173 protein-coding genes and 1 tRNA gene (2 of these 174 only partly in view) are annotated in these 230,686 nt (G+C 48.8%); 91 read left to right on the top strand and 83 right to left on the bottom strand.

The features are described 5' to 3' along the window. Window positions 1-364, bottom strand: partial view of a hypothetical protein gene (locus tag Pan161_RS19420; protein WP_145229965.1) — the 5' portion only. It extends 116 nt beyond the left edge of the window; the window shows 364 of its 480 coding nt (coding positions 1-364); the start codon lies at window positions 362-364; the stop codon falls past the left edge of the window. A gap of 289 nt (window positions 365-653) precedes the next feature. Here Pan161_RS19420 and Pan161_RS19425 point away from each other — a divergent pair, with 289 nt between their 5' ends. Beyond that, window positions 654-1,334 (top strand): uracil-DNA glycosylase, encoded by a 681-nt coding sequence (locus Pan161_RS19425; RefSeq protein ID WP_145229967.1) that lies wholly within the window; start codon window positions 654-656, stop codon window positions 1,332-1,334. A 23-nt stretch (window positions 1,335-1,357) separates the two neighbouring features. Here Pan161_RS19425 and Pan161_RS19430 read toward each other — a convergent pair whose 3' ends face one another. Next, the gene (locus tag Pan161_RS19430) at window positions 1,358-2,227 is read right to left on the bottom strand and encodes a formyltetrahydrofolate deformylase (RefSeq protein WP_145229969.1); all 870 of its coding nucleotides are present in this window, start codon (window positions 2,225-2,227) and stop codon (window positions 1,358-1,360) included. Window positions 2,228-2,881: 654 nt separating this feature from the next. Between Pan161_RS19430 and Pan161_RS19435 the strand changes: the two genes are divergently transcribed. From Pan161_RS19435 to Pan161_RS19450, 4 genes are all read left to right on the top strand, one after another. Beyond that, entirely contained in the window at window positions 2,882-3,211 is a 330-nt protein-coding gene (locus Pan161_RS19435; RefSeq protein WP_145229971.1) for a hypothetical protein, read from the top strand. An 822-nt stretch (window positions 3,212-4,033) separates the two neighbouring features. Next, on the top strand, window positions 4,034-4,360 hold the full coding sequence (locus Pan161_RS19440; protein ID WP_145229974.1) for a hypothetical protein: 327 nt from the start codon (window positions 4,034-4,036) through the stop codon (window positions 4,358-4,360). 140 nt (window positions 4,361-4,500) lie between these two features. Beyond that, window positions 4,501-4,833, top strand: coding sequence for a hypothetical protein (locus Pan161_RS19445; RefSeq protein WP_145229976.1), 333 nt, complete (start codon window positions 4,501-4,503; stop codon window positions 4,831-4,833). Between the two features lie 426 nt (window positions 4,834-5,259). Continuing rightward, the gene (locus Pan161_RS19450; protein ID WP_145229978.1) at window positions 5,260-5,592 is read left to right on the top strand and encodes a hypothetical protein; all 333 of its coding nucleotides are present in this window, start codon (window positions 5,260-5,262) and stop codon (window positions 5,590-5,592) included. 97 nt (window positions 5,593-5,689) lie between these two features. Here the strand turns inward: Pan161_RS19450 and Pan161_RS19455 are convergent, their stop codons facing one another. Both Pan161_RS19455 and Pan161_RS19460 read right to left on the bottom strand, forming a co-directional pair. Further along, the gene (locus Pan161_RS19455) at window positions 5,690-7,021 is read right to left on the bottom strand and encodes a hypothetical protein (RefSeq protein WP_145229980.1); all 1,332 of its coding nucleotides are present in this window, start codon (window positions 7,019-7,021) and stop codon (window positions 5,690-5,692) included. Window positions 7,022-7,429: 408 nt separating this feature from the next. Beyond that, on the bottom strand, window positions 7,430-8,050 hold the full coding sequence (locus Pan161_RS19460; RefSeq protein WP_197995417.1) for a nucleotidyltransferase family protein: 621 nt from the start codon (window positions 8,048-8,050) through the stop codon (window positions 7,430-7,432). A 125-nt stretch (window positions 8,051-8,175) separates the two neighbouring features. Here Pan161_RS19460 and surE point away from each other — a divergent pair, with 125 nt between their 5' ends. From surE to fhcD, 4 genes are all read left to right on the top strand, one after another. Further along, the gene (gene surE / locus Pan161_RS19465) at window positions 8,176-8,970 is read left to right on the top strand and encodes a 5'/3'-nucleotidase SurE (RefSeq protein ID WP_145229983.1); all 795 of its coding nucleotides are present in this window, start codon (window positions 8,176-8,178) and stop codon (window positions 8,968-8,970) included. Between the two features lie 207 nt (window positions 8,971-9,177). Next, entirely contained in the window at window positions 9,178-11,226 is a 2,049-nt protein-coding gene (locus tag Pan161_RS19470; protein ID WP_145229985.1) for a PAS domain S-box protein, read from the top strand. A 4-nt stretch (window positions 11,227-11,230) separates the two neighbouring features. Beyond that, a complete protein-coding gene (locus Pan161_RS19475) occupies window positions 11,231-11,869 on the top strand; it encodes a response regulator transcription factor (protein ID WP_232103322.1) in 639 nt (212 codons plus the stop codon). A gap of 87 nt (window positions 11,870-11,956) precedes the next feature. Then, a complete protein-coding gene (gene fhcD / locus Pan161_RS19480) occupies window positions 11,957-12,883 on the top strand; it encodes a formylmethanofuran--tetrahydromethanopterin N-formyltransferase (RefSeq protein ID WP_197995418.1) in 927 nt (308 codons plus the stop codon). A 16-nt stretch (window positions 12,884-12,899) separates the two neighbouring features. Here the strand turns inward: fhcD and Pan161_RS19485 are convergent, their stop codons facing one another. The 3 genes from Pan161_RS19485 to Pan161_RS19495 all read right to left on the bottom strand — a co-directional run bounded on the left by Pan161_RS19485 (window position 12,900) and on the right by Pan161_RS19495 (window position 27,178). Further along, a complete protein-coding gene (locus Pan161_RS19485) occupies window positions 12,900-15,776 on the bottom strand; it encodes a 2-oxoglutarate dehydrogenase E1 component (protein ID WP_197995419.1) in 2,877 nt (958 codons plus the stop codon). Window positions 15,777-16,211: 435 nt separating this feature from the next. Then, on the bottom strand, window positions 16,212-16,580 hold the full coding sequence (locus tag Pan161_RS19490; RefSeq protein WP_145229989.1) for a DUF3467 domain-containing protein: 369 nt from the start codon (window positions 16,578-16,580) through the stop codon (window positions 16,212-16,214). 377 nt (window positions 16,581-16,957) lie between these two features. Further along, entirely contained in the window at window positions 16,958-27,178 is a 10,221-nt protein-coding gene (locus Pan161_RS19495; RefSeq protein ID WP_145229991.1) for an Ig-like domain-containing protein, read from the bottom strand. Window positions 27,179-28,021: 843 nt separating this feature from the next. On the opposite strand from Pan161_RS19495, the gene Pan161_RS19500 reads away from it, so the two are divergent. Continuing rightward, window positions 28,022-29,458, top strand: a complete 1,437-nt coding sequence (locus Pan161_RS19500; RefSeq protein WP_145229993.1) for a porin — start codon at window positions 28,022-28,024, stop codon at window positions 29,456-29,458. Window positions 29,459-29,483: 25 nt separating this feature from the next. Here the strand turns inward: Pan161_RS19500 and Pan161_RS19505 are convergent, their stop codons facing one another. The 7 genes from Pan161_RS19505 to Pan161_RS19535 form a co-directional block, all read right to left on the bottom strand. Beyond that, entirely contained in the window at window positions 29,484-30,479 is a 996-nt protein-coding gene (locus Pan161_RS19505) for a cation diffusion facilitator family transporter (protein WP_145229995.1), read from the bottom strand. Between the two features lie 188 nt (window positions 30,480-30,667). Further along, window positions 30,668-31,837 (bottom strand): M24 family metallopeptidase, encoded by a 1,170-nt coding sequence (locus Pan161_RS19510; RefSeq protein ID WP_145229997.1) that lies wholly within the window; start codon window positions 31,835-31,837, stop codon window positions 30,668-30,670. A 411-nt stretch (window positions 31,838-32,248) separates the two neighbouring features. Then, window positions 32,249-33,988, bottom strand: a complete 1,740-nt coding sequence (locus Pan161_RS19515; RefSeq protein ID WP_145229999.1) for a TIGR03545 family protein — start codon at window positions 33,986-33,988, stop codon at window positions 32,249-32,251. Beyond that, window positions 33,985-34,497 (bottom strand): TIGR03546 family protein, encoded by a 513-nt coding sequence (locus Pan161_RS19520; RefSeq protein WP_145230001.1) that lies wholly within the window; start codon window positions 34,495-34,497, stop codon window positions 33,985-33,987. The genes Pan161_RS19515 and Pan161_RS19520 overlap by 4 nt, the downstream gene beginning before the upstream one ends. Window positions 34,498-34,749: 252 nt before the next feature. Next, a complete protein-coding gene (gene crcB, locus Pan161_RS19525) occupies window positions 34,750-35,145 on the bottom strand; it encodes a fluoride efflux transporter CrcB (protein ID WP_197995420.1) in 396 nt (131 codons plus the stop codon). Between the two features lie 47 nt (window positions 35,146-35,192). After that, window positions 35,193-36,401 (bottom strand): outer membrane protein assembly factor BamB family protein, encoded by a 1,209-nt coding sequence (locus Pan161_RS19530; protein ID WP_145230005.1) that lies wholly within the window; start codon window positions 36,399-36,401, stop codon window positions 35,193-35,195. Between the two features lie 52 nt (window positions 36,402-36,453). Then, window positions 36,454-37,599, bottom strand: coding sequence for a hypothetical protein (locus tag Pan161_RS19535; RefSeq protein WP_145230007.1), 1,146 nt, complete (start codon window positions 37,597-37,599; stop codon window positions 36,454-36,456). Window positions 37,600-37,889: 290 nt separating this feature from the next. Between Pan161_RS19535 and trpD the strand changes: the two genes are divergently transcribed. Both trpD and Pan161_RS19545 read left to right on the top strand, forming a co-directional pair. Beyond that, window positions 37,890-38,921 (top strand): anthranilate phosphoribosyltransferase, encoded by a 1,032-nt coding sequence (trpD, locus tag Pan161_RS19540; protein ID WP_197995421.1) that lies wholly within the window; start codon window positions 37,890-37,892, stop codon window positions 38,919-38,921. 188 nt (window positions 38,922-39,109) lie between these two features. Then, complete coding sequence (locus tag Pan161_RS19545; protein ID WP_145230009.1) at window positions 39,110-39,586, top strand: DUF2203 domain-containing protein; 477 nt, start codon at window positions 39,110-39,112, stop codon at window positions 39,584-39,586. A 33-nt stretch (window positions 39,587-39,619) separates the two neighbouring features. On the opposite strand, the gene Pan161_RS19550 is transcribed toward Pan161_RS19545, so the two are convergent. Then, window positions 39,620-40,987 (bottom strand): sulfatase-like hydrolase/transferase, encoded by a 1,368-nt coding sequence (locus Pan161_RS19550; RefSeq protein ID WP_145230011.1) that lies wholly within the window; start codon window positions 40,985-40,987, stop codon window positions 39,620-39,622. A 118-nt stretch (window positions 40,988-41,105) separates the two neighbouring features. Next, complete coding sequence (locus Pan161_RS19555) at window positions 41,106-43,166, bottom strand: prolyl oligopeptidase family serine peptidase (RefSeq protein ID WP_145230013.1); 2,061 nt, start codon at window positions 43,164-43,166, stop codon at window positions 41,106-41,108. A gap of 535 nt (window positions 43,167-43,701) precedes the next feature. On the opposite strand from Pan161_RS19555, the gene Pan161_RS19560 reads away from it, so the two are divergent. Continuing rightward, window positions 43,702-45,507: a DEAD/DEAH box helicase gene (locus Pan161_RS19560; protein ID WP_145230015.1), complete on the top strand. Its 1,806-nt coding sequence runs from the start codon at window positions 43,702-43,704 to the stop codon at window positions 45,505-45,507. Window positions 45,508-45,611: 104 nt separating this feature from the next. Here Pan161_RS19560 and Pan161_RS19565 read toward each other — a convergent pair whose 3' ends face one another. Then, window positions 45,612-47,108: a hypothetical protein gene (locus Pan161_RS19565; RefSeq protein ID WP_145230017.1), complete on the bottom strand. Its 1,497-nt coding sequence runs from the start codon at window positions 47,106-47,108 to the stop codon at window positions 45,612-45,614. 509 nt (window positions 47,109-47,617) lie between these two features. Between Pan161_RS19565 and polA the strand changes: the two genes are divergently transcribed. From polA to nusB, 5 genes are all read left to right on the top strand, one after another. After that, entirely contained in the window at window positions 47,618-50,320 is a 2,703-nt protein-coding gene (gene polA / locus Pan161_RS19570) for a DNA polymerase I (RefSeq protein WP_145230019.1), read from the top strand. Between the two features lie 298 nt (window positions 50,321-50,618). Continuing rightward, the gene (coaE, locus tag Pan161_RS19575; RefSeq protein ID WP_197995422.1) at window positions 50,619-51,260 is read left to right on the top strand and encodes a dephospho-CoA kinase; all 642 of its coding nucleotides are present in this window, start codon (window positions 50,619-50,621) and stop codon (window positions 51,258-51,260) included. A 225-nt stretch (window positions 51,261-51,485) separates the two neighbouring features. Further along, window positions 51,486-52,919: a transcription termination factor Rho gene (gene rho, locus Pan161_RS19580; RefSeq protein WP_145230023.1), complete on the top strand. Its 1,434-nt coding sequence runs from the start codon at window positions 51,486-51,488 to the stop codon at window positions 52,917-52,919. 67 nt (window positions 52,920-52,986) lie between these two features. Continuing rightward, complete coding sequence (gene ribH, locus Pan161_RS19585) at window positions 52,987-53,469, top strand: 6,7-dimethyl-8-ribityllumazine synthase (RefSeq protein ID WP_145230026.1); 483 nt, start codon at window positions 52,987-52,989, stop codon at window positions 53,467-53,469. Window positions 53,470-53,548: 79 nt separating this feature from the next. Further along, window positions 53,549-54,049, top strand: a complete 501-nt coding sequence (gene nusB, locus Pan161_RS19590; RefSeq protein ID WP_145230028.1) for a transcription antitermination factor NusB — start codon at window positions 53,549-53,551, stop codon at window positions 54,047-54,049. On the opposite strand, the gene Pan161_RS19595 is transcribed toward nusB, so the two are convergent. Continuing rightward, window positions 54,042-55,175, bottom strand: coding sequence for an SDR family oxidoreductase (locus Pan161_RS19595; protein ID WP_145230030.1), 1,134 nt, complete (start codon window positions 55,173-55,175; stop codon window positions 54,042-54,044). The two genes, nusB and Pan161_RS19595, sit on opposite strands and share 8 nt — an antisense overlap. 249 nt (window positions 55,176-55,424) lie before the next feature. Then, a complete protein-coding gene (locus Pan161_RS19600; protein WP_145230032.1) occupies window positions 55,425-57,650 on the bottom strand; it encodes an efflux RND transporter permease subunit in 2,226 nt (741 codons plus the stop codon). Between the two features lie 531 nt (window positions 57,651-58,181). On the opposite strand from Pan161_RS19600, the gene Pan161_RS19605 reads away from it, so the two are divergent. Further along, window positions 58,182-58,532, top strand: a complete 351-nt coding sequence (locus Pan161_RS19605; RefSeq protein WP_145230034.1) for a PilZ domain-containing protein — start codon at window positions 58,182-58,184, stop codon at window positions 58,530-58,532. 68 nt (window positions 58,533-58,600) lie between these two features. On the opposite strand, the gene Pan161_RS19610 is transcribed toward Pan161_RS19605, so the two are convergent. After that, window positions 58,601-60,328 (bottom strand): hypothetical protein, encoded by a 1,728-nt coding sequence (locus tag Pan161_RS19610; protein ID WP_145230036.1) that lies wholly within the window; start codon window positions 60,326-60,328, stop codon window positions 58,601-58,603. 299 nt (window positions 60,329-60,627) lie between these two features. Continuing rightward, entirely contained in the window at window positions 60,628-61,485 is an 858-nt protein-coding gene (locus Pan161_RS19615) for a deoxyribonuclease IV (RefSeq protein WP_145230038.1), read from the bottom strand. A gap of 263 nt (window positions 61,486-61,748) precedes the next feature. Between Pan161_RS19615 and Pan161_RS19620 the strand changes: the two genes are divergently transcribed. Next, window positions 61,749-63,167 carry a sulfatase gene (locus tag Pan161_RS19620; protein WP_145230041.1) on the top strand — a complete coding sequence of 473 codons (1,419 nt, stop codon included), beginning with the start codon at window positions 61,749-61,751 and terminating at the stop codon, window positions 63,165-63,167. Between the two features lie 366 nt (window positions 63,168-63,533). On the opposite strand, the gene Pan161_RS19625 is transcribed toward Pan161_RS19620, so the two are convergent. From Pan161_RS19625 to Pan161_RS19640, 4 genes are all read right to left on the bottom strand, one after another. Then, a complete protein-coding gene (locus Pan161_RS19625) occupies window positions 63,534-65,093 on the bottom strand; it encodes a sulfatase family protein (RefSeq protein WP_145230043.1) in 1,560 nt (519 codons plus the stop codon). Window positions 65,094-65,169: 76 nt separating this feature from the next. Beyond that, complete coding sequence (locus Pan161_RS19630) at window positions 65,170-65,877, bottom strand: class I SAM-dependent methyltransferase (RefSeq protein WP_145230045.1); 708 nt, start codon at window positions 65,875-65,877, stop codon at window positions 65,170-65,172. A 118-nt stretch (window positions 65,878-65,995) separates the two neighbouring features. Further along, entirely contained in the window at window positions 65,996-67,285 is a 1,290-nt protein-coding gene (locus tag Pan161_RS19635) for a glycosyltransferase family 2 protein (protein ID WP_145230047.1), read from the bottom strand. A gap of 541 nt (window positions 67,286-67,826) precedes the next feature. After that, complete coding sequence (locus tag Pan161_RS19640) at window positions 67,827-68,033, bottom strand: hypothetical protein (protein WP_145230049.1); 207 nt, start codon at window positions 68,031-68,033, stop codon at window positions 67,827-67,829. Window positions 68,034-68,072: 39 nt separating this feature from the next. On the opposite strand from Pan161_RS19640, the gene Pan161_RS19645 reads away from it, so the two are divergent. After that, the gene (locus tag Pan161_RS19645; protein WP_145230051.1) at window positions 68,073-69,230 is read left to right on the top strand and encodes a hypothetical protein; all 1,158 of its coding nucleotides are present in this window, start codon (window positions 68,073-68,075) and stop codon (window positions 69,228-69,230) included. Here Pan161_RS19645 and Pan161_RS19650 read toward each other — a convergent pair. Continuing rightward, on the bottom strand, window positions 69,227-70,594 hold the full coding sequence (locus Pan161_RS19650; RefSeq protein ID WP_145227397.1) for an IS701 family transposase: 1,368 nt from the start codon (window positions 70,592-70,594) through the stop codon (window positions 69,227-69,229). The two genes, Pan161_RS19645 and Pan161_RS19650, sit on opposite strands and share 4 nt — an antisense overlap. A 285-nt stretch (window positions 70,595-70,879) precedes the next feature. Here Pan161_RS19650 and Pan161_RS19655 point away from each other — a divergent pair, with 285 nt between their 5' ends. Further along, window positions 70,880-72,493: a hypothetical protein gene (locus tag Pan161_RS19655; protein ID WP_145230053.1), complete on the top strand. Its 1,614-nt coding sequence runs from the start codon at window positions 70,880-70,882 to the stop codon at window positions 72,491-72,493. Window positions 72,494-72,498: 5 nt separating this feature from the next. Here Pan161_RS19655 and Pan161_RS19660 read toward each other — a convergent pair whose 3' ends face one another. The 6 genes from Pan161_RS19660 to Pan161_RS19685 form a co-directional block, all read right to left on the bottom strand. Beyond that, entirely contained in the window at window positions 72,499-73,116 is a 618-nt protein-coding gene (locus tag Pan161_RS19660) for a DUF3124 domain-containing protein (RefSeq protein ID WP_145230055.1), read from the bottom strand. A gap of 128 nt (window positions 73,117-73,244) precedes the next feature. After that, window positions 73,245-73,838: an HD domain-containing protein gene (locus Pan161_RS19665; RefSeq protein ID WP_145230057.1), complete on the bottom strand. Its 594-nt coding sequence runs from the start codon at window positions 73,836-73,838 to the stop codon at window positions 73,245-73,247. A 15-nt stretch (window positions 73,839-73,853) separates the two neighbouring features. Continuing rightward, the gene (locus Pan161_RS19670) at window positions 73,854-75,941 is read right to left on the bottom strand and encodes an ABC transporter ATP-binding protein (protein ID WP_145230059.1); all 2,088 of its coding nucleotides are present in this window, start codon (window positions 75,939-75,941) and stop codon (window positions 73,854-73,856) included. A 55-nt stretch (window positions 75,942-75,996) separates the two neighbouring features. Then, window positions 75,997-76,923, bottom strand: coding sequence for an ABC transporter permease (locus tag Pan161_RS19675; protein WP_145230061.1), 927 nt, complete (start codon window positions 76,921-76,923; stop codon window positions 75,997-75,999). A 327-nt stretch (window positions 76,924-77,250) separates the two neighbouring features. Then, window positions 77,251-77,559, bottom strand: coding sequence for an acylphosphatase (locus Pan161_RS19680; protein WP_145230063.1), 309 nt, complete (start codon window positions 77,557-77,559; stop codon window positions 77,251-77,253). 120 nt (window positions 77,560-77,679) lie between these two features. Next, the gene (locus tag Pan161_RS19685; RefSeq protein WP_145230065.1) at window positions 77,680-77,883 is read right to left on the bottom strand and encodes a carbon storage regulator; all 204 of its coding nucleotides are present in this window, start codon (window positions 77,881-77,883) and stop codon (window positions 77,680-77,682) included. Between the two features lie 618 nt (window positions 77,884-78,501). Here Pan161_RS19685 and Pan161_RS19690 point away from each other — a divergent pair. Next, a complete protein-coding gene (locus Pan161_RS19690; protein WP_145230068.1) occupies window positions 78,502-79,563 on the top strand; it encodes a Gfo/Idh/MocA family protein in 1,062 nt (353 codons plus the stop codon). Between the two features lie 243 nt (window positions 79,564-79,806). Further along, a complete protein-coding gene (locus Pan161_RS19695) occupies window positions 79,807-80,649 on the top strand; it encodes an MBL fold metallo-hydrolase (RefSeq protein ID WP_145230070.1) in 843 nt (280 codons plus the stop codon). Between the two features lie 241 nt (window positions 80,650-80,890). On the opposite strand, the gene Pan161_RS19700 is transcribed toward Pan161_RS19695, so the two are convergent. Beyond that, window positions 80,891-82,273: a Gfo/Idh/MocA family oxidoreductase gene (locus Pan161_RS19700; protein WP_145230072.1), complete on the bottom strand. Its 1,383-nt coding sequence runs from the start codon at window positions 82,271-82,273 to the stop codon at window positions 80,891-80,893. A 322-nt stretch (window positions 82,274-82,595) separates the two neighbouring features. Between Pan161_RS19700 and dinB the strand changes: the two genes are divergently transcribed. Further along, the gene (dinB, locus tag Pan161_RS19705; protein WP_145230075.1) at window positions 82,596-83,786 is read left to right on the top strand and encodes a DNA polymerase IV; all 1,191 of its coding nucleotides are present in this window, start codon (window positions 82,596-82,598) and stop codon (window positions 83,784-83,786) included. Between the two features lie 13 nt (window positions 83,787-83,799). Here dinB and Pan161_RS19710 read toward each other — a convergent pair whose 3' ends face one another. From Pan161_RS19710 to Pan161_RS19720, 3 genes are all read right to left on the bottom strand, one after another. Continuing rightward, window positions 83,800-85,356: a sulfatase family protein gene (locus Pan161_RS19710; RefSeq protein WP_145230077.1), complete on the bottom strand. Its 1,557-nt coding sequence runs from the start codon at window positions 85,354-85,356 to the stop codon at window positions 83,800-83,802. Between the two features lie 145 nt (window positions 85,357-85,501). Continuing rightward, complete coding sequence (locus tag Pan161_RS19715) at window positions 85,502-87,739, bottom strand: ABC transporter permease subunit/CPBP intramembrane protease (RefSeq protein ID WP_145230078.1); 2,238 nt, start codon at window positions 87,737-87,739, stop codon at window positions 85,502-85,504. Continuing rightward, the gene (locus tag Pan161_RS19720) at window positions 87,739-88,515 is read right to left on the bottom strand and encodes an ABC transporter ATP-binding protein (RefSeq protein ID WP_145230080.1); all 777 of its coding nucleotides are present in this window, start codon (window positions 88,513-88,515) and stop codon (window positions 87,739-87,741) included. The genes Pan161_RS19715 and Pan161_RS19720 overlap by 1 nt, the downstream gene beginning before the upstream one ends. A gap of 425 nt (window positions 88,516-88,940) precedes the next feature. Here Pan161_RS19720 and Pan161_RS19725 point away from each other — a divergent pair, with 425 nt between their 5' ends. The 4 genes from Pan161_RS19725 to Pan161_RS19740 all read left to right on the top strand — a co-directional run bounded on the left by Pan161_RS19725 (window position 88,941) and on the right by Pan161_RS19740 (window position 93,593). Further along, entirely contained in the window at window positions 88,941-90,197 is a 1,257-nt protein-coding gene (locus Pan161_RS19725) for an outer membrane protein assembly factor BamB family protein (protein WP_232103324.1), read from the top strand. A 41-nt stretch (window positions 90,198-90,238) separates the two neighbouring features. Further along, complete coding sequence (locus Pan161_RS19730) at window positions 90,239-91,648, top strand: hypothetical protein (protein WP_145230082.1); 1,410 nt, start codon at window positions 90,239-90,241, stop codon at window positions 91,646-91,648. Window positions 91,649-91,950: 302 nt separating this feature from the next. Next, complete coding sequence (locus tag Pan161_RS19735) at window positions 91,951-93,012, top strand: NAD(P)/FAD-dependent oxidoreductase (protein ID WP_145230084.1); 1,062 nt, start codon at window positions 91,951-91,953, stop codon at window positions 93,010-93,012. Window positions 93,013-93,026: 14 nt separating this feature from the next. Next, on the top strand, window positions 93,027-93,593 hold the full coding sequence (locus Pan161_RS19740; RefSeq protein ID WP_145230086.1) for a class I SAM-dependent methyltransferase: 567 nt from the start codon (window positions 93,027-93,029) through the stop codon (window positions 93,591-93,593). Between the two features lie 88 nt (window positions 93,594-93,681). Here Pan161_RS19740 and Pan161_RS19745 read toward each other — a convergent pair whose 3' ends face one another. Next, window positions 93,682-93,927 (bottom strand): putative signal transducing protein, encoded by a 246-nt coding sequence (locus Pan161_RS19745; protein WP_197995423.1) that lies wholly within the window; start codon window positions 93,925-93,927, stop codon window positions 93,682-93,684. Between the two features lie 254 nt (window positions 93,928-94,181). Here Pan161_RS19745 and Pan161_RS19750 point away from each other — a divergent pair, with 254 nt between their 5' ends. Further along, window positions 94,182-95,444 carry a dipeptidase gene (locus Pan161_RS19750; RefSeq protein ID WP_232103326.1) on the top strand — a complete coding sequence of 421 codons (1,263 nt, stop codon included), beginning with the start codon at window positions 94,182-94,184 and terminating at the stop codon, window positions 95,442-95,444. 115 nt (window positions 95,445-95,559) lie between these two features. Here the strand turns inward: Pan161_RS19750 and Pan161_RS19755 are convergent, their stop codons facing one another. Continuing rightward, the gene (locus Pan161_RS19755) at window positions 95,560-97,077 is read right to left on the bottom strand and encodes a hypothetical protein (RefSeq protein ID WP_145230089.1); all 1,518 of its coding nucleotides are present in this window, start codon (window positions 97,075-97,077) and stop codon (window positions 95,560-95,562) included. Between the two features lie 1,152 nt (window positions 97,078-98,229). On the opposite strand from Pan161_RS19755, the gene Pan161_RS19760 reads away from it, so the two are divergent. Continuing rightward, complete coding sequence (locus tag Pan161_RS19760) at window positions 98,230-98,490, top strand: hypothetical protein (RefSeq protein ID WP_145230091.1); 261 nt, start codon at window positions 98,230-98,232, stop codon at window positions 98,488-98,490. A gap of 218 nt (window positions 98,491-98,708) precedes the next feature. On the opposite strand, the gene folD is transcribed toward Pan161_RS19760, so the two are convergent. Continuing rightward, window positions 98,709-99,578, bottom strand: a complete 870-nt coding sequence (gene folD, locus Pan161_RS19765; RefSeq protein WP_145230093.1) for a bifunctional methylenetetrahydrofolate dehydrogenase/methenyltetrahydrofolate cyclohydrolase FolD — start codon at window positions 99,576-99,578, stop codon at window positions 98,709-98,711. Between the two features lie 67 nt (window positions 99,579-99,645). Further along, on the bottom strand, window positions 99,646-100,137 hold the full coding sequence (locus tag Pan161_RS19770; RefSeq protein ID WP_145230096.1) for a phosphatidylglycerophosphatase A family protein: 492 nt from the start codon (window positions 100,135-100,137) through the stop codon (window positions 99,646-99,648). Between the two features lie 324 nt (window positions 100,138-100,461). Here Pan161_RS19770 and Pan161_RS19775 point away from each other — a divergent pair, with 324 nt between their 5' ends. From Pan161_RS19775 to Pan161_RS19790, 4 genes are all read left to right on the top strand, one after another. Next, entirely contained in the window at window positions 100,462-102,183 is a 1,722-nt protein-coding gene (locus Pan161_RS19775) for an NADPH-dependent assimilatory sulfite reductase hemoprotein subunit (RefSeq protein ID WP_145230098.1), read from the top strand. Between the two features lie 385 nt (window positions 102,184-102,568). Further along, window positions 102,569-104,092, top strand: coding sequence for a 2-isopropylmalate synthase (locus Pan161_RS19780; protein WP_145230100.1), 1,524 nt, complete (start codon window positions 102,569-102,571; stop codon window positions 104,090-104,092). 28 nt (window positions 104,093-104,120) lie between these two features. Then, the gene (locus tag Pan161_RS19785) at window positions 104,121-104,561 is read left to right on the top strand and encodes a hypothetical protein (RefSeq protein ID WP_145230102.1); all 441 of its coding nucleotides are present in this window, start codon (window positions 104,121-104,123) and stop codon (window positions 104,559-104,561) included. 447 nt (window positions 104,562-105,008) lie between these two features. Next, complete coding sequence (locus Pan161_RS19790; RefSeq protein ID WP_145230104.1) at window positions 105,009-106,760, top strand: ArnT family glycosyltransferase; 1,752 nt, start codon at window positions 105,009-105,011, stop codon at window positions 106,758-106,760. 25 nt (window positions 106,761-106,785) lie between these two features. On the opposite strand, the gene Pan161_RS19795 is transcribed toward Pan161_RS19790, so the two are convergent. Then, window positions 106,786-107,445: a molybdenum cofactor guanylyltransferase gene (locus Pan161_RS19795; RefSeq protein WP_145230106.1), complete on the bottom strand. Its 660-nt coding sequence runs from the start codon at window positions 107,443-107,445 to the stop codon at window positions 106,786-106,788. Window positions 107,446-107,518: 73 nt separating this feature from the next. Between Pan161_RS19795 and Pan161_RS19800 the strand changes: the two genes are divergently transcribed. From Pan161_RS19800 to Pan161_RS19830, 7 genes are all read left to right on the top strand, one after another. Next, window positions 107,519-107,950: a YkgJ family cysteine cluster protein gene (locus Pan161_RS19800; protein ID WP_145230108.1), complete on the top strand. Its 432-nt coding sequence runs from the start codon at window positions 107,519-107,521 to the stop codon at window positions 107,948-107,950. Window positions 107,951-108,553: 603 nt separating this feature from the next. Then, window positions 108,554-109,018, top strand: coding sequence for an HU family DNA-binding protein (locus Pan161_RS19805; protein WP_145230110.1), 465 nt, complete (start codon window positions 108,554-108,556; stop codon window positions 109,016-109,018). Window positions 109,019-109,455: 437 nt separating this feature from the next. Beyond that, entirely contained in the window at window positions 109,456-109,674 is a 219-nt protein-coding gene (locus tag Pan161_RS19810) for a hypothetical protein (RefSeq protein ID WP_145230112.1), read from the top strand. Window positions 109,675-109,997: 323 nt separating this feature from the next. Then, the gene (locus Pan161_RS19815; protein ID WP_145230114.1) at window positions 109,998-110,936 is read left to right on the top strand and encodes a dihydroorotate dehydrogenase; all 939 of its coding nucleotides are present in this window, start codon (window positions 109,998-110,000) and stop codon (window positions 110,934-110,936) included. Between the two features lie 81 nt (window positions 110,937-111,017). Further along, complete coding sequence (gene trpS / locus Pan161_RS19820) at window positions 111,018-111,998, top strand: tryptophan--tRNA ligase (RefSeq protein ID WP_145230116.1); 981 nt, start codon at window positions 111,018-111,020, stop codon at window positions 111,996-111,998. A 10-nt stretch (window positions 111,999-112,008) separates the two neighbouring features. Next, window positions 112,009-112,635, top strand: coding sequence for a hypothetical protein (locus Pan161_RS19825; protein WP_145230118.1), 627 nt, complete (start codon window positions 112,009-112,011; stop codon window positions 112,633-112,635). A gap of 122 nt (window positions 112,636-112,757) precedes the next feature. Continuing rightward, window positions 112,758-115,658, top strand: coding sequence for an outer membrane protein assembly factor BamB family protein (locus Pan161_RS19830; protein ID WP_145230120.1), 2,901 nt, complete (start codon window positions 112,758-112,760; stop codon window positions 115,656-115,658). A gap of 16 nt (window positions 115,659-115,674) precedes the next feature. Here the strand turns inward: Pan161_RS19830 and Pan161_RS19835 are convergent, their stop codons facing one another. Then, on the bottom strand, window positions 115,675-117,183 hold the full coding sequence (locus Pan161_RS19835; protein WP_145230122.1) for a sulfatase-like hydrolase/transferase: 1,509 nt from the start codon (window positions 117,181-117,183) through the stop codon (window positions 115,675-115,677). Between the two features lie 112 nt (window positions 117,184-117,295). On the opposite strand from Pan161_RS19835, the gene Pan161_RS19840 reads away from it, so the two are divergent. Further along, window positions 117,296-118,246: an endo alpha-1,4 polygalactosaminidase gene (locus tag Pan161_RS19840; RefSeq protein ID WP_145230124.1), complete on the top strand. Its 951-nt coding sequence runs from the start codon at window positions 117,296-117,298 to the stop codon at window positions 118,244-118,246. A gap of 6 nt (window positions 118,247-118,252) precedes the next feature. Here the strand turns inward: Pan161_RS19840 and Pan161_RS19845 are convergent, their stop codons facing one another. From Pan161_RS19845 to Pan161_RS19895, 11 genes are all read right to left on the bottom strand, one after another. Next, window positions 118,253-119,044, bottom strand: coding sequence for a phosphoadenylyl-sulfate reductase (locus Pan161_RS19845; RefSeq protein WP_145230126.1), 792 nt, complete (start codon window positions 119,042-119,044; stop codon window positions 118,253-118,255). Between the two features lie 224 nt (window positions 119,045-119,268). Next, a complete protein-coding gene (locus Pan161_RS19850) occupies window positions 119,269-120,084 on the bottom strand; it encodes an HAD-IIA family hydrolase (RefSeq protein ID WP_145230128.1) in 816 nt (271 codons plus the stop codon). A 668-nt stretch (window positions 120,085-120,752) separates the two neighbouring features. After that, window positions 120,753-121,196, bottom strand: coding sequence for an Hsp20/alpha crystallin family protein (locus Pan161_RS19855; RefSeq protein ID WP_145230130.1), 444 nt, complete (start codon window positions 121,194-121,196; stop codon window positions 120,753-120,755). A 352-nt stretch (window positions 121,197-121,548) separates the two neighbouring features. Further along, window positions 121,549-122,961 (bottom strand): type I glutamate--ammonia ligase, encoded by a 1,413-nt coding sequence (gene glnA / locus Pan161_RS19860; RefSeq protein ID WP_145230132.1) that lies wholly within the window; start codon window positions 122,959-122,961, stop codon window positions 121,549-121,551. A 659-nt stretch (window positions 122,962-123,620) separates the two neighbouring features. Continuing rightward, window positions 123,621-124,337: a pyridoxine 5'-phosphate synthase gene (locus Pan161_RS19865; RefSeq protein WP_145230134.1), complete on the bottom strand. Its 717-nt coding sequence runs from the start codon at window positions 124,335-124,337 to the stop codon at window positions 123,621-123,623. Window positions 124,338-124,781: 444 nt separating this feature from the next. After that, window positions 124,782-125,594, bottom strand: coding sequence for a lysophospholipid acyltransferase family protein (locus Pan161_RS19870; RefSeq protein WP_145230136.1), 813 nt, complete (start codon window positions 125,592-125,594; stop codon window positions 124,782-124,784). 121 nt (window positions 125,595-125,715) lie between these two features. Then, window positions 125,716-126,837 carry a serine hydrolase domain-containing protein gene (locus Pan161_RS19875; protein ID WP_145230138.1) on the bottom strand — a complete coding sequence of 374 codons (1,122 nt, stop codon included), beginning with the start codon at window positions 126,835-126,837 and terminating at the stop codon, window positions 125,716-125,718. A gap of 159 nt (window positions 126,838-126,996) precedes the next feature. After that, window positions 126,997-127,335, bottom strand: coding sequence for an STAS domain-containing protein (locus tag Pan161_RS19880; protein WP_145230140.1), 339 nt, complete (start codon window positions 127,333-127,335; stop codon window positions 126,997-126,999). A gap of 462 nt (window positions 127,336-127,797) precedes the next feature. After that, on the bottom strand, window positions 127,798-128,943 hold the full coding sequence (locus Pan161_RS19885; RefSeq protein WP_197995424.1) for a DUF11 domain-containing protein: 1,146 nt from the start codon (window positions 128,941-128,943) through the stop codon (window positions 127,798-127,800). A 173-nt stretch (window positions 128,944-129,116) separates the two neighbouring features. After that, the gene (locus Pan161_RS19890; RefSeq protein ID WP_145230144.1) at window positions 129,117-129,863 is read right to left on the bottom strand and encodes a hypothetical protein; all 747 of its coding nucleotides are present in this window, start codon (window positions 129,861-129,863) and stop codon (window positions 129,117-129,119) included. A gap of 156 nt (window positions 129,864-130,019) precedes the next feature. Further along, a complete protein-coding gene (locus tag Pan161_RS19895) occupies window positions 130,020-131,159 on the bottom strand; it encodes a hypothetical protein (protein WP_232103330.1) in 1,140 nt (379 codons plus the stop codon). 325 nt (window positions 131,160-131,484) lie between these two features. Between Pan161_RS19895 and Pan161_RS19900 the strand changes: the two genes are divergently transcribed. The 16 genes from Pan161_RS19900 (at window position 131,485) to Pan161_RS19975 (ending at window position 147,012) form a co-directional block, all read left to right on the top strand. Beyond that, window positions 131,485-132,480, top strand: coding sequence for a LolA family protein (locus Pan161_RS19900; RefSeq protein ID WP_145230146.1), 996 nt, complete (start codon window positions 131,485-131,487; stop codon window positions 132,478-132,480). 170 nt (window positions 132,481-132,650) lie between these two features. Beyond that, window positions 132,651-133,667 carry a vWA domain-containing protein gene (locus Pan161_RS19905; RefSeq protein WP_145230148.1) on the top strand — a complete coding sequence of 339 codons (1,017 nt, stop codon included), beginning with the start codon at window positions 132,651-132,653 and terminating at the stop codon, window positions 133,665-133,667. Window positions 133,668-133,733: 66 nt separating this feature from the next. Continuing rightward, complete coding sequence (gene lspA, locus Pan161_RS19910; protein WP_145230150.1) at window positions 133,734-134,291, top strand: signal peptidase II; 558 nt, start codon at window positions 133,734-133,736, stop codon at window positions 134,289-134,291. Window positions 134,292-134,317: 26 nt separating this feature from the next. Continuing rightward, the gene (locus tag Pan161_RS19915; RefSeq protein WP_145230152.1) at window positions 134,318-135,367 is read left to right on the top strand and encodes a tetratricopeptide repeat protein; all 1,050 of its coding nucleotides are present in this window, start codon (window positions 134,318-134,320) and stop codon (window positions 135,365-135,367) included. A gap of 34 nt (window positions 135,368-135,401) precedes the next feature. Next, complete coding sequence (locus Pan161_RS19920; protein ID WP_145230154.1) at window positions 135,402-136,256, top strand: MotA/TolQ/ExbB proton channel family protein; 855 nt, start codon at window positions 135,402-135,404, stop codon at window positions 136,254-136,256. Window positions 136,257-136,261: 5 nt separating this feature from the next. Next, window positions 136,262-136,678 (top strand): ExbD/TolR family protein, encoded by a 417-nt coding sequence (locus Pan161_RS19925; RefSeq protein ID WP_145230156.1) that lies wholly within the window; start codon window positions 136,262-136,264, stop codon window positions 136,676-136,678. Between the two features lie 12 nt (window positions 136,679-136,690). Continuing rightward, entirely contained in the window at window positions 136,691-137,158 is a 468-nt protein-coding gene (locus Pan161_RS19930) for an ExbD/TolR family protein (protein WP_145230158.1), read from the top strand. Between the two features lie 30 nt (window positions 137,159-137,188). After that, window positions 137,189-137,962, top strand: a complete 774-nt coding sequence (locus Pan161_RS19935; protein WP_145230160.1) for a TatD family hydrolase — start codon at window positions 137,189-137,191, stop codon at window positions 137,960-137,962. 244 nt (window positions 137,963-138,206) lie between these two features. Next, window positions 138,207-138,587: a hypothetical protein gene (locus Pan161_RS19940; protein WP_145230161.1), complete on the top strand. Its 381-nt coding sequence runs from the start codon at window positions 138,207-138,209 to the stop codon at window positions 138,585-138,587. A 65-nt stretch (window positions 138,588-138,652) separates the two neighbouring features. Further along, a complete protein-coding gene (locus Pan161_RS19945) occupies window positions 138,653-140,491 on the top strand; it encodes a glutamate mutase L (RefSeq protein WP_145230163.1) in 1,839 nt (612 codons plus the stop codon). 25 nt (window positions 140,492-140,516) lie between these two features. Further along, complete coding sequence (locus Pan161_RS19950) at window positions 140,517-141,647, top strand: hypothetical protein (RefSeq protein WP_145230165.1); 1,131 nt, start codon at window positions 140,517-140,519, stop codon at window positions 141,645-141,647. Window positions 141,648-141,653: 6 nt separating this feature from the next. Further along, entirely contained in the window at window positions 141,654-142,910 is a 1,257-nt protein-coding gene (locus Pan161_RS19955) for a fibronectin type III domain-containing protein (protein ID WP_145230167.1), read from the top strand. Between the two features lie 2 nt (window positions 142,911-142,912). Continuing rightward, window positions 142,913-143,641, top strand: a complete 729-nt coding sequence (locus Pan161_RS19960; RefSeq protein WP_145230169.1) for a hypothetical protein — start codon at window positions 142,913-142,915, stop codon at window positions 143,639-143,641. 3 nt (window positions 143,642-143,644) lie between these two features. Next, window positions 143,645-144,508 carry a hypothetical protein gene (locus tag Pan161_RS19965; protein WP_145230171.1) on the top strand — a complete coding sequence of 288 codons (864 nt, stop codon included), beginning with the start codon at window positions 143,645-143,647 and terminating at the stop codon, window positions 144,506-144,508. Next, on the top strand, window positions 144,505-145,398 hold the full coding sequence (locus tag Pan161_RS19970; RefSeq protein WP_145230173.1) for a hypothetical protein: 894 nt from the start codon (window positions 144,505-144,507) through the stop codon (window positions 145,396-145,398). Before Pan161_RS19965 ends, Pan161_RS19970 begins: the two co-directional genes overlap by 4 nt. A 261-nt stretch (window positions 145,399-145,659) precedes the next feature. Further along, a complete protein-coding gene (locus Pan161_RS19975; protein WP_145230175.1) occupies window positions 145,660-147,012 on the top strand; it encodes an MFS transporter in 1,353 nt (450 codons plus the stop codon). 11 nt (window positions 147,013-147,023) lie between these two features. Here Pan161_RS19975 and Pan161_RS19980 read toward each other — a convergent pair whose 3' ends face one another. The 5 genes from Pan161_RS19980 to Pan161_RS20000 all read right to left on the bottom strand — a co-directional run bounded on the left by Pan161_RS19980 (window position 147,024) and on the right by Pan161_RS20000 (window position 153,212). After that, window positions 147,024-147,875 carry an ion transporter gene (locus Pan161_RS19980; RefSeq protein WP_145230177.1) on the bottom strand — a complete coding sequence of 284 codons (852 nt, stop codon included), beginning with the start codon at window positions 147,873-147,875 and terminating at the stop codon, window positions 147,024-147,026. Between the two features lie 628 nt (window positions 147,876-148,503). Continuing rightward, window positions 148,504-150,042 carry a hypothetical protein gene (locus tag Pan161_RS19985; RefSeq protein WP_232103332.1) on the bottom strand — a complete coding sequence of 513 codons (1,539 nt, stop codon included), beginning with the start codon at window positions 150,040-150,042 and terminating at the stop codon, window positions 148,504-148,506. 89 nt (window positions 150,043-150,131) lie between these two features. Then, window positions 150,132-150,581, bottom strand: a complete 450-nt coding sequence (locus Pan161_RS19990) for an acetyltransferase (protein WP_145232770.1) — start codon at window positions 150,579-150,581, stop codon at window positions 150,132-150,134. 101 nt (window positions 150,582-150,682) lie between these two features. Next, complete coding sequence (locus Pan161_RS19995; protein ID WP_145230179.1) at window positions 150,683-152,020, bottom strand: Gfo/Idh/MocA family oxidoreductase; 1,338 nt, start codon at window positions 152,018-152,020, stop codon at window positions 150,683-150,685. Between the two features lie 142 nt (window positions 152,021-152,162). Beyond that, entirely contained in the window at window positions 152,163-153,212 is a 1,050-nt protein-coding gene (locus Pan161_RS20000) for a formylglycine-generating enzyme family protein (protein WP_145230181.1), read from the bottom strand. Between the two features lie 51 nt (window positions 153,213-153,263). On the opposite strand from Pan161_RS20000, the gene Pan161_RS20005 reads away from it, so the two are divergent. Next, on the top strand, window positions 153,264-154,298 hold the full coding sequence (locus Pan161_RS20005; protein WP_197995426.1) for an FAD:protein FMN transferase: 1,035 nt from the start codon (window positions 153,264-153,266) through the stop codon (window positions 154,296-154,298). A gap of 12 nt (window positions 154,299-154,310) precedes the next feature. Next, complete coding sequence (locus Pan161_RS20010; protein ID WP_145230182.1) at window positions 154,311-155,234, top strand: aminotransferase class IV; 924 nt, start codon at window positions 154,311-154,313, stop codon at window positions 155,232-155,234. 87 nt (window positions 155,235-155,321) lie between these two features. Here Pan161_RS20010 and Pan161_RS20015 read toward each other — a convergent pair whose 3' ends face one another. Beyond that, window positions 155,322-156,485, bottom strand: a complete 1,164-nt coding sequence (locus Pan161_RS20015) for a zinc-binding metallopeptidase family protein (RefSeq protein WP_145230184.1) — start codon at window positions 156,483-156,485, stop codon at window positions 155,322-155,324. A gap of 1,577 nt (window positions 156,486-158,062) precedes the next feature. Here Pan161_RS20015 and Pan161_RS20020 point away from each other — a divergent pair. The 3 genes from Pan161_RS20020 (at window position 158,063) to Pan161_RS20030 (ending at window position 160,327) form a co-directional block, all read left to right on the top strand. Continuing rightward, window positions 158,063-159,169 carry a cytochrome-c peroxidase gene (locus tag Pan161_RS20020; protein WP_145230186.1) on the top strand — a complete coding sequence of 369 codons (1,107 nt, stop codon included), beginning with the start codon at window positions 158,063-158,065 and terminating at the stop codon, window positions 159,167-159,169. A gap of 84 nt (window positions 159,170-159,253) precedes the next feature. After that, window positions 159,254-159,712, top strand: coding sequence for a DsrE family protein (locus Pan161_RS20025; RefSeq protein ID WP_145230188.1), 459 nt, complete (start codon window positions 159,254-159,256; stop codon window positions 159,710-159,712). 135 nt (window positions 159,713-159,847) lie between these two features. After that, window positions 159,848-160,327 (top strand): bacterioferritin, encoded by a 480-nt coding sequence (locus tag Pan161_RS20030; protein ID WP_145230190.1) that lies wholly within the window; start codon window positions 159,848-159,850, stop codon window positions 160,325-160,327. Window positions 160,328-160,430: 103 nt separating this feature from the next. On the opposite strand, the gene Pan161_RS20035 is transcribed toward Pan161_RS20030, so the two are convergent. The 3 genes from Pan161_RS20035 to Pan161_RS20045 form a co-directional block, all read right to left on the bottom strand. Beyond that, entirely contained in the window at window positions 160,431-161,234 is an 804-nt protein-coding gene (locus Pan161_RS20035) for a hypothetical protein (protein ID WP_145230192.1), read from the bottom strand. A gap of 481 nt (window positions 161,235-161,715) precedes the next feature. Further along, the gene (locus Pan161_RS20040; protein WP_145230194.1) at window positions 161,716-162,606 is read right to left on the bottom strand and encodes a hypothetical protein; all 891 of its coding nucleotides are present in this window, start codon (window positions 162,604-162,606) and stop codon (window positions 161,716-161,718) included. 245 nt (window positions 162,607-162,851) lie between these two features. Then, window positions 162,852-166,550, bottom strand: coding sequence for a tetratricopeptide repeat protein (locus Pan161_RS20045; RefSeq protein WP_145230196.1), 3,699 nt, complete (start codon window positions 166,548-166,550; stop codon window positions 162,852-162,854). 522 nt (window positions 166,551-167,072) lie between these two features. Between Pan161_RS20045 and Pan161_RS20050 the strand changes: the two genes are divergently transcribed. After that, entirely contained in the window at window positions 167,073-169,457 is a 2,385-nt protein-coding gene (locus tag Pan161_RS20050; RefSeq protein WP_145230198.1) for a trypsin-like peptidase domain-containing protein, read from the top strand. A 648-nt stretch (window positions 169,458-170,105) separates the two neighbouring features. Here the strand turns inward: Pan161_RS20050 and Pan161_RS20055 are convergent. Then, window positions 170,106-170,390: a hypothetical protein gene (locus tag Pan161_RS20055; protein ID WP_145230200.1), complete on the bottom strand. Its 285-nt coding sequence runs from the start codon at window positions 170,388-170,390 to the stop codon at window positions 170,106-170,108. Between the two features lie 336 nt (window positions 170,391-170,726). On the opposite strand from Pan161_RS20055, the gene Pan161_RS20060 reads away from it, so the two are divergent. The 6 genes from Pan161_RS20060 (at window position 170,727) to Pan161_RS20085 (ending at window position 175,514) form a co-directional block, all read left to right on the top strand. Further along, the gene (locus tag Pan161_RS20060) at window positions 170,727-171,146 is read left to right on the top strand and encodes an RrF2 family transcriptional regulator (RefSeq protein WP_145230202.1); all 420 of its coding nucleotides are present in this window, start codon (window positions 170,727-170,729) and stop codon (window positions 171,144-171,146) included. Between the two features lie 231 nt (window positions 171,147-171,377). Continuing rightward, window positions 171,378-171,809: a PAS domain-containing protein gene (locus tag Pan161_RS20065; protein WP_145230204.1), complete on the top strand. Its 432-nt coding sequence runs from the start codon at window positions 171,378-171,380 to the stop codon at window positions 171,807-171,809. 190 nt (window positions 171,810-171,999) lie between these two features. Beyond that, window positions 172,000-172,560 (top strand): c-type heme family protein, encoded by a 561-nt coding sequence (locus Pan161_RS20070; RefSeq protein WP_232103334.1) that lies wholly within the window; start codon window positions 172,000-172,002, stop codon window positions 172,558-172,560. A 201-nt stretch (window positions 172,561-172,761) separates the two neighbouring features. Continuing rightward, window positions 172,762-173,823: a tellurite resistance/C4-dicarboxylate transporter family protein gene (locus Pan161_RS20075; protein ID WP_145230208.1), complete on the top strand. Its 1,062-nt coding sequence runs from the start codon at window positions 172,762-172,764 to the stop codon at window positions 173,821-173,823. A 439-nt stretch (window positions 173,824-174,262) separates the two neighbouring features. Next, window positions 174,263-174,859: a c-type heme family protein gene (locus Pan161_RS20080; protein ID WP_145230210.1), complete on the top strand. Its 597-nt coding sequence runs from the start codon at window positions 174,263-174,265 to the stop codon at window positions 174,857-174,859. 205 nt (window positions 174,860-175,064) lie between these two features. After that, window positions 175,065-175,514: a hypothetical protein gene (locus tag Pan161_RS20085; RefSeq protein WP_145230212.1), complete on the top strand. Its 450-nt coding sequence runs from the start codon at window positions 175,065-175,067 to the stop codon at window positions 175,512-175,514. Between the two features lie 61 nt (window positions 175,515-175,575). On the opposite strand, the gene Pan161_RS20090 is transcribed toward Pan161_RS20085, so the two are convergent. The 8 genes from Pan161_RS20090 to Pan161_RS30655 all read right to left on the bottom strand — a co-directional run bounded on the left by Pan161_RS20090 (window position 175,576) and on the right by Pan161_RS30655 (window position 184,890). Continuing rightward, the gene (locus Pan161_RS20090; RefSeq protein ID WP_145230215.1) at window positions 175,576-177,024 is read right to left on the bottom strand and encodes a DUF1501 domain-containing protein; all 1,449 of its coding nucleotides are present in this window, start codon (window positions 177,022-177,024) and stop codon (window positions 175,576-175,578) included. 5 nt (window positions 177,025-177,029) lie between these two features. Continuing rightward, window positions 177,030-179,642, bottom strand: a complete 2,613-nt coding sequence (locus Pan161_RS20095) for a PSD1 and planctomycete cytochrome C domain-containing protein (protein WP_145230216.1) — start codon at window positions 179,640-179,642, stop codon at window positions 177,030-177,032. 191 nt (window positions 179,643-179,833) lie between these two features. Continuing rightward, window positions 179,834-180,229: a DUF4198 domain-containing protein gene (locus tag Pan161_RS20100; protein ID WP_232103335.1), complete on the bottom strand. Its 396-nt coding sequence runs from the start codon at window positions 180,227-180,229 to the stop codon at window positions 179,834-179,836. Window positions 180,230-180,339: 110 nt separating this feature from the next. Beyond that, the gene (locus Pan161_RS20105) at window positions 180,340-181,275 is read right to left on the bottom strand and encodes a DUF1559 domain-containing protein (RefSeq protein ID WP_145230221.1); all 936 of its coding nucleotides are present in this window, start codon (window positions 181,273-181,275) and stop codon (window positions 180,340-180,342) included. A 483-nt stretch (window positions 181,276-181,758) separates the two neighbouring features. Continuing rightward, complete coding sequence (locus Pan161_RS20110; RefSeq protein WP_145230223.1) at window positions 181,759-182,694, bottom strand: DUF1559 domain-containing protein; 936 nt, start codon at window positions 182,692-182,694, stop codon at window positions 181,759-181,761. A gap of 390 nt (window positions 182,695-183,084) precedes the next feature. Continuing rightward, the gene (locus Pan161_RS20115) at window positions 183,085-183,546 is read right to left on the bottom strand and encodes a carboxypeptidase-like regulatory domain-containing protein (protein WP_145230225.1); all 462 of its coding nucleotides are present in this window, start codon (window positions 183,544-183,546) and stop codon (window positions 183,085-183,087) included. 168 nt (window positions 183,547-183,714) lie between these two features. Continuing rightward, on the bottom strand, window positions 183,715-184,683 hold the full coding sequence (locus Pan161_RS20120) for a DUF1559 domain-containing protein (RefSeq protein WP_145230227.1): 969 nt from the start codon (window positions 184,681-184,683) through the stop codon (window positions 183,715-183,717). 66 nt (window positions 184,684-184,749) lie between these two features. Continuing rightward, entirely contained in the window at window positions 184,750-184,890 is a 141-nt protein-coding gene (locus Pan161_RS30655; RefSeq protein WP_197995427.1) for a hypothetical protein, read from the bottom strand. A 93-nt stretch (window positions 184,891-184,983) separates the two neighbouring features. Between Pan161_RS30655 and Pan161_RS20125 the strand changes: the two genes are divergently transcribed. The 3 genes from Pan161_RS20125 to Pan161_RS20135 all read left to right on the top strand — a co-directional run bounded on the left by Pan161_RS20125 (window position 184,984) and on the right by Pan161_RS20135 (window position 191,557). Continuing rightward, window positions 184,984-187,674, top strand: a complete 2,691-nt coding sequence (locus Pan161_RS20125) for an FAD-dependent oxidoreductase (RefSeq protein WP_197995428.1) — start codon at window positions 184,984-184,986, stop codon at window positions 187,672-187,674. 235 nt (window positions 187,675-187,909) lie between these two features. After that, entirely contained in the window at window positions 187,910-189,367 is a 1,458-nt protein-coding gene (locus Pan161_RS20130; protein WP_145230231.1) for a DUF1501 domain-containing protein, read from the top strand. A 198-nt stretch (window positions 189,368-189,565) separates the two neighbouring features. Further along, the gene (locus Pan161_RS20135; protein WP_145230233.1) at window positions 189,566-191,557 is read left to right on the top strand and encodes a hypothetical protein; all 1,992 of its coding nucleotides are present in this window, start codon (window positions 189,566-189,568) and stop codon (window positions 191,555-191,557) included. Between the two features lie 5 nt (window positions 191,558-191,562). Here Pan161_RS20135 and Pan161_RS20140 read toward each other — a convergent pair whose 3' ends face one another. Beyond that, window positions 191,563-192,906 (bottom strand): CehA/McbA family metallohydrolase domain-containing protein, encoded by a 1,344-nt coding sequence (locus Pan161_RS20140; protein ID WP_145230235.1) that lies wholly within the window; start codon window positions 192,904-192,906, stop codon window positions 191,563-191,565. A gap of 49 nt (window positions 192,907-192,955) precedes the next feature. Continuing rightward, window positions 192,956-194,779, bottom strand: coding sequence for a glycosyltransferase family 39 protein (locus Pan161_RS20145; RefSeq protein ID WP_197995429.1), 1,824 nt, complete (start codon window positions 194,777-194,779; stop codon window positions 192,956-192,958). Window positions 194,780-195,207: 428 nt separating this feature from the next. On the opposite strand from Pan161_RS20145, the gene Pan161_RS20150 reads away from it, so the two are divergent. From Pan161_RS20150 to Pan161_RS31430, 7 genes are all read left to right on the top strand, one after another. Then, window positions 195,208-195,474: a BON domain-containing protein gene (locus Pan161_RS20150; protein WP_145230238.1), complete on the top strand. Its 267-nt coding sequence runs from the start codon at window positions 195,208-195,210 to the stop codon at window positions 195,472-195,474. A 263-nt stretch (window positions 195,475-195,737) separates the two neighbouring features. Then, window positions 195,738-195,983 carry a hypothetical protein gene (locus Pan161_RS20155; RefSeq protein WP_145230240.1) on the top strand — a complete coding sequence of 82 codons (246 nt, stop codon included), beginning with the start codon at window positions 195,738-195,740 and terminating at the stop codon, window positions 195,981-195,983. Between the two features lie 56 nt (window positions 195,984-196,039). After that, window positions 196,040-196,126, top strand: a tRNA-Ser gene (locus Pan161_RS20160). A 134-nt stretch (window positions 196,127-196,260) separates the two neighbouring features. Then, window positions 196,261-196,635: an Arm DNA-binding domain-containing protein gene (locus Pan161_RS20165; RefSeq protein ID WP_145230242.1), complete on the top strand. Its 375-nt coding sequence runs from the start codon at window positions 196,261-196,263 to the stop codon at window positions 196,633-196,635. 241 nt (window positions 196,636-196,876) lie between these two features. Further along, window positions 196,877-197,059, top strand: a complete 183-nt coding sequence (locus tag Pan161_RS20170; protein WP_145230243.1) for a hypothetical protein — start codon at window positions 196,877-196,879, stop codon at window positions 197,057-197,059. A 33-nt stretch (window positions 197,060-197,092) separates the two neighbouring features. Next, the gene (locus Pan161_RS20175; RefSeq protein ID WP_145230245.1) at window positions 197,093-197,509 is read left to right on the top strand and encodes a hypothetical protein; all 417 of its coding nucleotides are present in this window, start codon (window positions 197,093-197,095) and stop codon (window positions 197,507-197,509) included. Between the two features lie 147 nt (window positions 197,510-197,656). Further along, window positions 197,657-197,938, top strand: coding sequence for an integrase core domain-containing protein (locus Pan161_RS31430; protein ID WP_390620753.1), 282 nt, complete (start codon window positions 197,657-197,659; stop codon window positions 197,936-197,938). Window positions 197,939-198,272: 334 nt separating this feature from the next. Here Pan161_RS31430 and Pan161_RS20185 read toward each other — a convergent pair whose 3' ends face one another. After that, window positions 198,273-199,784 (bottom strand): beta-propeller domain-containing protein, encoded by a 1,512-nt coding sequence (locus Pan161_RS20185; RefSeq protein ID WP_197995430.1) that lies wholly within the window; start codon window positions 199,782-199,784, stop codon window positions 198,273-198,275. Between the two features lie 1,051 nt (window positions 199,785-200,835). Here Pan161_RS20185 and Pan161_RS20190 point away from each other — a divergent pair. The 5 genes from Pan161_RS20190 (at window position 200,836) to Pan161_RS20210 (ending at window position 213,852) form a co-directional block, all read left to right on the top strand. Further along, a complete protein-coding gene (locus tag Pan161_RS20190) occupies window positions 200,836-202,407 on the top strand; it encodes an FHA domain-containing protein (RefSeq protein ID WP_145230250.1) in 1,572 nt (523 codons plus the stop codon). A 78-nt stretch (window positions 202,408-202,485) separates the two neighbouring features. Beyond that, window positions 202,486-203,685, top strand: coding sequence for a hypothetical protein (locus Pan161_RS20195; protein WP_145230252.1), 1,200 nt, complete (start codon window positions 202,486-202,488; stop codon window positions 203,683-203,685). A gap of 131 nt (window positions 203,686-203,816) precedes the next feature. Further along, window positions 203,817-205,367: an Hsp70 family protein gene (locus tag Pan161_RS20200; RefSeq protein WP_145230254.1), complete on the top strand. Its 1,551-nt coding sequence runs from the start codon at window positions 203,817-203,819 to the stop codon at window positions 205,365-205,367. A gap of 445 nt (window positions 205,368-205,812) precedes the next feature. Continuing rightward, window positions 205,813-210,963: an SUMF1/EgtB/PvdO family nonheme iron enzyme gene (locus Pan161_RS20205; RefSeq protein WP_145230256.1), complete on the top strand. Its 5,151-nt coding sequence runs from the start codon at window positions 205,813-205,815 to the stop codon at window positions 210,961-210,963. 444 nt (window positions 210,964-211,407) lie between these two features. Continuing rightward, window positions 211,408-213,852 carry a hypothetical protein gene (locus tag Pan161_RS20210; protein ID WP_145230258.1) on the top strand — a complete coding sequence of 815 codons (2,445 nt, stop codon included), beginning with the start codon at window positions 211,408-211,410 and terminating at the stop codon, window positions 213,850-213,852. 472 nt (window positions 213,853-214,324) lie between these two features. On the opposite strand, the gene Pan161_RS20215 is transcribed toward Pan161_RS20210, so the two are convergent. Next, window positions 214,325-215,179 carry a hypothetical protein gene (locus Pan161_RS20215; RefSeq protein WP_145230260.1) on the bottom strand — a complete coding sequence of 285 codons (855 nt, stop codon included), beginning with the start codon at window positions 215,177-215,179 and terminating at the stop codon, window positions 214,325-214,327. Between the two features lie 53 nt (window positions 215,180-215,232). Here Pan161_RS20215 and istA point away from each other — a divergent pair, with 53 nt between their 5' ends. Together istA and istB are read left to right on the top strand one after the other, a co-directional pair. After that, entirely contained in the window at window positions 215,233-216,936 is a 1,704-nt protein-coding gene (istA, locus tag Pan161_RS20220; protein ID WP_145223926.1) for an IS21 family transposase, read from the top strand. Then, on the top strand, window positions 216,854-217,564 hold the full coding sequence (istB, locus tag Pan161_RS20225) for an IS21-like element helper ATPase IstB (protein ID WP_145223927.1): 711 nt from the start codon (window positions 216,854-216,856) through the stop codon (window positions 217,562-217,564). Before istA ends, istB begins: the two co-directional genes overlap by 83 nt. Window positions 217,565-218,008: 444 nt before the next feature. On the opposite strand, the gene Pan161_RS20230 is transcribed toward istB, so the two are convergent. After that, window positions 218,009-218,866 carry a recombinase family protein gene (locus Pan161_RS20230; protein ID WP_197995431.1) on the bottom strand — a complete coding sequence of 286 codons (858 nt, stop codon included), beginning with the start codon at window positions 218,864-218,866 and terminating at the stop codon, window positions 218,009-218,011. A 571-nt stretch (window positions 218,867-219,437) separates the two neighbouring features. Further along, window positions 219,438-219,614 (bottom strand): hypothetical protein, encoded by a 177-nt coding sequence (locus Pan161_RS30660; protein ID WP_197995432.1) that lies wholly within the window; start codon window positions 219,612-219,614, stop codon window positions 219,438-219,440. Window positions 219,615-220,511: 897 nt separating this feature from the next. Here Pan161_RS30660 and Pan161_RS20240 point away from each other — a divergent pair. The 3 genes from Pan161_RS20240 (at window position 220,512) to Pan161_RS20250 (ending at window position 222,844) form a co-directional block, all read left to right on the top strand. Continuing rightward, a complete protein-coding gene (locus Pan161_RS20240) occupies window positions 220,512-221,048 on the top strand; it encodes an RNA polymerase sigma factor (protein ID WP_197995433.1) in 537 nt (178 codons plus the stop codon). A gap of 37 nt (window positions 221,049-221,085) precedes the next feature. Further along, the gene (locus Pan161_RS20245; protein WP_145230266.1) at window positions 221,086-222,078 is read left to right on the top strand and encodes a LolA family protein; all 993 of its coding nucleotides are present in this window, start codon (window positions 221,086-221,088) and stop codon (window positions 222,076-222,078) included. A 340-nt stretch (window positions 222,079-222,418) separates the two neighbouring features. Further along, on the top strand, window positions 222,419-222,844 hold the full coding sequence (locus tag Pan161_RS20250; protein WP_261342988.1) for a cation:proton antiporter domain-containing protein: 426 nt from the start codon (window positions 222,419-222,421) through the stop codon (window positions 222,842-222,844). Window positions 222,845-222,946: 102 nt separating this feature from the next. Here the strand turns inward: Pan161_RS20250 and Pan161_RS20255 are convergent, their stop codons facing one another. From Pan161_RS20255 to Pan161_RS20280, 6 genes are all read right to left on the bottom strand, one after another. Next, window positions 222,947-224,302 (bottom strand): dihydrolipoyl dehydrogenase family protein, encoded by a 1,356-nt coding sequence (locus Pan161_RS20255; RefSeq protein ID WP_145230270.1) that lies wholly within the window; start codon window positions 224,300-224,302, stop codon window positions 222,947-222,949. A 114-nt stretch (window positions 224,303-224,416) separates the two neighbouring features. Next, complete coding sequence (gene sbnA / locus Pan161_RS20260) at window positions 224,417-225,508, bottom strand: 2,3-diaminopropionate biosynthesis protein SbnA (RefSeq protein ID WP_145230272.1); 1,092 nt, start codon at window positions 225,506-225,508, stop codon at window positions 224,417-224,419. A gap of 250 nt (window positions 225,509-225,758) precedes the next feature. Next, window positions 225,759-226,763 carry an NADP-dependent oxidoreductase gene (locus Pan161_RS20265; protein WP_145230274.1) on the bottom strand — a complete coding sequence of 335 codons (1,005 nt, stop codon included), beginning with the start codon at window positions 226,761-226,763 and terminating at the stop codon, window positions 225,759-225,761. A gap of 70 nt (window positions 226,764-226,833) precedes the next feature. Beyond that, window positions 226,834-228,204, bottom strand: a complete 1,371-nt coding sequence (locus tag Pan161_RS20270; RefSeq protein WP_145230276.1) for an NAD-dependent succinate-semialdehyde dehydrogenase — start codon at window positions 228,202-228,204, stop codon at window positions 226,834-226,836. 119 nt (window positions 228,205-228,323) lie between these two features. Then, complete coding sequence (locus Pan161_RS20275; protein WP_232103343.1) at window positions 228,324-229,625, bottom strand: cytochrome P450; 1,302 nt, start codon at window positions 229,623-229,625, stop codon at window positions 228,324-228,326. 321 nt (window positions 229,626-229,946) lie between these two features. Beyond that, on the bottom strand, window positions 229,947-230,686 hold the 3' end of the coding sequence (locus Pan161_RS20280; RefSeq protein WP_145230279.1) for an amylo-alpha-1,6-glucosidase. Its footprint extends 1,426 nt past the window's final position; 740 of the gene's 2,166 nt are visible here — the last part of the coding sequence; the start codon falls outside the window, past its right edge; its stop codon occupies window positions 229,947-229,949.

Raw genomic sequence — 230,686 nt, forward strand, 5'->3', positions numbered from 1 at the left:
GATCCCCGGCTGATTCGAACATGTCATCATCCACTTCGTCGAAATCATCGCCGAGTTCATCATCTTCGAACTCACCTGACAGTTCGGCGGCAGAATCAGAAACCAGTTCCTCATCCTCTTCGTCAAGCGACTCCGCTCCCTCATTGTCTTTTTTCTTCGCGCCCCCTTTGGGACCAAAAATCAATGTCCCGATGGGCATCAATACCAGAACACCACTCATCAGTAGAGTGGTACCTGCTACCGCGAGCAGCATTGTCGGCATTGCTTCTGCATGGTTTAAAAATGCCATCACCAGCAGATAGGCTAAAAAACCACCCGGGATGGCAGCCACCAGTGAGATCAAAGGAAGTTGTAGTTTTGACACAATTGCTGTTCCTGAAACGAGATCAAAAGCAGTAAATCTGATGCGGGCACGTATGCCGACACTTAATCGGCAATAGAATTACGTATCTACCATCGTAAAGTGGACTGAGACGAATTATCAAGCCTCGAATTTAAAATGTTCTTTTTAAATATAGAGTCCGGTTTGACGACTCGACCTGTTTGCTGGTATTGATAGTGCAGATAATTCGCATTTAATCGTCGCTGTCCGTCTAATCGTTATAATATACACTTCCGACAGCGTATGTCACGTTTGCCGTCTTGAGGAATCCATGCCTGTTTCACAGTGGAACCAATTGAATCAGAACATTGTTGCCTGCACCAGGTGTGAACGCTTACTGACGCACTGCCAGAAAATCGCGTCGGAAAAACGAAAGTCCTTCCGGGACTGGGACTACTGGGGGCAACCCGTGCCCAATTTCGGGGATCCAGAAGCCCGACTGTTGATTGTCGGTCTGGCTCCGGCTGCCCATGGAGCCAACCGCACCGGGCGCATGTTTACTGGCGATCGTAGTGGGGACTGGCTGTACCGCGCGATGTTCAAAGCGGGTTTCGCCAGCCAACCTGAAGCAGAACACATTTCAGACGGCCTCAAACTAATAGACAGCGCCATCACCGCCACCTGCCATTGTGCGCCCCCTGCCAACAAACCAACGCGAGAAGAGATTGAAAACTGTCACGACTGGCTTGAGCAGACCGTGGAGTTGCTGCCGGTTCAGGTCTTCCTGGCACTCGGGCAAATCGGCTGGAAAGCAGTGTTGGATTTCAAAAAAAGGCAGGAAAAACTAACTGGAAAACGACCGAAATTTTCGCATGGCGCTGTGTATCAATTTCCGGACGGCCATTGGCTTGTCGGCAGCTATCACCCCAGTCAGCAGAATACGTTTACCGGACGACTGACGGAGCCGATGTTTGATGCGGTATTTGAACTTATCAAAACCAGATTGAAATAGATGAGATCAATTCAACCACTGCATCAGGCTTTATCTTCTTTTCCGACCACGCGATGAAAGTGCAGTTCTACTTCCTGGTCGATCACACGTCGCACCCCTTCCACCAGGCATTCGGGCTCATGTTCCGTTTCGCCAATCCGTTTAATCTCTTTCAGAGAAGTCCCCGGTGAGACCGTAAAAGCGTTCTGGTGAATGATCTGATTGCCCGCATCCAGCTCCGGAATAATAAAATGGATGGTCGCGCCAAAAGTCAGCATGTGGTGGCTGTAAGCATCTTCGTAGGGCTGAAACCCGGGAAATGACGGCAGCAGGCCATGATGCAGATTAATAATCCGTCCGCCGGCAAAACTCCAGCAGATACTCGGAGGCAGCACACGCATATAACGGGCGAGCAGCACATAATCGACATCATATGTATCGAACAACTCAACCATTCTTGTATTGTCGGGATTTCCGCGATCATCACCAATATTATGAAAATCCAGCTGGTATTGATTGGCCAGTCGCTGGCAACGATCACGGTTTCCCAGGATGACCACCGGCTTCGCATTGATTACTCCCGCTTCAATTGCCTTCAACACCGCTTCCGCCGGTTCACTGCGATAAGTCGTGCAGATGGCAATTCGGGGGGGACGTTCGTATTCATCCCGAGCCCACACGCGTAAAGTCAGACCTTTTTGTGTCCCAATCTGCATGATTCGCTCGCGTAAGACTGCAATTGGCTCGATTTCAGTCGGCCAGTCGATGCGCAGTAACATCGCAAACAGACGTTCTGAATCATGGTCATACATCTGAATTTCATGAATATTCGCCCCCACACCAGTCACATAGTGCACGATAGGGTCAGCTAAGCCGCGATTATCTGGTCCGACGGCTGTGATCGTCACCTGCATGTTGTCTTTATGCTTTCACTAAAAGTAAAAATGCTCATCCGGGTCGTTAGATCTGCTTACCCGGTCAGTAATTGTATCACATCACCGCCCCACCCCCTGCTGCTTCCAACCAGGGAAAACAGAATCGTCCTCCGCGCGAATCAATCCTGTTCAATGTAAGCATTTGTTGGATTTCGTAAACATGAAATGTAAAGAAGTGTTTCGGATTCCTTACAAAATGAAGCTGGCTTGCTGAGTAATCGCGACTGTACAGTCAAGCTAATGATTGTGTTAAACTGCACTCATTAAAAGCGTTAGTTAAAGCTTGAGTGTTTTGCAAGCTGTAGGGTTTATGAAGATTGTTCCTTCGGCATGGTCTATGCGATCAGTATAACTGGCAAAACAGGATCGCTTCAGTAGAGATGTGTATTTCACACTTTTCATACCCAGGCAGCGAGTGAGTGAACCGGTTCTCACTTTTTGTTCTGGACTGCTGCTTTCCTGTGGTCATCGACGTCTCGGCGAGTTCCTCTCAAGGCCTTTCCGACCTGTTGATGACCTTTGCCGGGACCCGGAAGCTTGTTGGCATCCGGGTTGTCTCTCGCGGTTCATGGTTTCTCGATCAGGGCCGAAAACAAAAACCTTACTCTCAAGTAAAACACAAGGAACTCAAACATGTTGAATCAACTTTGGAACGACGAAGCTGGTTTCGTAATTTCTGCGGAACTCGTACTCGTCCTGACTATCGCTGTTCTGGCCATGATCGTTGGACTGAGCGAAGTCGCTGTCGCTGTAAACACTGAACTGAACGATATTTCAAACGCAATTGGTGCCCTCAACCAGAGCTATGCTTATACTGGTTTTATTGGTAATGGTGGAAAAACCAAAAGCTGGTACGCCGGTTCTCGCTGGTCAGACGCAACCGATGACTGTGACCTGAACAATACATGTGATCTTGTTACAGGTACCAGCCAGATCACTGCTGATGAAGCGACTACGTTCTAAAACGACTACACCTTGGTCTTAAGGTGCGAATTGAGAGCAACTGATATAATCAGTTAATTCGACTCATCCGGAACTCTGGCAGGGATTCGTCCCTGCCAGGGTTCCGATGTTTCAAAAAAAACGCATTTGATTCACAGTCTCTTTTACAGACTGTTTAAAATCCTTGATAAGCAGTGTTGCCTGAATGCAACCTGTCAAACTTTCTGGGCCCTGCTGGCCCCTTTTCCAACAGAATCTGTAAATCACAATATTGATTACAGTTATAGCGATTCTCAAATCGTGTTTCTTCAGCTCCACACGCCCTGTGGACTTCTCACAACGCCTCCCCTCCAGCCAAATGGCACACCGACTGCGTTATGAGATCTGCAACAAGACTGAATGAAAACAATAACTGAAATATTAGATCTCAAAACAAACAGATACTGATTGATTCGCTGCGTTGTGACCCGTGTTGAGGCTTCTTCCTTTTAAGTGATTTGTCCCCGAAAGAAGAAGAGAAGCCTACGGCATTGCATGAAGGTGAGAGAGCATTCAATGCGAATGATGCCTATGGCACCATATATGGGCTTCCATCGCTCCGCGGGTCATGACGTGCGATTTACAAAATATTGATGAAAACAAAACTGCAGTTTGTGCTGTGAAATCGCGGGCCGGTGATTTCACAAAAGTGCCTGAATGGAGCGTAGTCTCTCAATCTGGCTAAGTGATAAATATTGCTTTCGCTTTATTTATCGGTATGTCGTGGGCTGTTTTCTATCTCGGAAAGCAAACCACAAACTCGTCTCTCAATTTAATTTTTTTAAGACCAAGGAACTCACTAAGATGTTAAATCAACTTTGGAACGATGAAGCAGGTTTCGTAATTTCAGCTGAATTAGTACTCGTTTTGACCATCGCCGTTCTGGCAATGATCGTTGGACTGAGCGAAGTTGCTGTAGCTGTCAACACTGAATTAAACGACATTTCAAACGCAATCGGAGCTCTGAACCAGAGCTATGCCTACACTGGTTTCCGTGCATCAGCAGATGGAAAAACCAAGAGCCACTATGCTGGTTCACGTTTCAATGATGCTGTCGATGACTGCGACCTGAACAACTCTTGCGACCTGGTTACAGGTACAACAGGTGTAACTGTTAACGAAGCTCCATAATTTTGATTTCGATCAAATTCTCGAAACTCTGTTCAGGAACTTCCTGAACAGAGTTTTTACTTCTAAGAAAATGAAACTCCTTCAAGTGGAGTTCCAGCAACTCTCAAAATAGACATTTAATAAAACAAGGGGATAAAATCATGTTGCGGGCATTATGGAAAGAGGAAAACGGCTTTATTATTTCTGCAGAACTGGTCCTGGTATTGACTATCGCTGTACTGGCCATGATCGTCGGCTTGAGCGAAGTCGCTGTGGCTGTAAATACCGAATTGAACGATGTCTCAAATGCCATCGGTTCACTGAATCAAAGTTATGCTTATACCGGTTTTAGAGCCAGTACTTTTTGTGATGGTAAATCAAAAAGCCACTACGCAGGTTCCAGGTTCAATGATTCTGTCGATGACTGCGACCTGAATAATACTTGTGAACTGGTCACAGGTACTCTCGGTCTGACAGGTGATGAACGGAACTAAGCCATAGTAGTAAAGATGAGCGACAATTTAACTCTCTCAGAGAACCGGCGGAAATCCCGCCGGTTCTTTTTTTCGATTACACGCTCTTACAGTTTGTTTAGCCCTGGTGTTCAGGCTGTTTAACACTTCAAAAAGCCACACGATTCTGCCTCCCCCGGATTCTCCGCTTACCAGACACGACCTAAGTCTTTTTCAGATTAAAACATAGCCTGATTCATGCATCTGTATTCATCAGCAGAATACATCTCTCTGGCATGCCGTCTGCTTTATCAGACTACTGTAAGCTGATCAACGTGCAATCACTCATCGATCAATCTACACAAGCAGAAATAATCTCTCACAATGTAAACTCTCTCTCACATTGCCATCGGTTGAATACGCATTCGACTGTCGGCACACTCTACGATTAAGTAAGGGGACTCTCTCATGTTGCGTATCGTTCAACGTTTGTACAATGATGAAGCTGGTTTCGTGATCTCTGCGGAATTAGTACTGGTTCTGACGATTGCTGTCCTGGCGATGATCGTCGGTTTAAGCGAAGTCGCCGTTGCCGTGAATACGGAATTAAACGACGTTTCCAATGCCATCGGCGCACTCAACCAGTCCTATTGCTTCACCGGTTTCCAGGCTGGTTCTCACGGAAAAATGAAAAGCTATGTGGCCGGCAGTCACTTTCAAGACTCTTACGATGACTGTGACTTGAACACCAGTTGTGACCTCGTCACCGGGACATCCAGTATCGGAACTGAAGGCTGGTAATCAAATCCCGTCTCACAATGCAACTATAAAAACAGAGGCAGGTTTCATTTGAAACCTGCCTCTGTTCATTTACATCACAAACGAATCCAGCGCCCTGTTAAGCAGATACTCTCGGCTTGACAGGAGTGAGTTCCGGATTTGCTTCCGGTTCTGGCTGCGGTTCCGGAACAACTGGTTTTGCTGTTTCCCGGCTTTGGGGAGCCAGATTACAGTTTCCAGTAGCACAGGCAGTCGTAGGACAGACTGTGGTAGGAACCATAGTGCAGACTTCGTAAGGGACCTTACGTGCAACACATTTAGTAACGTACCGTGTGCAGGTTACAGGAACCTGTTTGGGAACGCAGCGGGCAACACGGTGAGTGACAGTGAAAGGCACTTTCCGGGTGACACATTCAGCGACTTTACGGCTGCACTTCTCTGAAACCATTTTACAGGTTTGAACAGGAACTTTACGAACCTTTTCTTCACAAACCCAGTTACAGGTCTGATAAGGAACCTTTTGAGCGACTGTTTCCGTAACCCAGCGGCAAGTCCGGTAAGGAATTTTGGTCACAACCACTTCAGGTACCATTTTACAGACTTTAACAGGTACTTTGTTCACAATTACTTCGGGTACGTAACGGGTTACCTGTACCGGGCAGTTCTGTCGAACAACCTCAGGCACATATTGGGTGCAAGGCACCTGGCAGGCAACACGTTTCAGTCGCCAGACCTTTCGGCAGTGAGTTCGTCCGGGAACCTGAACCATGCTCATCACGGGACGACCACATGGATCGGTTGACCAGCAGGGACGGCATTTACCGGGCTTGGTAATCTGTTTTGTTTCCCAGACGCCCTGCATACGATGCACAGTGCGGTACGTTGTCACCGGTTTCATCACCGTATAACACCGTTCTTGGTTAACGGTTTCCGTGACTGGTCGCATGACAGTCCGACGGCATTCCTGTTCGATGGTTTCCACAACCGGTCGCATCACAGTGCGGCGACACTCGCGCTCATGGTTTTCCCAGACAGGACGTTGTACCTGATAGCTGCAATCACGGTACTTGGTTTCGACAACCGGTCGACGGACAGTGTAACGCTCTTCCCGCTCAGATGTTTCAAATATCGGTTTTTGAACCGTATATTCGACATCGCGGTAAACCGTTTCATTCACCATGCGATAACAGGTTTCCTGCTTGTCTTCGTAAACTGTCTCGTATTCGGTGCGATAAGCAGTGTACTGCTGAGGTTCTGCAACCTGATCATAAACAGTACGATAGCATGTTTTCCGCTCGACACGACAAGCGGTGTAACAGGCTGTAGGCTGACAGGCTGTTGTGGGACAGCAGTTATAACTGGCCGCTCCAAAATACCTGCAGGCTTGCGCCGAATCATTGACAGCCAGCATTGCCACGGCGGCACATGCTAAGGCCATAATCTTTTTCATTTTTCCCCCTCCAAAAAAGTTCGTCACATGATGAAAGTGTGCGTTTTCCGATTTTCCATCTCAGATATGACTGCCTGCATTATTGACATGACCTGAAAAAAGATGCAAATCAAAAGCAGACGTCCTGTGTGGAAAAATCAAAATCACAGCGGGTTGTTCTATTTAGCACTCAAGCATAGATCACATAGTTTCGGCAACTTGAGGAAAAAAGGGGGTTATCTCTTTTTAGTGAAGAGCTTGTTGTATGTGCCACTTTATAATCGTTATCACCTGCAAAGTTTCACAAATACAACATCTGTTCGAACTAACCTGTTATCAGAACTCAACATGAATCATAGAAACGACATCCGATCTGTCGCAGGTAACCGGGAATGAAAACATCTACATAACTACATGCACCAAATATTATCAATCCGTGCCGTATTTTTTTTGCAATGCATCAAAATCTTCAGGGGTATCCAGATCAAGCAGGATTTCCGGGACAGCACATTCCTGTAAAAAAGGCTGAATGTCCCGACTCGGCCAGAGAGCATTGATGCCCTGCGCTTCAGACAGCTTGAAAATCCTATCCGCCATCGACCAGCGAAAAAAAGTCGGATGCCCTTTCCGACCCTGGTATGTGGGAATCATCACATCAGCCGGACAACGCTCCCAGGCCTGACATAATTCGTCAATGACTGACTGCTCCAGCACGGGATGATCTGCGGGAACCAGCAACCATCCGTCTTCATCCGCTGGCTGATAATGTTCTTCAATCCAGCGCAATGCATACTGGACGCTGGCTTTCATATCAGGCGGGTCCGTTTCCCGCTGAACCACATCAACCTGCAGATCAGCCAGATGATCCTTCAAACGTATATCATCCTGGCGTGCGACAATGACGGTTTTTGTAATCCCTTCACTACTCAATCCCCTCACCAGACGCTGAATGACCGTTTCAGCTCCCAATGTCAGCAGCAGTTTATGTGTTCCCATACGTCGACTTCGGCCAGCAGCAGGAACAATAGCAAACAGCCGGCGCGTTGTCATTAAATCACTCATTCCGATAAGATACTGTCAGGCCGGTTTTCTGAATTCAGGTACCGGCGGAGTACTGCCATATTATAAGGTGTCATTCAGAACTTGTCTGGACCATTCAGAGTTAAGGAATAATCGTGCAAATTTTGCTGACTAATGATGATGGAATACACGCCCCCGGCATTCGCAGCCTGCAGAAAACATTAACTCAACTCGGAGATGTGGAAGTGGTTGCCCCCCTCGCTGAACAAAGCGGGGTGGGATTAAGTATTACCTATTTACATCCTTTGATGATACATCAGGAATTCGAAAGTGAAAAGCACTGGGGCTGGGCGGTCGCCGGCAGTCCGGCAGACTGCGTTAAACTGGGAATTCTGGAGTTCTGTCCGAAACGCCCCGACCTGATTGTCAGTGGCATCAATTCCGGTTCGAATGTAGGGATCAATGTGCTCTATTCCGGTACAGTCGCCGGAGCCATCGAAGGGGCCTTCGCCGGGATTCCCTCGATCGCCATCTCGGCTGCCAGCAGTTTTGCCAACGACACCAAACCCGATTATGACCGCTGCGCCGCTCAGAGTATTCACATCATCAGAAAACTGTTACAGGAAAAATCCCCCTCCGACGGACTCTGGAATATCAATTTTCCTGAAATACGACCGGATTGGCCCCGGGGAGTTAAATGGACATCGCTGGGTGTCAAACGGCATTTCGATGTCATGGAAAAACGAATTGATCCCCGGGGGAGGCCTTATTACTGGAGTGGCCTTGACCCAGTTCACAACCATCAGTTGGAACCAGGCACAGACATCCATGAACTGGCGGAAGGTTTTGTCACGGTCACACCGTTAAAATTTGACTTAACCGATCACGAACATCTGCAGGCATCATCGAAGGCGCAGTCCGGTGGGGAGATCGATCTGAACCTTGATTGACCTCTGATACCGGGAATCGATGAATCCCGCTTTGCAAAGTTTGACATTTCCCGGTAATGCGGGATAATCAGGAAGTAAACAATTCGCATGCGGCAGAAGCCTGCTGTTACCACTCGATCTCAGGCCGGCCCCTTGACAGGGGCTGCATTCATACCGCCCGTATTATAAAACAGTGATCTGTCTCTAGTTGTGTTAAGGAGGTGCGCAGTGAATCACAATCAGTCACCGGAACACAACAGACTCTCATCCCGGATCATATCGGAAACATTTCCGGAACTGCAGACCGGAGATTTTCTGCAGAACATCATCGACTCAGATCAGCAACTGCTCCAGAAAATTCTTTCCATCACTCCACTGATCATCTGGGCCGTCGATCGCCATGGGATCGTCACACTCTCGGAAGGAGGTGGCCTGAACCGCCTGGGATTTCTTCCGGGAGAATGGGTGGGTAAATCTGTTTTCAAAGAGTACGCTGATGATCCCGAACTGATTGATATTTTCAATCGAACTCTCCAAGGCGAAGAACTGCAACGGATCCGGGCAGCCGGTGAGCTTGTCTTTGATGTCGATTACAATCCGTTGTTTGATGAACAGGGTCATGTCGACGGATTTCTTTCAGTCGCCATTGATATCACTGAAAAAGTCACTTCGCAGGAAGAGCTCCGCCGTTCCGAAGAACGCTTCAGTAAGATTTTTCAGGTCAATCCGATCGCCATGTGCATTACGGAGATCGATACCGGAATCTTCATCGAGGTCAATGAAAACTTTCTCACCGCGCTGCAATGCAGCCGGGAATTCATCCTGGGTAAAAGCGCCTTTGACATTGGTTTCTGGCCCAGCAAAGAAACCCGCCGGGAGATGATTGAAAAAGTTCAGAAAGAAGGGACCGCGCGCGAACTCTATTTTGACTTCATCATTCCGAATGGCTCCCGCTTATGCACCATGCTCTCCGCGGTCCAGATCTATTTTCGAGGAGAGACATTTCTTCTCTCCTGTGTAAAAGACATCACCAGAGAACAGTCAGCTCTGGATGAACTCGAAAAATTAAATGAAAACCTCGAAGCCAGAGTCGCCTCCCGCACTGCCGAACTGGAACACGCCCATGCAATTCTGAACGAAGAATATACCAAACGAAACCGGCTGTTTAATGCGCTGCAACAGACAGAAGCCAAATGGCGTTCACTCGTAACCAATGCACCCGATACGATCCTGACACTGGATCATGTAGGCAACATTCTCTTTATCAATCATCAAATTGAAGCAGTCAACATGGATGACATCATCGGCTCATCCATTTTCAGTTACATGAATCAGTCAGACCTCAATAAAGCCCGTGATATTCTTCAGGAAGTCTTTCAGTCAGGAAAGACACAGGTGATGGAAACGGAAGGTCTCAACACAGAAGGCAAAAAAACACTCTACTCCTGCCGCATCGGTGCCATGGTGACCGAAGGCAGCATTATCGCCGCGATGGTCATTGCAACTGATATTACTCAACAGAAACAGGCAGAACAGGAACTGGTGAGGCGTCGTGCGGAACTCGCGCATCTTTCCAGGCTCTCTACAATGGGGGAACTGGCTGCCGAACTCTCGCATGAATTAAACCAGCCACTGGCAGCCATCAATAATTACACGAATGGCTGTATTCGCCGCATCCAGTCCGGAACCACGACTCTGGATAACCTGATTGAACCTCTCGAAGAAATCTCACGTCAGGCACAACGCGCCAGTGAAACGATTAAGCGTCTCAGGAGGCATGTTCAAAAGGGTGAAGTCGAACAGAAATATCTGGATATCAACGCCATCATACAAAATTCCATCGCGCTCCTGGAACACGAGCTCCAGCGAAATTTTGTCGCATTGCACCTGGAGTTAAGCCCGGGGCCTCTTCGGATCATTGGAGATGCGATCCAGATTGAACAGGTATTGGTCAATCTGTTGCTCAATGCCTTTGAAGCAATGTCAGAGCATCCCCCGGAAGAACGCAAAGTCGTGATTCAATCTGATCAGGATCAGACGGGAAATCTGATGATATGCGTGACAGACAGTGGAATCGGTTTGAAAAAAGGTCAGGAAAATTCTATCTTCGAAACATTCTACACAACAAAACAGAAGGGACTGGGCGTCGGTTTGTCAATCAGCCAGACGATTATCGAAGCCCACGGAGGGAAACTGACCCCACGTAGAAACAAACGAGGGGCCAGTTTTGTGATCACTCTTCCATTAGCTCATGGAGATCGAAACAGTGGTGTCTGAAAACATGACAATCCAGCAGGAAGCAACCGTCTTCGTTGTTGATGACGACCCCGCCATCAGAAAATCACTTCGCTGGCTGATTGAATCGGTCGGCCTGAAAGTGCAGACTCACGAACTTGCCAGCGAATTTCTGGAGAGTTATTCCCCCGATATTCCCGGCTGCCTGGTCCTGGATGTCAGAATCCCTGGCATGAGTGGTCTGGAATTACAGGAAAAACTGCGGGAACAGGGCTACGATATCCCTGTGATTATTGTCTCTGGTTACGGGGACGTCCCCATGGCTGTACGCGCCATGAAAGCAGGAGCTATCGACTTTCTCGAAAAGCCCGTCAGCGATCAGGTTCTGCTGGACTATATTCAGAAAGGCATTGAAACGGACATCAAGAACAAACAGAACCGGATACAGAATCAGGATCTGATGGAACGCAAAGAATTACTTACCCGCCGTGAACGGGAAGTTATGGAGTATGTAGTCGCCGGTTTTTCCAGTCGCGAAATTGCCGAAAAGCTGAATGTCAGCTTTAAAACGGTGGAAGCACACCGCGCTAAAATCATGAAAAAAATGCAGGCCAAAAGCGTGCCCAAACTGATTCAGATGGATCTGCAGATCAAAGTTGTTCCCGAGTATCTCCGTGACCACTGAGACTTTGATTTTGCCCCTGATTCCGCAATAATCAAACCAGTTATCAATCACTTTATCATTGCTCCTTGAGATTCTCCGGAAAGCACTTTGAACAATCATACCGAACTGGCATTAAACGGCGTTCCTGTTTGCGATACATTTGCTGAAGCATTTACCACCGTCGGCACGCGAATCATTGTGACTGCCTTGACGGAATCCTGGGTCAGAATCGCAGCGGCAGAAATCACCGGGTATGCAACCAGCGTGATTGCCTGCGATGCTGAAGCCGGTGTAGAAAAATATCTCTCCTCTGCAGAAAGCCCCGATGGTCGACCGGGGGTCAGTCTGATGTTCTTTGCCTTCGGCCAGTCCGCTCTGGAAAAAGCCGTCACCAACCGCGTGGGACAATGTATCCTCACCTGCCCCACCACTGCCTGTTACTCCGGCTATTCATCAAAAGATCCGGAAAAGAACATTGCCTTGGGAAGCCAACTGCGATTTTTTGGAGACGGCTTCCAGGTCTCGAAGAAATGGGGAGACCGCAGACTCTGGCGTGTGCCCGTCATGGATGGTGAGTTTGTCTGCGAAGATCAGACCGGCACATTCAAGGGCGTCGCCGGCGGTAATCTGTTAATCTGTGCCACCGATCAGAAAAGCGGACTTCTCGCGACAGAAGCGGCAGTCGCAGCCATGCGGCAGGTCGACCTCACAATTCTTCCCTTCCCTGGAGGCATCGTCCGCAGTGGCAGTAAAGTCGGCTCCCGCTATTCGAAACTCAAGGCCAGTACTAACGATGCCTATTGCCCGACTTTACAGGCACAGACAACATCGGAACTGCCGGAAGGGACAGGCTGCGTCTATGAAATTGTCATCGACGGTGCTGCGTTTGAACCAGTACAACAGGCAATGCAGGTCGGACTGCATACTGTCTGTCAACAACCGGGTGTCCTCCAGATTACCGCCGGAAACTATGGCGGCAAACTGGGGAAACATCACTTTCATCTCAAAGACCTGATCGACGCCGCTCCGGCCTGAGCGACCATAGACAGAGTTATTCTTCTTCCCGGAAGCTTTCGGAAATCAGCATTTCCTGTTCAAACTGGTGACTGCGTCCCGAACCGGTCGCCGGACTGGCACTTGCCGGACGATACACGCCTTTCAACGGATGGCGACCAAACAGATTGCCTTTGAAACGACAATACATGAACCGCCAGGCACCCATGTTTTCAGGCTCTTCCTGGACCCAGTACACGGGAGTTCCTTCCGGATAAGAGGCCAGCGCCTGTTCCAGTTCTTCTTTGGGAACCGGATAGAGCTGTTCCATTCGGATGATGGCCACATCGTCCCGCTCAGTCTGTTTACGGTGCTCACTTAAATCGTAGTAGATCTTACCGGTACACAGCAGAATGCGTTTGACCTTCGCTGGTTCCAGATCTGTGGTATCGCCGATCACTTTGATAAAGGATCCTGAACTCATCGATTTGAAGCTGGAGACCGCGTCACGATGCCTTAACAGACTCTTGGGAGTCATCACAATCAATGGCTTCCGCCATTTGCGGATCATCTGACGCCGCAGCAGGTGGAAAAACTGATCCGGCGTGGTAGGCATCGCAATCTGGATATTACTTTCCGCCGCCAGCTGCAGAAAACGCTCGAAGCGGGCACTGGAGTGTTCCGGTCCCTGCCCTTCAAAACCGTGTGGTAACAGCATCACCATGCCACTGTAACGCTGCCATTTATCTTCCGCACTCACGATAAACTGATCGATAATTACCTGTGCGGCATTACAGAAATCACCAAACTGTGCTTCCCAGATAATCAGCCCATCAGGACAGTCCAGACTGTAACCATAATCAAAGCCGAGAACGCCTGCTTCAGAGAGCGGGCTGTTCACAAACTCGACCGGCCCCTGTCCTCCGACCAGATGTTTCAACGGCGTATATTTTTTACCATTTTTGACATCATGCAGCACGGCATGCCGATGACTGAATGTGCCGCGCTGTGCGTCCTGACCACTGACTCGGATCCGGTATCCTTCGGTCAGCAGAGAGGCAAACGCCAGCGCCTCAGCCGTTCCCCAGTCAATCTTTCGCTCACCCTCTGCCATCTCCTTGCGGATATTCAGCAGTCGCTGGATCTTCTTGTGCGGCGTAAAATGCTCGGGAACCTCGGTCTGCTTCAGCAGCATGTTGATCAGATCTTTCTCGGGAACTCCGGTATCAATCTGATCTGCCGGTAACTCGCGACCGCCCCGGTAACCGGCCCAGATCCCTGCGGGCAGTTCTACGGTATGCGGATAATTCTTGGCCCGGGCTGCCGACAGTTCGGCTTCCAGATGCGAGATACTTTCATCCTGCAGCCGGTCTCCATCCTCTTTCGTCACAGACTTCCGTTCCAGCATACGCTGCAGGAAGCTGTCCCGTACCGAAGGACGCTTATTGATAATGTCATACATCAGAGGCTGTGTGAATGCTGGCTCATCCCCTTCGTTATGCCCCCGTCGACGATAGCAATACATGTCGATCACAACATCACGGTGGAATTCTTTGCGGAAATCCATCGCCAGTCGGACAACCTGGGCCACCGCTTCCGGATCTTCCCCATTCACATGAAAAATGGGGATCTGCAACATCTTTGCCACGTCTGTTGCGTAGGTGGAAGAGCGACTCTGTGCCGGATCAGTTGTGAAACCAATCTGGTTGTTTACGACCACATGAATGGTACCACCAGTACGATAGCCTCTGAGCTCACTCAGGTTCAGACTCTCCTGAACAACACCTTCCCCCGCAAAAGCAGCATCACCGTGAATCAGCAGGACCATCCCTTTGGTACGATCAATATTGGCCCAGCGATCCTGCTTGGCGCGCATGCGGCCCATCGCCACCGGGTTCACAAATTCCAGATGGCTCGGGTTGAAACAGAGCGTCAGATGCACGTTGTGACCCGACTCGGTCATCCAGTCTGAACTGTAACCCAGGTGATATTTCACATCACCTCGACCGACGCTCATCTCGGGGACAGAGTCTTCGTATTCACGGAATATTTCGCGTGGTTTTTTCCCCATGATGTTAGTCAGAACATTCAGGCGACCCCGGTGCGCCATACCGAAAACGATTTCATCGACACCCTGCTCACCCGCTTTTTCAATCGCCAGGTCCAGCAGAGGAATCAGGCTCTCGGCTCCTTCCAGTGAGAAGCTTTTCAGTCCTACATATTTTTTCTGGATGAACTCTTCAAACACAACCGAATCGGTCAACCGTCGCAGAATCCGTAATGACTCGGGACGTTCGAACTTCAGAAAATTCGCGGTACTTTCCATCCGGTTTTGCAGCCACTTCCGCACACGCAGACTGTCGATGTGCATAAACTGCGCACCGATCGATCGACAGTAGGTATTCCGCAACCACTGGATCATCTCCCGCAAAGTTCGCTGCTTGGGACCACCAAATGTTGATGTCGAAAAGACGCGATCGTAATCCCGTTCTGAGAAATCGTAGAATTCGGGCATCAGTTCCGGAGGCGTCGCCCGCTTTTTTCCCAGCGGGTCCAGCGAAGCCAGAATGTGTCCCCGCACCCGGTAATTACGAATCAGCTGGTCCAGACGCTCCTGGCGATCAGCAATTTTCATCGTCTGCCGGTCCAGCCCCTCTGTCTTCTGTCTGCCAGGAGGGTTGAACATGGTATGACGTTTGAAGGAAGGCCCGAAATTCGGTTTGCGGCTCCGGGTCGACTTCTGGGAGAACTTCGAGAAATACTCCCGCCATTCCTGGGAGACGGAGCTGGGCGACTCCAGATAGTTCGTGTACAGCGACTCCACGAAAGTTAACGATTCCGAGCTTAAATCGTTGAGCATTGCTTCAGGCAGCTGATTGTCGGAGTGCCCATTGCCTTCAGAGTAATACGAAGCAGAATCTGGTTTATCAAGCATTATGCCCTCTCCGGGCTTAGTTATGAATCCGGACAGGGGCAGACACAGTGTCAACTCGACACGCAGGGAGAATGCTCTGTCGCGAATACAGATTTAAAACATGTTTCTTCTACATTACAGTAATAGATCAGAGATTTAAAGCTCTCTACTCTAGCAGACTTGCGCTGTCCTAAAGAAAGTTACCAAAGTCGTTTTCACTTTCCTACTCAACCGCTGCCATACTTTTATCCAAATTTTCAGGAAAAACCGGAATATCGGGAATCTGACATCCAGGAACTTCTTACACGCTGTGATTCCCCTCCCCAAGCGACATAATAAAAAAACCGGCTGCGATGTGAGAACACATCGGGCCGGCGGGTAGGCTTAATCTTACGTGATTGTAACTTTCAATCGCTTCCCGTTGCAACAGGAAACAACACAATCACTCTATTCAGATTAGGTCTGCTGACGAACAACTCGTTTACGGATATCTGTTTCCAGAACACCAAATGCCTGCTCATGACGCTGTAAAGCCATTGAGAGTGCACTCAACAAACGCTTGGCGGTGTAATGGTTCAGAATGATCCGCTGACCAACACTGATCTCAGTGTTGGCTGGATCCAGTGGCTGAGGATTCAGACCCAGGTCCAGAATCAGTTCTTCTGGTGTACTGGATACACGGCAGAAGTTGGCGTAGCTGGCAGCCACATTGTCGTCATTCACTTTGACCTGCTGTTGTTGCTGAGCGGGAGCTGCAGCTGCAGCCTGTTCTGCAGCGGGTTCTGTTGTCTCGTCAGCTGGTTTGTCATCTTTCTTAGCACTCACGCTTTTTTTCTCCTCAATGTGATACAAATTCTTAAGAAGTAACTGGTTCCAGAAATATGGGACCTGAACTGATTTGAAATGAACTTCACCATGAAACTCCGGCAGTTCACCCCGAAAATACTTGATTGATTTGTACTGACTGTACTCAAGACACCTGAAACATACCACCGCAGTGTTCAGCATTCAAGAACAGAAAGCACAGACTTTAAAACTCTTCGAATACAGAGTGTAGACGTTTATGAAAATGACTGTATGTTGACAAAACGCAACTCGACAACCCATCTCCCCTACAGCTTCCAGAACATGGCGTTTTAAGAAAAAAGGCCCTGACGGCAGCTTTCGCACGCTCACCAGGGCCGGAATTTCACACAGATTATTTAAAGTATGGGACCTGCCCAGTCTGAGAAGACATCATCGAAATCAGCATCGATTTCATTGCTGAGTCCTGCCAGATCCAGGTCACCAGTTTCCAGATCAACCAGATCCGAAACATCGATCTTTCCGCTATCAACAATCGAAAGACCGTTCAACCGCAGATCATTGATCAACTCATCGCTCAAACCTTCCAGAACTGTCAGATCCAGTTCGCTTTGATCCAGTCCCTGGCTCTGCAGCAGGTTGTTAAAGATCTGCTGCAATCCAGGCTGAACCGGCACATCGCCTGTCAGCTGACTGCTGGTCACATCGAATACGACGGGAGACAATTCTTCCAGCGGCGCGATAACAGTCACCAGCGAATTCTCATTCTCGGTAACCTGCGTTACAGGTGGTTCAGCCACCAGCGGCAGATTCGCCATCAGAGGAGCATTGACACCGACTAGAATCTCATAGCTGCCCGAAGCGGCTGCTTCGTGAGCTGACTGCAGAATCAAGGCATCCAGAATCGAAGGCAGTTTACGAACTCCCGGATCCAGTGTGGCATTCATGACATCGCCGGCATGCACCGTATCATCCAGGTGCAGACCATCGTCGGTCAACGTCGCTTCAAAACCACTGCCCACAAAGGTCAGTGTTCCGCCTACGCCCGTTTGAATAAAGCTTTCGAACGGAGCATAAGTATCGGTGAATCCGAGTACGTGGCCGATTTCGTGTAACAGAACCGTCAGCAGGTCATAGTGACCGGCGGCTGCGGAACTCGCATCAGCCGTATAAGCCACGCCCCCTTCCAGATCCGTTTCACTGAAAGCGGAAGAATCCAGATCCGAATACCAGCCCAGACCGGCCGCATCATCGTCCAGTGTCACAATCCCGGAAACGGGACGACCTTCTGAATCGACGCTGGTAATCTGACCTTCACCCAGTTGAGTCCCACCCAGGTTGGTGATCACCAGCTGAATATCCAAAGGTTCTTCCAGGCCTAACGCATCCTGCCAGATACTCAACGCTTCATCCATTACCTGATCGATCGAAGACTCACCTGTGACATCGGTCGTCTTACCGTACCAGCGTTGCAGGAAGTTCGACGGATAAAGGACTTCCTGATCTCCCCCCTTGTGCACGCCGTAATTCGATGCAAAGTAATTAAGATCCCGATAATCAACTCTTCCACTCTTATCGGCATCCAACGCCCAGACATAAGGCGAATCGGCATCCAGCACGTTCTGACCATAGATGGAAGCCAGGATAATCAGATCGCGGTAGTTGATCTTATCATCATCGTTCACATCGTAGGCAATCGCCCACAGATCCGTTTCGGGAGCATCACCGACAATTAACGTGGTCCCGGTATCATGTGCCAGATTAACACTGACATTGCTCAGGGACAGACCCAAAGCATGCGGGCCAATGAATTTGTCTTCAAAGTCAATGGAGACATCATCCTGTACCAGTGACTCAAACTTGACCCGCGCCAGCAGTGTTTTATCACCACTGCCTGACCGTTCATAGGCACCCGATCCACTCAGACCAGTCACCACTCCCGTGGCATCGTCAATCACAGCCTGCCCTGAGGCATTAAAGGCACTGCCAAATTCAATCGCTGTCGCGGTAAAGAAATTCGTGTTGTAATTCAGGTCAACCGTCGCGTCAGTAATCCCCTTCGCATCTGCGGTCTCGACATAGACTTCCACCCAGAATGAACTCCACTCATCAATCCAGGTATCACTGTCCGGCAGACCCTCAGTCTGGCCAAAGACATTCAACTCTGTCTGTTCGCGAACCACAATCAGATCAACGCTGGTCCCTTCTTCCAGAGTGGTATCAGCCGCAATCGACTGTGTTCCGTGCAAAGGATTAACACCGGCACCGTCCAGAACGGAAATTGTCAGGTCATAAGAACCAACTTCAGAGGGAAATACACCCGGGCTAGTGGTCTCAGTCTCTTCAGGGTCGTAAACATCATTTGCATAAGAACTCAAGCCAATATAGTAAAAGCCCGCACCTTCCGCTGTGTAGGTGAGATAAGAATCGTAGAAAATAGTCTCGTCAAATATATATTCATCCGGTGCAGCATTAAGATCGGAAGTTACCAGTTGATTACCATCTGCATCAAAGAGACGCAGAGTGCTGTCCAGGTAAGTTCTGTACTGGCTGGCATCCACATCCACTCTGACTGTATCACCATCTTCCAGATAAACCTTAAACATATCCACATCATTCAAAGGATCAATCAAACTCAAATTGTTCCCGATGATCCCCTGGTAAACCTTGGTCTCAGGAGTCCCCGAATTTAATTCAGTGTCTACCGCTGTGAGAAGAGTATCACCAGCCTCATCCGTATTGACCAGATCGACATTCAAGAGGGCGGTCACTGAACCAACCAGATCCAGAACCACATCATAGCCATCTGCGGTTGTAAACTGCAGACGACGGCTGATCGGAATCAGCAGTTCAAAACCATCGGTCGCATTCCCCGTCAGCCTCGCATGACTCCAGTCTGGTACTCCACCAGGGAAACCGGTTACCGGATCGATGAACGACAGTGTCTCTCCGGATGTTTCTTCCGACTCAATAGTATAATCATCAAAGCTATCTTCATTTACAGACACCAGCGATTCAAGTAATCCATGATCCAGGACCCAGTCTTCGCTGATATCAAAGTAACCCTGTCCGTCGAGCGCCTGCTGGCTGGAGAAAACCTTCGCTATCGCATCACGAATCGCCAGACTTATTTCACCATCAAAAGGTCCTATTACACCAAGAATATCCTGATCTCCCACCAATCCAAAGTCGGCCAGGTCAAACGCATCGTAGCTCTCTGTACCATCTCGGTCAGGTCGGGCCAGACCGGAAGGATTCACTTCAACGAAGGAATCTACGATCCGGATCGATCCCGGTTCAGCCAGATTGTCCATCACCACATTCAGGCGACCACTTAAACTGGTAGCATTCAAAGTGCCAGACTGTGGTAACAAGTTGATTTCCTGACCATCGACTGTGATAGTACCAGAAACAGTCAGATTGCTCTGATCAGTCTGAATAAAGAATTCGGAAGGCGGGACATGCGATACGGAAACACTGCTGATCGAAATCTGACTCAAATCTATATTCGCTGGCCGCTGAACAAAGTCTGGGTCGGAGCCAGTTGATAAGAAATCAGCGGTATCTATATCAAAAACGACAGGGTCACCCGCAGCAGTCAGTTCACTGGCAACTAACGTGATATAACCAAGTCGGCCATATCCATTGGAAGCCACACCGGAATTGAATGTGGTGGCATTGATATCTTCAATCAGACCATTTTCAAGGTCTGTATCATCATCGTTGATACTCACTAAATATCCAAACGCCGAATCATCCACAGTGAAATGGGCAGTTACAGAGCCTGTTGCATCAGCATTGCTCCAGATCATATCCAAAATCGTCGATGTGATACCTGCTCTCGTTGTCGACTGACCTGCCAGCACCTGAGCCAGTTGATCACTCATCCAGATTTCGACGACGTACGTATCACCCTGCAGGATGGTTGTCACACTTGTCGGAAGACTGTTAACATCATTGACTTCAGGTGCCACCTCGATATTGCGCCCCGCGAGCTTCACCGTTTTGTTCGCTCCATCCGTTTTATTAACAAGCTGTACCGCAATTGTCCCGGCATACAGTTTGTCAATAATTGTACTGGTCAGTCCTTCTCCTAAGGTCCAGGTTCCCGTCAACAGATTATTATCCAGATCAATAGTCAGGTCATTATCGGATAAACTGTCACTAAAGATCGTAAATAATTCGGCATTACCGTTCGCGGTATCAATAAACTTGAGTGACACCAGATCATCTGTGGTATCGCCGTCAGTCACGGTACCATCAATATCCAGATCACCATTATACAGTGAAATGGTATAAGCCAGATCCTGTAGTCCATTGATCAGTTGGAAACGTCCCCCCCCCACAAAATTTGAAGCAACATCACCAATATCACTCTCGGCACGGAAAGAGGTAAACTCTCTTCCTTCAGTCGCCTCGTTCCGAGCGATCAGTTGAATATCAATGGTCGACTGAGGAACGGGAGTCAGCGTAAACGTACTGATCACATCATCGGAAAGTGTATCATCAGAATGGGCGGTAACCGTGATCACCACAGGCAGACGTACCTGTTCTGAACTGTAGTCCGTAAATGTGATATTCAGATCACTGCCTGAGAGATCAATATTCGCCCAGAAATCGACAGGCAGATCTACATCGCCGGCCAGTTTGGCCTCCACCAAATAGGTTACCGTATCACCAGGATCCGGATCAGTGAAATACAGATCCAGATCATAGGATATTGGTGTCAGACCATCGCTGGATATATCTTCCAGTTCAAGTTCTGTCTTTGTCAGTTCTTCATTACTGCCGCTAATCGTAATATTCACAGTCGCAGTATCCGTCACGGTACCATCGCTGACAGTGTATTCAAAGGAATCCGGCTCTGTATCAGGCGGTATCAGATCCGAATGAATCCCATTCGGATCATAGGTTAAAGTTCCATCTGCCTCGAGTGTAACGATCGCACCCGAAGCCAAAGTAACAAAATCCCCATTGACGTTAGGTATGGGCTGACCATCGATCAGAGTCACCGTCAAAGTATCATTGACATCAACGTCAACATCATTGTCCAGAACATCAATATTGACCGTACCGTTTTTAGATACGTTCGCAGAATCGTCGTTCGCCTCAACCGGATCATTTACTGCATCCACGTCAATCGTCATCGTGCTGGAAGCAGTCGCATCGAGAACACCGTCATTCACCAGGAAGTTGAAGCTGTCGTAACCAGCACCGTTCTCATCCGCCACGGGGACGAATTTGAGATTACCGGCTTCGATATCGGCCCGACTGATTCCCTGGTCTGCCATCACATCGACACCATTCAACTGCAGCGCACCCACCGTTTCCAGCGAGGTAATCACCACAGTCGCCAGTCCAGCACCTTCGACATCGCTGTAATTGAAATCTTCCAGGGAGAAGGTGAACGTGGTGTCTTCGTTCGTCGTCACCGTGTTATTTGTGGAGGTCGGAGCATCGTTCACGGCATCCACGTTAATCGTCATGGTACTTGAAGCGGTCGCAGCGACAGCGGCGTCAGACACCAGGAAGTTGAAGCTGTCGTAAGGCGTGCCACTGGCATCTGCCACCGGAACGAATTTGAGATTACCTGCTTCAATATCGGCCCGACTGATTTCCTGGTCTGCTATCACATCGACATCATTCAACTGCAGCGCACCCACTGTTTCCAGTGAGGTAATCACCACAGTCGTCAGCTCATCACCAGCATCGACATCACTGAAGTTGAAGTCATCCAGAGTGAACGTGTAGGTAACATCTTCGTTCGTCGTCACCGTATTATTTGTGGAGGTCGGAGCATCGTTCACGGCATCCACGTTAATCGTCATGGTACTTGAAGCGGTCGCAGCGACAGCGGCGTCAGACACCAGGAAGTTGAAGCTGTCGTAAGGCGTGCCACTGGCATCTGCCACCGGAACGAATTTGAGATTACCTGCTTCAATATCGGCCCGACTGATTTCCTGGTCTGCTATCACATCGACATCATTCAACTGCAGCGCACCCACTGTTTCCAGTGAGGTAATCACCACAGTCGTCAGTTCATCACCAGCATCGACATCACTGAAGTTGAAGTCATCCAGAGTGAACGTGTAGGTAACATCTTCGTCCGTCGTCACCGTGTTATTTGTGGAGGTCGGAGCATCGTTCACGGCATCCACGTTAATCGTCATGGTACTTGAAGCGGTCGCAGCGACAGCGGCGTCAGACACCAGGAAGTTGAAGCTGTCGTAAGGCGTGCCACTGGCATCTGCCACCGGAACGAATTTGAGATTACCTGCTTCAATATCGGCCCGACTGATTTCCTGGTCTGCTATCACATCGACATCATTCAACTGCAGCGCACCCACTGTTTCCAGTGAGGTAATCACCACAGTCGTCAGCTCATCACCAGCATCCACATCGCTGAAGTTGAAATCTTCCAGGCTGAAGGTGAACGTGGTGTCTTCGTTCGTTGTCACCGTGTTGTTCGTCGAAGTCGGAGCATCGTTCACGCCCGTGATCGTCACGGTTACGGTCCCCACGGACTGTCCGCCGCGGCCGTCTTCCAGGGTATATCTAAATGTATCAGTGGTGGTGACACCATCTGCCAGGAAGTCAAACTGCCCCGCCAGATTATAGTTAATGGTCCCGTCCCCGTTCAGGGTCAGGCTGACCCCCTTATCCGAGGTCGAGTTAGGCAGATTGGCGACGAACAGGTCCTCGAAGTCACCATCAGGATCATTATCAGCCCCGCTTCCATTCTCAACGAGTACATTGAAACTGGTAATCGGCGTATTTTCATCTGTGGAAGTGGCATCGGGTTCAGCGATCGGTAACTGGTTCGCCGAGATGACAATCGTCACAGTCGCGGTGTCAGTTCCGCCGTTACCATCGTCGATTGTATAGATAAAGGTTTCTGTCAAGGACTGGGTTCCCATCAGCCCTATTAATTCCGCACTCTGAGTGGGATCGTAGGTGAAATCACCATTCGCAGACAAGGTAAGCACACCACCATGCTGCAAAGTAACTTCACCAGGCTGAATCGTAGTCACCGGTTCTGTTTCAATTCCTGAGACACCTGGATCCAATTCGTATTCAATTTGTGTTGCATTAAAGGAATCGCCGATATCCGGATCTGTATCAGCTCCGTTTCCGTTATTCAGAAAGACATTTCCAGAAAATGCATTTTCATTATTGAAGTCAAAGGCATCATTCTGAGCTGCCGGAGGATCATTCACAGCCGTCACGTCAATCGTCATCGTATTGGCAGCAACCGCGTCATCCGTACCGTCATTCACCTTAAACTCGAAGCTCGCATAACCCGTCCCGCTCTCATTCTCAGCCGGATCGAACGTCAGCAGACCGCCGCTGATATCATCAACGTCGATCAAATCATTCACGCTCACAGCCGAACCATTCAACTTAAGCGTACCGGCACCAGGCAGGGAGGTAATCACCACAGTCACCAGATCACTGCCTTCCACATCACTGATCGCGAAGTCAGTCACCAGGAACACGTACGGTGTGTCTTCAGCTGTCGCCACCGTTTTATCACTCGAAGTCGGAGCGTCATTCACAGCTGTCACGTCAATCGTCATCGTATTGGCAGCAACCGCGTCGTCCGCACCGTCATTCACCTTAAACTCGAAGCTCGCGTAACCTGCACCGTTCTCATTCTCAGCCGGATCGAAAGTCAGCAGACCGCCGCCGATATCATCAACGTCGATCACATCGTTCACACTCACCGCCGAACCACTCAACTTAAGCGTACCGGCACCAGGCAGGGAGGTAATCCGCACGCCAGCCAGATCACTGCCTTCCACATCACTGATCGCGAAGTCAGTCACAAGGAACACGTACGGTGTGTCTTCGTCTGTCGCCACCGTTTTATCACTGGAAGTCGGAGCGTCATTCACGGCGTCCACGTTGATCGTCATGGTGCTAGAGGCAGTCGCATCGACAGTGCCGTCATTCACCAGGAATTCGAAGCTGTCGTAAGGCGTACCACTGGCATCTGAGACGGGGACGAATTTCAGATTACCTGCTTCGATATCGGCCCGACTGATCACCTGGTCTGCCGTCACATCGACACCATTCAACTGCAACGCACCCACTGTTTCCAGTGAGATAATCTGCACTGTCGCCAGTTCATCACCACCATCGACATCACTGAAGTTGAAGTCATCCAGAGTGAACGTGTAGGTAATATCTTCGTCCGTTGTCACCGTGCTATTCGTCGAAGTCGGAGCATCGTTTACGGCCGTCACGTCAACCGTCATCGTGCTCGAAGCGGTCGCATCAACAGAGCCGTCATTCACCAGGAAGTCGAAGCTCGCGTAACCAGCACCGTTCTCATCCGCCACGGGGACGAATTTGAGATTACCGGCTTCGATGTCGGCTTTCGTTATCTCCTGGTCCAGTATCACGTCAGCACCATTCAGCTGCAGGGAACCCGCCGTTTCCAGAGAGGTAATCTGCACTGTCGCCAGTTCATCGCCACTATCGACATCACTGAAGTTAAAATCATCAAGAGTGAAGGTGAACGTGATGTCTTCGTTCGTCGTCACCGTGTTATTCGTCGAGGTCGGGGCATCATTCACGGCCGTCACGTCAACTGTCATCGTGCTCGAAGCGGTCGCATCAACAGCGCCGTCATTTACCAGGAAGTCGAAGCTTGCGTAGCCAGCACCGTTCGCATCCGCCACGGGGACGAATTTGAGCTTACCGGCTTCGATATCGGCTTTCGTAATCACCTGGTTCAAAATGACGTCCGCACCATTGAGCTGCAGGGAACCCGCCGTTTCCAGCGAGGTAATCTGCACACTCGCCAGTTCATCACCAGCATCCACATCACTGAAGTTGAAGTCATCCAGAGTGAAGGTGAACGTGATGTCTTCGTCCGTGGTCACCGTGTTATTCGTGGAGGTCGGAGCATCATTTACGGCATTCACGTTGATCGTCATCGTGCTCGAAGCGGTCGCATCAATAGCACCGTCATTCACCAGGAAGTTGAAGCTGTCGTAAGGTGTGCCATTCGCATCCGCCACCGGGACGAACTTGAGATTACCGGCTTCGATGTCGGCTCTCGTAATCACCTGGTCCAGTATCACGTCATTACCACTCAATTGCAGGGAACCCGCCGTTTCCAGCGAGGTAATCTGCACTGTCGCCAGAGCATCACCTTCGACATCGCTGTAATTGAAGTCATCCAGCGTGAAGGTGAACGTGGTGTCTTCGTCCGTCGTCACCGTATTATTCGTGGATGTCGGGGCATCATTCAATGCGTTGACCTTCACATTGAATGTAGAAGGCACGTAATTTCCGGCTAAATCAATGGCCTGAATGACAATATCTGTGGAACCGTTTGCATTCAGCACAGAATTCAGAATCAGATTTCCCGTAGAGAAATCCACTTCGACGATCGCTTCGGTCATACTGACCACCTGATAGCTGAGCGGAGTTCCTCCATTCTGGTTGAAGTAGTTGCTCAGCGGTCCCAGGTCGATATCTTGAGCCGAGGGAGGATCAATGGAAAAATCTTCGTGTGTCACCTGATCAGAAATATCAGACGCTTTCGTCGGCGCAATTGTATCCAGTTCAAAATTGACATTAAAGACACCAGCGGGACTCACATTGCCGTGTTCGTCAACTGTCCTGAAACGCAGCGTATGTGTGCCCCCTTCCAGAGAACCGCCACCATTCAGGTTCGTTTCCAGCCAGGTCCGGTCCAGCGTGAAGGAACCCCCGCTGGCACCACCGGAAAGTTGCCCGAAGATATTCTTATAGCTGCCACCATCGAGGGAGACTTTGAATTGTGTAATCAGGCTTTCGTCAGTGACCGTGCCCACAATTGTCAGTTCGTTGGTGATACCGTCCGAATTGGAAACTCCAGAGTCAACCTGCAGTCCTGCAGCCACATCCGGTGCGTCCTGATCGCCAATCAGTTCCATCTGAATGGGCGGGATATTCCGGTTGGAGTTCATCATCTGCAGGTCATTGTTATCCACGTCCCCATCCATGTCACCATCCAACTCCCGGGAGTAGAAGTTGGTGCCAGGATTGAGGCCCATCTGCTGGATATAGAACTGAGCAGTAAAACTGTTGAAGCCGAATAGATTCTGATAGGTTGCCGCCAGAGCATGCTGATATTCCGTATCAGTCACAGATCCACTGCCATCAGTGTCACCGGGCAAGAACACATCAACGATAAACCCGCCCGTGGCAGCAGTCTGTCCGCGGACCATAAGAGAGTATTCGCCCGGAGCCAGTGTGGCCAATGTCAGCGAATTCGTTGTGCCGGCATGGTCATTTTCTGCCAGATTCAATGGAATCACGGCATCTGTACTGGTATTAATAATTTGAATCGCAGCAGGATTGAAGGCGGACCCCGCAGTCGCATGCACTTCAAAACCGAGTGTCGGTGAGCTGCCTGGTCCGATATTCAGAATTAATTCTGTAGAAACATTCGGCTGATTCACAGAACTTTCCAGAGAGGCCAGAATATTGCTGGCAAGCAATGTTCGATCTTCAAGCCGCTCTACATGGCTTGCATAACCAATGGGACGCGAGATCCGAAATGGTAAACGACGAGTTGCTTTGCGAAAAGTTTTACGGCCAAACAATCTTTTCAGGCTCTTCATAGTATTTTTTTACCCGTAACAGTTTTGGTAGAGGTCAGCTAACAACTGGAATGATCAGTTAAGGTATGCACTGTCGAAATAGACACTCAATTTGACGATTGCACGCATTAAACCTAACAGTCAACTGCTCGTTCATTAAAAGGAATACTTTTTTTGAGTACGAGAAATTGGCTCAAGATCGCAGATATTAATGCACTTAATGGAATATCTTTGCCTATGGACCTACTAATTGCAATTAATAAAATGGCATTCTGCGTTGTTTAGGAAACCTGGTTCGGATTGTAGGACTGTCAGAATGGTCAGGCCAGAAAATCTTATTCTGTTCAGTGGCAGGATTGGATAGAGATGATGCCCCAAGTCAACGTATATGTTTAACTTATGAAACATTATTATGAGTGATATCTTAGCTGATATTCGACTCTAAACCGGCTCTTGTGGTCTGTCTGATACATCTAAATCATGCACATTTTCTTCACCCTGGCAGTCTCAGATTTAAACGTTTGACCACTTCCCTGTGAATGCGTCGTAAGATAGGTAAATAGAAGGGGAGAGTAGCGTTTAAACCACAAAATCAGTGCGATGACGTTACTTAACAAATAATTAGGTTCGGATCGTTTATCCGGAAAAGCCGAAAAAGACAGAGGAAGCGTGTTTCCGCTCTAAACAGATCTACATAGATCTCAGGTAAGGACCAGACCGTTCCAGTCAAATGACTGTCCAGATTGATTTTAGCCATCCATATGAACCAATGGATACTATCAGCACCAAGCAACCTGGGCAGAAAACAACACATGAACAGTAAAACTTATCTAATCGTCAGTCTATCGCACGAGTTGGAATAAGATGCGAATTAAAAATATCTCACAATGGATTGCAGTTGCCTTGGCGATCAGTCTGCCAGCAATCGGATTTGGACAACAAAACCAGATCGAAACAGCAGACTCATTGGTCGAAACACAGATTCAAGCTGAAAGCACATACCAGCCAGTGTCGCTCAGTCTGTCTGAGGCAGCTGGCTGTGCGATCATTGATTCTGGTACCGCAAACTGCGTGAATGAAATGTGCCTGCCGGAATGCCAGTGCTGCAATTTTCTGGATCAGTTCCTGATGAGTCATTCCCCCGTTTATCCCTCCATGAAATCCAATCGCGTCCAAGTGGGTGGCTGGCTTGATCAGGGATTTACAGGAAACTTTCAGAAACCATCTAATAATTTCAACCTGCCTGTCACGTTTAACGATCGCTCTAACGAATACCAGATGAATCAGCTTTATCTGTTTATGGAACGTCAGGTGAATTACGGTGGTGATGAACTGGACTGGGGCTTTCGTGCTGACCTGCTCTACGGTACCGACTATTTCTATACAACAGCACTCGGTCTCGAAACCGAATCTGACGGTTCGCCACACTGGAATAGTGGAAATGGTCCTCGTACCAGTGGCGGCAATACATATGCCATGTACGGTCTGGCGATGCCTCAGCTCTATGCAGAGCTTTATGTGCCATGGCTGGAAGGCGTCAGCATCAAAGCCGGACACTTCTACACCCCGATTGGATATGAAAAAGTAACCGCCCCCGACAACTTCTTCTATTCCCACTCTTATACGATGCAGTATGGAGAACCATTCACTCACACAGGGATTCTGACCACCTTTCAGGTCACGGAACAGTTACAGCTGCTCGCTGGTGTTGCCCGTGGCTGGGATGCCTGGGAAGACCCGAATGATGACGCCGAACTGCTGGCTGGCATCGGCTGGAACAGCAGTGACAAAGACACCAACATCAACCTGACCCTGACTTCAGGTGATCAGGACAATGGGGTCAGTAACACGGCCAACCGTACCCTCGTCAGCTTCGTACTTTCACATAACCTTACTGACTGCCTGACTTATGTTTTCCAGAGTGATTTTGGCATTCAGGATAATGGTACGCTCAACAATCAGTTTCAGACTGTCCCGGCAAAGTGGTATTCGTTCAATCAATACCTGTACTACGACGTCACAGAGAAATTTGCCTGGGGAGCCCGATTTGAATATTTTCGGGATCAGAATTTCTCACGCGTCCTGCAGCTTCCACAACCCTTAGCCACAGGTGGCAATTATTATGAACTGACCGTGGGAGCTAACTGGCGTCCCCACCCCTGTGTCACAGTTCGACCCGAACTGCGTTTTGACTGGTCAGACACCAAGGCAAATTTTTTCGGAAATACTGTGAAGCCTTATCGCAACTTCCAGTCGGATTACCAGGTCCTGCTGGGCGGCGATGTCATCATTCGCTTCTAATTATGAGAACTTAATTTCACGCGGCTTAGTGGTCTGCTTCATAATAAGGCTCGACGTGGACCACCACTTCACGAACAGTCGGCCAATCAAGCTGAATCTGATATCTGACCTGCTGAGCGGTTAAATGGGCCTGATCGACAGTCTCGTTGGGATTCACCTCGATATCAATGTTGACGTGTGCATCCGGTCCCGCGGTCTGGATACGAACCTTCTCTACATCCAGCACTCCGTCCACCTTCATCGCGGAAGCTTTGACCTGGTCAAAATATCTCTGGTGAGGTACCTTATCTGTCAGTTCATGCAGATTTTCCCGGGCTGCCACCCACCCCAGATAGACCATGATCACAGACAGAATCATCGCTGTGATATGATCGATCAGATGTCCATAGCCAGGAAGCTGACTGGCAATAAGCAAGCCTAAGGCAGCCACGAAACTGGTGATCGCATCGACCCGGTAGTGATAGGCTTCTGCAATCATTGCTGAACTCTTCTCCTGTTTTGCCATCCTGAACACGATACGACAGGTCACTTCCAGGAGAATTGCAGCGAACAGCGGGATCGTCCAGCTCACCCATCCTATGATTTCCGATTGAGCATGACTGATGGCTGCGAACAGCTGGTACCCGAAAGTTGCTGCCCCCACAATCAGAATCAGGATCCCTAACTGAAAACCTGCCAGTGGTTCAAAGCGACCGTGTCCAAATGGATGATCGTCGTCAGGAGGCTGTTCAGCCAGTCGAATGGCAAACAAGATTGCCAGTGACGTCAATACGTCAGCACTACTAGCCAGTGCATCAACCAGCAGAACTGAGTGGCCGAGGAACCAGAGCCCTACCAGTTCCATGACGATCACAAACAGACGCACTGAAATTCCCAGCCAGGCGACTTTAAATAATCGCCTGGTTCTACGTCGGCGGACGCGCGAAACATCCTCTGAGACTTCCAGAGGTTCTGGAAAGACATCCAGCAGGGGTCCCTCTGATGACGCCCCTGAAGTTCCTGAGGAATTTGCAATATCCATTAGTCAGACAACACAAAGAGAAACTGAATCCAGCCTAGGCATGAAGCGATCCGGAAATGGTCAGACAGATACAGACCTGCCGTTCCGTTAATCTTGATTCGAAGACCTCGATTTGACAAGTGACATTTCGAAGGAAGCGTAAATTCAGCATGGTTTTTAAACAACTGAAAGATCCTGCAGCTCAAAACTCAGGCTTCATCAGGCAGAATCAGGATGTCAGGCAAGGAAAGCTGATGCTCTTTGACCATGATTTTAGCAGTCGGCCATTGTTCCATCGGGGTGATCATGATGGTTTGGTCTTCTTCAATCAAAATCGTATCCCCGGTCATGGCAGGCCCTACGGAAGGATGCCAGAAAGCAGCTATTCCTGGCTGCAGTTTAAACTCACTGTTCAGGAGAATCGAAGTCTCGGCGGGTAAATAACCAATAATGTCAGCCTGGTCAGAATGTTGCCATTCATCGGGACATTCGTATTTTTCATAGATGCGTTTCACGCGATTCCAGGTATCAAAGAAAGCCCAGCCGGGTTTGGAAAAATACATGCCGGTCGCCTGCATAAGTAAGGCTAGATGATGCGACTTAATAAAGCTGGACGGAGGCTTGCCTAGCGAAACAGTTCTGGTAGCAGCAGCATGTAATCCATTCTGTGATCCCACGGCGGAGATGACACAATAACGTTCCAGGCGATCCTCGCCATACCCCCAATGACGGTAACGGATGCTTTGCCCGTCCACCATAACCTGCAGCCGCCTGGGAGTGACACCATGCTTCAGCAGTCGATGTGAGAGACAGCCAGCGATCTCCTGCTCTGTCTGTCCGCGCTCAACGCGCCGTGCAGTTGCTTCGACCGCGTGGGAGACAAGTTTCCCCAGTTCCCGAATCCGTTCCCCTTCCAGTTCGCTGAAAGGAATCCGTAACGCCTTGAAGCGTTCAGACAGATTCATTGTCGATTCAACACCCGTATCACTGGCAACTTTACGTCCTTTACAGAGGTCACGAATCAATTGAGACAAGGGCTCATACCAGGGTCGCGTTTTGATCTGGAATCCCAGTCCGGGAATAGAACGGTCAAAAATCTGATTCGCATCCACATTACTGCAGGCGATCAACCGCGCATCCTGTGTAATAAAAACCGCTGCACAACTCTCGTTAGAACCGGCACGAGTTAAATCTGCTCCCGTCGTAAACCAGGCAATATTCTCTGGGGACTGCAACAGGATTGCATCCAGTTCCAGTTCTTCCAGAATTTCAATGATCTGCTGCTGTTTTTGTTCGACATCGGTAGCACGCCGGGGGTCTGTCGTGGGAATTTCTCCTGAAGAGATTGGTGCATGAGCATTCACTGCCACGATAGTCATAAACGACTCCCGGTTGAAACAATATTTAACGACATCTCAAATACACGCAATTGACCCTCTGAAATACGTATGTTTGAATGTAGATCCATTTAATGAGTTTTGTATCGAAATTTGCTGAAGTCAAGCGTTTATCGTGGAACTCGGTCAAGAATGACCGTATTCAGCTTACACAGTTAATCTCATCAAATTCGTCAGACCTGTAAAGAAGTGAAACCCAGGTAGTGGACAGGAGGTGTATGCAGCCAGAAAAGGCGAATAAAGAAGTATAAAAGCATCCTGCAACTCTCTCTGTTCCCTGTTATTAATCATATCAGAAATAAAGAGAAATCAAGGGGAATTTTCAGCGACAGCGGCTGCTGTGACAAAATGACTTCGTGAGGATCTTGTCATCAAGGAGGCGTATACAGGCAATTAGCGGAGTAAACTGCGAAGCCCCAGAGGACGGCCGGATACTTTTTGGATCACAGACTGCACTTTGGACTCTTCCGCTTCCAGTTCTGCCAGGATCGCGGAATAATCGCGATTCAGCTCCTGAATGAGCTTTTCGCGTTCCTGACTTGCCAGCTGTTCAATTTCCGCAGCCAGTTTCTCTTTTCCACGGGCAATCTCGGCCTGGAACGCCGCAGTCAATCCACGGGCAACCTGTGCCCCCAACGCGGATTCGATCTGCCACTCTGGTCTGTCATAGGATCCGGAACCGTGCAATTTCACTGACACAGAATCAATCGAAGCCAATGACTGCTGCAAGAGTCTGGTGATTGACTGCGTTTCCGCTTGAGAGCTGTCAAATTCAAAACGGACTGGGGTCTGACTGAACTCGATCTGACACTGAAAATCATGTTCACGAAAGGAAAGATGAGAGCGGCACTCTGTCTGATCTGCTACCAGAGCCAGCGAAATCCTGTCAGAGTTTTCAATCGTAATTCTTTTCTGTTGAGGTAATTTGAAGTGTACTACGAATTCATGGGTCGGCTCAGCCTCATAAAATTTCAATTCACCGGCAAACTTAATCTCAGCTTCCCCATCGACCTGTGCCTGGATTCGAATTGGCTGTCGATATTGCCTGGGAGTGGATGAGAGATTTTTGACGACCGCCAGGAAGGGAATTTGCTCCTGGTCCCTGCGTGCAAACCCTGATAATCGAATGTCTTTAAACAGAACATCGGGTTCGTTCACATCGCTGCGAAAATCGATCCATTCTCCCTGAATACGTTCCGGCTCCTGCTCATCCTGCATGGCCTGTACGGTCTGGAACATGTAGTTCGTCCAGCCAAAGACCTGCTCAATCTGATGAGACAACTCGTCTCCCATCAGCGTATGCAGGATTTTATGAGGATCAGGAGAGACAGATTCCAACAACTGATCCAGGTTCGCCAGATCCTGTTCTTTGGCCCGTTCAATTCGCTGATAATCCTGCTGGGCAATTTGAGGGAGCGAACTTAATTCACTGCGGATCTGCTTCCCCTGATTAACCAGTTGATCAACGCGCTCGGCCGACTGGGCATACGTCTTAATTTTATCCAGCGTTTTACCTTCAGCGGTTTTCACTGAATTTTCAACTGAGTCAATTTCCTGTTTCACCTGCTTGAGACGTGTATCATACGCCTGAAAACGCTGCTTCCATTCCCCCTGGATGGCTTTAGAGATCCGGACGGTTTCCAGACGATTGGGATCGAGTTGCTCTGCAGCAGCAGTTTTTAAAATATCCAATCCGGATTTACCAAGCTGGCTCGAAAGACGACGAAATCTGCCGAAGTTCACACCGGAACCAGATTTCTCTGAATCGAAAGACTGTACCGTCGATTCATCTGTCAAATCCCTGGGAACATATAATTCCACTCCAGAGACCGACGCCGTTTCCACGATCAGTTTGCGATACAGTAAAGGCTTACCCGAAAATTTCAACTGTGTCTGATCAAAACAGATCAGATAACTTTGATCATCGCGGGGACTGACAATACATCCTGGCCCTGTCTGGATTGAAGGGGGAAAGAAACCAGTCTCCAGGTCATAGACTTCAACCGTAGTACCGGCCAACGAACTTCCAACCTGCATTAACGTCGAACGTATGATGGGGTCAAAGCAAAATGCGAAAAAACTCCAGACGATGGCTGCCAGCGCGAATCGAGGGAGCAGATAATTCCATTTCATGCGACATCCCCTGCAACAACACCGACTTCTGTCCCCCAGAGGATTTGTACGATTCGATATTTCTGGAGCTTCTCAGTTAGTAGCGGTGTATATTTTTCGAACAGCGGACGAGTCAAACGATAGACGGGATAAAACAACATCACCCCCAGTATCAGGCTGCCCATGACAATTGTATTATTGAAATCCGTCCAGGGAGCCAATGGCATTTCGTATAACCAGTGCCAAAACCCCTGTAGCGGAGCAGACAGCAGTACACCGCGGCCAATCAGATGGCTCAGCGGGTCCAGCATCAAAGTCAGCCAGGAAAATAATAGCGTCGCCAGCGAAGCGGAGCTGAGGTTGATTTTAAGACTGGCCAGCAGAAACAGCAGCAAAACGGAGATCAGATTGTCTTTGGGAACCAGGCCGATGATCATCCCCATGCTGAACCCCAGAGCCAGCTGACGGGGAGAAGAGGCACCACTGAAGGCACCTGCCAGAAAACGCAGAGGTCGAAGCCAGTAAGTCATATTGCAGCGAACTCCGCTAAAACCTGGAAACAAGGGAAAATAGATTCTGCCTGCCTGAATCAGGTCAGGCAGAATTCCCCCCGTTAGGGTTTATATCGGCTGGGTTTGGAGTCCACCTTAATTGTTATAATCAGAAAATCTTAACATTTGAAAAGTTGACAGTGACTAAATTCAGATCTGGTTGTGTGAGGTTGAATGCTCATATCTGAGGCTGCCCCGAGCGCGAAATCATCGCCCCCACACGGTTTTCAGCTATTTTTGCAACCAGAACATCACAGAGGTCCAGCCCAGCCAGACGGCAAAGAATCCGACAATCAGGTTGCCTGATATATTCAGGAAGGCATGATGCAACTCGGAATTTCTGAGCAGACTGACGGTTTCGTGTCCAAACGTGGAAAACGTCGTGAGTGATCCCAGGAGCCCCGTAATTAAAAACAGGCTGACATGCTCATGAACCCGATCGGAAGGGTGGAGTTGCTTGTGTGTCACTAACGCCATCAGGATCCCGATCAACAGGCAGCCTGTGGCATTGACGACCAGGGTACCCGCCGGAAACCCGGGATACTTTCGCGACATGAATTCCGTAATGCTGTAACGTGCAATCGCTCCGATAAAGCCACCCAATCCAACAGCCAGCAGTTGTGACACCCGTGTACCCTTTATTCAGTCTGTTTTTCTGTCACGAAATAAGCGACTTACCTGGAAGAGATTTTCCAGAGATGCTTATCACTGCGGAGAAACAGTGAATTATCAGAAATTGCCGGAGTTGCCAGGATCGTTTCTTTCAGATCGACTTCTCCAGTCACTTCCCCCTGCTCTTCACCCAGTTGAACAACCTGTAATAAACCTTTTTCGTTGACCAGGTAAAGATGATTCGCGGCTGCAATGGGAGTGGCGCTAAACGGGCCTTTCAGACGCAGTCGCCAAATCACTTCTCCGGTCTGAGGGTTGGCACAGGTAAGAACACCGGCCCGGTTTACAGTAAATACTTTCTTTTGATAGACCAGCGGACTGGCAGTGGCAGGAGACAGTTTCTGTTCAGACCACAGTACTTTAGGAGGCTCACTGCTGGAACCAGGAGTCAAAGCTGTCAATCCATTGGAAGGCACGAAGAGTGTATTGTCACCCACTGTCGTAGAAGGAATGCGTCCTGCTCCCTCTTCGTACTGCCACGCAGTTTCACCAGTTTGGGGGTAGATCGCATCAACCCCTTCACTGGACTGCAGCAAAACCAGAGCTTCCGCTTCTGGTGATGTTTTGAGTATTGCAGGAGAGGTCCAGTTGGCTACACGGGGTCGCTTGATTTTCCAGCGGGCGATTCCCGTTTTCACATCCAGTCCAGTCGTAAATGAATCATCGTCGTTCTCGACCGGTACTATCAGCGTTTCACCCACGACGATGGGAGAGGAAGCCATACCCAGACTGTTACTGGCGTTGGGGTAGTCATGTGACAGGCCACGTATCCAGATCAGGTTACCGTCCAAATCAAGGCAGACCACATCATTACTGGAAAACGTCGCAAATACACGCTGGCCATCACTGGCTGGGGTGGGGGTCGCGACGCACATCTTATTGTGACACTGCGTGCGTCCCGTGGCCCAGAACTGTCGATCCCAGAGCTGCTTGCCGGTTTTCAGATCGAAACAGAGTACGTGCAGCTGATCCTCTTTGAACCCGGTCGTGCTGGTCAGAAACACTTTGTCTCCTACTACAATCGGGCCCGATGCGCCTCTGCCTTCCAGATCAGCGGTCCAGGCAATACTTTCCTGGTCTACTTTCGATGGAGGTGCATCAGCAATCGAAACATTATTCGTCAATGGTCCGCGAAACTGAGGCCAGTCGGCACCGCAACACAAACAGACAGCCAGGACCGGTATCAACAGTTTGATTGATTCATTTTTCATGAGTTCATCCTTTTCAGGAAAACAGCCTACAGAGATTCAGGAACAGGAAACTTCAGCGCGACAGTTGGGTGGTCGCCTCCGGTTTTTCCGAAAGCACACCCGTACCCGAAGGACGGGCAATCCGCAGTTGAAACTGATAACGCTGTGCCCAGCTTTCTGTCTGTTCATTCTGGCAGAGTTTGAGCAGGATGACGTTCTTTCCCGGCTTAAAGGTTACCGGTACACTGTATTGATCCATCACCATCCCGCGGTGATATTCATTGCGGGCGAATAACAGTTTACCGTTCACCCAGATTTTCCAGGCATTGGGAGTGCCCAGACGAATTTCCAGAGATTGTTCATCGGGACTGTAGAAGTCCGCGGTACAGTACATGACTGCCCCTTTGTAAGGCGAGAGCTCTTTGGCGATATCAAAAACACCATAGTCATCATCGGTATTGACTGACTTCCAGTTTACCTTCCCTTCTTTGCCTTCGAATGCAGCAGAGAAATCCAGCTTCTCTTCAGGAGCGTAAACCGTCTCATAACCTTTCCTCTCGGTGTTATCGAAAGGACCGATAATCTGCCAATCCGACAAAAAACCGAAGTGTTTCTGCAGATCGATCTTCTCACCCAGAGCACGCAGAGGTTTGACAATGGCTTTCACCTGATCGTCATCTGTCGCTCCACTCAGCGCCTGCTGATAAATCTGTTTTGCTTCATCTTTCTTGCCCGCTTTTTCCAACGCTTTGGCTTCATCAACCAGACGCTGAACAGCATCACGTCGCAGAGTGACACTGGCGTCATTGATCATACCTGGAATAATGCGATCGGTGGCTTCCGGATCAACTTTGATCAGAGTTTCATAAGCCAGACGCCGCGCCCGGGGATTCTGGGATTTATCCAGAATGAATGCTTCCAGCTTGTCAGCCGGTAACTGTTTCTGCGCAATCGCATTGGCGGCGACTGCTTCAAACGCGCCACACAACCAGTTGACGGCCAGAGGATTGGCACCTTTAAAACTAGTTAGAATCGGGATTAAAGCAGAAGAGTCAGCCTTAGAAAGCTGCTGGACGGCTTGAGAAGCAGCCTGATTCCCCTGACCTTCCTTTTGCACCTGTTTGATCTGCTTGATCTGCTGTTCCACATCATCCGCTTTGACCGAGGTCAATGTCATGGACAGAAACAACAGGCAGTAAAGAAAACGACTTCGCTGCATGGGAGTCTCCCGATAGGATATCGTTATGTAAAATGATCTCCCGCGAACCGGAAGACCAACTGGATTGTCTGACGTCTATGGAACCGGATTGTACCAGTTTCATTCCTGTACCAACAAGTAAGTCAGCATTTTTTCCCGTGATTCCAGTTGGGAATTCAAGAATGAAGATGACATGAAATAAAATTACTTCCGGCAATCAATCACTTCATTGGCTGATTCCTGCAGCGGTCTTTGCTATAATCTGCCTCGTGACTGGAACCGACTGTTTTTGAGAATCTGGAAATACACCGATGTCAACCGTACTCAGCACAATGCTGAATCGAATCCTTGAGGGAGAGAACCTGGAAAGCGAAGCTGCATATGAAGCGGTCTCTTCCATCATGCGGGGTGAATGCAGTGAGGTGCAGATTGCAGCGCTGCTGACGGCACTCCGTATGAAAGGGGAAACAGCAGATGAGTTGGTCGGAGCAGCGCGGGCCATGCAGGAACGCGCCCTGGCGATCCCTACCGAGTGCACCGGATTGCTGGATACCTGTGGAACAGGCGGCGATCAGTTGCATACATTCAATATCAGCACCGCTGTCGCGATTGTGGCTGCCGCAGCGGGTGTCCCGGTCGCCAAACATGGTAACCGCAGCGTGTCCAGTTCGAGCGGTTCTTCAGATGTCCTGCAGGCTCTGGGAGTGAAACTGGAACTCACACCTGAACAAATCGGGCAATGTCTCAAAGAAACAGGAATCGGTTTCTGTTTCGCCCCCCTGTTACATTCCGCGATGAAACATGTGGCTCCTGTACGGCGGGAACTGGGGATCCGCACCATCTTCAATTACCTCGGTCCTTTAACGAATCCAGCGAAGGCAGAATACCAGTTACTGGGGGCGAATTCTGTACAGGCTGCTGAAAAAATAGCTCAAGCCCTGTTAAAATTAGGTCGAAAACATGCATTGGTTGTCTGTGGAAACGGAGAACTGGATGAGGTAAGTCTCTGGGGAAAAACAGCCGTTTTTGAAATAATCGGCGCGGATTTGCGTTATTATGAATGGACTGCTGCGGATTTCGGATTACCAGAATGTGACGTAAGTCAGTTAGTCGTCAACTCCTCAGAGCAAAGTGCTCAAATCATTCTTAATATCCTGAATGGTGAACAGGGACCTGCTCGCGATATTGTGGTCGCTAACGCTTCAGCTGCCTTATTGGCAGCGGAACAAGCTATAAATCTGGAGCAAGCTGTTCAAAAAGTCGCTCGATTGATCGATGAAGGAAAAGTATTTGAAAAACTCAAACATCTCATCAAGTTTACCAGTAAGATTACTGAGGGATGAAACAATTGGATTTCAGTGAGAGAAAACAGAAATCGAAGCGTCTTGAACGGAGTTGACTTGCCGAATCTGAACATCCTCTTATAATTCCCCAAAACTTACGACAAACCAGTTACAGTCATCAGCAGTGATGTGACGACGCTGTCACATCGCTGAAATGAAGACTGTCAAAAAGAAATAAAGGTCTCATCATGAATGCTGAAGCACAAAGAAAGCTGATTTTCACACCTGAAGAGGCCAACCTTCGTCTTCCGCTCGTCCAGGTGATTGTCAGAGATATCGTCGAGCTGTACCAGAACCTGCATGACCGCCGTGAACGCATCAACGAAATCAAGCGTCTCCCCGGTGCTTCTGCACGAGACGAAGACTCCGTCTACAGCGAAGAACTTCTGCAGGCCGAACTCGATATCGAAAATGATACCGAACAGTTGGAGACCTATATCAACGAACTCCGGGAACTGGGCGTTGAACTGGAAGACCCTGCACTCGGTGTCGTCAACTTTCCTGCACTCCGTGATGGCAAGGAAGTGTATCTCTGCTGGAAGTCCGGCGAAGATGATGTGACCTATTGGCATACGCTGGACGAGGGTTTCTCGGAACGCCAGTTGCTTTTCGAAGAGTCACTCAATCATGAGATCGAAAATGGAGAAGAGCCACCACTGATCTAATCGGTGGCTCACCTTCTGTTTTCTCTCCAGGGACTATTTCTCAGCCACTTCGCGCTCCCACTTGGCATACGACTGTTGGAGTGCGGTTAAAATCTCCGGATGACGTTCTGCCAGATTTGTAGTTTCTGACAGGTCCTGCTCCAGATCAAACAGCATAAAAGGCTGATCAGGTTTGATGCGAACGAGTTTATACTTCCCCCTGCGGACGCCGCTAAAATTGCGATACTGGAAAAAGAAGGTACGCGGCTCCGGGGAATCCTGTGCTGTCAGTGCCGGTAGCATATCCTGTCCATCCAGAATCCGCCCTGCAGGTAGTTGACCGCCAGCCAGGGTGACCAATGTCGGCAGAATATCCAGGCTGATCAGTTGACTTTGGCTGACGCTGCCCGCTTTGAGATGGTCGGGATAGCGAATGATCGCCGGAACTCGGATCCCCCCTTCCCACAGAGTGACACCCCCGTCGCGTAATGGTTTGTTGCTGGCGACTTCCAGCCCCCGGTCTTTCAGCATGAATGCACCATTGTCCGAGTACCAGATCACAATCGTGTTATCGCGGAGACCACTCGCATCCAGTTGCTTTAAGACGCGTCCGATAGCAGTGTCGAGTGCCGTCACGACCGCTCGATACCGCTCCTGTGGATTCGTCGTCTGTGGATCATAACCATATTTTTCAAATGCGCGTTCTGGTGCCTGCCATTCATTCCCCTGACCGGGCTGCTTGTTTCGCTGACTGGGAAAATGGGGGGCGTTGAAAGGCAGATAGATGAAAAACGGCTGTTCGCTCTCAGCAGCAATATATTGACAGGCGGCATCAGCGAACAAATCTGTTGAATATCCTTTGACAAAGACTTCCTTCAAACCACGCCACAAGTCATGACGACCTGCGTAATAGTGATGGTAATAGTCGATATTCCCTGCAGCAAAGCCGAAAAACTCATCAAATCCCCGTTCGGTAGGTCGACTGCCCGGCGAAAATCCAACATTCCATTTACCAAAACAGGCCGTGCGATATCCCAGTGGTTTCAGATATTGAGGAATCAGTGTCTCACTTTTCCGCAAGCCATCACCATAGTTCTCATCCGCACTCAACTGGTGATTCAAACCGATGCGCTGGGGATAGCGGCCCGTCAAAAGCGTGGCCCTTGATACGGTACAGGTGGGTGAAGCGGTATAAAAATCGGTCAACCTGACTCCTTCTGCCGCCAGTTGATCCAGCACGGGAGTTTTCATCACCTGGTTTCCATAGCAACCCAGGTCACCATATCCCAGATTGTCCGCTGTGATCAAGAGAATATTGGGACGCTTGGTTTCTGACTTTTCAGCGGCTGTCACTGATTCACACAAATTGAAACTGGTCAAAGAACAAAGGATGATCCAGAAACAAGGCAGGCGGTAACTCATGGGAAAGATCCTCACAGTAGGTTGATCAAGTGGATAAACCAGGCGGGTGATTTCAGGATAAGCGACTTTGAAATCTTCATCTATCGAAACACATTAAACCTCAGTTGCCAATCAAATATCAGGTGAGCTGTCGCATCAGGTACAGATACTCCAGGGCGCTAAGCATGGCTTCCTGTTTCTGATTGGCGTTCCCTTTGTGGCCCCCTTCGATATTTTCATAGTAGAAGAACTCATGCCCCAGCTGAGCCATCCGGGCAGCCATTTTCCGTGCGTGACCGGGATGAACACGATCATCTTTGGTCGAAGTGAAAAAATAAACTTTGGGATAAGCCTGCTCTGCTTTCAAATTATGAAAGGGAGAATACTGGCTGATAAAATCCCATTGCTCGGGAAGATCAGGATTCCCATATTCTGCCATCCAGCTGGCCCCGGCCAGCAGTTTGTTGAAACGTTTCATATCCAGCAGAGGTACACCACACACGATCGCATTAAACAGCTCAGGACGCTGTGTCAAAGCGACTCCCATCAACAGGCCTCCGTTACTGCGTCCCATGACACCATAGTGTTTTGGAGAACTGAAACCTCTACTTTGCACAGCCTCTGCGACCGCGAAAAAGTCGTCGTACGCCCGCTGGCGATGTTCCTGTAATGCAGAATCATGCCAGCGCGGGCCATATTCGCCTCCCCCGCGGATATTGGCGAGTACATACACGCCCCCTTTTTCCAGCCAGAGTTTTCCCATAATCGGGCTGTAATGAGGTAAAATCGAGATTTCAAACCCGCCGTATCCGTATTGCAGGACCGGCGCAGAATGATCCAGTTTCATTCCTTTTTGATACACGATGAAATAAGGCACTTCGGTTTTATCTCGGCTGATGGCGAAGTGTTTCTCAACTGTCAGTCCACTGGTATCAAACCGTGCTGGTGTGGATTGCAGTTGCTCATCGATTCCCTCTGTAAAATTGACGTAATAGAGGCTGTTTGGTTGCAGAAAACCGTCGCGGGCCAGGAGCAGATCATTGCTGCTGCTGTCTGACGAGCTGATTGAGATGACGTCATTCGCCCCCCAGGGAAGCAGTCGTGCCTGCCACTGGTGATCCTGCAGTCGCAATTCTCGAATCTGACTGGAGACATGTTCGATTCCCGTCAGATAAACGGCGTCCTTCGCACATCGCACCTGTGAAACCGTGCCGGTCTCCCCCGGATCATAAACCGTCAGGACCTCCCCGATCTTACCGGTCTTCTGAAAATCTGCCAGCGAGATACTGATCAGTGCCCCTGCTGCAAAGCCACGCCACTCTTCTTTCAACTCAATGAGTAGCTGCCCCTCAAACAATCCAGACAGGCTGCATTTCGGCGGGAGTGGCAGTTGACTTAAAGTTCCCGCGGAATTCACCAGGTAAAAACTGAAATGATAAAAGTCATGTCCCCGCATCACAAAACAGACGCGCTGGCCTGCATGCTCCAGATCGATCGGATAGATAAAGGTTTCTTCGACGTCTGTTTCCAGCAGCGTTTCTGCCTTAGAAAGAGGGGTTCCCCGTTTCCAGCGTTTCAGTATTCGTGCATAACCTGAAGTGTTCAGACTCCCTTCGCCCCAGTCGGTCGCAATCAATAGTTGATCGCGGTTCTCCCAACAGAGGTTGGTTTTGGCCAGCGGAACATTAAAGCCATCCTTCACAAACGTACGCGAAGGAATATCAAACTCACGATACACTGCCGTATCAGTTCCCCCGGGTGCCAGCTCAATGATGCAGCGTTCGTGGGCAGGTCCCAGGCTGTCAACCCCCTTATAGATCCAGTTTTCCTTTTCTGATTCTGCCAGTTGGTCTATATCCAGCAGAATATCCCACTCCCTTGAATCCTGTTTGAATCGCTTTAAAGACATCCGCCGCCAGATACCACGCACATGCTCCTCATCGCGCCAGAAGTTATAAACGAATTCACCACGCAGGGTTCCATAGGTAATCCGGTCGGAGGCGGTCAGAATCTGCAATGCTTCTCGCTGATATTCTTCAAAACGCGGATCACTGGTCAACGCCTGCAAAGTCGACGCATTTTGTTCCTTCACCCAGCCGAGCGCACGTTCGCCTTCAATCTCTTCCAGCCAGAGCAATGACTGTTCATCAGGGACTTCTGCCTGATTCCTGTTTTCCGACGGATCATCCAGTGAATCCATAAATAACTCCGGTGAAAAAGGGTTGATTTCTAAATTTCAGGTATTGTAGAACAAAATAGAGACGCGACTTAAGTGCCGGACAGCTTTTTGTCCACTTTTCCTGAGAACTGATCACGAAACCAGATATTCTATGATTTTCACGATTCAGGACGTGCAATTAAAGCGTACTAATGATATAATCCCCGCGTTGAGTAGCCCTAAATGTCAGGTGCCTGTAAGAAACGACCTGACCACTTTACGGCTGATCTCCAGAATCTCTTTATTAAAGAATCAGCTGTTTGCTGATCTTTATCGTGTTGTTAAAGCTACATTTGCCGAACCTTGTATGGTTTCCGCTCTCAAACAGTAGCAATAGGGTGATACGAAGCAGAGCTTCAAGGAGAACTCTTTTCAGGCACAATCCCTGAAAATGAATCCTGAGTCCGGAATGGCCGACTCTCACCTGTTTCTAAATATTTGCACGACCCATTTTTCTCTATTACACGACGAGTACGTACAGCCCTACCCGGCTGAAGGTTCGTCAAAAGGTTGATGTATGTTAACGGATGTCTCTTCGCAGGCAAAATTTACGGATTTAGCACTCTGCCAGCCCATCTTGGATACGCTGGTTCAACTAGGATACGACACACCCACGCCAATTCAGTCACAGACCATTCCACATCTGCTGGAAGGACGTGACCTGGTTGGCCAGGCTCAGACAGGAACCGGTAAAACGGCCGCATTTGCCCTGCCTTTACTTTCTAAAATCGATCTGGAACTCAAAGCCCCACAGGTTCTGGTTCTGGCTCCTACCCGGGAACTGGCGATTCAGGTTGGCGAATCGTTCAAAGAATACGGTTCACAACTCAATGGCCTCCAGGTTTTGCCGATTTATGGGGGCGCTGATTTCAGAGGACAGTTGCAGCCTTTAAAACGAGGCGTCCATGTCGTTGTGGGAACTCCCGGTCGCGTGATGGACCATATGCGTCGAGGTACCCTGAAACTCGATAACCTGCGTTGCCTGGTTCTGGATGAAGCCGACGAAATGCTGCGAATGGGCTTTATCGACGATGTAGAATGGATCCTGGAGCAGACTCCGGACAATCATCAGACGGCACTGTTTTCAGCGACGATGCCCGAAGCGATTCGGCGCATTGCCGGTAATTACCTGAAATCGCCACAGGAAATTACAGTCAAAGACAAAACCCGAACCGCAGACACGATCCGCCAGCGGTATTGGCTCGCAAAGGGACATCACAAACTGGATGCCCTGACCCGGATTCTGGAAGCAGAAGAAACCGATGGCGTGATCATTTTCGTTCGTACCAAAAGCATCACCACCGAACTATCGGAAAAGCTGGAAGCACGCGGTTTTCTGGCGGCTCCCCTGAATGGTGACATCCCTCAAAAACAACGCGAACGTACCGTCGGACGTTTAAAGGCTGGCCACGTCAATATCGTCATTGCGACTGACGTCGCTGCCAGAGGACTGGACGTCAATCGTATCAGCCATGTGATCAACTACGATCTGCCTGGCGATTCCGAAGCCTACGTGCATCGGATCGGGCGCACAGGGCGTGCAGGTCGAACTGGTGAAGCGATTATGTTCGTCTCACCGCGTGAGCAGCGTTCCCTCTCAGGGATCGAACGGGCGATTAAGCTTAAGATTGAACGAATGGAACTGCCTTCCATCAATCAAATCAATAAGCGACGTACAGAACGTTTTAAAGAGTCTGTTACGAAAGCCATGGATAGTCCTGACTTCGAACAGTTCCAGAAACTAATGAGTGAATTCAAAGCAGAATCAGAGCGTTCTGAGATCGATATCGCAGCCGCCCTGGCCTGTATGTTCCAGGGAAAACGTCCGCTATTCCTCAAAGAGACACCTCAAAGAGAAAGCTCCCACCGGGAAACCCCGCAAAGGCAGCGGGACAGATCCGGAAAACCTCAGTTCCAGTCGGAACGCCGTTTCTCTAAAGATAAAGAGTTCACAAAAGATAAAGAGAAAGTTTTTGCTCCCAAACGGGAACGGGCAACCAGTGAATCACCTGAGGAAGGCATGGAACGTTTCCGCGTTCAAGTCGGCCATAGCCACGGTGTGAAACCGGGTAATATTGTGGGTGCAATCGCAAACGAAGCGAATCTGGACAGCCAGTACATCGGACGAATCAATATCTTCGATGAATACAGCACTGTTGATCTTCCGGAAGGCATGCCTCGCGATATATTCCGGGCATTAAAAAATGTCTGGGTCTCCGGACAACAGTTACGCATCTCCCGACTTGATGATCAGACTGAATCAGGTGCCCCCAAACGCAAGCGATTCAAATCGAAGGGTAAACCCAGACAGCAGAAAGCTTAAACTGACTGCTGCCTGGAAACCAGGGTAACAGCTACAAAAAAACCGCGGTCGCTATCAGGCAACCGCGGTTTTTACATTTAATTATGGGCTTGAACAAAACCGGGTTATTTACCAGTTCCAAACACTTTAGAATTCTGACCGGAAGAAGTTTGCTGTTTCAGACGTTTACTTCGAGTGAAGACCTGCGAGACTGAGCCTGAAGAAGAGTCATTCACACCGGTAACTTTTGCTCCCTGCTTAATAGGAGACTTCACTCCAGAACCTGGCACAAACAATCGCCGCTGTGGCTTGTAACCGATATAACTTAAGAAGTCATTGATACCGATCACACGCACGGCTTTCAGACGGGCTTCTTCACGAATCTCTTTCATCTTGGCCAGCAGTTCCTGCATCTTGTCACGCTGTTCGTCAGTTTTTGCTGATTCGACATCAGGCGATTGACCAATTACCAGGAACTTGGTATGCACGGTTAAACCGTCACCAATGCGTTCCCCATTTTCAGTAACCTGATTGTCAATTTTGGCATTGGCATTCTCAATCACGCGTTTCAGCAGATCCATATCCGATTTCCCATCCCCATCCAGATCAATAATCCCTGAAATGGCAAAGGTTTCAGGACGTCCTACCCCCCAGAGTGGAGTATAAATGGGATCGCCAGGGCTGATGGGCTGATAAATGTCGTCGCCGACAATTCGGGCTTCGGACAGGTGAGGTCCAAGAATTTTAGTCACTTCAATGGCACCAATAATATCTTCTTCTCCGCGGCCAATTCCCTGATGTGCTTTCCGATACACACTGAATGTCATTCGCTTGGGGAGACGATCCGCTTCGCCCAGATTAATCCAGACAACCCCGGTACTGTTATCAACGGTACGGACCACGCCATCGGGTACTTCAAAACTAAACTTCTGAACCTGATCAAGACGGCTGCGGAGCGTATCAATCAGACTGGCATAGGTGTTATTCTTGTTTTCCAGATCTTTAATGGTTTTGGCATTGGTTTCACGCAGTTGATCCAGTTCGATCAGAATTTCTTCATTTTCTTTCTGCAAGGCAGCGATCTGCTGATCTTTGGCACCGACCTCTTCTTCTTTGACTTTCTGAGTGTCAGCGAGATCCTTCTCAGAACTTCCACGGGCCTTGCGATGCACATCAATTTCCTTATCCATATTGCCCTTCAGTTGCTGAAAGGCTGCTTCCAGTTCATTTTTGGCTTTCTGCTCTGCAGCCAGCTCAGTTTTGGTCTGATCTAACTGGGCAGAGAGCTTGATCAGTGTACTCTTGATCGTGGCCTCTGCCAGCACACCAGCGTGATTTTTAATATCCAGTTCTGTGGCACCAATCACCGTATTGGGTGTCTTATTCACCGCGCCCACATCTTCCTGCTCATTACCAATCAGCTTTTTCAGCTTATCCACTTCTTCATCCAGTTTACGAACGGCAATGTTATCGCGCTGTGAATCTTTCAGAGCCTGATCCAACTTGACATTCGTTTCTGCCAGATCGGAATACCCCAGATAAGCAGCCACGCTACCAATCAGGGTGGTCATAACAAAAAAGATCAGTGAAAAGTGAACAGCAGTTGGTTTACTGGCAGCCATGTTTTTAAACCTTAAGGATATTCAAGTAACAATCAGGTGCAGTTCAGCACCCTGGCGGTTCGTGTCTGATGTGTAAAATATTTTCAGTCATGTTCCATCACAGGCTCGAAGGAGCCTCGGAGCGCCGGTATGAGATGATTCTGAAAAACCAGCATCTTGCTTTACTTTATTCTAAATGCAGAAAAACCAGTGTCAAGCAGCATTCTGATTCTATCCAGTGTGCTGAGAATTAGTTCTCTCACTTCTCCCTTGGCTTGAACTCTTTGAAAAACTACACAAAATACCAGTAAACCAGAGTTCTCTGGCAATACGACGAAAAGATTTCGTTGAGTTTCGACTTCAGGAGGTCTGTTGATGGCGATCAGCGCCACACTCACCAATAATGAACCGCACAGGTCGCAGAGCCGGTGACTTACTTTCCCGCAACGGCTCCTTATTGAAGATACAACATCTGCATGTTTTCAGTTTCGGCAATCCCTTTTTAAAATTTCAGGTAAAGCTAAATCTTTATGAAAGAAACACTTTACATCATTGATACGTTTTCTCTGGTATTTCAGGTTTTTCATGCTGTGCCGGCTATGACCGGCCCCACGGGACAACCCACCAATGCCATATTCGGCATCACCCGTGATATCCTGAACATTATTAAAACGCACGCTCCTGATTATTTAATCTTTGCCATGGACTCCAGCGGTCCGGGTACACGAAAAGATCTCTACCCTGAATATAAGGCCAATCGCTCCGCGATGCCCGAAGATCTGGTTCCGCAAATCCCCCACATCATGGACGTCGTCAGAGGGTTTCAGGTCCCCGTCATCGAATGCCCCGGCTGGGAAGCAGACGACGTATTTGCCACCATTGCCCGTCTGGCGAATGAAAAAGGGATCGAAACCACCATCGTCACCAATGACAAAGATGCCAGACAACTCATCAATGATGCCATCCGACTCTACAATATTCGCAAAAATCAGTTCATGGACTCTGAAGCAGTCCAGACAGACTGGGGCGTTCGACCTGATCAGGTGATTGATTTTCAATCCCTGGTCGGTGACAGCGTGGATAATATTCCCGGGGTTCCACTGGTGGGACCTAAAAAGGCACAGACTCTGATCGAACAGTTTGGAACCCTGGAAGGTGTTCTGGCCAATGCAGACAAAGCGAAAGGGCCAAAACTGCAGCAAAACCTGAAAGAATTCGCCGATCAGGCCCGCATGTCGAGAGAACTGGTTACCTTGAATCAGTCACTGGACCTCAACATCGACTGGGAAGCATCCCGATTAACTCATCCGGACCGCGAACGTTTACATCAGTTGTTCGTCGATTTTGGATTTCGTCGCTTTGCTGAAGAGATGAAGAAGGAACTCTCGACCGGAGCCCCCTCAGAACCTGTCGAGCGGGTCCGCGAAACCATTGACAGCAAATCGGCGTTTGAAACATTCCTGGCCCTGCTTAAAGAACAGGACGAATTCTGTGTCGACCTGGAAACAACGGGATTGAAGCCTGCAGAAGCGGAAATTGTAGGCTGGGCCATCAGCTGGGAAAAACACCGCGGATTTTATATTCCAGTCGAAGGCCCTACAGGCCAGTCATCCCTGGATCCTCAATATGTCCTGGAACATCTGAAACCAATTCTGGAAGACCCCGAGATCCTGATCACCAATCAGAATATCAAATATGACATGGTCGTACTGATGCGGGTAGGCGTGTTTCTGCAGGGAGTCAGCATCGACCCCATGGTGGCCAGCTATCTGATCAGCGCCGGCGAGCGCGGACACAGTCTCGACAAACTGTCAGAGCGGTATCTGCAGCATACCATGATTCCCATCTCCGATCTGATCGGCTCCGGCAAACAGCAGAAGAAGATGTTTGAAGTCGACGTCGATAAAGTCGCCGAATACGCCGTCGAAGATGCTGAAATAGCCTGGCAGCTCTCGCGGATCCTGCAGGAAGAGCTCAAACATGCCGGGTTATGGGACCTCTACTGGGATCTGGAACGACCGCTCATTTCCATACTGGCCGAGATGGAATTCACAGGAATTAAAGTCGACACCACAGAACTCAAGCAGCAGAGTCAACTGCTTGAGAAACGGTTAATGACGCTGATCGGCGAAATCCACGAAATGGCAGGCCATGAATTTAACATTGCCTCCCCACTGCAACTCCGAACGGTGTTATTCGAGGAACTGAACTTGCCCGTCTTTAAAAAAACAAAAACGGGCCCCAGCACGGATCAGAGTGTACTGGAGAAGCTGGCACCGCTGCATGCCCTGCCCGCCAAGATCACAGAACATCGACATCTCTCCAAACTAAAGAGCACCTACCTGGATGCGCTGCCCGATCTTGTTAATCCAGAAACAGGTCGAATCCATGCCAGCTTTAATCAGGTCGTTGCCGCCACAGGCCGACTGAGCTCGAGTGATCCCAATCTGCAGAACATACCGGTACGAACAGAAGAAGGACGGCAGATTCGCAAAGCATTCATTCCCCAGGATGAGAGCTGGAGGCTGCTCTGTGCCGATTATTCACAGATCGAACTCCGGGTGCTGGCACACCTGAGTCAAGATGTCGCACTAAGCCAGGCGTTCCGCGAAGGGGCTGACATTCACACAGCCGTCGCCTCCGATATCTATTCTGTCCCTCATGATCAGGTCGACAGCAACATGCGTCGCACTGCGAAAGCGGTCAACTTCGGTGTGATCTACGGTCAGAGCCCGTTTGGTTTATCAGAAGCCATCGGTATCCCTCAATCGGAAGCCGCTGGATTCATCGAAGACTATTTTGCAAGATATCAGGGGGTCAGAGAATTTCTGGATCAGATCCTCGAAGATTGTGCAAAACAAAATTATGTCACAACAATCTGTGGCAGAAAACGTGAAATTCAGGGAGTCCGGGGAGGTGTGCAAAAACAGCTCAACATGCCCGAGAGAACCGCGATCAATACCGTCATTCAGGGGTCTGCAGCCGACCTGATTAAACAAGCGATGCTGAATGTCAGTGATCGAATAAAACAGGAACAGCACCCGGGGCGCATGCTCATGCAAATCCACGATGAACTGGTGTTCGAAGTGCCGCTCACCGCGCTGGACACTCTGGGCCTGATCGTACGGGAAGAGATGGAATCCGCCATGAATCTCGAAGTTCCCCTGATTGTGGATATGTCGAGCGGACTCAACTGGCTGGAACAGAACCCGCTGGAAATTGCTCACTCGTAATCTTTACTGAATACGCCTGAAAAGTCGGCTGAAATAATCTACAAAACAGGGAGTTCTGACGGGGGATTTGAAACCTGTCCGACAGAAATATAAAATTTAAGCGTAAAATAGCGATCTTTCCTTTTTTTTGTTGACAACCTGTACGCTATCGGTAACGATATTAATGCACGCCTATGTGTCTCATCTACTAGTTGCTAAGGGATTCAGCAATCATAAACCTCCTGTGTGGTAAGTTTCTGTTGCGAAGGAATGTGTAAACAAACCATTTTCCACCATTGCAAGTTGTCACAACCATCTTGTGTCTCGTCATACATTCATTCCCACGATAGCCCTGATTGGAGGGATCGGATCAGGCAAAAGTGCGGTTGCCAATAAAGTCAAATCGCTTCGACCTGCTGTTGTGATAGACGCAGATCGGATTGGACATGAGGTACTTGAATTACCTGATATTCAAGAGAAAATTCGAGAGCAGTTTGGATCTGTGGTGTTCAATGAACGGGGAACGATTTCTCGATCTGAACTGGCCAGACTTGTTTTTGGAGAATCAAAACAACATCAAAAGTCATTAAAACAACTCGAAACCATAGTCCATCCAGCAATACATCGCAGGCTGGAACAGGAAATTCAAGCGGCCCGATCTCTGAATCAGGTCGATGTCATCCTGGTCGATGCCGCTGTGATCGTAGAAGCGGGCTGGAAAGAGCTGTGTGATCAAATCGTATTTATCGACTGTCCTTTCGAGCAACGCCTCAAACGGGTGACTCAAAACCGGGGATGGTCAGAAACAGAGTTAACCAAACGGGAAAAACATCAACTGCCTCTCTCAGAAAAACGGAAACTGGCAGATGGTTTGATTCAAAATGGTCAGGACCTGGAATCAGCTGGCTTAGATCTTTCAAAGTTCATAGATTCAATTCGGAAACAAAAAATTACAAATTAATAGATTATTTGACGAACTTCGGATGTCTCCTCTGCATCTTAAGTCATTGAAACAATCTAAATAAGAAGCTCTTCTTTGATGAATTCATAACAACCCGCTCATGCCTTTTCACTCAGAGAACCTTTCCAGAGGTTAGTTAATCTTCGCGTTCAACACATCTACATTGACTCCAGAACTCCACACGACTTCATCTCACTAAATTTTGTAATTCGGAAAGCATTCACTATGGCCAAATCCATAAAACTTCAGACATCTGAAAATGACGGAACTGTGGCTTCAAAAAATATCAGCGAGTTAGATCAAGACTCCAAACGGGAAAAACCCGTAACGCGGCATCAGCGCGAATCCGCCATTACCAGAGCCGCAGATGAACGGTACGAGAAAATCAAACAGAGTGAGATTCATATCGCCGACCTGCAGAAACTGACGATGAAAGATCTGATGCAGCTGGCAAAAGAAGAGAACCTCACAGAATATACGGGCCTCAAAAAACAGGATCTGATTTTTAAGATCCTGAAAGAACGTACCAAAGTCAATGGCCTGATGTTTGGAGAAGGAACTCTGGAAATCCTGCCGGATGGTTTTGGATTTCTACGAAGTCCCGATTATCACTACCTTCCCTGTCCCGATGATATTTATGTCTCCCCCAGCCAGATTCGCCGCTTTGGTCTGCGAACGGGAGCCATCGTTGCTGGCCAGATTCGTCCTCCCAAAGAGAACGAACGCTATTTCGCCTTACTGCGGGTAGAAGCCGTCAATGGCTGTGATCCCGAGATTTTGACAACTAAAGTCTTCTTCGATGATCTGACTCCACTGCATCCGAAAGAACGTCTCAGACTTTCCTCGTCTGCAGGGAACCTGAGTACCAGAATCGTGGACCTGATTGCGCCCGTCGGAATGGGACAACGTGGTTTGATTGTCTCGCCTCCTCGTGCCGGTAAGACGGTCATGCTGCAGGAAATGGCAAAATGTGTGCTCGGAAGTCATCCCGATGCCTATGTCTTCATTTTACTGATTGACGAACGCCCGGAAGAAGTGACCGACATGGAACGCCAGGTAGGCGGAGACCGCTGTGAAGTCGTCAGCAGTACCTTCGATGAACCACCAAGCCGCCATATTCAGGTCTCGGAAATGGTCATCGAAAAAGCAAAACGTATGGTTGAATATGGCGAAGATGTTGTCATCTTCCTTGATTCGATTACCCGTCTCGCTCGCGCCTGGAACACAGAAGTTCCTCACTCCGGAAAAATTCTCTCTGGTGGTGTGGATGCGAATGCATTACAGCACCCCAAACGATTTTTCGGTGCAGCGCGGAATGTAGAAGAAGGAGGCAGCCTGACTATTGTTGCTACTGCACTGGTTGATACAGGTAGCCGGATGGATGAAGTCATCTTTGAAGAATTTAAAGGAACTGGTAATACCGAATTGCATCTGGACCGCAGAATGGTTGAAAAACGTATCTGGCCAGCAATTGATGTCAATAAATCGGGTACGCGCCGCGAAGAACTGCTGATGGATGAGGAAGAACTTCGCCGGGTCTGGATACTCAGACGTGTGCTCAATGATATGAATCCGGTAGATGCCATGGAGTTGCTCACTACCCGAATGCGTCGTACAAAAACGAATGAAGAATTTTTATTAAGTATGAACCTGGGCTAAGCTGCTGATTGCAGATGATAGTCTGTTGACCGCTGTTTTTATTGTAGATTGATAAGTTACCACCTCGATGAAGCATAAACTGATTGAAGGCGATTTACTGGTTCGTGATGCGAGTTTCGCGATTGTCGTTTCCCGCTGGAATGAGCTGATTACACGCAGACTGCTGGAAGGCGCCCTGGAGACGTTTCGTCGTCATGGCGGTTCTGAAGAAAACATCACAGTGCTCTGGGTTCCCGGATCGTTTGAACTGCCACTCGTTGCAGACCGACTGGCCAAAAGTGGTAAGTACAAGGCTGTCTGCTGTCTGGGTGCTGTGATCCAGGGAAGTACGATGCATCATGATTATATTAATCATCAGGTGGCAGCCGGCATCATGCGATGCAGCCAGGAAAGTGGCGTGCCCGTCCTGTTTGGCGTGCTGACCTGTGAGACAATGGAACAGGCGATGGATCGTGCTGGCGGAAAAGTTGGCAATAAAGGTGGAGAAGCCGCCCTGGCTGCCATTGAAATGGTCAATCTTTTGCAATCAATTGATCAGAGCCAGGCGTAAGAAAAACGGCAGACGCTATTCTGCCGTCTCTGACGACAGATATTTTACAACATCCTCTTTCTATACTAGCGATATTCCCATGTCTTTGCGAAAACAGGCACGATTCTTAGTCGTTCAAATGCTCTACCAGATCGATCTCAATCCGGGTATTTCCATCAATGAGATCCGCGAGATGATTGAAGAGCATGGTCGTAACAAAACGACACGCACTTTCGCCTGGGAACTGTTTACAGGAGTCATGGAGTACAAACAGCAGCTAGATGAGCATATCATCAGAGTTGCCGAAAACTGGACGCTTAAACGGATGGCAGTCACCGACCGAAATATCCTCAGACTGGGTTCTTACGAGTTGCTGCACACGGACACACCCGCTCCAGTCGTTATCGACGAAGCAGTTGAGCTGGCACGGGAATTCGGCAGTGCCAATTCATCCCAGTTTGTAAACGGCATCCTGGACAAAGTGGTTCAACGTAAAGACGAACCTCTGCCTCCCTCCCCCCAACCCCAGGTCGAAGAAGTTCAACCGCCTGAACCAGAACCCAAACCCAAACCGCGGATGCATAACCCCTGGGCTACTTGACCTCAAAGCGGTGTGGCGTGCGATCGTTCCAACTGAAGTTCATATCAATGGCTGCCTGTGACAGGCGCGTCAACAGTTCGCGATCAACGTGGGGGCAAGGCAGATGGGGAGCCGCTGTTTGAGTATTCGTACTGTCAAATACCGGATCATCACGCCAGTATGAATTATAGACGCGGATATGATCATAGAAGAGCCGTTCTGCTTCTGTAGGATCTTCCAGTTCAACCCCCGCCCCGGCAAATTCTGATCCATAGAAATTACAGGTCGCTTCCAGAACATCATGCACGAGTCGAGATTGCACCGGATGCAGTGGTGTCAGGTGATATGTCTTTTCATGAAGCTTGGGGTGAGTAATGATATGTGACATCACTGCAGAAACCCAGTCGACGGGAATCAGGTTTTTGGACTCATCTCCATTCAGTGTAAAACGCGATTTCGCGTAGTAGCGTCCGGTTTCATCAGGAGACTGCATCTGGGTTAACGTGTGCCCCAGTTGCAGGGCAGCGTAAAATCCATGAAACGTATTTGTGAAACCAGTCTTGGAGTCACCAATAATGATGGCGGGACGGAAGACAGTCAGAGATTCAATATGCTCTGCACTACGCACCATCAACTCTGCCTCCAGCTTACTCCGCTCATAATCATTCCCGGATTCCTGCCCCACATCAACGTCCGACTCCATAATACGGCCGGATCGTAATCCACAGACATACGCCGTGGAGACATGATCAAATTTTTTGATATTCGCGGTCTTACAGAAATCAAGAACCTTCTTTACACCGCCGACATTCGAACGCCAGGGCTCACTTTCATGGCTGGTGCTGTAAAAGGAAAGGCTGGCTGCTGAATGGATAATGCGATCGACATTCTCTGTCGCCCAGGTCAACTGCTCAGGACTCAGTCCCAGGTTTTCTTCATTAATGTTCCCTTCGAGTACCACAGGATGAGGCAATTCACGCCCCAGATGCTCATCCCAGAATGCCATGATCATGTCAATTCGCTGATCAACGGTCATCCGCCGCGTGGGACGTACCAGAACAGCAAGTGGAACTCCGGCAGAAGCCAGGTCCCGAATCAAGTATCTTCCCAGTAAACCAGTAGCACCTGTGATCAGATGATATCCCATGTTGTATTCCGCTGTGATCTGAAAGTTAGAGTTTGTCGTGATATATAACCGGTGTCCGCAATTCTTTTGTGCTAGGATTTCGCTGATCGGTTCAGGAAAACAAAGTTGACTGGACCTGCTGGTCTATAGATGCGAACCCGTTCCGGGCCGGGGAGCCTCAATGATAATGAACTGGCTTCATATATCAATCAAGGGGTCAAGAAAAGCCATCAGAATAACAGGCAATTGCGATTGCGGCACTAGAAGAGATTATGCAACTGCCTTCCCAGACTGATCTTTCGTTTCTCGCTGCTGCTGCTTGAGGAAATGGGGAGCGTGCTGCTGACCTTGAGATGACTGCTCGGTGTCTGTGTGATCAGTACCATTCTGATCCTCAGATTTTTCCGGTCGCAAGGCCAGCAGGCAGGGAAGTAACACCAGGTCCCCCACCAAAGCGGCTACCAGTAGAGATGTCATCATATATCCGAAGCGGGCAGTCGGGACAAAGTTGCTCAATGTGAGCGCCAGCATACCCGCTCCCGTAATGACGGCCGCAGTAAAGATCGGTTCGCCTGTCATCAAAAGAGAATCCCGTGATGCCTGTGCTGAATTTCCGGTCAGACGAAACTGACTCTGGTAGCGTACGAGAAAATGAAATGTCCCGTCGACGGCGATCCCCAAAGCAATACTGGCGGTCATCATGATGCCAATATCAATGGGAATCTGATACCAGCCCAGGATACCAAACACGATACAAATCGGCGTCAGATTCGGCACCATTGCCACCAGCCCGGCTTTGATAGACCGGAGAGAAACAATCATCACAACGGTAATGATCACAAACGCCATCGAGAAACTCTCCCAGAATCCGGTAAAGATCTGGTTCTGTGCCCGCCTCAGCAGGGGTGCAACCCCCGTCAAAATCACATTCGGATCATCAATCATAGCTGTGAGCTCATCATACACCTGATCCTGTGGCAGATCGGCATCGCTGCTGATTCGCGCTGAGATCCGCCAGAGTCGTTCGCCATCGGAGGTGAAATCATTATCTCCATGAGCCGACTGTGCGTGCGATAACAGGCGAGCTGTCTCAAAGGGACTCTCAGGAAACTGCTTCGGAAAAAAACTGGCCAGAGACATCGTATGTCGCACAGCGGGATGCTGTTGTATGATTGCTTCCAGCTTGCGGATATGCTCCACTTTTTTAATGAAAGGAATCTCCTCGTCACCGAAGTCGACAATAGCTTCAATGGAATCGAGTTCCGTCAGATTATTTTGAACAGCCCGCACATCCTGAATGACTCGCCCTTCTGCTGGCAGAAAATCCAGCGGATCAATCTTCGTTCGCAGACTGAACAGCCCCACTCCCGTAATCATCACCAGCATAATCGTGGCGATGGAAACGCGTCCGGAATGATCAATCAGCCAGTTTGCACAACGTTGAAAATTCCAGCGTTGTTTTCCGGAGTGGACCGTTTTCGGGTCAATGGGCCAAAGTGTTAATACAGCAGGTGTCAGTCCCAGACCAGTAATCAGAGACACGAAAGTCCCAACTGAAGCTGCATACCCAAACTGAATCACAGGCCCAATTTCACTGACTGTCAGGGAAAACAGACCAATCGTTGTGGTCAATGTTGCCAGTACACAGGGTTTCCAGGCAATTTTCAAAGCAGCCGATAACGGATCTGGTTCGTCGATACAACTGGCAACATAGTGATGCACATGAATTGAGATCGCCAGTGTAAAAACCATTACCATGACTGACAGGGCACCGAGAATGAAATTCATTTCGCCACCGCCCAAATAGATCATCGCCGTTGTGAGATTGATAGCCCAGATGGTCAATCCCAGGGTTGCCAGTGTTTTTTTCCACTCCCGGAAAGAATAATACAACAGGCCGAGGCTGATCAATAACGTAATGATAAAGAACTTTTTGTTGTTTTTCTGACTGCCCAGCCGATCCAGTTCTGCAATTACAACGGGGGCACCCGCCAGCTGAACTTCGTTTCCGGTCAGCTGGTTGTATTCCAGTTTTTCGCGAATCCCCTCAACCGTCCCGGCCCGGTTTTTAATACCCGTATCGGAAAGCAGCACCAGAATGCCTGCTACATTCTTCTCGGAATTCATCAACAGCCCATTCAGACGCTTGTCAATTTCCGCCGGTTCCACTTTGAATTCGTGTAAAATTGATTTGAGTCGTTGGGGAGTCCAGCATTGCCTGACTGTCGGTAACGCTTCAATACGACCGGCAGTCGCTTCCACGAGTGAAGTTTGATTCAGTCCGCCCTGTACAGCGACGAGCACAACTTCTTCTGCTCCGAACTCTGCTTTAAATCGATCATAGACGATTCGCACATCGGAGTCTTTGGGCAACCAGGTTTCGATATCGTTATTGGAAGGCAATAACTCTGCCATAATTGTCAGAATCGGCAGCGTACAAAAGACGCCCCAGATTAGTTGCCTGCTGTATTTTTTATAGAAGGAAGAGATCATCATAAGATTTGGAGATCAATCTGCTTTCTCTTGCTTGTGCCTGTTCAAGTACTCATATCAGAGTAATCAATAGTCCGTGAAGCTCTTGAATCACTAGCAGCAACACAAAAAGCAGCCACCATTTATTAGACTAAATATTACTGCGACCATCCCAGTTAGGTATCGAACCACCAATGAATATAGCGTCATTCGGAATTTCTAAACCTCAGACGTTATAGCAGAATCAGCTGGTGCCTTTGGAATGACTGTTACAACTCGCACCTTCACAGGGTGGATAACCGCTACAACACGTATGCATTTCTGACCTTCTGTGCGTTTGCCTGACGTTATAACTGTCAGAGTTTATCTATCACAAACGTCGAATCTGGACGAATCCCCACACGTTTCACCAGAGCCAATTCCGAATCGAGTTCCGCGGGTAATCTGAAACTAAGAAAGTCCTCAATTATTTTTATATTCTATATTTCAATATCAGATTCGAATCAGAACACGAATCAACATTAGAAAAATGACTTCATAGCAGGAGTAGATTCAATGGAAGAAACCCCCTGGAGCCGTCCCACGATGGACGACCTGAAACATGTACTGGAAAGTTTTGGCAAGAGCGATGCCGACAACATCCGCGATGTAGATCGACTGGAACTCTCAGTACCAGCTGAAGTCAAAACAGCGCGCGGAAATACCATTTCTGCCATGACTCGTGAAATCAGCCGGCAGGGACTTGGTCTGCTGCATAAAGGCACGCTGAATCCTGGTGAAGTCAACGTAAAGCTGGCCAGTGAAACACGGGAATTTGAATATCGCGTTCAAATTATGTGGTGTACCCCGTGTGAGAACGGAATGTTCATCAGCGGAGGCGAGTTCATCACGAAGCCAGAAAATTAATCTGACACAGACTTCTGCTCGGACCAATACTTCTGCCACGGTTTGCGGGTAACTAGATTCCATGTGACTCAGCTGGTACTTGACCCCCGTTTGAGCAGGATGACTATAATAGACAGCAGCAGTAAAATGATGGCTCCTCCAGCAATCATTAAGAGTGTGGGCAGTCCCCACCATCCCGCTGCACGATTAGGGCTCTTTCGTTCTTCCAGATCCCACTCGATCTCATCTAAAGTCAAGCTGGTCTGAGCCTGAGAACGTTCTCCGCTGGAATTTTGCCCCTGAAGATTCTCAAGTGTCTTTTCCTGACGGGCTCCCTGAATTTTTGATCGAAAATTGACAGGAGCAGCAGCTGTATCCCGTCCCGGTTTGACTTGAGAAGTTAAATCCCCAGGCACAGAAGGCAGTTTTGGTAACATCAACTGTGGGCCGGTCGACTTATTCTCTTCGATCACTGGTTGTTCAGTCATTGCCTCAGGGCCACTCAATTTGATTTTAGCTGGCGGTTCATCGGGGACATCCTCCAGTTCCAGCTTCAAAGCTGGAGCAGAATGCATTGTATCCGTATTTTTGTCCTCAATTCTCTCTACGTGTGGCACATCGGATTTTACTTGTGGCTGAGAATCAAAAGAAGGTGCCTCCAGTGAAATGCCACCAGAGCGAGGTGGTTTCTGTTTGATTGCAGATTGACGTGGTTGGATCTGAATCTTCTGAGGCTGGATGCCCATATTACGGGGAACGATCAAGGGTAGCTCATCACTGCCACCGTTCTTGATGTTCGACTGGGTTTTCCGGGTTTCGGGCTGATCAACTGCGCGACGTCTTAAGGGATGAACAGGCGATGGAGTAAACTGGAAATTGGGAACCATCTGGCCACTGTTCGGTTTTGCAGCCGGTTCTGCATGTTGAATACGTTGTACTTCAGTCAGGGGAATCGAGCTGATCTGTTTCTTAATTTTCTCCAGCAGCATTTGAGGCGATTCATCCTCCAGACCAAATGCAACATGCCCCCGGTAACTCGACTCCAATGCCTGCGCTGCCAGAAATTCTGCATACTCATAGTTTTTCTGAGCCAGTTCACGCCGGGCACGATCCATAATCGAATTAATCTGCAACCTCCGCATTTCCTGGTTTACATCCTCAAAAGCAGGTGCGGTCTGATCCAGATCCTGATGCAGATCTTTTGCCAGTTCTGTCAGTTCTGCTCGGAGATTCTGTTGATTTGTCTCCGCCAGAAGCCGGTCGACTTCTTTAGCACTAGTGAGTGTATTCTCGGAATTTGAATTTCTCTGAGTTGTCTTTCCTGGGGATATCCCTTGCGCCTGATCTTGACCTGTTACTGTATCCACAGGTTCATCATTCGAAATATGTTGAATTTTCGAAGCAATTCCCTGTGAAATTGAACTTGATGCCTGCCTGACCCGTTCCGTGTTCTGATCGAATTTTTTGGCGATATGAGCAGGATAACGTTTCGCCGATGCAATCAATGATTTGGAGCGCCAGTTTTCGGAAATCCCGGTGACAGGTTTTTTGTCCGGTTTTTGTAAACGCTGTTGTGCTGTTTTTGTCTCAGGCTGCTGATCTGCAGGGGCTGCCTGTGACGTCAGTTCCATTTGGTTGGGATCCTGAAATTCATCGGCTGGGTAAGTACCACTGATTTTAACCTTAGCCAACACTCCTTCTTTCGATTTATCTTCTTTTTGCGCAAAATAGTTAAAGCGACTGCTGGATTTGGATGCAACCAGAGGCCCGGGCGTTTTTTCATTCTTCTGTGAAATCATCTCTGCAGATTGGCTCAAACAACCTGCAGTGATGCAGCTCAACAATACCAGAGATAAAGATACCGTTGGCAGATTTCGTTTTAGTAGGCCGATCTTCACAACGACAAATCCTGTCATCTGCTTGCAGAGATCTGGACGGGGGCCGATCTGCTGCGTGGGTCGCGGGTAGTAACCTCAATCGGGGGTTGAGGTTCAGGGAAGCTGATTTATCGGGCGCGCAACAGCACTCGACAAATTGCCTGTTACCCTTTATCGACTGGGTGATTTTAATCACATGAGAGGGTATTTTGGATTTTACCAGTCTTTTCAGAAATCGATCAACTTTTGCAGAGTGAACGCAGCGTTTCCATATTGATCTGATCCAGAGGCACCCCATCTTCTTCATCCTTAGGGGTTTCCAGATACATCGGACAGTCTTGAAATACCGGATCATTTAACAGATGACGAAACGGTTCCAGCCCTAGAAAACCACGACCAATATTTTCATGGCGGTCCTTGCGGCTGCCAAATTCACATTTACTGTCATTCAAATGGAAGGCTCGAATGCGATCAGAGCCAATGATCTCGTCCAGTTCAGACATGGTCGCCTTATATTCAGACTTCTTGATCAACGGATATCCGGCAGCAAAGATGTGGCAGGTATCTACACAAATTCCCAACCGCTCTCCGTCCTGAACCTGATTCAGCATGTACGCCAACTGCTCAAAGCGAAATCCCAGATTGGATCCCTGACCGGCTGTGGTTTCCAGCCAGATCTGCGTTTGAAATCCTTCCGTCTCCTGGTGAATGCGATCGAGGGCAGCCACGATTCGATCCAGCCCCTCTTCTTCACTGGAAGTCACAAAACTACCCGGATGCATGACGGCACCTTCCAGGCCTAGCGCTTCCGCACGTTGAAGTTCGATCACAACGGCATCGATCGATTTATTCCAGAGTTCCTCTTTAGGACTGGCCAGATTGATCAGGTAACTCATATGAGAACAGGGACGCCCGACTCCAGTCGTCTCCAGATGCTCGCGAAACAGATTGACGTCCTTGTCAGTCAGTGGCTTGGCCCGCCATTGATTATTATTCTTGGTAAAGATCTGGACACAGTCCATTCCAAACTCGGCTGCGGTATCTACGGCTTTATAGTATCCACCAGCTATTGACTGGTGTGCTCCCAGTAAAGGCATGTTTCAATTCCAGTAAAAGATTATATCGTGTCAGATTGAGATCACAGAACTTCGCTCAATTCAAACCAGTATAAGCTCTCATACCAGACCTCTCCAGTCCCAGACTGTCACACTCCCCTTCACCGTAAATCGTTTCCACTTGAATCAAACGAAATTGATGGGAAATGTTCTTTCTCTGCATTACAATCAATCAACTGAAGTTCTGCATTTCATTTCACAGCCTGTAAGCCTCCTTAATCTGCTCAACTAATGCTGGAATCATTATGAAACCACTCTCACTACTCGCCCTCTTGTTCAGTTTGACGTACTCTTTGAATTCTTTGCCTGCAACCGAGCAACCAAATATTATCCTGTTATTGGCTGATGACCTCGGTTATGGCGAACTGGGCTGTCAGGGAAATCCGCAGATTCCGACACCACATATCGACTCTCTCGCCAATGAAGGAATTCGCTTTACTCAGGCTTATGTGACCGCACCAAATTGCAGCCCTTCGCGCGCAGGGCTATTGACAGGGAGAATCCCAACCCGGTTTGGTTACGAGTTCAATCCCATCGGTGCCCGCAATGAAGATCCGGGAACCGGGCTCCCCCCTGAAGAACAGACCATCGCAGAACTATTGCACGATCAGGGTTACACAACCGGACTGATCGGGAAATGGCATCTGGGAGGCGCAGCCGATTATCATCCGTACCGACATGGCTTTGACGAATTTTTTGGTTTCATGCATGAAGGTCATTATTTTGTTCCCCCTCCTTATCAGGGAGTGACCACCATGCTGCGTCGTAAATCACTGCCTGGTGGTGAACGGGGACGCTGGTTGAGTAAGAACCTCGTTTATTCGACCCATATGGGTTACAACGAACCCGATTATGATGCCAACAATCCCATCATTCGAGGCGGACAACCTGTTAATGAAACAGAATATCTGACCGATGCTTTCACACGTGAAGCCATCAGTTTTATTGACCGCCACCAGGACAAACCCTTTTTTCTATATCTTGCATACAATGCCGTTCATAGCCCACTGCAGGGAAAAAAAGAAAACATACAGAATTTCACAAATATCGAAGACATACATCGACGTATCTTTGCAGCCATGCTCTCTTCAATGGATCAAAGCGTCGGGAAGATTCTCAAGCGGGTCCACCAGTCGGGACTGGATAAAAAAACACTCATCATCTTTCTCAGCGATAATGGTGGTCCCACCCGGGAATTGACTTCCAGTAATCTCCCGTTGCGTGGTGAAAAAGGCAGCATGTATGAAGGGGGTTTACGAGTGCCGTTTATGATACGCTGGACGGGCACACTCGCGCCAAAACAGATAATCGAAGCCCCAGTCAGCAGTCTGGATATTTTTCCTACATCTGCGGCACTCGCAGGTGCACCTCTTCCTCAAAATCGGGATGGCCGAAACTTACTCCCGTTCCTTCTGAAACAAAAAATGGAGTTACCAAACTCTGAATTCTTCTGGCGACAGGGACGCAGAGCTGCACTCCGCAGTGGAGCATGGAAGATCGTTCAGATGCGAGGGACACGAGATAAACCAGTCTGGGAACTTTATCATCTCGCAAACGACCTGGCGGAAACACAAGATCTCGCAAAAACGAATTCAGAGAAATTAATAGAACTGCAAACGCGCTGGAACGAACTGAATTCCCAGATGAAACCACCCCTTTTCTAAGAGTTTTCCTGAAATCGATAAATAGAATATGTCTGAATCCTTCAGCTGTGAACGGTCATCAGTTCAATCTCTGATACCAGCTAAAAAACAGTTCAGGCCATTTCGCTCGTGGAAATCCCCGTTGGACGCGTTGGGGAATCAGGTTTCCCACACCGCGTGCGCCTTACTCAAAGATTTATTTTGACCGGCACTCCCAGTTTCTGTAGGTTGGCTTTGATCTCCTGGGGCAATTCGAATGGCGCTCCGCCCTTAATCCCATCATTTGTCGCATGTACCAGAAATACGGGAGGACTGTCTTTGTGAAGTTCATCAATTCTGATCCCTGAATGAATTATTCGTTACTTCAATGGAGAAGAAGCATCAATCCTACTGGTCAACTGACTTAAGTTCTGGACGACTCTGCCCCTGCCGTATGATTTCGGCCAGTCGATGCTTCAAACGCGTTGTTACGGCAGGGTGTTCCGCAGCGACATCCGTCTTCTCCGCAGGATCATCATCCAGATTAAACAGTTGAAACTGGGGAACACTCGAATTTTCCAACTGTTGTTCGACTACAACATTTCGCGCGATTTTTTTATCGTAGCGCTGCAGTTTCCATTTTCCAACTCGTAACGCATAGGTTCCGTTGTTCCCATTATTCTGCTGAACAAGATCTGGTCTCCCTTTAGAGCCCACATCGCCCAACAGTGCTCCCAGAATATTGAAACTGTCCAGACAGCTTTCTTGCGACAGTTTCTGGTCCGTCAAAGCGGCTAAACTGGCTGCCAGGTCGATCGTACAGACCATCTGATCGCTCACTCCCGGTTCGATACGTCCTTTCCAGCGGGTAATGAACGGCGTACGTGTTCCTCCTTCGTAGACGCTGTACTTACCACCGGTATAAGGTCCCGCCGCACGATGGCTGCCAATCTTTTCGATCGCTCCATCTTGATAGCCATCATCGAGAACGGGACCATTGTCGGAACAGAACACGACCAGCGTATTTTCAGCCAGCTTCAAGCGGTCGAGCGTCTTTATTAATTCACCCACACACCAGTCCAGTTGCACGATGGAATCGCCGCGAAAACCAAGTCTGGTCTTTCCCTGAAAGCGTTCGTGAGGCATCCGTGGAACATGTATATCATGCGAAGCAAAAAACAGAAAGAACGGACGATCTTTGTTCTGTTCGATAAACTCAACTGATTTCTCTACCCATTTGTCAGCCAGATCTTCGTCGCGAAAGCGGGCAGCATGGCCACCAGTATAAAAGCCAATGCGACTGATGCCGTTGTGAATGGTCGAGTTATGTCCGTGAGACCAGTCCATCTTAAGCGTCTCTCGATGCGTGAGTCCGGTAGGGTGATTGGGGCTCGGCTTTTTGCTCCCGACCCATAAGGGATCAGCAGGATCCAGATTAAGTACGCGATGATCTTTGACATAGACCTGAGGAACCCGATCATTTGTCGTTGGGAGCAGAAAGCAGGTATCAAAACCAATTTCCAGAGGCCCCGGTTTCAGCTGTCCATTCCAGTCCGGACCTGCTTCACTCCCCAGTCCCAGATGCCATTTACCGATCACCGTGGTTGTATAACCCGCACGCTTAAGGATAGATCCTACGGTTTCGGTTCCCGGTTTAATAATTGCTGGAGCATTCGGCGGAGCGATCCCGGTACGTTCCCCACGAAAAGCATAAGTGCCGGTCAGAAAGGAATAGCGTGTGGGAGTACAGGTCGAAGCAGAACAGTATCCACTGGTAAACCGCAGCCCCTCTGCTGCGAGGCGATCAATATGCGGAGTCTTCAACGCTGTAGCGCCGTAACAGGAAACATCACCGTACCCCAAATCATCAGCCATAATCACAATGATATTTGGCTTCTCCGCAAGGGCCTTGCTGTTTACCAGGCTTAATAATACAGTCAGCAACAGTGTCAAAGTCAGTCGCAGCATGATTCTTCTCACAGGCTTCGTCGTTTCAGAAATGAGTTAGAAACGACATTATACCATCCTACCTGCCAGGCTGCTATTAGCTCAGCTTGCGTCCCACATACATCAGCTTGCCATAGGCCACGATCTGCTGTTCCGGTTGAAAATATTGGTTCAATAGAGCGAGTATTTCTGTAGGCTGGCTCAACCATTGCTCATAGGTAGTGATTTCCTGCTCAGTCATGATGGCAAACGCATCCAGTTTCGCCCAGAGCTTTCTGAAGAGGCGGATTTCACTGACAGTGTGCACGAATTTTAGAAAGAGGGTCTGCCAGGGCTCCACGATTACAACTCGGCCGCCCGGACAAAGAACCCGATGCATTTCCTGTAAGGTTTTTTTCAGATCGTCTGGAAGTACAGGTAAGTGATGCAGGCCTCCCTGCACAATCAATACATCGCGACTGCTGTCTTCAAATTTCAAATCCCTGCAATCAGCAACATATAATTGAGCCGTTCCCTGATATTGTTTCAGTAAATGGGGAGACAAGTCGACTCCTGCCAGCGAATGAAATCCTAACCTGTCCAATGCATGCAATCCTGTTCCCTGACCACAAAAAAGCTCAACAACCTTCAGGTTTTTCTCCCATTCGTCTACCCCCATGCGTTGTAGTCTTTTCAGAAATTTGTTGAGTTCCTGTCGGGGAGTTTCAAAACGGCGATAAGCGGCTTCCCAGATTTCATCACAACATTCACTGCCGGGATGCCAGTACTCAATCGATGAGGCGCTTGGATTCTGTTGAGTCTGCATGGTTCACTTGACTACCTGAAAGTCAAATATAGTGCGATTGGGCGTGGACTATTCCGGCACAATATCCGATTTAAAAAACAACTTGAAATTTCAATTTACACTGCTAATAACAGTATTCTCACTTCAATACATGGGAAGCTGATTTGCTAATATTTATGTCTTTTTGCAGGCTCGGCTCACCGAGATTAATTCTTTCAACTCGCTTCAACTCAAAATTCTTCTTTTCGAGAGAACTTTGTTCATAACTCCAGATTTCCACCACTTTCATCAGAACAACAAAGATTGATATCTGCAAGACCGTAAATAATGTGAATGCACCTGCAATCAATCTGGACCAGTGTAGCGTAATTTTACCGGTCGAAATAAATTCCACTAATCCCGGCCACAGAAATCCGACTCCCAGCAAAGTTAGAAATCCTACGATGATGACCAATGGTTTTCCGACAAACAGACTGGCTACAAAAGAGGACCAGAAGCCAACAGAATCTTCGCGTCGAGAGCTCATTTCAGCCATTCGGTTGGATAACGCCGAGGCCAAGAGCAGGGTAATTCCGAATGATCCCAGGAACTGACAGACCACGAACCGATAAATCATCCACTCTTCCAGCCGATGATTCTGAAAGTAAAACTCAGTGGGATACGCTGCCAGAACCAGTGTGATCAGCATACAAATGGTGAAACCAGTCAGAAATATTTTCTCAGGTCGATAACAGAGGACTCCCTCACCAATTGCTTTGAGAAATCGAAACCCATCCCAAAGCGCACTCAGTTTACTTTCACCGATTCGCTCTTCATACTTCATCGGGATTTCAATGATCCGTAAGCTATTCATTAAAGCACGGGCACTCATCGCCGGAGTAAAATGAAGACCATCCGGCAGTGGGTACAGATGTCTAAGTGAGTCGCGGCGGATAACTCGCATACCGCTGGCTGTATCTGTCACTTTTCTACCACACAACAACCCCATCAGAAAAGCAAAGCCACGATTACCGGCTCTGCGTATCGCTGGCATTTGTGAGTCGCCCCCCAGACGAGAGCCCAGTGTTACGTCCGCGTTTTCAGCAATGGCCGTCTCGCAGAGAGCCGCAAAAAAACGAGGGTCACAGGTACCGTCTGCATCCAGAAAACCGACATAATTGCCACAACCGCGCCTCCACCCTTCCTTGATTGCGGCTCCATAGCCACGGTTTTTCTCAAAAACAATGACCGTGACATCATCAAAGCTCTGAGCGATTTCAGCAGTCCGGTCTGTTGAACCATCGCTCACGACAATAATCTCCACGCCATCCAGGCCAGCCTGATGTGAAATCTCTTCGCGGGCTTCCAGGCAACGTGCAATCGTCCCTCCGATGGCCTCCTGCTCATTCAAAGCTGGTATAACAATCGTAAGCCATTTTGAATTAGTCACTTACAGATTTCTCCTTTGATAGATTACGGGATAGGAGTCACAAAACGAAGAGACTTACCATAGAGTTAATTTGGGTAAAATAAACTTGAATTAGGTCTGAACCCATCTGCATAATAAGGAGGTCTAGGGGGACTAGTCAACAATATTCATAATCTCCATCCGGCATATATCGCTCTGCTTCTAACATTCATTTCAGCCGATCCTTCCCGGTAAGTCTGATGAGCAATTTCAGCTCTCACTGATATAAATTTTGCTGAACACCAATTCTGGGCCGTAATAAATGATTTTCGCTTTGTTTCTTAAAAACGTGCTACTCCTTGCCGGTTTGATTCTGCTGGTTAAATGGTTGCCATGTCGTTGGATTCGATTCAGGGTGTTGAATCGCTTTCGCAGCACAATTCAATTTTTCAGTCGACCTGCAGTATCAATCATCACGGTGTTTATTCTCTCCTTTGTACTGTCAGCTACTATCACGACTTTCAAAAAACCAGTCCCCCGCGTACACGATGAATTCAGCTACCTGTTAGCAGCTGATACCTTCTCACAGGGCAGGCTGACCAACCAGACTCACCCCTTCTGGAAACATTTTCAATCCTTCCACATCATTCATAAACCGACCTATGCCTCCAAGTACCCACCCGGACAAGGACTGTTCATGGCTGCTGGTCAGGTTATGACAGGAGACCCACTGGTCGGAGTCTGGCTCAGTATCGGCCTGGCTAGTGCTGCGATCTGCTGGATGTTTCAAGCATGGGTTCCCCCACGCTGGGCATTTGCAGGAGGACTGATGTCGGCATTTCATCCCCTCATGCTAATTTGGGGACAAAACTACTTTGGTGGCGGAGTCGCCATTCTGGGAGCGGCACTTTTATTTGGTGCATTGCGTCGTTTGATGATTTTTCCTGAAGCGCGAATGACATTCACCCTGGGATTAGGGTTATTTTTTCTGGCCATCACTCGGCCATTTGAAGGACTTTTAACTGCTGTCTTTTCGATGATTATCTTTTTCGCCTGGATAGTCACACAACGGCAGTTCTCAAAGCGAGTAATTTTTCACTCAGTTATACTACCACTGAGCATGATCTCAATTTGTATTGGAGGAGCACTTGCTTTTTACAACTGGAGAGTCACGGAAAGTCTCACTCGATTTCCTTATCAAGTCCATGAAGAAACATACTCACCAACCCCTCTGTTTATCTGGAGTGCTCCCCGGGAGGTAAAAAATGATTTACCTCACATTGAAAGTTTTCACTCAGGATGGTCTCTTAATGAATATCAAAAACACCAGGATCCGAGGGGATATTTTTTTTCTGTCTTTAAAAAGAGCCTGAAGTTTTTAATCCAGATGCTGTATTTCCCACTGTGCACACTCCTATTGACTCTCCCCTGGGGACTTAAGAATCCCTGGACACAGATTGCCCTCTCCATTTTATTATCAGTTATACTGATTCACTTATTCTGTATGACTTTTTTTCAGATCTTCTACCTCGCACCTGTAATTCCTCTTGTCTTTTATGTCCTGATTCAAGGTGCAAGACACTGGCGTGCTGCCCACTGGAAAAATCACAGCCAGGGCACTGTGTTCCTGTTCGGGTTGATCATACTCTATTTCACAATATTGATTCCACAAATGATTAACTATGTGCCTTCCGGATATCAGCTTGCTCTAAGTCGTGCCAGGTTGATCGATCAGCTAAAGCAAATGCCTGAGAAAGACCTGGTCTTTGTTAAATACTCAGCCGATCATGACACACTATTTGACTGGGTTTATAATCGAGCCGATATCGAGAACGCTGAAGTCGTCTGGGCGAACATTTTAACCAACGAAGAGAATCAGAAGTTGATTGAACATTTTGCTGATCATCAAGTCTGGTGGATCGATGTGGATTCCAAACAGATTAAACTGCGACCGCTTAGTACTACAGCGCCTGTTTACGTTTTCTAGTGCGTCTTCGTAGTTCTTTTTTTCTTCTTTGTTCGTGGCAGTGTTTTGCGATCTGGTTGCGGGCGATTCGCCATTGACTCCATTCGACGAGTACTGCCGGGGTCCAGTCTCTTGTATATAGCAGATGCCTGAGAATGTTGCGGACTTCCGGAACAGTCAGGCCCGGATGTTTTTTTTCCCAGCCGCTGTTTCTGCAAAGTTAAAAACAGTAACGCCAGCATAGACAGGCAGGTGTGATGGTGCCAACCGATCCAGCCGCGCGTTTCGTATTCATCCAGCCCACATTCGCCTTTACCACTCTGAAAGTTCTTTTCAATGCACCAGCGGCTGCCACCGACTTCTGCTAACTTCTTCAGGGGAATCTCAGCGGGTGCATTAGAGCGTTGATATTTCAATTCCGAATCTTGTCCCACAGAACGGCGAACAAGCAGCCGTTCCCGCCGATCAGTCGGACGCGACTGTTCGGAAAACCAGACTGTGATTTCTGCATATTCGTAGAGGCGTGGTCCCTGACTTCCTTCCGCAACACTCATCCGTTTCCAGGCAGACGCAGGAAGGTTCGCCACCACTTCATCGACGCGCCGGGGTTTCTTCAGGGGCTTGGCGTTCTTTGTGGGACGGCCCCCCCGGGGCGTTATCTGGCCGACGGGCCGCAACTTCGGTTTGGTGGTCCACACCCTGGCATCGCACGATGTCTCCACGACATACCACTTTCCCAACTCCCGAACGGTTTGCACAAATACCGGGCTGGTGCCGTAAATACTGTCGCCACAGACCCATTGAAACGGGACGCCCTCAATAATTGCCTGCTGGATCATTTCGCTGGCCAATTCCGGCTTGCTGCGAAAAATGACGCTGGAGGGAACACCGGCCTGCGCGAGACGCTGCTCATCTATTATCCATTGTTCAGGAAGAAACAGCCGACGATCGATCAACGTTTCGCCTTGCGAACTGCAATAACTCACAAAGACGCCCACCTGGCAATTGTCGACGCGACCGAGCGTTCCCGAATATTGCCGGGCTACCCCCACGGACTGTTTGCCCTTCTTGGGGAAACCAGTCTCATCAACGATCAGTAGACCGTCGTCTTCTCCCAGGGCTTCGCAGACATGTTGCCGAAGTTCTGCAAGCACATCCTGATCGGACCAGATGGCCTGGGCAATGAATTTCTGCAATGTGCGTACTACCCCGCCTTCGATTGTTTCAGCCATGTTCTCCACGTTTCGCCGGTCACCGCCAGCGAGCAGTCCCTGCAAGATCGTCATCGCATGCGCATGATTCTGCACCCGTCCAAAGTGAGACAGGTAGCGGCTCACAAAAGATTCCAGCTCCGGCATCAGCGACTCAATCGCTTTCACGTCCATCCTTGAACCTCCCAGCTACAGAAAAACCGGTCAAACGATTGATGTTATACTCCAAAATTACTTTAGCGTAAAAGATCAATCGTTCAGGCGCTGTAGTATTAGAGGCCTGCCCCCGAATTAAAAAAGTCTGACGAGCAATTTCAGCTCTCACTGATATAAATTTTGCTGAACACCAATTCTGGGCCGTAATAAATGATTTTCGCTTTGTTTCTTAAAAACGTGCTACTCCTTGCCGGTTTGATTCTGCTGGTTAAATGGTTGCCATGTCGTTGGATTCGATTCAGGGTGTTGAATCGCTTTCGCAGCACAATTCAATTTTTCAGTCGACCTGCAGTATCAATCATCACGGTGTTTATTCTCTCCTTTGTACTGTCAGCTACTATCTCGACTTTCAAAAAACCAGTCCCCCGCATACACGATGAATTCAGCTACCTGTTAGCAGCTGATACCTTCTCACAGGGCAGGCTGACCAACCAGACTCACCCCTTCTGGAAACATTTTCAATCCTTCCACATCATTCATAAACCGACCTATGCCTCCAAGTACCCACCCGGACAAGGACTGTTCATGGCTGCTGGTCAGGTTATGACAGGAGACCCACTGGTCGGAGTCTGGCTCAGTATCGGCCTGGCTAGTGCTGCGATCTGCTGGATGTTACAAGCATGGGTTCCCCCACACTGGGCATTTGCAGGAGGACTTCTATCCATAATTCATCCCACTTTTATTTTCTGGGGCCAGAACTTCTGGGGAGGCGCGGTTGCCGTTCTCGGTGGGTCGCTATTATTTGGCGCATTGCGTCGTATGCTCAAAAAGCCCCAGGCAGGGGCTGCTTTTCTCATGGGGGGAGGCATCTTTCTGCTGGCAATCAGTCGCCCGTTTGAAGGCTGTTTGACAACAATTTCGGCGGTCGTATTATTGTTTGTCTGTCTGTACAAACAGCGAGTGTTAACAAAACAGGATTTTGTTCGAACGGTTTTAGGACCGTTGGGGTTCTCAGCGATATTCATATTGAGCGCACTCGCCTATTATAACTGGAGTGTAACGGGCATCATCACCAGATTACCTTACCAGGTGTACGAAGAAAGCTACGCAACCACTCCTGTTTTTGTTTGGGGGAGTCCTCGTGAACTCCACACAAGACATCCACACGTTAATAAGTTCAACATTGACTGGTCTCTTCATAATTATAAGAAGATTCAAGATACTGAAGGCTACATTCAATCCATTTCTATGAAAGCAAATCTCTTCTTCGTCAGGCTATTCGCATTTCCTCTCTGGATCTTGCTGCTAATGCTGCCTTGGATTATTAAAGATCAATGGGGAAAGTATGCCGTTAGTATTGTTTTAATCATTTTACTTGTCGAACTGACACTTACCATTTTTTTTCAGATTCACTATCTGGCATCAGTGATTCCACTAATAGTATTTCTCCTCATTCAAGGCATACGCTACTGGCGCGTCGCCAGATGGAAAGATCACAGCCAGGGCACTGTGTTTCTGTTAGGATTGATCATAATCTATTTCACAATAATGATTCCCCAATTCACTCAGTATCTTTCGAGTCCGCATCTGCCTTCCAGATATCAGCTTGGTTTAAGCCGCTCCAGATTGATCGAACAGCTAAAACAGATGCCTGAAAAAGACCTGATCTTTGTTAAATACTCAGCCGATCATAACCCACATTTTGACTGGGTTTATAATCGAGCAGATATCGATAACTCAGAAATTGTCTGGGCGCTTCCGTTAGGCAATGCAGAAAACCAGAAACTGATCAACTACTTCTCTGACCGCAAAGTCTGGCAGCTTTCAGTGACTCCTAAAGATCTGAAGTTGACGCCATATCAAAACGTTGTTCAGGAAAAACAACGGGGAGAAGCAAAGCAGCATACAGAAAACTGAAAGAATTATTTTTCAACTTCAGAAATCTCTGTCGCCATTCTGCTGAATGCAATCGCACGAGGTCCGGAAGTACCGATCATCACGGTTTCTACCAGAGGTTGATTCACACCTTCAACAGCGTTCCAGGTCACTAGAAAATTAGCGCCTGAGCCTCCAGTGCTGTCCTTCTCTTCCACCAGAAATTCGATCGTCTGAAAGGGAGTGAGCCTGATGGGCTGGTCCAGGTAAGATTTTACCAGTTTGCCATCTGTATCAAAATAATCGATGGTCGTGATGAACACTGGCTGATTGCGATCGATGTTTCGAATACTCAATGTGGTTTCCAACAGAAACGGAGCGCCACCGTGATAATAGATGTGTGAGTAACAGGGAACATATAAGGATTGGCTGCGAGTCAGTTTTTCCAGATCTGATTTGTCAGCCTGAAAATTCTCGAGAACGGGTGGTTGATAGCTTCGAGGGGGAACATACTCAAGCTGGTTTTGAACCTGAGCAAATTGATTATCCAGGTAAACGGCTCCACCGATAAAAACCAGTGCCAGAATTCCGAGAAGCAGAAACAGAACAAACCATTTTTCCCACAACCACAGAAACCAGTCGGGATACTCCTGTTTGCCTTGCATGGTGCACTCGCTTTCTATTTTCTACAGCAGTCACAGCCCAATCATTGATGTCATCACAGTTGAAGCGCAGTCGACACACCTGTATTAAACTAAAGCAACAGCAACCCCGAAAGTGCCAGCATACATCCTCATGTTGATGGCAGGTATTTTTTCAATTCTTCAAGACGAGTGTTACAATTCTCAACCAGTGATCTCAATTGAGAATCGGTCTGTCCCGCAGCTTCGATCATCGATCTATAATACTCTATTATTTGATCAGGACTTGCTCCAAAATGCCCCCAGAACTCCTGCCTGTCTTCCGTCTGCAGGTCAAACAGCATCGCTTCCAGATTGTGAAGCTTATCCGCCAGTTCGATCGCTCTTGTCCCCAAGGTTGCCTGCTGCATCACTTGAATATGAGTTTGCTTACGATCCGGCCAACTCCGTTTCTCTCCTTCTTCCGTCTCTTTTTCCTCTGTCATTTCCTGAACGTAACGCACAACGTCCTCAGAAAAATGCTCTTCCAGATCTTCGATCGATAATTCAGTATCTTCTACAACGTCATGCAGCACAGCAGCCGCCAGAATTGATTCATCTTCAAAACCGGCCTTCATCAGGATCAAGCAGACACTCATGGGATGGGCGATATATGGAATGCCGGAAGACTTGCGTTTTTGAGACTTATGAGCCACTGCAGCCAGCCGAATCGCATGTTCGACCACTGGTGAATGAAGCGTATCCATAAATGATTCTTTGATTCAACGTTCGTTCGAAGTTTCCTGAGAATGCCTGAACTGATTGAAACGCGTGTATTCCCAGTGGCGATATAAGGCAGATTTTTTCAACAGACTGGACTGACTGTCGACAGCTTCGACCTTGCCTTCGTGAATCAGTACAACTTGATTAACCCGGCGCAGGGTCGTAATTCGTGAAGGAATCACCAGAATGGTACGATTCTGGAAAATTCGTGAATAGGCATCGTCGAGAAGAGTTTTAGTATCCTCATCCAGCAGATCTTCAGGTTCTTCTATGATGAGCAGTGCAGGCTTTCGTAATAATGCTCGTGCCAGCCCTAGACGAAAACATTCGCCCACAGTTAATTCTTCCCCATGCTGTCCCAGCGAGGTCTCATACCCCTGAGATAAATTCTGAATGAACTGATGGGCGTGTGCCTCCTTGGAAGCCGCAATCACTTCCTGCAGAGAGTATCGCTCATCACCACACTGGATATTCTCTTTGACCGTTCCGGTCAGACAGGGATCATTTCCACTCACATAGATTGCTTCAGCTCGCAAAGATTCCAGAGTCACCCAGGCTGTATCTTCACCATCCAACAGAACCCGACCCGATTGAGGTTCAATAAACCGCGGTATCAGATAACTCACGGCACGTGGAGCCAGTTTTTCCAGAGAGACCAGGGCCGTACTGGTTCCTGCGGGAATTTTTAAATCAAATCCCTTGAGTAATGGAAGGCTGTGGGAATTTAACTGGAAACTGACATTTTCAAACTGTAGTGCCTGCGACAAAGGTTCTAAAAACTTGGCTCCTACTGCCTGTCCTACAGCCGGGATCTGATTGAGGTAACGATAGATTGAACTTGCCGCAATATTCGATTCATCGTGAGTCTGAATCAACTGGTATAATCCATTTACAGGCAGATAGAAAAAGGCAAAGATCCCCGTCATCAAAACAGCTGCGGAGAGAGGCAGGCTGCCTGGATTCACCAGCACTTTATACCCTACCAGAAACAGAACCATGCACGAACAGAATACTGCCAGTCCTCGCGCCACCCGATGCCCCCAACCCTCAACGCGTTTGAGTGTTGCGATATTATCAGTATACTTCTCTAGATGTTTTTGAAACTGTTCATGTTCCGCCGTTTCCATTCCGAAACCACGCACCAGTCGGCTACTTCGCAGGTTTTCAGCAAGTAAAGACAATTCCGACTCAATCGAAACCAGTGTTTTTGCCTGCTCCTTTTCATAGTTTTTGCGATGTTGTAACAAAAAGTACCAGGCTGCCACCAATGGAATCATACACTGTAGTGACAGTCTCCAGTCAATTGAAACTGCAAACAGCAGTAGAATCAGCAGAGTGACCGGATGACGCGACAATCCATAAACCCACTGAAATACACCCTGCTGGACCGTACCCACATCCCGAATAAACAGCTGAAAGGCCTGCTCAGTCTCTTTACCTGACAGGTCACCTGGCCCCAGGCGCAGAGCCTGTCGATGGATCATATTTCGCAATGTCATTGAAACTTGATGCGAAATTTTCAAACTCTTCTGCCGGGACCTCCAACGGATCAAAACGCGAATGCTGGCAACCACCAAAGCAAAACAGATCAATGTGAACAAAGCAGACTGATTTTCCTGCAGCAGCGGAACCCGCTGGTACAACTGTGGCAATAAACCTATCTGATATTTGGAATGCGTCCACCAGACTGATGGCAAAATACCGGAGTCAGTCAGACTCACCATCTGTAACTGGGGCATTTCTGTTGACGGGGGTGCTTCCGGCTGAGGCACGGACTTTGGTTCTGAAGATTTTGCCTCTGCCTGAACGTTCTCCGGTCCTGGGACAGTTTCTTCCTGTTCGTTTCCTTCAGGTAAGCTCACAGGAGCTGTTCTCAGTTCCTGCAGCTGCTTGACGTTCTGTTCGCCGTGGAGTGTAATTCGCCCCCGATGGTCGAGCAGATCAATGATCAGAAACAGATCGACCAGCAACAGAATGAGCAGCAGGCCATTGACGAGCGACCAGAACAGAACAGATCTGGCAGATCCACGGAAGAACTCCCGTGCGGGGAAAGCACGATGAAATGCGTTGGGCTGACGATTTGACACAAGACCCACCGAATCTGTTTTAATTCATGAGTGTAAGAAGTCCGCTTCCTGCTGCTCAGGCAAGGTCACGGTCTTCAAAAAGAATAAAGGCAACCAGAATCGCAATTCCGGAATAGAGCAGACAGCTTAATGCCGAATGACCAATATAGACTGGTGGAACGACAGTTCCTGTTGCCACCGCTGGCGACATGTTAAAGTTATCCAGGTTAGGCAGAATTGTAGCGATCAGCTGCCCGGTGAATTTCACAAACTCCAGTCCCTCTGACTTGGCCTGCACCAGATTGGGAGTAAGGTGACCAATAATGTAGATCCCAAAGCAGATAATCATATTCACCATCATCGGCAGGCGGGTTGAAATGGCGACACTGATGGCAGCCAGAATTGCGACTTCCATATAAATCAAAAGAATACCAGGCAGAATCAACCAGACAGCCGCCATTTTTTCGGCATGCGTCGGTGCGTCCTGCGAAGCTTCACGAGCGTCGTACCCGACTTTGAAGTAAACCAGCAGCAGGAATGTAATCACCATCGGCAACATCAGCCAGACCACGGCTTTTAGAATTCCCAGATACTTCCCAATAATAAATTGCCGACGATTGATCGGTTTTGACAGCAGAGTCATTGCTGTTTTGCCTTCAATTTCATCTGCGACACTGGTACTGGCAGACCAGACCGCCAGCAGGAGACTGCAAATCAAAATCGTTGCCAGACCACAGTCCATCAACATTTTGACATCATCTCCCATGGAGAAAAATGGCAGAAACGTATTCAACAGTAGCAATAGCAGACCCATTGCCATCAATAACAGGAATACTGGCTGGCGAATCGCCTCTTTAGTGGTTGCCCTGGCGATAACGCCTGCCTGAGTGAATGAAGCCACACCAAACAATAGTACAAAGTAGAGCAGGACACCTGCTCCGGTTAACCACCACTGAACCGTCAAGTCAGCTGTTTCTGCTGAAAAAACCAGGAGGCTTTCCATCGTTCATTCACCAATCAGTTAATAAATATATTGTGGACAAAAAAAAGGACATGCCTGTAACAATCCCAGGCGCAGCTTCTCCACTGTCATGTACGAATAAATTTACCTGGATGTTGGTTTTATTTTTGAAGTCGTGTCATTACAGGCATTTTCACCTGGAATGACTGCCAACAGTCCATAGGGCACAGATTACTTTACCGAGAAGAGGTGGGGAAAGTAAAGAATACAGGGTCATTCGAGACCTGATTTCCCCAATCTGGAAGGCATGTTCGCTACAATTTGCCAAATTGGCTTTACACCAACCTGAAACTGCTCAATTGCATAGCTTTAACGCTCGATCTGGAACTGCTGAAAATATGGTTGCGAGTCGATTTCTTTGACTGATACATCTGTGACATTCGTCGCGAAGGTCAGCATCATATCATCAAAAAACTGCTCCAGAACCGCCTTATCCTGTGTTTGCGCCACTAGCTCTACCGTGCCATCAGGCAGGTTTTTCACATATCCGGTTATCGGATACCGCTGTGCAAGTCGCGTCGTCTGGTAGCGAAACCCGACTCCCTGCACTCGTCCATGATAGATCGCGCGCAGTGCAACGCAGACTGATGGATCGGGTTGCTCTGGCTCAGCAGACATACCAACTGCTTTGATGAACGAACTGCATGTGATTAATGAACAATATAAGTCAGATCTGCAACGAGCGTGCGATCAAATGAGACGGAGTGCCTCTAGATATGAGAACGGACAGACAGAGACTTAAGGCGAAGAAGGTTCTTCTGTGAACTGCTCGGTTTCTGGCAGATCCGAAAAATCGATACACAGCTCTTCGCGCACAATACTCATGCTGCGTGGGGCATCAATGCCCAGTCTGACTGAATTCGGGCCGATTCGAACAATCGTCAATGTTACATCATCGCCAATACGAATTCGTTCACCGGGCTTTCGTGATAATACAAGCATTTCTTTTCGAATCCTTCGTTATCTGGCCCCTCATACTTCCCTGTTACCTTATTAAATAAGGTTGAAGCAACTTGCAGAATGAGGGGAGTTAAAGAGTACTCATCTAGACAATTTGCTGAAAACAGCCTTCTATCTCAGCAAACTGCCATCACTACGATGTCGACATCAGTATGATAACACTTTTCGATTTCTGATGTCTAGCCCAGACTGAAAAATTACCAGAACCATCCCTACAACCCCTGCAGCCTACACCCAAACCAACCATCCACCCCACATTGATGCCTGCATTTTGTGCAACAGCCCGGCTGCCTAATATGCAGGCACATAAACCAGACAGTCTGCTCAACCACCAGACTGCCAATCGTCTCGCGATGCACCACTTTCCAATATACCGGATAAGCTGTGGGGCCAAAATTACTGAGTTCCCGGCAGGCAAGCCTGGGAAATCACTGATGACATATCCATCTTCTACTACCAAATACATCAGTCACCCTGGTAGATAGAACAAGAAGCTGAAAAACCCTTCGTGAAAAGCTTGACGATTTCCACAACGGTCGTCAGTCTTTAGCAACAGCATTAACTAACTCAGATTTTCGACCACATGACCAGGGGAACATTATGGTTCGTATTGGAATTATCGGCATCGGTTTTATGGGAATGGCTCATTTTGAGGGAGCTAGAAAACTCAAAGGAGCGAAGATCACCGCGATTTCAACCCGGGATTCCAAAAAACTGGCAGGAGACTGGAGCAGCATTGAAGGTAACTTTGGCCCCCGAGGTTCCCAGGTCGACTTATCCAAAGTGAAGCAATATAGCGATTACCATGAACTGCTCGCAGACCCCGATATTGACCTTGTTGATATCTGCCTGCCTACTCAAATGCATGAACAGGTAGCACTGGATTCAATCCGGGCTGGTAAACACACACTTGTGGAAAAACCAATTGCCATCGACCTGAAAGCTGCGAACAAAATGGTGAAAGCCGCTGAAAAAGCGGGAGTCCAGTTCATGGTCGCTCAGGTCCTGCCCTTTTTCCCCGAATTTCAGTTTGCCGTCGAATGCGTCCGAAGTAATAAATATGGAAAATTGCTGGCGGCCCACTTCCGCCGCGTGATGGCTCCCCCAAAATGGTCTGAAAACATTGAAGACTTCCAGAAACTCGGCGGCTGGGGGATAGATCTACATATACACGATAACCACCTGATCAGTCTCATGTGTGGTGTACCGACAAAAGTCACATCACGGGGAATTGAGAACAAAGGTTTTATTAATCACGTCCATACTGTTTATGATTACGATGACCCGAATCTGGCGGTCAGCTGTGTCAGTGGGGGAATTGCCACACGAGGCCTGGAGTTTGCACACGGATATGAACTCTACTTCGAAGACGCAACCGTTCTCTTTGGTGCCGGTACGATGGGTACCGGTAAGAACAAGGAGTGGGTCGTCAGTCAACCTCTCACACTGATAACCAAAAACGGGCAACTCAAACACCCAAAACTCAAAGGCGGGGACGCATGGTGCGCGGCATTCACACTGGAATTACAGGCAGCCGTCGACGCGATTGAAAGTGGTGTCGAGCCTGAGGCATTATCAGGTGCACTTGCCAGAGACGCACTGAAAATCTGCTATGCTGAGGCCAAAAGCATTCAAACAGGCCGATCCATTCCTGTAAAATAAGTGTCATCACTGCCTGTCAGATCAATACAACCGAGTACTCACCGCCGAATCTCGAACGCTTTACGGAATCCGGCGGTGTATTTATTGGTATACATTAAGAATTGGGGTACTCTGACATTCATTCACTGCCTCTTAGATCATAAATAACAGACTTATCATTTCGCTGAATAACAACCGGATCATCAAATCAAGTTCGGTCCAGTATTCAGATCAACTTTAAGCTTCGAATTCACCAGTACGATTATGCTCGAAAATCTGCCACTGCAATCGGTAAAATATAAAGGCCTCACCATTGAGGGCTACTCACGGGCCGCCGTTCAAAGCTACTGGAGAATCCCTGAACTCAAACTTGGTTTTGACCTCGGTGGCAGCCCCTGGTCTTTTATGGGAACTGCCGTATTTTTCATTAGTCATGCGCACCTTGATCACATGGCAGCACTTCCTGCTTTTGTAGCACGTCGGCGTATGATGAAAATGAGCCCGCCCACGATCTATCTGCCTGAGGAAGTAGTCGACCCCGTCTGGAAAATGTTGAAAAGCTGGCAAAAACTGGACCGGGGTCGTATGGAATGTGAGTTAGTTGGCTTAAAGGACGGAGAAGAAGTACAACTTTCGAGGGAACACGCCGTCACCGCATTTCAGACCAAACATACGGTGCCTTCGCTTGGTTTCCAGGTCTGGGACTGCCGGAAAAAGCTGAAACCCGAATTCCAGGGGAAACCGGAAACAGATATTCGTGATGCACGCATCTCTGGTGTTGAAGTCAGTGAAGAGCTTCGCGTACCACTGGTCTGTTACACAGGAGATACCGCTCCAGCTGGATTGGATCATTTTGAAACCGCGTATGAATCCAGAGTTCTGATCACGGAAATGACATTTTACCGTCCTGAACACCGTCGGGAAAAAATTCACAAGTTTGGACACATGCATCTGGATGATATTGTCGAGCGCGCAGAACGATTCCGAAATGAATTGATCATACTGGCACACTTCAGCACGCGCTATCACGATAACCAGGTGATGAATGCGGTTAAAAAACGGTTGCCTGAAGATTTGCAATCTCGGATCCACCTGTGGATGCAGTAGCCGTCCTGATGCTCTGTAACAGGTATCCCTGATTTGCAATTTCACTCTCCATACTCAATTCAGCTTATTAGACTGTGCCCAGCTATACTGTAGCGTCTTCAGAGTCATTGGAACCGAGTATAATAGAGTGAGAGACGATATGGTTAAATGTGATGCGTTCCTGTAATAAATAAAAATAGCCTGAAGGGGAACGAATCCCCCTCCAGGCCGAGCGCTTTGTCTGCTATATCACAACGATCGCCTACGCGTTGGTTTCGTAGCCTTTCCGTTGCTCTCTGCTTTGCCACTGATTGGCTTCGTCATCACCAATGATCTGCTCTGTCTTAGGATCCCATTCCAGAGATCGATTCAGACGGATGGCAATGTTAGCCAGGTGGCAGGTTGTAATGGCACGATGGTGTGTCATCACATCGGAAATCGGTTGTTCCCGTGCCTCGACGCATTCAAAGAAATTGCGCATATGATCGCCGGGTTGACGGCCTTTATAGAGTTTCTTGATGGTATCACTCGCAAGCGGATTGTCCTTAAGGTCTTCAACAGGTTTTCCAGTCAGGTCACCCCGGCTGACAAACATGCGCCCTTTCGTTCCCGTAAACAATATGCCGTTACGACCGTCACTCTTAATCGTCATTTTGACATCGTTCGGGAAATTACATTGAACTTCAAACTTAGAAGCAACATTGTAAGCATCATCTTTGGTCGGCATGCCATTTTTCAATGGAATCGGATGCTCAACTGAAATAGGTACTACCTGAGTGGGTCCAGAATGATCCATGCCGATTCCCCACTGCGCGATATCTACGTGATGGGCACCCCAGTCCGTCATTTTACCCCCTGAGTATTCATACCACCAGCGGAATTCATAATGACCACGCGTCTTGGGTCTGCCTTTTTCCCCTTCTCCCGCCTTCCAGCGATAATCGGTCAGCGGGGCCTGACCAAGCCATTTTTCCCAATTCAAAGTCTTGGGTACGTCAGCAACAGGAATCGAACCGCTGGGATCCACACCACCGATCACACACTCCACTTCGGTGATATCACCCAGACGACCTTCTTTGATGACCCCCAGAGCATTCAGGAACCGTTGTCCCATTTCACTGCGCTGCTGTGTTCCCACTTGAAAGACGCGTCCCGTTTCCTTCAGCGCTTTAATGATCTGCTTCCCTTCATCAATGGTCAGCGTCAAAGGTTTTTCGCAGTAAACATCTTTACCAGCTTTCATTGCCTCAATCGCGATCTTTGTATGCCAGTGGTCGGTCGTCACAATCGTGACAATATCGATATCGGGGTTATCGAGAACCTTCCGATAATCTTCGAATACAGCAACTTCTTTATTATTTCCTTTTTTGCCCTGAATATCTCTCACTTTATCGTGGGCCTTATTGGCATGGGCGGCATCCACATCGCAAACCGCAATGACATCACCATACTTCATTGCATTCGGACCCACTGCATTCCAGCGACTGCCTGTTCCGATACAACCTACCACGGGACGATCATTGGCTGCATTAAATTTGTATGCACTGGCGGGATCAATTTGAAACCAGAATGGAAGGCTGCTGCCCGCGACGGCAGCGCCGGAAGTTTTCAAAAAGTCGCGACGATTCTGTTTGTGATTACTCACTGAAGACTCCTTATTGACTAAGAATTGAAACAACAATTCACATCTGTGAATCGTGTTCAGGCAGGAACAGGACTGATAATCTGCAATTATAAGGCACAGGGAAACAGCTTTGCAAAGATCAAGCTGTGTTTATATCTGATTTGACTTTATTCTTTTCTGTACGTCTCGCAGGAAATTCTTGCTAAAATGAAAGTCGGCAAATCAAGTACACTTGGATATGAAGGTGACGGTGAATCCAGTTGAAACGGCGTAAAGCAGGATTGAACTGGATGCGATCTGTTTATAAGCGACATTAAGAAATAGAACAGCAGTAATTTCCAGCATGCGAACAATCCTACACGTAGACATGGACGCGTTTTACGCGTCGATTGAGGAACGGGACCACTCGGAACTGCAGGGGCAGCCCATCATCGTCGGGGGTCGAGCTGAACACCGGGGCGTCGTTTCGGCTGCCAATTATCCGGCCCGAAAATTCGGAGTGCATAGTGCCATGCCAATGAAAACGGCCAGGCAACTTTGCCCCCAGGCGCATTTTTTTCCGGTTCGCATGAGCGACTATGCCGAGGTATCTCAAGCATTACAGAAGATCTTTCGTAAATACACTCCACTGGTGGAGCCACTTTCTTTAGATGAAGCGTTTCTGGATGTGAGTGGCAGTCAACTCCTCTTCGGGAATGGGAGAGAAATTGCTTCTGCAATCAGACTGGAAGTCAGACAGAGTTTACAGTTAATTGCCTCGGTCGGTGTCGCCCCCAATAAATTTCTAGCCAAAATCGCCAGCGATGCTGATAAACCTGATGGACTGGTCGTTGTCGAACCAGATAAAATCCAGGAGTTTCTCGACCCACTGCCTGTTTCCCGCGTCTGGGGGATTGGAAAAGTGGCTACCCAGCGTTTTAACCGACTGGGGATTCAGACCATTGCGCAATTGAGAGTATTAGAACCCAAAATCTTGACGGAACTGTTCGGCGAACAGGGCCTTCACTTGAAGAATCTTTCCCAGGGAGTAGATGATCGGGCTGTGGTTCCCGAAAGGCAGGCCAAATCAATTTCGCGTGAAACGACATTCACCAGTGACGTCACTGATCCGGAGATACTGAGAACCATTCTGACAGGCCTGGTAGAAGATGTGGCACGTCGATTGCGCAAAAATAATCTGCGTGGTAAAACCATCCAGTTGAAAATTCGTTATGATGACTTCTCAACATTTACGAGATCAATCACAGTATCTCAACCGACAGACCTCACCAGAGAAATTGAACAGTCAGCCTTGCAAATGCTGGATCAGAAATTACCGGAGCGGCCTCTCTCCATCAGGTTAATTGGTGTCGGTGTGACAGGATTTCAAAGTGGTTCGCAGCACCAGAAATCATTATTCGATGAAGAAGATCAACAGAAATTCTCTCGTCTGGATCAGGTCAAGGATCAGATAGCCAGTCGCTTTGGAAGCAATTCTATTACCCGGGGCAATCGAATTTCAAGCGAGGACTCGCAAGAAGAAACGTCGTCTTAACCTCGCAATATCATCAGTCTTTCAATGCTGGTGCCCAGCGTTGTTTCTGAGTGATATCGAACCGAACCCGTGTATCATTTGCGGCTTTCTGTCCTGACCGACTGCTGCCCTGCTCTATTAATTGGGTAAATTCAGTGGTCATCCGACTCACTGTTTCAGGATGCTTCTCTGCCAGATCCTGTTCTTCACCAATATCGGTTTCCAGATTGTAAAGTTCGACTATCGTCGGCTTACCCCGCGACTGTTCCAGATTTCGACCGCTCAATTTAAAGACCAGTTTCCAGGAACCATCACGATAAGCAAATTCTCCATGATTAGAATGGCTGACCAGAGTTTGGCGCGATTCCGGATTTGCTTCTCCCAGTAGAACAGGGAGAAAACTGAGACTGTCTTCAGCTCCACTCTGCGGAAGATCCGTTCTCGCAATTTCGGCGCAGGTCGCCAGTATATCTGTCAGACAGACCATCTGCTGACTGCTGCTGCCCGCCTGAATATGGTCTGGCCAGCGTACTACCAGAGGCACACGATGCCCCCCTTCCCAGATATCTCCCTTATGGCCGCGATAGGGACCGCTCGGTTGATGACCGGCTTCTACCAGATCATTCCAACCAGTGTAGTGAGAGTGTCCGTTGTCTGCTGTGAAGATTACAATCGTATTGTCTTTAATACCTGCCCGATCAATCGCCTGAATGACCTGTCCTGCGGACCAATCCGTTTCCATAACGAAGTCAGCAATCGGAGCGATTCCACTTTTGCCTTGGAATTTTATTGAAGGAACCACGGGTTCATGCGGCGAAGTCATAGAGAAATAGAGAAAGAAGGAAGTTTTTTTTTGAGACTGTTGCTCAATATAGTTTACAGCGCGATTTGTAATTTCGGGCAGAATATTCTGCATACGCCAGTCAGGCGCAGTCGGAGCCCCAATGAATCCCCGCGGTAAAACGATGCCTTCACTGGCATCCAATTTAAATTTGGCTGTCGGTTGTTCCAGCACATGATCATTTTCAATGAAGGTAAACGGAGGCAGGTTGGGAAGATCGACTCCAAAAAAATAATCAAATCCCCGACTATTGGGACCTCCTTTAATCGGTTTCGTAAAATCCCATTTATATTTCCACTGTCCGTTTTTCTGCTCCCGCATCTGACTTGTCTGTGGTCCTGGCCAGTTCCATCCCAGATGCCACTTCCCGATACATGCTGTCTGGTATCCTCTTGATTTCAGCAAACCAGGCAGAGTGAGTCGATTCTCAGAAATAAGAGGAGGTTCATAAGCTGCGATTACCCATTCCTGCAATCGGGTTCGCCAGCTGTACCGACCGGTCAATAACCCATAGCGTGTAGGAGAACAGACGGCCGACCCGCTATGCGCGTCTGTAAAACTCATTCCCTCTTTGACCAGTTGATCCAGATAAGGGGTTGGAATCTTATTGTCAGGGTAATGAGCTTGAATATCACCCACACCGAAATCATCTGCCAGAATCACAACAATATTTGGTTGAGACTGCGGTGCGGCAAACACGATACCAGGAGTAAAGCTCAACAGAAAGAACAGGACCGATTTCGAAACCATTTATCTCTCCAGGTTGGGGATGAATCCATATTTCTTCAAAGGAATTCAATAGATTCAGGAATGAAATATACTTTTCAATCCTAAACAGTTTCAGACTGGAATAAAACTGACCATTCAGAATTTTGAACTGACAAGCGGTATCAATTCAGCCAGCAGCCATCTCTGCAGCGGGAGTGTCTGCAGCAGGCGGTAATGGCTTTCCTGAGCTGAGACGCACCAAAGCGAATCCGATGACCACAGCCAGAAAAGAACCAACCAACCAGCTGACAGGCAGGTGCTTTTGATTCTCGATATTGATTTCCCAGTCAGCAAAGTAATTCTGAAAACTGGCAATAGTGATTAACAGACCATTGTGAATCATATGCAACAGGATACCAGGGATGACACTGCGAGACCGTACATTCACATACGCCAGGCATAACCCCATAAAAAAGCTGGGGAAAAAGCGTTCAATAAACAGAGAATCGCGAACGATAACATGGAATAACGCAAACAGGAGTGAAGAAGTCAGTATCGCCCACCAATTGGAGAAGCGATGGAGAAGTGAACTTAACAGGTACCCGCGAAAGAAAAGTTCTTCGCAGACAGCCGGCATAACAGCCAGCGACATCAACTTGACCCATAAAGGAACGGCAGCGAGTTCGATTTTCATTGATTCAAACAGGCGGGAAAGTGTCTCAATTCTCGCATCGGTTAATGCGAAGATTTCTATTTCATAGGCGAAGGGCCATAAAGTACATCCCAGCAGTACGGCGCCCAGGCAGGAGATCACACGTGGTTTAAACCAGCGAAAACCAGTCTTAAAATTTACACCGCCCAGCCACGCAAACAGCAGAGGGATCAATAGAAACAGACAAAAAGTCAATGCTCCTGAAACCAGCAGTCGCTGAGAAATTGTCAGCTCCCTGAGCCGTCCAACAAAAGCGGCGGACAGAATAAATACGGGGAACATCACCGCCAGACAAAGCATGGAATTGTTCAAAGCGGGAGACTGGTGAGTCTTGCGGGATCGCTTAAAAAAATCAGACCACGAAGTTTCACTCTGATACAGAATGGTATCTGTTCCGAAAATCCGTGCAGCAAGACTGAGCGCGAGGATGCCATAGAATAAAGTAGAAAACACAGATATAAAGAACAAGAGTGGTTCAGCTTCATGCAATAGAAAGTCGCGGCTTAACAACACGATGTTCGCTAGTGGGATTACTGCCCACAGGGGAGTCATTTTCAGATCCGGTACCATCCCCAGTATTCCGGGCGCCATTGAAATCAACATTAACGGAATCAGATAGGCTTGCGCTTCCTTAAAACTGCGGGCAAAACTCGTGATACACAACAGCACTGCGGAAAAGAAAGCAGCAAAGATTACCAGTAACAATAATATTTCCATCAGCACAAACAGGGTCATGCCTTCACCGAAGAGCACTGTTTCCAGGCCGTTGGCATAGGCAGTTGCCAGCATGGCTGTCATATTGACCAGCGCTGTCATGACAGCAACAACCAGCACCGAAATAAACTTGGCGCACAAGATCCACATCCGGGGCAGTGGCGCTGAAATAAGAGTTTCCAATGTACCCCGCTCACGTTCCCCCGCAGTCAAATCGATGGCGGGATAGACTGCTCCCGTCATTGTCATCAAAATTAATATTAAGGGAACAATGGTGACCAGCGAGTACGCCTGCACCATTTCTGATTTCACCGAGGAGACTGACGTGATAAAAGGAACGGTCTGACTCTCCCCCAGGTTCGTCAGCAACTGGTCCCGGTAGTTCCAGCGAACGGCCTGTAAACGCTCTTCCACATATTCTGCAGCGCGACGACTATGATTGGATTGTGCTCCATAAATTATCTGAAATCGACCACTGTGCTCTTTCTGTCCGAGTTTCACATGCGTGTTTTCGATCGGAAAATATCGAACGCCGACATCTACAACACCTTCGCGAACCAATTTTAGAATATTGTGATTCTCGCCGGTTGATTCGGCAATCATGAATTTCATAACCGGTTTGACTTCCTGAAATGCTGCCAGTGCATTATCAGGATTGGGGTCTTCCACAGCTTTCAGTCTAGTGAGCGACTGGTTTCTCTCTTCATAGATTTTATCCCCCTGCTCAAACAGTGCGCGAAATAACTGCCCTTCCGATTCATTGGGTAGAACAATTCGATATTCAATTTCGTTTAGCTGCGATGCCTGACTCAGAAAAAATTTCTGCAGCATTAAACCCAGTAAAGGATAGACCAGCAATGGCATCAGAATTAATGTAATGACAGTCCGTCGATCCCGAAGGATTTCGCGAAGTTCTTTTCGCAACAGTCCTGAGAACCGGAAAGATCTGGTAGGTGTGTAAATGCGGTCGTCAGAATCCTGATCGTAGGGAGACGCCATCAAATAAGTTCCCTTTGCGCGGCGGGTATGTTTTTTGCATTCTCAACGGGCGCATCGAGTAATTGCAGAAATATTTGTGTCAGGGTCTGACAGGAAGTGCACTGCTGCAGTTCTGCCAGAGTGCCTTCGTAATCGATTTTTCCATTGTGCAACAGACCAAATCTGTCGCAGAGCTGTTCGGCCTCATCCAGTCGATGTGTGCTGACTATCACAGCTTTTCCCTCATCACGGAGCAGGTCAATATAATCGAAAATCACCTTACTCCCGACGACATCAAGCCCTCGTGTCGGCTCGTCCATCAGCATTACTGGAGGATCATGAATCAGAGAACGTGCCAGATTCACTCGCTGTTTTTGTCCGGTACTCAACGTCGCTGAGCGGCGATCCATAAATGAAGAAAGCCCAAACAGACGGGAGAGTTTTTCCACCTGATCTGCGGCCTGCATCGCCGGTACACCATACACGTCCGCAAAAAAAGTCAGAATCTCGCGCGGAGTCAACCATTGATACAAGCCGGCACTGGTAGAGACCAGACCTACACGGCGTTTGATTTCATCGGGGTGAGTGGAAACCAGAAACCCTTCCACTTCCGCATCGCCCCTGGTTGGTTTCAACAGCCCCAGGATCATTCGGAGTGTCGTCGTTTTACCAGCCCCATTCGGACCCAGTAAACCATAGACTTCACCTGGTCTCACATGGAACGAAACCTGATCAACGGCAAGAATATCCTGGTTTCCAGATTCGAAAACCCGCGTAAGCTCTCTGACAAAAATCATCCTGGCCCTCACTTCCACTTTCTGTAGACATAACGGGCGCGTACAGCCCGTTCTGATATTCCATTAGAAATACCAGGTACGTCACAACGTTTCTTCAGCTTTGATTTGATTGCCTTGCTTAATTAGCGTTGATACCACAGGACTGTGATTGGAAATGCTGGCGCATACTCAACGCGTTTTTGAACAGATTTATTCTAACAAAGTCAAAGTCAATCTGTCACGTACTAAATAAAAATGTCACTTGGATGCTAAGAACGATTGCTCCTGCAACGATTGTATATTTTGTGCCAGACTCTCTTTTTTCAGGAGTCAAAGAAGACGATTGAATCGCCTTGCACCTCGTCGTCAGCTCGACCACAATAAACAGATACAATTATTAATCCTCCCGCAGCTCGACGATATTTCCTGGAATCAAAGGGCATACGATGTCTTTTCCGCCCCCCACGCACTGGTTATTCTGTATTCTGATCCTCTGTTTGACCACTGACTTAGCGGCCGCAGATAATGACTGGCGTGCCTGGCGGGGTCCAAATGCGAACAATATCGCAGCCGAGGGGGAAAACCCTCCCGTTAAATGGAGCGAATCACAACACATCCGCTGGAAGGTGGCCCTGCCCGGTCGGGGACATAGCTCGCCGATTGTGGTGAATGACCGTGTCCTGATTTCCACTGCAGACGAAGCAAAACAAGTTCAATCGGTACTCTGCTTTGAGCGTGCCTCGGGGCAACAGCTTTGGAAAACCGATATCAGTCTAGGAGATTTTGCCCCAAAAATTCACCAGAAGAATACACATGCTTCACCAACATTGGCCTCGAATGGAGAAACTGTGTTCGCAGTCTTTCCGCAGTTCGACCAGATTCAACTGACGGCCCTCGACCTGGAGGGCAAACAAAAATGGCAGATTAAAGCCGGCGGCTATCTGCCCCTGGCATATCAGTTTGGCTATGCCCCTTCTCCCCTGTTGTATCAAGGGACCGTGATCGTCACATCAGAATACGAGAAGAATGGTTTTATCGCCGCCTTTGATCAACAAACGGGCCGCGAAGTCTGGCGGATCAAACGGCCGGAGAAAATGAATTTTTCAACCCCGATTGTGGCGCAGATCGCGGGTCGCGATCAGATGCTGCTCAGCGGCAATGCCAAAGTCGCCAGTTTTGATCCCCGGACCGGACGCGATCTCTGGTCGGCCCCTGCGATGTGGATCGTCAGTTGTGGCACAATGGTCTGGGACAAGGATCTGGTCTTCACCAGTGGCGGTTTCCCGTTGAAAGGGACGATGGCCGTCAAAGCCGACGGTTCAGGCAAAATTGTTTGGACTAATCGAGTGAAATGTTATGAACAATCGATGCTGGCCTACAAGGGTTATCTTTACGCAGTCGACGACAACGGCATTGCCTACTGCTGGAACGCACAAACAGGGAAGGAACAGTGGAAAAGCCGCCTGGGTGGGAAAGTCTCTTCTTCACCGGTTCTGGCCAACGATCAGATCTACCTCACGAATGAGCAAGGCAAAACATTCGTCTTCCGGGCCAACCCTGAAAAATTTGAACTGCTGGCAGAAAACCAACTTGGCGACGAAGGCTTCGCAACTCCGGCGATCTGCGGTGATCAAATTTTCCATCGCGCCGCCAGTCGCGCGTCCGGCAAACGTCAGGAGTTCCTGTACTGCATTGGGGAGTGAGCATCGAAACAGATCGGCTGCGGAATCATTGAGGGGAAGTCATGGCTGTTTATTATTTACTGTCAATACTTGCTGTTTTTGCACCCGGTGAAGCTGATCTCTCCGTCGATGAACTGTTCACAATCTATCAGCAGAATCGAGAGTCCTTTGTTGCAATGGAACTCGATTGTTTCTATCACTGGAGCCATTCCGAAGAACTCGCCATCAGTATTGATGCAGAGATCGAAAACCTAAGAATACAGCTGAAGAGAGATGACCTACCGGGTGAAGTGATTCGTCAGATCAAAGCCAATGCCTCTCCCAACGCCAGTTTTGAGAAAGCAAAGCTGGAATTTATTGCGCACCGAGAGATGCTGAGAAAGCTGGAGTTAAGAGCCATCCTCCAATATGAGCATATTTTCTACCGTATGACGCCCGAACTGTGGGATCTGCACCTCTATCTCCATGAAAATATGAAAGATCCTCGCGAAAAATCGGCAATCTCTCGCGACTTGACCTCATTCACCGGCGGCAATTTTCAGCACGTCCAACGAAAAATAGAGGGAGAATGGCTTTGCCTGGAACCTTATCCTTTTGTGAATCGCACATCTCCGGTTGCGAATTCGAAAACCATCTGGGACACCCGGCATTCACCACTCCCCCTGTTCTTCGAATCAGGATTACTCAAATCGGAATCGACAACGCATTGGAATACATTCTGGGACGAGCCAGAAAAAATCAAGACATTCGGAAACTGGTCCCCCAAGACTGGCGGTCCACTCCAGTTATTGATCAAGCCGATCGACGACATGCAATTTCAGTTCGTCGCACTGGATGTCGCTCAAGGTGCGATGCCTCGTTGGTGTGCGACCATGTGCTGCATCGATAATCGCAGGGTTGATGATTTGACACCTGAAATGGCGGCGAATCTGGCAGGGCAAATCGCATTCTTTCAGAACCATTCGACAACCGACGTTCGCTATGCAGCCGTCCCACTGACTATAATTTACTATGAAGATTACCAGAAATACGATTCTGCCGGCTGGTATCCGCTCAGGATCACTCACAAAAACTTAGCTCTGCATTCGACCGCTGAAACAGTTCGGAAAAAACGAGATTGGCGCCAAACGCCATTTGGTATCGGCAGCATTAGAACACTTCAAATCAAATCGATCGCGGTGAATGATTCTGTCACAAAACCCGAGTCACTAAAATTACCCGCCAATACCATCATCCTGGATCTCGATACTGAGAATAATACAAACTCGGATGATACTCCCGTCAAAGTGACGGATCGCTTTATGAGCCGTCTAATCGGTGCCCGTCGCTGGAACTCGCTCAAAGTTAATGCCGTCATCATCTTGGGAATCCTGACGATTTTCACCTTGTTTGGTTTTCTGGTATGGAAACGACTGACTAAACCACCTATCCAGGCGAGTGAGCTTCAAACTGATGATTGTCGAGCAGGTTGATTCTGGAACATTTCAACAGAGATGCATTCATGAAAACAAGTAAACGGCTATTTCGAACCTGGGTGCTTTGCATCACAATACTCGTGTCCCTGTTGATGCTTGGGACTGCTCTTTACGAGACTTTCAATGTATCAGATAAATCTTCCTCCCGAGGTATCAAGTTTCTCGTTTTCTTTCTTGGCGGGGTTGCGTTACCCATCATCATTGTTACTGTCTTACCCGGCGAGGATGAATGAAACTCGATTTTTCTCTCGACCTTAGTCATGCTCTATCCCATATCTTGAATCATTTTAACGTGCCACATGCCCCAGCAAACAGAATTTGATTTGATCCTTGTGGGACAAGGTCTGGCAGGCACGGCGTTGGGCTGGACGTTACAACGGCGTGGTTATCGCGTGCTGGTGATCGATCGTTGTGAACCGATCACATCTTCAAAGATCGCAGCGGGGCTGATCACGCCGATTACCGGACTGCGACTCGTTGTTTCCTGGCGGCTTGACGAATTTCTGCCGTTCGCGACTGAATTCTATCGTCGCATAGAACAAGAAACAGACGCACGCTTTTTTGAATTGAAGCCGATGCTGCGGCTGTTTTCTTCAGAACAGGAGCAGGAACAATATCGACAACGTTCGCAAACACACTTCCCAAAACTGGTTTCGGTACCGCAGCCACTCGCCGACAAGAGTACGTTTGAGATGAGTCAAGGCGGCTTTGAGATGACCGGCGGCGGACAACTGGATGTGCCGACGTATCTTCGTCACTCCCGCGCGCACTTCATAAAACAGGATTGTTTTCTGGAAGCAAACCTCGACCCGGCTAACGATCTTGAATTTGAACCCAACCTTGTGATTCTACCGCGTTGGAACGTTTCTGCTGACAAAATCATTTTTTGTGAAGGCATTCACAGCCAACAGAATCCCTGGTTTCAAACGGTGCCCTTTGAAGGAGCCAAAGGGGAAATACTCACTCTTAAAATACCAGGGTTGAATGAACAACGCGTGGTCCATCGAGGGATCTGGTTAGCCCACTGGAAAGAGGATCTTTACCGTGCCGGTTCGACCTATGATCGCGAACACCTTGATTGTGAACCGACTCCCGCCGGACGAGAAGAAATCTGCTCGCGCCTGGCAGAATTTCTGAAACTCCCGGTAGAAGTCATAAAACATCGCGCTGCCGTCCGGCCTGTCATCCGGGGCCGCTTACCCATTATGGGTCTGCATCCTCAGCAGCCTCAAATTGGATTTTTTAACGGTTTTGCCTCAAAAGGAAGTCTGCAGACGCCCTGGATGGCAAATCATTTTGCAGATATTCTGGAAGGCAAGACGACTCCTGATAAATCAATAGATCTCGCTCACAAACTTTAATGTAAAGCTTCCCTATGATGCGCCTCACAGATCAAGCCCATGCTCTGATCGCCCAAGTGTTCCAGCCAGGCGAGACTGCGGTCGACGCCACCGCTGGTAACGGACATGATACACGTTTTCTCTGCCGGTTGGCTGGCCAGTCCGGTAAAGTTTTTGCCATCGATATTCAACAGCAGGCTCTGGACCAGACCGCAGCGATGCTCCAGAATTGTGAATATTACAACTTCGAACTGATCTGTGATGATCATCGACTACTCGCAGGATTGATTCCCCCCGAACATCGAGACCGAATCCGCACGGTCATGTTTAACCTGGGCTATCTGCCTGGAGGAGACCATTCCAAAATTACGCAGGAGACCTCGACACTTTCTGCCATTGAAGCTGCCCTCGCATTGATCAGGCCAGGTGGAATCATCACTATTCTGGCTTATCCGGGTCATTCAGGAGGCGCTGCAGAGACCAGTGCTGTTGCCGCTTTACTGGATCAGTTGGACAACACGCAGTTCAAAACGCAACTGATTCATTCCCAGTCCGAATCGACGAAGGCCCCTCGCTTGTTTGCAGTGACCAGGCTGAAGTAAGCAACCGCGTCGTCCGTCAATCAGGATTCCTGACGACTTAAAAAACATAAAACCCGGGGCTTTGAGCCATTTGAAAACAGGAATGGGATCACTCTTCTTCAGATGAATCCTCATCCGACTCAGATGACTCACGAATTTCATCAATGATTTGCCGGGCACGATCGACGTTTGAACTCATGACGTCAACTTTGATTTCAAAGATTCCTGTGAGTCCGGCCTGTAGTTCATTTTCTAGCAGACAGCGGATCCCTTCGCCTTCCAATGTCATTTTAATAAATTCCGCTTCCATTGCATTCGTTGTCGAATACACTGTTTCCAAACTATCACTCATCATTATAATCCTCAGACAAACCATCTATGCAGTGGTAACCCCCTGCATAGAGCGCTCAATAGTCAGTCACAAGTGAATCTTGCACCGGTTCAAGCTAACCGGAATCGGTTTTAACATCAATATCAATTCTGATTTTCACAGGAGAAGCTCTGATCGTCAGACTGTGAATCATGTATTCTATGATTGAGTCTGTCTCTAGCTGAGATGCGATCCTGGAAATCTACTGTGTTTCGTCTTCACATACTGGAATCTATTTAATGGGAATCAACCTTAGACTGTTTAAGCAGATTAACCGGGGATTACTGTCGGCGCTGACCTTCCTATGCTTTGGTCAGACTTTTCTGGTTGCCGAACAGCAAGTTCGCAAACCGGTCATCCTGACAGACCGGGCTCGAAAGTTACATCAGCAATGCCTGGTAATTGACGGGCATAACGATCTCCCCTGGGCCCTGCGGGAAAAAGCAGCGTCTTCATTCAAGCAGGCTGACATCGCTGAACCTCAACCTCAGTTTCATACCGATATTCCACGTCTCAAACAAGGAAACGTGGGTGCGCAATTCTGGTCTGCCTATGTCCCCTCGGAAACACGAAAAGAACGGAGATCAGCGCACTATACTCTGGAACAAATCGATTTGATCCACCGAATGATCAAGCGTTACCCCGAAACGTTCGAGATGGCAGCTACGGCCGACGACATCGAACGGATTCACCAATCGGGCAAAATTGCGTCCATGATTGGTGTGGAAGGCGGACATTCCATTGAAAATTCTTTGTCACTACTGCGTGTTTTCTATGGTCTGGGTGTTCGCTACATGACATTGACCCATTCCGACTCGCTCGACTGGGCAGATTCTGCCACAGACACCGCGATCAGTGACGGGCTGTCTCCTTTCGGAGAGGAAGTCGTCAGGACTATGAATCAGCTGGGAATGCTGGTAGATATTTCACATGTCTCTCCAGCGACGATGGATGATGTTCTACGGGTGAGTAAAGCCCCCATTATCGCGTCGCACTCCTCAGCGCGCGCCATCGCCGATCATCCGCGCAATGTTCCCGATGAAATCCTTGTTAAACTGAAAGAGAATGGCGGCGTGGTGATGGTCAATTACTTTTCGGGTTTCGTCGTTCCAGAATCTGCCAAACAGATGACCGAAATGTTTAATGTCAGGCGGGAACTGAAACAGAAATATCCAAATGAAACCGATTACAATCGGGAATACAATCGCTGGAAAAGCAGCCATAAAATGAAACCAGGGACAATCCATGATGTTGTTGATCATATCGATCACATCGTAAAAATTGCCGGAGTGGATCACATTGGTATCGGCTCTGACTTCGATGGCGTTTCTACCCTGCCCGCTCAACTCGAAGATGTCTCCACTTATCCCCTCGTTACACAGGCCCTCCTGGATCGGGGATACACGGAACAGCAGATCAAACAGATCATGGGTCAGAATCTGATGCGCGTGCTGCGCAAAGCGGAACAGGTTGCGAAACAACTTCAACCGACTACAGACTGATCTATCCCGGTCCCTCTGCACGCTATTACCGTGAAAGAGTACCCGGACTTTCAATTAAGAAAAACGTCCTGTTACCAGGACGTCTTTCTTAAGGTTTGATCTACCAGATACAGAATTACTGGACGGGCTGAGCCGGCTCAAGCGGTTTAGGAGCTTCCAGTACAGAAGGTGCTATCACTGTCGGAGCCCCCTGTGGAGGTGCCGGCAGTTTTTTCTGCACATTATTCTGCACTTCATTTTTCTGTTGCTCTTTCAGGCTTTTCACATAATCGGTGAGTAACTGATACGTCGTTTGAAATTCCTGACGACTGGTAATTACCTGATACTTGGAATCCAACTGGATCTGCTGGTAATTTTTCACAATCGTTTCCAGTTCTGCTACTGAGGGATTCGGCTCCGTTGCAGAGAAGTTTTCCGGAAGTGCGAGATAGTCTTTCCAGGCATCGTCCAAGACCTGTTCCAGTTCCTGAAATGAACCCAATAGCTCATACTTTAAATCGTCAACCTGAAGTTCCTGTTGAGCGAGCTTCGCAGTCTGCTCATCAATTCTCAGCATGTCCCAGACTTCAGACGCCCCTCCCGTGAAATAGATAATTACTGTCGACTTATCTTTGGTCAGACTATCCAGTCCGGTTTCCATCGTGACCGAATCTTCTTCACCCACTTTCCAGGCAACACGCTGTTTTGATTTATCGATGGCTCCTTGCAGAGGTAAAGTTATATTCCCATCCTTATTGAAATAGGTACCAGCGACCGCACCATTTTTGCCAACAGCAAGCTGCACGGTCACATTCACCTCAGTCGTCCCCTGGGGAACAATGGCAAAGATCCCTACCGGCATCCAATCGGTTGCATCGTCTGGCGGAGGCACACTATCTGCGATTTGATCAGCCTGAGACTCATATGCGGTGACCGGTGCCATCTGCACGCCATCACTGTAAATGTAACCATCATTGAGTGAGTAATCATATATCACTGGATTCAAGCTGTTATAGCCAATCCAGGTCGACAGTCCCCCAAACGTGCTCCAGACCCAGGGACGATAGCCGTATCGGCGATAGTGGTAATAAGGATAATTGCCATATCCGTAGCCCGAGCCAAACCCATAACCTAACGCATAGCGAGATCGGTATCCTGACCAGTAACCAGGTCGGTAATTGTATCTGTTGTTACCATGCCGCGCGTGGTTCCCACCATTTCGATTGATCCCGCCGGGTCGTAATCCCGGACTGTGAGTTACATGATGATTGCCATTTCCATGCCGACTTCCCCCCGGTCTCAGACCAGGACTCCCGGAGTGACGGTCCCCGAATCCCTGATGATTTCGACTGGAACTGAAACCGGAACTTCTATTGGTGTGATGGCTTCCAATACGGTTTTGGTTACCGGAATTAAACCGACTGCTTCCAGGTCGTAATCCCGGATTGTTTCCCCGTTGATTTGAACCACTGTTGACTCGATTATGAGAACCACTATTGAGATGGGAAAATCCAGAACTGCCTCGACTTCTACCTCCAGCGCTAAGTCCGGGGTTACCACTCCTATTTCCCTGGCGGGGCGTGATGGAACCAGAACGCCGTGATGTACCCGACCGACTTCCTCTTGAGAAATCAAATGATTGACCGGGTTTCATTGCCGATCTGGAAGTACGATTCGAGGGTGAATTCAAAGATCGCGAAGGTGTACTCTGTCGCGGTGCAGAAGAACCACGTTGAGAAAAAGAATGACTACGTGAAGGAACTGAGCGTGAAGAACTGCCAAAATGTGAATTCCCTCTTGAACTGCTGCCCCGAGAGGAACTCCCCCGCGACATTCCACCATGGTGTCCGCTGCTTCCACGAGACATTCCACCCCCGTGTCCGCCGCCCCTGTGTCCACCACCTCCATGACCGCCCCGTTGAGCAAAACTATCAGCCTGCGTAAAAGCCAGGACTGCCAGAAAAGCAAATATTACACCCGTCCGCTTTATATATTTATTCATCGCTAACACCTGTTCGATCAAAAAAACAGCGACCTTCTGATCGATCTCATACACGGGATCGCAGGGACATAACAACTTGTCCGCTCCTGGTCGATCTCGTTTTGGTTAAATTGAAAAAACAATTCTACTTCTGATAAAGAATTGTCAAATGAGATTCTAACTCAGTAATGCCTGAAACAATCCTCGACAATACATCATTTGATTTCGCCATTATAAAGGACTCATGTCCCGACAATGGCTAACAGCAGAGCCTTCCAGGTAAATGGTGGAAGGCGACATATTCAGAGGGCTGTAAAAACACCGAAAAAGATTGAGGCCCGATCAATCACAAATTTATCTCGTGGATCATAGGGATCGAACTGACATTGCCCGCAACTGAGTCTGTTAATCGTGAGAGATTTGGAGGCAGGTGAAAAAGAGACCAGCAGTTTCCAAAATCCAGACTTTTTAAATCGATTGAGCCTCAACCGAGACCACTCACGGTCTCCTCTCTAAAGCCATGAGTCACTTACCGAGTTCTCATGAACAATTCTTGTTCGTTCCAACATTCACGATAGGTCTGACCAATCTGAAAGTCAATGAATGACATTTTGTCCCTGCAATCTGAAAACTTTTTGGAATTTTCATAATTTCGGGGAATAAACCTGCAACAGCCAGTCTCTTATTTTTAACAGGGGGGCTTGTTTGAATAGTGAAAACCGGCCTGATTACAGGGTTTCCTTCAATATGTTGCTGAATTAAACCCGATTTGTGAGATTCTCAGTCTTACAGATCAGATTACTAATCGAGAATTGGAGAACAGAGATGAAATTGCTTTCGACACTCTTTACGTTGCTGGGCCTGACATTATTCGCTGTTGGATGTGGTGATAAACCTGCCCCAACAACCGAGCCAGCACCTGCTGAAACACCAGCCGAAGATCCAGCAATGCCAGCTGATGACGCTGCTGCACCTGCAGAAGATCCAGCCACACCAGCTGAAGATCCCGCTAAACCAGCCGCTGAAGAACCAAAGACTGATGCGCCTAAGACCGACGCAAAACCAGCTGACCCTAAGACTCCTTAATAAAGTCTAGACTGTGTCCAGTTTTACTGTCGCGTCTCCAGGGCCATTTGGACCGAGTATAATAGATTGTGAGACGCTATGGTTAAATGTGATGCGCTCTAGCAGTTACGACAAGTAGCTGAAGTAAAACAAAAAAGCTCTCCCTATTCGGGGAGAGCTTTTTTCATTGCACATAATAGAAAACTTATTGCCTATCATAAACAAAACAACAGGTATGATTACTGACAGCCAGACTGGATACCGGCAGCAGTCAGCGTATTCTTTAAAAGCATGGCTATTGTCATCGGGCCTACACCACCGGGAACGGGAGTAATCGCAGACGCGACCTTTTTGACCCCCTCAAAATCAACATCCCCCACCAGCCTGTCATTGACTCGATTGATGCCGACATCAATTACAACAGCCCCGGGCTTCACCATGTCTGCAGTTACAAACTCAGGCTTTCCAATCGCTGCAATGATGATATCTGCGGTTTTCACGATCTCGTTCAGATTCTGTGTTCGGCTGTGACAGATAGTTACGGTCGCATCTGCGCCCTGGCCTCGTTGAATTAACAGCATGGCCATGGGCTTCCCCACAATTTCACTCCGACCCAAAATCACAGCATGTTTTCCAGCCGTTTCCATTTTCGTCGAGAGAATCATCTGCTGTATTCCATAGGGAGTACAGGGTAGATAACGGGGGCGTCCCTGTACGATCAATCCCACATTCTCAGGATGAAAAGCATCCACATCTTTCAACGGATTGACCACATCCAGAATTGCAGTCTCATTGATTTGTTTTGGTAAAGGAAGCTGAACAAGAATGCCATGCACTCCAGAATCTGTATTCAGTGATTCTACAATCGAGATCAATTCGGCCTCGGATGTTTCAGCTGGCAATCGCTGCAGAGTACTCTGAATACCTGCTTTTTCGCATGACCGCTGTTTATTACGGACATAAACGGCACTGGCGGGATCATCCCCAACCAGAACGGCCGTTAAATGAGGTACGACATTTGTTTGTGTTTTGAATTGATTGACTTCATCAGCAATTTGTCCGCGAAATGTTGCGGCAAGTGCTTTTCCATCGATAATCTCTGCGGACACTCTGACAATTCCTTCAAAATAAGGGACATTCCTGATTGACTCACAAGATAACGCATCAAAAGGAAATCTAAAACCACCCCAAAAGAATTAATGTCACGTAAAGACAAATCGCGGCATAAATCGCGGCAACATAGTCATCGGTCATGATCCCCCAGCCTCCATGGATCCGATCAAAAATTCGAACCGGCCACGGCTTCCAGATGTCAAATAGACGGAACCAGAGAAACCCGATCAAAGAGATCCAGAAGAACTGTAGATTGAGGTCTAAGTGGAATGCGGGTAACAGCACCACTGTGAAAGCACCAATTTCATCGAAGACAATACACCCTGGATCATCAAGTCCCAGAATTTTAGCCCCCTGATCACACAAATAGACCCCCAGCAGAAAGAGGATCACGGAAATCAGCAAATAGACAGGCCAAGAAGGATGAAAGCAGAGCAGACCGGCAACCAGAGGCGGCCCCAGCAGACTGCCAAAAGTTCCTGGAGCGCGAGGAATCCAGCCGATCCCCAGACCCGTGGCACACAAGAGAATTGATTGCTGCTTGATGTTTCTCATTTATGGTAAATATCTGGTCAGCAAATTCTCTGCTGAGAAGGACACGGAAAAGTCACTATTCAAGATTATGGAAGTCGTTTATACTTCAGAAAGCTACGACCCATCCTGCAGAAAATGAACAGGCGAACACATCCCCTGAGTCTTATTTTCCAGGAATACCTGCATCAATCTATGTGATCTTGTGTTTTGATTTCCTAGATACTACCTGTTAATTCTCGAATTTTCCAATTGGATTCCAATAAAACCTACCCAGTCATTCAGAAAAGCTTCCCGTGAAGTGCGGCTCTGAATGTCGTTTTGAAAAAATCAATCAGGATTGATCTTATGACATCCCAAGAAGGCCCCAAGCTTTCCAAAATGGAGTTTATCAAAGAAGGCAGTCATCAGCTGCGTGGTACCATCGCTGAAGAACTACAGAACGACAGCGATGAATTCTCCGGCGATTCAACACAACTCTTAAAACATCATGGCACTTATCAACAAGACGACCGTGACCTCAGAAAAGCCAAAAATCCGGATGGAACCCCCAAAGGAAAATCATACAGCTGTATGATCCGTACTCGCGTGCCGGGCGGTAAAGTGACCGCAGATCAATTTCTGGCAGAACTTGACCTGTGTGACAAATATGGGGATGGGACGGTCAGGCTGACCACCCGCCAGGGCTTTCAATTACATGGCGTGATCAAAGGAAATCTGAAAGCAGCCATTAAAGGGATCAACGATACCAAACTGACTACACTGGCAGCCTGTGGCGATGTGAACCGTAACGTAATGGCCTGCCCTGCCCCCTACAAAAATAACGCCATTTTCGACTCCATGCAGGAGATGGCATATGCTCTGGCAGAGCATCTTCGTCCCAAAACGACCGCTTACTTTGACCTGTGGATTACAGACGAAGCAGGCAATAAAACCAATGAAGCCGGCTTCCAGCCAGTTGTGGAACCCATCTACGGGAAAACATACCTTCCCCGTAAGTTTAAAATCGGTATCGCCCTGCCCGAAGACAATTGTGTGGATATCTACACGCAGGATATTGGCCTGCTGGGCATTGTCGAAAACGACGCCATCATTGGATACAACTTTTATGTCGGTGGCGGGATGGGAGTGACTCCCAGTAATAAAAAAACCTACCCCGCATTGGGTAAGCCACTGGGCTTCGTCGAAAACGATCAGGTACTGGCGGTTGCAGAAGCCGTTGTTAAAGTACAACGCGACCTCGGTAATCGCGAAGATCGTAAGCTGGCCCGTATGAAGTATCTGGTCGACAACCTCGGTATCGAAACCTTTCGTGAAAAAGTCGCGGAACACTATGGTTCCACGATCACTGCGCCTCGTGACGTTGAAGTCACAGGTATCGAAGATCATATGGGCTGGCATGAACAGGGAGACGGCAAGCTGTTTCTTGGTGTGAATATCGAAAATGGTCGCATCAAGGATGAAGGTGACCTTAGAATCAAATCCGGGCTGCGTAAGATCTTGGAAACATACAAATTTAATTCTCGAATCACTGCGAAACAAAGTGTTATTTTCTGCGATATAGACCCGGTACTGCGTGATGAAATCGATCAGGTCCTGACCGATCATGGCATGAAAAAAGCGGATGAACTTACTTTGATCCGTCGATTTTCCATGTCCTGTCCTGCACTTCCGATGTGCGGCTTATCCATCACGGAATCGGAACGAGTAATGCCTGCTTTAATTACCGAATTTGAGGAGGAGCTGGCTCGCCTGGGACTGGAAAACGAAAAAATCTCTGTCAACACAACAGGTTGTCCCAACGGTTGTGCCCGCCCTTATGTTCCCGATATCGGACTTGTCGGAAGGGCTGTGGGTAAATACACGCTCTATCTGGGCGGAAATTCGCTCGGAAACCGGTTGGCTTTCATATATGACGACATGGTCCCCTTAGCTGAAATCACCAGCAGAATTTCGCCACTCCTGGAGTCCTTTAAAGAAGAACGCCAGCCCGGGGAAACCTTTGGTGATTTTTGCCACCGAATGGGCAAAGAAGCATTACAGGAGAAAGCGGGACTCGCTGCAAAATAATGCAAGATATCCAGATCCGGACATTTTTCACCGAACCCTCCATCGCCAGACCTGTCTTTGATTTTGGCAAATTCAATCGACAACGGGTTGACCATGGCCAACTGAGCAGGTAAATTGTCAGTGAAATCAGGCGGTCCGGACCGTCCAATTCAAGCCAGATGAAGATTCAAAAAATAATGCAAATTCACAATCTACTAAACCTGAGCCTGCTACGAAACCTGCTTCTACAAGCCAGGTCTTAGGTTCTTTGTACGATTGTTAATCAAAAACAGCGAAACCCTGAGACCAGATCGGCCTCAGGGTTTTTTATTTTGCCTGCTGGTACTATTCTGGTCTCTCATTAGCCCCCTGATCGGGAGCGGAAATTGACTCATGGAGAAAACCAATGTCCAATGACACAGTAAAGATATTCGACACCACCTTGAGAGACGGTGAACAGTCGCCTGGCTGCAGTATGACTACCTCGGAAAAGATGAAAGTCGCCCGGGAACTTGTCAAACTGGGGGTCGATATCATTGAGGCAGGCTTCCCGATTGCCTCTCCCGGCGATTTTGAAGCTGTTCAGAAAATTGCCAATGAATTTGGCGATCAGACGACCATCTGTGCTCTCGCCCGCTGCCGAAAAGATGACATTGACCGGGCCTGGGAAGCGTTAAAAGAAGCACAGCACTCACGGATTCATGTCTTCCTCGCCACGAGTTCCATCCACCGTGAACACAAACTGAAAATGAATAAAGAACAGATCGTGGAAACGGCTGTCGAAATGGTCAAACGCGCCCGGGACTACTGCCCGGATATTGAATTTTCTCCAGAAGATGCTGCCCGTACCGAGAAAGATTTTCTCTGCGAAGTCGTAGAACGAGCCATCGAAGCCGGAGCCACCACGGTCAATATTCCCGATACCGTTGGCTATGCGACTCCCGCCCATTTCCATGATGTCATCACCACGTTAAAAAAGAATGTCTCAAACATTGATCAGGCCATTATCAGCACCCACTGTCACAACGATCTGGGACTCGCTGTCGCTAACAGCCTCGCCGCTGTGGAAGCGGGCGCCCGACAGGTGGAATGCACCATCAATGGCTTAGGCGAAAGGGCTGGTAACTGCGCACTGGAAGAAGTCGTGATGGCATTAAAAACCCGTGCAGACTATTATGGCGTGCACACCAACATTAATACAAAACGTCTGTATCCAATCAGCCATCTTGTTTCGACAGTGACCGGCATGTCGGTACAACGCAACAAAGCCATCGTGGGGAAAAACGCTTTTGCACACGAAGCCGGGATTCATCAGCACGGCATGTTGCAGGAACGCACGACTTATGAAATCATGTCCCCCGACGATGTTGGATACGTCGGCACGAATCTGGTGCTCGGAAAACACAGTGGCCGCCACGCATTCCGCGATCGTATCCAGTCGCTGGGACATACGTTGGACGAAGAAACATTTGAACGGATCTTCAATGAGTTCATCGTGCTGGCTGACAAGAAAAAGGAAATCTACGATTCCGACATAGTCGCCTTGATCGAAAACCAGGCTTCCGATACACCGGAAAAATGGAAAATCGCCCGCTTCCATACCTCCGCCGGGACTGGAACGATCGCAACCGCCACCATTGAACTGGCAGACGAAACTGGAAAAATTCACTGTGACGCTGCCACCGGTGACGGCCCTGTTGATGCCGTCTTCCGGGCCTTGGAACGCATTTCGGGCATCACGGCAGTTCTCGATCAATACCACGTTGGCAGTGTTTCCAGCGGCAAGGATGCACAAGGTGAGGTGCGGGTAGAAGTTCGTATTAACGGCGAATTATTTACCGGCCGCAGCGTCAGTACGGATATCATCGAATCCAGTGCCAAAGCCTATCTGCAGGCTATCAACAAAGCAGCCGCAAAACTGGAAAACTGAGTACACTCGGATACCAATTCAATTAAATATGACTACTCACGATCCTGAATCAGTACCCCGGATATTCAAAGGCAGAACCATCGTTCTCGGCCTGTTGATCTTCGGATTATTGATGTCAGGATCGTTGTATGTTTTTCAGACGATTAACACCTACCACTTCGCCGACACTCAAAATGCCCTGGCAAAGGAGTTCCCCCACTCACGCCCCCGCGTCGAAGGAGGACGACTTAAAGGCAAACAGCAGAACCCGCTTACCTTTCGCGTGACGATGGCGGTTCCCTTCAATCCCCACGAAAAGAACGCCGAAATTCAGCAGATGGCTGATCGCATTCTGGAAATTGCTTCAAAGAATCTCAATCTTGAAGACTATGAACGGGCAGAAATGCACTTCTATCAGGCGGTTCCAGAACAGGAAATTATCATGCGTGACGTCACACGCGACATCAAAACCTGGATCAATCAGAACTGACTCCGCTTACATCTTCCCCTGTTGATGAAACAGACAGATCTGTCACTTATTTCGACTCGAGCCATTTTCTTTTATCTCCGAACCAGGCGATTCAATCCCATTTCCTGACTCGAAAACAGCACATCTTGTGAATCGACAGAATTCTCAACGGTGGCACGGTCATTGCAATAGAATTAATTGCCTGTCGAATTGAAGACTCGATCAGGATTTTCTTTCGAGTCTCAATGTAAACTGAGGCTTCCCTCCAGCCAGAGTGATGACGCCCGTCTTAAATTGGCTGGAGGGTGAGCCACTTTCCTGCATCACATCTCATCCTGTTACGGATTCAAAAACTTACAGTCGACCACCTCTACTGTTGTGAAATCACTTCCGTATCGAAACGGGTCAGGATATCATCGAACTTCCAGATAATCCAGGTATCCTTCTTATCTCAGCCTTCGGAAAGTTATGGCTTCACTACAGAAAGTAATACAACGCCCCCCAGTCTTCTGGTCCGTCGTCAGTTTTCTTCTGTTGATGCAATTCTGTCTGGGACTGTATTCCGCCAGGCAGTTGAGTGTCACACATGATGAGTATTGGCATCTGCCAGTCGGGTTCCTGAGCCTGGAAACAGGCCGCTTTGACTATGATCGGCTCAACCCTCCCCTGATTCGTAGCTGGTCCGCTCTGCCACTACTGATGACAGTTGCGCAGAGTGGATCTCCCGCCCTCTCATCTGATCCTGCCGATTACGGAGATGCCTTCCTGGAAGCCAATCCGGAAAGTTATCAGCATTACTATTTTCTTGGTCGCTGTATGATCCTGGTACTGGCCTACATTTCTGGACTGCTACTGGCACTCTGGACTCGCGACCTGTTTAGTTCTCAGGCAGCCTGCTTTGCGGTTTTCCTGTGGGTGATGAGTCCGAACATTCTGGCCAGTGCCGCGCTGGGGACTCAGGATCTGGCAATCACAGGCTTTTTTCTTGCCACGCTTTACTGCGGCTGGAAATTTGCCCATCTGCCCTCCTGGAAATGGGCTCTGCTGACAGGTATTGCTTTAGGCCTGGCACAACTCACAAAATATACAGCCATTCTGTTAATTCCTGTTCTCGTGATCCAGTGGTTTCTGGTGAGATATAAGAATGCCGAAATCCAGGAACGACCGGCTAAAAAAACAGTCCTGATGCGTTGGGGAGTACTCGCACTATCCAGTCTATGCATCCTGAATGCCGGTTATCTGTTCCATGGTTCGATACAGCCTCTGAGCAGTTATCAGTTCCAAAGTTCCGAATTAAAAGTGCTGACAGCACTTCCAGAATTCCTGCAGATCATTCCGCTACCAATCCCCCGCGATTACCTCATGGGCTTTGATCTACAGCGTTTTATCATGCAACAATCCCACCCCACTTTTCTGAATAATCAGTGGGAAGAACATGGGTTTCGGTCGTATTACCTCTATACGATGCTTTACAAATTGCCACACGGTTTTCAGTTTCTGATCGTAATCGCAATTTACAGTTGGTTCAAGCAGCCCCACATGCTCCCACGACGAACGCTGGCCGTTCTGCTGACACCTGTTGTCCTATTGATAGTCATAGCCAGCCTGGCTAATAATCAGCTGGGCCTGCGCTACGTTCTGCCAATCTTTCCTTTCATCATTCTGGTGTGTGCTCCGTTGATAGATCAGCTCGATTTTGATCAGCATAAAATTCTCTCATACCTCATTATCATTGCTATCCTTTCACTCCCGCTCTCGCTTCGCTATGCACCAGATCATCTGGCATACTTTAATGAACTGGCGGGGGGACCAGAACTGGGGGACACCCATCTTGTCGACTCCAATATCGACTGGGGACAGGATTTGTATCGACTGCAGGACTATCTGAATCAGCATCCGATGGACGACTTGAAGCTGGCCTATTTTGGCACAATTCCCCCAGGTAAACTGGGGATCAAATATGAGTTACCTGCTGTATTTCGCCCGGTCCCCGGGAAATATGCCATCAGCGTCAGTATTCTTCAGGGGCGCCCGTATACACTCCGTAGACAGGATGGCAGCCGTTATAACCTGGAACATGATGCCTTAGGATTTTTCAGGTTTTTTGAACCAGAAGCGCAACTGGGATATTCCATCAATTTTTATGATTTAACTCCCGAGGACATCGCCCGCTGGCAGACTGCCGTCATGCAGGCTAATCGGAGTATGCTCTCCCCTTGAGGTCCCTCATTGCATAATGAGAAAGTCAGGTTTGTTCCTCTTCAAAGGGAACTCGGGTAGTTGCTTCCAGTCCGGTTTCACGAAGTAGTTCAAAATACTGTTCACGGGTATTGATATTTCGTAAACCACATAACTGGGGATCAATACTTCTTAGCTCTTCGACATCCAGAAAAGCACTGTGAGCCCGCTCTGCCAGATCAATCGGTCGTTGAATGTTTGCAGCCAGCATTCCCTCTATCATTTCTACCAATGATGTACGGTACACAGCAGCAAGTGGGTGATACCATTGGTCTTCCCTGACCATGGCCAGATCATGATCCGGCAGTCTTGAGACAATGGCCTGAATCATGTCTTTTTGTATCAGAGGTGTATCACAGGCAGATACAAAGGCAGCCTGACAATCGAGTTCCAGTTCACGGAGCCCCAGCGCAATCGCTGGAAGTGGCCCAACTCCTGGCTTTTCATCATAGACTACTCGAACCGAATCAGGAATTTCCGGCAATTCCTGGTCTCGGGATGCCACTACAATTACAGGAGACACAACTTCGGATACAATTCGAATGACGCGTTGCAACATCAGCTCTTGTCCCCATGGTAACAACGCTTTGGGATAATTCATCCTCAAGCTTTCACCCCCACAGAGAATAATCCCGCCGACTTTGATCTGGTTGTTTGTATTTGACATACTCGTCCGAGTCACTTACAAAATGAACATCTTAGTTTCAGTTAAACAATTTAATCATGAAGTGATCTGAAAAATGAGTGATCAAAATTCTGAACAGGAACCATGGTATCACGATGGGCTTCAATTTTCCTGTACTCAGTGTGGAAACTGTTGTACGGGTGCGCCTGGCGTTGTCTGGGTTGATGAATCAGAAATCAAAGAGATTGCAGAAGTAACGGGAAAATCGACTGGAGAAATCCTGTTGATGCATACCCGTCTGTATGGCGGGAGGCGTTCATTAACGGAATTTGCCAATGGGGATTGCACATTCTTTGATCCTGCAAAACGATGCTGTACAATCTATGAAGCACGTCCGGCTCAATGTCGAACCTGGCCATTCTGGAATTCAAATCTGGAAAGCCGAGAGAGCTGGGAGTCCCTTTCTCCAGACTGCCCTGGAGCAGGTAAAGGAAATTTTGTCAGTTTTGAGGACATCCAGATACAGGCTGCAAAAACAAACTTATAACACATATCATAAAATGGTTTTACAGAATACAAATCCCTCAGAATGATTTCAAAAAATTCCTCTACAAATCGAGTAGACGTCTGAAGTTCAATAATCAGACGTACGGTTTTCTTTCTGCCTCTCTATCAAATGCCGTTTATTAAGTATGTAATTTTAAAGAGTTTGGAACACTAAACCTCGCAGATTCGAGGTTTCAGATCCTTTTTTTACAATTTCATCTGAAGATTGTGAAAAAAAATCCATGTTACTAATTGGGAACAATAACAAGTCTGCGAGTTTTCCATGACCACGCCGCGAGACGAACTAACTCTCATCTTAAGATACTACAACAATAAGACTTACATCTCATAAGCATCGACAGATATCGGGTAAAGTTCATTTTCAGCTACAGTTGAAGTTTTACCTCACTCTAGTGAATTCATGTCTAATAAGACTCTGTTTCAAAGCTGCGATCGAAGATCGGTCTTGACTTACTGTTCAATTGTGGGAAATAATCTATTGTGACACTAAGTCGTGTAACCCATTACAGTTGAGACGGCTCTAGAGTGCCCAACGGAAGGGCGTAGCTGTCCGACGGCTTCTCAAAATTGGGAGAACCCAGTCGTGACGAAAAAAGAGATTGTCAAAGTGATTTCGGAAGAGATTGGTCTGACACAACTCAAAACAAAAGAGATTGTGCAAAAAACGTTCGATGCGATTGTTGATACTCTTGTTACAGACAAGCGTATTGAACTCCGCAATTTTGGCGTCTTTGAAGTCAAAAAACGAGCAGCGCGGAAAGCCAGAAATCCTCGCACAGGTGATCGTGTGGACGTAGAAGAAAAATACGTCGTCACGTTCAAGCCTGGTAAGGAGATGGAAAAACGTGTACGCAATCTGGAGGAAGAAGCAGCCCGCTTAAATGCGGCCTCTTCTCAGCCTCCAGTGAGTCCTCCTCCTGCAGGTTCGGCACCACCACCGCACCAGTCACCACAGGCTCCTCCGAGCCCTGGTGCCACGCCAGGAGCGCCTTCGATGGGAACCTACAATAACGGTTCCTACAGTTCAGGATCTCAGCATACACCTTAGACCTGCTCTTCAAAGACTTTATTGTTGAAAGAACTGGTATGAATTTCCTCATAGCCGGTCTGTTTTGCGGTACACAAACAGACCGGCTTTTTCTTTGTACCCAGCTGGTCAACCGAAGTGAATAATTGTCACCTGAAACCGGGGGCAAACTGGTCTGATAGATAATTGAAATCACCTGCTTCAACCGGAATACCAAAATAATTGGAATAATCCGCATTTTTTACCAAAGTCTCCTGATCTGAATGTCGATAAAACGACCTAGAGGAAATTAAAAGCGGCATTTATAATACTGTCTCTCCAACCTCCTCTCTTCACAATTCAGCACTTTAACCCCTTCGATATCGGTTTGATGCCTTTCATTCAATGGTTTGAATTAAGGGATCGTTGCCTGGGATCAAGACCAGCAAATATGGCACGACCATATCATGGAGAAAAAAATGCGTAAGTTCCTATTGGCCAGCACGTTAATTGCAGTGTCCCTCACTCAGGCGGGATGTGTGGTTCCTATCTACTCATCTTCACGAGATGATCGTGCCCGTCAATTGATTTTCCAATCAGAAAGTATGCGGCACATTCCTAAAATCTGGGAACGAATCTGGGGCCTTGATATGCCGGATGTGGCCACTCCCTACCGTACCCACGGTGGTGTCATTTAGTAGTTGTAGCACAGGGACTATTGTGCAAGTCGTCTGACTGGATCAACTCCATTCAGGCTGGCAGTTGCATAGATCATATTTGAAGCTGCCTGGAATTCGTTCCCGGCAGCTTTTCTTGCTATTAAGGCAATTCATTTCCATGCCGCCCTAACTGGTCCTCATCTTCAGGGAACGCTAAGATGTGAATCGGTGAATTTCCCGCTCCAACGTGACAGTGTATGGATTTGAGAACAGCCATTAGAGCCAGATGGCTGGCCTGGCACACTTCAAAGTTTAATTAAATAGAATGATCACGTAGCCTTTAGCTACATGGACCAGATTTGATGAATGTCCCAACCCAAACCGATCCCTTAGCGGTTTCCCTGAACCGCCTGCATCTCAAAAACCCCATTCTCGTCGCTTCGGGAACTTTTGGTTATGCAAAAGAAATGTCAGCTTTCCTGGATTTTTCCCGCCTGGGGGGAATTATCCCCAAGACGATTACCACGGAACCGCGGATTGGTAACCCGCCTCCCCGGACTGTGGAAACCAGTGCCGGCCTGCTCAATTCCATTGGTCTGGACAATGATGGTATCGATCTCTTTCTGGAGAAGCATCTAAACTATCTCTCCTCACTTGAAACAGCATTGATCGTAAATATTGCGGGTCGCAGTATTGATGAAATGGCCGTTATGGCCTCCCGGCTGGATCAATATTCAGATCAGATCGCCGCCCTCGAATTGAATATCTCCTGCCCCAATGTCAGTGGAGGTGTCGATTATGGTACCCAACCAGAGATGACTGAAAAAATGCTCAAGCAGGTAACTGACAGTTGCCAGTTACCCATCATCGCGAAGCTGACACCAAACGTCACCAGCGTTGTTGAGATCGCACAGGCTGCTAACGCAGGGGGAGCAGATGCGGTCTCCCTGATCAATACCGTACAGGGAACAGCAATCGACTGGCGCCGTCGAAAACCCATATTGGGAGGCATTTTTGGAGGCCTCAGCGGCCCTGCGATAAAACCGGTCGCCTTACGAGTCGTCTGTCAGGTGGCCCGCGCTGTTGATATCCCCATTATTGGGGTAGGTGGCATCACTAACATCGATGATGTTATGGAATTCATTGTTGCTGGTGCTTCTGCAGTTCAAATTGGTACCGCTAACTTCTACAATCCAGGTCTCGCGTCACAACTGGTTGACGAACTGGAAAAGATACTGGTCTCTGAAAAATGCTCACATATCAGTGAACTTGTTGGTTCACTGGAGTATCCAGAACGTTAACCTCACTTACTTTTCCGGCTCGGTGACAGTGCCGCATATCCAGTTACTCTCAGTTTCAAAGACAATATAGAAAATCCTCTTATGCGAGTGTTATCAGGAATCCAACCAACGGGCCGCTTCCATTGGGGAAACTACTTTGGTGCGATCAAACAATACATTGATCTTCAGGAGAATGAACAGGCTTTCTACTTCATTGCCGACTTACACGCTCTGACCACACTCCGAGATGCCAAACGTTTACGTCAAAACACTCTGGAAGCGGCCATCGATCTCCTGGCACTGGGACTGGATCCCCAGAAAGCCACTTTGTTTCGACAGTCAGACGTCCCTGAGATTACCGATCTCACATGGATCCTGATGACGATTACGCAGATGAGTCTTCTGGAAAAATGCCACGCCTACAAAGATAAGAAAGAAAAAGGAATCGCCGCTGATGCAGGACTGTTTACTTACCCTGTCTTGATGGCTGCCGATATTTTGCTGTATGACAGTGATCTCGTTCCCGTCGGACAGGATCAGATTCAACATGTTGAAGTCACGCGCGACCTGGCGCAACGCTTCAATTCTCTGTTTGGCGAAACACTGATTCTGCCTGAATCGCGAGTTCTTGACTCTTCCGCCAAAGTACCAGGTATTGATGGCGAAAAGATGTCCAAGAGTTATAAAAACGTAATTGAAATATTCGAGGATCCGAAAAAACAGCGTAAGAAAGTCATGTCGATCAAAACCGACTCCGCTACTCTGGAAGATCCTAAGGATCCGGATACCTGCGCAGTCTATGCCCTCTATCGGCTGTTTGCTGATGAGCCTCAGCAGGCGGAACTGGCGCAGCGTTATCGCGCAGGAGGCATGGGGTATGGAGAAGCAAAACAGGCTGTACATGAAGCCGCCCTCGAATATTTTGGCCCGGCCAGAGAACGGAGAGCACAACTCGCTGCTGATTCTGACACCCTGAATGATATTCTGGCTGAAGGTGCCCGCAAGGCCAGAGAAAAAGGGAAACAAGTACTGGACCGGGTTCAGGCCGCCTGTGGTCTGGGATCAAAACATTTATCAAAATGAAACTGACTGAATGATGGATCAGCCTGCAGTATCCCAGCCCGAGCCAACCAGTGCAAGGTCCGGATTTATACAATGGTTCTGTATCGGACTGGTCTTGGTAACGGCTCTCTCAATCCTCGCGGTTCATCTGCCAGAACGCCTGAAATTATTGCTCGTCTTTTCCGTTGTTTACGGATTGATCACCGGTGCAGTCCTGACGACTCTGGCGTTCAAACTGGGAGTCTCCGTAAAACGGTCCCTGCTCGTCGCGATTCTCTGCCTGACTGTCTTCGGACAATCACTGGTCCTCTACCTGTCCCATCAGCGCTATAAAGAAGCGATACTGCAGCAATTCAAAATGGACAAGACATCGTTGATGCTGGAATACACGCTGACGAAAGTCGAACCGTCCTCTGATCCCGAATCCCGCAAGCAATATGATCTGCTCCTCGCGCAGATTCAGGAGGCCAAGCAGGAACGACAAGACAAAGAACAACAATTACCGTTAATTTCATCTTATATGCAGCATCGCATCTCCCCAATTGCACGCCTGGAAACACCCTGGCCTCAACTGTTCTGGTTGCTTGAACTCGTACTCTGCTGCCTGGCAGCAGTCTGGGCCAGTCTCCAGGTATCACGCCCGGATTCTCCCGCTTGATCTGCCGAAGCTCCCCTGCTGAATGAGAGTTGAATCGGGCTGACACACCTGATAGTTTGGTACTCTGAGAGACGGCTTTCTCTACTTCTGCTTTCCCACTTTCCGGAAAAGGGTCTGGCTGAATGCACTGTCCTGCTTTGAGAATATCTTTAACGCTGATACTTCTGATTTTTTTAATGGGGGGAACCGCCAGCGCCAACGACTGGCCGATGTGGCGTCTGGATCCAGCCCGCTCTGCACACATAGAACAGACACTTCCCGAGTCGCTTCAGTTGCAATGGGTACATCGACTCCCACAACTGCAACCGGCATTTAAGAATGAACGCCTGCAGTTTGACGCTGGTTATGAACCAGTTGTCAAAAATGGTATTTTGTTTTATGGCTCTTCCCAGAACGACAGTGTGACCGCCCTGGACCTTAAAACAGGTAAACAACTCTGGAAGTATATGACGGATGGACCGGTTCGCTTTGCCCCGGTCGCCTGGAAGGACTCTGTCTATTTTGGTTCCGATGATGGTTGTCTCTATGCAGTCGCCGCTCAGACCGGAAATCTACTCTGGAAGTTTCGAGCAGTGCCCTCCACACGTCTGATTCTGGGTAATCGCCGCCTGATTTCTGTCTGGCCCGTACGGGGAGGCCCCGTCATTGAAAATGACACGGTCTATTTTGCAGCAGGAGTCTGGCCTTTCGAGGGAGTTTTTGTTTATGCTCTCGACACGGCAACGGGCAAAGTCAAATGGGTGAATGACCGCCTCGGGTTCCTGTATGGACAGCACCCCCATGCAGCAGAAGCCTTGGGAGGCGTGACTCCACAAGGCTATTTAGTCATCTCGGACAACGAGTTGATTGTTCCCTGTGGCACCGCTTTCCCGGCCCGCCTGAATAAACAGACGGGAAAACTGATTGAGTTTGAACTCCCCAAACCGGGCCGTACTCCAGGAGGCTGGTTTACAGCAGCCGGCAAGGCAGCAAGACGAGGGGAAACGGAAGTCGCCCCCACCACTCTGCAATTCGATCGCGATGTGAATTCAGCCCGTCATGAAAATGGTCAGAATTACGGCCCTGATGGAAAACGCGGGCTTCGACAACAGATTCGGCTTGGTGACCAAAGTCTTAAATACCAAACCCCTATCCCGAAGGTTGACGGGACCATCCATTCTTTGCTCGTTGCTTCGGATTATCTGATCGCAGTCACTCTCGAAGGCAGCATTTATTGTCTGGGGCCAAATAAAACGACACCCATCACTTATGAATCTCCCTTACTGAAAGAGGAAACGGTACGATCCGGGCAGCCTCAGAATGCTCAGTTACCGGCAATATTTTCTGACCAGCTTCAGGCGGGCGGTTATGTTTTTCTGGCAGGTATCCCAGATGCAAAACTACTAAACACATTACTGGCTAAGCCGCAGCTGCAAATGATTTATCTTCAGAATCATACAGGACAGATCAAATCCTTGCGTCAATTATATCACGATCGGGGATACCCCAGTTCAAAACTGGCGTTTCTCTCTGATCCTCTGAATGAAGTGGAACTCCCCGCTTACTTTGCACAAACGATTATCACAGCAGAACCCATTCATTCCGGAATGAATACCTACTCAGAACTGATTTCCCTGCTATACCCGTCACTCAGACCCTATGGCGGCAGATTACTCGTGAAATGCTCAGAAGCGGATCATCAAAAACTGGCTGTCGAGTTTAAGACTCTCTCTCAGGTCAAAATTTCACGCGTTGACGGTTATTCGGTGTTTGAAAAATCAGGTGCCATCCCCGGATCATCCAACTATACCGGGGGCTGGTCCAGCCCGGATGAACTTGTGAAAGCCCCCGTGGGAGTGCTCTGGTATGACGACAGCGTGGGAAATTTTAAACGGGCACCTCAACCGCTGTTTGTAGACGGGGTCATGATTTCACATTCAAAATTCTGGCAGGGTTACCCCGCCGGAATTCGTCCTCCTTACAAATTACTCGACCCCCAATTTGCCGATGTCTACACCGGAAGAAAACTGGATGCCACACAGGCTGAAATGCTGACCACAGAATTACCAACGCTGGATCAAACCGAAAAACAACCCAGTCAGTATCGCCCCCCCTATCAAAAAAATGACTGGAGCCCAGCCCCTCCCGTTATTGGCGAACGCACCAACCCACTCACTGGCAAAACAGAACCACGCGCCTTCCCTAAGAGCTATGGGTGTGATGGTGGGGTCGACTACAACTACCTTTACACGATGCGTTCCGGAACAGCGGCGTTTTACGATAAGAGAGTCGAAAGCGGAACAATTCATATCAGCGGGCCCCGTTCAGGCTGCACAAACAGCATTGTACCTGCCAATGGGTTACTCAATGTACCCTATTATTTTCAGGGGTGTACCTGCAGCTATCCCCTGCCAGTCGGACTCTCCATGATTTCAATGCCCGAAACACACGAGCAATGGATGGTCTGGGGAAAAAGTGATGTGCAACAGGTTCAACGTGTCGGTTTGAATTTCGGTGCTCCCGGCGATCGTATGACCGATAAAGGCACACTCTGGCTGGATACTCCCAGTGTAGGTGGTCCTTCTCCGAAACTTGATCTGCAAATCATCCCGAAGTCAGTGGAATCTTTCTACCAACATTCTCTCTGGATCGAAGGAGGCCGCGGCTGGCCATGGGTGGGTGCATCCGGAATCACTGGCGTCCGAGAGATCAGATTGAATCAAATGAAAGCGGGAAACTATACAATGCGGCTCTATTTCAGAGAGCCTGAGTTTTCCAGCCCCGGGCAGCGGGTCTTCGACATCTCGCTCAATGGAAAGCCCCTCATCAGCCAGCTCGATATTTATCAGGAGACTCAATCCAACCAGAAGATCCTGGTGCGCGAGTTTTCACAAATCCACCTGGATAATCAATTGAACCTGACCTTAACCGCTCAGACGGGAGAGCCATTGCTTTGTGGCCTGGAACTGATTGAGCAGAGCCTGCCTGTCGATATTCTTGTAGAACTACCTTCTCAAAAACAGGAACTGCTCACAAAACCCTGATGTGAACTCCCTGCAGTTAAAAATCACGGAACGGGCCCCGTGGTTCAGCATCGGCCATCTGTTTTTTCCAGTTTGCAAAATGGACCTTCATTTCTTTCAATTTTTCAGGATGCGTAGGGGAGAGATCATGTTTCTCACCGATATCCTGTGACAGGTCAAACAGACCATTCCCCTTTTCCGACTCGACCCACTTCCAGTGCCCGACCCGCGCGGCTTTGTCCGCGCGGCGTTGCCAGTACATTTCGTTGCGGGGAGAGACTGTCTTACCCATCAGAACAGGCAGCATATCGTAGCCATCAATCACGGTGTCTTCAGGCAAGGGAATCCCGGCTTCTTTGAGGAATGTCGGTACCAGTTCCAGAGATGTCAGCAGTTCATCATTTACTGTTCCCGGTTTAATTTTTGCCGGGTAGCGCACCAGACAGGGGACGCGAATCCCCCCTTCGAACATCATCCCCTTTTTTCCTTTGAGAGGACTGTTATCAGCCCCACCGCCGCCCCCGTTGTCAGAAAAGAAGACTACGATGGTATTGTCGGCGATTTGATATTTATCCAGCAGTTCCAGTACTTCGCCAATCGCCTCGTCCATGCAAGTGATGGAGGCCACATACTCCAGTCGTCTTTTGCTGGCAGAGAGTCCCTGATTAATGACAGGACCATTTGGACTTTCCCTGAATTCATAGCGTCCCGTTTTCTTTTTCGTCACCAGGGTATCCTTCAAGTGCGGATACATTTTCTTGTATTTTTCCGGAGCCTGGGCACCGCCACGAATTCGAGGATCAAGACTGGATGCACTGTGGGGTGCATTGAAGGGCAAATAAAGAAAAAAAGGTTTCTGATGATTCTCCTTGATAAAACGAACCGCTTCCCGCTGAAACAGATACGTGCAATAAGTGCCTTTGTCTTCCTCTGTGGGTTGATTGTTGCGATACATGGAAGGCACTCCATACCGCTCGTGAGTGAAGTAATCGATGCCGGTATTTGTGAAGCCATAAAAATCGTCAAAGCCTCGGGCGAGAGGCAGGAAACGCTTGTGTATTCCCAGATCCCATTTCCCATAGATGGCACTGACATATCCTGCCGGCTTCAGCAACGCCGGCAGCAACTTTTCGCGTACATCCATTCCGCCGATCCGCTCGAAGGTCACTTCATAATCCGCAGACTTGTACTTGTGACCATAGTCTGGTGCTTCATTGCGAATCATATCATAGATCCCGTTTCGCTGCGGATAGCGACCAGTCAACAGGCTGGCCCGACTCGGAGTGCACGCGGGCCAGGTCACGTAGAAACTGGTCAACTTTGCTCCTTCTTTTGCCAGACGATCCAGATGGGGAGTAATCATATTCTCGCTGCCAAAGCTGCCCAGATCATGATATCCCTGATCGTCACTGACAATCATAATAATATTGGGAGGCGTTTTTTCGGCTGCATTAACACTGATTGTCGACGACAGACAAACCAGCAAAGCCAGACTGATGATACGATAAATCAAACGATGGTTGTGCTGGATCAGATTCGGACGCATGGCTGTTCTTCCGGATTATTTCAACAAAGGATACTTTCGGTACAACTGATGGTTTATTTAGAATAACAGATGCCTTCAAGAAAATACAAACCACTGCTCTGGAAACGATACCATGAATTTACGTTTGTCTCACAGCCTGCTCTTCGTTCTCTACCTGATGGTGTCAGCGATTCAGCCTCTTTCAGCCACGGAGCGAAGTCGCTTCATACCGAAGGGTTTTCAACTCTACTATGGCAGCGATCCGAAGGTGTTAGTCCAGCTGCAGCAGCGTATCCAGCCGGGACAGGTGATTGTGATAGAACTTCGCGGACTGTCTACAGAACAGATTCAAAAGCTGGCTGCTCGAGCGCATCAGTTGAAAGCAAAAGTGATCGCGTATCTCAGTGTGGGAGAACTGGGTCAGATTGAACAGCAGAATTTCCAACAGTATTTAAAGCAACATGCTCCTCAGACTTCTCTGACAGATCTCACGCTCAGCAAAAACGAAACATTCCAATCATGGCATATGGATGTCGGTCAACCAGCCTGGCGTAATTTTCTGATTCAGCGAATCAAGCAGATTTATCAACAGCCAGTCGATGGTCTATTTCTGGATACCATCGATTCGGTTGATTTATATATCTCAAACAAAGCCTGGCCAGTTCCACGTAGAGCACAAAGTGTGAAAGCAATGGTTTCCCTGATCCGGGAGATCAAATCGGTATCACCAGAAAAATTCGTCCTGCAAAATCGAGGGTTGAATCTGATCGGTAAGTCCGTCTTTGCAGGTGATGCCACTGGTGTCTTTGTTCCGGGGCTGAATCTGCAACAGGCACATCCTCATAACCCGGATGGATTACTCTGGGAATCTGCTTACATCCATACCGGTGACTGGATCGAATCAAAAGAACGCGAGATGATTCATATCCAGAAGCAGGGGTTCACAACAATATTCACGCTTGGCTATACAGACACGAAAGCTAATCGCAAACAGTTCTTTCAGAAAAGCCGCACTGCGGGTTTCATTCCTGCCTGGGGGAGTTCTACAACCCGATTACACCTGGAGCCGACCGAATCTAACTGACTTCAGTCAGATCATGAAATCGGTTTCACGTCCCAGAATTCGATCGACCAGATCTTGTGGAAGTTCAATCGAGGGCGCCTGCTTACCGGCAATATCGGTCGGATTGATTCCACAGTACTGTGACCAGGGGCCCAGATGTCGCCAGCGACCTGCTCGATTCGGTTCACTCTCCATCACGGGAGTGGTGCAGCGGTTACAGCCAATCGTGGGGTACCCCTGCTGATGTAAAGAATTTGTGATGACCTGTTTCTCATTGAGATACGCCTGAAACTCTTCCTTGGAAAGACTTGCCAGGATATTGACGCGTAGACAGTTCATCGCAGGATCAATGGCCAGGATCGGCACGTTAGTACGCTGCCCCCCATCAGCACGACGCAGGCTTCCAATGAGCGCATCGTACTGTTCTGCGACCTGAATCAATGGCTGAGTTTTACGTAAATCACAGCACTGCTCCTGCCCTTCGACTGAAAGATAGAGGATACCCAGTTCCTCGGTCTGTTCCTGCATTGTTTTCGCCGGTTCGAGCGTGACGATATTAACACCATACTCTTGAATCAGGCGATCTCTGGTATCGAGGGTTTCCTGAAACAGAACTCCGGTATCGACAAACAGAATGGGTATGTCAGCCTTCAGCTCGCTCAGCATATGAGCCACGACACAACCCGCACGCTGCATCGACGATAATGCCGCGAGTCGTGTGCCAAACATCTCCTGTGCCCAGTGAATCAGCTCAAGGGGAGTCCGTTCTTCAAACGACTCATTCAGATCTGTTAAATCGGCCTGTGTCAAACGTGCCATTCAAGTATTCCTGCTGCTGTTTTCTCTCGATAGATCGAAAACAGCAGATCATCGAAGTTCCTGCAAAATCCTGTCAATATAGTACGGAATCACAATATCGTGATATTTTCAGGAATTGTAGCGAACCATCAGGAATACCTCAATGCGCGCATGAACGGGTTCTGAACCAATCAGAGTGAATTTCCCCTGTAATTATGGAGGAAAGTTCCACGACAGTTAGATTTTCAGGCCAGTAAGCGTTCCACCTTATGAAATCGAGTCTGATCGAACTGAAAGAATTCGTCATTGTTCAGATCGGCAATACTGTCCACCACCAGGTCTGGCTGATAAGCAAAATTCACCAGATCGGACAGCGAAGTTCCCCCAGACAGAACCAGTACAGAACGGTAACCCATCTCAACCCCTCCCAGGATATCAGTTTCCATCGTGTCACCAATCATTGTGGTCTGTGCAGAGGAAATGCCGAGCTCCTGTCGGGCACTGCGCATCATGACCGGGCTGGGCTTTCCAACACTGAAAGCCTGTTTCTTCGTCGCTGCTTCCAGCATGGCGACAATGGCGCCACAGCCTGGCCTCGGTCCATTCTGAGTCGGGCAGTTCGGGTCCATATTCGTAGCAATCAGCTTTGCACCATTTTCAATCATTCGAACAGCCGCTTCGATCATTTCGAAGTTCATCGAACGACCTTCGCCGACGACCACATAATCGGGATCATGGTCAACAATTGAGTAGCCATTTCTATGCAACGCATGCAGCAGCCCCCCTTCTCCAATCACATAAGCAGTCCCATTTGGTTTACTTTGTGCCAGGAAGCGAGCTGTCGCCATCGCACAAGTAAAAATATGCTCCTCTCCTACGGTAATTCCCATCCGGGACAATTTCGTAACAACATCACGGCGGGTTCTCTGGCTATTATTCGTTAAAAACATGAAAGGGAGATCACGTTTTTTCAATTCGTTGATAAATCCAACTGCCCCATCAATCAGTTCAGTTCCACGGTAAATCACACCATCCATGTCAATCAAAAATCCTGGTAACATCACGTTCAGTCCTTGAATTAATAAAATGAGTTGAGGCTCATGTAGGAGATCTTCAGATGCTGGAGCGCGCTCACTGAGAAATCAGTGTTTGAATCTGGTCTTGGAATGTTGCCTGCCGTTCACAGGCGGATTGACTTTTTAATTTTCAACTCCAAATTGACCATCAGAACAATTCATATCAGGTAGCATCTGCTGAAGAATTTTTGGCGCATTTCTAAGAAACATGATACAAGGGCTTCGCAATTGTCATGCCGTAGTCCGGGACGCAAAAGGAATCCCGACAGACATACATCGCCATAAACCCTTATTTACATAAAACATATAACGTGCATCATTTTGCAGGATTGATCTGAAAACCACGAAATCTTTACCGAGACCTCATACTGAGCATCTGAGAGGGACTTAGCTTTTAAGCGACGCTGCTCAGGAAATAGTCAGATCAGGAAGAATTGACTGAGCCGATTTCGAGGCAGTTTCAGATACTGATTACGAGAGGGCATCACGTTTAATGATAGCATCACTCAATTTATTAAACTCGGTTTAATCGGCTCTGGAGACGCTACAGTAAAACTGGACACAGTCTAATAAAATACCCCGATCAACTTTAAGAAGTTGACCGGGGCCGCGCAACCAACAATATCTTTCAAAATCTGATCCAGTATCACCTGTTACTCAGGTTTGACTACATCATGAATATCAATTTTTTTCGGCTGCATTTCCAGCTTTTTATCCAGCACGACCGTCAAAACTCCAGAATCAAGGGTCGCATTGACGGAGGCCGGATCGGCCCAGTCTGGCAACTGTATCACGCGTTTAAACTTGCCATAGCGGCGTTCATTATGCAGAAATTCACGTCCTTCAAGGGTTTTGCGCTCTCCCGTGAGAATTAGATGGCCATCCTGGATATCCAGTGACAACTCTTCCTTTTTCATACCCGGAACATCAAGGGCAATATGATACTTACTGTCTTCTTCCCAGACCGATAACGGTGAATAAGCCCCTTCCAGACCAGACAGGGACTTTCCAAACATCTGGCTGAACGCATCATCTAATTCGTTACGGAGATTTGTTGAAAAGGGAAATCCTAATTTGTGAGTACGTGTGCTTAACATCTCTTTTGCTCCTTTAAAATAGAAACAACATTAATTGAATTATCAATTCCCCAAAGGGCTTTCATCCATTTTTGGCTGAAACAACCAATCGCATAATCTGTGCCATTTCAGACATCGGCTATACAGTTTTTTCATATCCCATTTATTGTTAAACACTTACAGATACAAGTTTCTCTATGAGCAAAGGACTGACATAATCCGACGACACACAGAGCATGCCTGTTTGGCAGCCACAACGCTCTCGCATTAACTGCCATTTCGGCACCACGATTATCAAAATAAAAAAACTCGCAGTAAATCAGACGACTTACTGCGAGTCAAATTATTCCTTCAGGCTACAATTCCATTCAGATCAGGCATTGTAGTAGAGGTCGAACTCATAGGGATGTGGGCGTAATCGGATGGGATCCAACTCTTCAGTCCGTTTGAACTTGATGAATGCCTTAATCAGGTCTTCACTGAAGACATCGCCAGCGGTCAGGAAGGCGCTATCTTCTTCCAGTGCGATTAATGCTTCGTCGAGAGATTTGGGAGCCACATTTGTCTCAGCCAGTTCTTCTGGTGTCATGTCATAGATATCACGATCCAGAGGTTCACCAGGATCGATCTTATTCTGCACACCATCAATCATGGCCATCATCAAAGCGGTAAAGCTCAGATAGCCATTGGCTGTGGGATCCGGACAACGAAACTCAACGCGTTTCGCTTTAGGACTACCGGAGTACATCGGGATACGACAGGATGCAGAACGGTTACGCTGACTCATTGCCAGCGTCACAGGAGCTTCGAAGCCAGGTACCAGTCGATGGAAGCTGTTGGCAGTCGGGTTCGACAGTGCGATCAGGGCTCGTCCGTGCTTCAGAATTCCACCGATCGCATGCAGCGCCAGTTCACTGAGCCCGGCATAGCCATCACCGGCCATCAATGTATTGCCATCTTTCCAGAGTGAGATATGTGTATGCATACCGGAACCATTATCATCAAAGACAGGTTTCGGCATGAACGTAACAGTTTTTCCATTACGCTTGGCGACATTCTTGATGATGTACTTGTACCACATGAACTGGTCAGCCATCTGCAGCAGAGGTGAAAATTCCATATCAATTTCACACTGCCCTGCAGTAGCAACTTCATGGTGGTGGGCTTCCACAACGATACCCACTTTCTGAAGCTCATCGACCATTTCAGCCCGCAAATCACCATAAGTATCAGTCGGAGCAACAGGGAAGTAGCCCCCTTTGTAACCAACTTTATGCCCCAGGTTGCCCTCTTCAGAACGTCCTGTATTCCAGGCGGCTTCAGAGGAATCGATCTCATACATGGCGCCTCTCTGATTGGAGAGATAACGTACATCGTCAAATATGAAGAATTCCGGTTCGGGACCAATAAAACAGGAATCAGCAATCCCGGTCTGCTGCAGGTAGGCCAGACCCTTTTTAGCGACATTGCGCGGATCTTTATTGTAGTCCTCTTTGGTAATCGGATCGACGATATCAGCCAGTACACTCACAGTAGGCGACTTGAAAAACGGATCAAGTTTGACAGACGCCGGATCTGGCACAGCCAGCATGTCTGAACTGTCGATTGTCTGCCAGCCGCGAATAGATGATCCGTCGAAACCGACGCCATCTTCGAAAGTACCTTCATCCCAGGTACTGATGGGGTAAGAACAGTGCTGCCAAGTACCAAAGATGTCGGTGAACTTCAGGTCGACCATCTTTGCGCCGTGTTTTTCTGCAAAAGCAAAAAAATCTTTGGGAGTCATCGTAATTTGCTCCTCTTTAAATTCTGAATAAACCAGCAGGTGAAGAGGCCGCCACACCCTGCCCTGCGTAGAACCGATCATTTCCAAAAAAGTTCAAGCAAAGACCGCAGCCGGTAATGAATATCACCAGACAACATGAAAGCAATTCATTCAAAACCAAAACGATTCAGATATTGGAACGCTTTTCTCTTTACTCGTTTTTGCCATGAGTAGCGCACCAGACAATCTGTTTCAGGCTGCAGGAACAATACTCACATTTTCCGGGTTACTTCTATTCATCATGAATGGAAGTAGATCGGCTGGGAAAACAGCGATTGCAGGAATTCGCAACCATACCGAAACCCTCAGGCACAAAACACACACTCGAAGTTGACGGAATCTTTCGGGCGATGTGTGATGCTAGTTTGAAAATCACCATAACGTATCAAGCGGTAGAAATCTACTGTCAGAAGTAAGTTCTCTGTCAAAACAGAACCTGTCAAAACGGCCACGACATGAGTTGAGGCATACAGCTTTGCGGTTCCTGAGGATTAGCAAAAACAGCGAAGCTGGAACGCTGTTGTAGAATTGAACAGGAGCGATATTTAAATGACATTAATAAATAATGCCATTGATTTATTCTCTGAACAAGAGTCCCTTGTGGCGCACTTTCCTGAATTTCAGACGTTCACAAGCGCCTTCATTTCGCGTACCGCCTGTTCCATCCCCACCAGTACGGCCCGGGAAATAATACTGTGGCCGATATTCAATTCACTCACATGAGGTATTGCAGCGACGGGAGTCACATTTCTATATGTGAGTCCATGTCCCATATGTAATTTCAGTCCCTGCTCAATCGTGAATGCAGAGGCTTTCTGCAGGATATCCAATTCCTGTTGTTGCTCTCCCGCAGAGGTGGCGTCTGCATACCTCCCCGTATGCAGCTCAACAGCATGGACTCCTGCTTTTTTGGAAGCCGCAATCTGCGCCGGATCAGGATCAATAAACAGACTCACTTCAATCCCTGCCTGCTGCAGCCGATGGACACACTGGCTCACACGTTCTGCATTCGCAATCACATCCACCCCCCCCTCTGTCGTCAGTTCTTCCCTTTTCTCTGGTACCAGAGAGACCTGATCAGGTCGGACTTCCAGAGCGATCTGAGTCATTTCTTCTTCGGCTGCCATCTCCAGATTCAGTTTGACTTGAACGGTCTTCTTCATCGTGTAGAGATCATGATCCTGGATATGGCGACGATCTTCTCTCAAGTGCAATGTGATTCCATCCGCCCCCCCCAGTTCCGCCAGGACGGCTGCCCACACCGGGTCCGGCTCAAAGGTTAAACGGGCCTGACGCACGGTCGCGACATGATCAATATTTACACCCAGACCCGGCATGATTCACATTCTTTCTAATGGTTTTCTGAAAACTATCCTGACAGATTTATCTGAAAATGGTTCGCAGTCGTTGCTTAGTTCACAACTGCATCTTATTGATTTATCGCAGATTATCCAGAAAAGGAGTTCTGTATTTTGCGACAAAGGGACCTTTCATATCAAAAAATCAACTTTTTTGTCTCATTTCTGCCTGGGTTGTCGAATACCTCATAGTCCAACCATTCCGCGATGTTTTTATTCAAATTCCGATTCACGATTCCAATTTTTTTGGAAGCAGGCAACCCCGGGGGGTTTTTCTGGTCGATGTAGCAACTGCTGTAGTGCAGACGCTCATCCGCCAGAGCCCTTGGGGATTCTTTGCGCGCTCATACACTCTTCATTGCTGATAGTACGAAAGTGGTAAATTGACGCGGTGACTTCCGTTAATAATTTCTTGATCGTATTTCAGTTTCCTGAATGATATCGACCAGTTGGAATCGGGATCACCGCTGACTGAGAATCAGGCCGTGCCCCCCCAAGATATTCGGTATCCCCCAGTTCAGCCAGTTTCCACATCATTAAAGTAGTTACCTCATCCAGGACTTCACGCGTCAGACGTTTATCATGGTAATCCGAGAGATCAATGGGCTCTCCATAAATCAGCGATGTATCGGACCGTGTATAAAACGGTTCGATCATATTCTTGCCTCGAGGGGAATTGTTAATATAGACAGGATACACGGGAGCCTTTGATCGCAGAGCCAGAAACGCAATCCCGGAATTGGCATCAGCAATGGGTCGGCTTTCCTGGATTCCGCCTTCCGGAAAAACCCCAATCAAGCCTCCTTCTTTCAAACGCCTGAGAGCTTCCCGTACAGGCACGACATCCTGACCATTCCGGTCAACGGGAATGGAATGCATGGCGCGTGAAATCCAGCCTACCAGACCAGGCAGCTCATAATACTCCCTGGCCATTAAAAAACTGATACAGCGCATCTTCTTCTGCGGATTTCCCAGATGAGAATTATACCAGAGGATGATCGGATCGGTTGGACTACGGTGATTGGCGATCACGATACCTGCGGAATCTCCCGGAAATGGGCAACGACGATTCCGCCGGACGCGCCACAGCCCAGGTGCATAGACACGCGTGATTGCAAATAAGATCCAGGCACGCCAGCCATCTGGAAGATGAACGGCCTGATATATCAGCAAAGCTGAAATAAACAGCAGGTAGGACAGTAGTGTCAGGATGGAGGCAGCTTCAGTGTTCATCATGATTCAGACAAAACAAATCGTCAGATACGAACGATACAGACCAGGTCTCCTCTGCAGAGGGAGAGCATTATAATCCGATTGAAAAAGACAAGGCAACCTTACATCTTTTCCGCCAGTGTATTCATGACTCAGGTTCTATGCAGGCGATGATTCGATTTGTGATCCGGGCAAGATATCGTCCATGAGGTTCCTGTGGCACCGTCGTCAGAATCACCGCAGATGCATTCAGTTCCGGATCGACCCAGAAAACGGTTCCCGTCGCTCCTCCATGGCCAAAAGCAGACCGGGAAAGTAAATCGCCATAATAATCACTGTTGGAGGCAGATACGATCTGCCAGCCCAGTCCCCAGCCCTTCCCCTGCCTGGCAGCAGCAGATAACCCGGAGAACGATGGTAACTGGTCTCGTGTTGCTTCACGGATTGTCTGGGGGGACAGGATCTGCTGATCCCGATATCGACCTCCCTGGCGCAGCATCCCGGCAAACTTCCCCAGATCTGCCGGTGTCGTCAATAGTCCCCCCCAGGGTGCACCAAACTGTCGCCAGTACGAACTGTTCCAGTCCCAATGCGGCTCAACATCCAGCCCTTCCGGAATTCGGATTTCTGGAATTCGATCTACTCGGGGATGGTCCCCCTGTTTCCACTCCTCAGGCAGTCCCAGCGAAGTATCGCTCATCTCCAGCGGTTCAAACAGGGTCTGACGTAAATAGTCTGCACAGGATTGGCCTGCAATCCGCAGGATCACTTCGCTTAGGATCGCGATCCCTGTGCTCTGGTATTGCACGATTCTGCCGGGCGGTTCATCGGGAGCGAGTTCACAGATCTGTTTCACAAATTCAGAGAGCGGAGCATTGGCAGCTCGCAGCGCTCGATTGTCAGGAAGCATGTCGGGCAATCCGGAAGTATGTGTCATTAGATGCCGGATTGTGATCCCGTGCTTTCCAGCACAGCCAAACTCCGGAATATAACGTTTGACACGATCTCCCAGTAATAACTCTCCCTCCTCCATCAACTTTAACGCACCCGAAACAACGATCGGCTTAGTGATGGATGCGACCAGAAAAATGGCGTCATCAGGAAGTGTATCTGCCTGATCAGCGATTCGCTGACGTCCAGAGAAATAACTGCGGGACTCATCACCCACGGACACCTGCAGTGCAATTGCTGGAACCTGATCGGTGTGGCAGAACCCGTCAATCAGTTTTTCGACTTTTTGCCAGCGTTCGGAAATAATGCGAGACATCTTTTCAACCAGATTGAATCCACGACAGAATACAAGGACCGGGAATCCAGATTACTCGCTGGTCATCTTTTTGAAAAGGTGCCCTGCCGAGACGGCGCAAAAAAAACGAAAGCCGATCAAAGTCAACTTTCGCTTTTAACCATGAATTGAAGGAATAGTTTAATAGGGAATTTCTACATCATGCAGATGCATTAACTGGTTCAGCCCGGTGATCTTGAGTACTTCCCGGATATCTTCGGAGGGGTTATAGAGATGAATCTCGACTCCGAGGTTAAGTACTGAGGAAAGCAGCCCCAACATTCCACTGGGAATCAGCTTTACACCAGTCAGATCAAGCGCCAGTGTTTCGCACTGCTGCACTTTGACAAGCTCAAGTATTTCATCCCGGATTCCTTTCACACTGAATGTATCCAGAACATCTCTACCACCGAAGCCAGCGACGCACAAAGGTCCTGAGTGATATACTTGGAGAATTCCTCCCTGTAGTTGCACCGTCATCGAATTTTATCCTTTTAAAAAGAATACAGGACACGAAGTCAGCAAATTAAATAAAAGAAAAAGAACAACTGAGTTCCGCGTGAGACTTCGCTTCCCATTGACAAATTCCAGGTCTGAATATTCGCAATTCATGTGCCACTCGAAACACCTATTCATAATATGTATCGATTGAATCAACGGATTCGAGACATCGGCTGTTAAGTACCTGAAAATCAGCATTTTATAACCGAATCTTAATTTAACCCGACGTCACCTCTTCTGTATCACATCCAGATGGCTGCTGTAAAACACCTCAGCTTGTAGCATTTTACAACACTGTTCGAAGGCAGAGCTGCTAATTCTCAAGGCAACAGACAATCGAGTAAAAAAATGAGCCCGTCATGCGTGCTGCACAACGGGCTCAGGATTCGCGGGAATCCACAAAGTTTATTCTATGAAGTAAAATTCATCCTCGATTTCAGATTAACGAACTCGTGCCTTGAAAGTAACGACACCTCCCTGGTGACCAAGAACGGTTTCATCCACTTCAAAGGTCAGAATCAGACTGCCTTCATGGTTGTCTTCGACAAGCAGACGTCCTTTGCGATCAGATGTGGCACTGTCCTGAATGTATTCCAGCCGCGGTGTCAGGTTGTCCACAATCTTGATACCCTCGACATCGAAGTCACCTACGTTTTCGTATTTGATTGTGAAAGTGATGATATCACCTGGTTCCGCGTTTTTCTTATCGGCCAGTTTCACCAGCTTCAGGTTACCTTCAGTTTTGCGTTTGTCTTCAATGCCAACGTATTCTTCAGGTTTAACTGCACTTTTTGAAGAATGCGCTGACTGCTGGCGAATGGCAATGACAGGAAACTGAGTGCGTGACCAGATGGCGGCTGCCTGAATCTGATAGGCAATGCGTGCTTCATCAGATTGCTCAAACTGCCCCGTAGTTTCGGTAGCGGTATCCTGGAACAGATTGTTAAGTTTGGTATGCGAGCCCAGAAATGCAGTCTGACCAACGGCTCCCTGTTGCTGTTCCGTTTCCACTCCACTGGCTCGGGAACGCATACGTATCCCTTCCAGTTGCTCACGCTGTTTATGTTGAGTAATGACAGTCCGTGCATCCAGACCCACACCGTGAACGGTATCTTCCGTCGTTGCCAGTGTATCGACTGAAGTACCAGATAAGGGCGAACTGGCGGAACGAATGGCCGCAAACCGGGGAGCATAGACTGCCACTCGATTTGATTTTTTCACTTCATGATTGCCTTTGTGTGTCTGGTATTCAACAATTGTATCTTCCGTATCCAGTCCCAGGCGACTGTAATCGTCATAGTGAACCGGATTTTCTCGATCTCCGCCATCGAACAGATATTCGTCCGGATACATTTGGACCATGGCAGGATCAGTGCCGGCAGGCACTGTATAATCTCGTTCTACAGCTGGGGAAAACTCACAGTAGGGAGGTCGCTCGCAGACTGGAGCCGGTTGATAGTAAGCTACCTGCTGGACTGCTGAGGCGGGAGCCACCTCTGGGACTGGGGCCGACAGTGTGACCGCTCCTTCACTGCTGTCAAAGTCAGCATGCTGAACTGCTGGAGCCGGCTCCTTGACCTGATTCATCACTGACTTATTCCAAGGCATGGAAATTGAAACTGGCGATAAGCTGGAGCACCCGCTGCTGACAGACATCAGTAGGATCGCCGCCAGAGAGCAAACACGCTGCATATGCGACGCTCCTCTTTGATTTCTAAACGACAATATTGACACGGAATTTCCTTTGGTTAATCGCAACATCAGTTTTTGACCATCGGTGAATTTACTTCAAGAACAGGTGCTCCATTCCCGAAAAAAGCAGGATCTTCACCACGTGTGGAAGGCAACCGGCCTCCCATTCTGAGAATCAGCATCGGACGTCCCAACAGATCAGCCTCGGCAATCAGGTTTTTTTGAGCGGTGATGGTTTGTGTCGGTTGCCGATCAAACTGTGCTGGCACTGCCGTTTGAGGTCGTTCCAGATAAACGACTTTTGTCACCATCCTTCCGGACAGCACCAGTTCAATGTCTTCTGCTGTAAAACTGACTGGAATCGGATACTGTTCGGCCAGTCCGGCAGGAGGATGCAGACGATCAATTAACTCAATGGTAGGATATAATTCAACACCGGGAAATTCCGGCATCCCACTGATTTTAACTCGATACACATAACCGACTCCAAAACCGATGGAAGCTGGTGATGTTTTTTGAATTACCTGATCTGGACCGCCAGCATAGAACGTCAAAGTTCCCGTGGAAGGCAGACTGAATTTCATGGGTTGAATGTATCCGGGTTGTACCTGGCCAGACAAAGCCGCCCACTGACCGGCAACCCCTGGAGGAGTGCGTTGATTCAGTGGATGATAGAATTGATTCCCCGAATTGTACTGGCGACCGCCGATCATCTCTTGAGACCAGGCAGCTGGTACATCCATGACAAAAACGATCACGGGCATTAACAGTAGCGTTAATAAGCATGATCGGTATTGTCGTTTTGAATTCGTCATGACTAAGAGTTTCTACGATCAGTTGTCCAGAGAGATGACAGAAGAGATTTAGCCGTAAAAGATGAGATAGCAGAGCAGAGAGGAAACTTGAAAAGACAAGGGGTGACACTCCTGGTATGTGTTACCAGGAGTGTCACGTGGGTCCAGAGTCTTTTTTTAGTATCCAGAACCTGGTGCCATGGTTCTTGGGTAAGAAACCTGACCAGGAGAGTGTACCGGATGACTTTCTGAGTATTGGACATACTTAACAGGTTTGGGCAAGCTTGGTGGTGGATTCTGTTTAACATCGATCAGGAAGTGATCCACTGGCTTCGGCAGATTCGTTTTCGATACGTTCCGAATCGTATGAGACTTCAAGCTGGCTGGTCCACCCAATGGAATGTGGGGAGGGCCTGGCAGTCCGATAGGAGTCCCTGTCATGGGCATACCCCAGGCAGGTGTTGGTCCCATTCCAGCGATTGGATTGTAAGCTGGCTGACCGGGAGCACCCATGCCCCCCATCATTGTGGGTACAGGGACACCTGAAGCGATACCAATTGCTTCACCGGGGATCGGCATGGGAGCCATGTGAGCTCCAGCGTCACCATCGTAGGAAACCTGAGAAACCACTTCATTTCCATCATCACCAGATGGCATTTCCAGATCCATGTTACCCATTCGCAGCACAGCCATGATTGTTCCACGACGATCTGCTTCAGCAACCGGATCAACACCAGGATCCAGACGGGTAGAAACCAGAGTTTCCACACCGGCGATTGCCAGTTCCTGAAACTTTTCATCTGGAAGATAGATTACTTTGGTCACGAAGTTGTTGCTTTCCACCTGATCCAGATCTTCCGGAGTAATTTCCAGAGGAATACTGTTATGTGACAGGTAAGCATCTGTTGTTGGATGTGCCGGATACACCTGCAATGAAGGATACAGAGCAGGAATTGAGCGTCCTGGAATGTGCGACATTTTTAACCGGTAGGTTGCCCCCTGGTTAAAGTTGTAGCGTCCCGGAGCTGTAATCTGATTTTCGGCATAGCCCTCCGCAACCTGCCAGCCAACCTTCATGCCTGCTGGCCCTACAAAGCGAACCTGTGAGGTCCGCGCTGCATAGGCACTCATGGGTGGCGGTCCCAGCATTTGCAGAACGCCAGGCCCCGGCCCATCTACCATAGGCCCCGGTCGCTGCATCATCGCAGCCGGTGGAGCATGGTACTCACCTTTTTTAATTACCTGTTGTCCGTCGGCTGCACAGCCAACACAGACAACTACCAATGTTCCTAAAGCCAGGAAGTAGTACTTCATCATGACCCCTTGTTCGAATACCCACGACGAATAATGCGACTTGTGTAAGTGAAGAACCGTCCATCGCAAACTAAGACGTCGATCCCTGGGAATTTGGAACGGTCGACGTTCGGTTCAAAAAAGACTCAGTTTTCAGGTCGACCCAAAGCCCGAAATAACGTTAAAATGCGATCAGTCCCAAATTTCAACGTTCTTACACTGAGCTAAACGGTCTGCCAGCTGAAATACTCCAGCCAGCTAGAGGCACATAGATGGCCTCATACATCTGTTTTCGGACTAATGTGGTCCGATTCTTTGACAAATTCGTTTTTTTCCGAACAATTATAACATGTTACGCATTTTAACCCTGACATCAGGCCTCCTGCTCGTCGCAGTGCTGAATCATTTTTTCTCGATCTCTTCCTGGGCTCAATTGCCGCAAAGCTTGAGCAGACAGGAGGATAGAAAGAGCCAGAATCAAAGACTTCTCGCTCAGGCAGATTCCCGGGAGAAGTCAGCAGCTGGAAATACTGCGTCTAATGAATCCGAAAAGAATTTGAAAAATAATCCGGTTTATGCGACAGCACTGCTAAATAAAGCCCGCGAAGAACTCCTCTCCTACCGTTCAATTCGAACTCACATTACCGAGAAAGTCGAAATTGGGCCAAAAACCTTCATCATCACCGGAAATTACTTACAGGCAAAAGACCTGAAACAGGGTAAAGAACTGAAACTTCGACTCGAGTTTCAGGTTCAGAGTCAGAATCCAGATGGTAAACCGGTCGGTACCGTGCTCGAAATCTGTGATGGCCAGGTATTGTGGACCGAGCATACAATTAAAGGAACTTCGCGGGTAACGCGTAGGGATGTACAGGCGATCCTACAACAGGCAGAGGTCAATCCACAGGCACAAACGAACATACTGGTTGCACAACTTGGCCTGGGAGGACTACCGGGATTACTGGCAGCCATTCAGAAAAATATGAATTTCGTCAGCGTGGCAGAACGAACCATCAGTGGAAAGACTTTAACGGTCTTAAATGGTACCTGGAAAGAAGAATTTCTGGCACAATGGAAGGGGGGAGATCCTGCAGCTCCTGTCGAACTACCTGCTTATGTCCCGGATGCAGTCAGAGTCTACCTGGACCAGGAAACGCTCTTCCCTCGTCGAATTGTCTACTTGAAAAAAACTGGTGATTCTCTGCAAAGTATGGTCTCACTTAATTTTAGCAAAGTGACACTGAATTCACCTATCCCCGAAACGGAATTTGCTTATGAGCCACCAGATGGCGTTTTTCCGGTGGATGTTACCAAACAATACCTTCAACAGTTGAATAAGGAATAACGTAAGAGAAGTACTCCACTTTCATAAACTCTCATCTGGATGAGCATTGTCCGTTTCTCAACATTCCTCTTCTATGGAATCCAGACTGTTCGAGAATTGATAATCCACTACAATATAGAGACTTATGTTAGTATATACGGACTGAATTTATCTGCCATGGATTTGAATTAATGCCAGCAGCATTTACAGAGATGGAACAACGCACCGCACGATGGCAGACAAATTCCCCTCTGCTCGTTGTTCCCAGTTGGGCGGCTTCGCTGGCGATCCACTCCCTCATCCTGCTCATCCTGATTTCCAGTCTGAATCGCTGTGACAGCGGTCAGACTGGAGGCGATGAAGGAGAGCTCCGTAGTGTGGGTATTTATGTCAAACCGTCCCCTGATGCCGAGCAGACTGAGGATTCCGACCAGGAACAGTTGGAATCTCCTGACAATCTGCAGGTTTCACAGGTCCAGGAACAGATCAGTGAAGTAATGGACCAGCCGCCGGTCGCTCCTCTGCTTCCAGAATTGAATTCGAAATTGCTCGGAGCAGGCCCGACACAGGCCCCCAGCACTCCCACTGCCGACCTGACTGATAACCAGTTATTGTCCCCCAGCACAGCACTGGCACCTCCTGTTATGGGTGCCGGGAATGTCAATTTTTTCGACGCCGTCGATTCTGGCAAGCGATTTGTCTTCGTGCTCGACTGCTCTGGAAGTATGGCCGCGCCACAGGGAGCCCCCATTCGCAAAGCCAGGTCAGAACTGATTTCCAGCCTGGCAGGATTAAATCACCATCAGCAATTTCAGATCATTTTTTACAATACCAACACTCGTGCCATGCAGCATCGGGGAAAGTCCGCGGAATTGCTTTATGCCACTGACATCAATCGAACCCTGGCCCGCCAGTTCATTCAGAGTGTCGAACCTGACGGTGGTACAGATCATCTGCCTGCGTTAAAAAGAGCTTTAAGTTTTAACCCGGATGTCATATTCTTCCTGACAGACGCAAAACATCCGCAGTTATCCAGTGCTGACCTCAATGAAATCCGTGCAGAAAATGGTGGTAGAGCGAAAATTCACTGCATCGAATTTGGAGAGGGTTTCCCCGTCAAGGAAGGCAACTCACTCGATAAACTCGCCCGCCAGAATAAAGGCAGCTATCGATACTATAATGTCCGCAAATTTATCAAGCGCAACTAGGAGACTGCCAGAGCTGTCTGCGCATCAACAGAAATACAATTCACCCCCTCAGAAAGCCAGTGTTTAATGTCCTCGTCCGTTTCCAAAGCGACTCGCTACACCCTGCTGTTGACCTGCCTGTTATTTTGCGTTGGCTGTGATCAGTACACCAAGAAGATCGCCGTCGAAAAACTCAAATTCGAACCACCGGTGACTTACTTGAATAATACTTTCCGCATGGAATATGCAGAGAATTCGGGCGCTTTTCTGAGTGTAGGCAGCCGTCTCTCGAAACCGGTCCGTTTTTTTCTGCTGGTTGTCGCGAATGCCGCATTTTTGATTCTTGTGTCGGGGATGCTGGTCTTTCGCTGGCAGATGCCACTGGTCCAGTTTATCGCGTTATCGTTATTGCTGGCAGGTGGGATCGGTAATTTAATTGATCGGGTTTTCCTGAATGGCATTGTCATCGATTTTCTCAACATCGGGTTTGGTCCTTTGAGAACCGGTATTTTCAATGTGGCGGATATGGCAATTACGGGAGGAGCGCTCTTAATGCTCTTTTCCTGGTTTTTCACCAAGGATCCAAGTGATCAGAAAAGTGAGCAACCTGATTCAGAACCGATCACTTCAGCACCTGCAGAGTAGCTCCATTTCCCTGTTGAAAGAAGTCCATGCGAACATTCCTGTTGATCAACCTGGTGATTGTATTCCTATTTCAGAATACAGACAGTACCTGCGCCCAGGATAAGATCGAAGTCCGCCCACATCACCATGTAGGTCAGGCCACACTTCCGTGTACGATTCTGGATTTCACTCATTCAGAGATCAAAGTGAAGCTGCTGCCCAGCGGGACTGTGAAAATTTATCCCAGTTCGGAAATCGTAAAGGTTCATACACCGCAAACAGAACAGCACCAGCAGGGACTGGAACAGTTACAAAAGGGAGAATACGAAAAAGCCATTGATTCTTTCAATGAAGCTTTGAATATAGAAAACCGCCTCTGGGTCCGTCGTGAAATTCTGGCGTTGATGACCAAAGCCGCTTTAGCGCTCGGCGACAATCTGAAAGCAGCACATCGATTTCAAATCATGGTTGAAAACGAGCCTGATGCCCGTTCGTTCGATCTGATCCCGCTCGACTGGGGAATCAAAGAAACTTTGTCGCCTGTCCGGAATGCGGCTCAAAACTGGTTAACAGAACAGGATGAAGTCAAACAGCTGATAGGGGCCAGCATTCTGCTAACAGCGCCTGATTATCAGGCACAGGCAGAAGCAGCACTCCGATCGCTGGCCACAAGTCCCCGCGTGAATATCCAGCAACTGGCACGCAGTCAGCTCTGGCGACTCCGCCTGCGCACTGGTGATATCAGTCTCCTGGAACTGCAGCGCTGGGAACGCAATCTGAATCAGGTTCCGGAACACCTCAGAGCAGGACCACACTTTCTACTGGGTACCGGGTATGCCATGCTGGAACGACACGGACAGGCCGCTGCTTCATTTCTCTGGATTCCACTTGCTGAAAATTCCAACCCCCAACTCTCAGCGGAAGCCAGCTTGAAAGCCGCCGATTCGATTCTGGCAATGGGACAGACCAATAACGCGTTGCGACTGTACCAGGAAACCGCAGCACGATATTCAATATCACCTGCACGGCAAATGGCACTGCAGATGATTGATCAGATCACAAAAACGAGTTCGCAACCGAAAACACAAGATAATTGAATAGCACGAATTTTTTCTGGAAATGAATGATTTGATGGATCGAAATAAATCACTGAGTCAATACCTCTGGGCCAGTTTTATCTGTACCTGTCTCTCGCTGTCAACTCCCGCCTTCTGCCTCGCTGCAGAAGAGTCAGGGACGAGTGCGGGGACAGACATCTCAAAAATCGATTTCCGACAACTCGTTGATGATGCGGGTACGATTGGAATCATTATTGCGGTCCTGAGTATCGCCATGGTGGCTTTAATCGTGGAGCATATTATCAGTATTCGCAGAAATGCTCTGATGCCCCCCGGCCTGGCGGAAGAAGTTCACGGTTTGATCACACAGCAGCAATATCGCAGTGCGGATTCCGTCTGTAAGTCAAACCCCAGCTTTCTATCTTATCTACTGTCTGCCGGACTGGCTGAAGTTCAACTGGGGTACGGTGCCGTCGAAAAAGCGATGGAAGATGCAGCGATGCAACAGTCGGCACGATTGAATCGGAAAATTGAATACTTGTCAGTCATTGGTACACTCTCTCCCATGCTGGGACTGCTGGGGACAGTTTGGGGAATGATCCTGGCCTTTTCGGAATTCACTGCCAAAGCCAACCCGGATGTGGCAGAACTGGCTCCCGGGATCTCCAAAGCGCTGATCACAACTCTATTCGGTCTGAGTGTCACCGTGCCCGCACTCGCCAGTTTTGCTTTTTTTCGTAACAGGATTGATGAGCTCGTTGCTCAATCCTCACTATTAGCCGAACATGTTTTTGCTGACTTCAAACGCAGTATCGCTGTTCCAGCGAAACAGTCGGGTAAACCAGTCCGGAAACGACCGGAAGATGAACTTGCACAACGGCTCGCCGATCAACAGGGAACACGACCCTCACCACCTCCCGAAGGATAAAACAGATGAGAGTCCCTACACGTCCCCGCCAGCCTGGAATCCGATTTAACATCACTCCCCTGATCGATATTGTCTTTCTGCTGGTTGTCTTCTTTCTGGCCGCGACTCACCTCACTCAAAATGAGAAGCTGGAAGCGGTCGAACTGCCCGAGGCATCGCAAAACGAATCCGAGCCGGATGAAACGCCGCGACGGATGATAATCACAATCACCCTGGATGAAAATCTGCATCTACGCGGGAACGAAATCAGCCCGGAGGAACTGGAAGCACAACTTCTGGCACTGGATGAAAGCAAACGACACGAAATGGAAATCCGCATCCGCGGAGACCGACGGATCCCGTACCAAATTGTTGAACCCGTGCTGATCAGCTGCGCCCGCGCAGGTATTTCCAACGTTAAATTTCTTGTCTTGAATGAGTAACTGCCCTTTGCCATGAAAATCCCTTCTCATCATAACAGCCGCTCCGATATCCAGGACCAGGCTACCATGACGCCGATGATTGACGTGGTATTTCTGCTGCTGATCTTCTTTATCAGCGCATCAGCAAACCAGGTTCGTGAATTTCTGCTGCCAACTGAACTCGCGACCGGCAGCATTGAATCATTTGAATCAACTCCGCAAGAACAGCCGCTGGGGGAAGTCTGGTTAAAACTCAAACGGCAGGATAATCAGACTATTGTAGAATTAAATGAGCGCGAGTATGCTCAGTTCGATCAATTGAAACAGACATTGATGGAACTGGCAGAACTGGCACCAGAAATCCCTGTGATTCTGGACATTCAGGAAGAAGTCCCATTGGGTGAAATGATTCGCACCTACGATACTTGCCTGGCTGCTGGCTTCCAGTCAATCAATTTTGCTACCAACGCAAATAAAGTCGCTCCCAAAAAGAAACTGTGAACAACTCATAATTGAAATTCGATATTCTCCATGAAGTTATTTGATACCCACGCCCACCTGGATGAAGAAGCCTTTCACCCCGATCGCCCGGAAACTGTGCAAAACGCCATCGACGCAGGCGTTGAAACGATCCTGTCCATCGGCATTACCGCAGAAAGCAGTCAACGGGCCGTTGATCTGGCTGCGACCTTTCAGCATGTTTACGCAGTTGTGGGGATCCAGCCTAACTACGTCGCTCAAATGAAACCCAATGACTGGGAGCTGATTGAGGCACTCTCGACCGCTGATAAAGTCGTTGGCATTGGCGAGACGGGACTGGATCGCTACTGGGACTATGCCCCGATCGAATTGCAACAGGACTATTTCCGCAAACACATTCAGCTGTCCCGCAAACTGGACCTCCCTTTTGTGATTCACTGCCGTGAGGCTGAAGCGGATGTTGTAGAACTGTTACAGCAGGAAGCGGCAGGCGCACCATTGAAAGGAATCATGCATTCCTTCTGTGGCAGTCCGGAGACAGCTGCCGCCTGCCTGGAACTGGGGCTCCATATTTCTTTTGCAGGCATGCTGACCTTCAAGAAAAATGACGAACTGCGGGAGACAGCAAAACAGATTCCACTGGATCGACTGCTGATCGAAACCGACTCCCCTTATCTGGCTCCGGTTCCCATGCGTGGCAAAAGGAATGAACCAGCGTTTGTAAAATACACCTGCGCCTGCCTGGCGGAACTCCATCAGAAAACTCCGGAAGAGATGGCGGAGATCACAACCGCCAATGCCGAAGCTCTCTTCAACATCACCTGAAACAGAGGGCCGTTTTTTGAGGGATTCTTCAGAATCCCTATTTCTTTCAGATGGATACTTTCATTTTTATCCAATCCTGCTATTGTTAGACTTAGTGCAGCTATGGAAATAACTTGCGTCAATTGAAACCACAACAGAATTACATAAATGCGTTCATTTAACTCTCGCAGCTTACTCACAACTATGATTGGGTGAAAGTAGCTCCGGAAACGCTCAGTATATCTGGATACAGGCTAGGATGGTCATGATCAAAAAGTGGCTCGCGCACGCCTTCGCGGTAGAACGCCCGGAAGATTTTGTTCCCACCGTCGAGCAGCAGCAGATTGCAGATCGCATCTGCCAGGAAGTCATTCGCCGGGAGATGGTGACTCTGGCCATCCTCACCCTGGAAACCTGCCGCCCTCTGAACTACATCGGTTCACAGGCCATTCATTTCTTCACTCCATTACTGTCAATCCTGGTTGATCCACGGTCACAGAAAATCTTTGCTGACTTTCTTGAACAGCGAAGCTCCATTGAATGGCTGTGCCAGCGATTGGAATTCTTAAGCAATAAGCAGCCGGAAGATCAAAGTCCGCCTGTTGATCCTGCACCATTGCCTGTCTTGAAAAAAGATGATTCCTGACAAAAGATATACGGCCTGAACGACACTTCAACTGCTCTCAGATTGACACGGATGGTGAGTCAGATATGAACTCAACGACAGCAAAACAACTTGACCCCGATCAGATCAACGTGATCCTGGCGACTGATTGCGGCAGTACCACCACCAAGGCGATTTTGATTGAAAAAATCAATGGTGAATACCGTCAGACATTTCGTGGTGAGGCCCCCACCACCGTAGAAGAACCTGCTGCAGATGTGACGGTAGGCGTTGTCAATGCCGTTACCGAAGTCGGTGAGCTCGCAGGTCGCAAACTGATCGATGACAACGGTGAAATCATTCGGCCGGCACAGGGAGATACCGGTTGTGATATTTATATTTCGACATCCAGCGCGGGTGGTGGTCTGCAAATGATGGTGGCTGGCGTGGTTCGTGAAATGTCTGCCGCCAGTGCAAAGCGCGCCGCTCTGGGAGCGGGTGCGATTGTCATGGACATGATCTGCTCCAACGATAAACGACTGCCTCACGAACAGATCCAGCGAATCCGCGAACTGCGCCCTGACATGATTCTGCTGGCTGGAGGCACGGACGGAGGAACACTGAAACACGTCGTTGAATTGGCGGAACTGATTGCTCCTGCGAAACCACAGCCTCGTTTTGGCGGTTCCTATAAAATGCCAATCATCTACGCAGGGAACCAGGAAGCAGCCAAACTGGTTGAAGAAGCGTTTGACGATGATGTGAAACTGATGACGGTAGCGAATGTCCGACCGGTACTGGAAATGGAAAACCTGGCGCCTGCACGCGATGCCATTCACGATCTGTTCCTGGAACATGTGATGGCGCATGCCCCGGGTTATAACAAACTGATCTCCTGGGCCGATGCCCCGATCATGCCAACCCCCGGTGCGGTCGGAAATATCTTACAGACAATCGCAGAACAACAGAATATCAATGCCCTCGGCGTCGACATTGGTGGTGCAACGACCGATGTCTTCAGTGTTTTTGATGGTACCTTTAACCGCACGGTGAGCGCCAACCTGGGGATGAGTTATTCAATTTCCAATGTGTGCGCTTCAGCAACCCTTCCGATGATCTTGCGCTGGGTCCACCTGGATATGGATCCACGTGAACTGCGTAATCATATCAAGAACAAAATGATCCGTCCGACGACCATTCCGCAGACCCGGGAAGCGCTGGTCTTCGAACAGGCAGTCGCCCGTGAAGCATTACGCCTGGCTTACATTCAGCACAAAGAGTTCGCGACTACTTTAAAAGGTGTGCAACAGCAGCGAACAGTGGGGGATACCTTCAGCCAGAACTCCAGCGGCGCCTCAATCGTTGATAATATGAAACTCAATCTGCTGGTCGCCTCGGGCGGAGTTCTCTCACACGCCCCCAGCATGAACCAGACAGCCGGAATGATGATCGATGCATTTGAACCGGAAGGCATGACCGTCCTGGCCAAAGACAGCATTTTCATGATGCCTCATTTAGGGGTACTCGCACAGGTTCATCCCCGCGCAGCGCTTGAGGTATTTGAACGTGATTGCCTGATTTATCTGGGAACCTGTATTGCGCCACGAGGCTTATATCGTGCGGGTAAATCGTGCTTTCGTTATCACATCCGCAGCCATTCACTTAAAGAATCCGGGGAGATGCTCTGTGGCGAGATGAAGTTGTTTCCGCTGGATGAAGACGAACAGGCGACGGTCACGGTAGAACCCGGTCGAGGTTACGATTTTGGAGCCGGTTCTGGTAAACGGAAAGAGTTTCAAGCCCGAGGTGGTAAGGTGGGACTGATTCTGGACGCACGTGGCAGACCGCTGGTTGTCCCCACCAGTGAAAAAGACCATTTAACAGAATTAAACAGCTGGATCGAAGAACTGCAGCTGTATCCTGAACCGGCTCTTACTGAAGTATGATTCAACCAAAAGAGATCTAAGAATTATGGCGAAGGCATATTCCCCCGGGTTACAGATCAGTCAGCGCGTCCTGCATTCCAGCAGGCGGATACTCCCTATTCCTGGTGATGTACTCGTTCAGGAAGGGGATCGGGTTACCGCAGACCAGATCGTGGCCCAGACATTCATGCCCGGTGATGTCACTCCGATTAATATTGCCAATCAGATTTCGGTAGCACCCTCTGAAGTCCCCCATTGCATGCTCATTGCTGCAGGGGACGAAGTCCACGTAGGAGACATACTGGCACGCAGTAACGGGATTTTCGGATTTTTCAAGTCGGAAACAAGAGCAAAAACCGCAGGGACGATTGAATCAATCTCCCACGTGACTGGGCAGGTCATCTTACGGGGCGCCCCCATGCCGATTCAGGTTTGTGCCTACCAGGCGGGAAGGGTGAAAGAAGTCATCCCCCAACAGGGAGTGGTTATCGAATCAGAAGTCGCTTTCCTGCAGGGAATTCTCGGGATTGGTGGAGAAGCCTTTGGAACGATCACCTTCGCCTGCCAGAACAAACAGGAACCTCTGACAGCAGAACTGCTTGATGAATCGATGCGGGGAAAAATCGTTATTGGCGGTGCTCGTATGACCGGCAAAGCAGTGATGCGGGGAATCGAAATTGGTGTCGCCGCGATGATTTCAGGGGGAATCGACGACGAGGACTTGAAAGAAATTCTCGGCTACGATCTGGGGGTAGCCGTCACCGGATCAGAACATATTGGCACGACTCTGATCATCACAGAGGGCTTCGGTGATATCGCGATGGCAGATCGAACATTCAACCTGCTGAAAGAACAGGAAGGAGCGAAAGCCGCCGTCAATGGGACTACACAAATCCGTGCTGGCGTTCTGCGACCGGAAATCGTCATTCCCCTGGATGACAGGTCCTCTGCAGGCAAAGAAACCAGACAGGCTGTTTCAGCAGGAATTCTGGAATCGGGTGTCCCCGTGCGGATTATTCGCGACCCCTATTTTGGTCTGCTGGGACAAGTAGGTGAGATGCCTACGGAACTGCGAACACTCGAATCAGGATCTTTGTCACGCGTCTTGGAAGTCATTCTGGATTCTGGAGAAAACGTGATTGTTCCCCGTGCCAATGTGGAACTCATCGAAGGATAACCATTCATGCAATACTGGATCAATAAGGTGTGTCTGAAAATACCACTGCTGCTACTGATCTTCGCTTACGGATTCTCAGTGGTTCGCGCTGCAGAACCACCCGCGCCTCCTACGGATTTCCGGGCTGAGGATGTTCCGGGCGATGCAGGCACCGCTATCGATCTGTTCTGGACTCTCTCCCCCGATGACAAACCCGATCTCAAACCGCGTAAGGTCTTACGATATATCATCTCCCGTAAAGCAGTAGATGAGTCTGATGCCAAATTTGAAAATATCGGCGAACCCACCTATCGAGTCAATACATTTCGCGATTCAAACTGCGAGCCCGGTACCCCCTATCTCTATCGAATCGAAGCCGTCGGGCAGGAAAGCATGACATCCTCCCCTGTCGTCATTAAAGAACCGATTATCGCGACGCTGCAATGGTTTAACCTGCAGCGCAGCTGGTTCGCGGTCTTTGTCGTATTAATCTGCGGCGCAGTCATCTTCTTTATCCGACTGGCGCGTAGCGGCAAAAAACTGAAAGTCAGAAAAATTGCAGGTCTGGAAGCGATTAACGATGCAGTGGGCCGTGCGACAGAGATGGGGCGTTCCTGCCTGTTCGTCCCCGGGATTCAGGATATCAATGACATTCAGACTGTCGCCGGAATTACCATCCTCGCTCAGGTGGCAGAAACGACGGCAGATTATCGCGCCCAACTGGAAGTCCCTACTTCTCGCTCACTCGTAATGACAACAGCCCGCGATACCGTGGAAGCCGCCTACCTGTCAGCGGGTAGACCCGATGAATACAACGAAGACGATATCTATTACATCACCGACGAACAGTTCGGGTATGTTGCCAGTGTCACGGGTAAAATGGTCCGCGACAAACCGGCGGCCTGTTTTTACATGGGTGCATTTTACGCCGAATCATTGATTCTGGCAGAGACCGGTAATTCGGTTGGTGCCATTCAGATCGCCGGCACCGCGATGCCCACTCAGCTCCCCTTTTTCGTCGCCGCCTGTGATTTCACCCTGATTGGTGAAGAATTCTTTGCCGCCTCCGCATATCTGTCTGGTGAACCACAGCAGTTGGGTAGCTTGAAAGGACAAGATTTCGGAAAACTGATCGGGGGCCTGGTACTGATTGCCGGCTGTCTTCTCGTGACACTCTCCGCGATCCAGTCACGTGGAGTCGCTCTCGAAAACCAGGAACCGACCTTTTTCCAGACTGCATCGAACTACATCATAGAGAATATCCTCGGTAAAGGAGGTTTCTAATAATGAAGCGAACCATCCCCCTGCTGATTTCCGCAATGACAGGATTCATATTGATAGGCACCGCATTTATCCCCCGGTTTGTCGACTGGGGAAACATTGCGATGGCCTGGTTCAATCTGCTCGCAGCATTCGCCTTTATTCTCGGTGGAGGCAATCTACTCAAAATGCAGTTGCAGAAAATCTCAGCACAACAACCAGGCTGGGGTTATGCTGCAGTTACCTTGATTGCATTTTTTATCACCCTCTTTGTGGGACTGGCAAAAGTCGGCGTGCACCCGAATGTCAATTTCCCGGAATTTACCTGGTCAGGAGATTATCTGCAGGAAGATGGTGCCTTCTGGTGGTTGTTTGAATATATTTTTACGCCGCTCTCTGCCACCATGTTTGCCTTGCTGGCGTTTTATATTTCTTCCGCCGCTTTTCGGGCCTTTCGTGCCAAAAATACGGAAGCCACGATTCTACTGATCATTGCCGTCATCATTTTACTGGGACGTACTTATGCCAGTGTCTGGCTGACAGGCTGGTTTCCGGATGAATTTATTCTCGGCGAAAGTGGCATCAAATACAGTGATTTTAAACTGCAGAATTTATCGGAAATCATCATGGAAGACTTTATGACTCCGGGAATGCGGGCCATCAAGATTGGAATTGCACTTGGGGTGGCTTCCACTTCGCTGAAAGTTTTATTAGGCGTTGACCGTTCTTACCTTGGCTCAGATCAGGAGGCGTAATCAATGCTGAACTTTCTACAACACCTGGATCGCCGCTGGATCTTTTTACTGATGTTTATCGCCGTTGCCGTCCCCCTCATCATGGGCACCACGTTTCCAGAAACACCTTCGCCGCAGGTACTGGCGGTCTTTGATGCAGTCGATAATCTGCCCGACGGTTCCAATGTCGTTATGGCATTAGACTATGACCCTGCCAGCCAGGGAGAGCTTCAGCCCATGGCTTCGGCCTTCGCACGTCACTGCGCCATCAAAAAACATAATATTTACTTTATGACACTCTGGCCTCAGGGAATTTCGATGATCCAGAAGTCGATCGACATCCTGCAGGAAGAGTATCCGGAGACTTACAAAGGTAAATACGGAACAAAATACGTCAACCTCGGCTTCCGGGCCGGCAATGAAGGCGTCATAAAACTGGTCGTCGAAGATTTGAAAAAATCCTACTCCACTGACATTCATGGAACCAATCTTGATAATATCCCCCTCACGAAGAACCTCAAAAACATTCAGCAGGTCGATCTGTTATGCAATGTGAGTGCCGGATATCCCGGTTCACAGGAATGGGTACTTTACGGCTCTTCCCCCTTTGATATCCCCACCGTTGTCGGCTGCACCGGAGTTCAGGCCCCGACGATGTTGCCTTACATTCCCGACCAACTCACCGGCATGCTCGCTGCAATCAAAGGAGCCGCGGAATATGAACAGGCCATTATCAATGTGTACCCACAACTGAAGAATAACCCGAACGCCAAAGAAGGTCTGATTCGCATGGGACCTCAACTGGTCGCACATATTCTGCTCATCAGCTTGATATTCTTAGGTAATGTGATTTATTTCTGGGAACGAAAACAGGGACTGCATCAATGAAGCAATCAACACTCATCTGGACAATCTTGATGGTCGCCGGTGGTGCATTTCTGCTGTTCCAGGCCAGTAAAGGAAACGGGCGCGTCTATGTGCGTGAAATTCCCGTTGATGCCCAGTCATCTCAGCCCGAGGGAGAGAAACAGGATTACCACTGGAACCGTTATCAACAGGTGACAGAGAGTGAAAAAGGGGAACCGGATGTTCGCTTCAGTTTTTCACGAACGCTGGGATTGTGGGTCGCCGCTTTTTGTACGTTGGCTATTTTCTCCTTTCTCTACGGCGACAACCCGATCTACAAATTTACCGAATCGGTTTTTGTTGGAGTTTCTGCCGCGTATGCGATGATCGTCTCCTTCTGGACGGAAATCATGACCAACCTGTACGCGAAACTTCTGCCAGACCTGGCACGCATTACGTTTTTCCCTGATATTGATTCCACAGCCGAGCCAGACTATCTTTACCTGATCCCGCTCGTCTTGAGTATTTTACTTTTATGGCGTCTGTCTCCCAAAGGCAGCTGGATTGCCCGTTGGCCACTGGCGTTCTTTATCGGCGCGACAGCCGGCATCCGCTTGATCAGCTATCTGGAAACGGACTTTATTGGACAGTTGCAAAGTACCGTGATGCCCTTCCTTGTTTTTGCTTCCGATGGCTCGCTGCTGTGGATTAAATCATTACGAAACACCATATTCATCGTGGGCGTACTGTCCTGCATGATCTATTTCTTTTTCTCAGTCGAACATGAAGGCATCATCAAATATATCTCCCGTCTGGGAATCTGGTTTTTGATGGTCACCTTTGGTGCCAGCTTTGCGTATACCGTCATGGGTCGAATTGCCCTGCTCAGTGGTCGACTTGTTTTCCTGTTTAATGACTGGCTGGGAATTTGATTTTCAATACTAAGCCGAATGTCGCCAGATCCGCATTGAGAGGATGAAACGATTTCCCCTCATAAAACTGAGTAAACCACGTTCATCAGATTACTTGTGGATTACCCTCCGCTGAAAATCTGATGAAGATCCGGATTTTGTGAAAAGCATTTACTTTCTACGCTACGCGATCATTTCTGCATCTGCTATATTTGAACTCAGCCCACCGGTCGCCCGCCCCGGGTTGATACCTCAACTATCCCAGGTAAGAAATAAATTGTAATGAACTCGCAGCCGACTGCTGATGCAGAGCTGAATATAAACTCCCCCGAACTAGCTCTCACTACTTACAAATTTTTTCCCGGCTGGACCATGCTGGGAATCGCTGCAATGGCGCAGTTTTTATCGGCCCCCGGCCAGTCATTTTCCATAGCTGTTTTTAAAGATCCGATGCGGCTCTCTCTGGGGTTAACCGAGACTCAGTACTCACTCGCTTACGGGTTTGCCACGATTGTCAGTGCCTGTCTACTCCCTTTTGTCGGTAGCATCCTAGACCGCTGGGGGGCGCGTATCATTCTGCCCATCATCGCCGTGGGCCTCTCTGCCGCCTGTTATTTCATGTCACGAATCCACTCTCTGTCAGAACTTTATATTGGATTCAGTCTCGTCCGTAGCCTGGGACAAGGCGCTCTCACTTTGATCTCCGTCTGGATGGTGGGAGAATGGTTCGAGAAAAAACGGGGACGTGCCACGGCACTGGCGGGATTTGGCAGCGCCTTTTCCGTGATGACGATCCCGCTGCTCAACAGCTGGTTGATTACTCATTATGGCTGGCAGACCGGTTGGGTATTTCATTCGATTACCGTCGCCATCTGCCTGATACTGCCAGTCATCTTTCTCGTGAGAAATCGCCCGGAAGATCTGGGGCTGCACCCCGATGGCATCGACCCTGCAGAAGAACCGGAGCCGGAAGAGGTACTCCCCGGCAAGAAACAAAAACGCCCGTTAATCACGGCAACCATCGAATCCTGGACGGTCCGCCAGGTTTTACGCGACCCGACGTTCTGGAAACTGCTGTCTGTGATTACCACGCATGCCTTAGTAGGAACCGGACTGGTATTTCACCAGATCGCTTTGTTAGGCAGTCACGGTGTTCCCCTGAACTGGGCCATTCGCATGATGTCGTTTCAGGCAATCTGCGCCACCATCCTGATGTTTCCGGCAGGTTGGCTGACCGACCGTTTCCCCAGCCGCTACATTCTCTGTGGATCAATGATCTGTCTGTCGCTGGCGAATCTGATTGTCCTCACCATGCCAGCCATCTGGATGGTTGTCGTCTATACGTTTCTGCTCGGTTTAACAGGCAGCGTGTTTCGCAGTACGGCAACTGTGGTCTGGATCAACTATTATGGCCGAATGAATCAGGGAGCCGTCCGGGGGGTCGCCTGGTCGATGATGATTCTGGCTTCGGCATTAGGCCCCCTTCCGGTTGCCATGTCAATTGACTACTTTGGCTCTTATAATCCAGTGCTCTATTTATTCACTACAATCCCGTTAATCTCAGCAGCCGCGGTCTGGTCTGCGCACCCTCCGAAGCTGTTTAAAAAACAAGAAGAAGCGGTAACAGAAATCTGAGGCTGATTCCGTCAGAGCCGGCCACCACAGAACTTGCAGAAAATGGCATCGGTATCATGGCCTTCCCGCATACATTCAGGGCAGACCTGCGTCGTAATCCGATTTCGTTCTGTTCCTTTTCCTCCGTGTGCCAACTCTGCAGAGACGATACCCGTCGGCACAATAATCAGGCTGTACCCCAGAATCATGATAATCGATGCCAGGAGTTTTCCCAATGGAGTCACTGGAGCAACATCACCATAGCCGACAGTCGTCATAGTGACGATCGCCCAGTACATACTTTCTGGTATGGAATCAAAGCCATTATTCTTGTCCTCTTCGACCAAGTGCAACGTAGCCCCTTCAATTACGACAGCAATTACGACAGTTGCCAGAAAGACCGCAATTTTAGAACGACTGGCCCAGATTGCACGTTTCAACTCCGATGCCTCTGAAAGCATATGGCCCAGTTTAAAGATCCGAAACGCACGCAACAGACGCAATGCGCGAATCACTCCCAGACGCTGAGTTTCACCCGGTACGATGTTCATGATATAAGTCGGCATAATCGAAAGCAGATCGACTACACCATAAAAACTGAAGATGTAACGCAGCGGGCGGCGGGCACAGATGATACGCGCCGCATACTCTATCGTGAAAAGAATCGTGAAGAACCACTCTGCATAATGAAAGTACTCATTATATTCCGAGTCGAGGGAATCGACGCTTTCCAGCATAATCACCAGCACACTCAACAGGATGGCAATCAACAATACGACATCAAATGCTTTCCCGGCCCGGGTATCTGCCTCGAAGATAATTTCGTACCAGTGATCCCGCCAGTCACGCGATTTTCTTTCCGGTGTAATTTTCGGGTCAGACATTCAGATACTTTCGATCTTAAATAAATTCGCGATAAGGCTTTGTAGAAAAGTACGACAGGTGAGTCTGTCGTATCAGATTATGCACGATATCCTGTTTTGAGGTCAACCTGATTCGAAATCGCATGGTTTCTACCATCTTCCTGTTTGAACAGGATATACGCAATGCGACTCAGCCGGGATCAATCCTTTTCATTGCTTCCGGTTCCGAATTCAATAAAAGAAGAGTTAACCTCACTTGCAGCCTCCCCCTCACTTGCAGCCTCCCCCTCACTTGCAGTCTCCCTCTGAATGTGCCTGCCACCCTACCTTGATCAGGACCGTCAATACGACTTGGCACCTGTTTTCTGATACTGTTTCTGATCAGCGGCACTGTCTCCGCCGCGACTTCAGAATCGGCAGACTATGCTGTGATCCGGTTCCACGATCAAAGATGGAAACCGCCACGATGAGCACAACCTGCCCGTGATTCTCGCCGGCAAAGGAGGAGGCACTATTCACCCCGGGCGCCGATTGACGGCCCCGAAAGATACACCACTCTGTAATCTGTATGCCTCCCTGCAGCAGCGCATGGGAATTCAGACCGAGCGATTTGGCGACAGCACTGATGAATTGAAAGGGCTCACCTGAATCAGTCCTGAAACTGATAGGAAAACAGGTCGGCATCTTTCAAGCGAAATCGCAGACGAATCGGTTTCCCAGCCAGGCTGCTGACATCTGATTTTTGATTCCATGTGACCGTGCGGTTGACCGTATCACCGAATAATTCATCACAGTCCTTGAAAGTAAAGCCCGGTATCGGCTCGCCAGACGCATTCTGAATTTCCACATAGAGACTGCCGGCAGCCGAGGTCGAAAAGTTTAGAGACAATTCTTTTCCGGTAAAGACGATCGGCACAGTCAGCAGCTCGCCCCCCTTCATTGATCCATGCAGGGCAATAAAGCCATCGAGTCGCAATGAATAACGCCTGAGCGAGCCTCCTTTTCCGTGCCAGTAATCTTCAGCCGCATAGATGGAAAGTTCATTGGGTGCCCCCTCAAAGGAAGACTCTGTCTGAACCACATTCTCGGCGATAAACTGATGCCCGTACTGCCAGGTACCGGGGCGCTCAATGCCCGGCCTGAGGAAAGCTTCATTCCAGCGTTTGAAATGCACTCCATCCCGACTGGCCATCAACAGTCCTTCACTGAGAGCCGTGCCGTACCGTTCGACTGACGAAGCTCTCATCTTTCGTCGCTCATAATCCGTCAGGGCCCGCATGGATTCTGACCATCCCCGCTCAATGTAACGAGCGGGAAAACCGATCCTAAGATGCGGCGCGCGAAAGTAAGGCGATACCTGATTCGTATAGAGTTCTTCGCTGGGCGAATCTTCGTAGACCAGATCTGCGACATTTTCCCATTTGAGAAAATCAGGGGAAGTCGCTGTCTGGATCGCGCGGTCCCCCTCAGGCTTCCATGTTTTCGAATCAGTGATCCCCGCTGTGAAGACCCGGTAATAGGTTCGATACTGCTTTTGATCCGAATCCCAGAACGCCAGGTTCTGTGAATCAAAAGCACCTTTCGTGATCACCGGTTCTTCCTGCATCAACTTCCAGTCAATTCCATCTGCTGACTGAAAGGCAAACAGCCCCCCTTCTCCCTGTAGTCCTCCCAGCGCTTTGTATTTTTCATCCGGTTTACAATCGGGATTCTCATCCAGAAAGGGAGCAAAGTTATGACACCCCTTCCCCTCAAGGATGATGTTATTCTTTTTCGATCCCTTGAATTCAACAATCCCCAGTTCCGGCCGCTTCCAGTGAATACCGTCTGTACTCTCCGCATAACAGTAATACGGTTTATGACTGCCCGTATTCAGTTTTCCCTCGGAAACGATGATATGTGAACCACGGTAATACAGCCGATACAGATCGTCCTCCTGGATAATCGTATGATAACCCGAACTGCTGCCTTCCCAGGGTTGATCAAACTTGATAACCACTTCACGAGGAACCGGCTTCTGCAAGCGGAGTTCTGCATCACCTGTAATTTGATCGACCAGCGTCTGTTCGACGAACAGCTCTCGGCGCTCTCCGATATTCACAGGTGGTTTGGCTGAAACTGACTGCAGACAGCTCAGAAGTATTGCGAGGAGGTAAACGAACTGAACACGTGAGGTTGAAGCAGGCATGCGGTATTCTCCTGGCGGGTAAATGGATGCATTTTACGATACCAGATTCCGACCAGAATAGCAGCCATAAATTAAAAAAACCGTATCACTTATTCAGCAAGTTTGAGATGCAATAAGGGAAATGGTTTACCAAATCCATCCAGATCAGATCGATGAGCCACTTCAAAACCCAGATGTTGATAAAAGCCCAATGCCTGTCCGTTCTGCTCGTTCACATCAACCAGTTCGGCTCCCAGATCATCGATCGCATATTTTACTAACTGACGCCCGATCCCATATCCTCTCCAGGCAGGATCAATAAACAGTGCTTCGATTTTCGGCGACTCTACTCCGACAAAACCAATTACAGACTGAGAATCGTCACGAACGCAATACACAGGCATGCTGCTCAAGCAGGCCTCCTGCACCAGTGGTTTCAGCGATTGAATTGCCTCTTCATCCAGAAAATCATGCGTCGCGCGTACCGCTGCTTCCCAGACTTCCAGCGCCCGAGGATGGTCTTCTGAAGTAAGATTCGAGATGTGAAATGAAAGAGTCATAACAAATGAGGAAAGAGATTGAGTCACGAGCTTACTTTGATCGAAACAATAAAAAAGGCCGACCCGCTTCAGAGAAACGGGTCGGCCGAGAAATATTTCAACTAAGCTTTTTTCAGGACTTCTGAGACACCTGGAGTCGGAATCGGATAGAATCCATTTTCATCGGGAACTGTAACGGGAGTTCCTTCCCAGGAGAAATCGCTTGGCATCAGACTGACTTCAGAAGCCATCGCTTCATCCCAGGTGACAGGCTTACCACTATAGGTAGCCAGACGTCCCAGAATGGAAGTCATTGTGGATTTCGCACCATATTCGGCTTCATTGTAAGGCGTGCCGTTGTAAATTGCTGCAAACAGATCATCATGCTCAACCTGGTAAGGATTGGTTTTCTTTCCACGGTATTTCCATTTGTAGCCACCGGTGGTTTCATACTTGGCACCACTGATATCGCAGGAACCTTTGGTTCCCTGAGCATGCTCTGTCACGCTGTTCCAGCAGTTACGAATGTGTCGACACTGACTGTACATCCGGGTGTCGTCGGCATAGACAAATTCAACGGCGAAGTGATCGTAGATTTCACCGTATTTTTTGTCGGTTCGAACCTGACGTCCGCCCATTCCATAAGCTTTGACGGGGAAATCATCTTTCAACCAGTTGCAGACATCGATATTGTGAATGTGCTGTTCATTGATGTGGTCACCACAGAGCCAGTTATAGTAATACCAGTTTCGCATCTGATATTCCATTTCTGATTTGGCATCTTCACGGGCCAGACGTGGTTCCCAGACTCCACCACTGTTCCAGTAGCAACGCATCGAAGTGATATCACCGATGGCACCATCTTTCAACCGCTGAATCGTTTCAATGTAGGGAGCCTGGTGATGACGCTGCAGCCCCACTCCGACAGCCAGTTTTTTCTCTTTGGCTTTCTTGGCAGCTTCCAGCACTTTCTTCACGCCAGTCACATCTGTGGCAACCGGTTTTTCCATAAAGATGTGGACACCTTTATTGACGGCTGCTTCGAAATGAATCGGACGGAAACCAGGAGGAGTGGCCAGGATGACGACATCAACGCCACTATCAAGAAGCTTCTGATAGGCATCGAATCCAACAAACATCTTGTCTTCGGCGACATCAACTCGTTCGGGACGACCGGAAAACTGTTTCTGCAGATTGCTCAAGCTGCTGTCCATACGGTCTTTAAAAGCATCTGCCATCGCTTCCAGTTTGACGTTTCCTTTCGTAGACAACGCCTGGGAAGCAGCGCCAGTACCACGACCACCGCAGCCGACCAGACCGACTTTAATAGTATCATCGCCACTGGCGTGAACATGAGCTGTTGAACCCAGTGTGGAAAGGATCCCTGTTCCCACCGCAGTGGCTGTTGTTACTTTCAAGAAGTCGCGCCTGGAAGTAGATTGATTGTTAGATTGAGTCATCAGAGGCCTTTCCCTAATCTGCAGGATGATTTGGTAAGATAGAAATATTTCTAATACACATATGCGTTTGCGGGATCAATTGATGATAAAATTCCAGCAAATGCAGCTGTTTCACAATAAGATTCGTTGTCGAAAGCGCCGATCAGCGACCTTCATCAGCCGGGATCGCAGGATCGAGGCCGTACTTTTTCCGTTCTTCGGCAGTGGGAACTGTCAATGGACGAACGACCCGGAACCCAACCATAATGGCATCGGTATGATACCAGATACTCTGAGGAATCTGTGGATCCTGAATTTTCCAGTCGGCACTGGAGGCAATTCGGTTTGCACTGCGAAGTGCTTCAGGTTCGTCATCCCATGAACCGCCACGAGCGACGCGAGGATAGAGAGTTGTTGGAACATTGACTGGAAATTTCAGCGTTCCTTTACCGCTCCATTTTTTGTACGCGTCTGGAATGTACTGATCGAGGACCCACTCGGAAACATTTCCGTGGATGTCATACAATCCCCAGGGATTCGGCTTTTTCTGACCGACTTTCTGGTAGCTGTCATTGCAGTTGGCATAATGCCAGGCATAGTCATCCAGATTTGCCGCATTATCTCCAAACGAATACGCAGTCTTGGTACCGGCACGACAGGCATATTCCCATTCCGCTTCAGTGGGGAGACGATAGTAGTGCCCAGTCTTTTCACTCAACCATTTGCAATAGGTCTTCGCAGCCAGTTGAGTCATACAGATCGCGGGATAGCCATCGTGGCCCATATCGAACGTCATGTCTGTGTAAGGCTTGGTGGGGCGTGTGACTGCATCGGCTGCTTTTTCTTTTTCGTCAAACTTGCCACGCAACAGCTTCCGTCGCTGGATATCCAGATTGAAACTCCAGATGTCATATTCGTTCCAGGTCACTTCATGTTTGCCCATCCAGAACGGTTCAATTTTGACTTTGATTTGAGGACCTTCGTCCTTTTCATGATTTTTTTCACTGGCAGGACTCCCCATCATATATTCACCGCCGGGGATGGGAACCATGTCAAAAGTAACATCGGTATTCAGTATTTTCTCGGTATAAGGCTTCATCTCTTTTTCTGTTTTTGCTTCCTCTGCGGAAACCATAGAAACAGAAAACAGGATCGCGGCAAGGAAAGTGAATTTGCCTTGCATTGAGAGACTGTGACGACATACGCTAAGCATATTAGTTTACTCCGTATCGGTAAGCTGCAATCGGACTTTGAATCGGGATTGATGATGTCATACATTTTTCAGACATGCCTGCTGCTCTCCACATTATCAGGCAATCAACAGTGCACGGATAGCGAAATTCTGAATCGGTATGAATTTCAGGAAGTACATATGGGAGTGCAGTGGAGAATCATATTATATGCTACCGACAAACCAATCGCAAACAATGCTGCTCAAAATGCTTTCCGACGTGTAAAGGAACTTAACAAACTGCTCAGCGATTATGACCCGGAAAGCGAGTTAAATAAATTATGTCGGTTATCCGGCCCTGGAAAGCCGGTTCCGGTGAGTCCCCCCTTGCTGGAGGTACTGAAAAGAAGTCAAGCACTCTCACTGGAAACAGAGGGAGCATTTGACGTTACCATCAGCCCTGTCGTCCGCCTCTGGCGACGGGCGCGGAGACAAACCAGGATGCCGGATCCCACTCGACTGGCTGACGCCCGCGCCAAAGTCGGTTACCAGTCCCTGAAACTATCAGAACAGAATCGAACCGTAGAGTTATTGAAGGATGACATGCGACTCGATCTGGGAGGCATCGCCAAAGGGTATGCAGCCGATGTCGCCTTGCAGGTTTTAAAAGAGCACGGCATCAACCGCGCCATGATCGATGCCAGCGGCGACCTCGTACTCGGAGAGCCACCGCCGGACAGTTGTGGCTGGAAAATCGGGATTTCCTCCTCCGACGCTCCGCAGGCAAAAATCGACCGCTTCCTGTATCTGCACAACATGGCTGTCGCCACCTCGGGGGACGCGCTGCAGCATGTCGTGATTGATGGAAAACGTTACTCCCATATTGTTGATCCCCGTACCGGCCTGGGTCTCACCGACCAGAGTCGTGTTACGGTCATTGCCCCGAATGGTACCTCCGCGGACAGTCTCGCCTCTGCCATCAGTGTCCTCGGACCTGTGGAAGGAATCAAACTTTTAAGCAAGAAACCAGGTACCGCCTGCCTGATATTGCGACATGAAAACGGTAAGATGAAGTCTTATGAATCTCCCTGTTTCTCCTGCTATGAGCTGGATCAGAATCAAGAATGAACTGGAGCCGACATGACGCAAAATCTGGTATATCTCAACGGCGAATATGTTCCCGCGAGTGAAGCGAAAATCTCGATCTTTGACGGTGCAATCAGTCTCGGCATGACGGTCACCGAATCGACGCGAACCTTCGCACATCAGCCTTTTCGCCTGAGAGATCATCTGGAACGGCTCTATCTCAGTCTGAAAGCAGCCCGCTTCGATGCCGGCATGATGCTGGATGAAATGGAACAGCTTACACTCGAAGTCTGGGAGAAAAACAGACCACACTATCCTGCAGACACCGATGCCTGGATCATCCATAATATCACACCCGGTCAATGGGTCCCCTCCAGCGGACAGAAACCGCCTGAATCCAAGCCCACCGTCATGATCGTCACCTTGCCTCTCGACCTTTCTTACTGGGCTGAATTCTATCGAACAGGCTGCCACGCCGTCACTCCTTTTACCCGCGTGCAACCGGCTCAATCACTGGATTCGCGGATTAAAAACCGCAGTCGTTTCCTGTATACGATGGCCGAATCGGAAGTGAAGCAGTTCGACCCGATGGCACAAAGTCTGATTCTCGATACCAACGGCTTTCTTTCTGAGAATAAAGGCGGCAACTTTTTCCTGGTGACAAAGAACTGTATCAAGACTCCCAGTACCATCAACTGCCTCAACGGCATCAGCCGCCAGACCATCTTCCAACTGGCAAATCAACTGGAAATCCCCATCGAAGAATGCCAGTTGCTCCCCTACGATGTCACCACCGCCGACGAAGCTTTTTTCACCAGCACTCCCTACTGCATCATGCCAGCCACAAAATTCAATGGCATCACCGTGGGGAACGGCGAAGTCGGCCCGATCACCAGAAATCTGATCAGCGCCTGGAGCCAGCTCGTTGGCATCGACATTCAGGAACAGGCCCAGCAGTCCCAGCAGTCCCTTTCCTGAATCAACAGAAGGTCGCTGCCCCGGCATATCGTAAACTGCTGCCGTTGACTCTTTTTTCAATTCGTGATGCCAGGCAACGTTCGAGTTTCAGAGCAGTGATGTTCCCCCGCGGGCCTCTTTCACGATGATCTGAATGAAATGCAGTTTGCGAAGTACGGTGCGGGACATTACAAACGGATAGAAATCCTGATGCCCCATACTGCGCGCGAGTTCATTCAGGACGGTGGTGAGCTGAACCCACGAATTCATCAGCAGGATGACTCGTTCAGCATCAGGGGCCTTCGGGTCGTAGAGATCATTAACAGTGAAAGGTTCAACTGTCTGCTCGACGTCTTCGCCGCGCAACCCGAACCGGAGGGCGGTATCCAGGCTGTCGACCACATGCAGATAATGAGCCCAGCACTCGGCCCAATCCTCCCACGGATGAATTGACGCGTATGCACTAATATGTTTTTCAGCCCAGTTTGGGGGAGGTCCCTGCTCATAATTTCGTTTGAGAGCCGCAGAATAATCTTCCCGCTCATCTCCAAACAAGTCACGGTATTGTTCCAGCCATGTTGTATCTGCAACGAGACGGTCCCAGTAATAGTGGCCGATTTCGTGCCGCAAATGTCCCAGGAGTGTGCGATAAGGCTCATGCATTTCTTTGCGGGCTTTTTCACGAGTAGCGTCGTCTGCTTCCTCGATATTCAGTGTGATCAGGCCATTGGCATGCCCTGTGAGAACACGCGGTTTCTGCCCAGTTGATCGTAGAAAATCGAACATGACGCCGTGCTCGGGATCCTCGCTCACTTTTGATTCAACCGGTAATCCGAGATTCAATAATTGTGCGACCAGGCGACGTTTCGCGTTTTCGATTTTGCGCCACCACAGACGATTGTCGGGGTCATCCAGGTTGGGAATCGTGTGGTCCAGCCGACAGGATCGACAGAGTGCTTCGTCTTCGTCGGCCTGCACCAGCCAGTTGCACCCGGCGGGAGAATCAAAATTTTTACAGCGTTTCCAGATGGTCGTCTGTTCGGAATCCCCGTCAATCACCCACGTACCAGGTGTCGGCCCTTCTGCCAGTGAGCGGAGCTGTTGCAATGCTGGTGCGTATCCCAATGGCGATTGGCATCCCAGACAGACACTGTTTTGAAAATAAATCGGACGCCCGCAACGACAACTGGATGAACTTCTCAGTCCGGACTGGTCATCCGACTTCCAGACTTCAACCAGGCGTTTGGTAACCGATTCGAATATATTCAGCATGTGTTCCCCTCTGTGATCTGATGCAGATTACATCGACGATTTCAGAGTTTACATCCAGCATCTGGATGAAGAAATCCACTGTCATGGCGATGCGCGTCTAATGTATGCAGATGAGCCTCGGATTGTAAAGGATCAAACAGCTCACCTGGACACATCGCATTTAACGATAGCGTCTCTCGTACTATGATACTGGCCCCCAATGCTCCTGATGACGCTACTGTCAAACTGGACATTCTAATGATACTGCACATGAAGTACTTCCTCCTGAAATTCACATGTGAAGAGATTTCCTCTGACTGATAAAACTCCCCTTGACGCCTGCTCGCCGTTCGCCATCATCCACGCTTATATGTGAGTCGCGCGCGTTGTCAAAAATTAATCATCTAAAGACCACGCACCACTGAGAACATCGGCACTATAAAAGTCCCTTGATTCAGCACGATTCAGGCCAAAGCTGCTCAAACATTCTCTGTGTGTCGACACACAACACCGCAGTATCGCATTGGAGTACTCCGGCTTCGTCCCCAAACCAGAACATATCATCACACATCGCCACATCATTCGACTCATAATCCCTTGACCCACCCACGCCCTTCGAGAAAATACAACCAACTGGCACCACATTATTTCCGTTTCCTTATCAATTAAGCGACAGGGATTCCATTCAGCAGAGCCTCTAGAGCGCATCATATTTAACCACAGCGTCTCTCAATCTGTTATATTCGCTCCCAATGGCTCTGGAGACGCTACAGTAAAACTGAACGCAATCTATTCAAATACACGAGCAACCCCATGCGTCCGCCCACAGAACCAGCATCGACACTCAAAACCAGACCCGATAAAACCATCAGGCTCAGGCCCCAATGTAATTCAAACCGAGCGCAGCGAGCAGAAAACTGTCAGAGCAATCTCACAATCACCCGAGCCACCGCCCTCTCCTATAATCATCTGCAACAAGCAGGGTAGCAGTCAGCCCATCATACAGATCAACGCACGCCAGGCGAGATGAAGATCTGGAACCACTAACCGGTCTGAGTTTCGATTCAAACTTCGTAAACCGGTTCTTTTTAGCGTTGTCCATTATGAGACGCTGCGGCAGGCTGATCAAATATGAATTCTTGGCAAACAGACATTTACTTATCGCGATATCACGATATAATTGGTATAGAAAATATAAAAAGCCAATAGCAAACAATAATACCAAATCAGTATTTGAGATTGATGATGAAGAGTAGTATCAGGCTGTAATAGCACATTGGATTATTCGATCATCTGCGGATGATTCCGGAATGTTTTTTTGCATGATCATGTCATATTATCGCGATAATTTGATACTACAGCTGAAAGCAGGGATGAAATCATTAAGGAGTCAGCATACATGCGATTTCTGAACAGTCCTATGAAGTGCGGGTGCAGCACCCGCTGGCTGGTAACTGGGCGAAGTCTGAACATGTGGTTTTCAATCAGAAGCGGCAGTTTTGTCATCTGCTGATTGGCTGAGAGAGAATCGAAAGATAAATTAAAAACGCTCGCAGAGAACATACAACTTGTAATGATTGTCCGATGAAGGAAATAAAATGAACTTTGCTCGAACAAATACACTGAAATTGTTCGCGATAGGTCTCGCATTAATACAGGGTATCGATAGCAGTGCTCAAACCTCTACGCAGAAGACTGTTAACATCGGGAATACCTGGCAGGCACTTCCAGTAAAGGCCAGCTCTCCCGAAGACAACCCGACGACTCAGGAAAAAGTCGAGTTGGGAAAGAAACTGTTCTTTGATCCGCGTCTTTCATTGACAGGTACTGTCTCGTGCAATACCTGTCACAATCTGATGGAAGGCGGCGATGACGGTAGATCAACTTCAATGGGCATTCATGGTCGACTCGGCCCGAGAAATGCCCCGACTGTCTGGAATTCTGTTTTTCAAAATTCGCAGTTCTGGGACGGTCGCTCAATGAGCCTCGAAGATCAAGCCAGAGGCCCGATCGTTGCAGGTCCAGAAATGGGGATGCCGGCTCACAAGAATGCGGTTGACCGAATCGCAGCGATCCCAGGCTATCAGGCAGCCTTCAGTCGCGTTTTCAAAAGTGAAGAGCCTGTCACGATCGATAACGCCGTCAAGGCGATCGCGGCGTTTGAACGAACCCTGATCACTCCCAATAGTGCCTACGACCGTTTTGTACACGGCAACAAATCAGCAATGAACGAGAAACAGCTCCAAGGCATGAAGCTGTTTGACAGTATCGGGTGTACCGAATGTCATTCCGGCCCGGCGTTCAACGGCTGGGAAATTGGTTCGACGACACCAATGTTTGAAGAGTTCCCGCGTAATGCGAAAAACCCGCTGGTGAAGCACTTTGGTCTCAACAAAGATCTCGGTCGTTTTAAAGCAACAAAGAATGTTGCTGACAAACATCATTATAAAGTTCCCACCCTGCGAAACATTACGCTTACAGCGCCTTACCTCCACAACGGAGCTGTGCCGACGCTTGCAGAAACTGTTCGTGTGATGAGCGAAACACAACTCGACGCTCAAATTTCAGACACGGAAGTAAGCAGCATCGTCGAATTCCTCACTGCACTTGAAGGTGAGTTTCCTGAGCTCACGTTACCACGTTTGCCATCGCGGTCCGGCCAATCTGTCCTCGACGATCAAGAGCCTGCAGCAAAGACTGAATGACAGGAATTCACCACGTAGTTTTACCGCCGATGAACGTGATTTCGGCGACAATCGTCCAGATTTATTTTCGATGGAGAACTTGAGATGAAAGCTCGATCAGCACTCGTTCCCTTAACCCTGTTATTGCTTTGCGGAATCGGCTTTCCAGTTGCGCAGGTCGAAGGAAAGCCACCCGAGAAACAGAAAACCGCTGTCATTCACCTTTCGCATTACACCGATGATCTGCACCGTGCTTTTATGGCAATGAAGATTGCCAGGATGATGCAGAATGGCGGCGTAGAAACGACTCTCTTCCTCGATATCGAAGGCGCAAGGATCAGTGACGCTCGACAGTCTTTAGATATGTGCTGGGGGCCATCACCGACTCCTCTCGGTGCAGTGTTTGACGATTTCATCAAGAGTGGCGGCAAAGTCGTCGTATGCCCCCACTGCGCGAAAGCCGCCGGTATCAAAAGCGATCATCTGCGACAAGGTACAACGATTGGAACCGAGGAAGAACTCGCCCGCTTATTGATAAGCACTGATAAAATCATGGACTACTGATCCATTTCGTCGTAATATACAGAAGCCGTTTTTCCAGAATACCTGTGGTTGTCATCACAGTCATTCTGGCGGCAGAATATCATATGTATGATATATTCAAAAGAACTGGTTTAGACTAGCTTGAAGGTAAAGAAAATGAACACGCAACGATCAACCGAAAACCTGCAGACCGCACTCAGCATGGAACTGACTGCGATGCACCAATACCAGTTACATGCCGGAGTTCTTGATGATTGGGGATTGAGCCTGCTGGCAACGCAACTCCGCGAAGAAATGCAGGAAGAACTCGGTCATTCTGAAGAATACATGACACGGATTCTGTTCCTGAAGGGATCGCCTGTATTTACATTGGCAAAAACTCCAATTCGCGCTTCTTCACTGAAAGAAATGTTTGAATCAGACCTCGCGGATGAGAAAGAAGCCATCGAATTCTATACAAAATCCTCGATACAGGCGTCAGAGGATGGTGATATTGGAACTCGCACGATCTTCGAACGAATCGCGCTGGACGAAGAACAGCACATGAGTTGGCTGGAACTGCAACTCGACCTGCTTGCGCGGATGGGAGAGCCAGCTTATATCTCGAAACACATGCCAACACCAGCACAGGCATAACGGTAGAACAGAGAGGGCGGGAACAATATTTAGATTCCCGCCCCCTTTTTAAATAACCCACGCTCTGGGAAGCATGGCTGAGACAGATTTTTTTGTATGCCATTTATGGATTTTTGATGTCTCTGAACAGTTTGAGAGCAGTATCCCGGGAAGTGGTGTAGACCACCATATCCTGGGAAGGGACGGTGGTTTTCCAGGAGTGACCCTCTGCATCGAAGAACTCATGGAACACCAGATTGGGCGCGGTGCTGTGTGAGACCAACACATGCAGCAGACGTTTTTCAGTGCCATCCTGGAACAGCGTGTTTTCAAAATCACGCGCTTCAAAGCGGATCGTGTCCACTTGAGCCGACCGAGGATCAAAGGTGGTGATGACCCTGGTTTCGTTCACTTTCAGCGGCTGTTTCAACAACATCCGATCGGCATAGGCCGGGCCCTTAACCCCAATCGGAAAGTCTCTGGTTGTTTTCGCGACCCTGCCATTTGCTTCTGTTTGAATTCGCAATTGACCATCAGCAACACGGCCCTCCTTGAGAGTGGTAGCCAATGGCGGGTTCTGGACCTGGTATCGAAAGGCGAGCACATCGCCGTCGATCGTTTCTTCAGTCTGAATCATAATCTTGGAACGGGTATCGGAGGGAACATCCTGTATCCCATTCCGGCGCGACTGCGTGACATCGAAGACGGAAGTATGCTGATTGACAACAACCTCTTTGCCGGCCCGGTTGACTGTTTCGACCACATCGTGAACATATCCAATGTTCGAGCCCCCCACATAGATCATCCGCCATTGTTCTCGCGATTCCAGCGGTCTTGCGGGACGCCGCTCATTACCCTGTTGGGAATAAGCAATACAGGAGAATTGGGATACGGCCAATGTGAATACAAGAATCAAACAACGCTGCATGATAAGACCTCCTGATAGATCGTTTTCAGACTATCTGTAAGTTTGAGAACCTAATTGCCTTTGGCAGAGGGCGGCCAGATGAGTATGCATTCAGACTAATGGCAAGTCTGTCTACTTTATGTAATCCCCCAGAACAATATTACCCAAACCCATCATACCCCCCAGGATTTGGTACTGCAACTACCAGTATACAATTATTATCCCCGCCCTGTTGTGAAGAGCGGAATCCGGAGTGAAAAGATCCGCCGCTTGTAAGCATTCCATGGTACTTTGAGAGGCAACACAATTAACCATGGCGTCTCTCAATCTATGATACGCGGTCCAGATGGCCCTGGAGACGCTACAGTAAAACTGGACACAGTCTAGCGCGCCAACAGTGAAAGAACAGTCTGCCCCACACCGATCGCATCAGGCACACTGGGATGCACCTTTACAGCCATCCGATTATGACGTCCTGATGAAGGCCCATTCAACCCACGAATTAACACAAACTTACTTCCTCCCGAACAGTTTCGGGAAGCATTAACACTGCTCCCAGGAAGAAGCAGACCGCGCCTTGCAGTGTCAGTGCCACCGACAGGGTGTCTCGCCATGGCGCAACTGGGGTGGGCAGTGATATCGCCAGGAGCGCGGAAATCATAAAGCCAATACATCCCAGTAGATTGATCAACACAATCCACCAGGACAGATTTCCCGGCTGCCAGGCCCAGTAACGATGCCCGGTCTCAATAAAAGCCAGATAGCCCGACGTCAGAAACAGAATCGAACCCCCGAAATTCGGAATCCAGACCAGCAAATCGGTCTTGAACCAGGACAGGGACGGCTGCATTGCATCAAAGGTATTAATATTGAACAGAATCGTTCCGGCAAACTGCAGGGCACAACTCAGCCAGCCTGCGCTGGCCGGTTTCCAGCCGAACAATTTCAGACGCCCCGATTGTTCCTGTTCTTCATCGGGAAGTGCACCTGAATTCGCTGCCTGAAACAGCTGCAGGTAAGCCGCTGTCGTAAAGGGGATCGAACCGCAAAAGTAAATCGCATTGACCTGAGAGGGAGCCAGAGAAAGTGCTGCAGCCAGATCAGGAGCGAGAATCAGGATACTGGCGATCGCAAACAGAGACGCTCCCACAGCAAAGACAGCACCAATCCACCAGTTCAATTCGTGTGGCATCCACAGACAGCGGAGTAACAGCTTGCCGACCGCTTCGATCAGACCGATTTCCCGGGCAATCAGATTCTTACGATGTTTGCGCGAGAGCCATTCCTGAATTGAGCCATTCGCGTGGCGAAACAGCCGGTGCGTAATAAACGGAGGCGGCCCATCCGACTTGATACATTCCCATCCCTGTCCATTCTGGCGGCGTTCTTCCATGTCGGTTTTCTATTGGAGACTGATCAGCAAAGAATTTTTGGATTAGATTGAAGAAACGAAATCGATGGAATTTCTTACCCGAACGCAGACAAGAGGATTTGCGACTCTCTTAAAGAATATCACCTGGAGAGAAGATTTTCACTCCAGAACGTGACAGCTCTTCAAATGGATTTCTGAGTGCGCAGAGCTGATGAAACAGAAGATCGCGCAGATCATTTCTACCACTTGCACATTTACCATCCCGATCAGGAACGCTTCTTTAACCGTAGGGGCTTTTTCGCATCATAGAGTTTCTGGCGGTTCTGATAATTTCGTTTGAGACGATAGTTGCTTTCGCTCTCAATCGCATTTTGATTGTACTCTTTCGCCTTACTAAACTCTTTGAGTTCGGCATAAGCGGCTGCCAGTAACGCCATGTTACTCGATTTTTTTTCGGTCAGGAGTCGGGCTGCCTGTCGGGCATGGTCAAATGCCCGTTTGCCGTTCCGTGCTTTGTTATCCGCACTGGCAGCCAGCAGTAATGCAGCTTTCTGATGTGCAAAGTAGTTTTTCGAATCCAGCTGCGCTGCCTGCTCATAATCTTTGATGGCAGCCTGATCTTTGCCCGTCGATTCCAGGAATTCGCCACGACTCATCCAGACTTCCGGCACCTGCGGCGAAAGTTCGATTGCTTTGTCAAAGTCCTGCTGTGCCAGATCGCGTTTTTTCAAGGTCGCATGCAAATGGCCCCGCTTGACCAGTACCAGACTTGATTCGGGGAACCGTTCAGCCGCCCGATTCAACGTCACCAGTTCCAGATCACGATTCTTATGGTATCCGTAAGCATGCACTCGATCTAACAGCCTCGGTAACTCTGCCGGGGTATTCTCTGGTTTTTTCGTGTCGGCAGGCTGCGGTTTATTCTTCATTTTAAGCAGTGTAAACGCCGCCAGCCGGGCGGTTTTCTGTTCCTGATCGCCTGAATCCACTGCCTGCTGCAGATACTGGATGGCCAGCTTGTGCTGCTTTTTCTGCAGTAAGGCTTTGCCGATAAAGTATCGAAAGTTGGTGCGGATCTGTTGATTAGGTGGCTGCTGCAGATACCAGTCGATCACTTCGGCGGACGGAATGTCACTCCCGGTCAGAATCTGTTTGAAAAGCAGGACCTGTTTGATCTGCGGAACATGATATCTTTTGCCCTGGGCACGAAATTCAATCTGAATCGCTTTCGAGAGATATTCGTCCCGCTCCTTCGTCAGCCCCAGTTCGTCTGCCAGCAACGCAGCCATGACCGCCGGAAACGCATCCGCCACGAATTCGTATTCCTCTGCGGAATAGTTCCAGACTTTCATAGCGGTTCGTGGATTGTTTTCCAGAATCAGATAGCAGCCGACTTCAAAGAGTTGACCATAAATCAACTGGTCCGCCACCAGATGACGATTATCGGGCAGTGGCACATTGGAATAATATTCCAGCACAGGCTTCAGTCGGTCTTGAAGCGGACCGGGAGGTTCCAGACCCTGTGAGCGGCACCAGGCGTGAAAATTAAATTGATTGTTATAGCGGAGCGACTCCTGTTTTCGCAGCTCGAAAGCACTGTCCAGATCGCCCAGCAGTCGATGACATTCCGCTCCTATTCTTAACCCCCGGCTGGAATTACTTTTCGCTACCAGTTCAGCATAGGACAAAGCCTGCTGATAATCTCCCTGTCGTATATAATATTTCGCGATCTCGGCCTGCTGATGCCGCTTCTGCAGCGATCTTTTGTCTGCCAGTTTGAGCGCTTCCTTGAGCAGTTTCAATTCCAGTTCCGCGTTCTCCTGAACCCGGGCCAGATTAATTAATGGCTGAATATTTTCATAGGAAGGTTCCTGATTGTACATTGTCTGATAGATAGATTCGGCGCGGGGATAATCAAACCTGAGCAGATACTGCTGTGCAATCGCATGAATCAGCAGATCGGCATCAGCATATTCCTTGAGCAGTTCAGGGATTCGCTGCTGGTTCTGCTCCCAGTTGTAAGTCAGTTCCTGCATGATCGTATAAGGCGCATGCGGACTGACGGCTTTCAGATAGGGAACCCACTGCTGTTTTTCCGCTTCGGGGACTGCATGGTCAATCGCGTAAGCCAGTTCAGAAATCACGTGACCGGCATTGCGAATAAAGGTAGGAGACCGAACCGATTCCAATGGTTCGTCAGGCAGGCTGATCTGACGATCTCGCACCAGAATGGGATACGTTGCCGGCGTCCAGTATTGTCCCGGCACAAAACGCAATTCGGAAAACGCGTCAGTCGCGACCGCTTGCTGCCAGGCAAAGCTCTGCAGAAACGGTTTGAAGGGATGCTTTGCGAGCGACTTCAAAAACAGATCGAGAATCGAGTCCGCATTCACAGCCCTCAGTTCCTGATAGCGACTGATTAAATCCCAGGCCTGCAGCATCGTCAGTTCCTGCACCGTACTTGCCAGCATCGAAAAGGAGGGCTCGTTTTTTTCATCCCGACTGGTTCCCATGGCATGCAGATCAGCCACGATGGAATCGCGACTCTTAATCAGGTTTGGCAGTTTGGTCCCGGTTCTTTCCGGCAGCATTCTCAAAACATTTTTTTCTTCAATATAACCAAATGCGTAGTTAATCAGGTCCTCGTTTGCATCATGAATCATCGCCAGACTCTGGCCATCACTGATGGTTCTGGGTCTGGTATAAAATGCCCGGGGGGAGCGGGAATCCTGTGCCAGATAGGCATCGACGGCTGCGTTCTTCTGTTGAGTTGTACCGAAATAAGTCGCCTTTAACAGGTTAAGATATCGTCGAAGCAGTTCATTCTCCGGGCTTAACTTCTTGCCTTCCAGACGCTTATTGTCGTACAGACAGTGCGCTTCAATCACAGGCAACCACTGCGGGGACTCATTCACCTTTGGCTGGAGAGCGGACGCCGTTTCCAGATCTTTCAGCGCCATCCGATCCAGGCCGACTAAGGTGCGCACCAATGCGCGGTACGAAAACGCATAGGCTTTGTGCGGACACTTGATCTGCAGTCGCTCCGCATACAATAACCCGCGTGCTTTGGCCGCCAGGGGAATCAGGCTCCAGTACTGTTCCGTCAACGTCCCGTATAAAGCATAACTTTGCGCGAGAGTCGCCAGCCGCTCCGGAGACTCCCCCTGCTCGTTGATCTCGCGGTGCGTGTCGATCAATCGGGTGAATTGTTGCCGATAATTTAATTTTTCCGGCTTGATAAACAGAGGCTGATACCGTGAAAGTTCAGTCGTCGCTGCTTTTCGTTTCAGCGGAATGTAACCCGCCTGCTGCAGGAGGTCTTTAAACCAGGTGTGCGAGTATTCTTCGGCTAAGCGGGCTACATCAGTCAGCGGAGTGCGATTGGTCATTTTTAGATCCCGCTTCTCAATCAGCTTTTCTGTGTCACCGTCCCGCTGCATGACCTGAACAATATATCGGCTTCTGCGATTAAGGGTGACATGCACATTGAAAACCGGAACATCCCCTGCGTCTTGTGGTGGGAGCGGTTCTCCCAGAGAGGCATCACGTGTCCGATAGCCCATTTCCTCGCGTGCCGCGATCAGAAAGGCCTGCCGAAACAGCTCTCGAACCAGAATACTGGGGACCCGGATATTTGAATCCTGTTTCTGCAGATCCAGATAAACCGGCTGATTCAGTGCCGCTGCCGAAAGTTTCTGACTCGCGCCTGCAACTGAAGAATATAGCCCGGACAAGAAGAGAAAACAGACCAGTAGCATCCCGGCCCAGATTATTCGCAGCTTCGCTAAGGGCTGCCGAAAACAAACGCTCGAATTGAAAAAGTAAACCCGGTTAAAATAAGCGAAATACTGCATGCGAAGACCCACGATTAATACAATGTTACATCTGCCGATTGAGTCCCCCAACATAGCAGACATCAGTGCAGTATCCAACTCCAGACAGGCAAAAATAAGCCGTCGTTTCATTTTTTCAGCTGGGCAGGAAACCGTTTTTACGGGTAAGCGTTCGCAGCCGATGCACTAAACTCCGGAACTATTCGACCAATGCCATTTCGCAAAATGGGTCCATTTTCAGGACAGCCCGCGACAGCATCTCAACAGACCCCGATTCGACAGGCCGCTTCGAGCAAAGGCCTGGCAGAAACGGCATCAGAGTTTCACTCCGAATGCACGAAGCCATCAACCGGAAGGACGTCTGGCTTTCACACCTATGCACTTTAGCGGGCAGCCCTTCGGTCAATTTTACGCAGAAATTTAGACGATTCGAATCGGCTCACGTATCTGATTGTGTATGTCGCTGTCACGACGAGACCTGATTTGACACAGATTAATTCAGGTTTTAGGATGAAGCATCGGTAGTTCAACCCCGTTTTACCCTGGCCGAACTCGCAAGAGATTGGGTCGTCGCCCGCAAAGCGAAGCAGTCCGAAGTGTTGCTACATTGGCAACGGATTCTCCAACTATAACAAGACTGAAAGTAGATATCCCATGAGAGTTCACAGCTTTCCTTTTCGACTTACAGCCTGTTGGGGACTCCTGCTGATCTCTGCGGTCACCTGCCTCACAGCGGAATGGGTACACGCTGCTGATACAAAACGCATCGTCACTGACGAAAAGGCGAACGCGATCTCTGCCGCGATGGAATCGTCTTTAGCAGGTCTGCCAAAACTCTACGCGTCAGTCAGCCCGTCGGTCGTGCGCGTCGAAACGGAGCAGAACAACAACCTGACCGGGGTCATCGTATCATCAGACGGACATCTCCTGGTGGGGAATGGGTTCAGTGTGGTGAATGGGAGCGGATCGATTGACGTGAAAGTCCATTTGAGCGATGGCCGTACCGTCACCGCGACGGCTGCCGGTTGGTCGATTGAATGGAGACTCGCCGTGATGAAGATCAACGCAGCAGGCCCCTGGCCGGCGATCGAAGTGGGCTCAACAAAGGAACTGAATGCCGGAGAACCCTGTCTCGTGATCGGCTACTCACGGCGCGGCGACATGAAATATGATTCGTCACCAGCGGCAAGGTTTGGGCTCATTGACCGTAGCGTACCTGCCCGCTGGTTCACAACAACGTGTTTTCCGGGATCTTTCGAGTACCCGGCCGTTGTGGGAATGGATGGCCGCCTGCTGGGAGTGGATAGCGGCAAAACGGGAACACAGAACCACGCGACCGCTGTCGATGTATTTGTCGCCCATCGCAATGACCTGTTTGCGGGAAAGAACCTCGATTGGGTGCGGTTTCCGCCCGCTCCTGATTCGGTCTATCGCACTGGTGTGGGCGACCACCCTGAGCTGCTGAGAATGAGGAAGACGGATGATGTCCTGGGTAAAGCAAAGCCGCCGACGCGCATGAGCGATGCGCAGTTGTCAAAGGTCAGGCAGATTGCGAAGCAAACAACGGTGCGACTGGTCTCGAAAGATCAACGTACCTACGACGGAGAAGATGATGCTCGCTGGAGCGGCGTGATTGTCTCTGAGGACGGCTACACCCTGACTTGTGCTCACGCCGGTCAGTTGCCGGGGGAACGGTTCACAGTTCGTCTGTCGGACGGTCGCGATGCTGAAGGTGTCGCGTTGGGCAGCAATCCGATCACGGATATCGGTCTGGTGAAGATCACAACACCGGGTGCGTGGCCATTCGCAAAGATTGCCGCGTCGTCGACATTGAAACCGGGCGATCCGCTCGTTGTCGCCGGGTATCCAGCCGTGGATGCGCAGGGGAACTGGACTACAGAACGATTACCAAAGATCGACGTCACGGCAGTGGAACATCCGCTGTACCTGTTGTGGTACCGTGAATTCAACAACCGACTCGATTATTTGGGTCAAGGTGGAATGTCTGGAGGAGGTGTATTCAATGAACACGGTTGCTATGTCGCTGTTTACCAGGGATCAGGGAACGCGCGGTCCGAAGTCGCCCGGCTGCAATGGGATGACTTGCAGCGAATTGAGTCGATCGACACTGCGATTGGATTGCCACATCCATTGCGTAAACGATTCGTCGCGCCGAGTAAGGCGGTTGCTCAATCGGTCGTGGAACTGTTAGTGGATTCCAAACCGGTCAGCAGCGGAACCATCTTGGACGCTGACGGATGGATTCTCACCAAGGCGAGTGTCCTGGACGGAAAGGTGAGTTGCCGCTTGTCCGACCAGTCTGTCGTCGTCGCCGAAAAACGGGCTGAGTCACAAGCGCATGACCTCGCCTTGTTGAAAGTCGACGCAAGCGACCTGACTACGGCCACGTTTTCCGACCAGGAGCCACCAGCGATGACACAACTCTTGTGTGCAGTGGGCCCACGACCGATGCTCAACCCGGGAATCGTGTCGGTCGAAACGCGCGCGATCCCACCCGAACCGCGGTGGAAGGGGGGCGCCACAGAAGAGACACCAGACGGCGTGAAGTTATCCCGATCGAGAGACCTGCATTTAAGCGGGACGAAGCTCCGGCGCGGTGACATCATTGTTTCCCTCAACGGTCATGCGACTCCCGATGTTGCCGCGTTGACTCAAGTATTAGAAACAAAGCTCGCCGGGTACTGCACCGGAGATCTGGCTTCGGTCGCACTGCGCCGCAAAGGTGAAGCGATGAACGTACTGACAACTCTGCCGCCGACCACCGGCGCGAATTATTGGATAATGGACTCGCGTGACACACCGAGGCGATCCGGCTTCGCTGCGGTCTTTGATACCGACATTGAACTTCCCCAGCCAGAAGTGGGCTGTCCCGTGATTGACGTGGAAGGCCGCATTCGCGGTATCGCTATCGCCAGTCGAGGCCACGTCGAAACACGACGTGGCCTGACTTCCGTATTGCCGAGTCACATCGTCAAACGCGTGATACAACAACTCATGGCTGAGGCAACCTCCCCATAACGGTCCTGTAGCATTCTTCCGTACGGGGATTCATTGAGGTACAGTGCAGCCACTGACCCCTTGATTAAATTCTTGCGTCCCGACCTTTTTTTGAGTCGAAGATTACAGTGAGTAGCCTTCACTGGAACGATGACGAGTCACTCCTGGCAAAGCGGCCGACTTGTTGTACGCTCAAAACCATGAATCAACCGAATCCATTTTAGGAAATGAATTCTTGTCCCAGGTCTGAGACCGATACGACGAGACAGCGAAAACGATCTGGTTTTCGGGACAGGGCTCCCACAACCGAGACCGAAATTTGATTTTTTGACCAGGATTCCGGACCTGTGATTCACACGGCAGTACTGTCAACAACAGGCGACACCTGTCTGCGCCACTTTACACCCACGACATCATGTTCAAAATGAGATCTGTACTTAAACCGGAGAGATCCTGAAAAATACGCAGCAGCCCCAATCAGGCAAAGAATGCAAGTAACCGGTTGTCAATTCTACTGCCGCCCGGAACTGCAACCGCTGGCTGTAGAAAGGAGATATTCTCTGGGCAAGTGCCAGATAGTATGGAGCCAGCGGTAAAGCAGGGAATTTCAACCACGATTGAATTCTGGATGACATTCTGATGACTGCACGTCACGAAATCTGTTTTGTGTTAAGGGGTTATTTCGATGTGCAGTAAATCCGGAACCAGCAGTAAAGCCAGCAGTAAGAGCAGGAAAGGAGTGATTCCCATCAATAACATGATCAGAATCAGTCTGGTGATCATGGATGATTCCGCCTGACTCGATTCCCTGTCTTCAACGCAGGGCTGAAGCTCTGTATTGGGAATTCCTTTCAGCGGTTCGTATGGCATCTGATTCTGTTGGTCGAACAGACCTTGCCGAAATCGTCTATTTTTGAAGATGGAATGGGTTTCCTGATTTGATTTCTTCAGCATGCTCACTACTCCTGTATCGAAGGCATCCGTTGATAGGAAACATGAGTGGTCCATTTCCTGTGGAGAGCAAAATCCGAACCAATGCGTCAAAATAACTTGAAATTAGAGCACGCTATTCCATTCATATGACAGGTACAAATCGTGCGTGGGTACTCTTACTCTAAATAAATATGCTGATCTCAACTGAAAGGTTTTGTACGCCGTATTCAAAATCCAACCCTGTCTTCTTCACTTTAATTTCCAAGGAAAGAGTTTTTGTTGACAAACCGGACCATTGGGTCTATATTCGGTATAAGATGTATTACTTATACATGTTTATAAATGCAGGACCGATTAATGCAGCTTACCATGCAAACCGATTATGCTTTGCGAACCCTGATGTACCTGGCATCACAGGATGACCGGGCCACCGTTACTGATGTGGCAACGCTGTTTAGTATTTCTTCGCATCATGTCGCCAAGGTGGTGAACCAGTTGTCGCGCCTGGGATATATTCGCAGTGTGCGTGGCATGGGAGGCGGAATAGAACTGGCAATCCCCCTGGAAGAGATTCGTCTGGGTGAAGTGATCGAACGCTTTGAAGGAAATCTGCATCTACTGGAATGCGTTGGCACTCAGAACGTTTGTGTGATTCAGCCGTTTTGTAAGCTTAAAGGGGTCCTGGCGGAGGCCGAACGGATTCAGTTGGATTATCTCAACAGTGTGACTCTGGCCGATGTTACACCATCGCGTCGACAGTTGAAAAGTATTTCTTAACTCAGCCAGAACTGACACAGCAATCTCTCCTTCCCTCTTTTCTTTTAGCAGAAAGGAATATTCATGCACAAAAACAGAATTCGCTACCAGCCTCGCAGTGATGTTTCTGTTGATTCACACGTTCAATTCATCAAACGAAGACACCGGTCCCGGTTGTGATAAAAAAGTGTGTCATGTGTCATCCCCTTTATAAGAAGGTCAAAGCAGACCAGTCAAACGGAGTGATCAGCGATGAGTTACCAATCAAGTGAGTATCTGGTTGAAAACTGGAATCAGGAACAGCTTGACCTTGAGTTAAGTGCGCCTCACCAAGCAGTCGGCGATGCCGTCATCTGCGTGGACCGGGACGGGATTCTGGTATTGTGGAATCCGGGAGCAGAGCGTCTGTTCGGTTTCTCCTCTCAGGAAGCGATCGGCGAGCCTCTTGATTTAATCATCCCTCACGCGTATCGCAAACCACACTGGGAAGGGTTTCATGCAGCCATGCGACAAAATCAGACTCGGCTGGGGACCAAAGTGATCAGGGTCCCCATGCTGCGAAAGGATAAAAGCCAGTTCCGCGGTGCGCTCACCGTTGGAATTGTGCGTGGTGAGAATAACAGGATTGAACGAATCGGTGCCATGATTCGAGAAGAAACCGAGAATAAAGGCACTCAGGAATGATGTTGGACGGGCCCACCACTCCCGTTAAATACAAAAACCAGCGTTGAGAGATTTTGGTTTCCCAAGCACTAAACGTGGATGAGGCCAGATGAAACAAGCGGGAGAGCAATTGTGAAGCTGCTCCGCCGCGAATTTCAATCAGGCTCCTGCCTTATTATGTATCTCAGAAATCAGGACAATGGTTCCCACTATGAAAAAACTATTTGTGTTTTTATGCATTATCCCTGGCCTGATCTGGATCTGGCAAGAACAGCATGGGCTCTTCCTGGAGACCATGCAAGCTGAAGAGCAGACTCGACAGGCAGTACAACACAATCCCAAAACATTGCCTGCGACAGTCGAGGAGGCTCGAATTCGCGCGAAGATCTTACACGAGACGATTCATGGTTCACTTCAGGTCATGCATCGGGACTTTTTTCTCGAAGATGAAAGTATCACCATCCCTTCCCGCTCTCTGGAAGATGTCTTTAAAGAACTGGAACGCGCGTACGGGATCAAAGCCCGCTGGCTGGCAGTCAATGCCAAGGCAATGAATATTGACAATGAACCGGTGTCGGACTTTGAGAAAGCCGCTGTAAAAGTGTTGTCCGATGGAAAACCGGAATATGAACAAATTGCGGACAAGAAGTTTCACTACGCCGGTTCAATCCGTCTGGCTTCGCAATGTCTGAAATGCCATCTTCCCCAGCGAACCAGTAACAAAGATCGAGTGGCTGGGTTAGTCATTTCAATGCCGTTAAAAAAAAGGTAGGTACGATTGCGCCATAGAGACGGATCAACGGTTGGTCTCGGAGGAACAAAATCACCACACGCTTCTGTGTTCACTGCACGCCGAGTTGATTCGTGTATTAACAGAAGCAGGAAAATACATTTGGCAGCATGTAGATCGACCTACATCACATGATAAAACAGGTTCTACTCGTTTTAATGCTTAGTTCCCGCGTGAGAGAGGATGCAATTTAAATTGGAAAGTGATCAGTCATACTCAGTGAAACAGACTGCGATGGAAGGGAAACTGAAGTCGTTTGCCATCGTCATGGCAACGGGAATTGTTTCCATTGCCTGTGGGCAGTTAAATCTGTGGCTGATCTCTTATGGGTTACTGGCCTTGTGTCTTGCGTCGTCTGCGTACCTGCTGTTCTACAATGGAGCCCAGATGAAGAAACATAAGCAGTTGGCGATCGCCGAATTTTTAGCTCCCCCAACCGGATTCGATTTTTACACAATTGTGGCGGCCAGTTGTATCCTGGGAAGTCAGTTTCTTCAGATCGTGTACCTGCCAGCTTTCGCACTGCTGCTATGGTTGATGAGCCTGATTGTCTGGGCCTGGTTAAGCTATTCCCTCTTGGCTCATTTCATCATCAGACAGTCCAGGTTGGAACTTGTGAGAGATGTTCACGGAGGCTGGTTACTGCTGGTGGTTGCGACCCAGGCAGTTGCCGTTCTGGGGACTTCTCTGTCGCGGGAATTCACTGTGTTTCGTGAAGCCCTGGTGTTTCTTTCTCTGGGGCTTTGGCTGGTCGGCGGACTGTTATACCTCTGGATCATTTCACTGATCATGTACCGATCCATATTTTTTGCAATGAATTCCAATTCACTGGCTCCTCCCTACTGGATCAGCATGGGAGCAATGGCGATTTCCACACTAACCGGTGCCGGTCTCATTTCGACGGCACAAAACTCTGTGATCCTTTCGCAGGTTCTGCCCTTCCTGAAAGGCCTGACACTGCTCTACTGGGTGATAGCGACCTGGTGGATCCCACTGCTTGTGATCCTCGGAGTCTGGCGACATATGATTCAAAAAGTCAGCTTATCATATGATTCACAGTTCTGGAGTATCGTTTTTCCTCTAGGAATGTATTCAGCATGCACGCATCGTCTGGCTGTTGAACTGAACTATCCTCCGCTTATGCTGGCAGCGAATCTGTTCGCCTATATCGCATTGGGGGCCTGGCTGATAACGGTAGTAAAAATGGCCTATGCCAGCTTACCCGCCGCAGTAACCATTAAGTAAAAGAATTTTCCATGCAGCAACCAGTTACAAAATGTCATCTGGGCGAGACCAGGCACAAGAGACGCAGTTGTCGCTCAGATACCACCAGCATGTGCGACATACCATTTCCAAAAAATAGCGGGACAGTATTTTCTATTTTGCGAGAGAGGTTTAGGAAAATGCGATTTTTGATGAAAGCAGTTTTGTCATAATGGAAAAGTTTTTGAGGAGTGCTTTATCAAGCTGGAAAGTAAGTGTTGTGGGTATTGTTTACGCGTTCCGTTGTCGCACTCTCACAATATCTATCAACACAATCTATCAACCCGGAATTTTAAAATAACACTGCCGTAGTCTGTGAATAATATTTATTTGAGTTTGGTGGCAGAGTCACATTTCCACTCAATACCATTCATTGAAACTGCTGATAGTTTCAGTTGTAAATGAAGCAAAAGGAAGAAAAATGAAAGCAATGCTCAGAATTTGTACTGTTATTTCGATAAGTGTATTTTCATTTGGTTTAGTTTCCTTCGCCGAGCCACCAGAGAATGGAAAGGAGCAGAAAGGAACAATACAGTCATCCACAACGAAGCAGAATAAGCGGCCCACACAAGCGCTGTCCCTCGCCCAGGCACGTGAGCGTGCAGAGCTGACACATATTTTGTACTCAGCAACACTGGATGCCATGCACCAGAGCTACTTTATTAATGAACGCGCAGCCGTTCCTGCACGCGTGATGGAACGCATGTTTAAAGAGGTAGAAAATCAGGAAAACATCAAGGCCCGGTGGATCGCCGTCAATGCCCGAGCCATGAGTGTCGATCATGAGCCGGAAACGGAATTCGAAAAACAGGCTGCTGAGGAACTCGCCTCCGGTAAAGCTGTATACGAGCGTGTGGAGAATGGTGTTTTCCAGCGGGCAGGTTCGATCTCGTTAATGAACCATGGTTGTTTAACATGTCATGTCGGGTTTGGGAAACAGAATAAAAAAGAACGATTTGCAGGATTGATCATTTCCATCCCGGTCAAATCTAATCCAGTCAAAGTGAAAAAGGACTAACTCTGTCCAGTTTAACTGTAGCCTCTCCATAGCAGTTTGAACCTAGTATAATTGATTGAGTGACGTTATGGTTAAAGGTGATGCGATCTAACGGGATCAGGAAGCGAAAGTGTCGTTGACGCGCTATTTCATTATCGTATGATTATTATATCTGAATGGAACATTTCATAATTTCTTGTTGTGCAAAAACAGGTGGGACACTCATTTGAAAAAACATGTCGTCCTCTTTTCGATCTTGCCTACCCTGGTCATTATCATGTATGCCTGCTCTCTCCTCAGGCCTGACTTTGAACAAGGGTGGTCGGGGCAGCGCTACCTGCTGGGGGGGAAGACTTCTGCGTTACCGGACGAGTTTAGCATTGAATCAACACTCCCGTCCGGGCTCACCGTAACGGCAAAGTATGGGCTCATGCAGTCGCACACGCCTGATGGCATCGTGAGCCAGGAAGATCAACGATATGAATATGTTCAAGTGACAGGCCGTAACTGGTTTTGGCGATTACCCGATTATGGAACGACCATTCGTCAGCAATCCGAGGCAGAACTGGATCTCCATTTAAAGCAATTGGGAGTTGCTGCAATCTCCGGCGATCAGTTCAGCCAGAACATATTGGCAATGTCGAAGCGGAATCAGTGCTCTTCCAACACACCTTGAGCTGTTGACGTCAGGCGGACATCGGTTCCCTGGTCTGATCAATTCGCGAGGCGCACGCCCCTCAGGCAATCAGGTTCTCCAGCACTTTGCCTTCAACGCCCGTCAGTCGATAATCGAGGCCTTTGTGCTTGACAACCAGCCTGGTGTGGTCAAAGCCCAGCTGATGCAGGATGGTCGCGTGCAGATTATGAATGTGCACTTCGTCTTCTACGGGGTGAAATCCCAATTCGTCGGTTTTGCCGATGATCGTTCCTGATTTGATACCGCCGCCGGCCAAAAGCATCGTAAAACTGAAGGGATGATGATCGCGGCCTTCTTTGCCGGGTGTGGAACCTCTCCGCACTTCAGTCATCGGCGTGCGACCGAATTCGCCGCCCCAGATCACCAGGGTGTCATCCAGCAGGCCGCGCTGTTTGAGGTCTTTGATCAAGGCGGCACTGGGTTGATCGGTCATATCACAGTTGGTTTTCAGATTCTGATTCAGGTTCGAATGATCGTCCCAGGTGGAATGATAGAGTTGTACGAACCGCACACCGCGCTCAATCATCCGCCGCGCTAGCAGCGCGTTGCTGCCAAACCAGTTGGTCGTTTCGTTATTAATACCATACATCTCGAGCGTCGCTTGCGACTCGTCCTTGAAGTCCAGCAGTTCCGGCGCGGACGTCTGCATGCGATAAGCCAGTTCATAGGAGGCGATCCGTGAAGCAATTTCCGGATCGCCAGCCTGATCGAACCGCAGGCCGTTCAGATCGCGAATGGCATCCAGACGATTGCGCTGCGTGCCCTGGGAAATACCATCCGGATTGGATAGATACAAAATCGCCTCTCCACGGCTGCGAAATGTCACGCCTCGATACGTCGAGGGTAAAATCCCATTTGTCCACAGAGAAGAACCGCCATCCACGCCCTTCCCCGAATTCGACAGCAGCACTACATATCCCGGCAGATTCTTTGACTCACTGCCCAACCCATAAGTCACCCATGAGCCCATACTGGGTCGATCAAACATCGTCGAGCCACTGTTCATCAGCATCTGGGCCGGATGATGGTTGCTGACATCGGTGTGCACCGTGCGAATCATACACAGGTCATCTGCGCAGCTTCCCAGGTGAGGTAGCAGATCAGAAAATTCGAGACCGGCTTCTCCATATTTTTTGAAGGTCCGGGGAGACGCCATGACTTGAGCCGTCGTTTTAATCAACGCATCATTAATGCCTTTCAGGAAGGATTCCGGGACCGGCTGTCCATGCAGTTTCTGCAGTTCCGGTTTGGGGTCGAACAGGTCCATCTGGCTGGGCCCCCCCGACATGAAAATGAAGATCACGTTTTTCGCTTTGGGTTTGAAGTGGGGCGATTTGACAGCGAGGGGATTGACAGCATTGGCAGCGGAAGTTTCTGCTGCAGACTCTTCCGTCAGTAACTGCTGCAGCGCAATCGAACCCAGCCCACACGCAGAGGACTGTAAAAAGTGGCGGCGTTTCAGATGAAGATATTGCTCTGGTTCCCACATCGTATTCAATCCCGTGTTATAAATTCATGCAGATTGAGTAACACACTCGCCACGACCGTCCACGCAGCCTCTTCCTGTGAGCGTTTTCTCACAGATGTTTCCGACTGATTCAGTTCCTGCTGATACAGTAACTTCAACCTTGCGACTTCCTGATCCTGTGGTGCACGAGACAGGCAGAGCTGAAAAGCATAGCGCAGCTGTTCCTCGAGATCCCCCTGATTCTCACGCAAGACCCGCTGAGCCAGATGCCGGGCGGCTTCGAAAAATACAGGATCATTCAACAGTGTCAAAGCCTGCAGAGGCGTATTCGAGCGATCGCGACGGCTGCACGTCTGACTGGGATTCGGCGCATCAAAGATCACGGACTGAGCATAGGGTGAAGTTCTTAAGGTCAGCGTGTAAAGTCCGCGGCGATAGCGGTCTTCCCCGGTACTCACTTCCCAGGTGTTGGAGCCGAAGCCTTCCATCACCACACTGTCAGGTTGAGGCGGTCGCACACAGGGGCCGCCCCGCTTTTCAACCAAGAGTCCACTCACCGCCAATGCCTGATCGCGGACTGTTTCCGCGGGCAATCGTAGACTGGTCTGACGACTGAGCAGAAGATTGGAGGGATCCTGCTGGTGGATGTCAGCCCGCATGCGCGCTGATTGACGATACGTGGCGGAAGTGACGATCAGGCGATGCAGGTCTTTGACATTCCAGCCCTGACTGCGGAAATGACAGGCCAGCCAGTCCAGTAACTGCGGATGCGAAGGCACAGCGCCTTGTGTGCCGAAGTCATCTGATGAGACTACGATGCCCTGTCCAAAGTATGCCTGCCAGATCCGATTGATCGTGACCCGCGCCGTCAGCGGGTTTTCCTTCGAGACCAGCCACCGCGCCAAATCCAGCCGACTCGGTTTCTGCTGCTCCATTGCAGGTAAAAATTCAGGAGTAGCCGGCTCAACCGGAATTCCCGGTGCTTGAAAAGAACCTCTCAAATGCACGAACGCCAGTTGCGGTATTTGCATTTCCCTCACCGCCGGTGCCCGGGAGACAGCAGGATATTCTTTTCTCAGTTCACCCAGTTTGCGGGCGAGTTCACCCAGCTTAAGCTCTTTAAATTTCCCACCGTTGACCAGATGCCCGCGTCCCAGAAAATAATCGAGCAGATCATCCTGCTGTCTCTGGCTGCGCTGCGCGGGTTCCATCTTGAGTATCTCCAGCCCTTCCTGCTGTCCTTCTCCGGTCCCTACGCCCCAGACCAGTCCCATTACTTCCCAGGCACGTGCCCAGTGATGATCGTCGGCCGGATGCATGGCGGCATAGAGCATTTTCCGCTCCCATTCCCGCTGTAGTTTTTCCAGTGGTTCACGGATCGGTTCGATCAGAGCCTGACGTTTCGTCTGGTACTCTGCCTGCTGCTGCAGACGCTGCTGTTCCCCTGCCAATGGTGCATCGATATTGACTTCATAGGCGGAGTTAAAGAAGGCATAGAACTGATAGAATTCTTTTTGCGTGATCGGATCGTATTTATGATTGTGACAGCGGCAGCAATCCAGCGTGAGCCCCAGCCAGACCGTGCCCATGAGTTTCGTGCGATCGATGACCTTATTCACCCGGAATTCCTCGAGATCGGCTCCTCCCTCGCGATTACTGAGTGTCTGCCTGAGAAAACCCGTTCCCGCGTGTTGTGCAGGTGTTGTCTCCGGCAGCAGGTCACCCGCCAGTTGCTCAATCGTAAACTGATCAAAGGGCTTGTTCTCATTCAATGAGTTCACTACCCAGTCTCGATAGCGCCAGGCATGCGGACGGACCGCGTCAGTCAGATAGCCATCGCTGTCTGCATAGTGACAAAGGTCCAACCAGTGTCGAGCCCACTTCTCACCAAAGCGGGGCGAAGCCAGCAGACGATCCACGACACGCTCATAGGCCTCTGGACTGGAGTCATTCAGAAACTGATCCACTTCTGCAGGCGTGGGAGGCAGACCGGTCAAATCAAGCGTTATACGTCGAATCAATGTCGCTTTGTCAGCGGCTTCTGAGGGGGATATTTTTTCCTGTTCCAGACGATGCAGAATAAATCGATCGATTTCATTTTTGCACCAGCGTTCATTCAGAACCGCGGGAAGTTCCGGATTGATGATCGGCTGGAACGACCAGTGTAGTTGGCGCGGTTGGGATGTCGTGTCGAGAACCAGGGCGTCCGGCCAGTTGGCTCCCTCCCTGATCCATTGACGAATCGCCGCGACTTCTTTGTCAGAAAGTCGTTCCCCTTCTCCCTCGGGAGGCATCACGATTTCATCCTGGTGCGTTCCGGAAATCATCAGCAAAAGTGGACTTTGATCCGGCTTACCGGGGATGATGGCGGTTCCATAATTACCGCCAGTCAAAGCAGACTTTCGCGAAGTGAGTGAGAAACCGCTTTCCGGCTTTTCGGAGCCATGGCAGCTCAGACAATGCGGTTCCAGAAGAGGCTGGATATCACGCGTAAACTGGATTGAAACCGCATCCGTTTTTTGTCTGCCCGGCTCTTTTTCCGCAGACAGGAACGAAAGAGGCATCAGCAATACCACACATCCGGCCAGCAGACTTAAATTCAGAATCCCCAACTTGCAGAAAAATAATCGATCTCGCATCAAATCTCCTCTGCCACATGCAGGAGCAGGAATCGTTTGATCTCACTCGATTTAATATAACGAATTATTTATACGTTGAACAGGATTGACTCCAGAACCAGGTCATTTTCACACGAACGCCAGGCAGTGTTACGCAGACAGGCTGGGAGAAACAGATCCTGCCAGCCTGTCGCTTATTTCAAAACTTCAAATTATTTGGCACTGGTTAAATCAAAATCGAAGGATGTATTCTCTTTCGAAACGCCCGCTTTCAATGAAGTCTCTGCCCCCTGATACTCTTTAAGAGCCGGGTTCGGACCGCCATTCGTCATGCGGTCCACCGTAATTTTATAATCCCGGGGTGCGTTTACTGACATCGTATAACTGCCTTTGTTGTCTGTAATCGTCAGAGCAGGACCGACCAGTGGATCGCCGTCAGCGGGAACAAACGTGACTTCCGCATCACTAAGTGGTTTTCCATCCAGGGTGACCACGCCTGAGATTTCCACTGCTTCATTGGGATCGGCCATTTTCTGTTCTGAGCAACCCAGGCTGAGCAGACTGAAAACTACGGGAATCATTAGAGTAAAATATCGCATCGTTCTCATTGTCGTTTCACTTTTCCTAAATCATTCAAACCAAGAGCAATACACACTGAGTAACGCCCAGTGTGTATTGAAAAGAAAAACCGTTTTTTTTAATCATCCGCAGAGCAGCCTCAGGGAACCTGGACCACTTCCCCGCCCATCGGAGTACAGAGTGCCTGCCACTGACGGCCATCAATATTGCTACTGATAAAACGCACGGCCCCATCCATGAACCCACAATGCACGCCACCGGTATGGGCACTGCCTACGGTACCCCAGTTGATTGTAGTGCTGTAAGTCGGTACGGGATTATTAGGTGTTGATATAGTTCTCGTCGAGAATCCAATATTGCCATACCCCACAGCCGGGTCAAACCAGCTGCGTCCCATATTATTTTTATGTGATGTGGGCAGGACGTAATCCAGCCCTTTCGCGAATTCTGAAAAGCTGATCGTGTTACTGGTTCCATCAGTCACATTTCGTAAACGCATCTGGGGAGCGTAAACAGCCCCGGTGGCATCATCAGTCATGCCCCAGCGAGATGCGAAGATCCCGTTGGTAGTATCACTACCATGACGACCACACAACCCATAACCGTGATTGGCACTTGCAGTGGGATAATTGTGCTGTGCGTAATTTGCATCATCGATCACGATCGCACTCGGGCACATGAAGACTGTCACTTTGGTGCGTCGTACCTCAGCATTGGCAGCGTTTTGTGGATCTACCGAAAAATTAATTTTGTTATATAGATTTGTCTGATCCAGGTAAGGCAATAACATGGTATGAATCGTATAGGCATAGTTCCCGTTATCTGTCTCACAACAGCAGGAAGTGGCATCATAATGGTTCACGCCACGGGGAATCACGCCGGATGTCGTATCAATGTAGTTGTGTAACGCCAAGCCCAGTTGTTTGAGATTATTCCGACACTGGCTCCGGCGGGCAGCTTCACGGGCCTGTTGGACAGCCGGCAACAGCAGAGCGATCAGAATGGCAATGATCGCGATCACCACCAGCAACTCAATGAGTGTAAAACCACGTTTGCGTCTAGATGATTGAAGCATAATAAAACTCCTGAAAAAAAGAACTGAATTTAATATAGAAAGGTCAGTAAATAACTATTAATTCTTCAGTAGTAGTCGTTATTGAGCGGAATGCTCAGATTGGATACCTCAATTACATCAAAACACACTTATAAATAGCAATGTTATTATCATCTCTTTTTACTAATTTTAGTTAATTAATAATTTAAACCTCATTCCTTAACTAACTTGTATTTTCTGTTTTTGATCTGGTTGTAAGGACCTGAGTGCCAGGGCCAGGCTGTGGCCATTTTACAGTAGCGTCTCCAGGGCCATTTGGACCGAGTATCATAAATTGAGAGACGCTATGGTGAACTGTGATGTGCTCGAGAGCGCTACCGGCGACACCATTCTGAATACCAGAATTCGCAGCAGTCGAGGCCAAAGAAAAGGCAATAACACACGCCCGGATCTCTCCAGGGCGTGGTTATCATCTGTTGATTTGACTGAAATGATGAAACAGGATCAGGGAACCTGGACCACTTCCCCGCCCATGGGAGTGCACAGTGCCTGCCACTGACGGCCATCAATATTGCTACTGATAAAACGCACGGCGCCATCCATAAATCCACAATGCACACCACCGGTGTGGGCACTGCCTACAGTCCCCCAGTTGATTGTGGTGCCGTAAGTTGCTTTGGGATTGTTAGGAGTCGCATCGATGCGTGTCGAGAAACCAACGTTGCCATAACCGGCTGTCGCGTCATACCAGCTGCGTCCCATATTATTTTTATGAGACGTGGGCAGGACATAATCCAGCCCTTTTGCGAACTCTGAAAAGGTGATCGTGTTACTGGTACCATCCGTGATATTTCGCATTCGCATTTGAGGGTCCGTCACAGCACCAGAGACACTATCTGCAATTCCCCAGCGTGATGCAAACAGCCCATTGGTTGTTCTGGAGCCGTGGATTCCGCACAGACCATATCCATGATTGGCACTGGTTGTCGGATAGTTATGCTGAGCGTAAGTCGCATCATCAATTACAATCGCACTCGGACACATGAAGACTGTGACTTTCGTTTTCCGCGCTTCAGAGTTGGCTGAATTCTGTGGATCGACTGCGAAATCAATTGTGTCATACAGATTTGTCTGATCCAGGTAAGGCAGCAGCATCGTGTAGACCGTATGGGCGTAGTTCCCGTTATCATAAGTACAACAGCAGGCGGGTGAGTTGTAATGATTGACCCCACGCGGAATTACGCCAGCAGTGGTATCAACATAATTGTGCAAGGCCAGACCGAGTTGCTTCAGATTATTTCGACACTGACTGCGTCGCGCTGCTTCGCGGGCCTGCTGAACAGCCGGTAACAGTAAGGCAATCAGAATGGCAATGATTGCAATTACCACCAGTAATTCGATCAGCGTAAAACCCCGTTTTCGCCTCAGAGAATGAAACATTCAATAACTCCTCAATAAATAATAATTTTGATGAACTACAAGAGTCCTCTGAATTCTGCCTCAAGAACCTCCACAAATGCATGCTTCGTAGGCTGATATCAGGCCAGTAAAATGCAGATTCAGGGAGTTTTTTAAAGCTACCCGTTGAATCCGCAAAATCGATGCCACAATACCAACCAGATAGCGAAAGCAGAGTTACCTCTGAACAATATTTTCGATCAGCCAGGATGTATCACAATAATATGTATACGTATCAGTAACAAATTGGCGTAATACGATCGCAGATCCAGAACGAAGGAGTCTTCGTGGAATAGATTCATACAGCCTGGTGAACAGGCAAATGCAGACAGGCACGTCCAACTTGCAGCCGATGAACTGGCTGAGAGTAGATTATTTTGTTTTCAACTCAAACGGAAATTCACCACCTGCATCAGTGACTTTGGCGGTCAGCTTTGAATCGGTGAAGCTGCTGTATTGGGGAGGCAGTGCTTCATCAGCGCCGAGGTTAGCCGGTGGTTCAGATCCATCGATTTTAATCGGAGTCCCATCCGCTTTCAGGAAATAATTGATCACAACGCGATACTCTCCCGGAGGCGCACCAGCGGCACCCCGGATCTGCTCCAGAGTATATTTCCCCGACTCATCGGTCACGCCGACACATTCAATTCCTTTCGTCGCGCCCATCGGAACAAAGGTCACGGTAGCAGACTTGATCGGCTTTCCGTTCAAACTCACGACTCCCGAAACAGGAGCTGTATCTGGTAATGATTCCGCAACGGTAGTTCCGCCACAACCCGACAATCCTGCTGTAAAAACCACGAACAGTGAATAAAGACTCAAACGGTAGTACATTGCATTTTTTCCTGAAAACTCCGGACTGATCCTCTTGTGCACGGACATGCAGAATCAGTCCGGATTTAAGTTGAAGCTTCTTTCAGCGCCCCGGTCTCTGATCAATCAGGGACTTCGGAAACACAGAATCGAGTCCATAAAATTTATCTGCGGACGACAGGTTTAAAATCAGAATTCACCCAGCACATTGCCATCAGCCATACGGGCCAGGTTCTGGCGAGTGGTAGTGTCGATGTTCTCACTGATAAAACGGACGGATCCATCTGCCAGTGTGAAGTGAGCCCCTCCCGTATGCAGGCTTCCCGCATAGGCCCAGCTCCCCAGTTTTCCCTGTGGTTGCTGCTGCGGTGAGGCAGAGCTGTACCAGAACCGATTGATCGGATAAGAGACCAGGTTCAGACCGACCATCACGTGACCGCGATAACCCCAGGCATTGGTGCCGCCGTTATAAACATTCCGTGTCGTTTCACCAACCATCATGGTATTACTGGTACCATCTTTAACATCATCCAGACGACACTTACTGTTATCACCAAACATGCACTTACTGGTGGCTGCTGTTCCGGCCCAGTTTTCACAGGAGTTGTAGGGAGTAATCGTAATGAAATCGTAGTTCGTTTTGGCACCGCCGGTTCCTGTATTGGTCGCTGAAATCCCATAACTGCTTGTAGGAGCGGAAATAAACTCGGTTCCTGGATCAGAGGGACACAGAAAAACGGTCACCAGGGTTTTCACAACAGCAGCATTTCCATTGGTCACGGGATCATCACCAGCAGACAGGGTTCCAGGCCCCGTTGAGATACTGGAGTGCGTGGTAGCACAGCCACTGGAATTATACTGATTGTAAAGGTTTGCCTGATCCAGATAGGGTAGAATCATTGTCAAACCAGAAGCCATCAGTCGGGGAGTCGTGCAGCGACCGATATGAGCCGGTGGCATCACCGAAAATGTTTCATGATAATTATGCAACGCCAGCCCGAGTTGCTTTAAATTGTTTTTGCATTGAGAACGTCTGGCTGCTTCTCGCGCCTGTTGTACAGCAGGTAGCAACAGTGCAATCAAAATCGCAATGATCGCGATCACCACCAGCAACTCAATCAGAGTGAAACCGCGTTTACGTGAAACTAACCGTGACATCAGCATCTCCTGGAAATATTCTGGATGAAATGAAATAAATTAAAGCGTTCCGTTCAATCTGCCTGCTCAACTGCTTGTCGAACCCGCAAGGCTGCGACAATTTTGTGCTGAATTGGAATCTGAAAATCGGCTTTCATCAACAAACTTTAGATAAGCAAAATCAGTGCCACTTTCTTTTTCTGATTCAATGAATCTTTTTTGAGTCATCAAACAATTCCCTACCTGACAAGACGCATCCCTAACCTTATCATGGACTAATGAATGTCACCCATTACACTTTCATTGAAGGTCAGACAATCTATGAAATCAGTTACGCTCGCTTTCCTGGTTCTCACATCACTTGTTGTTAACTCCGCCCAGGCGGAACTACCGGTCAAAAAAACAGACCTTCTCATTGTGGGAGGCACCGAGTCTGGTTGGGCCGCCGCGATTCAGGCTGCCCGGCAGGGAGTGAAGTCTATCACGCTGGTCCTGGATGGTGACTGGCTGGGCGGGCAGTACACAGAACAGGCGTTGGCCTGCGTCGACGAAAACAAAGGCCCGGGGAAAGTCGGCTGGGGGGTCGACTGGCATCCCATGAAACGATCCTTCCACCGCAGCGGACTGTTCAAAGAACTGATGGACCGTATTGAAGCCTTCAATACGGAAAAGTACGGCTCTGCCATGCCGGGCCGCCCGTTTCATGGGCCATCCACTTTTCGACCTGCGGAAGCAGAAGCCATATTTCGGGAACTGCTTCAGCCTTATCGAGACAATGGACAGGTCACACTCATCACCCGACATTACCCGGTCAAAGCGGATGTGAATCAGTCCGGTTCCCACCCCCGCTTAACCGGCCTCTGGTTTGCTCCCGCCGGTTCCGAACAGCCGGACCTGCACATTCAGGCGCGACTGACGATTGATGCCTCTGACTGGGGAGACGTGATTCAGGTCTCCGGGACTGACTTTGAAATGGGAGCTGATCCGCGCTCGCGCTATCAAGAACCAAGTGCACCCGTGGATTTATCTGACTATCCTGCCAATGAAATGAACCCGATCACCTGGGCAATGATCATTGAAGAATCGAACCAGGACACTCCCATTCCCCAGCCAGATCACTATGACGATCGTAATTTTGTCCGCACTTCCAAATTGAGTCTGGCAGAGATGAAACAATTACTATGGGATCGTCCCGTCAAACTGGGCTCGATTCCACACTGGCCCGATCAAGGCAAAGCGTCTCCGCGGCAGCTTTCCATATTTACTGTGCGGCGGATTGTGGATGGCGAGACCAGCAAAGACCGACGCACCAGTATCCTGCTGAATTACATGCTCGGTCAGGATTACCCGCTGGAACGATTACCCCAGCAGGTCGTCACCGCACTCGAAGCCACCGAGCCCGGCGCATCAGAGAAAAACATCGTGTTAATGACACGTCCGCAGCGAAAGATCATTTTTGAAGATGCCAAACGGCACTCTCTGAGCCTGCTCTACCACCTGCAGAATTATGTTCATACTCGTGCTCCCGACAAAACCAACAGCTTTCGTCATTTTCATTTGAGCGACGAGTTCGGAACGACAGACCACCTGCCCCCCAAACCCTATATTCGTGAGTCCCTGCGTTTGAAAGCCATGTATATGATGCGTGAACAGGACGGACGCAATCAGGATGGTCCCCATAAAAAATTCGCGCGTGAGCGTTTCTCGCAGGTCATGTATCCGGACGGACTCTTCGCCTGGCAGTTTCATTATGACTTCCATCGTACGGGACGGGCCTACTTGAAATCGGAAGGCAACACCGGTCCCTGGATCGATTACGAGAAACCGGGGCGCAACACCAGCCTGGTCAGTGACCGCAGTCTGTTTCCTTTAAGAAGCCTGGTTCCTGCCGAAATGGATGGTTTACTGGGTGCTCAGAAAAATGTGGGCTACAGCAGCATTGTCAGTGCAGCGATTCGACTGCACGATCAGTGTGTCGCCATCGGTCAGGCGGCAGGCGCGACTGCTGCGATTTCATTACAACACGATATCGCACCTCGCGAAATCCCCTATGATCGTGCAAAACTGGAACAGGTCAGAACCGGATTATGCGACGGATCAAAAGCAGGCGTCGCCTTGTTGATCTGGCCTTATCGTGATCTGGCCCCCTCGCACCCCGCCTTTATCGCCATCAACCGACTGGCGGCGCGCGGCGCCTTGCCGATGGAAGTTCGCAAGGTGGATTTTCAACCCGATGCTCCCGCCAGTCCCAAATGGCGTCAGGAGGTCCAGCGACTCGCTTATCAATCTGTCAATGTGGCAAACCTCACATTTACATTCAACGAAAACATGAGTCGCGGAGAATTCTGCCAACAGTTATGGGATGGGCTGAAAGACCTGCCTCTCCGTCCTTACACACGCGTGAAACCAGATGACGCAGATGCAGACGGAATCCTGGATCGGGATGACCCCACATTGTTTACGCCCGGTGAACCGGTTCAGTGGAAAAAAATCACATCCGTCACTGACGCAGATCAGAATGGCATTGTGAATCTCATAAAATCTCCGCAGGAACGCCGGATTAATTTCGCTGGAAAAAATATCCCTCCCTTGTCTGGATTTGAAGCGGATCAGGGAGCTGTCTTTAATCCGCAGCGAGGCTTCGGCTGGCAGCGTGACCTGAGTCAGAATGTGCGTCAGCGCAAACAGGTACCGGAAGTCTATCGTGATACCTTCGTATTTACCCGCGATCACGACCTCTGGGAATGTACGGTTCCCAATGGACGCTGGCAGGTCACTGTCTGTGTGGGAGATGCCGGCCATGATCAGATCGGACAATGGGTCTCTGTGGAAGGAAAACAGATCATTCAGGATTTTTCCACCGTTGGCGGGTCGTTTCTGAAAAAGCACACCCAGGTGGAGGTGAGAGATGGCCGACTAACCGTTGAGATTGGAAAACCCAAGGCAGGCACCAATACCTGTCTGAACTGGCTCGCATTTGAACCGATCCCCCCAGCCGGAACATCCCGATAACTTTGATCATCTATGAATTCCAGTCCCTCTGCCCGAGTTCCTATGTCCTTTCTCTGATAATTCCGTTTAATAACGTCAGAACCTGTCTTATCAGGCCTATTTGTCGTTATTTTCGACGAGTCACATAGAATCGTATTGAACGCATCAAGTCTTGACGATATATTTAATAAGATTAATAATATCAGAAGTGATATCGCTCAGACTTCAAAAATATCAACTGGAACTGGAATCGGAAATGAAGTTCGGTCCCCATTCGCGTACTCATACACAGCACGCTTTCACAGCGTTTAACCCGCTGGTCCCCGAAGGTTTAGTGCTTCACAGTCGTCGTAACATGCTGAAAGCTTCCCTTGCGGGACTGGCTGGTCTCTCCGTGCCGGGCCTGTTGAAAGCCTCTGATCAACTCCAGTTGGCTGGAAAATCTTCGCTGCCCAAAAAGAGTATTATTCTCCTCTGGATGACGGGGGGCCCCAGTCATATTGATACCTGGGATCCCAAACCGGATCGCCCCATTCAGAATCGTGGCCCGTTCGGCGTAACCCAGACATCGGTCCCCGGTATTACGATTACAGACATGCTCCCCAAACAGGCCGCAATGATGGATCGCTTCACGCTGATTCGGTCTGTCGATCCCAAAATGAGCAGCCATCAACCCAATCAGGTGATGCAGACATCCAACCTGCTGGCAACTCCTCGTACTAATCGGAAAGGCGATCGCTACCCGGCAATGGCATCGATTGTGGCCAAGCATCACGGCGCCAATCATCCCGGTATGCCCCCCTATGTCTCATTCATGAAACACGATTCCCACATTGCCTGGGGCGGATATCTGGGAAAACAATACGACCCTTTCATCGCCAATGAGGCAGCAGACCTGCCCGTTTATGACATGGTGGGTAATGACACAGGGAAAACCAGCGGTGGAAAAATGTTTCAGTTTGCACCCGGGCTCTCCTTTGATCGCATGAAAAACAGACGCGATCTGATGCTGCAGTTCGATCAGATGCGGAGCGGCATTGACCAGGCCGGTTCGATGCAGGCCATCGACAGTTACAGCCGTCGCGCATATGACATGGTACTCGGACAACGCGTGCAGGATGCGTTCGATCTCAACAAAGAAAGCCCCGAAACCCGGGACCGCTACGGAAAACACCTCTGGTGTCAGCAGGCTCTGCTGGCAAGAAGACTCGTGGAAGCAGGCAGTTCCTTCGTCACTCTGGATTTGAGTTACCATACCGCCTCCGGTACCTGGGACAACCATGGTGACAATATTCCTCCCTACGGCGGAATTAAAAATGGTCTCGGTCCCCTGCTCCCCCTGTTTGACCATCTGTTGACGACTCTGGTTTCTGATCTGGAAGAACGATCGATTCTGGACGATGTTCTGGTGATCGCCATGGGCGAATTCGGTCGCTCACCCATTTCAGGTACCCAAGGCAGTACCGATGGACGCAATCACTGGCCGGTGGTCATGTCAATGTGCCTGGCCGGCGGTGGTATGAACCACGGACAGGTCATCGGTGCCAGCGAACATGACGGCAGTGAGATCAAACACCGACCCGTGCGACCGGGAGATCTGGCGGCGACCATCTATCGATACATGGGAGTCCCCCTCGATACGCACTACATTGATGATAAAGGACGCCCCATTTTTGCTGTGGAAAACGGGGAACCGATTCACGAACTTTTCTGATCGCACCACATTTCACTAGAGCAGCTTCTCTAAAAATATCGAAAACCCTCCTTAAACGCAGCGATTCCCCGTTTGATTTTCCGGGAGCATGAGATAATCTGCATGCTGAGACTGCAGCCCGATGCGCTGTGGCTCTCGATTTCGTAGACTACGTTGATATGAAACTCCTGGCGCTCTTTCAGAAACTGTCCCGATTCCATGACCAGTTCCACCGCTTCACTGTCAGACGATTCTCTCAATCAGTCCTCACAGGATTCCCGCCTGCGCTGGTCTGTTTACTTACTGCTGTTAACAGTCACATGCGGACAAAGCCTGGCAGCCATCATGAACAGCGCGCCGCTGCAAAGTGCCAACGACCGTTCCCGCTGGTGCACAGTCTGGTCGCTGGTAGAAGAAGGCACCTACCAGATCGATACCATCAACGATCGTCCGGGCTGGTCGAGCATCGACAAAGTCAGACACGAAGGCCACTTCTATTCCTCGAAGCCCCCGTTATTCCCGACCATAGTCGCGGGACTTTACTGGTTCATCAAAACCACAACGGGATTGAACCTGAACCGGAATCTGCATGATGTGGCTCACCTGATCCTGATCGCCGTCAATTTAATTCCCATGCTGATCGCGCTGCTGCTGATCTGTAAAATAGTGGAACGTTACGCAACCAAACTCTTCACGCGATATTTTGTGGTCATTGCAGCCTGCTTCGCCACACTCCTCACACCGTTTCTATTAACCTTAAATAATCATTCCATCGCCGCATCTTGTGCCGTATTTACACTTTATTCACTGATGCGAATCCTGCTCGATGGCGAACAACGCAAACGCTATTTCCTACTGGCTGGTTTCTTCGCCATGTTGACCTGTTGCAATGAACTGCCAGCAGCTGTGTTTGGCTTGGTTGTTTTTGGGTTGCTGTTCCGGGCTAACCCCCGCCTGACCTTACTTGCCTTTTCACCGGCGGCACTGGTTCCCCTGCTCGGTTTCTTCGTCACCAATTACGCGGCGACCGGAGGCTGGAAACCGTTTTACATGTACTACGGAACCGAAAAATATCTGTACGAACACAAAGGGGTACCCAGCTACTGGAACAATCCCCAGGATCTCGACCGGAATCTTGATTCACCCCTGGTCTACTTTTTTCATTGCACGCTGGGCCATCATGGCATTTTCTCACTCTCGCCTATCTATTTCCTGACACTTTTCTCCTGGTTGAGAATCAGCAAAAACAAATTACACATCCTGCGCCCCCTGTTATGGATCAGCCTGATGATTAGCGTGATCGTGTTTGGGTTTTATCTCTCTCGGACGGGGAATTACAACTACGGCGGCAACAGTGCCGCACTCCGCTGGATGCTCTGGCTGACCCCGTTCTGGCTCATCAGTATGATTCCCCTACTCGATGAGTTATCAGAGAAACGCTGGCTGAGGGGACTGGGGATCCTCTGCCTGCTGGGGTCCGTTTTCTCAGCACAGCATCCGCTGCACAACCCCTGGCGGGCCCCCTGGATCTACTCCATGTTTGAGCAGGCTGGCTGGATTGACTATAAGCAACCACCGCCTGCCCTGCAACGCCCCTTGACGACCTGGCTGGCATCCATTCCGGAACCTGGCCGGGAAATCCCTGAACCCTATGTCGTATTTTCCGGACCTGCGAATGATGGTCGCCTGGTCAAACTTAGAATCAGCCTGCAACCATCGTCTGATGATTCTTTACGCGTGATTCAAGTCACTCACTCCATCGGCAGCGAGACGCGCGATTCGAAGCAATACACGATCAACATCGCAGACTTCAACGCAGGAAAGTGGCCTCAGGAGTTCCTGCGCTGGCCGAATCAGGAAGTCAGTCAGGCTGAAAAATATTCCGCCTACCGCTTCTTCTACGGCATGCCTCGGCCACGGAAGTATAATCCTGGTAAACCACGGCATCTGTTTACCCCACTCAGAGAAGATGCCTTTGAATGCCAGTTGGCAGCTTCACAAGTCTCCGTCACCATCGCCGCCAAAACAGCAGCAGAGCAGAAAATGCGATACCGCAAAGATCTCTGGCTCTGCGACCAGATTCCATTTGGAGTTGCGAAACTGGAAACGTCAGTCTATGACTCGGATTCTAATCTGCTTCTCAGCCGACAGACACTGGTAGTCACTGACTGCAGCAGTGACACCAGTCCTCCATCAGCTGAAGAACCTTGACTGATTCACTCTTTAGGAGCAGCAGGACCTGCAACAGGTTGAATCCACGCACGCTCCACTTCACCCGTTTCCGACGGATTCGGATGCAGTTTGGAAGATCGGACGATCGCTCTGACATAAATTTCTTTCCCCGTCAGATCATAACTTGCGGAAGTTCCTTTAACGGATTTCAGTGTCTCGCCAATTTTCTTGCTGTAACGTTTGGTGGTGTTTATTTCCTCACCTTTTTGATTCAGCACGGGAATGCCCCGCTGGGGATAGCCTTCCAGTGTGCCGACAAAGTCGGTGGTGTAGGTCACACCCTCTTCCGGTTCGATTTCCACCTGAATCCCCTGATCCGAATAAGTCACCGATTTCAGTTTGACACCGGAAGAAGCATAAAAACGACCCGCTTCCATCGCTTCGACCAGTGCTTCGGGTTTGAGTTCTTCCGACAGGATCACAACCCAGCCTCGGCCTGGTTCGCTGGCACGACTCGGAATTTTATGGTAGTTGTGTCCGTCATCAGTCCCGAGCCCGTACATGATGGGCAGTTTCAATTCTGCCAGCCGCTTCGTCAGAACAATATCCCAGATCTGTTCGGTACTGGCATGCGCTTCATCACCTGAATCATTCACACCGGGATGTCCGTTATAAACTTCAAAGAAGTTTTCACCAACCACTTTCATCAAATCTTCCGCAGTGACCCCATAATGAAAGTTCGGATGATTGAGATGGATCATCATTTTCTGTCCGGACCGTTCTCGTTGAGACACTAAAGCGTTGGTATTGTTCTGCATCACTTCGTATACACTCTTACCACCCAGGGGTGTCAGCAGTGAATGCACGTTGGTCGCATTCATATGCACGGGATAATTTTTGTAGCGATCCGTGACTTCCTCACTTTGGATCAGCAGATATTTTCCCGGCTCTCCCAGTTTGTCGGAGACTTCTTCAAACGTGCGCAAACGAACTTCAATTTGGCCATCCTTATTTTTTCGCTCTTCCACCCAGTCAGGAAATCGCTTCTTCAATTCTTCGTAAGCATGCAGCTTCCCTTTGTTTTTTTCAGGCACTGTCCAGCGCTCTGAATTTGAGAGGACGTTATGATCGGTAAACGACAGAAAATCATATCCATGGGACTTATACCAGTCCGCGATCATTTCCAGATAATCATCCCCGTCACTCCAGAGTGAATGGGTATGTAAATTTCCCTTGTACCACTTCTGGCCCGCTGTTTCCTTCAACTCAATCGTTTCTGCCGCACCTGCCAGCGAACCTGCCAGACAGAAACAGACCAGAAACAGCAGACAGACGGCTGGAATACGAACTGCATGCCCGCAGGCAGAATAGTGTTGAAAACGATGCATGTTGATAGCTCCGAAGTAAAAGTTCACTCAATCAAAGATAGTTTAAAACTCAAAATCCCGGGGGTGCATTTGTAATCAGATCGGCCTGCAGTTCATGCTGCTTATAGACATCCGGCGCCGCTACAGGCTTCAAGATAAAACCGGCATTCACCAGATTACGTAACGATACCGGAGACGCCCCCCAGCGAACTATTACTTGTTTTCCTGCATCCAGGTTTTCTTCGTCCGGTTTTTCTGCTGCAACTGCCGTACTGATTTCCGCCGGTATATTCAGATCCTGAGGGATCACTGCCCCCTGAACCTGTTTGTAGTCAATGTTTCCCCAGAGATAGAAAATCAGAAAAGTGAGCTCAAGGGGAGGTTCAATTTTACTGACCAGCAAACAGTGATCCACATTCTGAGTCAGTCTCAGTTGATGTTCAAACTGCAACAACCGCTCACCTGCCGGGTTTGGTTTGGGAACCGAATACACTCCAGAGACAACATGCAGCGCGGACAGGGAAATGACCATGGCAATTTCCACAAGCCGATGCCCATCCTCTTTTTTAAACCGATGGCTATACCAGAGCACCATTACCAGTGATAATCCCAGTATGATCAACTGTCGCAGAAAATGGGCTGAGATTCGGGGACTGAGCGTATCTGTATGCGAAGCGCTGAGAAAGATAACAGCCAGGACCCCTAACGTAAAAACTGCCAGGACCGTCGGGTAACTGACGTGACGCAACGCGATCTGCTGAAACTCCCAGGCGACAATCGCCAGCATCGGGATAATAAAAAACAGCTTCCACATGGCACGCGTGCTGGCATTCATTTCAGGCAGATATTGCACACCCCACCAGAACAAAGCACCAATCAATACCCACATCACAATGAGTCTTAACCAGGCAATCTCCTGCATGTTCCCTTGAGGATAAATGACCCGCCTCAGACCATGAAACAGTCCGAACACCGCGAATCCCAGCAGGAATCCCATTGAAGAAATGATATCTCGCACAAAATACGAAGGATAAAATTCTGTTTTCCAGTACAGGCTGATATTCGGCTGACCCGGACCGGCAAACCACTTACCCCAGAATCCCTCGATCTGAGATGCCGCCATCAGTTCCCACCAGCCGCCCACTGCAAATCCGGTGAAGGCCAGGATAAAAAATGATTTCCAGATGCGGACGACCTGCTTGAAGACCGGTGCCTTCTTCTGCTCGCTCCCTGAACGGGTTTTGGGCAATTCCGCTGGATTCAAAATATAAAGCCCCAACATCAACAGCACACCTAACGCCAGTGCGCCCCCCGAGAGCAGACACAGTCCCAGTGAAATCCCGCCACCCAGCAGTTTGTAAGAGACAATTCCTGACTCGGAACGGAGATGTGTGATGAATCCCCAGATCGTGAGCAGCGCAAACAGAATCGGAAACGCAGGCGCTTCGATCAGTTGTACCTGTTTCAGTACCACCGGATGAAACGCCAGTAGAAAGCAGAATACCAGCGCATACCGGGGGTTACACACTTTCCTGGTCAGACGATAAGCCACGTAAAGCATGCAGGCCGTCGAAAAATAAGAGAATAAAACCAGGGAGGAAGACCAGTGACCAATCACAGACAACAGCCCTGTAAACATCCAGCGTATCAAAGGGGGCTGAGAGATCAGAGCATTTGTGCTGTCCCCAATCAGTTCTGCTTTTCCCAGACACTGCAGACCAAACCAGGCAGAGAGCTCGTCGATGCGATAAGAGTGAAAGGCCAGCAGGCCCGGCCCGAGTGCCAGCAACGCCACCAGAGGCGACATCACAGCCGCGCGCCGCATCACCGGAAACAGATCCTGAGCAGGTTCCACTGATCGCTGCAACAGTTCCTGATCACTGATAATTACCAAAGGGGCTATCCTTCCAGACATCCAGGCCGGCAGGCTGACAGTCACCCGCTGACACGATGCAAGATCACACAAATATAAAACTCTTTGAACCAGCCGGTATTGTATCGCTTCTGAAAACTCAGGAACACTCTGCTTACCGGAAAATACCTCAAACGGCAAACGTCGTGCAGGGTTTAACCTCAGTCACGACAACACGTTTCACCAGCCACGAGAACCGCTCCTGACAAATATTCTGATTGTAATCCCTGAACTCAACCAGAACTACGGAACCGGTTGAATCATCACATTTTTTCTAATTTGACTCAAGACAGACTGTCGAAGTAACAAAAATGCGCACCCGCAGACAATGTGTCATTTTTAATCTCAGGATGAGAAATAGGTATAAGGATAGAATGAATTTTTAGGATCCTTCGAGTATTGGCTTCAATATGTCACAACACATCTCCATAGATCACGCTCATCAACTGAGTGAACTCATTAGCCAGGCGATTTCTACATCTGTACTGGTCGCGAACCAGAATGTTCAATATCAGATTGAACAGGAACAGGTTGTTCTTACAGGCATCGTTGGCAGCTATTATGCGAAACAGTTGGCCCAGGAATCTGTCAGCCGCATCCAAGGGGTTCGGCAGGTTGATAACCGTCTGACTGTCACTTCAGATCAAACAGGTCAACCAACACTCAGCACACACTGAATTGACGGTAAAAACCCAACTGATAATGATTTAAGACTTTACGCTCTCATTGACATGTTTTTATGTATACTTTCCAGCAAAAAACATGACAATACATCAGGTTGCGCAGGCTGACCGTTGTCAAATCCGTGCGAATCTTGTTAGAATCCCCGTTCCCCGGCGTTTCTACGGGGGAAGTAGTCATTGTACGCACAGAGGATTCGGGGTGAACCCCCGTCGCAATAAAACCGTCATTCATACATACTAAGGGACACTGGAAGACAATGTCTTTACGAAGATCTCAACTGGAACGTCAGTTACAAAACGCAGAAACGGCAATTGCCGATTACAGCAAGGTCCTGGATGAACAGAACCTGACTCCACAGCAGCGGAAAAAGCATCCCAAATGGAAGCAGGTCAACGCACAACGACTTCAAATTATGAACCGTCTGAAGTCTCTCAAAATCATCGAAGACCGCGAAGAAGCAATCAAACAGGGACTTGCTGCTTCCGAATCTTCAGAAGACTAAATCAAAAGATTTCAGGCAGAGATAACGGCTCCCCATTTTTTTGACGGAGTCACCCCGGAGAGGTGGCAGAGTGGCCGATTGTGCAGCACTGGAAATGCTGTGTCTCGGAAACGGGACCGGGGGTTCGAATCCCCCTCTCTCCGCTTATTTGATTGCCGTTGAGTTGTAACCCTATAACTCAGCGGCATTTACTTTATCTGGACCGCTCCAGAGCTTCCCATTTGTGGCACATTTTGTGGCGTTTTGTGGCACGGGGGTTCTCTGAAAGGCTCTGTTGATGAAGCAATCATCAAAGCAAAACCGTAAGACAACTTTCCGGATCGGCAAAGTTCGTGGCGATCTCCGCGGGAAAATCTGGTACCTCACCTACCACGAAAATGGCAAGCGTTTGCGACCCAAAATCGGTCCGGACAAAGAACAGGCCCGGCAGATGGCCGCGCGTATCAATAGCCAGTTAGAGTCTCACACTCATTCGGTGTTCAATTTTGAACCCGTTCATATCGATGATTTGCAAACCAGATGGCTCAACCATCATGAACAGGTTTTACGATCTTCATTGCAGTCCATCGTCCCTTACAAAACCCTCTTCGTAACGAATTTTGCACGGGCTGATTCCGGAAGTTATGAAGTCAAAGAAACTTACAAAAGTTAAAGTCCACAGCGACTCGGAGGTAACTCGCAGCTTTCGGAGTTTTGATTGGCAGGTTAAAAGCAGCCGCGACACCGATATATAAGGCGAACTGCGTCAACTCTGCGGCCCTGAAGTCGATGAAGGTTCCGCAAAGCCCTGAAAGAGACTGTCCATCGAATGTGAACTGTCTGTCAGCAGGGTACAAATAAAGTGACATCTCCTTATATTACAGCATGTTACCACTGAGACTGATTTTACCACGATGATCCAACTATTTCATCCTCTGCTGACACTGATTGCGACTGCTTCCGACAGCCTGTTGGCCAAATACGTCCTCTATTTGAAAAATGAGAACCGGATTTTGCGGGACCGTACCCCAGGAGCGATTCATACAAAACCTCACGAACGTGCGCAACTCTTGAAATATGGCAAGCCGCTCGGATAAGCGATCAACGAACTGATCACAATCGTCACACCCGTGACCTTTCATCGCTGGGTACGGGAAGAGAAACGAGGCCGGAAGAAATATCCCGTCGGTCGGCCAGGAAAGAGCGTCGTACTGCGCGAACTGATTCTCAAGATCGCCCGTGAAACGGGGTTCGGTTACACTCGAATCCTGGGTGAACTTCGGAAGCTCGGCATCTCCCGGATCTGTCGTCAGACGGTGAAGAACATCGTCAAGGAAGCAGGGATTGAGCCGAGTCCGAAACGAAGTACCGGCACCTGGGACCAGTTTCTCAAAACTCATTCGGAAACACTCTGGGCCTGCGATTTCTTTACGAAACGAACCGTGACACCGCGGGGGCTCGTCGATTTGTATGTGTTAGTTTTCATGCATCTTGAAACGCGTGAAGTCTTTGTGACACCCTCAACCCGAAGTCCGGACTCAGCCTAGGTCACAAATCAGGCCAAAGCATTTGTAAACCACGTTGCCGATCGGGATGAGAAGCCGACCTGCCTGATCCATGATCGAGACACAAAGTTCTCTATCGAATTCAAACAGTTTCTGAAGAACAAAGACATTCAGCCAAAGAGGCTGCCAATCCGTTCTCCCAATTTAAATGCCCGGGTCGAAAGGTTTGTGCAAACGATTAAATACGAAGCCTTGAATCATTTCATCGCTTTCGGCAAAGTGCATCTCGATTATCTTGTTTCTGAGTTTGTTGATTATTACAACAAGCATCGAGCGCACAGCTCGCGAGAACATCTGCCGCCCTGCTGTGCCGAGCCGCCGCTGGAATTCGAGACGATCAAGCTTAATGAGATCCATTGCGAGGTACATCTCGGCGGTCTGATCAAGTCGTACAAGCGGATTGCGGCGTAGATCAAATCGAAACACAAGTCATTTCTTCATGCGCAGCGTACGCGCTCCTGAAAGGTCACAACTAACAACTATTCACAGCATACCTGCTCCAACTCGCATCAGTTCTTTCAACAGATTTTGTTTTCAAAGATCAATTACCCGTTGAACTTAACGGGCAACAGTCTTTTTGTACCCGACGCTCGATTGCATTTGTGAAAGACGTCTTTTTTTCAAGTTTATTTGCCCATTCCTGCTGTCTGGTTTCAGCTTCCTGTTTGCTGAAGGGGGCGACTAATAGTGCCGGATCATTTCCAGAGGGTTCTGGTTTAGGGAGGGAAGTAACCGTTACCTGTTTCTAATCGAGCATAGTTTCTGCCTTTGGTATCTGAATTGTCAGTTTGTGAAAACGACCTGAGGAACAACCAACAATCACAGACTTCTCATCTGAACTTATTTTTATAACTTGTGCGGTATCAGCCAGCTCATAGGTTTTGATTAGTTCTCCGTCTTGAAGGCTCCATAATCTGAGAGTATTATCCTTGGAACTGGAAATCACCTGTTTTCCATTGGAAGTCATTGCCGCAGAAGTGATATGATCAGAATGACCTTTTAGCGTTTGGACAACTTGAAGACTTGGAAGTTCCCACAGTGATAGAGTATTGCCATCTGAGCCTGTCATCAACTTATCCCCAGAGGGACTGAATGCGACATAATTAATTCGTTCCGAGACTCCTGCATCTCCTGTATGTTTTGCTAAGTTACGAATCAATGTTCCTTTAGAAAGGCCGTTGGTAATATCCCAGACCTTCAATCCCAGAATGGAACTGGAAATAAGATACTTTTGATTCAGAGCAATACAGGTGCTATACGATCTGTCATACGTACTAATTACCTTTCCGCTGGTGAAGTCCCATACTTTCATGGTACGATCTGATCTCATAGTACGATCAAATGAATAGGAAATAATCTGCTTTCCATCTTCTGAAATTGCAATATTTCTAATTGGCCCTATGTGTCCGCGGAGAATATTCACTAATTGCAATTTCCCATTGTCGTATTTCCAGATTCTAATGGTTTTATCTACATCTCCTGATACAACGTAGTTGCTGTCACGTGTGATCGTAATGCAAGTGACTCTATCAGTATGGCCCGTAACCAATTGCAGTATTTTTTTAGTATTAAGATCCCGTAAAATAAGTGTTGAATCATTGGCAGTAATGGCGAATTTTCCGTCTGATGCGATGGCAATACAGTTGGTCATAGTTTTTCGTTTAAAACGAGATCTTTTATTGTACTCATCAAACGTCGGCCACTCCGAACGAAACTGCACGCGATCTTTCGGCAGCTGCTGAAAAACGGCGAGTTCGGGTTCAGGACGGCCGATCAGGCGTGCCTGCAGTTGTTCGCGTAAGGCTTCGGGATTCTTGCGGAGAACGTGCTGGGACAACTCCAGTGTGCCTTGAACCGTTTGTATGAGCGGATCTTTTTCGGTTTCGTATTCCTCAAGTAACACGTCAATGCCGACCTGGGCCAACCTTTTTTCGATCCAGTCGGGATTCAGGTAATCTGGTTCTTCCGAAACCGGGATCATCAGGCTGTGTGTGAGGGTCTGAGGAAACCCATGCAGTTCTCGTTCCCAGTTTTGACGATCTCGGCTCAGTTTCGCCAGCAGGCTACCAACTGCAGTATCAGGCGGCAGCTTTATCTGCAGCTTCGCTAATCCGTGTTCATCTGTGATAACAGTCCCCAGTGTAATCTGCTTTTTCTCATTCTGCCTGGACTGGTAAACCAGTTCCAGCTTGACATCCTTCAGTGGTTCGCCGGGCTGTTGATCCTGGGCTTCTCCACGCACCGTAAACTGTAGCATGAGCTCGGTTGCCGGCGGTGGCTGAGGAGCCGGCTTGGGGTTAACCGAGGTTCCACTGCCTGGTGGAGGAACCTTCTGTTCCTTCTGCGTCAGACTCATTGACTTTTCCTGAGGCGGTTGAGTCTGTTCCGGATCTGGCAGAACTGTTTTCTCAGTTTCTGTTAGATTCGAAACAGCTGTCTGAGTTGGAGCGTCAGGCTCCTCTGTTGCTCCCATAAATTGAAAGCTGATCATAATGACCAGAAATAAGAGGCAGCAGCCCCCCGCGATTCCCCAGGCAGACTTGGGAACTCGAATATTGAGCTTGAATGGATCTTGTTTTGAAACTTGCTCTCGTTTTCGGAGTCTTTTTGGCGGTGATTCTGTGCGTGCCGATTTGGTGCTGCGTTTGTGTCTCTGTCTGTTTACGGAGCGCTCAGGTAGAAGGTCTTCGTCCGATTGCTCATCCCATTCTTCAGATAAGGCAGGCTCCGGCGTAGAATGTTCAAGTTGGGCGCGCAGATCTACGTCGTATTTTTCCTTCTGTTCTGGAACCAGCAGGCAAACTCGCGCGGCAGAGAGTTCATTCAGGATCTTTTGAGATTCTTTTAGATGCTCACCGAGCGCACACTGTTGGACAAACGCCATACAGCGGTCCGCGGCTGCTTCGATGACATCAGGGTCCGCTTCAAATAAATCGATTCCCAGCAACCGATAATGATGCGGAGGTTGATCTTTGAGGGGGATCCCCAGCCATTTGTAATAAGGATCAAATTTTGTCATGGCCCGACTTGAATGTCTGTTTCTAAATTCGTTTGCTCAAAGAATTAAAAATTGAGCCTAACTCTAACTACGTGACTGATGATCCTGTTAGTAAGTTTCATACTATTCCCATTACAGCCTCCTATCAATTGATTTTGATGTGAAATGTAACATTTGTCACCTTTTGTTATTGAGTTTGATGGTAGAAAGTAACAACTATGTATACTGGTATTAAATTTCAAAGTATATTACGGAGTAATCTTTCGGCTAATTCACTAGCGAGCTCACACTATTTTAAAGGAGAAGTCATTTGCCGGTTGTTCGTCTTTCCGATGGAGAACAAATTTCATTTACTGGAAATAAAGCAACGATTGGAAGCAATTCAAACTGCACCATTGTAATCAGGGACGATCCGCGAATTGCAAATCGACATGCAGTGATTAAGAACATTGCTGGACGGTGGCTAGTCGAATCAACATCTGAAACTCTGCTTTCTGCAAATGACTCAGAGCCAAACCGACTCTGCTGGATCAAGTCGAATGATCAGATAAAGTTAACGCAGGATGGTCCAGAGATTGTTTTTTTTGCCGAAGAGATCTCAACTGATGATGATTCCTTGAAGCAAACAGAAACGTTACCGCCACCTGCTGCTGCTCAACAAACAGCATCGGATTCCATTCCGGATTACGATGCTGTTGTTGAACCTCAGGAAGTGATGCCGAGAGAGGATAGTTCGCTTTTAGTTTCAACTGAACCGACAACTTCAAGCACTGTTCCCGTTGGTCTTCCACATAGTGCCGGTCCAATTACAATCAATGTATCGGGTAATCAATCGGGAACAAACAGTCCGCTACTTTGGGTGGGTGGTGGATTGATATTTTTGATTCTAATTTTGATTATCATTTTATTTTTTATATTCGGGTTATCACGCAGTCAACAATTGCAAGGGCCGTATAATGCTCAGGCAGTTCAACCGAATAAAAATAATGATCAGCAAGTGAATCAGACATCTGGCCTGGACAACCAGGTCACTGAAAATAATAAGTCTATTCCAGCACTACCTGTCCGAACTTCTGAATTTGATGTCAGAAAGTCGATCTACACGGTGTTTGCTCAGGAAAATAAAAGCCAGTTATTTCTCCGGATTGGGACTGCATTCGCCATCTCAAACAATCAGTTGATTACCAGTGGAAGTGTGGGGGCATTCATTGAACGAAACAAAGAACAGTACCCCATCATCCAGGTGCATTCGACTACCAATACCGATGCTATCTTCTTAGTCAGGAAGACCTCTTTATTACCTGACTATCGCCAATTTGTTAACACATCATACGACTTAGACAGAGAAATTCGTAAGCTCCAAGAAGGGATGAATAACAGAGGGACTCCCCCCAGCAAACAAGAATTGAATCAGGCTAGCCAGAAAATGGAATCCCTCAATGATCACATGTTCCAAACGGTTGAGCAACTAATCTGTCTGGATGTTGCGATGCTCCAAGTGCAGGGGGAATTGCCGGTTCATCTGGAACTTGCGGATGAATTACCGACTCCGAATAGAGAACTCACAATCTGGGGGGTACCATTTCTACAGGAAGATGCGGAATTCATTGCAGGAGAAAGCAAGTATACCGCAAAGAGCATGAAAGGATATTTCATCCGTTTTCAAGGCTTGGAGAATAATAGCTTGAAACGTCTACTAGTAAAATGTAAGGGAGACGATATGGCTTACAACTGGAATGGCAGCCCTTTGTTGAATTCCAGGAATAAAGTTGTCGGGCTTTACTCACGTCCTACACCAGACAAGGATTTTAATAAACCACCGTCAGGCGAACAATGTGATGTACCCACCTTGGAACAAATTCGTAAATTAACACAATTATAGTCGCTAATATTTGTATGTTGAGCGTTTGAAAATAATAGATCATCGATTGTTCAAATTAATCCGCAAGGAAATGAGCTCATGCAGAAAATCAAAATGTTAATTATCACTGTGATGCTCTCACTATTTTTTGCAGAACCGGCAATAACACAAACTGTGGTATATCCAAAAAGACATTGGTATTATTCATACTATCACTATAGAACTTATTCTAATCCGGTGATCATTCTTGAAAATAATACTTATGCTCTGTCTGATTTGATTCGAGCACGAGGCGACTCTGCAGTGGACATTGCTTATGCTCGTAAGTTGCATGCACAGGCAGCTCGTATGGAGATTGAGAACTGGGTTTTGAGACTTAAGGCCTACTATGAAGCAAAGGCAATACGTGAGGCAGAACGCCTGAAACGGGCTTACAATCATCTTGATAGTAAAAGACTTCAAAACAATCGAAAGTGGGAACGCCTGAAAAACCATCCTGAACTTAACGGCCCGGCCATTGCAAACGGAAATGCGTTAAACTTTTTGTTATATCGTCTCTCAAATAGTGTACTCGCATATGAGTATTCTCAGAAGTCACATTCGATAGATGGCATAGAGTTAAAAAAAATGACATTGTCCCCTGAAGTTCTTCACGGGGTAATGCTCCAGCAACGCCTCACCAATGGGCGGCGAATGGTTTTTCGGGCTGATGAAGGTAAACCGCTTGATACCAACTGGTGGCCGAATGTGTTACGTGATGATTACTTTAATGATGGTCGAGAAGAGTTTGAGAAACAGCGTGACCTGGTGATCCAAGAAGCAAGTGCAGGTGGAATTTCGAGTAAATCTCTGAATGCTTTATATGTAGCATTCGAAAATATGCGGGACCGATTTAATAGTAAAAACACCAGGGATTCACGGTTTAAAGAGGGAATGGAAAGTTGGCAGCAGTATTACCGAGCAGAAATCTTTCTGAAAAGCTTGTGGACGGAAATCTCTTTGTTGCAGTCTACAGCAGATATCGGCATCCTTGGAGCAGGTCTGAAATTTGATCCTAAAGAGGGAGAATGCAATGTGATTACGCTATTGCAATTCATCTCTCGCAATGGTCTCGACTTCGCTCCTGCCAAACCGGGCGATGAGCCTGCCTATCATCAACTTTTTAATCTAATGCGAGATCTATACGTCAATATTGCCGATGAAGACGAATCGCTTCAACCCGAAACAAAAAAATATCAGCAAATGCTGAAGCGTGATGGTGTACCCGACGTCAGCTCGGGTTCGGTGTTGAATAAATAACAATGCAAGCTTTCCATTAGCACAAGGGGTATTCCTGAAACTCTGTCTGGACAAACTGAATCCCAAATTGCTTCAAGGTCAGTAGAAGTCTGGACCTGGCCCCAAACATTCACTGACAATAGAAAATATCAATGACTGATTCGAATAAGATTGCAGTTGGAATTGATCTGGGAACCACCTTTTCCGTTGTGGCTTATCTCAACTCCAGTGGAGTGCCGACTACCATTCCCAATACCGAGGGGGATTTGACCACTCCCAGTGTTGTGCTGTTTGATGATTCAAATGTGGTTATCGGTAAGGAAGCAGTGCGGGCAGCTCCTCTCGAAGCCGAATCGATTGCTAATCATGCCAAGCGTGAAATGGGAAACTCTCACTACTCCCGTCGGATCGCTGGCCAAAACCTTCCTCCGGAAGTCGTTCAATCACTTATTTTGGAAAAACTAAAACACGATGCCGAATCTGTTATAGGTCCCTTCGATGATGTCGTCATTACAGTCCCTGCCTTCTTTAACGAACCACGACGTAAAGCAACTGAAGACGCTGGCAAACTGGCAGGACTCAACGTGATTGACATCATCAACGAACCAACTGCTGCGGCAATTGCGTATGGTTTTAAAAATGAATTTCTATCTCAAGGGGGCGAGTCACAGCAGAAAGAAATAGTACTGGTTTATGATCTGGGTGGAGGTACTTTTGATGTTACTCTCATGGAAATCAATGGAAAAAACTACAATACTATTGCGACAGCGGGGGATGTATTTCTTGGTGGAATTGACTGGGATCGCCGCATCGTTGATTTTATTGCTGAAGAATACAAAAAGAAATATCGTGGCCTAGATCCTCGTGATAACCTGGCAGGCATACACCGCTTGATGCGCGAGGCGGAAGATGCCAAGCGTGCACTTTCTGCTCGTGAGCAAACCACGATTTCCTTTGAACATGCTGGACAGGGAGTCCGTCTTTCCCTCACGCGAGAGATGTTTGAATCGCTTACAGCAGATTTACTGCGACGAACCATTTTTACAATAAGCCAAATGATTAAAGATGCTGGTTTGGATCGCAACCAGATAACCCGATTGCTGCTAATTGGTGGTTCGAGCAGAATGCCTGTTGTCAAAAAGATGCTGGAACAGGAAACGGGGCTCAAGCCTGAGAAATCGCTTCCTGTAGACGAGGTCGTAGCACACGGGGCAGCCATTTATGCTGGCTTGTTGCAGTCCGAGAGTATTGATATTGAACAATCGATCAAAATCAGCAATGTCAACTCGCATAGCTTAGGGGTCCTTGCACTCGATCAACAAACGAACCGCAAAAAAAATTCAGTGATCATACCACGCAACACTCCATTACCGGTTATTAGAGGCAAACGCTTTTTCACCGTTAAAGAAAATCAAAAACGAGTTGTCGTTAAAGTTATCGAAGGAGGAGACGCGACCGGCAAAAATGCGACTATCATTGGGAAATGTATTGTTGACAATCTACCCAAAGGCTTGCCTGCTCAATCGGAAGTTCTTATCAACTTCAGCTATGCACAAAATGGTCGCCTCACAGTTTACACGCGACTCCCTCAAGCTGAGCGTGAAGTTCAGGTCACAATCGAGCGCGTGAGTGGCCTTGATGAGTCCGCCATGCGCGAATGGGGCCGCCGCTTGGATAAACCTGGTGGGCTCTTCGCAAAGTAACCCCTCATTTTATATTTCTAAGACCAGAGATCCAAATCATATTCAGGGATGCTCGACAGGGATTCGAGCATCCAGCGGCTGGCTACTGATTTAATCACCGCATGACGACTGGTGCAGTTAGGATTGCTCTCAATCTTCGCCTTCTATCCTGAAAGGTGATTTTCATCACCCGATGGCAGTTCCACAGTTGGCAACAGACTAAACCTTTCCAATAATAGTTTATTACGATACAGTCGCCTGTCAGTCTTTATTCAACTCCCCCAGGGATAATGCATCAAGTCTGATTACAGTTATGACAAAGTACATTCGTCTCAATTTGAACTTTAGAATTGATGGCTGGTCTTTTTATGAATAGTATGGATTCTACATACTATCAGTAAGATTACTGTATTTCATCAGAGTACCGATTTCATTCTGACAACGGGACCAATCTACAAGGCGGGCCATGGCAAAGTTTGACCCCTATTACAAATGGCTGGGCATTCCTCCCAAAGATCAACCACCAAATCATTATCGATTGCTCGGTATCGATTTATTCGAAGAAGATCCCGATGTCATTGAAGCGGCCGCCGATCGTTGTATGGCATTTGTGCAGCAGTGCGCATTGGGCGAGCATCTAAAGGCATCTCAACAGATCCTCAACGAACTCTCAGCTGCAAGAGTCTGTCTTCTGGTATCCGAACGAAAAGAAAAATACGACACGGAATTACGTGCCAAAATAAAAACTTCTGAACCAGAGTCTGCTTTCACGGATTCATGGTCGGAAGAACTTGATGATGATAAAATCTACGATCAAGTAATCCGCAATCAGGATTCTTCAAATCTAACACCACGCCGTATACGCAGCAGGCGAAAAAAAATAACCAGACCGAAAGCCAGACCGTTTCATACCGATCCTCGTTTCTTTTGGGGTAGTGCAGGAGTGATTGTTCTATTGCTCCTCGCCGTCACAGTTAGTTCATTACTTCCTGGGCAAAAGGCAACCTCTGAACCATTAAATCAGGTTGCTTCCTCAGATCAATCAGAATTAAATGAATCTGTACCAGAAGAACCTGCTGAGTTGCCTACACCCTCAACAGGAAATGAGGCGCCCGTTACGTTGCCCCAATCTCCGGAGCCAGAAGACCAACCAGAGCCAGTTCAGGAACAAAAAACTGAACTCGAACCAAAAATTGCTTTACAAATTGTTCCCACATCAAACCCGAAGATGAAACCCAAGAGTGCAGTTCCTGAATCCCCACAACTGCTGATCGCCCCCTTTAATAAGCTTGAGGTGAAAAATATAAGGCAAGAATGGTCTGATTATCTCAAGCACGACAGTACTGTTACAAACAGCATTGGAATGAATCTCATCCTGATTCCCCCGGGAGAGTTTACAATGGGGAGTTCATATTCCCCTCAGGAACTACAGAAAATACTTCTATTGGGTCCAACATTTCCCGTTTCAGTGTTAGAAGATGAGTTCCCCCCACATCAGGTACAGATCACCAAGCCATTTTATATGGGATCATACGAAGTCACGCGTGAAGAATTCAACACGCTGATCAAAGACAGTATGAATCAGGGTATGATAAAGGGACTGGAGAGAGTCAATGTAAACAGGTTTCCAGCCTGGCGAATTTCCTGGTTCGATTGTGTTATGTTTTGTAATCAACTCAGTGAAAGGGAAAAACTCCCTCCGTATTACAGTCTGAAAAATACAAAGCGCCGCTCTTTCCGTATTTCTACTGGAACAAATTCAGAGAAAACGATCAGCACCATTATTGAAGCAAATGTTTCAATTAACGGCGGATTGGGGTACCGATTGCCCAGCGAAGCTGAATGGGAATATGCCTGTCGAGCTGGCACGACTTCACTCTTCCATTTTGGCTCTAAAGTTGACACAAGTAAAAGTAACCTGACCGGGATTAGACGCCCGGCACTTGGTAAGGGAATGGATTCAAGACTTGAGACGAGATTCGAGACGAGAGTGGGTTCTTATCGACCCAATAATTTTGATCTCTATGATATGCATGGAAATGTTGGAGAATGGTGCGAAGACTGGTATGAAAAAGATTTCTATCAACAATTCGACAGTCAAAAAGCAATCGATCCCTTGGGAAAGTTAGATCAGTCAGGCACACGCGTTTTTCGAGGGGCAACCTGGGTGATTCATCATTCCGCTTTTCGAAATTCTCATGGCCCCGACTCTCATGCTAATCCAATTGGCTTCCGAGTCGTACGAACTCTCGCGGCCCCAAATGACTCCCCTGGAACTCCCCAACCGCCAGATAAAACCGCCACACATGACCTGAAGTTCTCGGTACTTTCGGAGTCCACTAAACAACCACTGAAACAAGTCATGATTCAATTATTACTTAATAATAAGGACAACCAATCTTTACTGGGAAGTACAACTACTGACGCACAGGGACTGGGACAGATTTCAATAGCTCTTCCCACCAATGCAAAGCTGGAAAACTGCCTGGTCAAACTAACCAGTAGCGGAATTAAATGGGAAAGAAAATTAGCTGATTTTCCTGAAGAATCACCACACGCTTTCACTATACCACTCCAGGATAATGCAGAGTATCTGAACCCTGAGTGGATTGAACAACGCCTCACCTCAGTCGGCGTGGATCAAATCATTAATGAATACAGCAATAGTAACAGTCTCGATGTACAAACAGTTAAAAAAGCCCTGCAGCTCTCACGACATGTTTTACTCGATAATCCACAAGCGGTACGTGAGCAGTTACAGGCCCGGCTGATAAGCCAGAAAGAGCCGGCTTTCACTTTATTTCAAACGCTACCTGATCAGCAGATTCAAATTCGTTCCAGTTGGCCTTCTTTTAATCAGCCAGGCGGACCACTGATACGAACGCTTGCCGGGCATTCCAGTAGCATTTCATGTCTGGCAGTCACTCCAGATGGAACGCGGGCTATTTCTGGTTCGACTGATGACACTCTCATAATTTGGGATCTTGCTACGAAAGAGAAAATTCGAACTCTCGAAGGACATTCGGATAACGTTCGTTGTGTGGCAATCACTCCCGATGGATCACAGGTCGTTTCTGGATCTTTTGATAAGACTCTCAAAGTCTGGAACTTGGCCGATGGTAAGTTGCTACGGACTCTGGCAGGACATTCGGATAAAATATCATGTGTCGCATTGACGCCAGATGGTAAAAAGATTATTTCGGGAGACCTTGGTGGAACAATAAAAATATGGGACTTTGTCAGCGGGAGTATGATTCGAACATCGTCAGGAAATGCTTCCACGCGCCTCTCCAGTAGTATCCATTGTCTAGTCACAACACCGGATGGCAAGAATGCAGTTTCTAATGCTGGGTTTGGATTGAATCTATGGAATATCGCTTCTGGTAAATTGATTAGAACTCTCTCAGGACATTCAGGCACTATTATTTGCGTTGCAATTTCTCTAGATGGGAAGCAGCTCATTTCTGGTTCAATTGATCGGACGGTGCGTGTTTGGGATATTGTAAGTGGTAAGTTGCTTTGGGCTTTTAAAGCAAGTTCTGATTATCCAATCATGAGTGTAGGAATGACAAAAGATGGGCAACATGCAATCTCAGGTTCGCTTGGTGGTACATTGACTATTTGGAATCTTAGCAATGGCAAGATGAGCAGGAGACTAATAGACCAACTGGGAGATATTTTTTGTGTTGCAGTTACGCCAGATGGAAAACAAGTTATTTCTGGCACCTACGAAGGAGCACTTAAAGTATGCAATCTCAATATTCAGAGTACCGCCTATCCCCAAAATAATATAAAACATTCTAATCATGTCCTTACTGTGGCCTTGTTAACAGATGGCAAACATGTGTTTTCTGTGGAAAAAGACAATACGCTCAGGGTCTGGAGCTTAGAGAACGGCACGCTGGTTCGCACTCTTAAAGGACCTTCTGATCCAACATCCACTGATTTTGTAAGTTGTCTGGCCTTAATGCCAGATGGCAAATCTGCCATTTCCAGTTCCACGTTATCAAATGATTACACGCTAAAGGTTTGGAGTCTCTCTGATGGGAGAATACTGCAGTCACTCGAAGGGTATTCTGATCTCATTAGTTGTGTAGCTGTTACACCCGACGGGCAGCATGCCATCTCAGGTTCGAAGAACAATACGCTACAGCTCTGGGATCTGAGCAGTGGAAAATTAGTTAGAATACTCAGTGGACATTCTGATAGAATCAGTTGCGTGGCTGTCACACCAAATGGAAGAATGGCTGTCTCTGGTTCGTCAGATGAAACTCTTAGGGTTTGGGACCTGATGGGGGGCGGTTTGATTCATACTCTCGAAGGGCATTCTGATAGAATAAACTGTTTGAAAATAACGCCGGATGGGCAGCATCTTATTTCTGGCTCATCGGACAGTACAGCTAAAGTCTGGGACCTGTCTAGTGGAAATTTAATTCGAACACTCAGCGGTCATTCGAACGATATCTCCTGTCTGTCTGTCTCTTCAAACGGTAACCAGATTATCTCCGGTTCTAATGACAGAACTCTTATAATCTGGGATCTCTCTGATGGTACAAAAATCAGAACATATGAATTAGATGATATTGCTACAGATATTGCTATCAACCCGAATGATGATTTTATAATTGTTGGCAGCAGAGCAGGCCATGTTCATAATTTAGCTCTACAAGGACTCGATAAGACAAAAACCATAATATCACCATCAACGACCTCAAAGCCTTCAACTCCTTCTAAGAAAAAGGAGAAAACTCCCCCAGTCAAAAAACTGGTCTTTTGGAATGAACCTCCGCTCCCGCGTTCCTGGCGAGCATTGAGTAAATCCACGCAGGATAAAATCGAATCCGTTCATGGGGTAGTGGATGAGCGTTTTATCTGGTGCTTGAATCTACCCCTGAGTTCGTTTCTGGAAATGCAGACAGAACTGAAGATTGCGAACTATCTCCCGCAAAGGATTCGCCCCTATAAGCACAAGGATGCCGTTTACGTTGCGTTTGTCTGTGTCCGGGATCAACATGTCTGGAAGTTGATTGCCAATGCATCTGCACAGGACATGATGAATGAAAATAAAAAACTACAGCCGGGTAACTGGATGCCTGTAGAAGCGGCTGGCTACTTTGATCAGGAAGAGAAATACACTGCAGTCTGGATCAAGGATGGCCCCTCTAAGGCTTATCTAGATATAGGCCTCACAAAAACGGAACATAAGTCCAATTTTGATAAACTGACGAACCAGAAATGGTACATTTCACAACAAGATATATTTTATGGCGACAAGAAGCAGTTACGTTTCACAAACGTATGGTATCCTGTCCCCAAATCTGCACCGAGATGGGCAAGCTGGTATGGTAGTTTACAAGAACATAAAAATAAGCAGGGCGTTTATTCATTTCAAACAGACGTCTCTATTGCTGCAGCTGAATCTTTTTCAGCAAAATATGGGGGTTGCTGGATCGAACATCCCGACTATGTTTCGTTAGAACTGAATGAATTGAGTCCTGAGGAACATTACAAGGAAGCTACCCGATTGAAGAATCTTGGTTTTCGCCCCCAATCGATTGATGCAGAAGAAATGGAAGATAAGATCATCTCCGCTTCAGTCTGGTACCGACCTAAATAACCTGACTATTATATCAATATTTGACAGTAAGGCTCTTACGGGGAAGGTTGGTACTACTAGCGGGGGAGGAGTCTGATTGAGACCTACCGGTAATTTCGTTTAATGATATCTTTATCCCCTCCTGTCACAACTGATATAGATCAAGATCAGTGACGCCAGCCAACTGATTCAAAAACGATTAAGAAGCAAGTCTTCGTTTAGTAAAGCAAGATTTTGTTATATTCTATTCAAGGAAAAAGACCTGATTTATAAAACAATATTTCTTCACGGAAGAATCGATCGTCTTCAGTATCCGGTAATGTAGAATCTGGAACACCTGTGGAAGAGTTAACGAGAAACATGAGATCTTAGAGATATTTTTAATTATCTGAAATGATGATGTTCAATCCAGAACTTTACGTACAGACATAATTCTTCTTGATAACTCTCTAATCAAAGCGGTCCATGGCTAAATTTGACCCTTATTACAAATGGCTGGGCATTCCACCCAAAGATCAACCACCAAATCATTATCGATTGCTCGGTATCGATCTATTCGAAGAAGATCCCGATGTCATCGAAGCGGCCGCCGATCGTTGTATGGCTTTTGTTCAGCAGTGTGCGTTGGGCGAGCATCTAAAGGCATCTCAACGGATCCTCAACGAACTCTCAGCTGCAAGAGTCTGTCTTCTGGTTTCTGAACAAAAAGAAAAATACGACAAAGAATTACGTGCCAAAATAAAACCTGCTGAACCAGAGTCTACTTACATGGATTCATGGTCGGAAGAAGTTGAGAATCACGAAATCTACGATCAAGTCATCCACAATCAGGATGCTTTAAATCTAAGACCGCGCCGCTTACGCAGTAGGCAAAAAAAAACCAGCCCGAAAGCCAGACCGTTTCATACCGATCCTCGTTTCATTTGGGGTAGTGCAGGAGTGATTGTACTACTGCTCCTCGCTTTCACAATTAGCTCATTTCTTCCTGGGCAAAACGCAACCTCTGAGCCATTGAACCAGGTTGCCTCCTCAGATCAATCTGAATTGAATGAATCAGTACCAGAAGAACCTGCAAAGCTGCTCCCCCAATCTCCGAAGTCAGAAGACCAACCAGAGCCAGTTCAGAAACAAAAAGCTGACGTCAAACCAAAAAATACTTTACAAAGTCTTACCGCACCAAAATCGGAGATGAAACCCAAGAGTGCAGTTCCTGAATCCCCAAAACTGCGTGTTGCGCCATTGAATGCAAAAAAAACTAAAGCTAAAGAGATGGAATGGTTGCCTGTGGAAGATCTGATTGCCAGCTTTGATCGCATGACCATGCATACCGGTCCTGTTCGCGAGAGTCTGAAGGGCAGAAAAAAAACGAACTCAGCAGAAGGTAATAAAGCAAAACCGGGTGAACCAGGATACGATCCTAACAAACAACGTGCCACAGGTATAGCCGATGGTATGGGGGGCTCAGGTGTCTCTGCTATGGCGGGCCTGACATTTGGTGAGCTTCCCGATGAATCAGAATTAATGACGGGAACGGAAGGCGGTATCGGTATGACTGGTCCTGTTCGTGAAGGGCGGGGGGTAAGGTTTGCCGCAGTACGCGGTGTCTTCGACCTGTCAACCCAGCAGGATAAACTTGAACGTTCATTAGGCAACGCCTTCTATTTCAAAAATATGCAGACAGGAAATATCCTAGAATTTCTCGATTTTCAGCTACAACGTAAAAAGGCCATTCCCGGCGGAGATCCCTGGGGAGGAGAGTGGAAAGATGTGGACATCGAAACGTCGATCAAAATATTGAAGGAATGTGCCGACTTTGATCCCGAAGTCGTCAACAGTGGGATTACGGACCGTGTCTTGACGATGCCGCTTCCCAGCCGCATTGCCGGTTCCTGGTATAAAGTCGCTACACATCCCCGCGTGGAATACTTTACTTTGAGCGAGGAAGAAATCGAACAGGAACTTGAATTCAATCGACGTATCTTGGATCAGTACAAAAACACTCACTTAAATGAAAGAGTATTTAAAGAAAAACAGAAAGGATTCTCCACAGTGCAGCTTGATATGCGAGGCATGCGGAGTGAGTTGATGTACGGTGGAAGAGGTGCCAGTGAAATGGAATCGGTCATGCAGGGTATGACTGATTCCAAGCTTCAAAAGCTGAAAGCCAATATGACAGTTGCCGGTCGTCTGCTTCTATTCCGGTACTTTGATTTCGACATAATACCCGGTGAAACCTACAAGTACCGCGTCCGGCTCATAGTGCGGAATCCGAATTACCAGCGTCCCCTTGATGAAGTGGTACTACCGGCAGTTGCCGAAGGTGAAACCCGCAGAACTCCCTGGAGTAATGAAACCGCAGCAGTGACTGCTGAGGAAGATGTGCACTTTTACCTGCTCAATGTGGATCCTCCCTATGGTATTGCAGGGACCACTGCGAGCTTCGAAATCTACCAATGGTATCCTACAACAGGTACAACGATTCATTCTGTCTTAAAAACGTCCATTGGTGAAGAAATTGGCGGCGAGCAGGTTGTAGAGTTGTATGATGTCGCCAAAGAAGAGTATGACGAAGAAGCGAGGGTCGAATTTGATACCCAGAATTACCTCGTCGATGCGATTTTCGCACCTACCATTCGATCGGAAGAGCATCCCGACCTGAAACTCAGAAGGCGCAGAAGACATCAGCCAATCGCACCGGAAGCAGTCATCGTTGACAATTTCGGTAATCTGAAAAGATCGCTTCCACCCGCTTTTTCCAGTTCCTATGCTGATGTCAAAATGAAATTCAGACATGAACGCGACAGTTTAACCTGGGTCAAGAAAGCCGCAGAAGCACGCACTACTGCCCCCGCCGAGTCGCGTAGTAAAAAAAACAAGCGGAAAAAGAATCCAATCCGCGTGGGACTCTGAATAGAATATTTCAATCCAGTTATAAAATACAAAAAAGAGGAGTGGAATGTTCCAATATTCTACTATTTTTTTGAGGTGGCGTCGGATACAAAAAGACTGTCGCACGTAAAGTCCCATAGCCAACTGATCTTAGAAGAGAATATCTGGTGAAAGAACTGAGGTGGGACAGTGCAAGTATGCCGTGAAGGATTGTTAGTTGTGACTTTTTCGGTGCGAACGCGCGTACGCTGAACGTGAAAAAATGACTTACTTTTCGATTTGATCTACGCCGCAATCCGCCGGTATGAATTGATCAGTCCTCCGAGATGTTCCTCGAAGTGGATCTCATTGTGCCTTATCGTCTCGGATTTATGACTGTTCTGCTCGCTTATTAATTTTAATCTAATATGAAGCTGCCAATACCTAAAAAATCATAACGGCAGCCGACCCTTCAGGCCGGCCTCCGTTGAGATCGTTAACTCAGCTTTCAGATTCACGCGGTCTGTTTAGGTCGCCACCGCGAAGCATTCTCTGGTGCTTCTGTAAGCGGGATAAAGGGATCTGTCAGCCCTCGCTCCTGCAGTTCTTTCCCCATCTTTAGAGCCAAATGGGCACCACGCTTTGAGATTTCCAGATGGGCTCCGATTTCTTCCAATGTGGGTCGATGATCAGGATCCCGGTCGTAAAACTCCAGAGCAGACATCGCATTTGCAGGGGTTGATGAAGCCTCAAATAAATCGACGGTGATCTCTTCTTCAAATACTTCCGGATTTGCTGCAAGTTGTTCTTCGCCGGGCAATTGAAGGGATAGACCTTGGCCACCGAATTTCACCAGCTGAAGTGTCATCTCGGCCCGCAGTACCACTTTGTTGCTGCCGAGTTGCTGACAGGGAACCGCCCGAATGGGCCCTTTCAATATTCGTTCCAGGACATCTCCCGCGGTACGATCCATCGAGAGAACCTGCTCTGCAGCCTCCAGGAATTTCGCAGCGATCTTATCTCGGGTCGGCAGAGATCTGGCTTGGGACAGCTGACTTTGCAGTCGTTCTTCATCAAGCTTCAGATCATCCAGTTGAGACTGAATTTCCCTTGCCTTTTCGGCCACAAACTCAGGAGGGTCATCATTACCCATCACCAGCTTCAACAGGTTATTCTGCTGCCGCTTGAGTTCGGTACGACGTCTGTTTAACTGTATTCTAAGTTGTTCGATATTCTCGGGCGTCAGTAGTAAACGCTCTGTGTAGGCAGTCAGAGGATCCAGAATCGACTCAGAGGACCTTAGGATTGGAGATTGGCGTGCAAAGCGGACCCACTTTGGGGGAGTTATTGGCGCGTAAAATGGACCCATCGTAGCAAGTTCCTGATACTGGAGGCTTTTGACCTTCAGTTTCGGGGTGAAGGATGCTTACGGTGGACGATTACGGACGTATACGGCGTGCTCATCGCGACGGGATGAGCATCCGGGAAATCGCTCGGACATTTCATCATTCACGGCGAAAGATCCGCGAAGTATTACACGGTGCAGGGCAACCGCAACAATATTCGCAGCGCCAGACTCAGGCGGCTCCCCGACTGGGCCCCTTCCATGAGACCATCCGACAGATTCTCGCCGATGATGAATCGCAACCACCCAAACAGCGGCACACAGCACAACGAATCTTTGAGCGACTGCGGGACGAGCACGGCTATCTCGGCGGTTACGATGCAGTTTGTCGATTCGTGCGGAAGCACCGAACCAATAAACGTGAAACATTCATCCCGCTTGATCACCAACCGGGCCAACGGCTGGAAGCCGACTTCGGCAAGATTTATGTCGATTTTCCCGACGGACGACGACGGGTTTCAGTGTTGATTCTGGTCTGGTCGTATTCCAACGCCCCCTTTGTGATCGCTCTACCGACGGAACGGACCGAAGCGATTCTGGAAGGCATGGTGCAGGCGTTCGAGTATTTTGATCGCGTTCCCAAAGAAGTCTGGTGGGACAACCCGAAAACGGTAGCCGACGCGGTGCTCAGCGGGCGGAGTCGCAAAATCAACCAACGTTATGCAGCCCTGGCAAGTCATTATGTCTTTGAACCACTGTTCTGCCTGCCGGCCAGCGGGAACGAAAAACCGGTCGTTGAGAATCGCGTGAAGACGTTGCAGCGGAAATGGTCGACTCCGGTTCCCAAGATGGAAGATTTCGAGGAACTCAACAACTATCTTCGGCAATGCTGCCTCCAGGAACAGCAGCGTCTCAGTAGTGGTAAGACAGAAACCATCGGCACACGATTGGAACAGGACAAACAAAACGCCGCCGGGTTGCCCAGGCACCGCTTTGATCCGTGCATCCGCCGGGAAGTAAAGGTCAACAAGTATCAGTTCGCCCGGTTTGAGAACGTGGATTACAGCGTGCCGCGACAGTGTGCGTTTCAGACGGTGAGCGTCAAAGGTTACGTTGACCGTGTGGAAATGGTCTTTAAGGGAACTGTGGTGGCAACCCATCAAAGAAGCTATGAGAAAGGGTGTCAGATTCTTAACCCGTTGCATTACCTCGCAGCTTTGGGGCGGCGACCGGCTGCGTTAGATCATTCCAACGTCTACCGTCAGTGGAAGCTACCGCCGGTGTTTGACGAACTTCGCGAACGGCTGGAAAACCGGCATGGCTTATGTGCGGGAGCAAAACAATATGTACGAGTGCTACAGCTATTGTCCGCACATCCAGTCCAGCGCGTCCAGAAAACCATCGAACAGTTGCGTGGCCCCGAAGGAGCGGATGCCGACCGGATCATTCGCCGGGTCAAACGCAGTACCGCGCATGCCCGCAATCAGCCTGATTTCTCTCCGGCAACTCTGAGCAAAGAAGAATTGAGTCGTCCGGAGGTCTTGTCGGTACAGGTTCCCTGTCCGAGCCTGAACCATTTTGATTTGTTTCTTTCTACGTCAACACAAGGAGATCATCGTGCCCCCACAAACAATACAGAAGAAAAACGATCCGAATCTACTGCTGCAGAGCAATCTCAAGCAGTTAAGGTTACCGGCCATGAATGCGGAGTTCGAGAAGTTGGCCCACGAAGCGGCCAACTCAAATCAGACGTTCGAGCAATATCTGCTGCAGTTGACTGAACTGGAAGTGGCGGCACGGTCCACGAATGCGCTGACCAGCCGGATCAAACAGGCTCAGTTCCCAGTGGAAAAAGGGCTGGAAGATTACGACTTCGCGGCCATGAAATCAGTCAACAAACAGAAGGTGTTGGAGCTGGCCCGTGGTGAATGGGTCCGGCAACATACCAATCTCTGTCTGCTTGGTCAGCCGGGAACGGGCAAAACCCATCTGGCGATTGCACTGGGCCTGGCCGCCTGTCGTGAAGGAATCCGAACGAAATTCTTCACCGCTGCGGCACTCGTCAATCAACTGGAAACCGCGCAACAGCAATACAGTCTGGAGCGTCTCCTGAACAGGCTCGACAAGCTCGATCTGCTGATTGTCGACGAGCTGGGTTATCTGTCTTTCAGCCGTGCTGGTGCGGAACTACTGTTCCAGGTGTTTGCTGATCGTTATGAAAGACGAAGTCTGCTGATCACCAGCAACCTCGCCTTCAGCGACTGGGGCCAGATCTTTCAGGGCGAACGGATGACGGCAGCACTTTTGGATCGATTAACGCACCATTGTGAAATATTTGAGATGAATGGTGAAAGCTATCGGTTCAAAGAGTCGATGAAACAAAAGAAGCCACCTCGCAAAAAAGCCTGAGTCGCTTCCACACTTTGGCATACTGACCACCACGTTACCCCACGTGGTTAACCCAACCCCAGGTGGGTCCCATTTCCGCGCCAAAGTGGGTCCGCTTTACACGCCAATCTCCATAGGATCGCCTCTGAGATACTAACTCCGATCTGACGATATGAGAAATCACGTAGAGCTGTCGCTCTGTTCCAACATCCAGCACGCCGGGAAGCACTACATCTGAAGCCACCTTCGTTGCGTCCTTCCATATACATTTTGCTGCCACAGATCCCACATACAAAGACGTTCGACAGAGGGCTGCGCGAGTCCCTGGGAACCCGATACAACGGATGATCGATACCGAAAACGGGGGCCTTATTGGTCGATCTCTCATCAATAGCTCGATTTGCCTGATGCCAGACCCAGTCCTCAACAATACGCAAATGCGGCATGGATCGCGTTAGAATTTTCTTAGGGTCCGGGTTTCTGATCAGTTCTGATCTGCCCGTCGTATGCCTTTTGCGCGATATTCTTACGCGGTATTTTTCCTCCCCCCCGATAAATGGGGCATCGAATCATGGTAAGAACATTTCTGTCAGACCACTCTTCAATCTCGGCATTAGAATTTTTAGGAAGGGCCTGTTCTGTCAAATACCGGGCCACAGCATCCAACGAAAGACCAGCAGCAATTTTCATAAATACGGTGCGAATTGTTTCAACCCATTTTTGATCAATCCGATCATACTTGGGATCTTTATGATCTACCGGGTTACTCAGATACCGCTCGTATCCCGGGCGAAGCGGCCCCATCGCTGCCCCCATCGCCCATCGACCATCCTGAGTCCGCTTAATGCGATAGCGGGTATAATAATTATCCTGTCCATGGTGTTTCTGTGCATCTTCCAGACGCTGTGGCCAATCATCATTGGCGGTATCGACTCCGTCATTAATGCAGATGATACGAATGCCATTGTCGACGGCGGGGCTGAACAAATTCATGCAGGGAGCGATTCCTCGATAGAGGCGACTGGAATCTTCACAAATAATCAAGTCCCATTTACGTTTCGCGATTCCGTGTAGAACCTGATCGATACCAGGGCGACTGTAATGCTCACCGGATGTTCCTCGATCTGAAAGCTCATCGATCGATGAGACGTCCACATCCATCTCTGTGAGAAATTCCTTACAGTAGAGCAGTTGATCTTCGATACTGAATTTCCTCTGTTCATCTTTCGAATACCTCCCGTAGAACAGTATGCGAAGATGCTTCTGGATAGGCACGCACACAAAGTAAAAACCGAAGGCTGCCAGATACTTAATCGGTGTCACACAGCGCTCTTCACGCACGGCATCCAAGCCGGCGGATTGTGATAATTTTGTGTTAGATTGATTCCCCAACAACCGGTGATAACCATTGCCAACCGTGAACAACACACCGATCGCAAGTGTAGATACAGAAAGCACTAACAACAGAAACACAGACCGAGCAATAACTTGCGGAAACCGAGAGGTGAGTTTCCCCCCTGTCTCCGCATTCAGAGAGCGATGGCTCGTAACCTCTTGTAAATAAGTGGTTTGCGAGCCATTGTTTTTTTGTGCCCCCCACTTGTCCCGTTTTTGGCCCTGTGCAGAAACTCCTGATTTGTGGCCCCATGCAGCGATATTGCCAGTAACAACATTGCTACTGAAAAGCCTGCCAAGAATTTTGAAATGAATTTCAAACAACACATAGTCAAGTTCTCCTCTTTGTCTTAAGAACTAAAACAGACGGGGAATTCGTCACAGAACACCTGCCCCGATTCCCTGCCCTGAAAAAGGATTCCGCCTCGAATCAATTATTTGATTCGGTTGCCGGTCTGCATATTCCGTTGCCAGCCGCGTCAGACGCTGGTCTTCACTTTCACACGCTGTCCCGACCATGGTCTGCATCAGCAGGATAACCAGAGTTAGTATTTTTCTTTCCCGGCTCATGGGGCCTCCAGTGCTTGAGGATGTGTTTCAGAACCTGTTGTAGAGCCATGCGCAACCGACGTTCACGCAGGATCACCATGCAGGCCAGTTGTAATGTCAGTGTCATAAGTATGGTTAGTATCCAGTTCAACTCAGTTTTCCTTTCGCTGGGAATTTAAGGGCAACCCTGGTCAATAATCTTCTGGTAACAAGAGCGTCGTAGCCGATCGGTCTGCTTCCGTAATAATCCAGAATTTAGTCCCCTCGTTGGTGTGGTAGACAGAAAAGAGACGATTTCCGTTCTGTAATACCCGTTCACTCTCTACCGCGTCTGCCGGATCACAGTCCCCCATTCACCCTGCAGATGACGAGAAGGGACCTGGAGGACTTCTTCTGCCGGAAGAACCCCTTGAGCATTGGTGGTACTCACAGCCTGCCCGACTTATTATTTCTGTGTTGTAGGTTGATGCATATTTCATCCTTCTTAAAAAAGAAAAAAGCGAATCTCATCTCTTAGATCCGCGCATAAAAAAAGCCCCAACCAGTGAGTGTTTCACCGATCGGGACAACCATTGAGTTAATATTTAAAATTAAGAATCTGACTCTGAGTCACCAGTGGTCTGATGCCGCCGTGATCTCAAATCCAGCATGGGCATTTCACTGTATATTAGACGCAGACTCCTGTGATCAAGATAACGTGTCAGCTAAATAGGTGGTTTTAAGTCGTGTCCGCGATTTGATGAGTTTCGCGATCGATTTAAGCACTTACCTCTGTCTTAATCGTTGTTTCGCTCCATACCCAAAACGAGTTCAATCAACAGAGTGAGTATGGATAGAGCATCGGCCTACGGAACCACAGGGGAAGAGCCGTTTTTCTCTTCAAATGGCGATTCCTTTAACATTTGGTCTACAAAACCGAAACTTGAAAACGGAAATTGCTCGTCTTTTGATGTAACACTTTGGCGACTCGCGCATTTATATTTACAGAATGACCGATTGCCAAATATCAACCCGGAGTGAGCCGGTGGATGAAGTGGTAAAAGCCGCCCGTACAAGTCGAGAAGCGTTTGGACAGCTCTTTATTTACTTCTATCCGCCGATTTTCGCGTATTGCTCGCGACGGCTGTTGGTGCGCGCCTTGGCCGAAGATATCACTTCTGAAGTCTTCCTCAAGGCCGCTGTTGGTATTACTGAATTTTCTGGATCGTGCGCCGAGGACTTTCGCCGATGGCTGTTTTGCATCGCTACAAACGAGATCAACGCCCATCTGCGGCAGTCGATTCGTCGTCGCGAATTACTCGAAGCAGCCGTCCAGATGGGAACGGTCGAAGCGGCCGTAAGCACTTCCTTGCTCTCCAACGAAACTCCACTCACATGGGAAGAGGTTTACCAAGCGTTGTGCGAGTTGCCCGATCGCGAACAATCCATTATTTCGTTACGATTTTTTGCTGGATTCAAACACGAACAAATAGCCGCTGTGCTCGAAATCAAGACCGGAACCGTCCGCGTCGCATTAAACCGCGCACTCAACAAACTGCGCGACCACCTCCGCACACCTTAACTTCGCGTCACACAAAGACAACTCATGGACATTACTAATGAATGACCGCCTGAACGACGACTGGGAAAATTTGTTTGAGCACTTGCCGCTCGACACTTCCGCGCGTGAGGAACATTGCGAAGATCTCATGTTGGAGGTCTTCGCCGTTTATGAAAGCGATCCCACGCCACAACCCCAGCGTACCAGGCTCATAGACATAGGAAGATTTCTCATGAAATACAAAGCTCCCCATTGGACCAGCGCAGCCATCATCATTGCCTGTGCTATTTGGTTTGTTCGTTATGAAAGCCCGTCGGCCTTTGCCATCGAAGAAATAGTCGACAACGTCATGAAAGCGCGATCGGCCCGTTTTGATATGCAGGTCAGCATCAACGGCGGATCAACACTAAAAACGAAGGGTTTGTTCTTGGCTCCCAACCATTATCGCCAAGAACTCGATAATGGTGATGTCATCATTTATGACTCGCAGTTATTCAAGATCGTCAGCCTTCATCCCAAGACGAAGCAGGCCGAGGTGTTCAACCTGCTCAATATTACCGAGGAAGCAAAACATAGCATGCAATCGAACCAGTTCGACATGGTTCGCGAATCGCTTAGTAAGGCGATCAGCGATCCAGATTCAAACATCGAATCGCTTGGCAAAAAGGAACTTGATGGCCGCACGGTCGTTGGTTTTCGATTAAAAACCGAGCTACAGCCGATGACGGTCTGGGCAGATCCTCGGACCAAGTATCCAGTTCGCATTGAAGCGACTATGCCCGGTCCGACTCAGACCAAGGTCGTGATGACAAACTATGAATTCAACGTCAAGCTCGACAAGTCGCTGTTTAGTCTTGTAATCCCGCAAGGCTATCATGTCACGAAAACGGATATCGACCTCTCTACGGGCAAAGTCGACCTCTCTCCGGCCCACGAACTGAAAAAGCGTCCTGCTGTAGTGAAAAAGGTTCCTGAAGTGAAAACGGTTCGTGGCGCGACAAAGGTTCCTGGCGTGAAGAAAACTCCTGACGCAAAGAAGATCACTCCCTAAGAACGTGTCCTCAAATTGCGTGAATTGATGAAAATCGCTACGACTCCGCGTCTTTGGTTCTCAGGTCAAGGACGACGGAGACGCAGCCATGAAGCGGCAGTATCCCAGCGATGTGACGGGCATGTTTAACGTATATTGATTCTCGGCAATATACGGTAAAACTGAACGATTTATGGTTCCTGACAACTTTTTTCTATTCAGGTTGAGCATTTGGTTAGACGTGGTTTAGCCTTGCATTCGTTTAAGTGCCGCCCACAGTTCTGAGGAGTTAAAACGCTCCGAACAGTTTGAACAGGCCACTTAACCTCAACACCGTGCCCACTATTTCTGGGAAAGTCCAATATCTGCTCAAACGGAAAAGTATGTCGATCATTTCTGGGAAATGGTCGACATGGTCATTAACGCGATCCTGTTCGTCCTGATAGGTCTTGAGATACTGATTCTGCATGTCAAGACGGACTATATTTATGCATCGTTCATCGCAATTTTGCTGGTCCTTGCAGCGAGGTACCTGTCGCTACTGGTTCCAATCAGGCTTTTAGCCAAACGTCTCAATTCTGTGCCGCACACTTTAACGATCATGACGTGGGGAGGACTTCGTGGCGGGATCTCGATCGCATTGGCATTGCAGATGACTCCGAGCATGAACCGTAAACTGTTCCTTACTGTGACCTATGGTGTCGTAATCTTCTCAATCATCGTTCAAGGCCTGTCTATCGGTCCGCTGGCCCGTCGCCTGGTTACCGATCAGATCGCGACGGAATGATATCATCTCCGGAAACAGCCGACAATAAACGCATGCCGCAAGAATGCAATCACAAATACTTTCCATTTCCTGACGGATCGAAGACGGCGGGGTCGATTGCACTCAAATCATATTTCGAATATCTGATGCTGATGTGGGGAATGCAAACAGGACCGATTTGAGATCTGTTGTCGTCAGGCGGAACTTCATGCCCAGCGCAAACAGATTGATGGTTTCTGCAGCATCAGGGGCGAGCAGATGCGCTCCCAGAACCTGATCCGTCTGCCTGTCAATGAGAATCTTATATGCAGCACAGGTGACTCCCACTTTACGGAGCGAACCCCAGCTGCTCATGTCATCAGTCTGAACCTTGAAATTGTATCCCGCTTCACTGGCCTGGTCTTCGTCCATCCCTACCGATGCCAGCTGAGGCACAGTAAACAACACGCGAGGCACCACTCCGTAATCCGGCGTCGCATAATTCCCCTCTATTATATTTTTCACAACGGTATAGCCCTGCTGATTCGCGACGGGTGTCAGTTTGGGCTGATCGGTGTCAACCACATCACCGGCGGCATAGACATGTGAGTTGGAAATGCTCTGCATAAACTGATTGACTTTGATTCCCTTCTCATCGTATTCAATCGCAGCCCGCTCCAGCTCGAGCCCCTCGGTCGCCGGAACTCGACCGGCACCATGCACGACCATGTCAGCGTAATACTCTTTCTGTATCCCCTTTTGTATTGCCGTCAGTTGCAGTTTCTTATCCTTGTTTTTGATTAAGGACTGCGCATTCGAAGACAGAACGATTTCGATTCCCAGGGTACGCGAATAGTCCCCAAGCCTCTCGACTAAAGAGGGTTCAAAACCACTCAGAGGTCGTTCGTTGTGTTCCATGATTGTGACTGCTGCACCTGCGCGCTGCGCCGCGTGAGCAAATTCGAATGAAATATAACCACCTCCAATAAAAATCAGCTCAGCTGGTAAGCGGCTGGTTTGCAGGAACTGATCGCTGTGAGTGATTAAATCCTCACCGGAAATCTTCAGTGGCGTCGGTCTGGCCCCTGTGCAGATCACAATTTTTTCACCTTCGAGTTCAGCACCCTCGACTTCGATGGTTTTCAATCCCGTGAATCGAGCATCTCCCTGGAAAATGCTGATATTTTTCTTTTTAAACTTTTTTGTCTTTTGAGGTGTCACCGGATTTGTGAACGTCTCTTTGAATGCGATTAATTGTGACCAGTCAATACTGGTGTGGCTATTATTATCAATCAGCTGTCCTTTCGACCGGTGCGTCCAGTCGACTAATTCTGCAGCGTGAACCAGAACTTTTTTGGGATTGCAGCCGTGTAACGCACAGGTCCCGCCAATCTCCTGCGAATCGATAACCGCGACCTGATATTTCTCCGCGCACTGCTCAGCAATACGGGTGGCCGCAGGCCCCGATCCCAAAATCAAGATGTCGAATAGCATTGTCATAACCAATCCTTTACACCAGATCTGATCCGAACACGAAAAGAGTTTTCGTATTTCGGATTGATTGACGCCTCCGTGAACGCATGAAAGCACGGGCAGTATCGGGAAAATCGATCATCAGAATTGGGATAAGTCAGAGTACTGAGGAGGGTGAAAGGCAAAACCACGGTCACGCAGGCCACAATCAATACAGAGATTACTCTCCAGACGCTGTTGCACCTCGGATTCGGTATACCCCAGTTGGCTTTTCACCCACTCCGGGGAAAAGATGGTGTTCAGGTAACGAGTGCCTGAATCGTGTAGAATGACTGCACAGATTTTGTCGTGCAGTTCGTGTTTCATTGCGCGAACCGTTTCCAGAACTCCCCCTGCCGAACCACCAACGAGCATCGCTTCTTTCTGAACCATGCGCCAGCAACCTGACACACAATCCAGTTCTGAAACGCGACGGACGGCATCGAACTGCTGACCTTCTGCCAGCTCGGGAACATTTCCTGCTCCCAGTCCGGGGATACGTCTCTCTCCTGCTGTACCACCAAACAAAACGCTACCCATGGCATCGACAGCGACGATTTTTGTTTTTCGACCACGCTTCCTCAAATAATCCCGACAACCGCGAATGGTCCCCGTACTGCTCGTCGCCACAAACAGATAATCGAGCTGACCATCGAGAGCTTCGTCGATTTCTTTGATCGTACCGTTTTCATGTGCGCCGGGGTTGTGCCTGTTACCATACTGATTGGGCCAGAACGACTCAGGAATCGTTTCCAGCAGGGACTTCACTTTCGCCAGTCTTGCTTTGAGAAAGTCGCCTTCCAGTGGCTCCGTCACCATTTCGATCTCCGCACCCAAGGCTTTCATAATCGCGATATTCTGAGGTTGAGCCCGCACATCCACCACACAGATAAAGGGGAGCCCGTAATACCGACAGACTTGAGCCAGACCGATTCCCATATTGCCTGAAGAAGACTCAATGATCGTGGTATTGGAATTAATCTCGCCTGTATTAAAGGCTTCTTCAATCATGGCACGCGAGGGACGATCTTTCGCACTGCCTCCCGGGTTATAGCACTCCATTTTTGCAAACAGGGCCACATCGGGACTGCCCAGATAGCGGCGCAGGCGGATCAAAGGAGTTGATCCGATGGTTTCCAGCACCCCTTCTTGAGCCTGGACCTTTAGTACTGTACTTTTTCGGTTGTCAATCATCGGCTGCGACCTCTGGATACATTCTGTGGTAGGGATTGTAGGTTTAAAAACAGGAATATGAGATTAATAGCTAAAAATGTGCCAAACTTTCAGGCTTTGTTTGCAGCAGATTTCCCTGTTTAAACACTGAAAACACATGTAAATAGAGGAGCCCGGCAGAAATGCGCGAGTGTCGGACAGCCAGTCTGGTCGGTCAGAATACATCGTATTCCGGAGAGAGTTCTGAACAGATTGCATGAAATCAGAATGATCATTCGCTCACTTTCACGACCGCTTTTCCCATTTTGCTGCCGTGAAATAAATCAATGAATGCTTGCGGAGTCTGTTCCAGTCCTGTCGTCTCAGTCTCCTCCCAATGCATTTTTCCCGCCTGGATCCATTCTGTCATTCTATTCCGGAACTCATCCTGCTGATCACCATGATCACGGACGATAAATCCCTGCATTCTCAGTCGTTTGGTGATGATTTTAAACAGGTTGTCCGGCCCTGGCTGAGGAGACTTGTCGTTATAAGTCGAGATCATGCCACAGCAGACGATGCGTCCGAAGTCATTCAGGTTATCAAGGGCTGCCTGCAGATGATCTCCTCCCACATTGTCGTAATAGAGATCGATGCCTTCAGGAGCCAGTTCTTTCAACCGGGCGGACACGTCATCCACCTCCTTATAATTGAAAGCAGCATCAATGCCAGCTTTGTCTTTCAGCCAGTCGAGCTTCTGTTTTGAGCCGGCACTTCCCACTACAAAGCAACCGTGAAGTTTTGCAATCTGGCAGACAGTCGAACCGACGGCACCGGACGCCGCTGATACAAACACGCGGTCTCCCTCTTTCAGTTCGCCGATCTTCAGCAGTCCTACGTAAGCGGTCATACCGGTCATCCCCAGAATACCCAGGTAAGCCTGAAGGGGAACCGCTTCGGGATCGACTTTCATCACCCCGGTTCCATCAGACAGCCAGACATCCCGCCAGCCCTGGTTACCCAGGACATAATCCCCCTCGGAAAACTCCTGATTCCGGGATTTTATCACCTTGCCGACGCAGGCGCCTTCCATCGGCTCGCCAATCTGAAACGGCTTCACATAGCTCTCACCTTCACGCATCCGTCCCCGCATGTAAGGATCTACCGACAGCCATTCGTTTTGCACCAGAAATTCATTTTCCCCGGGAGACTTGAGTTCCGTTTCTACCAGTTCAAAGTGATCCAGTGTGGGTAATCCCTCGGGATAACCTGTGAGCTGAAATTGTCGCGATTGCATATCCTCTTTTCCTTTCGTCTTCGACGAGCATTACTGTTTGATAGCAGTGGTTCAGCGAGCTGACAGACTCTCAGGATTTCATCGCATGGATCAGTTTTTTATTGACAAATTCCAGAATCCCGAGATGAGACAGCTCACGACCGTATCCGGAATGTTTTGTTCCTCCGAAGGGTAATTCCGCCTGCGAGTTTGTCGGCTGATTAATGAACATCATACCCGTATCGACCTGTTCCGCGACGTGACGGGCCCGGTCAATATCCTTGGTATAGACAGAGCCACCCAGTCCGTAAGACGAATCATTGGCAACCTGGATCGCTTCTTTTTCATCTTTAACGACATAGACACTCGCGACGGGACCGAATAATTCCTGATCATACGTCGGCATATCACGGGTAATGTCAGTCAGGATGGTCGGGTTATAGAATGCGCCCTCTCGGTCGGGACGTCCTCCCCCCAGCACGACGGTTGCGCCGGCATTGATCGTTTTCTGCACCATTTCATCCAGGTTGACCGCCGCCTCCTCGGTCGACAGTGGCGCCACATCGGTTTCCGGATCCAACGGATCACCCAGCTTGAGTTTAGACATTTCCTCTTTAAAGGCAGACAGGAATTCATCAGCAACTTTCTGGACGATAATGAATCGTTTGGAAGCTGCACAGGATTGCCCTGTATTTGTCATTCTTCCCTGGACAGCCATTTTAATCACATGTTCCATATCTGCATCTTCCAGCACAATAAACGGATCGTTGCCTCCCAGTTCCAGCACCGAACGCTTGAGTTTTTGTCCTGCCTCTCCAGCGACGATCGCACCAGCTTTATCACTGCCCGTCAGTGAAACTCCCTGGATGCGGTCGTCTTCAATGACAGACTTGATGAATTCCTTGGGAATAAAAAGATTCGTGAAAACGCCTTCAGGTGCGCCGCAGTCTCTGAACAGATCATGAATTGCCTGCGCGCACTGGGGAACGTTGCTGGCATGTTTTACCAGAACCGTATTCCCTGCCATGATATTCGGAGCGGCAAACCGAGTGACCTGGTAAAAGGGAAAGTTCCAGGGCATAATCCCCAACAGAACGCCAATCGGCGCATATTGCACGTACGCATCCGCATCATCGACTTCCATAGGCTGGTCGGCCAGAAACTTTTCGGCACCATTGGCGTAGAACTCGGCAATTTCAGCACAGAAATTGATTTCTTCGCGGCTTTCTGAGATTCGTTTGCCCATCTCCAGTGTAATCAGCCTGGAATACTCATCGATGCGCTCTCGCAGCCCTGCTGCATACCGCAACATCAGGTTTTTGCGTTCGTCAAAAGAGGTATGCCGCCAGCAATCGAAAGCCTCATCAGCCTGCTCAATCGCCTCGACAGTCTGTCCCCGGGTGAGCGGATCATATTCCTTGAGTGTTTCATTGGTGAGGGGATTAATACTGACATATGACATGACTGATTCTCCTAATTAAAAAATCGACGGATAAGCCATTTCTGAATTGGATTCCGTCTCGGGTTTATCATAATTCGAATGAACTCTATTCAACGACCGTGCCTCTATGGAGACTTCTGTTAAATCTGGACGCGATGCGGCTGGGAAGTCGAGGTGGCCACGGGCTGAATTCCTGCGGCACGTACCGAGGAAATCATGAACTGGTCTCGCGGTAAAGCCGGCATTTGAGAGAAGTCGATCTCCAGCTTCTGATCTCGCACTTCGTAGTGAATCTTTTGTGTCAGAAACCGTGTAGTCAGTTTCATCAGACTGACCGTGATCCATTCTCCTGGGCAGCGATGATTTAACGCATATTCACCACCTCCCTGGGGGATGAAATCATAGGGAGTCGGTTCACGCTGCAAAAATCGATCGGGTTGAAACAGCTCCGGCTCTTTCCAGATTCGGCTGTCGTGGTTCGTGCCATACAAATCGAGCAGCACACGCTTTCCCCGGGGAAATTCAAAACCGTTCCATTCGAAATAGGTCTGCACAATCGCCGCTGTAAAGGGAAAAAAAGGATAGTAGCGTCGCACTTCCTGCACAAAAGCTCTTACATATTCCTCAGAACCAGATTTCAGTTTATCCCGACAATCGGGATGAAAATGCAGAGCATGGGTGATCAACGTCATATACACGGAAATTGCGACGACCGGTCTTAATAGATTCAACAGTTCGACGGCGGCGGCTTGCGGGTCCAGCAGATTATTTTTCAGATCACGATGCCACGCGATGGTCGACGCCGGGCTCTGTGCGGGGAGCGAAATCTGCCGGGCTCGGATTTGCTTTATCAAGTCTGTGATCCAGGCATTCGTCTGTCGCCGCGCCATACGTGCACGAATATGTCCCATGCCAATTTTCGCCGCATCGTGGAACAGCGAGGTCAACTGCCTGGTTCGTAACTCCACTTCGGAATCCGCCAGGAGAACTCCTGCCCAGTCACAGACAGCGATTGTCAGTACACGCTGAAATTCTTCGTACAAAGATACTTCCGCCATCTCTTTCCAGCGGGATACCGCAGCCGACAGTTGGCGTTCCGTCAGCACTTCTAAATGATCGATCTGCTCGGTTGTCATGATCGACAAAAACATCTGCTTGCGATGCCGATGTGCGTCTTCATCCAGGCCCTGAACGCCTCCCTGGCCAAACAACGTTTTCATGACCGCCTTGGGTGCCGCTCCCGCTCGACAAAAGAGGTCGGGATTATAAAACACCAGAGCCGCTTCCTGTCCTCGCATGCAGAACGTTTTCTGCAACAGCAGTCGCGCCTCAAACAGATCGGACTGCTGATTCTGACAGTTTCTGGAAATGAATCGATAAGGGTCTCTCAACAAATCAAGGGTACTGTCCCATTTCTGCAATTGTGGAATCGGAGTCATCATTTTCTTCCAGTTTATGAGAGTTTTTTTAAGTGCTGCCAGGACACATTATTCTCTTCATTGGATTTAAGTAGCTTGTCACTGTTTGCGATTGTCGCTTGAGCCTTCAGGCCGAACGCTTTGCGACCAGTCTCAACCGAGGTTTACTTCTGCTTTAGGAGGAATCTTCCTGCCAGGCAGGATCTTTTCATTTAAACGGTCATTCCCATCGATGGCTGATTTTAGTTCACGCAATTCCTGTACCTTTAGAATCGGGGACAGCAGGAATTCTTCTGTTCCGAGTAAGGAGATTGAGATGAGGAACCTTAAGGGCGACAATCTGTCTCAGGAGACCAGAACAATTTTTACATTGCCTTCTTTACGATCCACATTCATTCCCACATCTCGCGGGTGACGACGCAAGGTGCAGTCGATGGTTGCCTCACCCATGCGCAGATTTTTGATTGAGATCCACTGAATGGCAGGCGGCAGCATGGGGTTTTCAAAGCGAATTTCAGACAGATGGGAATAGAACTTGAGACCCAGACAGGATTGCAGCAGCATGAACACGGAACCAGCGGCCCAGGCCTGGGGAGCACAGGCAACCGGATACAAGGTCGGTGCATGTCCGTTGATTCGATCGAAACCACAAAAGAGTTCCGGCAAGCGATGCCATTCCAGAAAACAGGAGACATCAAACATCCCTACCAGCAGTCGGGTACACTCTGACTGATATCCATAACGCGACAGGCCGGCAGCACACAGGGCAGTATCATGGGGCCAGATTGAGCCGTTATGATACGACATCGGATTATATTTCAGTTCTCCGCGGGAAATGGTGCGAATTCCCCAGCCATTGAAAGTATCCTCATCCATCAACGTTTCCGCGAGCCGCTTGACGTATTTTTCTTCCACAATCCCGGTATACAGCAGATGACCGGCGTTAGAATTTTTAACGGCACAGGGATTTTTCTCTCCATCCAGGGCAATGGCAAAGGTCCCAATCGAATCGACCCAGAACCGTTCATTAAATTTCTTCTTCAGATCAGTTGCCTCTGCACGCAGTTGGCTGGCCCATTCTTTTT

It is taken from the genome of Gimesia algae, from assembly GCF_007746795.1.
Classification (GTDB): Bacteria; Planctomycetota; Planctomycetia; order Planctomycetales; family Planctomycetaceae; genus Gimesia; species Gimesia algae.

Excerpts from the sequence above, each read along its gene's own strand:
- Pan161_RS19425 (WP_145229967.1), top strand. The coding sequence starts at position 654 with ATGCCTGTTTCACAGTGGAACCAATTGAATCAGAACATTGTTGCCTGC.
- Pan161_RS19430 (WP_145229969.1), bottom strand. The coding sequence starts at position 2,227 with ATGCAGGTGACGATCACAGCCGTCGGACCAGATAATCGCGGCTTAGCT.
- Pan161_RS19435 (WP_145229971.1), top strand. The coding sequence starts at position 2,882 with ATGTTGAATCAACTTTGGAACGACGAAGCTGGTTTCGTAATTTCTGCG.
- Pan161_RS19440 (WP_145229974.1), top strand. The coding sequence starts at position 4,034 with ATGTTAAATCAACTTTGGAACGATGAAGCAGGTTTCGTAATTTCAGCT.
- Pan161_RS19445 (WP_145229976.1), top strand. The coding sequence starts at position 4,501 with ATGTTGCGGGCATTATGGAAAGAGGAAAACGGCTTTATTATTTCTGCA.
- Pan161_RS19450 (WP_145229978.1), top strand. The coding sequence starts at position 5,260 with ATGTTGCGTATCGTTCAACGTTTGTACAATGATGAAGCTGGTTTCGTG.
- Pan161_RS19455 (WP_145229980.1), bottom strand. The coding sequence starts at position 7,021 with ATGAAAAAGATTATGGCCTTAGCATGTGCCGCCGTGGCAATGCTGGCT.
- Pan161_RS19460 (WP_197995417.1), bottom strand. The coding sequence starts at position 8,050 with ATGACAACGCGCCGGCTGTTTGCTATTGTTCCTGCTGCTGGCCGAAGT.
- Pan161_RS19475 (WP_232103322.1), top strand. The coding sequence starts at position 11,231 with ATGACAATCCAGCAGGAAGCAACCGTCTTCGTTGTTGATGACGACCCC.
- Pan161_RS19485 (WP_197995419.1), bottom strand. The coding sequence starts at position 15,776 with ATGCTTGATAAACCAGATTCTGCTTCGTATTACTCTGAAGGCAATGGG.
- Pan161_RS19495 (WP_145229991.1), bottom strand. The coding sequence starts at position 27,178 with ATGAAGAGCCTGAAAAGATTGTTTGGCCGTAAAACTTTTCGCAAAGCA.
- Pan161_RS19500 (WP_145229993.1), top strand. The coding sequence starts at position 28,022 with ATGCGAATTAAAAATATCTCACAATGGATTGCAGTTGCCTTGGCGATC.
- Pan161_RS19505 (WP_145229995.1), bottom strand. The coding sequence starts at position 30,479 with ATGGATATTGCAAATTCCTCAGGAACTTCAGGGGCGTCATCAGAGGGA.
- Pan161_RS19510 (WP_145229997.1), bottom strand. The coding sequence starts at position 31,837 with ATGACTATCGTGGCAGTGAATGCTCATGCACCAATCTCTTCAGGAGAA.
- Pan161_RS19515 (WP_145229999.1), bottom strand. The coding sequence starts at position 33,988 with ATGAAATGGAATTATCTGCTCCCTCGATTCGCGCTGGCAGCCATCGTC.
- Pan161_RS19520 (WP_145230001.1), bottom strand. The coding sequence starts at position 34,497 with ATGACTTACTGGCTTCGACCTCTGCGTTTTCTGGCAGGTGCCTTCAGT.
- Pan161_RS19530 (WP_145230005.1), bottom strand. The coding sequence starts at position 36,401 with ATGAAAAATGAATCAATCAAACTGTTGATACCGGTCCTGGCTGTCTGT.
- Pan161_RS19535 (WP_145230007.1), bottom strand. The coding sequence starts at position 37,599 with ATGCAGCGAAGTCGTTTTCTTTACTGCCTGTTGTTTCTGTCCATGACA.
- trpD (WP_197995421.1), top strand. The coding sequence starts at position 37,890 with ATGTCAACCGTACTCAGCACAATGCTGAATCGAATCCTTGAGGGAGAG.
- Pan161_RS19545 (WP_145230009.1), top strand. The coding sequence starts at position 39,110 with ATGAATGCTGAAGCACAAAGAAAGCTGATTTTCACACCTGAAGAGGCC.
- Pan161_RS19550 (WP_145230011.1), bottom strand. The coding sequence starts at position 40,987 with ATGAGTTACCGCCTGCCTTGTTTCTGGATCATCCTTTGTTCTTTGACC.
- Pan161_RS19555 (WP_145230013.1), bottom strand. The coding sequence starts at position 43,166 with ATGGATTCACTGGATGATCCGTCGGAAAACAGGAATCAGGCAGAAGTC.
- Pan161_RS19560 (WP_145230015.1), top strand. The coding sequence starts at position 43,702 with ATGTTAACGGATGTCTCTTCGCAGGCAAAATTTACGGATTTAGCACTC.
- Pan161_RS19565 (WP_145230017.1), bottom strand. The coding sequence starts at position 47,108 with ATGGCTGCCAGTAAACCAACTGCTGTTCACTTTTCACTGATCTTTTTT.
- polA (WP_145230019.1), top strand. The coding sequence starts at position 47,618 with ATGAAAGAAACACTTTACATCATTGATACGTTTTCTCTGGTATTTCAG.
- rho (WP_145230023.1), top strand. The coding sequence starts at position 51,486 with ATGGCCAAATCCATAAAACTTCAGACATCTGAAAATGACGGAACTGTG.
- ribH (WP_145230026.1), top strand. The coding sequence starts at position 52,987 with ATGAAGCATAAACTGATTGAAGGCGATTTACTGGTTCGTGATGCGAGT.
- nusB (WP_145230028.1), top strand. The coding sequence starts at position 53,549 with ATGTCTTTGCGAAAACAGGCACGATTCTTAGTCGTTCAAATGCTCTAC.
- Pan161_RS19595 (WP_145230030.1), bottom strand. The coding sequence starts at position 55,175 with ATGGGATATCATCTGATCACAGGTGCTACTGGTTTACTGGGAAGATAC.
- Pan161_RS19600 (WP_145230032.1), bottom strand. The coding sequence starts at position 57,650 with ATGATGATCTCTTCCTTCTATAAAAAATACAGCAGGCAACTAATCTGG.
- Pan161_RS19605 (WP_145230034.1), top strand. The coding sequence starts at position 58,182 with ATGGAAGAAACCCCCTGGAGCCGTCCCACGATGGACGACCTGAAACAT.
- Pan161_RS19615 (WP_145230038.1), bottom strand. The coding sequence starts at position 61,485 with ATGCCTTTACTGGGAGCACACCAGTCAATAGCTGGTGGATACTATAAA.
- Pan161_RS19620 (WP_145230041.1), top strand. The coding sequence starts at position 61,749 with ATGAAACCACTCTCACTACTCGCCCTCTTGTTCAGTTTGACGTACTCT.
- Pan161_RS19625 (WP_145230043.1), bottom strand. The coding sequence starts at position 65,093 with ATGCTGCGACTGACTTTGACACTGTTGCTGACTGTATTATTAAGCCTG.
- Pan161_RS19630 (WP_145230045.1), bottom strand. The coding sequence starts at position 65,877 with ATGCAGACTCAACAGAATCCAAGCGCCTCATCGATTGAGTACTGGCAT.
- Pan161_RS19645 (WP_145230051.1), top strand. The coding sequence starts at position 68,073 with ATGTCGGCATTTCATCCCCTCATGCTAATTTGGGGACAAAACTACTTT.
- Pan161_RS19650 (WP_145227397.1), bottom strand. The coding sequence starts at position 70,594 with ATGGACGTGAAAGCGATTGAGTCGCTGATGCCGGAGCTGGAATCTTTT.
- Pan161_RS19660 (WP_145230055.1), bottom strand. The coding sequence starts at position 73,116 with ATGCAAGGCAAACAGGAGTATCCCGACTGGTTTCTGTGGTTGTGGGAA.
- Pan161_RS19665 (WP_145230057.1), bottom strand. The coding sequence starts at position 73,838 with ATGGATACGCTTCATTCACCAGTGGTCGAACATGCGATTCGGCTGGCT.
- Pan161_RS19675 (WP_145230061.1), bottom strand. The coding sequence starts at position 76,923 with ATGGAAAGCCTCCTGGTTTTTTCAGCAGAAACAGCTGACTTGACGGTT.
- Pan161_RS19680 (WP_145230063.1), bottom strand. The coding sequence starts at position 77,559 with ATGTCTGCTGAGCCAGAGCAACCCGATCCATCAGTCTGCGTTGCACTG.
- Pan161_RS19685 (WP_145230065.1), bottom strand. The coding sequence starts at position 77,883 with ATGCTTGTATTATCACGAAAGCCCGGTGAACGAATTCGTATTGGCGAT.
- Pan161_RS19690 (WP_145230068.1), top strand. The coding sequence starts at position 78,502 with ATGGTTCGTATTGGAATTATCGGCATCGGTTTTATGGGAATGGCTCAT.
- Pan161_RS19695 (WP_145230070.1), top strand. The coding sequence starts at position 79,807 with ATGCTCGAAAATCTGCCACTGCAATCGGTAAAATATAAAGGCCTCACC.
- dinB (WP_145230075.1), top strand. The coding sequence starts at position 82,596 with ATGCGAACAATCCTACACGTAGACATGGACGCGTTTTACGCGTCGATT.
- Pan161_RS19710 (WP_145230077.1), bottom strand. The coding sequence starts at position 85,356 with ATGGTTTCGAAATCGGTCCTGTTCTTTCTGTTGAGCTTTACTCCTGGT.
- Pan161_RS19715 (WP_145230078.1), bottom strand. The coding sequence starts at position 87,739 with ATGGCGTCTCCCTACGATCAGGATTCTGACGACCGCATTTACACACCT.
- Pan161_RS19720 (WP_145230080.1), bottom strand. The coding sequence starts at position 88,515 with ATGATTTTTGTCAGAGAGCTTACGCGGGTTTTCGAATCTGGAAACCAG.
- Pan161_RS19725 (WP_232103324.1), top strand. The coding sequence starts at position 88,941 with ATGTCTTTTCCGCCCCCCACGCACTGGTTATTCTGTATTCTGATCCTC.
- Pan161_RS19730 (WP_145230082.1), top strand. The coding sequence starts at position 90,239 with ATGGCTGTTTATTATTTACTGTCAATACTTGCTGTTTTTGCACCCGGT.
- Pan161_RS19735 (WP_145230084.1), top strand. The coding sequence starts at position 91,951 with ATGCCCCAGCAAACAGAATTTGATTTGATCCTTGTGGGACAAGGTCTG.
- Pan161_RS19740 (WP_145230086.1), top strand. The coding sequence starts at position 93,027 with ATGATGCGCCTCACAGATCAAGCCCATGCTCTGATCGCCCAAGTGTTC.
- Pan161_RS19745 (WP_197995423.1), bottom strand. The coding sequence starts at position 93,927 with ATGATGAGTGATAGTTTGGAAACAGTGTATTCGACAACGAATGCAATG.
- Pan161_RS19750 (WP_232103326.1), top strand. The coding sequence starts at position 94,182 with ATGGGAATCAACCTTAGACTGTTTAAGCAGATTAACCGGGGATTACTG.
- Pan161_RS19755 (WP_145230089.1), bottom strand. The coding sequence starts at position 97,077 with ATGAAACCCGGTCAATCATTTGATTTCTCAAGAGGAAGTCGGTCGGGT.
- Pan161_RS19760 (WP_145230091.1), top strand. The coding sequence starts at position 98,230 with ATGAAATTGCTTTCGACACTCTTTACGTTGCTGGGCCTGACATTATTC.
- Pan161_RS19770 (WP_145230096.1), bottom strand. The coding sequence starts at position 100,137 with ATGAGAAACATCAAGCAGCAATCAATTCTCTTGTGTGCCACGGGTCTG.
- Pan161_RS19775 (WP_145230098.1), top strand. The coding sequence starts at position 100,462 with ATGACATCCCAAGAAGGCCCCAAGCTTTCCAAAATGGAGTTTATCAAA.
- Pan161_RS19780 (WP_145230100.1), top strand. The coding sequence starts at position 102,569 with ATGTCCAATGACACAGTAAAGATATTCGACACCACCTTGAGAGACGGT.
- Pan161_RS19785 (WP_145230102.1), top strand. The coding sequence starts at position 104,121 with ATGACTACTCACGATCCTGAATCAGTACCCCGGATATTCAAAGGCAGA.
- Pan161_RS19790 (WP_145230104.1), top strand. The coding sequence starts at position 105,009 with ATGGCTTCACTACAGAAAGTAATACAACGCCCCCCAGTCTTCTGGTCC.
- Pan161_RS19795 (WP_145230106.1), bottom strand. The coding sequence starts at position 107,445 with ATGTCAAATACAAACAACCAGATCAAAGTCGGCGGGATTATTCTCTGT.
- Pan161_RS19800 (WP_145230108.1), top strand. The coding sequence starts at position 107,519 with ATGAGTGATCAAAATTCTGAACAGGAACCATGGTATCACGATGGGCTT.
- Pan161_RS19810 (WP_145230112.1), top strand. The coding sequence starts at position 109,456 with ATGCGTAAGTTCCTATTGGCCAGCACGTTAATTGCAGTGTCCCTCACT.
- Pan161_RS19815 (WP_145230114.1), top strand. The coding sequence starts at position 109,998 with ATGAATGTCCCAACCCAAACCGATCCCTTAGCGGTTTCCCTGAACCGC.
- trpS (WP_145230116.1), top strand. The coding sequence starts at position 111,018 with ATGCGAGTGTTATCAGGAATCCAACCAACGGGCCGCTTCCATTGGGGA.
- Pan161_RS19825 (WP_145230118.1), top strand. The coding sequence starts at position 112,009 with ATGATGGATCAGCCTGCAGTATCCCAGCCCGAGCCAACCAGTGCAAGG.
- Pan161_RS19830 (WP_145230120.1), top strand. The coding sequence starts at position 112,758 with ATGCACTGTCCTGCTTTGAGAATATCTTTAACGCTGATACTTCTGATT.
- Pan161_RS19835 (WP_145230122.1), bottom strand. The coding sequence starts at position 117,183 with ATGCGTCCGAATCTGATCCAGCACAACCATCGTTTGATTTATCGTATC.
- Pan161_RS19840 (WP_145230124.1), top strand. The coding sequence starts at position 117,296 with ATGAATTTACGTTTGTCTCACAGCCTGCTCTTCGTTCTCTACCTGATG.
- Pan161_RS19845 (WP_145230126.1), bottom strand. The coding sequence starts at position 119,044 with ATGGCACGTTTGACACAGGCCGATTTAACAGATCTGAATGAGTCGTTT.
- Pan161_RS19850 (WP_145230128.1), bottom strand. The coding sequence starts at position 120,084 with ATGTTACCAGGATTTTTGATTGACATGGATGGTGTGATTTACCGTGGA.
- Pan161_RS19855 (WP_145230130.1), bottom strand. The coding sequence starts at position 121,196 with ATGTTAAGCACACGTACTCACAAATTAGGATTTCCCTTTTCAACAAAT.
- glnA (WP_145230132.1), bottom strand. The coding sequence starts at position 122,961 with ATGACTCCCAAAGATTTTTTTGCTTTTGCAGAAAAACACGGCGCAAAG.
- Pan161_RS19865 (WP_145230134.1), bottom strand. The coding sequence starts at position 124,337 with ATGCCGGGTCTGGGTGTAAATATTGATCATGTCGCGACCGTGCGTCAG.
- Pan161_RS19870 (WP_145230136.1), bottom strand. The coding sequence starts at position 125,594 with ATGATGAACACTGAAGCTGCCTCCATCCTGACACTACTGTCCTACCTG.
- Pan161_RS19875 (WP_145230138.1), bottom strand. The coding sequence starts at position 126,837 with ATGTCTCGCATTATTTCCGAACGCTGGCAAAAAGTCGAAAAACTGATT.
- Pan161_RS19880 (WP_145230140.1), bottom strand. The coding sequence starts at position 127,335 with ATGACGGTGCAACTACAGGGAGGAATTCTCCAAGTATATCACTCAGGA.
- Pan161_RS19885 (WP_197995424.1), bottom strand. The coding sequence starts at position 128,943 with ATGAATCAGGTCAAGGAGCCGGCTCCAGCAGTTCAGCATGCTGACTTT.
- Pan161_RS19890 (WP_145230144.1), bottom strand. The coding sequence starts at position 129,863 with ATGACGAATTCAAAACGACAATACCGATCATGCTTATTAACGCTACTG.
- Pan161_RS19895 (WP_232103330.1), bottom strand. The coding sequence starts at position 131,159 with ATGATGAAGTACTACTTCCTGGCTTTAGGAACATTGGTAGTTGTCTGT.
- Pan161_RS19900 (WP_145230146.1), top strand. The coding sequence starts at position 131,485 with ATGTTACGCATTTTAACCCTGACATCAGGCCTCCTGCTCGTCGCAGTG.
- Pan161_RS19905 (WP_145230148.1), top strand. The coding sequence starts at position 132,651 with ATGCCAGCAGCATTTACAGAGATGGAACAACGCACCGCACGATGGCAG.
- lspA (WP_145230150.1), top strand. The coding sequence starts at position 133,734 with ATGTCCTCGTCCGTTTCCAAAGCGACTCGCTACACCCTGCTGTTGACC.
- Pan161_RS19915 (WP_145230152.1), top strand. The coding sequence starts at position 134,318 with ATGCGAACATTCCTGTTGATCAACCTGGTGATTGTATTCCTATTTCAG.
- Pan161_RS19920 (WP_145230154.1), top strand. The coding sequence starts at position 135,402 with ATGGATCGAAATAAATCACTGAGTCAATACCTCTGGGCCAGTTTTATC.
- Pan161_RS19925 (WP_145230156.1), top strand. The coding sequence starts at position 136,262 with ATGAGAGTCCCTACACGTCCCCGCCAGCCTGGAATCCGATTTAACATC.
- Pan161_RS19930 (WP_145230158.1), top strand. The coding sequence starts at position 136,691 with ATGAAAATCCCTTCTCATCATAACAGCCGCTCCGATATCCAGGACCAG.
- Pan161_RS19935 (WP_145230160.1), top strand. The coding sequence starts at position 137,189 with ATGAAGTTATTTGATACCCACGCCCACCTGGATGAAGAAGCCTTTCAC.
- Pan161_RS19940 (WP_145230161.1), top strand. The coding sequence starts at position 138,207 with ATGATCAAAAAGTGGCTCGCGCACGCCTTCGCGGTAGAACGCCCGGAA.
- Pan161_RS19945 (WP_145230163.1), top strand. The coding sequence starts at position 138,653 with ATGAACTCAACGACAGCAAAACAACTTGACCCCGATCAGATCAACGTG.
- Pan161_RS19950 (WP_145230165.1), top strand. The coding sequence starts at position 140,517 with ATGGCGAAGGCATATTCCCCCGGGTTACAGATCAGTCAGCGCGTCCTG.
- Pan161_RS19955 (WP_145230167.1), top strand. The coding sequence starts at position 141,654 with ATGCAATACTGGATCAATAAGGTGTGTCTGAAAATACCACTGCTGCTA.
- Pan161_RS19960 (WP_145230169.1), top strand. The coding sequence starts at position 142,913 with ATGAAGCGAACCATCCCCCTGCTGATTTCCGCAATGACAGGATTCATA.
- Pan161_RS19965 (WP_145230171.1), top strand. The coding sequence starts at position 143,645 with ATGCTGAACTTTCTACAACACCTGGATCGCCGCTGGATCTTTTTACTG.
- Pan161_RS19970 (WP_145230173.1), top strand. The coding sequence starts at position 144,505 with ATGAAGCAATCAACACTCATCTGGACAATCTTGATGGTCGCCGGTGGT.
- Pan161_RS19975 (WP_145230175.1), top strand. The coding sequence starts at position 145,660 with ATGAACTCGCAGCCGACTGCTGATGCAGAGCTGAATATAAACTCCCCC.
- Pan161_RS19980 (WP_145230177.1), bottom strand. The coding sequence starts at position 147,875 with ATGTCTGACCCGAAAATTACACCGGAAAGAAAATCGCGTGACTGGCGG.
- Pan161_RS19985 (WP_232103332.1), bottom strand. The coding sequence starts at position 150,042 with ATGCCTGCTTCAACCTCACGTGTTCAGTTCGTTTACCTCCTCGCAATA.
- Pan161_RS19990 (WP_145232770.1), bottom strand. The coding sequence starts at position 150,581 with ATGACTCTTTCATTTCACATCTCGAATCTTACTTCAGAAGACCATCCT.
- Pan161_RS19995 (WP_145230179.1), bottom strand. The coding sequence starts at position 152,020 with ATGACTCAATCTAACAATCAATCTACTTCCAGGCGCGACTTCTTGAAA.
- Pan161_RS20000 (WP_145230181.1), bottom strand. The coding sequence starts at position 153,212 with ATGCTTAGCGTATGTCGTCACAGTCTCTCAATGCAAGGCAAATTCACT.
- Pan161_RS20005 (WP_197995426.1), top strand. The coding sequence starts at position 153,264 with ATGATGTCATACATTTTTCAGACATGCCTGCTGCTCTCCACATTATCA.
- Pan161_RS20010 (WP_145230182.1), top strand. The coding sequence starts at position 154,311 with ATGACGCAAAATCTGGTATATCTCAACGGCGAATATGTTCCCGCGAGT.
- Pan161_RS20015 (WP_145230184.1), bottom strand. The coding sequence starts at position 156,485 with ATGCTGAATATATTCGAATCGGTTACCAAACGCCTGGTTGAAGTCTGG.
- Pan161_RS20020 (WP_145230186.1), top strand. The coding sequence starts at position 158,063 with ATGAACTTTGCTCGAACAAATACACTGAAATTGTTCGCGATAGGTCTC.
- Pan161_RS20025 (WP_145230188.1), top strand. The coding sequence starts at position 159,254 with ATGAAAGCTCGATCAGCACTCGTTCCCTTAACCCTGTTATTGCTTTGC.
- Pan161_RS20030 (WP_145230190.1), top strand. The coding sequence starts at position 159,848 with ATGAACACGCAACGATCAACCGAAAACCTGCAGACCGCACTCAGCATG.
- Pan161_RS20035 (WP_145230192.1), bottom strand. The coding sequence starts at position 161,234 with ATGCAGCGTTGTTTGATTCTTGTATTCACATTGGCCGTATCCCAATTC.
- Pan161_RS20040 (WP_145230194.1), bottom strand. The coding sequence starts at position 162,606 with ATGGAAGAACGCCGCCAGAATGGACAGGGATGGGAATGTATCAAGTCG.
- Pan161_RS20045 (WP_145230196.1), bottom strand. The coding sequence starts at position 166,550 with ATGAAACGACGGCTTATTTTTGCCTGTCTGGAGTTGGATACTGCACTG.
- Pan161_RS20050 (WP_145230198.1), top strand. The coding sequence starts at position 167,073 with ATGAGAGTTCACAGCTTTCCTTTTCGACTTACAGCCTGTTGGGGACTC.
- Pan161_RS20055 (WP_145230200.1), bottom strand. The coding sequence starts at position 170,390 with ATGCTGAAGAAATCAAATCAGGAAACCCATTCCATCTTCAAAAATAGA.
- Pan161_RS20060 (WP_145230202.1), top strand. The coding sequence starts at position 170,727 with ATGCAGCTTACCATGCAAACCGATTATGCTTTGCGAACCCTGATGTAC.
- Pan161_RS20065 (WP_145230204.1), top strand. The coding sequence starts at position 171,378 with ATGAGTTACCAATCAAGTGAGTATCTGGTTGAAAACTGGAATCAGGAA.
- Pan161_RS20070 (WP_232103334.1), top strand. The coding sequence starts at position 172,000 with ATGAAAAAACTATTTGTGTTTTTATGCATTATCCCTGGCCTGATCTGG.
- Pan161_RS20075 (WP_145230208.1), top strand. The coding sequence starts at position 172,762 with ATGCAATTTAAATTGGAAAGTGATCAGTCATACTCAGTGAAACAGACT.
- Pan161_RS20080 (WP_145230210.1), top strand. The coding sequence starts at position 174,263 with ATGAAAGCAATGCTCAGAATTTGTACTGTTATTTCGATAAGTGTATTT.
- Pan161_RS20090 (WP_145230215.1), bottom strand. The coding sequence starts at position 177,024 with ATGTGGGAACCAGAGCAATATCTTCATCTGAAACGCCGCCACTTTTTA.
- Pan161_RS20095 (WP_145230216.1), bottom strand. The coding sequence starts at position 179,642 with ATGCGAGATCGATTATTTTTCTGCAAGTTGGGGATTCTGAATTTAAGT.
- Pan161_RS20100 (WP_232103335.1), bottom strand. The coding sequence starts at position 180,229 with ATGAGAACGATGCGATATTTTACTCTAATGATTCCCGTAGTTTTCAGT.
- Pan161_RS20105 (WP_145230221.1), bottom strand. The coding sequence starts at position 181,275 with ATGCTTCAATCATCTAGACGCAAACGTGGTTTTACACTCATTGAGTTG.
- Pan161_RS20110 (WP_145230223.1), bottom strand. The coding sequence starts at position 182,694 with ATGTTTCATTCTCTGAGGCGAAAACGGGGTTTTACGCTGATCGAATTA.
- Pan161_RS20115 (WP_145230225.1), bottom strand. The coding sequence starts at position 183,546 with ATGTACTACCGTTTGAGTCTTTATTCACTGTTCGTGGTTTTTACAGCA.
- Pan161_RS20120 (WP_145230227.1), bottom strand. The coding sequence starts at position 184,683 with ATGTCACGGTTAGTTTCACGTAAACGCGGTTTCACTCTGATTGAGTTG.
- Pan161_RS30655 (WP_197995427.1), bottom strand. The coding sequence starts at position 184,890 with ATGACTCAAAAAAGATTCATTGAATCAGAAAAAGAAAGTGGCACTGAT.
- Pan161_RS20125 (WP_197995428.1), top strand. The coding sequence starts at position 184,984 with ATGAAATCAGTTACGCTCGCTTTCCTGGTTCTCACATCACTTGTTGTT.
- Pan161_RS20130 (WP_145230231.1), top strand. The coding sequence starts at position 187,910 with ATGAAGTTCGGTCCCCATTCGCGTACTCATACACAGCACGCTTTCACA.
- Pan161_RS20135 (WP_145230233.1), top strand. The coding sequence starts at position 189,566 with ATGACCAGTTCCACCGCTTCACTGTCAGACGATTCTCTCAATCAGTCC.
- Pan161_RS20140 (WP_145230235.1), bottom strand. The coding sequence starts at position 192,906 with ATGCATCGTTTTCAACACTATTCTGCCTGCGGGCATGCAGTTCGTATT.
- Pan161_RS20150 (WP_145230238.1), top strand. The coding sequence starts at position 195,208 with ATGTCACAACACATCTCCATAGATCACGCTCATCAACTGAGTGAACTC.
- Pan161_RS20155 (WP_145230240.1), top strand. The coding sequence starts at position 195,738 with ATGTCTTTACGAAGATCTCAACTGGAACGTCAGTTACAAAACGCAGAA.
- Pan161_RS20165 (WP_145230242.1), top strand. The coding sequence starts at position 196,261 with ATGAAGCAATCATCAAAGCAAAACCGTAAGACAACTTTCCGGATCGGC.
- Pan161_RS20170 (WP_145230243.1), top strand. The coding sequence starts at position 196,877 with ATGATCCAACTATTTCATCCTCTGCTGACACTGATTGCGACTGCTTCC.
- Pan161_RS20185 (WP_197995430.1), bottom strand. The coding sequence starts at position 199,784 with ATGCTACAGTTTACGGTGCGTGGAGAAGCCCAGGATCAACAGCCCGGC.
- Pan161_RS20195 (WP_145230252.1), top strand. The coding sequence starts at position 202,486 with ATGCAGAAAATCAAAATGTTAATTATCACTGTGATGCTCTCACTATTT.
- Pan161_RS20200 (WP_145230254.1), top strand. The coding sequence starts at position 203,817 with ATGACTGATTCGAATAAGATTGCAGTTGGAATTGATCTGGGAACCACC.
- Pan161_RS20205 (WP_145230256.1), top strand. The coding sequence starts at position 205,813 with ATGGCAAAGTTTGACCCCTATTACAAATGGCTGGGCATTCCTCCCAAA.
- Pan161_RS20210 (WP_145230258.1), top strand. The coding sequence starts at position 211,408 with ATGGCTAAATTTGACCCTTATTACAAATGGCTGGGCATTCCACCCAAA.
- Pan161_RS20215 (WP_145230260.1), bottom strand. The coding sequence starts at position 215,179 with ATGGGTCCATTTTACGCGCCAATAACTCCCCCAAAGTGGGTCCGCTTT.
- istA (WP_145223926.1), top strand. The coding sequence starts at position 215,233 with ATGCTTACGGTGGACGATTACGGACGTATACGGCGTGCTCATCGCGAC.
- istB (WP_145223927.1), top strand. The coding sequence starts at position 216,854 with ATGAATGCGGAGTTCGAGAAGTTGGCCCACGAAGCGGCCAACTCAAAT.
- Pan161_RS30660 (WP_197995432.1), bottom strand. The coding sequence starts at position 219,614 with ATGACACTGACATTACAACTGGCCTGCATGGTGATCCTGCGTGAACGT.
- Pan161_RS20245 (WP_145230266.1), top strand. The coding sequence starts at position 221,086 with ATGAATGACCGCCTGAACGACGACTGGGAAAATTTGTTTGAGCACTTG.
- Pan161_RS20255 (WP_145230270.1), bottom strand. The coding sequence starts at position 224,302 with ATGACAATGCTATTCGACATCTTGATTTTGGGATCGGGGCCTGCGGCC.
- sbnA (WP_145230272.1), bottom strand. The coding sequence starts at position 225,508 with ATGATTGACAACCGAAAAAGTACAGTACTAAAGGTCCAGGCTCAAGAA.
- Pan161_RS20265 (WP_145230274.1), bottom strand. The coding sequence starts at position 226,763 with ATGCAATCGCGACAATTTCAGCTCACAGGTTATCCCGAGGGATTACCC.
- Pan161_RS20270 (WP_145230276.1), bottom strand. The coding sequence starts at position 228,204 with ATGTCATATGTCAGTATTAATCCCCTCACCAATGAAACACTCAAGGAA.
- Pan161_RS20275 (WP_232103343.1), bottom strand. The coding sequence starts at position 229,625 with ATGATGACTCCGATTCCACAATTGCAGAAATGGGACAGTACCCTTGAT.